Below are 223,930 nucleotides of genomic sequence, written 5' to 3' on the forward strand. Positions count from 1 at the left end.
TAAGCTTTCTGAAATAATCTTTACGGAAAACCGGCCCTCGTGGCCGGTTTTTTGTTTTCAGGTCGTTTAGCTGCTTTTTTCGGTTACTTGGAAAATCCGATCACTCCTCCTACACTCTGTTCGGGAGAGCAGGTCTGATGCCTGCAACGGGGAGGGGCGCTTCGGTGAAATATCGCTGGATTTTATTGACGCTGCTCAGCCTCGGCCTCGGTTACGGCGCCGTGACCAAGGGCAGCGGCATCATTGCGGAAAGCTATTTCGGCGAAGTCTCCGATCAGGGCCGCACCACCCTCAGGCTGGCCGTCTCGGCTCTTGGCGGGCTTTTGAGCCGTTTCGAGCCGCTGCCCGCCCTGATCGCCGATCACGACGACATTGAGGAGCTTGTCGCGCATCCACAGGATGAGGCGATGCGCCAGCGCGCCAATATCTATCTCAAATCCATCAATACATTGCTGGAATCCTCTGACATCTACATCATCACGCTGGACGGAGTGACCATCGCCGCCAGTAACTATGATGGACCCACGAGCTTCGTCGGTGAGAATTTCAGCTACCGTCCCTATTTTCAGGATGCCGCCAAGGGCTTCCCGTCGCGTTTCTTTGCGCTAGGCACCACCTCCCACAAGCGCGGTTATTATTTTTCCGCGCCTATTCTCTTCAACGAGGAGATCAAGGGCGTCATCGTCTTCAAGGTCGATATTGAAGGCATAGAGGCGTCGTTCGGCGATGGTGAAAACCGCATTCTCGTATCGGACCCGGAAGGCATCATCTTTATGACCGGAACGCCGCAGTGGCTTTATTCCGGCCTGATGCCGCTGACACCGGAAAGGCTTGCGCGCACGGCGGCATCCCGGCGTTACGCCAATGCCGACCTGAAGGAACTGCCGCTGAAAAACGGCAATTTCGGCTCTCATCAGTTGATGACGATCAGCCAGAACGACGGTGACAGGGAATATCTCGTCTTGTCGCAGCCGATGCCCGACGCGGGCTGGACGGTCAGCGTGCTGATGGATACCGGCTCACTCAGGACGCAGGTCAAGACGGCGATGATCGCGATCATCCTCTGCCTGTGTCTTGCGGCTGCCGTGGTCGCCGCCATGCTGCAAAGACGGCGGCGCCTGCGCGAACGCCTGACCCACCAGGCCGAAGCTCAGGCGGAGCTGGAGCGGCGGGTGGAGGAGCGCACAGCCGATCTCGCGCGGGTGAACCGTGAGATCGAACACGAAATCGCCGAGCGCCGCCAGACGGAGAAACAATTGCGCAAGATGCAGAATGACCTGGTTCAGGCGGGCAAGCTTGCAGCGCTCGGGCAAATGTCGGCAGCACTTTCGCACGAGTTCAACCAGCCGCTCGCAGCCGCCAAGAATTATGCGGAAAACGCCTCTCTTCTCGTGGAACGTGGACGTCTGGAAGAGGTGACGGAAAACCTCAGGCGTATTTCGGGCCTTATCGATCGCATGGCTTCTATCAGCAGGCATCTGAGAAATTTTGCCCGCAAACCCAATGAGAAAATGGCTGCGGTCGCGCTGGATGCCGTCCTTCGCGATACGCTGGAAATTGTTGGAGCACGGCTGAAGGCCGCCGATGCGGTGCTGGATGTTGATCTTGGTCCGGTGCCGCTTGCGGTGAAGGCCGGGCCGGTGCGGCTGCAGCAGGTGCTGGTCAACATCATCTCCAATGCCGCCGATGCGGTGGAAGGGCGCGAGGATCGTCGCATCGCTTTGAAAGCCGTGCTGCACGGTCAGACGGTTTCGATTTTCATTCGTGACCGAGGTCCGGGCGTTCCTCCGGCGATTTCGGAGCGCATCTTCGATCCCTTCTTCACCACCAAGGGCGTGGGCCGTGGCCTTGGTCTCGGCCTTTCCATCACCTACAACATCATCAAGGATTTTGGCGGCCAGCTGCGTGTCAGAAACCATGAAGACGGCGGCGCGGAATTCGAGATCGAATTACCGGCAGCAGCCTATCGTGTGGAGGTGGCGGCGGAATGACCATGTCGCGGGTTCTGTTGATTGATGACGAGGAGGAACTGCGCTTTTCCACCGCGCAGGCGCTGGAACTTTCCGGTTTTGCGGTCACCATGCTGGCGAGCGCCGAACATGCGCTTGAACTCATCGGCTACAGCTTCGATGGCGTCGTGGTCAGCGATATCAGGATGCCCGGCATGGATGGCATGACGCTGCTGCAGAAGGTGCGGGAGCTTGACCCGGAAATACCTGTCATCCTGATGACGGGCCATGGCGATGTGCAGCTTGCCGTCAATGCCATGCGCAACGGTGCTTATGACTTCATCGAAAAGCCCTTCACCCCCCAATATCTCGCCGGCATCATAAAAAGAGCCAACGACCGGCGGGCACTGGTACTGGAAAACCGCCGCCTGAAGGCGGTGGCGGGCAAGCATGACGATCTCGAAACGCGTCTGCCCGGCAGAACCCAGGTCATGGTCGATCTGCGTTACCGCATTCGCGCCATCGGTGCGACGGATGCCGATACGCTCATTGTCGGCGATACCGGTGCGGGCAAGGAAGTGGTGGCGCGCGCACTTCACGATATCAGCGCCAGAGCCAACCGGCCCTTTGTCGCCATCAATTGTGCCGCCCTTCCGCAAACGCTGATCGAAAGCGAGCTGTTCGGCCACGAGGCTGGCGCTTTTCCCGGCGCACTGCGCCCGCGCTACGGCAAGTTCGAGCACGCCCGCGGCGGCACCATATTGCTGGACGAGATCGGTTCCATGCCCTTTGAATTGCAGGGCCGGTTCCTGCGCGTGTTGCAGGAACGGGTGATCACCCGTCTCGGCTCCAATGAAACAGTCGAGCTCGACGTCCGCTTCATCGCCACCAGCAAGGTCGATCTGGAGCAGGAAGTCGCGGCAGGGCGGTTCCGTGCCGATCTTCTCTACCGCCTGAACGTGGCGACGATTCTCGTGCCGTCCCTCTCGCAGCGCAGTGCCGACATACCGCTGCTTTTCCTGCATCTGGTGCGGGAGGCTGCTGCCCGTTACGGTCGGGAAGATATGGACGTTCCGCAGCATCTGCTCTCAGTCATTTCCCTGCGTGAGTGGCCGGGCAATGTCCGGGAATTGCGCAATGCGGCGGACCGTTTCGTTCTCGGTCTGGAAAGCGATGTCTCCGAAACCTCGCTGCCATTTGAGGGCGATGGCAAGGCGGCGCTTGCCGCAAGGGTCGCCGCTTATGAAAAAAGCCTTATTGCGCGCGCGATCGCCGCCCACGGCGGAAATCTGAAATCCGTCTATGAGAGCCTCGGCATTTCACGCAAAACGCTTTACGAGAAAATGCAGAAATATGAGCTGCACCGGCACATGACCGAGGTGTGATGGGTGGATTTCCACCCATGGATGAGCCCGTATGGGTAGAAATCCACCCATTGCTGCCCATGATGGCGATAAAAGCGCGCCTTGCCGCAAGACCGCCGTTGCTGAACGGCAATCCCGGATCGCAAATGGCTCACCCCGGTCGCCATGGAGGAGCATGCGCGGCTGAAGTGGCGAACATTTTCATCCGGGAGGAATCGATGAAAATACTGAAGACAGTTACCGGCCTTGCTGCCGCCGCTGCCGTTTCCCTTTTTGCGCTTTCTGCATCCGCTCAGAACTACCCCGAGCGCAACATCACCATGGTCGTGCCCTTTGCCGCCGGTGGCCCGACAGATACGGTCGCGCGTCTTGTCGCTGAATCCATGTCGAAGGATCTCGGCCAGCAGATCATCGTCGAAAATGTCGGCGGCGCTGGTGGCACGCTGGGCGCTGGCCGCGTGGCGGCGTCGGATCCGGACGGTTACACCGTTCTGCTGCATCACATCGGCATGGCGACGAGCGCCACGCTTTATCGCAAGCTCGCCTATGATACCCTGAACGCTTTCGAATATGTCGGACTGGTCACGGAAGTGCCGATGACCATTCTGTCGCGTAAGACGCTCGAGACCAAGGATCTCAAGGGTTTGATCGACTACGCCAAGGCGAACAAGGACAAGGTCACCGTTGCCAATGCCGGCATCGGTGCTGCTTCGCATCTGTGCGGCATGTTGTTCATGAGCGCGATCGAGACACCGCTGGTCACTGTTCCCTACAAGGGCACAGGCCCGGCCATGACCGACCTGCTCGGCGGACAGGTCGATATCATGTGCGACCAGACCACCAACACCACCAAGCAAATCCAGGGCGGGACCGTTAAAGCCTATGCCGTAACCTCGGCCAAACGGCTCGACGTGCTGCCGGACGTACCGACAGTTGCCGAATCGGGCCTGCCGAAGCTTGAGGTGGGTATCTGGCACGGTATCTACACGCCGAAGGGTACACCGGCCGAGATCAACGAAAAGCTCTCCAAGTCGCTGCAGGTCGCGCTGAAGGACAAGAACGTGGCGGCCCGTTTTGCTGAACTCGGCACCACGCCTTCCCCGGAAGCCGATGCGACGCCCGCAGCGCTCAAGACCAAGCTTGAAAGCGAAATCGCCCGCTGGAAGCCTGTGATCGAGGGCGCCGGCCAATATGCCGACTGATGGTTGGAGCAATTGCCGGCGGCACCCTGCCGCCGGCTTCTTGCCGTCAATTTAACGCGCGGAACGGTGTGTGACCGGCCGCAGTGGAGGGGCATCTTTCATGAAGTCGTTTTTCATTGACCCTGCCGAGGCAGCCTGTGGGGCAATTTTCATCGGTTTTGGCGCTTTTTTCGCGTTGCAGTCTTTCGGGCTGGATATCGGAACCGCCTTCCGCATGGGGCCGGGTTATTTTCCGCTTGTTCTGGCAATCGTGCTGATCCTGCTTGGCGGGGTAATATTCATTCGCGCCACCCGTGTGCAGGGCGATGCCCTCGGTGCAATCGCCTGGCGGGGGATTTTTTTCATCCTGCCCGCGCCGATCTTTTTCGGTTTCACGGTCCGGGGTCTTGGTTTCGTACCGGCGCTTTTTTTCAGCGCCCTTATCGCAGCCTTCGCCTCGCACAAGATGAGCCCGCTCATGGCCGTCATTATTTCCGCCGCCATCACGGTCTTTTCCGTTGCTGTGTTCAATTATGGTCTCGGCCTGCCATTCCAGCGCTTCGGCCCCTGGCTTAAATTTTGAGGTGCCGTAATGGAATTGCTTGATAATCTTGCTCTCGGTTTCGTCACGGCCACGTCGCTGGCAAACCTGTTTTTCTGCCTGATTGGCGTGCTGCTCGGCACGCTCATTGGCGTGCTGCCGGGCATCGGCGCAACCGCAACCATCGCCATGCTGTTGCCGATCACCTTTCAGCTTGAGCCCGTCTCATCGCTCATCATGCTCGCAGGCATCTATTACGGCGCGCAATATGGCGGCTCCACCACGGCGATCCTCATCAACATGCCGGGAGAATCCTCATCCGCCGTTACCGCCATTGACGGCTACCAGATGGCGCGCAAGGGCAAGGCGGGTGCCGCACTTGCAATTGCCGCCATCGGCTCGTTTTTCGCCGGCACGGTTTCCACCTTTCTCGTGGCAGTCTTTGCACCGCCTTTGACGGCGATTGCGCTGGAATTCGGCGCGGCGGAATATTTCTCGCTGATGGTCGTCGGCCTCGTCTCATCCATCGCGCTTGCCCATGGTTCCATCGTCAAGGCGCTGGCCATGGTCGTGCTTGGCCTGCTGCTCGGTCTGGTCGGCACGGATATCTACAGCGGCGCGCCACGCTTCACTCTCGGCATCCGTGAATATGCCGATGGGCTGAATTTCGTTGCGGTGGCGGTGGGTGTATTCGGTATCGCCGAAATCCTGCGCAATCTCGAAAACGAGCGCACGCGCTCGGTGCTGATCGCCAAGGTCAGCAGCCTGATGCCGTCGAAGGAAGACTTCAAGGCCATGGTTGGCCCGGTGCTGCGCGGTACGGTCATCGGTTCGGCACTGGGCATCCTGCCCGGCGGCGGTGCAATTCTCGCTGCCTTCGCATCCTACACCGTCGAGAAACGCGTCTCCAAGCATCCTGAGGAGTTTGGACACGGTGCGGTCGCCGGTGTTGCCGGTCCGGAATCCGCCAATAATGCCGGTGCCCAGACATCGTTCATCCCGCTTCTGACGCTCGGTATTCCCGCAAACCCGGTGATGGCGCTGATGATCGGTGCGATGATCATTCAGGGCATCGTGCCCGGCCCGAACGTTGCGACCGAGCAGCCGGCGCTGTTCTGGGGCATCATCGCCTCGATGTGGATTGGCAATCTGATGCTCGTCATCCTCAACCTGCCCCTGATCGGGCTTTGGGTGAAGCTGCTGACGGTGCCTTATTACGTGCTTTTCCCCATCATCATGGCCTTCTGCGCCATCGGAGTTTACAGCGTTAATTCCAACGTCTTCGATCTCTACGCCGTCGCCTTCTTCGGCTTCATTGGTTATGTGCTCGTGAAGCTGCGCTGCGAGCCGGCGCCGCTGCTGCTGGGCTTCGTGCTTGGGCCACTGCTGGAGGAAAACCTGCGACGCGCCATGATCCTGTCACGTGGCGATCCGACGACCTTCGTCACCCGACCGATCAGCGCTACCCTGCTGTTTATTGCTCTGGCGGTGCTGATCATCGTCTTCCTGCCCAGCGTGAAGAAAAAGCGCGAAGAGGTTTTCGTAGAAGAAGACTGAGCAGGTCTCGAAATATTCGGAACGCCGGTGATGGAAATGTCGCCGGCGTTTCTGCGTTGATGGGATCGCTGTGAGGAATCCGGTTCACCGAAGCGGCATATGGTTGACTTGAAGCTTTTTAGGGCCAAGGAAGGGCGGGAAAGAGAGGTCGATATGACGTCGGAAACCGAAAAACGGATCATTGCGCTTGAGGAAACGATCGCGCATCAGGCCAAGACTATAGAGGAACTGTCCGACCAGCTGACGGAACAGTGGAAGGTGGTGGAACAGACCCGCGCCAAGCTCGACCGGTTGACGGAAAGGTTCCTGAGCCTTGAGGAGCAGTCGCTGGACGCACCCGCAATCACCCGGCCGCCGCATTATTGATGAGGGAGACCCCATGACGAGCGATACAGCCGCACTTGCCGCCGAAATTGTGGATTTCTGGAAGCAGGCAGGACCGGACAAGTGGTTCGACAAGGACGCCACCTTCGACGATCACTTTCATGACCGTTTCCGCGATGCCCATTTTGCCGCTGCAAGGCGCGAATTGGATGGCTGGCTGGACGGTGCGGAAAGCAGCCTCGCGCTGATGCTTCTGCTGGATCAGTTCCCGCGTAACTGCTTTCGCGAGACAGCGCATATGTATGCGACCGATCCGCTGGCACGCATGTTCGCCAGCGAGGCCATCCGTCGCGGCCACGATCAGGCGGTGACCGAGGATTTGCGGGTCTTTTTCTATCTGCCCTTTTCCCATTCGGAAAGCATCGAGGATCAGGAGCGTGCCTGCACGCTCAACCGGCCGCTTGGCGGGCTTTATCTCCACCATGCCGAAGAGCATCGCGATATCGTCGCGCGTTTTGGCCGCTTTCCGCATCGCAACGACATATTGCTGCGGGAAACGACGCCGGAGGAACGGCAATATCTTGATGCGGGCGGTTTTACTGGCTGATATCAACGAAAAACGCCGCCAGTCCCGAAAGACGGCGGCGCTTTTTTTTAGTGGGTAACGGCCGCAGATCAGCCGTCGAAGAATTCCTTCATCCGGGCAAAGAAGCCGGTCGATTCCGGATTATTCTCCTGGGACGAGAGTTGCTCGAACTCCTGCAACAGCTCGCGCTGGCGCTTGCTGAGCTTCTGCGGTGTCTCGATCTGGATCTGGATGTAGAGATCGCCAGTCTGCGCCGAACGCAGCACCGGCATGCCCTTGCCCTTCAGGCGGAACTGCTTGCCTGGCTGGGTGCCTTCCGGAACCGTGACGCGAGACTTCGTGCCGTCGAGCGTCGTCACATCGAAGGTGCCGCCAAGAGCGGCCGTCGTCATGGAGATCGGCACGGTGCAATAGAGATCGGCGCCGTCGCGCTGGAAGAACTCATGCGGACGCACGGACAGGAAGATGTAGAGATCGCCCGCCGGGCCGCCACGCATGCCGGCTTCGCCTTCGCCCTGCAGGCGAATGCGGGTGCCATCCTCGATACCCGAGGGAATGTTGACCGAAAGCGAACGCTCTTCCGTCACGCGGCCCTGGCCGTGGCACTTGCTGCACGGATCGGAAATCGTCTGTCCACGCCCGTGGCAGGTGGGGCAGGTGCGTTCTACCGAGAAGAAGCCCTGGGCTGCGCGCACGCGACCGGAACCCTGACAGGTGCCGCAGGTTTTGGGTTGCGTGCCGGGTTTTGCGCCGGAACCGGAACAGACATCGCAGGTTATCGAGGTTGGAACCCTGATCTGCGCCGTCTTGCCGGCAAAGGCTTCTTCCAGCGTGATTTCCATGTTGTAGCGAAGGTCGGCGCCGCGCTCGCGACCGCCGGAAGAGCGGCGTGCGCGTCCGCCGCCCATCATCTCGCCGAAGATGTCTTCGAAGATATCCGAGAAGCCGCCATTGGCGAAACCGCCGCCGCCCATACCACCGCCGCCCATGCCGCCATTTTCAAAGGCGGCGTGGCCAAAGCGGTCATAGGCCGCGCGTTTTTGCGGGTCCTTCAGCGTTTCATAGGCTTCGTTGATTTCCTTGAACTTCCGTTCGGAATCAGCATCATCCGGGTTCTTGTCCGGATGGTATTTCATCGCGAGTTTGCGGAAGGCGCTTTTCAGCTCTTTTTCGTCCGCGGTCTTGCTGACGCCGAGTGTTTCGTAAAAGTCTGCTTTCGCCATTAAGATAACAAGCCTCGCAAATGGATTTCCGGCTGCACTTCGGCAGCCGGATGTCTTGCATGTATCGACAGGAGACGGGAAGCCACGCTATTACGCGGACTTCTTGTCGTCCTTGATTTCCTCATAGTCGGCGTCGACGACGTCGTCCTTGCCGCCTTCTCCGTTAGCGCCGGCTTCAGCCTGCTGCGCTTCGTAGATGGCCTGACCGAGCTTCATGGAAACTTCCATGAGGGTCTGGGTCTTTGCCTGAATGTCGTCGGCATCCGGTTCGGAAGCCTCAACGGCCGTCTTCAGGCTGGCAATGGCGTCTTCGATAGCCTTGCGGTCGGTTTCGGAAACCTTGTCGCCATATTCCTTCACCGATTTCTCGGTGGAGTGAACGAGGCTTTCGGCCTGGTTCTTGGCTTCGACACCCGCACGACGCTTCTTGTCGGCTTCGGCATTGGCTTCAGCGTCCTTGACCATCTTCTCGATGTCGGCGTCGGAAAGACCACCGGAAGCCTGGATACGGATCTGCTGTTCCTTGCCGGTGCCCTTGTCTTTCGCCGAAACCTGCACGATGCCGTTGGCGTCGATATCGAAGGTCACTTCGATCTGCGGAACGCCGCGGGGTGCCGGCGGCAGGCCTACGAGGTCGAACTGGCCGAGCAGCTTGTTATCCTGTGCCATTTCGCGCTCGCCCTGCGAGACACGGATCGTCACGGCCGACTGGCTGTCTTCGGCGGTCGAGAAGGTCTGGCTCTTCTTCGTCGGGATCGTCGTGTTGCGATCGATCAGACGGGTGAAGACGCCACCCAGCGTTTCGATGCCGAGCGACAGCGGCGTCACGTCGAGAAGCAGAACGTCCTTGACGTCGCCCTGCAGAACGCCGGCCTGAATGGCGGCGCCCATGGCAACCACTTCATCAGGGTTCACGCCCTTGTGCGGCTCCTTGCCGAACAGCTGCTTGACGACTTCCTGTACCTTCGGCATGCGGCTCATGCCACCAACGAGAACGACTTCATCGATCTCGGCAGCGGTAACGCCGGCATCCTTAAGGGCAGCCTTGCAAGGGGCGACGGTGCGCTGCACCAGATCGTCCACCAGGCTTTCGAACTTGGCGCGGGTCAGCTTCAGCGTCAGGTGCTTCGGACCGGAAGCATCAGCCGTGATGAACGGCAGGTTGATTTCGGTCTGCTGCGAGGACGAAAGTTCGATCTTGGCCTTTTCGGCAGCTTCCTTGAGGCGCTGCAGAGCGAGCTTGTCGTTCTTCAGGTCGATGCCCTGATCCTTCTTGAACTCGCCGGCCAGATATTCGACCAGACGCATGTCGAAGTCTTCACCGCCGAGGAAGGTGTCGCCGTTGGTGGACTTCACTTCGAAAACGCCGTCGCCGATTTCCAGAACGGAAATATCGAAGGTGCCGCCGCCAAGGTCGTAAACGGCGATGGTCTTGCCGTCCTTCTTGTCGAGGCCGTAAGCGAGGGCTGCTGCGGTCGGCTCGTTGATGATGCGCAGGACGTCCAGACCGGCGATGCGGCCGGCATCCTTGGTGGCCTGGCGCTGGGCGTCGTTAAAGTATGCCGGAACGGTGATGACGGCCTTCTCGACCTTTTCGCCGAGGTAGGATTCAGCCGTTTCCTTCATCTTCTGAAGGATCATCGCGGAAATCTGCGAAGGGGAATAGTTCTTGTCCTGAGCCTTCACCCATGCGTCGCCATTATCGCCCTTGACGATTTCAAAGGGAACGAGAGCCTTGTCCTTTTCGACGGTCGGGTCTTCATAACGGCGACCGATGAGGCGCTTGACCGCAAACAGAGTGTTGGTCGGGTTGGTGACCGCCTGGCGCTTAGCCGGCTGGCCGACAAGGCGTTCGCCATCGTCGGAAAATGCCACCATGGATGGCGTAGTGCGCGCGCCTTCCGCGTTTTCAATAACTTTCGTGTCCTTGCCGTCCATCACTGCAACGCAGGAATTGGTTGTGCCAAGGTCGATACCGATTACTTTTGCCATGCTCTTCTCTCCTTGAAGCGAGCTGTCGGAACCCCGTGAGGCATTCCATGGACAACTCCTTGACTTGGATTTGCAGTATTCGCTGCTGTTATGCGGCGTATATAAGGAGCGATTTTTCCTGCTGCAAGGCGCAAGAGAGGGTGAAGCGCTGCAAAAAAGCGGATGAAACCCCTGTCAGTGCAGAAGCATAGCCATCAAGGCTTGCAGAAGGGCAAAAACGTGACTTTGACTGCCACGGTCATGGCGATGCGGAGGCGCGTTTATAAAGTCATTGAGGTGAGGTGAAATGGCGGACAGGGTGGGATTCGAACCCACGGTACGCTTTCACGCACACACGCGTTCCAGGCGTGCGCCTTAAACCACTCGGCCACCTGTCCTTTTTTCAAATCTGCATGTTTTGAGGAATGCAAATCACTGGAACGGCGCGATATATACCGATGAATTCGCTGGGATCAACACGAATCTGACAGTTTTTTGAATTGTCGGCAATTTCCTGCCTTCCGATGCGATTGCAAACCGGTTTTCCCGCCTTTATCGATGCAATATATCTTTCAAAACATGGCTGTCGAAACGACGGGCCGCAACCGAGGTATCCTGATGAAAGCTTTTTTGCGGTTTTTGAGCTTTCTTCTTCTCATTGCAGCTGTTTTTCTTGGCGTACTCGATTCGATCCGCTCGGTTTCCACATCCTCGGTCAATATCACCGGCATCCTGTCCGTCTGGGACTATCTTCTTCCTGCCTCGCGCACCATGGTGGAAACGGCCTTGGCTCACTATATTCACCCTGAAGCGTGGCGCTTCATTGAAAATGCCCTGTCGGGACTGCCGGCATTTGCTTTTTTCCTCGCGCTATCCCTGCTTTGCTGGATGGCCGGTTACAGGAAGCGCAAAGTGATGAGGCGTTCGTCAGTCTGAATTTATCAACTGACAGCGCGCGCGCCCCGCAGATGTGAACCCTGAGAAGCGGCATAATCGGCCGCACGGAGGACCGAATGTTCCTGTTCGATACGCTTTCAAAAAAGACGACGATGCCGACCGAAGAGACGGCTTTGCCCGGCCGTGAAGAGGCGCTTGCCGTGCCCGAGACCCATTTCGTCAATGGCCGGCCCTTGAAGGGGCCTTATCCCGATGGTTTGGAAATCATCTATCTGGGTATGGGTTGCTTCTGGGGTGCGGAGCGCCTGTTCTGGCAGACGCCGGGTGTGTGGGTGACGGCGGTGGGTTATGCCGGCGGTTTTACCCGCAATCCCACCTATCAGGAGACAACGACGGGCCAGACGGGCCACGCCGAAGTGGTCAAGGTCGTCTACGATCCGGCCGTCATCTCGCTGTCAGGCCTGCTTAAGATATTCTTCGAGGAGCATGATCCGACGCAAGGGATGCGGCAGGGCAACGACGTCGGCACGACCTATCGTTCCGCCATCTATGCCAATACCGAAGGCCAGTTGCAGCAGGCGCAGAAGGCGCACGACGCTTTTCAGCAGGCTTTGGACGAGGCGGGGCATGGCCGCGCCATCACCACCGAAATTGGACCGCTTGAAACATTTTATTACGCGGAAGACTATCACCAGCAATATCTTGCCAAGAATCCGGGCGGCTACTGCGGGCTCAGGGGAACCGGCGTAAGCTGCAATATCGACTAGATTTTTTGCACGTTGCCCAGGTGGAAAGACCAAAAAAACGCCAGAATAAAGTTTTTCCACCGGGTCAAAAAAACCGGATGAATTTTTCATTGAGCCATGCAAGGATATGAGCCAAGCACAGCCGGGATAACGGCTGGCGGTTCCGCAGACATTCCCGGTCAACGGGTTTGCGGGAGGACCCTTAAAATATCAATTGCAACAACAGGGCTGCACAATGAAAAAATCCCTTCTGACGCTTTTTGCGCTCGCCGCCATGTCGGCTTCCGCGCTTGCTGCCGATATCAAGCCGGCATTGGTTTATGGTACGGGCGGCAAGTTCGACAAGTCGTTCAACGAAGCCGCCGCGGCTGGCGCTGAAAAGTTCAAGGCAGAAACGGGCATCGAGTTCCGCGATTTTGAACCGACCAGCGATACGCAGGGTGAGCAGGCTATCCGCAACTTCGCCAGCAAGGGCTTTAACCCGGTTGTTGCCGTGTCCTTCGCCTGGACGTCGGCCATGGAAAAGGTTGCAGCCGAATTCCCTGACACCAAGTTCGTCATCGTCGACTCCGTCGTCGAGCTGCCGAATGTCCGCTCGGTCGTCTACAAGGAGCACGAAGGCTCTTATCTCGTCGGTCTTCTGGCAGGCATGGCCTCCAAGACCGGTAAGGTCGGCTTCATCGGCGGCATGGATATTCCGCTGATCCGTAAATTCGCCTGTGGTTATGCGCAGGGCGCCAAGGCTGCCAACGACAAGATCGAAGTCTTCCAGAACATGACCGGCACCACGGGTGCGGCCTGGAATGATCCGGTGCGCGGTGGCGAACTGACCAAGAACCAGATCGACCAGGGCGCTGACGTGATCTACGCGGCAGCCGGTGCGACCGGTATCGGCGTGTTGCAGACCGCTGCCGACAACAAGAAATTCTCGATCGGCGTCGATTCCAACCAGAACCACCTGCACCCCGGCTCGGTTCTGACCTCGATGGTCAAGCGCGTCGATCTGGCCGTCTACAACGCCTACAAGGATGCCAAGGACGACAAGTTCACCCCCGGCATCGTTGCTCTCGGCGTCAAGGAAGACGGCGTTGCCTATGCTCTCGACGACAACAACAAGGCCCTGATCACGCCGGAAATGACCGCCGCCGTGGACAAGGCGAAGGCCGACATCATTGCCGGCACCATCAAGGTTCATGACTATATGGCGGACAATTCCTGCCCGAAATGATATGATATGTGTCTGGGGCGCATGGTGATTTTTCACCTTGCGCCCTTTTCATATCCAGCCTTCGGAGAGGTTTCGGTTTGAGTATGGACCCAGCAATCGAACTCGTGGGCATCGATAAAAAATTCGGTGCCGTTCACGCCAATAAGAATATCAACCTGACCGTTGCCAAGGGTACGATCCACGGCATCATCGGGGAAAACGGTGCCGGAAAATCGACCCTGATGTCGATCCTCTACGGTTTTTACCAGGCTGATGCCGGTGAAATCCGGGTAAACGGCGCGCCGGTATCGATCCGCGACAGCCAGGCTGCGATCAGTGCGGGCATCGGCATGGTGCATCAGCATTTCATGCTGGTGGAAAATTTCACCGTGCTGGAAAACGTCATGCTGGGCGCGGAAGGCGGCGCATCGCTTGCCAAGGGCAGGGCGGCTGCGCGCAAGGAGTTGAAGCGCCTTGAAGACGACTACGGGCTGGAAGTAGATCCGGATGCTGTGATCGAAGAACTGCCGGTCGGCCTGCAACAGCGCGTCGAAATCCTGAAAGCCATGTATCGTGGCGCCGAAATCCTGATCCTCGACGAGCCGACCGGCGTTCTCACGCCTGCGGAAGCCGATCATCTTTTCAAGATCCTCGGTGTCCTGCGTGAGCAGGGCAAAACCGTCATCCTCATCACCCACAAGCTGCGCGAGATCATGGCGATCACGGATTCCGTCTCCGTCATGCGCCGCGGCGAAATGGTGGCGACCCGCAAAACCTCCGAAACCAGCGTTGAGGAACTGGCCGAACTGATGGTCGGCCGTCGCGTGCTGCTGCGGGTGGAAAAAGGCGAGACGACGCCGGGCGAGGTTCTCCTTTCCATCCGTAATCTGACCGTCAAGGACAGCCGGGGCGTCACCATGGTGGACGATGTCTCGCTGGATGTCCGCGCCGGCGAAATCGTCGGCATCGCCGGTGTGGCCGGCAATGGCCAGTCCGAACTTCTCGAAGCGATCGCAGGCATCCGCAAGCCTTACTCGGGAGAGATATGGGTGGCCGGGCAGAAGGTTGACCGACCCGATCCGTCCATTCTGCGCGAACTCGGTCTCGCACATATTCCGGAAGACCGGCACCATATGGGGCTGGTGCTGAAATTCGAGGAATATGAAAATTCCATCCTCGGCTATCACCATGACGAGCGATACGGCAAAGGCCCTTTCCTCAACCCCGAGGCCATCCGCAAGGATGCAGTCGAAAAGATCGAGAAATACGATATCCGCCCGTCGAACCCGCAGCTGAAGACCGCCAATTTTTCCGGCGGCAACCAGCAGAAGATCGTCGTTGCCCGCGAAATCGAGCGTGACCCCAAGATGCTGATCATCGGCCAGCCGACCCGCGGTGTGGATATCGGCGCCATCGAATTCATCCATCGCCGCATCATCGAAATGCGCGATGCCGGCAAGGCGATCTTGCTGGTTTCGGTTGAACTCGATGAAATCCGTTCCCTTTCGGACCGGATCATGGTCATGTTCGCCGGGCGTGTCGTTGGAGAAAAAACGGCGGAAGCCGAAGAACAGACGCTGGGCCTGATGATGGCCGGCATCGCCGCATGAGGCATGAATGAGCACCGCTTCCGTACCCCTGCCAAACTGGATCACCTACGGCCTCCTGCCGTTTTTAAATGTAGTTACCGCATTTCTGATTTCCGGCCTCGTCGTCTGGTCGATCGGTGAAAATCCGCTCGCGGCGCTTCGCCTGCTCATCGAAGGTGCGCTAGGTCGTGGCGATGCCATCGGCTTCACGCTGTTTTATACGACGAGTTTCATCTTCACCGGCCTATCTGTGGCGGTCGCCTTCCATGCCGGTCTGTTCAACATCGGTTCTGAAGGCCAGGCCTATATTGGCGGACTGGGCGCGGCGCTGGTGGCGCTGGCGCTCGACCGTTATGTGCCCTGGTATGTGACGATGCCCTTCGCCATCATCGGCGCTGCGGTTTTCGGCGCGGCCTGGGCGTTTATTCCAGCATGGCTGCAGGCAAAACGCGGTAGCCACGTCGTCATAACCACCATCATGTTCAACTTCATCGCTGCGGCGTTGATGGTCTATCTGCTGGTGAACGTGCTGATCGTGCCGGGCAAGATGGCGCCGGAAACGCGCACCTTTCTGCCAGGTGGGCAATTGCCGAAGCTCGACTGGCTGATGGCGCTGTTCGGCCTGAAGCTCGGGCCGGCGCCGTTCAACGTCTCCTTCATCATCGCACTGGTCATGTGTTTTCTCGTCTGGGTGCTGATCTGGCGCACCAAGCTCGGTTATGAGATGCGCACGCTCGGCGTCAGCCCCTCGGCCGCCGTCTATGCCGGCATTCCCTATGCGCGCACCGTCATCATCGCCATGCTCATTTCCGGCGGTCTGGCAGGTATGATGGCGCTGAACCCGGTCATGGGCGCGTCCGCCCGCTTGCAGGTGGAATTTGTCGGCGGTGCGGGTTTCGTCGGCATCGCCGTCTCGCTGATGGGGCGAAGCCACCCGCTCGGCATTCTGTTTTCGGCGCTGCTGTTCGGCATTCTCTATCAGGGCGGTGCAGACCTCTCTTTCGAGATGCCGAATATTACCCGTGAGATGATCGTCGTCATCCAGGGTCTGGTTATCCTGTTTGCCGGCGCGCTCGAATACATGTACCGGCCGGCGATCGTCCGCATCTACCAGCGCTTGGCAAAGGGGTGAGCTGATATGGATTTCTTCGATATGCTGGTCAGCATTCTCGGCTCGACCGTCCGTCTCACCATCCCGCTTCTGTTTACGGCGCTTGCCGGGCTGTTTTCCGAACGCGCGGGCGTGTTCGATATCGGCCTTGAAGGCAAGATGCTGGCGGCAGCCTTTGCTTCGGCTTGTGTCGCCTATCTCACCGCAAATCCCTGGGCAGGCCTGCTTGCGGGCATCGCCGTCTCCATCCTGTTTTCGCTGATCCACGGCTTTGCCGTCATCACAAATCGCGGCAACCAGATCGTTTCGGGCGTGGCGCTTAACTTCATTGCCGCCGGTCTGACGGTGGTTCTGGGGCAGGCGTGGTTCGGGCAGGGCGGGCGCACGCCGCAATTGCCGGGCGAAGGCCGTTTCGCACCGATCATCCTGCCTGGTGCGGATGCGATGCGCGAAGTGCCTTTCATCGGCCCGCTCTACGCCAATGTCATTTCCGGCAACAATATCCTGACCTATCTCGCCTTTCTGGCAGTGCCGCTGTCCTGGTGGGTGCTTTACCGCACCCGTTTCGGCCTTCGCCTGCGCGCGGTGGGTGAAAATCCGGGCGCGGTCGATACGGCGGGCATTTCGGTGACATGGATGCGTTACCGCGCCGTCATCGTTGCCGGCTTCCTCTGCGGTTTCTCGGGCGCCTATCTCGCCGTTGCGCAATCGGCGGCCTTCATCGCCAACATGTCGGCCGGCAAGGGCTATATCGCACTAGCCGCGCTGATCTTCGCGAAATGGAAGCCGGTGCCGGTCATGTTCGCATGCCTGCTCTTCGGTTTCCTGGATGCTTTCGCCAACTTCATGCAGGGCAAATCCGTGCCGGGTATCGGTGAAGTGCCGGTGCAGATTTTCCAGGCCATGCCCTATATTCTGACCTGCATCCTGCTTGCCGGTTTCATCGGCGTCGCCAAGCCCCCCAAGGCCGGTGGCGTTGCCTATGCGAAGGAGCGTTAAATCCATGTCCCGTGAACCAATGTCCCATCAGTTGTTCGAGGCAGCGGTGGAGGCCATGGCCTTTGCCCATGCGCCCTATTCGAAATTCCCTGTCGGTGCGGCAATCCGCGCTGAAGACGGTAAGATCTACAAGGGCGCCAATATCGAGAACCTCTCCTTCCCTCAAGGCTGGTGCGCCGAGCCTTCGGCCATCAGCGCCATGATCATGGGTGGAGCAAAGAAGATAAGCGAGATCGCCGTCATCGCGGAAAAGCTTGCTCTTTGCCCGCCCTGCGGCGGCTGCCGGCAGAAGATCGCCGAATTCGCCTCGCCAGACACCAAGGTCTATCTCTGTGACGAAACCGGTGTTCAGAAGGTCATGACCATGGATGAACTTTTGCCCTTCAGCTTCAAGACCGAGCTGCCCTGATGCCGGATACGCTGATCGATATTCTGGTGGAGCGTCTGAATGGCCTGATGCCGCGCATCGCCATCGTGCTGGGCTCAGGCCTGGGGTCGCTTGTGGACGAGGTCAGCGATGCGATCCGCGTGCCCTATGCCGAACTTCCCGGTTTCCCTGCAAGCGGCGTTTCTGGCCATGCGGGCGAGTTGGTGGCCGGATATCTCGGTGGCGAGCCGGTGATGATGCTGTCCGGCCGGGTGCACTATTACGAAAAAGGCGATCCGGCCGCCATGCGCGCGGTCATTGAGGCGCTCGCCGGTCTTGGCGTGCAGTCGCTCATCCTCACCAATTCTGCAGGCTCGGTCAGGCAGGACATACCGCCCGGCTCGGTCATGCAGATCACCGATCATATCAATTATTCCGGCATGAACCCGCTGATTGGCGAAGAGAGCGACAACCGCTTCGTCGGCATGACCACGGCTTATGATCCGGACCTGATGCTCGCGATGCGTAATGCCGCGATCCGCGCGACGGTGCCCTTGTTCGGCGGCGTCTATATGTGGTTTTCCGGCCCGAGTTTCGAAACGCCGGCGGAAATCCGCATGGCGCGGCTGCTGGGTGCGGATGCCGTCGGCATGTCCACCGTGCCGGAAGTCATCCTCGCCCGCTTTTTCGGGATGCGCGTTGCCGCCGCATCGGTTATTACCAATTACGGTGCCGGCATGACTGGCGCTGAACTGAGCCATGAGGAAACCAAGGACATGGCTCCGGTAGGCGGCAAGAGGCTTGCCGCCATCTTGAAAGAAATGATCGCAGGAGGAGCGTGACCATGGAACTCCAGCGTCCGCGCGAAGCGGCTGCCCTGACACTATCCTTGCTGGACCTGACCAACCTCAAGGAAGACTGCACGCCCGAGCAGATTGCTGCTTTGTGCCAGAGGGCTCATACCGAATACGGCAATACCGCCGCGATCTGCATCTGGCCGCGTTTCGTCGCCCAGGCGCGTGCCGCTTTCGGAAAAGACCATGCGATCCGTATCGCCACGGTCGTCAATTTTCCTTCGGGCGATCTGGATGTTGCGACCGTGGTGGCGGAGACCGAGGCGGCTATCCGCGACGGTGCCGACGAAATCGATCTGGTCATCCCCTATCGTAAGTTCATAGCAGGCGATGAAACGGCTGTTTCCGAGATGGTGGCTGCCGTACGCAAGGTCTGCGTCGCACCCGTTCTTCTCAAGGTCATTCTCGAAACCGGCGAGCTGAAGGACAAGGCTCTTATTCGTCGTGCTTCCGAACTCGCCATTGCCGAAGGGGCCGATTTCATCAAGACCTCAACAGGTAAGGTCGCCATCAACGCCACGCTGGAAGCCGCCGATATCATGTTGCAGGCGATCCGCGACAGTAGGCAGAAGGTGGGCTTCAAGCCTGCCGGCGGTGTCGGCACGGTGGAAGACGCCACGCTTTATCTGCGGCTGGCGGAAACCATCATGGCGCCCGACTGGGCCATGCCGTCCACGTTCCGCTTCGGCGCTTCCGGCGTTCTCGATGATGTCCTGAACGTGCTGGCCGGTGGCGAACCGGCCAAGGCCGCCAGCGGGTATTGAGCTTGATCCCGCAGGAAATCATCCGCCGCAAACGTGATGGCCTGTCTCTTGCGCCGCAGGAGATTGCCGCTTTCATCGAGGCGCTGTCCAAGGACGGCATATCGGAAGGCCAAGCCGCTGCCTTTGCCATGGCGGTGTTTTTCCGGGGTATGAACCGCGACGAGATGGTGGCGTTGACACTCGCCATGCGCGACAGCGGTGATGTCCTGTCCTGGAACGATATTGGCAGGCCGGTGGCGGACAAGCACTCGACCGGTGGCGTCGGCGACAACGTCTCCCTGATGCTCGCCCCGATCGTTGCCGCCTGCGGTCTTGCGGTGCCGATGATTTCCGGCAGGGGTCTTGGCCATACCGGCGGCACGCTCGACAAGCTGGAAGCGATCCCCGGTTACGATGTGATGCCGGACGAAGCCCTGTTCCGCCGGACGGTCAAGACGGTCGGCTGTGCCATCATCGGCCAGACGGGCGATCTCGCCCCCGCAGACAAGCGCCTCTATGCTATCAGGGACGTGACTGCGACGGTGGATTCCATCCCGTTGATCACCGCCTCCATTCTGTCTAAGAAGCTTGCGGCCGGACTTCAGACGCTGGTTCTGGATGTGAAGGTCGGCAACGGCGCTTTCATGCAGAGTGTGGAGGATGCCCGTAATCTCGCCGTCGCGCTGGTCGATGTGGCAAATGGCGCAGGCCTGCCGACGACGGCTCTTATAACCGACATGAACCAGCCGCTTGGCGATGCCGCAGGCAATGCGGTCGAAATCGTCAATTGCCTGGACTTTCTGGCTGGCCGCAAGGCGGGAACGCGTCTCGAAAAGGTGGTTCTTGCCTTTGCTGCGGAAATGCTGGTGCAAGCGGGCAGCGCGGCCACTCTGGATGAAGGCGAGGCGCTGGCTGAGGCCGCCCTTTCCTCCGGGCGTGCCATGGAAGTCTTTGCGAAAATGGTCGCAGCACTTGGCGGGCCTGCGGACTTTGTCGATCATCCATCGCGTTACCTGCCATCGGCGCCGGTCATTCTCCCGGTTTCGGCTGAGCGCAGCGGCTGGCTGGCATCCTGTGCGACGCGCGATCTCGGCATGGTCGTTGTCGAGCTTGGCGGCGGCAGAAGAATGCCGTCAGACAAGATCGACCCCTCGGTCGGGATCTCCGATATCCTGCCGCTCGGCACAAAAGTGGAAAAAGGCGAACCAATCGCCTGCGTCCATGCGGCCTCTAAGCAAGAAGCGGAACTTGCCGTCAAAAGGATTACGGCCTGCTATGGGGTTGCTGACACTGCGATGGAAACCAGCACTGTGGTCCTCGAGCGAATTACCTGACCAGCCTCATTTCGCCACCCGATACCTTGAATGACGATAGTTGTTTCAGGAAGCTCATGCCAACAAGCATGTTGCTCAACGCATTATCTTTCAGCACCATGGCGTCGACATTCTGAACGCGGATCGTGCCGATTTCCACCCGGTCGAGCTTCAGATAGGCCGCCATGGTCTGGCCGTTGGCGGTTGAGATCGGATATTTGAAATCGAGGCTGTTGACGCCGAAACCGAGCCGCCGGGCGATCGTCTCATTGATGGCAACCATGGAGGCGCCGGTATCGACAAGCCCGTCGAAAGATTTGCCGTTGATACGGAAAGCGGCGTTGAAGTGGCCGCGTGCGTCCGCTTTCAGATTGACGCCACCAAGCGAAACGGGTTCCGGTTTGACGGCTTCCGATTTGACTTCGGCTTTTTCCACCTTGGCTTCCGGGCGCGGCTGAAATTTTTCCACCAGCGCCGGAATCTGCGTGGCGCTGACCGAAAGACCGATAAGCAGAAAAATCGTACGCGCCAGCAAGTCGTCGCTCCTGAGAAAGCAGGGTTATCCCTATGCAGAATAGACGCAAAACATGCTGAAATCTTAAAAGAAAAAGCCATTCGCCGCTTGTTGGTCGGCGAATGGCTCAAACGGTTAAGCGATGATGAACGGTGTTATTTCGTGCCGTACATGCGGTCGCCCGCATCGCCGAGGCCGGGAACGATATAACCCTTTTCATTCAGTTGCTTGTCGATTGCGGCAGTATAGATCGGCACATCGGGATGCGCTTCACGGAAATTCTTGATGCCTTCGGGTGCAGCCAGCAGACACAGGAAGCGGATGTTCTTCGCGCCCCGCTCTTTCAGCTTTTCAACCGCAGCGATGGAGGAGTTGCCGGTCGCCAGCATTGGATCGACGACGATGATAAGGCGGGCATCGAGGCTTTCAGGAGCCTTGAAGTAATATTCGACCGCCTCCAGCGTATCGTGATCGCGATACACACCGATATGCGCAACACGCGCCGAAGGCACGAGCTCGAGCATGCCTTCCAGAAGGCCGTTACCGGCACGCAGGATGGAGGCGAAAACCAGCTTCTTGCCCTCCAGCACCGGAGCCTCGATGGTTTCGAGCGGCGTATCGATGGTTTCCATCGTCATTTCAAGGTCGCGCGTCACTTCATAGCAGAGCAGCGTCGAGATTTCCCTGAGCAGGCGGCGGAAGCCGGCTGTCGAGGTTTCCTTCTTGCGCATGATGGTAAGTTTGTGCCGCACCAGCGGATGTTCGATGACTGTGACGCCGTCCATGAAACTGGCCTTCCTTTTTTATCCTGTGCCCCTGTAATTCACCGAAAGCAGGCTTTTCGCAAGCCTTCTTCGCGGTTTTACCCCGCCAACCGATGCCTAGTGGCTATCGAGTTTCGCAAGCAGCCGGGCGCGTGTGACTTCATCCACAAAGGCGCTTTCCAGTGCGGTTCGGGTCATGCGGTTGATCTCGGCATCGCTGAAACCGAAAGCATCCGCAGCCAGCGCATATTCCCGGGCAAGCGAGGTAAAGAAGAATGGCGGATCGTCGGAACTGATGCAGACGCGCACCCCGGCATCGCGCAACGCCCTCAGCGGATGGCTGCCGAAATCGGGATAAACGTTGAGCGCGATATTTGATCCGGGGCAGACCTCAAGCACTGTTCCCGCCTCAACCAGCCGGGCGACGAGAGCGGCGTCTTCGATGGCGCGCACGCCATGCCCGATGCGCGACGGCTTTACGAGGTCGAGCGCATCGACGACGCTTTCCGGTCCGCAGACCTCACCCGCATGGATGGTCAGCCCAAGGCCGGCATCGCGGGCAATGTCGAAGGCGCGTGCATAATCGGCGACGCGGCCCATGCGCTCCTCGCCCGCCATGTTGAAACCGGTCACCAGCGGGTGTTTCGTCCGTGCTGCATATTCAGCCGCCGCGATGACCCGTTCAGGACCGAAATGCCGCTCGCCGGTCACGATGATGCGGGTTTCGATACCGGTCTTTTCTTTCGCGATCCGGATGCCCTCGGCGATACCGGAGAGATAGGCGTCAGCGCCGAGCCCGATGCGGTCGCCATGATCGGGCGAGATGATGAGCTCGCTATAGATCGTATTGGCCTCGGCAAGTTCGGTCAGATAGGTTTGCGTCAGAACCGCATAATCCTCATCGGTCTTGAACACCTGCGCCACCGCATCGTAGCACTGGATGAATTGCGCAAAATCCGACCAGACGTACTGGCCGTCGCGCAGAAAGCTACTGGTGTCTATGCCGTATTTCTCGGCCTGTTTTGCGACGAGGGCAGGGGGTGCCGCACCTTCCAGGTGGCAGTGAATTTCCGCTTTCAGCAAATGCGATGTCAAATGAAGCTCCTGCCGTGCGAACCGGCCTCGATTCCTAGATGGTGGGCGATGCTTTCGCCGATGTCGGCGTAGCTTGAACGAATGCCGACATCGCGGGAGCGGATGCCCGGCCCGAATGCCATGATCGGCACTCTTTCCCGTGTATGGTCCGTGCCCCGCCATGTGGGATCGCAACCATGGTCAGCGGTAAGAATGGCGATGTCGCCCGGCGCCATTTTGCGATGGATTTCCGGAATGCGCGCATCGAAGGCTTCAAGCGCCGCTGCATAACCGGCAACATCGCGGCGATGGCCGTAGAGCATGTCGAAATCGACGAAATTGGTGAAGACAAGATCGCCGTTTTCGGCTTCGTCAATAGCGTGCAGCGTTGCATCCATCAGGGCGCTGTTGCCATTTGCCTTGATGATGCGCGACACACCCTTGTGAGCATAGATATCGCCGATCTTGCCGATCGCGTGCACTTTCCTGCCAGCCTCCACAAGGCGGTCGAGCAACGTCGGTTCGGGCGGCGGAACGGAGAAGTCGCGGCGGTTGCCGGTGCGTTCGAAGGTTGCGACCGTCTCGCCGATGAAGGGACGGGCAATGACACGGCCGATATTCAGCGGATCGAGCAGCTTGCGCACCGTCTCGCAGAGCGTGACGAGCCGCTGCAATCCGAAATGGGTCTCGTGCGCTGCGATCTGGAACACGGAATCGGATGAGGTGTAGCAGATCGGCTTGCCGCTCCTGATATGCTCTTCGCCAAACTTCGCGATGATCTCGGTGCCGGAAGCGTGGCAATTGCCGAGAATGCCTGGAATATCCGCTTGCGTGCAGATGGCTTCCACCAGTTCGGGAGAAAAGGCGTCGCCCTCTGTCGGGAAGTAGCCCCAGTCGAAGGTGACGGGCGTGCCCGCGATCTCCCAATGGCCTGAGGGCGTATCCTTGCCCTTCGATATTTCGCTGGCAGAGCCATGCAGGCCGAAAATACGCTCCGGCGGCTCCATGCCGGCGGGAGTGTCGCCGCTTGATTGTCGTGCAATCTCCAGAAGACCAAGCGAAGACATGTTGGGCAGCTTCAGCGGACCCGCCCGAAGGCCCGGCCTGTCGGCAGCACCTGCCGCGCAGAATTCGGCGATATGACCGAGCGTATTGGCGCCGAGGTCGCCATAATGCTCCGCGTCAGGCGCACCGCCGACACCGAAGGAATCCAGAACGAGAAGAAATGCTCTTGCCATAACTCACCGAAACGAAAATGCGCCGACGGGCAATGTCAGGCCGAACTGTCGTTATAGATCAGCAAAACGTGAAGAAGGAAGTGATTTTATGAACCATCCGGTAAAACCGGCTGTTCAATCCTCTTCCCGTTTCGATTTCGGCGCGTTGAGATTGCGCAGCACGTACCATCCAGCGGCAATTACCATGGCCGCCAGAATGTACCATGTGATGGCGTAGGACAGGTGGTTGTTGGGGAAGGTGAGCATGGTCTTGCCGCCGACCGGTAGGCCACCCGGATTGGGCGTCGCATCGGCATCGACATAAAAGGGCGCCACGCCGGAAAGGCCGGATGCCTGCGATATCTGCGGGATATTGCGGGAGTACCAGCGCCGATTTGCCGGATCGTTGGTTCGAAGGAAAAGCCCGCCGGTTTCTGACGCGCGCATCAGCCCGACGATCTCGACATGCCCGGTTGGCTCCCCTTCCCGGCGCGAGGATGGATCGCGTTTGTCGGAAGGCACGAAGCCGCGATTGACGATGATATTCGATCCGTCATCGCGTCTCAGCGGCGTCATCACCCAGTAGCCGGGCCCGAGATCACTGACCGTATAGACCTGGGCCTCCTTGTCGTTGAGGAAGGTGCCGGACAGTTTCACGCGGCGATATTCATACTCTGCGGGATCGGCAAGGGCCGGCCATTCGCTGGCTGCCGGTGCATCCACAGGTGCGGCATGGGCGCGAGCTTCGACGCGTTCGATGAGATCGAGCTTCCAGAAGAGACGTTGAACCTGCCATGTTCCAAGCGCCAGCAGGAAGCCTGTCAGTAAAATAGTCAGAAGCAGGACGACGATTGCTGCGGGGCGGATGCGTCGCGTGTGCGGGGCGGTTGTCGACGGATCGGTCATGGTTTCACAGTCCTTGCAAGGCCATGCGGTTTGCTGCGGCAACACTGTCGGCTGTCGGCATCCGGGTCTTCCAGCAAATAACCCCATAAATCGCGCCGACGATTCATGGGGTTATGCGCTGCGGGGTCGTGTGCTGGCGCAGAAAGCGGCCCGCCGGAAATCCGGCAGGCCGTTGATCTATGGCTGCTCAGGGCAGGTTTTTCACATCCTCGATGTGCAGTGGCATCATGTTCTTGTTCATGTTGTACATGACCCAGAGTGAGCCGGAGAGCGTGATCAGCAGCACCACGACGGTGAAGATCAGCGCCATGAAGGTCCAGCCGCCTTCGGACTTGGTGTCCATGTGCAGGAAATAGATCATGTGCACGAAGATCTGGATGACGCCGAGACCCATGATCGCGATGACCAGCAGCGTCTTGTTTTCAAGAACGTCGCCCATGACCAGCCAGAACGGGATCGCCGTCAGGATGACCGACAGGACGAAGCCGATCATGTAGCTTTTGAACGTGCCGTGGCTGGCGCCATCATGGTGATGATGGTCGTCGCCATGCGCGTCGTGGTGTGCGTGTGCTTCGGAACTCATCAAAGAACTCCCATGAGATAAACGAAGGAGAAGACGCCGATCCAGATGACGTCAAGGAAGTGCCAGAACATCGACAGGCACATCAGGCGACGCTTGTTTGCGGCGATCAGACCATGTTTTGCGACCTGGAACATCAGTGTGACGAGCCAGATCACGCCGAAGGTGACGTGCAGACCGTGCGTACCAACCAGCGCGAAGAAGGCGGAAAGGAACGCTGAACGCTGTGGACCTGCACCTTCTTCGATCAGGTGATGGAACTCGTAAAGTTCCACGGCGAGGAAGGCGAGACCGAAGAGACCGGTGATGCCGAGCCAGATCAGCGTCGTCTTCACCTTCTGCTTTTCCATTTCCAGCATGGCGAAGCCATAGGTGATGGAAGAGAAAAGCAGGAAGGCCGTGTTGATCGCCACAAGCTTCAGATCGAACAGATCTGCGCCCGAAGGGCCGGCCGCGTAGTTGCGGCCGACAACGGCATAGGTGGCAAACAGCGTTGCGAAGATGAGGCAGTCGCTCATCAGATAGAGCCAGAAGCCCAGCGAGGTGCCGTTCTCCGGATGGTGGTCTTCCTTGAGGTAGAAGACCGGTGTTTCCGCGCCCGCGGCGCTTTGTGCAGGTGTATGAGCCATATTCGTTACGCCTGTTCCGCAAGCAGCTTCGTACGTTCCGCCTCGACTGTCGAAACATCGGAGGCAGGAATGTAGTATTCGCGGTTGTAGTTGAAGGTATGGGCGATCGAGACCGCGATGATTGCGAGCATGGACAGAGCCGCCAGCCACCAGATGTGCCACACCAAGGCAAAGCCAAGCACGACGCTGATGGCGCTGATGATTACGCCCGCACCGGTGTTCTTCGGCATATGGATCGGTATGAAGCCTTCCTTGGGACGGTCGTAACCGCGCTTCTTCATATCCGCCCAGGCGTCGACGTCATGCACAACCGGCGTGAAAGCGAAGTTGTAGGCAGGCGGAGGCGACGAGGTCGACCACTCCAGCGTACGCCCATGATAGGGATCGCCGGTCACGTCACGGAGCTGATCGCGCTTCAAGAAGCTGACGATGAGCTGGATGACGAAGGAAGCGATGCCAAGCGCGATCAGGAAGGCGCCGAAGGCTGCGATCAGGAACCAGATCTGGAGCGAATTGTCTTCGAACTGGCTGATACGGCGGGTCACACCCATCAGGCCGAGAATGTAGAGCGGCATGAAGGCGAAGTAGAAGCCGATGAACCAGAACCAGAAGGACAGCTTGCCCCAGAACGGATCGAGGCGGTAGCCGAAGGCCTTCGGGAACCAGTAAACGATACCCGCAAGCACACCGAACACCACGCCACCGATGATGGTGTTGTGGAAGTGGGCGATGAGGAACAGCGAGTTGTGGAGCACGAAGTCCGCCGGCGGAACAGCGAGAAGAACGCCGGTCATGCCGCCGATGACGAAGGTGATCATGAAACCGATCGTCCACAGCATCGGAACGTCGAACTTGATGCGGCCCTTGTACATGGTGAAGAGCCAGTTGAAGATCTTCGCACCGGTCGGGATCGATATGATCATCGTGGTGATGCCGAAGAAAGCGTTGACGCTTGCGCCGGAACCCATGGTGAAGAAGTGGTGCAGCCACACGATATAGGCGAGGATGGTGATGACACCCGTCGCATAGACCATCGAGGCGTAACCGAAAAGACGCTTGTTGGAGAAGGTCGAGACGATTTCCGAGAAGACGCCGAAGGCCGGCAGCACCAGGATGTAAACTTCGGGATGGCCCCAGATCCAGATGAGGTTGACATACATCATCGGGTTGCCGCCGAGATCGTTGGTGAAGAAATTCGTGCCAACGTAACGGTCAAGGGTCAGAAGGGCGAGCGTGCCGGTCAGGATCGGGAAGGATGCCACGATCAGGATGTTCGAACACAGCGACGTCCAGACGAAGATCGGCAGCCGCATCATGGTCATGCCGGGTGCGCGCATCTTGATGATCGTGACGATCAGGTTGATACCCGAGAGCGTCGTGCCCACACCGGCGATCTGCAGACCCCAGATGTAATAATCCACACCCACGCCCGGACTTCCATCAATGCCGGAAAGCGGCGGATAGGCAAGCCAGCCAGTCTGCGCATATTCACCGATGAATAGCGAGATCATGGTGATGACGGCGCCGGCCGTGGTCATCCAGAACGAGAAGTTGTTGAGGAAGGGGAACGAAACGTCGCGGGCGCCGATTTGCAGCGGCACGACGAAGTTCATGAGACCGGTGATCATCGGCATGGCCATGAAGAAGATCATGATGACGCCATGGGCCGTGAAAATCTGGTCGTAATGGTGCGGCGGAAGATAGCCTTCCGATCCACCAGAGGCGATCGCCTGCTGGACGCGCATCATGATGGCATCTGCGAAACCGCGCAGCAGCATGACGAGTGCCAGAATGATGTACATGATACCGATCTTCTTGTGATCGATGCTCGTGAACCATTCATTCCAGAGATAACCCCACAGCCGGAAATAGGTGAGGGCGCCGACGACGGCGATGCCGCCCAGAGCCACTGCCGCGAAGGTCGCGACGAGAATGGGCTCGTGAAGCGGGATGGACTCCCATGTCAGCTTCCCGAACAGGAATGACGTTTGATCGGAATTGACGATCATTTTTAGCCTCTTGCGATTCTAAGACATAAGATCGGCGCAGCCATTGGCCGCGCCGCATAATGCCGGGACTTATCCGTCAGCCAGCGACTTGTTTCGTTTCCGGCAGCGCCGCGGGTTCGAAAGTCTGTCCTTCGATCGCAGCCGGAGTGGATTGGGGTCCGCTGGCGACACCGTAAGGAGAAAGCGGTGTACAGACGACGGAGTTCAGCGCCTTGGCGATATCGATGCCTTCCTTGCCGCCGCCGCCCTTGGCGTCGATATGCATCATGTCACGCATGCAGAGCTTGTTGGGCTCGACACAGCGGTTGAGGATGGCATCGTAAAGCTGCGGATCGACGGAGGCGAAATATTGCACCGGCTCACGTTCCGAAGGCTTGGCAAAGTCGAGATATTCCTGGCGGCCGAAGCCTTTGCCGCCATCCTTGATCTTCGCAACCCACTGATCGAAGCCTTGCTGGCTGAGACCATGGAACTTGAAGCGCATATGCGAGAAGCCGGGGCCGGAGAAGTTGGCCGAGAAGCCGTCATAAACGCCTTCCTTGTTGATGACCGCGTGCAGCTTGGTCTGCATGCCACCCATGGCGTAGATCTGGCCGGCGAGTGCCGGAACGAAGAACGAATTCATCGCGGTCGTGCCGGTGATCTTGAAGTTGATCGGAACATCGACCGGAGCTGCAAATTCATTGACGCTGCCAATGCCGAGCTCGGGGTAGAAGAACAGCCACTTCCAGTCCATGGCCACCACTTCCACCGTAAGCGGCTTGGTCTCGGCGGTAACCTGACGGTTTTCGTCGATACGCTCCAGCGGGCGGTAGGGGTCGAGACGGTGGGTGGAAATCCAGGTCACCGTGCCTAGCATCAGGATGATGGCGACCGGGGCGGACCAGATCACCATTTCAAGGCGCGTCGAGTGATGCCATTCGGGATCGTAATCCTCGGCCTTCGCCGATTCGCGATACTTCCATGCGAAGAATAGCGTCAGGGCGATAACCGGGACGATGATGAGCAGCATCAGAACCGTGGACGTGATGATGAGGTCGCGCTGCTGGATGGCGACGTCGCCCGAAGGGTTCATCACCACGAGGTTACAGCCGCTAAGCAGCAGCAGTGCGGGGATTGCCAGAAGGGCAGATGTGATTTTCTTGATCATGCGCACGTTCTTTGAACTCGTACAGTTTGGATTATGCCGCGATTAATTGCCGAACATCATTTTTGAAATGAGGTATATTGTCGCGGTGCAGCGAAACCTTCGCGATGCACCATAGGCTTAGCGGAGCCGCGTTTGAAGGCGGAGCGGCTGCATTATCGCATAGGGAGCTTGCGGAGCAAGCCTTTCTTATCAAACTTCAATTGACGTTACGTAGGGTGCGTGTGACAATCCGTCGCATCGTAACGCTAAGGAAGAGGAGCCGGCGCGTTACAGGAAATGGTTCGTCCATGACGCAGGAGGGATATTATGAGTTATACTGATGCTGCTCCATCTTTTGGGCAGGCGCCGGAAGCGAAGGGACATGGGACCGATCCGGTCAAGGTCGATCCGGATCGCATTACAATTGCTGTCATTCTTGCGAGAATGACGGAGTTTTTCGACTTTTTCATCTACGCCATCGCCTCCGCGCTCGTTTTTCCGCATGTCTTCTTTTCCTTCGTCGATCCGCTGACGGCGACGCTTTATTCCTTCGCGGTCTTCTCGCTGGCCTTCATCGCAAGGCCGATCGGTTCATTGATCTTCCTCCAGATCGACCGAAAGTTCGGGCGTGCCGTCAAGCTGATGGCGGCCCTGTTCACGCTTTGCGGTTCCACCATGGCGATCAGCTTTCTTCCGTCCTATGCGGAAGCCGGCATGCTTGCCCCCTGTCTTCTGGCGGTATTCCGTATCGGTCAGGGACTTGGCCTCGGCGGTGCCTGGGATGGTCTTGTCTCGCTCCTCGCCATGAATGCACCGCCGAAGCAGCGCGGCTGGTACGCCATGATGCCGCAAATTGGTGCGGCGATGGGCTTTGGTCTTGCCAGCGCATTCTTCATCGTGTTCGTGACGCAGCTCTCCAGCGCGGAATTCCTGGCCTGGGGCTGGCGCTTCCCGTTCTTCGTTGCACTCGCGCTCAATGTTCTCGCGCTCTTTGCCCGCCTGCGCATGATTGTCACGCCGGAATTCCAGTCCATGCTTGCACAGCATGAGCTGGAGCCGCGCCCCGTGTTCAAGATGCTGCGCTCGCAGTTTCCGGTCGTGCTGACTGGCGCTTTCGTGCCGCTGGCAAGCTTCGCGCTCTTCCATCTCGTCACGGTCTTCCCGCTGAGCTGGGTTTCCCTCAATACCACCCAGCGGGTTTCGGACTTTCTGTTCGTGCAATTCGTCAGCGCCATCATCGCCGGCGGCATGATCGTCGTGTCTGGTATTCTCGCCGACAAAATCGGCCGACGGAAGCTGCTGGCTTTCGCCGCAGTGCTGATCGGTCTTTTCAGCCTCGTGGCGCCGCTCCTGCTGAGTTCGGGCGATATAGGGCGTTATCTTTTCGTCTTGGTCGGCTTTGCATTGCTTGGCCTGTCCTTCGGCCAGGCGGGCGGTGCGCTTGCCTCCCGCTTCAGCCGCGAATACCGTTATACCGGCGCTTCGCTCACCTCGGATATTTCCTGGCTGATCGGCGCTGGTTTTGCACCGCTCGTGGCGCTCGGATTTTCGTCCAAATTCGGACTGTTTGCCGTCGGCATTTACCTGATGTCGGGTGCAGTCTGTACACTGGTCGCACTGTGGTTCAGCCGAACACTGGACATGCCCTCGGAGTGAACAGGGCAATATAAACATCTCTGCAGCCATCGCGCCGCGGAATCCTGTCGGATTTCGCGGCGTTTTTGTTTTTTTATTGCGTGAGGCCGATTTTAATCTTGACTCGGTCCGTCATGAAATATTATGTAAGCAATACTGACGTAATTCAATGTGTCTCACTGCCGGAAATGCCGGCCATCAGGGAACGCAATGCGAACGATGACGATCATTATTTGCGAGAAAGCGGCCAATGCCGCCACGCCGTTTGGCGGCCGCAAAACGACCGTTCGCGCCATTAAACGCCGATAAGCAGAAAAGAAGAGGAGCAGCCAGGTCGCCTGCGGCTCCGCCCGCAGAGTGCCGGCTGACGCGCCGGGTTTCGGGAAAAGGGCGATGCCGCGCGGAATGCGCAACGAGAGGAGAGAGCCTTGAGCGTGACGGAGCAAAAATTCGGCCTTTACGATGCGGCTTTTGAGAAAAGCAGCTGTGGCGTCGGTTTCATCACCCGCAAGGACGGCGTGCAGACGCATGATGTGCTGAAGCGCGGTCACGAGGCGCTCTGTGCCGTGCCGCATCGCGGCGGCATGTCGGCGGAGGGCGTGGGCGATGGTGCTGGCGTGTCGCTCGATCTTTCACTCTCATTTTTCCGGAAGCTGACGGGCAACGATTCCTTGCAAGCCGGCCGGTTCGGCGTCGGCAATTTTTTCCTGCCGCAGAACCCTGCTTTTCATGACCAGGCGATCGGCATCATCGGCAGTGCTCTGGAGGAACAGGGCTTCTCGATCCTGCTCGTCCGCAATATACCGGTGAATGACGCGGCCATCCGCGCGGCCGCCATTTCCTATCAATTGCCGATCCGGCAATGGGTCTTTTCGGCGCCAGCGGAATGCGCAACCCTTGCCGAGTTCGACTGGCGTATTCACAAGGCGCTGCTCGCTATCGAGGCGCTTGCCTATACCGCGCCGGAACTTGCCGGTTTTTATCCGCTGTCGCTCAGCGCGCGCACGCAGGTTCTGAAAGGGCGTTTGAACTCGCATGAGGTCATGCCCTATTTCTGCGACCTGACCGATCCGCGCCATGAAGTGCATACGATGTATTTCCACACGCGGTTTTCCACCAATACGGATCCGCACCCCTCCATGGCGCAGCCCTTTCGGCTAATGGCGCATAATGGCGAACTCAACACCGACAAGAAGAACCGGCTATCGGAAGCGGCCGTGGCGCTGGCGAAAAATGCCAGCATCATCCGGCCGAAGGGCCAGTCTGATAGCTGCCGTCTGGACCAGACATTGCAGGCGCGGGTGATGGAAGACGGTCTCGACCTCGTCACCGCCGTCGTCTCGATGATGCCGCCCGCCTGGGAAAACGACGACACGCTCTCGCCCGGCGTCAAGGCGATGCTGGAATATTTCTCGCTCTACGAGGAGAAGAATGACGGCCCGGCTGCGCTGATTTTCGGCGACGGCACCATCATCGGCGCACGGCTTGATCGCCTCGGCTTGCGCCCGCTGCGGACCGTCGAGACAGACGATTATCTCTGCGTCATGTCGGAGGCGGGGCAGATCGCCTTTCCGGCCGAAAGCGTCATTCGTCGCGGTCGCATCGAGGCCGGCGGCATGCTTTATTACGACCACGCCGAACGGCGCGCCTTTTCCACCGTCGAGGCGCTGGAGCTTCTGGCGGCGCGGAGGGACTACCCGTCGCTATTGTCTGAAGCGCGCGTCATGCTTGCGGATTTGCCGGAGGTGCCCGCCGAAAAGCAGGGATCGCCGCTTCGATACAATGGCGATTTGGAACGCCATCAGCGTTATGTCGCCTATTCGCACAATCAGGAAAGCTTCAAGTTCCTGATGGATCCGATGCTGGCGTCGGGTGCTGAAAAAATCTCGGCCATGGGTTATGGCAATGCCATCAACGCGCTCTCCGATCAGGAAGGCGGGGTTGCCAAATATTTCTCGCAACGCTTTGCGCAGGTCACCAACCCCCCGCTCGACAGCATTCGTGAGGCCGATGGCATGACGCTGCGCGTGGCGCTCGGCGCAAAGCCGAATAGCGGTGCGAAAGCGGCCCGCCAGATTGTCGTGCGCTCCCCGATCCTGACCCATCTCGACATGCTGCGCATTCGCGAGCAGTCGGAGACGCCAGTTCGTCGTTTCGAGATGCTTTATACGCCGATCTTTGATGCTGCGAGTGCCAACGAAGCGGCCTTGCGTCAGGCGATAGATGGCCTCTGCGGTGAGGTTGTGGCTTTCGCGGCTGGGGAGGGCGGTATTGCCGTCGTCACTGACCGGCACGTTTCGGCAGGTCGTGCAGCCTTGCCTATGATCATGGTCGTCTCCGCCATCAACCAGCGGCTGATCGAGGAGGGTCTGCGGTTACGCGTGTCCCTGATCGTTGAAAGTGGGCAGTTTTCCTCCTCGCATCACATCGCAGCGGGCCTTGGTTTCGGGGCTTCGGCTGTCTACCCACTCGGCGTGCAGTTCCGTGCCGAGGAGAAATTCGGTGCCGATGCTGACAAGGCCTTCAAGCGTTTTGCCAAGGCGGCTGAAAAGTCGCTGATGAAGACCATGGGCAAGGTCGGGCTGTGCACGGCGGAAAGCTATATTGGCGGCGAGTTCTTCGAACCGAACTTCCTCGACACCAACGATCCTGTGCTGAAGCGTTATTTCCCCAATGTTAAGACCCCGGTCGGTGGCGTTACCTTCGCTGTCATCGCGCAGGCGGTGTCGGACTGGCATCGAAAGGCGCTGTCGGTAAAGAGTGAAAACGACATTCCGCTGCTCGGTCTCTTCAAGGAGCGCGCCGAAGGTGCTGGCCATTCCTATGGCACGACGGCGGTTCGCGGTTTCGTCGATATGACGGAGGAAAAGATCGGTTTCGACAAGGGAACCGACAACGAAGAGGCGCTACGTCTCCTGCCGCTCAACCGGCTGGAGGATGCTTTCGGCCTCAACGATGCGGCCTATTATCACAACAGCTTCGACCGGCTGACGCCCGAAGCAATCGACGCTTTCGAGGTAACGCCGGGTTACCGCGCCTTCGCACGCATGATGGCCGAAGAAAGGGCCCGCCGTCCCGCAGCCCTGCGTGATGTTCTGGAATTGCCGGCTGATGTGACCTTTGCCGGTTCGGCCGAAGAATTCCGCCGCGAGATGGGGCGCTTTTCCAGACGTGGCAACAACAGCTTCATGGTGCGCGGATTGCTCTGCGAAGGTGCGGGCGAAGGCGCGTTCCGGCTGCAATTGACCGGCCCGCACGGTCATGAGCTTTCCCGGCTTGCCGCACTCGGACAGTCGCTGCTCGATCGTTTCGGTGAGGATATTGCCGGCCATTGGCTAGAGGGCGGCGCGCTTCTGGTTCAGGCAAAGGGTGAAGCATTCACCTATCTGTCGCTGATCCGCACCGCACCTGACAGCATTGCGCTCGACGCTGTGCAAAAGGCGAGTGCGATCACCAAGACCCTCGCTTCGGGTGCGATGAGCCATGGCGCGCTGGTCGCAGCCGCCCATGAGGCGGTGGCGCATGGCACCAATATGGTTGGCGGCATGTCGAATTCGGGGGAAGGCGGCGAGCATATTTCCCGTTACGGCACCATCCGCGCCTCGCGCATCAAGCAGTTCGCGTCTGGCCGTTTTGGTGTCTGGGCGGGTTATCTTGCCGACCCGATGCTGGAGGAAATAGAGATCAAGATCGGCCAGGGTGCAAAGCCCGGCGAGGGCGGGCAATTGCCGTCCCCCAAGGTAACGGTGGAAATAGCCGCGGCCCGTGGCGGCACCCCAGGCGTCGAGCTGGTTTCGCCGCCGCCGCACCATGATACCTATTCGATCGAGGATCTGGCCCAGCTAATCCACGACGCCAAGGCGGCGCGCGTGCGCGTCATCGTCAAGCTCGTTTCGTCGGAAGGCATCGGCACGATTGCAGTCGGTGTTGCGAAAGCGGGTGCGGACGTCATCAATGTTGCCGGCAATACCGGTGGCACGGGTGCGGCCGCTGTCACCAGCCTCAAATATACCGGCCGCGCGGCGGAAATCGGCATCGCCGAGGTGCATCAGGCGCTTTGTGCCACAGGCCTTCGTGCCAAGGTGCTGCTACGCTGCTCCGGCGCGCACCAGACGGCGAGCGACGTGGTGAAATCGGCCCTTCTCGGCGGCGACAGCTTCGAGTTCGGCACCACGGCGCTGATGATGCTGAAATGCGTCATGGCGAAGAACTGCAACATCAAGTGCCCCGCCGGCCTCACCACCAATCAGGAAGCCTTCAACGGCGATCCACGCGCGCTGGCGCAGTACCTCATGAACATCGCCCATGAAACCCGCGAGATCTTGGCCGCACTCGGGCTGCGCTCGCTGCGCGAAGCTCGGGGCCGTTCCGATCTTCTTCACCTCCTCGATCATCCGGCGAGTGTCGGCCAGCTTGACCTGCGGGCGATGCTTTCGGTGGTGGAGGAAGTGAAGATCGACAGCCCGGTCTATATGGAAAAGGACTTCGCGCTGGACGATGCCTTCATTGAACTCGTGCGCTCGGCTCTGATCGACAGCAGACGGGAAAACATCGAGCTTGGCGGCAACCGCTTCCTCAACAATTGCAACAAGAGTGTTGGCGGCCAGCTCGCCGTCGATATCGAGCGCATGCTGAACCACGAACTTTCCGACGAAGAGGCGGATGCGCTTCCGGCTGTGAAGCGGGATAGCCGTGGCCGCCGTTTTCTGGAGGCGGGTTCGGTGCGCATCGACACATCAGGTTCAGCCGGGCAGTCCTTCGGCGCTTTCTGCAATGACGGCATGGTCATGGTCCATACCGGTACCTGCAATGATGGCGTCGGCAAAAGCGCCTGCGGCGGCACCATTGTAGTGCGCTCCCCCGGTGGCGGTTCGCAAGATGCTGATGGCAATGTGCTGGTCGGCAATTTTGCATTGTTCGGCGCCACCGGCGGTCGCACTTTCGTGGAAGGGCAGGCGGGCGACCGTTTCGCGGTGCGCAATTCGGGTGCGACAGCCGTTGTCGAAGGTGTGGGCGACTTCGCCTGCGAATATATGACCAATGGCGCTGTGCTTAACCTCGGCAGTTTCGGCAAGGGTTTCGGCAACGGCATGAGCGGCGGCTTCGTCTATCAATATGACCCTTACGGCGATCTGCCGAAGAAGGTGAGCCATGATTCCATCCTGCTCGGCTCCATCACCGGCGAGGACGAACAGGCATCTATCCACAATCAGGCCGTTCACCAGCTTTTGACCTGGCATGTCGACGAAACAGGGTCCGCCAAGGCCGCATGGATTCTGGAAAACTGGGAAAGCGAACAGCACAATTTCGTCTACGGCATGCCGCGCGCCCTGCTGCTTTATCAGGACAGCGACGAAATTCTGAAAGCCAAGCCCCGCAAGGAGCTGCTGGAGGAACTGGCGTCCGCGCTTGCCGCCCATCAGGTGCGGAAGTTCAAGCTGGCTTATCGCGACCGCAAGGCCGTGTTGAACGGAACCGTCCCTGGTTATGGGGAGACGGATACGGAAGACATGTATGCGCTCATCAACAACTACACGGTTTTGAGTATGGCGCAGGCCATTGCTCTCCAACGGTTGCCGATGGCATCCGGTCCTTCCGATCCCGCCATCGAAAAAGCCGTGCGCAATCTCGTCCTCACGGAGGACTATGCGCTGATGCAGCGGCTGCTGAAATATGCGCGCGAGGCGCTTTCCGATCATGATGACGAGCAGCTTGCGGTGATGATCGCCGCCAAGCGGCTCGACGATTACAAGCAGGCGCTCGCGCGCCGCAACATCTGGTCGGTGGATAGTCCCGGCACCTATGGCTGGATCATTCAGCAGGACCGCAAAAACATCGAGAAGATTGGTCGTCTGCCGGGCTTTGAGGAGCTTTTCGCGGCGCGTGCCATTCCCGACCTTGCCACCGCATCCAGCCAGAACAGGGCAGCATGATGAAGATACCTTACATTCCTCAAGATGCCCCTTTCAATGGCGACCAGCGCGCCTGGCTATCCGGCTTCCTGGCCGGGCTTCATTCCCGCGCAGCAATGGGTATGGACACATCGGTTGCCGCTGCCGCTCCCAAGGCGGCGGCCAGCGTGCTGAACATTCTCTTTGGCACCCAGACCGGCAATGCCGAGGCGCTGGCGATGGATATAGCCGACGCCGCCCGTGCCCAGGGCATGCAGCCTGTGGTAACTGCCTTGGATGATGTGTCCATGGATAGTCTGGGCGCCATGAAGCGCGTCATTGTCGTCACCTCCACCTACGGCGAAGGTGAAATGCCTGACAATGCCCAGCTTTTCTGGGAGGCCCTTTCCAAGGAGGCCGCACCCCGGCTGGATGAGATGAACTTTGCCGTGCTTGCGCTTGGCGACACCGGTTACGATGGCTTCTGCCAGGCGGGCAAGCTCATCGATACCCGCTTCGAGCAGCTTGGCGGCAAACGGATGAAGACGCGTATCGATTGCGATATCGATTTCGAAGATGTCGCCGCCAACTGGATCGGCGAGACCCTGCCACTCGCGCTCGCCATCGATGGTGGCAATAAGGTGGCGGTTGTGCCGGCGATCGCCGAGGCGCCCGCGCGGGCAAAACAGGGCTGGAGCCGCAAGAATCCCTATGCCGCGCAGGTGAGCGTCAATCGCCTTCTTTCCGGGCCTGCTTCGTCCAAGGAAATTCGCCACTACGAATTTGATCTTGGCGAAAGTGGTCTCGACTATGAGGCGGGGGATGCTCTGGGCGTCGTTCCCCTAAACGACCCGAAACTGGTAGGCGCGCTGCTCGAACGCTTCGGAGTGAGCGCGGATGGCGAAGTCGTCGGACTCGACCGTCCGGTCGGCGATGCGCTTCTCAATATGTTCGAGATATCGACACCGTCGCGTGAACTGGTCGCCGAGATCGGCAAGCGCGCAGGGCACGATGAACTCAGCCACATCCTTGCGAATGGAGACAGGGAACAGCTTGCCGCCTTTCTCTGGAGCAAGGATATTCTCGACCTGCTTAGTCTCGGTGAAAAACCCGTATTCGAGCTTGCTGAATTCGTGACTTTCCTGAAGCCGTTACAGCATCGCGCCTATTCTATCTCTTCCAGCCCTCTGGCCGCGCACAACAGCGTGCATCTGACAGTCGCCAGCGTGCGTTATCGCGCCGAAGGTCGCGAGCGTGGCGGCGTGTGCTCCACTTATCTCGCGGACCGGGTAGAAGCGGGGCAGAGTGCCGGGATTTTCGTCTCTCCGAACAAGGCGTTTCGCGTGCCTCAGGATAATGACGCACCTGTTATCATGGTGGGACCCGGCACGGGCATTGCGCCATTCCGGGCATTTTTGCAGGAACGGCAGGCGCGGGGCGCAAAGGGCTGGAACTGGCTGTTTTTCGGCGATCAGCACCGGCAGTCGGATTTCATCTACGAAGACGAACTTGGAAAGATGAGTCGCGATGGCGTGCTGACCCGTCTCGATCTCGCTTTCTCGAGGGATCAGGCCGAAAAGATCTATGTTCAGACCCGTATGCGCCAAAACGGCAAGGCACTCTATCAATGGCTTGAAGAGGGCGGCCATTTCTATGTTTGCGGCGACGCGACCCGCATGGCGAAGGATGTTGACGATGCCCTGCACCGGATCGTTATTGACGAGGCGGGCATCTCTGCGGAAGCGGCAAGCGACTATGTAAACCGGCTGAAGCGCGAAAAACGGTATCTGCGCGATGTTTATTAGAGCAAAGCGCTGAGGCGCATCAGCAATTGGAGCAGGTTATCTCAGCGTCGCGCTGCTTGAAGAAATAATCGCGTGCGATCGTGATCGATCTTACGCCGGACGAAGAAATATCTGGCATGAACATCAACAATTCATGCGGCACGGAAAGCTCGACGTGGATGAGGAAACTGTCCGCTACAAGCAAACGTGTGGGAACGGAGACTGGCGATCCCACCACATAGGGCCGCGCGTTTTTCTCGTTCCAGGACCAGGCGATAGTCGCCTGTTTCTGCTTGTCGATCTTGATGCCGCTGATCTTCAGCTGCAGACCCTTGGTGCTGTAAGGCGCAAAGACGGCAGCCGTTACGTCCTGCATGCTTGTCAGATAAGCCTTGTCGACGGAATTTGTTTTGGAGATCAGGTCGTTGATCGTTGCGGAGGCGCTGCTTGCCCGCTTGTAGGTATTATAGCCGATGGTGAGTTCGAAGGACGTCAGATAAAGCGCAAGCAATATCGGGAAGACGATTGCAAATTCTACCGCACCCACGCCACGGCGATCCCTTGCGAAGCGTGCAACGAGCGCGATAAAACGAAGTCGGCCGTTCGTGATGGTGGAAACAAGCCCTGCCATCATGAGCCCCCGCTCGTGGTGTATTTCTCATTCATGAAAGCATCGGTCGCGACAATGAGGAAATGCGACGGCATCGACCCGTCGGCTGGGCGTATTTTGGTAAGATATGGTCGGATGATATCTGCGACTACACGCCAGCGATAATAGACGCGCAGCATGTTGATCGTGTCCGGCCCACCCGGCTTGAAGCCGAATTGCGCCGTGTCGAGATCGTAATATTCGCCGTTAGCTTTCAAGGGTATCGTAGTTGGAATATCCTTGAAGGCGGTGAAGGAGCGAAGGTCTATATAAAGCTTCTGTTCTTTTTTGATCTCATCATCGCAGGTGATAATCACCGAAACTTCGTTGCAGAAACTCTTCCGAAAATCCTCTTTGGAAATCGAACTGCTGATCTGCCCGGTGCGCAGACGCCTCGCCATTGTGTCGGTAGCATTGACGACCACTTGCTCCGCCATCAAGGCGATGAAAGTTTCGATGATCGCAAAGACGACGAGGAAATAGGGAAGCGCCAGGATCGCGAATTCGATGGCTGCTGTCCCGTCACGCGAGAGCCCGAATTTTTCCAGCAATGGCTTCAATTTGGCCAGTCGCATATGTCGGTGTCGATCTTTAGAATATGCGGCAAGCGCAACCGTTGAATTTGTTGCGGACCATAACCAGCCGGTGTTTAAATTCAGTTACCCCGACGAGTTATACTTTATCAGTTCGCAAAAATGGTACAGGCTATAAACGCAAAAAGCCCGGCATATCGCCGGGCTTTTACTTACTGGAAAAACGATAGCTTATTCCGCATCCGCTTTTGAGAGAACCTCAAGGGTGGGTGTGGAGGTGATGTTGTAGCCGCAATCCACATAGTGGCACTCGCCGGTAACGCCGCGCGACATGTTGGAGAGCAGATAAAGTGCCGATCCGCCGATATCGTCGATATCCGCTGTCCGCCGCAGCGGTGCGTTTTTCTGGTTCCACGCATAAATTGCGCGCGCATCGGAAATGCCGGCGCCCGCCAGTGTGCGGACCGGTCCGGCCGAGATGGCGTTGACGCGAATATCGCGCGGGCCATAGTCGGCAGCGAGATAACGCACGGACGCTTCGAGAGCTGCCTTGGCAACGCCCATGACGTTGTAGTTGGGGATGACCCGCTGCGAACCGTTATAGGTCAGCGTCAGCATGGATCCGCCATTCGTCATCAGTTCGGCGGCACGCTTGGCGATTTCCGTGAACGAGAAACAGGAGATGACCATAGTGCGGCTGAAATTCTCGCGGGTCGTATCCGCGTAAAGACCCTTCAGCTCGTTCTTGTCGGAAAAGCCGATCGCGTGCACGACGAAATCCAGCGTACCCCATTTTTCTCGGATTGCCGCAAAAAGCGCGTCAACCGAGGCGATATCCTCGACATCGCAAGGCACGATAAAGTCGGATCCGAGCTCGGCGGCGAGCGGCTTTACCCGCTTGCCGAGCGCCTCACCCTGATAGGTGAAGGCGAGCTCTGCGCCCTGCGCCGCAAGAGCCTTGGAGATACCCCAGGCGATAGAGTGATTGTTTGCGACGCCCATGATGAGGCCGCGTTTACCCTGCATGATGCCGTTCATGGCAATTATCCGTTATGACGCTGGAAGACCAGCGTGGCGTTGGTGCCGCCGAAGCCGAAGGAATTGGAAAGAATCGTGTCGATCTTGGCATTGTCGATGCGGCTGCGAACAATCGGGACGCCCGCAAATTCCGGATCGAGTTCGGAAATATGCGCGCTCTCGCCGATGAAGCGTTCCTGCATCATCAACAGGCCGTAGATCGATTCCTGAACGCCTGCAGCGCCCAGCGAGTGGCCGGTGAGGGACTTGGTCGACTGGATATGCGGGATCTTGTCGCCGAAGACTTCCCGGATCGCGCCGATTTCCTTGCTGTCGCCAACCGGCGTCGAGGTGCCGTGGGTGTTGATGTAGTCGATATCGCCCTTGACGGTGGAAAGGGCCTGACGCATGCAGCGGATCGCGCCCTCGCCGGAAGGAGCCACCATGTCGTAACCATCCGAGGTTGCGCCATAACCGACGATCTCGGCGTAAATCTTGGCGCCGCGCGCCTTCGCATGTTCCAGCTCTTCAAGAACCAGTACGCCAGCACCGCCGGCGATCACGAAACCGTCGCGGTTGACGTCATAGGCGCGGGAAGCGAGGTTTGGCGTCTCGTTATATTTGGACGACATCGCGCCCATGGCGTCGAAGAGGTTGGACATGGACCAATCGAGGTCTTCATGGCCGCCAGCAAACATCACGTCCTGCTTGCCCCACTGGATCATCTCGGCGGCGTTGCCGATGCAATGCGCCGATGTGGAGCAGGCCGAAGAGATCGAATAGTTGACGCCGTGGATCTTGAACCAGGTCGCAAGTGTGGCCGATGCGGTCGAGGACATGGCCTTCGGCACGGCAAACGGGCCAATACGCTTCGGGCTGTTGTTCTTCAGCGTGATATCGGCGGCTTCGACGATGGTGCGGGTGGAAGGACCGCCCGAACCCATGATGATGCCGGTGCGCTCGTTGCCGCTGATGTCGCTTTCCTCGAGACCGGAATCGGCAATCGCCTGCTTCATGGCAACGTGGTTCCATGCGCCGCCCTGCGAAAGGAAGCGCATGGCGCGACGGTCGACCAGCTCGGTCGGATCGAGAGACGGCTTGCCCCATACCTGGCACTTGAAACCGTGTTCAGCAAAATCCGGTGAAAATGAAATGCCGGATTTGGCGTCGCGCAGTGATGCGGTGACTTCGGCGGCATCACCACCGATGGAAGAAACAATGCCGAGGCCGGTGACAACAACTCGTCTCATGAAATGGACCTTTTCTTAAGATTTCGGCTGGACGACCGAAGCCGCCCGGCGTTTGCCAGGACTATTCCGTCCGCTTCAGGCGGTCTTTTCCTTCGACAGCCCCACACGAAGGTCCGTCGCTTGATAAATGGTTTCGCCGTCTGCCTTCAGCCATCCGTCTGCGGTACCCAGGACGAGACGTCCGCGCATCACACGCTTGAAGTCTATGCCGTACTGGAGGAGCTTCGTCTCCGGGCGAACCATGCCCTTAAACTTGACTTCGCCGGTGGAGAGCGCCATGCCGCGGCCTTCTTCGCCCAGCCAGCCGAGGAAGAAGCCGGTCAGCTGCCACATGCCGTCAAGGCCGAGGCAACCCGGCATGATCGGGTTGCCCTGGAAATGGCAGGGGAAATACCAGTCGTCTGGGCTGACATCGTATTCAGCGCGGATGAAACCCTTGTCGAACGCGCCGCCGGTTTCGGAAATTTCGGTGATGCGGTGAACCATGAGCATGGGAGGCAACGGAAGCTGGGCATTTCCCGGGCCGAACAATTCGCCGCGTCCGCAGGAAAGGATCTCCTCGTAATTGTAACTTGATTGCCTCGTTGCCATACCGCTTTCACTTCCTCAATCACTGGTGTTTATCGACTTCACTAGAGCAAGTTAGGTTCAAAATGAAGCGCTGCAAGGGCAGAGGCCATTATGCCCCCATTCTTTGTCTTCGAACCTTCTTTAGAGAAGTCATTACCTCAATATGCCGTCCGCATACAGGAACCATCCGGCAGGAACCAGAGGAAATTTGCAAGAATGGCCGGTTTGCAGCCATTTGCGACACTCGGCGACGCTGAAACTATTGAAAGCATTCACCGCAAAAGATATATGCTATTGCAATTGACGGGTTTCACCCCTGTGTTTGGAATGGGATTGCATGGCATTTGACGCCACATTGGATATCGGGACGAGGCTGCGGCGCTCGGGGCTGCGGCCCACGCGCCAGCGCGTTGCTTTGGGCGATCTTCTTTTCGCAAAGGGTGATCGCCACCTGACGGTCGAGGAACTTCATGACGAGGCGGTGACCGCCGGCGTGCCCGTTTCTCTCGCGACGGTATACAACACGCTGCATCAGTTTACCGAAGCCGGCCTGATCCGCGTTCTGGCTGTCGAGGGTGCGCGCACGTATTTCGACACCAACGTGTCCGATCACCATCACTTCTTCGTGGAAGGAGAGAACGAGGTTCTCGACATTCCCGTCAACAATCTCCAGATCGACAATCTGCCAGAGGCGCCCGAAGGCATGGAAATCGCCCATGTGGATGTGGTCATTCGCCTGCGTCGCAAGCGCGGTTGAAGCTTTTACCCTATCACGGAATGTAAATGGCGCCCATGGGTGCCATTTCTGTTTTCAGCGCTCATTTCTGTGGAATGTTTCGATGGCTTATGCTTTCGGCTGAGGCAGAACTTCGCGCCGAAAGTATTAATTCTTCTTCGATTCACAACGTTCCCGTGCGATCAATTTTTTCCGTAAATTATCTTATGTAGTTGTGTTGAGTTTCAAAGTATTTTATAAGAAATTTTCTCTATTAATGGCTTATTTTTTGGATTTGTATTTTATGAAAAATAACAAAAAAAATTCTACTTTAGAAAAAAGAGAAAAAGACACAACAAATTACTATAAATTATTCAATGGTGGAGAGAAAATAAAAGGAGTTTTTAATAGAATTAATTTAATATTGTCGCTTTTCATTAAAAAAAACAAAAATAATACTGATGAATAAATATAATAAAATGCAAATCTAGGGATGTAAACTACGAACTGGGTAGCGTACGCCGTAGTCATGTGCTGTCTTGTAGAGACGATGAAAATGATGCTTAATTTATGGGTTTGGTATTCTCAGCGCTGGAGTTGTTTCCTATCTAGAATTTAAAGGGTCACCGCAAGAGTTGGCGCGACCGCCATAGGCGTAAGTTATATTACTTCAATATATCTTCAGGCCGTCTGCCGGGCTTGCCCTTGTAGGGCGGAAAGGTCCATCCGAAGATCAACGCTCCGGACCGGACACCGAAAGCCGTCAATACGCCGATGCCCGACGCGACATAAAGCGGCGCTCCGAGGAAATAAGCGCCGGTGAAGATGGAGGCGCCCAAAAGCGCGCAGGTGATGTAGATTTCCGGGCGCAGCAGCACGGAGGGTTCTCCCGCGAGAACATCGCGCAATACGCCGCCGAACGTCGCTGTCAAAACGCCTGTCACGATCGCCACGGTTGCGGAGCCGCTTGCAGCCAGACCCTTGGCGGCTCCCATGACGCAATAGGCTGAGAGGCCGACGGCATCGAGCCAGATGAGCACCCGATACCGGGATTCGAACAGGTAGGCGGTGAAGAAAAGCAGAACCGCAACCGATACGCAGACCAGGATATAGGTCGGGTTCAACACCCAGAACACGGGCGCCCTGCCCAGCACGAGATCGCGCACCGTGCCGCCGCCGATCCCGGTCGCGGCGGCGAAAAACAGGAAGCCGATCAGGTCGAGCTGCTTGCGTGAGGCGGCCAATGCGCCGGTTGCGGCAAACACGGCAACGCCGGCATAATCGAGAAAACCCAGCAGTGTCATGGAAAAAGGTCCCCCCGGAAATTTGGATGCGTTTGCGTCAGTGTCGCGCAAGCACGGAACTCTAGGCTGGCCGCCCGGATGATCGCAACATCCATAAACGAAACGGATGCAAAGGAAAATGCCGTGCGAATCGCTATCGTTGCCGCTCTTCAGGCGCTGGTCCTCTTGATGTTTCCGGTCGCGCTGGCGGCACAGCAGCAGCTGGTGAACGATCCCGAGATCTATGAAAAGGATCATTTTCGGAAGGAGTGCAAGACGGCTGGCTTCGGCGATGATTTCATCACCAGACTGGATATCAACAATGATGGCCTGATGGATGCCGTCGTCAATCACGGCGTGCTGGATTGCGATGGCGAAAAAGGCCTCAGCTGCGATGACGAAGGTTGCCCTTACAATTTTTACGTCCAGGTCAAAGAGGGCGGATATCTGATGATCGCGACGGCCCGGATTTACGGCTACGATTTCATCAAACGTTTCGGCAACATGGTCTTCGTACTGAAGATGCACCCGCGTTATTGCGATCGAACCGACAAGGAAGCCTGCCTGATGACGGTGCGGGTGCGCGGCACGAAATTCGTCACCATCTCACGCAAGTGACGACGCAGTCCGTCAGGGCGCGATGCGCCTGATCCGGACCCTTTGGTTATAGCGGTGGCGAAGCGAACGCGGAATGACGAGTGTGGCGATGGCGACCGCAAAAACGGTTGCCGCAACCACCCACAGGGCATCGTACTGCAGCGTGGCGCCCAACACCGCCCCGCAGATTGCGCCGCTTATCATACCGAGCCAGGGCACGATCTGGATGCCCCAATCGAGGCTTCGCTCCCCCAGAAGATAGCGACCGATGCCACGGCCAAAACGGGAAAGGGCGCCGGTCACGTAGGTGAGGCCAATAGGCAGCCCCTCAATATGTTCGACGGCAGCGTTGACCATCCCCATGGCGAAAACGACAAGATAAAACTGCGCCAGGGCGGAACCATCGCCACGCAGCAATGCGGCAATCGCCACCAGCGACCCGACGGCCACGAGAACGGCAAAGATGCTCCGGTCGAATTTATGCGCGACCACGATACCGCCAGCATTGCCCGCCACGAAAGCGATGATCGCGAAGAGTAGTTTCGCCGCATGGGAATAAACGCCAGCTTCCACCGAAATGGCCGCGCGGGTGGTGTTGCCGGTCATGAAGGAAACGAAATCGCCGGAAAGATGAAGACCCACCGCATCTGTCATTCCGGCGATGAATGAAATGGCGGCGACGAGCGCAATGCCGGTGCCGGTGCGCCTTGCCCTGATGATGTTACGGCGTCTCTGTCTGGTCATGGAAAAGCTCGATATGGAAAACAGCGGGCCGATGCGCCGGGCTGTGCTATCCTATGTCTAGAATGCCGGGCGGCTTGTTTGCAATCTTTCTGGAAGCGTTTGAGCGCCTCTATTTTGTCTAGACAAATGTAAAATCCCTGCCTAGCATGCCTCAAATAAAGCGAAAAAATATCGCACAAAAATAAATCAAAAGGGGTTCCGATCATGAAAAAGACATGGGTTATCGCCGCAATCGCGACGCTTGTTTCATCTGCTTCCGCCTATGCCGAAACATCGGTTACAATAGGCATGTCCGGCTGGACCGGCTTTGCGCCACTGACGCTTGCCAAGCAGGCCGGCATTTTCGAAAAGAATGGCCTCAAGGTCGATATCAAGAAGATTCCGCAGGCAAGCCGGCATCTGGCGCTTGCTTCCGGTGACATCCAGTGCGCCGCCACCACGGTCGAAACATGGATCGCGTGGAATGCCAACGGCGTGAAGTCCACCCAGATTTTCCAGATGGACAAGTCGCACGGCGCCGACGGCATTGCGGTGCGCAATGATGTTGCAAAGGTGTCGGACCTCAAAGGCAAGACGGTTGCCGCTTCTGCACCGGGCACATCCCCCTATTTCTTCCTTGCCTGGATACTGAAGGAAAACGGCCTGACCCTGAAGGACGTGAAGGTCGTCAACCTTGAGCCGGGACCGGCCGCGCAGGCATTCGTCGCCGGCCAGAATGAAGCCGCCATGACCTATGAGCCTTATCTGTCCACAGTGCGCGCCGCACCGGACAAGGGGAAAATCCTTGCGACGACGCTGGATTATCCCGCCGTCATGGACACGTTCGGCTGCACGCCGGATTTCTTGAAGGCCAATCCGCAGGCGGCAAAAGCCCTTGCGGACAGCTATTTCCAGGCGCTCGAGCTCATCAAGACGGACCCTGCAAAATCCTATGAGACCATGGGAGCGGACGTAAAACAGACGGGCGAGGCATTCGCAGCTTCGGCGAAATTCCTAGAATGGCAGGACAAGACCGCCAACCAGAAGTTCTTCGACGGTGAATTCAAGACATTCTCCGAAAAATCGGCTGATCTGCTTCTGGAAATCGGCGTGATAAAATCGAAACCCGATCTTTCGACACTCGCGGACACGTCCTTCATCAAGTAACAGAATCAAACTGCTGCTTTTCCTTCGGGGATTATTGCAGCCAGTGAGAAGCCTTACAGCGCCTGTGCGTCACGGACGACGTACGGCGCTTAGATGGTGCGGCGATAGAGTGCCGCGCCCGTTTTCCGGACAGGCGACAGAATGCAACCTCTTCAACCCATAAAGAACAGCACGCGGATTTTTCTCGGCATTCTGTTCTTCGTGCTTTTTTTCTCCGCCTGGGGCTTTGCCACGCTCGGCGGTTTCGTATCGCCGACCTTTCTGGCTGACCCGATCACCATGCTGAAGGACGGCATCTATCTGCTGACCGATCAGGGATTTGCCAGCGATATCGGCATGACGATCTGGCGTGTTGTCGGCGGCTTCGTGCTGGCCTCGCTCGTTGCCGTACCGGTCGGCATCGCCATGGGCGCTTACAAGCCGGTCGAGGCGCTGCTTGAACCCTTCGTCTCCTTCGCGCGCTATCTTCCGGCTTCTGCCTTCGTGCCGCTACTTATTCTTTGGGCCGGCATCGGCGAGATGCAGAAGCTGCTGGTGATCTTCATCGGCGCAGTTTTCCAGATCATTCTCATGGTTGCCGTGGCGGTTGCCGGCACAAGACGCGATCTGGTGGAGGCTGCCTATACACTTGGCGCAAAAGACCGGGGCGTGGTCCGCCGCGTTCTCATTCCCGCCAATGCGCCCGATATTGCGGAAATTCTCCGTCTCGTCCTCGGCTGGGCCTGGACCTATGTGATTGTTGCCGAGTTGATCGGCGCGTCGTCGGGCATCGGCTATATGATCATCAACAGCCAGGCGCTGATGGCGACCGGGCAGATCATCTTCGGCATCATCGTCATCGGTGTCATCGGACTTATTTCTGACTTCGCGTTCAAATCGCTGAACCGGAAGCTTTTCGCCTGGAGGCTTGCCTGATGAGCGAACTCGTTATCAAGGGCGTCAGCCGCACTTTCCCCGGCGTTCAGGGCGGCCAGCCAACGCTGGCCTTGCAGCCCACGGATCTGGAAATCTCCCGCAACGATTTCGTCACCATTCTCGGCCCGTCCGGATGCGGAAAGTCGACCTTGCTGCGCATCATCGCCGGTCTTGACCGTCCAACGACGGGTGAAGTCCTTTTGTCCGGCCGGGCAGTGACAGGGCCGGGGGCGGATCGCGGCATGGTGTTCCAGTCCTACACGCTGTTTCCGTGGCTAACGATCCGGGAAAATGTCGCCTTCGGTCTGCGCGAGCGTGGTGTGGCCGAGAAGGAAAAATGGCAGATCGTCGACAGCTATATCGACAAGGTTGGCCTGCGCGGCTTCGAGAACCATTGGCCGAAACAGCTGTCCGGCGGCATGCAGCAGAGAACAGCCATCGCGCGCGCTCTGGCAAACGGCCCGAAGATCCTGCTGCTCGACGAGCCTTTCGGCGCACTCGACAACCAGACGCGCGGGCTGATGCAGGAATTGCTGCTCGGCATATGGGAGCGCGAGCAGAAGACCGTCATTTTTGTGACGCATGACATCGAGGAGGCGGTGTTCATGGCGTCGCGGGTTGTGACGATGTCAGCGCGGCCGGGGCGCATCAAGTCGATCATGCCGGTCGACCTGCCGCATCCGCGTCACTACACCGTCAAGGCCAGCCCGGAGTTTTCGCAGCTACGCGCCAAGTTGACGGAGGAAATTCGCAGCGAGGCGATTGCCGCCGCTGCCCATGGATAGTTGATCCATAGAATCGGGAGGAAGGAAGCATCGGTATGAGGAGTACAGGCGCCGATCTTCAGGAAAAATCACTGCACGAGCGCATCCGCAACGATGTCGAGCGCCACATCATGTCGGGCGAGTGGCCGCCGGGGTACCGTATTCCCTACGAACACGAGATGACCCGGCAATATGCCTGCTCGCGCATGACGGTGAACAAGGCGCTCGGCGAACTGGTGCAGCGCGGCCTTATCGAGCGCCGCCGGCGTCTCGGCACCTTCGTTCGCCAGCCCCATGCGCAATCGGCCGTTCTGGAAATCCACGATATCGAGCGGGAGGTGCAGGCCCTCGGCCTCGTTTACGGTTACCGTCTCGACAGACGGCGACTGCGCCCTGCGGGGGAAGAAGACGGCGCGGCCATGGCGCTTGCCGCGGATGCCCCGGTTCTGGAACTCACCTGCACGCATTTTGCCGGCGGCGTTCCCTTTTGCCTTGAAGAACGCATCATCAATGTCACCGCCGTTCCGGAGGCGGAGGCAGCGGATTTTTCACAGATCGGGCCGGGCACTTGGCTGCTGAAAATGGTTCCCTGGAGTGCCGCGGAACATCGCATCAGCGCAGTTTCCGCTGATCGCAAAAATGCGACCGCGCTCGGCATTGCTTCCGGTGCGGCGTGTCTGGTCATCCACCGCCGCACCTGGCACGGAGCGGATTATGTCACCAGTGTCCGGGTCACCTATCCCGGCGACCGACACGCGCTGGTGGCGCAGTTTTCGCCTTCGCAAAACACCTGAAGACCGCAGGTCGGTCAATTTTTTGTAAAGAAGAGTTTACGGGTCGTCTTTTGGCAATATAATAGTTGTCAAAAGAACTCAGGTTTATTATCGGAACGTCAAGCTTTCACGACGGCATCCGTTCATGGCCCCGGTTTTAATGAACCGGTCAATCTGCGGATGAGTTCATCGACGGAAATCCGGGATAAAAATTATGTCAGCTGAGACCTCAACTTCTTCCGCGTGCTTCACCAAGGCAAACAAAACACGGCATATCTCACTTGCCATGACGGTCACTTTGCTGGCCGGCTTGAGTGCCGGAGCGGTTTTTGCTCAGTCGGCATCCGAGACCCCGATCCAACCAGCACCTGCACCGGCAACGGAAACGATGCAGCCCGCGCAGTCGCCGGCTGAGACGCCGAGCGCTCCGGCAGTCCAGCCTGTGCCGCCTTCCGCTGCCGCGCCCACACAGCCCGCGCCGGCCCAGCCTGCGCCCGCCGCAAGTAATCCCACGCCGGCAGCCGAAGGTGTTTCACCGCAGCCGACACAGACGGAGCAACCCGCTCCGACGAACGGTACGGCAGCGCCGAACGAGGTCTCCACCCCGGTTGAACCGGTAGTCGCCGAACCCGCAAGTGCCGGACATCGTGCGGACATTCCGCACAACCTGTCTCCCTGGGGCATGTTCATGGCGGCAGACTGGGTCGTGAAGGGCGTGATGATCGGTCTCGCTTTCGCATCGCTCGTCACCTGGACGGTCTGGGTGGCGAAGTCTATCGAGCTTGCCGGTGCACGGGTGCGCGCCGGTGCGACACTCAAGGTTATTCGCAGGGCGAAAACCCTGAACGAGGCGACTGAGGCCGTCGAAAAGAAGGGCGGGCCGGCAGCGCTCATGTTGCGCATGGCAACTCACGAAATGCAGCTTTCCGACGCGGTGGTCGAACACACCGACGGCGGCGGGATCAAGGAGCGTGTATCCTCGGCCCTGTCACGCATTGAAACCCACGCCGGTCGCCGCATGTCGCGCGGAACGGGCGCCTTGGCGACCATCGGCTCCACCGCTCCCTTTGTCGGTCTGTTCGGTACCGTCTGGGGCATCATGAATTCCTTCATCAGCATCTCGGAATCGCAGACCACCAATCTCGCCGTCGTGGCACCCGGCATTGCCGAGGCGCTGCTTGCCACGGCAATCGGCCTTGTTGCTGCTATTCCAGCGGTGGTGATCTACAACGTCTTCGCCCGCTCGATCACGGGATACCGGCATTTGCTGGCGGATGCCGCAGCCGGCGTGGAACGCCTCGTCAGCCGCGACCTCGATTTCCGCCGCATTCCGCCGGGCAGCAGCAAGCCCGCAGTGTCGTTGGTTGGGCGGTGATCGGTCATGGCTGGCGGTATTCGCGAAAATAGCGGAGACGATCTCTCCGAAAACCACGAAATCAACGTCACGCCTTTCATCGACGTGATGCTGGTTCTGCTCATCATCTTCATGGTGGCCGCACCGCTGGCGACCGTGGATGTGAATGTCGATCTGCCCGCATCCACTGCCAAGCCGGCGGAGCGCCCGGAAGAGCCGCTTTATCTGACCGTCAAGGACGATCTGTCGCTAAATCTCGGCAATGATGCGGTTGCCCGCGAATCCCTGGCAGCGGCGATCGACCGGCAGACGGGCGGCAAGAAAGATACGCGAATTTTCCTGCGCGCCGACAAAGCCGTCGACTATGGCCACTTCATGGAAATCATGAACCTGCTTCGCGATGCCGGATATCTGAAAATCGCTCTGGTAGGGCTGGAAAATGCCGCTGCGGCAACGCAGCCAGCCGGTGCCGTTCCGCCCGCCGCGCCCGCAGTGCCAGGAACCGCGCCATGACTGAAAACGGCTACCCGCAGTCCCGACATTCCCGCCTCGGGGAAGCGGCGTTGTGGTCCGCCGCAGCACTGCTCATGCTGGGCGTTCATGCGGGTTTTGCCTATTACCTGATGCAGGAACCAGAAGAACTGGATGCCGGCGGGCCGCCGCCTGCCGCGATCATGATCGAAATGGCAGCCATACCGGAAGCCGTGAACACCGAGGAAACGACGCCTGCGCAGGACGTTGAAGATGCCGAAGAGGTAAAGAGCGACAACAGCCAGCCGGTAGAGGAAGTCACCCCGGAGGAGCCGCCGCCGCCAGAGCCGGTTGTGGAAACGCCGCCGCCGGAACCCGTGCAGCCGCCGGAACCGCCGGTCGAGGAGATCGTCGAACCGCAGGAAATCCCTGAACCGGTGGAGCCGATCGATCCCGTGCAGGAACAGATGATGGCGGAACTCGAAAATGTCGAGGTTCCCTTGCCCGTCATCCGGCCACCGCCGCCGCCGGTCGAAAAGAAGGTGGAGAAGAAAGAACCGGACGACAAGAAGAAGGTCGAGCGCCAGCGTCCCAAACCGCAACTGGCATCGGAACTGCGCGAAACGGCCAAGGCCGAGACACAGCAATCCGACCGGACGGCGGCATCGCGCAACAATGCCGGTTTCTTCTCTTCATCCTCCGCCTCGCCGGCAAAATGGGGATCGAAGGTTCGCTCGCATATCCAGCGGCGTAAGCCCCGCTCGCTTCGCAGCGATGCGATGACAGCGACCGTGCGGTTCCGGGTTAACGATACAGGCGCCATCAGCGGTGTCAGTGTGGTGCAGTCCACTGGTGATTCCTCCATCGACCAGCAGATTGCGGCCTGGATCCAGAGCGCGTCACCCGTGCCCGCGCCGCCACCGGACGCAAACAAGACAATCACCTTGCCGATCAGCATCCGCTAGATCAATTCCAAGGCCACGTCGCGGTTATGCTGGAATAAGTTCTTGCCTGGCATGACGCCCTGCCGAAGGGCGAATGCGTGCCCGACCGGTATTCTCGATAAGATATCCATTTCGGCCTGAATTGCATTTCGCGAATGTTTTCGATGGTGTAGGTCTTGTCGACTTAACACGCAGAGGCATTCCGGAATGAAATTCTCAATCGCAGAGGCGGAGGATCTCGTATCCTCTATCTTTGAGCGTAACGGCGTTCTGCCGCAAAACGCCCGCTCCGTGGCGAAGGCGCTCGTGGCATCCGAGGCTGCAGGCCAGGGCGGCCACGGTTTTCGGCGTATCCCCGTTTATGTCCGTCAGGCGCGGGTTGGCAAGGTCAATGGCAATGCGCGGCCGGTGGCAAGTCGTGTCAAACCGGGTGTGCTTTCAATCGACGCTAACAACGGTTACGCCTATCCCGCGATCGACTGCGCCGTAGACGAGTTGCCGGACATGGCCCGGCAGCAGGGCATCGCGCTTGCCGCGATCCATCGCTCCCATCATGCAGGCGTCATGGCACTTACAGTCGAGCGTTTCGCGGAAATGGGCCTCGTGGCGCTGATGTTCGCCAATGCGCCTGCATCCATGGCGCCTTGGGGTGGCACCAAACCGCTCTATGGCACCAATCCGATTGCTTTCGCCAGCCCTGTTGGCGAGGCAGATCCGCTGGTGATCGATCTGGCGCTTTCCAAGGTTGCGCGCGGAAAGATTATGGCGGCCCGCCAGAAGGGCGAAACCATTCCGGGCGACTGGGCGCTTGATACGAATGGCCGGCCCACGACCGATCCCGAAGAAGCCCTAGCCGGAACGATGGTGCCTGCGGGCGAGGCCAAGGGTGCTGCCCTGGCGCTGATGGTGGAGATCATGGCCGCTGCGCTCACCGGTGGAAGCTTCGCCTTCGAGGCCTCTTCCCTTCTGGACGACAAGGGTGCGCCACCCTCTCTCGGCCATACGATCATCGCCATAGACCCCGTATCGTCGGGCGGTGCGGCCTTTACCGAGCGACTGGCGCTTATCGCCGGAGAGATAGAGAAGCAGGAAAACGTGCGTTTGCCAGGTCGGCGAAGCCAGGGCATTCGAAGGCAGGCGCTGGAAAGCGGTATCATCGTCGAAAGCGATATTCTTGCCGAGATTCAGTCACTGTGAGGAACTGAAAATGAAAACCCGGCGGACCGGAAAGTCCGCCGGGTAAACCGTGTTTGGCTGCCTTACAGTTGCGCCGATAGGCCGGAAGTCATTTCCGACCCGCCTTTTGGTCCGCCGTCCCGCCATCGAAATGGTGGGTTTTTGGCGCAGAAAGCAACACATCCGGTTTTGGCTTACGGGAAGGGGACGATTTCGCGTAAGCTTTTGGAGCGAGAGGGAAGCTCTAAATATCCTGTTCGATCAGTCCACGCAGCAGGGCGATGCTGACGGCATTCAGCAGATTGGCCGCACCCAGCCTTAGGCGGACCCGTTCCAGAGTATCTTTAACATCCGCTTCGTCCGCTCCCGTTATCAAGGCAATGTGAGAAGGATGTCGGCCCCGCGCAACGAGCCCCAGATATTGCCGCTCACGATCCGAAAGGACGATTTCACGCGCCTGATGACGTTCATGCTGCGTTTTTGACGACATAGTCTTTCAGCCTCAAAAGAGATTGACCTTCCCAAAGCGGGATGTGGCCTCAGGACCCAGGCAATAAGCAGCTGATCTCGCAGCCAGCCGGTCCCGGCATGGGCATATCCTCGGCGATGAAAGAATGACTGCATCGTCTTTCCCAAAAACCTGAAATCGGTTCTTGTCCAGAACAATGTAAAATTCAAAGCTTTGGAATATTTTCCGTCATGCCCGAAGGCATATTGCGGCGTTCTATTAGGCGGTCTGCCATCTCAAGAGAATAACATCTCACGCCAAGTTTTGCGTTTTTATTGTTATGTTTCGATACATAACCCAATGAACGCCGACATATTTCCCAATTTTATTTTGGATATATGGAATATTGATGCTGGGAATGCGCCCTATACGGCGGAATGATGCGCGTGTTTCTTGCGAATATCCGTGGGCGTTGCCCCGAACCAGCGGGAAACGGAACGCGAAAACGCACCCGGCGTGGAATAGCCGAGCCTGTAGCTGATATCGGAAACCGGAAGATCGCTTTCCACGAGGAGCTTGAAGCCGGCATTCTTGCGAATGGCGTCCTTTATCTCGTTGAGATTAGTCCCAAGCTCGGCAAGCCGTCTTTGAAAACTGCGTTCCGACAGGTTGAAATAGGGGGCGATCTCGCTCAGCGAAAGCTCGGCATCCGACAGCCGCACCTGCATGTAACGCTTCACCTGATCGATGAAATGCGTGGCGTCTGCCGATGTCTCCGGCCGCAGCATCCGGCATTGCAAGTTCATCAGCTCGAACAGCCGCTCATCTGCATTTGGGTTGACCACGTCCAGAAGCGATGTGGGAAGACGCATGGTATGGATGGGTTGCGAAAAGCTGACGCGCTTGGTCATTCTTTCTTTAAATAGCTGAATATTAACCGGTTTCGGCCGTTCCAGACCGATCTCGATCAGGTTCACGCGCTCCCCCAGAATATCGCGAAGGCGCTGGATCAGAGCTGTCAGCGACAAATCCACATATTGATCGCGTTTGGCGATGACAGGCGCAAAGGACCACGACAGGGTTACGTGCGCGGCATCCGTGACCATTGTGAAATTGCTGTTATTGGTCGCGTAATAAACGTGATCCTGAAGAAAACGCAGAAAAGCCCGCACTGTCGGCGCGCTGATCAGGCCATATCCGAACGCGCCGGATGCGCCGGCGGGAAAGGTGGACGCGCATTGCAGACCAAAGGCGTCGTCGCCGGAAATCAACGCACAAGTCTCGAGCAGGCGGCAAAATCGGTCGAGGCTGATGCGCTCCGTCACGCTGCCGAAAGTGGCGGGATCGATATCGAGAGCCTTGCAGATGGGGGCGATATCGATGCCCCGCGACCGTGCATAATTGGCGACGCCGGCGGCCAGACCGGCCACCACTGTTATCTCGTCGCTGACCCTCTTTTCAGGCATCCCTCTCCTTGGCGTACCATGTTTGGAAATTGTCGCCTGATGGTAAGCGTTGGGAAGCCATTTGTCGAGCAGTTCGGCCTGTGGAGTTTAAATGTGGCGACGGCAGGCGCTCTGCTCCAGCACCTCCATGATGGTTTTGCCCGCATCTTCCATGGCACCGCTATTGTCCACGGTCGTCACATCAAAATCCCCGACGACCGTGAGCGAACTGCGTTCCAGCCGCCGGAGAATATCCTCCCGGCTTTCCCGCCCTCGCTGCTCCAGCCGCTTCGCCAGCACGTCCGGCCGTGCAACGATGTTCACGACCTTGAGGCGCGCAAAGGCGGTGCCGAACTGGGGCAGAGCCGAGCGGGAGCCGTTGGCGATGACCACGTCTCCCGCATTAAGATGACGATAGACGGCGGCCGGAATGCCATATTTCAACCCGTGCGCCTGCCAGGAAACGGCAAAAGCACCTTCGTCTTCCAGCCGGTTGAACTCGTGCATGGAAACCGCATCGTGATTTTCGCCGCCGGCATCGCCGCTGCGGGTAATGACCCGGCGTGTGAAATGAAAGCCCGGCCGCCCGGACAGCTGCGCTGCCGCATAATCCATCAGCGTGTCCTTGCCGGCCCCACTCGGGCCGACAATTACGATCATGGTTCCGGGCACCGTACCCAGCGTCTGGCCGTCAAGCCGACTATCCTGTCCGTTGCCGGTCATGCCACACGTTTGCCCTGACGCCAGACCGAGCGGGCGACGGGAACGCCGTCCTCACGGTGAACTCGGACCAGATCGGCCCGCAATCCCGTTGCGATGCTGCCGCGATCGCGAAGGCCCACCGTTCGTGCTGGTGTGGAGGTAACCATGCGCAACGCTTCCGGCAGAGTGATGGCTTCCACCTGGTCGGCGAGCAGGAACGGCGCGTAAAGCAGGCTGAACGGCACATAGTCGGAAGAGAGAACATCCAGCACGCCAAGTTCGGCAAGATCACGCGCGGCGATGTTGCCGGAATGGGACTTGCCGCGAACGATGTTCGGTGCGCCCATCAGCACGCTCATGCCGGCGCTGTGCGAAGCCTTTGCCGCCTCGATGCTGGTGGGGAACTCCGCGAGTTTCACGCCGTGTCCGATCGCTTCGCCCACATGCGCTTCTGTAGCGTCGTCATGGCTTGCAACGGTTATGCCGCGCTCGGCGCAGCGGGCCGCCAGGTAATCCCGGTGCTTGGCGGAAAACTCCGCCGATGCCGTCTGCCGGCGTCTGACGAACTCGGCGAAAGCCTCGTCGCTCAGTCCGCGCTTCTTCTGGTAATAGAAGATATATTGGTCCATCGACTGGAACTGGCGCTGTCCCGGGGAGTGATCCATCATCGAAATCAGCCGTACACGCGGATCGGTCTCAAAATCTTCGAAATGCTCGAGCACATCGGCGGAGGCGACTTCACAGCGCAGGTGCAGCAGGTGATCTGCCCGCAGGCGGTTCTGATCGGCAGCGGTTTCAATGGCATCCGCCATTTCCCGCATCTCGCCCTTCTTGAACCCGCCATCTTCGTCGGAGCCCAGCCGCAGGCAGTCGAAAACAGTGGTAATGCCTGATGACGCGACCTGCGCATCGTGAGCCTGAATGGCGGCGATCTTATCCCAGATAACCCCGGGACGCGGCGAATAGTGCTGTTCTAGATGGTCGGTGTGCAGTTCCACCAGACCCGGGATGAGGAAATCGCCTTCGAGATCCTCGTCGGTCTTGGAGGCGCCTTCGCTGATATCGGCGATCTTGCCGTCACGGATCAGAACGGATCCCAGAATAATATCGTCTTCCAGAACGATACGGGCGTTGGAAAGGGCATGCTCGGTCATGGGTCAGCATCTTTCTTTGGCGGCTGGCCAAGCGGGTGCCAGCGATGAACGGTAAATGGTGCGCCGCGCGTTTCCTCAACGAACAAAGCGAGGCCGGAAATGGTGAGAGGCCGGTCGACGAACTCGGAAAACTTGGTCGAAAGCACATCCTGGATAGCGGGCGCGTCGCTTTCGTCGATGCGGCCCGTCAGCGTCATATGAAAGCGGAAGTCGTCCATGACATGCGGATAACCCCAGAGCGACAGATTTTGCCGCTGGCTTTCGGTCAGGTTTTGCGGGCGGCGGCGGGCAATGTCGGTCTCGGACAGGGGCGCGCGAAACCGGTCGAAATGGTCGACGATCTCAGCGGCAAAATCCTGCAGCGGCTGGTAGGTGCGATCCGGAACGAGCGCGAAAAACGGCCCGAGTGCTCCGATGACAACACGCGGAATATCGAAGACGGACTGGCTGGCCGCAAACTGTTCGAGGGCGGCGACGAGATCCGCTTCGCTGTATTTTTCGGAAAGCTCGAAGGGGGCTTTCAGCGTCGCGTGGAAACCGTAACGGCGCGGCTCCTCAGTCATCTCCGCATAAGCGGCATGGTCATCATGTTGCGCGCCGGAAAAGGCATTGCGTCCCAGCCAGCGCGACGCCGCTTCAGTCAGTGGATGATCTTTAGCCGGAGAAAAATAGATGGCGTAGCGCACGGCAAGCACTCTTCGGTGTCATGGAAAACCTGGATGAAAAGCTATTTGGCGTGACTCGCCCGCTTCCCGCAAGGTCAGGAGTGCGAGGTAATCGCTTTCCGTGACAGAATGATGATGCCCCAGGAAAAAAAGCGCTTGAAACGCCGCGTGTCTCTCGAATGTCCGCAAGACGGATGCTGGCGCATTGAGGGGATGTATCTGACTTTGCAAAGAGGTTCCGGTTTTGCGCACGTCTCGGGAAGCGGGATAGCCAAACCCCGCTCCTGCTTTATGAATTAATGCTGGGTTTTCCCGATCAGGCGCGACCGCAGGGAATTCGAGATGTGGTCGAACAGGAAAACCACGAAGAGAATGAGCAGCACCATATAAGCGACCTTGTCCCAGTCGGCATTAGTACCCATCGCTTCCAGCAGTTTCAAACCGATGCCGCCAGCGCCAACCGCACCGATGATCGTGGCTGAACGGGTGTTGCTTTCCCAGAAATAAAGCGACTGGGAAATGAAGACCGGCAGGACCTGCGGAAGCACGCCGAAACGATTGACGGCAATGGGGGAAGCGCCAACCGATTTGACGCCCTCGCGCTGCTTGTCGTCAACATTCTCCAGCGCCTCGGCATAGACCTTGCCGAGCGCACCGGTATCGGTGAAGAAGATCGCGGCAATGCCGGGGATCGGCCCCGGACCGAAGCTGCGGGTGAAAAACAGCGCCCAGATCAGCATGTCGATCGAGCGCAGGAAGTCGAACAGACGCTTCATGCCCCAGTTGGCGGCCCTGTTGGCGGTGATATTGCGTGCAGCGAGAAAAGCGAGCGGCAGGGCAACGAGCGTGCCGAACAGCGTGCCCACAAAGGCCATCACCAGCGTCTGCATCAGCTTGGAAAGAATATCGGCGTGCTGCCAGACACCATTGTCGAGGAAATCATCGACCATGTGGCTGATGTTGGAGCGCGTGGGATCGAGCCTTTCCCCCCACAGCGCCAGTGCGGCAAGGTCGCCGCAGCCCTTGCCCCAGAATTCCGATTTGGTATCGAACAGGAAGTTCGCCCATCCGAGGAACCGCCGCTGCACGTAAACCTGGCTGGTGCGGATTTCCGCCTGTCCGGCAAAACCGTAATGCACGAGAACCTTGTTGCCGTCCTGCGTGATCTCTTGCGGCAGGACCTCAGGGGCCAGAGCCTTGTCGCCATTGATGATGACGGGATAGTTCTTGCCGTCCACATAGACGTCCACCCGGGTCGGCGTTACGTCGAGACGGTTTTGCGTGCCCGCGTAAACGACGCTGTAGCCGCCATCCGGCAAGGGTTGCAGCCAGTCGATCGGCGCATCGGCGGGATATTGCATCCGGCTTGACCACTGCGGGTTCACCTTGCCGTCTTCAAAACGAAGGCGTGGCTGGGCCCGCCAGGAATACCAGTCCTGAATGTAGCTCGAAGCGCGATCCCATCGGCCCTGCATGAAAGCGGGGCCGACATTGAAGAAGAAAAAGCAGGCGGTGAGATAGACGAGGACGGCGACAATACCGGTCAGCAAGCCGTATCGCTGCATGAAGCCGCGATTGAAAATTGCGGGATGTGCGGCCGTCAGCCTCTCGCGGTCTGCGGTATTGAGAATGAAGCTGGACGACATCAGGCCGCTCCCCGTCCGAATTCGAAGGATTGATGGCCGATCAGCCTGCGGCGCAACCAGCTGGAAAACTGGTCTACGGCGATGATGGTGATCAGCAGCAGGATGATGATGGCATAGGTCTTGGAGGCGTGATCGTTACCGATCGACAGCCGGAAGACCTCGCCAATGCCGCCACCACCAACGGCGCCGATGATGGTTGAGGCGCGTACGTTGATTTCGGCACGCAGCAATGCATAGGACACGAAATTGGGCAGGACCTGCGGCACGATGGCAAAGCGAACCCGCTCCAGCCAGTTGGCACCCGCGGCACGCAGGCCTTCATCCGCCTTCATGTCGGCATTTTCCACGACTTCGAAGAATAGCTTCCCCAGAGCCCCGATGGTGTGCACGGAAATCGCGATGATCGCCGCGATCGGCCCGATCGATAAGATGGCAGTCAGCAATCCCGCGACGACGATCTCCGGAAAAGCGCGCAGGATCTCCATTACCCGGCGTACAACCCAGCGCACGAGGCCGGCACCGATAAGGTTGGTGGAGGCAAAGAAGCACAGCACAAATGCGAAGGTCGTGCCTATTATCGTCGAGACCAGCGCGATGTTGAGCGTGATGATCAGCTGATAGATGAAATGCGGTATGTAGAAACCGTTGGTGATGTAAACGCGATCCGCGACATAGTTGTATTTCAGCGAACCGTTGTCATAGGGCGACGGCAGGTCGAACATCGCCCGGAAGACCTCGAGCGGACTATCCGGCACGAATGTTTTCATGAAGTCGAAAAAATATGGCAGGCGCTCGAAGAACTTGCCCGAATTGGCCTCATTGGCGAAATTCAGTGAGGCGGCAAGGACGATGAGGAAGATAACGAGCGACATAACGGTATAAATCCGCCGTGTCCTAAGCTGCTGTTGATAATGACGCATCACCGTTCGGGACGATGTGCTCAATCCCTCGGGCGTGAGGGTACCATGTTGCAGTGTGGTCGCCATGCCGCTTTCCTTTATTGGCAAAAGCGGCGATGCCGCAAGGCACCGCCGCTTCCGGATATGATCTGAGGATCAGCCGCCGATAACGGACTTACGGGCGTCGATGATCGTCTGGTAGAAAGCCGGGTCGACCTTGATGTAGGCAGTGTTCTTGCCCTGGGTGTAACCCTGGAAGCAGGCGAGATCCTTCTTCGGCAGTTCCATGAAGAAGTCTTCGACCTTCTGCTTCATGCTGTCACCGATCTTGTTGGCAACGAGAAGCGGACCGTTCGGGATCAGCGGGGATTTCCAGACCTGAACGATATCGTCCATGTCGAGGTTGCCCTTCTTGACCATCTGGTGAAGGTTGCCGCCGGAGTAGCCTTCTTCCCACTTGCCGACGCCCGAACCGAATGTCGTGCCGACGTCGAACTTTTTGTCGAGAACGGCGAGAACGAGGTTCTCATGGCCGCCGCCGAAGCCGGTTTCGGAGAAATATTCCTTGACCGGAACGCCGGTTTCCTTCGGGATCGATACGTTCGGGACGAGGAAGCCCGAGGTGGAGTCAGGGTCGGCGAAGCCGATCTTCTTGCCCTTGGCGTCAGCCAGAGACTTGATGCCGCTGTCCTTGCGGGCAACCATGATCGTGTAGTAGCCGCTGGAACCGTCAGAGCCGGTATAGGTCAGGATCGGATCGACGGCCTTGGGATCGGCAATGGCGATCTTGGCGTAGGAAGAAGCGCCCATGGATGCAATGTCGATGGTGCCGCCGAGCAGGCCCTGGATAACGCCGTTATAGTCCGGCGACGGGAAAACCTGAACTTCGGAAACGCCGGTTGCAGCCTTGAGGCCATCCGCAACGCACTTCGTGTTGCGGATCTGGTCGGCTTCATTTTCCGAACCGTCGAGACCGATACGCAGGACCTTGACGTCCTGAGCCATGGCCGAACCGGCCAGAACGCCAAGGGCGACTGCCGAAAGAAGGATTTTCTTCAACATGGACTTTCTCCTGTTTCCCGGCGAGCCGGAGTTTGTTGTGAAGTATCGGCCCTTGACGCGGGCGCAAACGATGCTGAGCGGTTCCTCAGAGCCCGGCGAGAGCCAGCGGTTCGGGACCGGCAGATTGCTGAACCGGACGCGCGGCAAGCTGCGCGCCGGGAATATTGATGCTGGTCGAGGTCATGGTCTCGTCGATGCCGGCGCCGTGTGAATCCGTGCCGTAAATCTCCGTGACCGCCGCAGCCGTTAGTTCGGCGGGTGTTCCGTCGAAAACGACTCGACCCTGCGACATGCCGATAATGCGTTCGCAATAATTGCGCGCCGTATCCAGCGTATGCAGATTGGTGATGACGGTGATGCCTTCACGCTCGTTGATGTCGCGCAGGGCGTCCATGACGATCTTGGCGTTCAGGGGATCGAGAGAGGCGATCGGCTCGTCGGCGAGAACCATCTTCGGAGACTGCATTAGTGCCCGGGCGATAGCGACGCGCTGCTGCTGGCCGCCGGAAAGCGTGCCCGCCGCCTGCATGGCTACGTGCTCGATGCCGAGCCGCTCGAGGGCGGCAATCGCCATCAGGCGCTCTTCATCCGTGAAAATGTTGAACAGGCTGAGCACGGTCGAACGGTGGTTCAGGCGGCCGAGCATGACATTGGTGAGCACGTCGAGACGCGGCACCAGATTGAACTGCTGGAAGATCATCGCGCAGTCGCGCTGCCAGTTGCGCAGGGCGGCACCCTTCAGCGAAGAGACTTCCGTGTCGTTGAAATGAATGGAACCCGAGGAGGGATCGACGAGGCGGTTGATCATGCGCAGCAGCGTTGACTTTCCTGCGCCAGAACGTCCAATCACGCCAACCATCTGGCCTTGCGGAATTTCCACATTCACGGAATCGACCGCAGTGTGGTTGCCGAAACGGCGCGTGACTTGCTTCAGGTGAAAGCTCATTTCCCCGTCCAATCTTCTTCTGATGGGGTTCGACCTAACAGCGGTGCGTGAAGCGTGAATGTCAGTTTGATGAAGAAAATATTACAGAATGCGCAGATAAGGCGTGCGCGTGGTCGCCTGCGAACCTTTTAGTAGTCGTGCCACCGGATTGAGGCCGGCGGGTGTCTCGCAGACATGGTTAGGGAGACCCCGGAGCACGACCCCCGGAATCTGCAGTTTCTTCGGTGTGGGGCGATTTTACCCGGCGTATTTCGCCACGAAATCCTCGGCGGCGAGGGTGCGGAAATCGTCCAGTGCGCCGCGCAGCGTTGCGTGGTCCCAGTCCCACCATTTGAGATCGTCCATGCGCTGGCCAAGGTCCGCCGGGAAGCGGTTCCTGATCAGCCGGGCGGGTACGCCGCCGACGATGGTATAGGGCGCAACGTCTTTCGACACGACCGCACCGGCCCCGATTACCGCACCGTTTCCGATTGTGACGCCAGGCAGGATGGTCGCGCCATGGCCGATCCAGACATCGTGGCCGATCACCACGCGCTTGGCGCGGCGGGCGGCGAAGAAGTCATTTTCATCATCGGCGTCGTCCCAATAATTGCGGGCACGGTAGGTGAAATGGTGAAGTGTGGCGCGCGACATCGGATGATTGGTCGCGTTGATGCGGACGGATGCGGCGATGTTGACGAATTTGCCGATGGTGGCGCACCAGATCGCACCGTCCTGCATGACATAGGAATAGTCGCCCATCTCCACTTCCTCGATGCGGCAGCGTTCCGAGATTTCGGTATAGCGGCCGATCGACGAATTGGTGACGCGGGCACTTTCGTGGACAACAGGTTCGAGACCGACCTTCACACTCATGCCGCTGCCTTCCGGGGGGAGAATTGCGAGACATCCAGAACGCGATCGGCCACGGCTTCCCGCACTTCCTCGTCATGGAAAATACCGAGCAAGGCGGTCCCTTTGCGCTTCTTTTCCGCGATCATCTCCACGACCACCCGTCGGTTGGCGGCATCCAGGGATGCGGTCGGTTCATCGAGAAGCAGGATCGCGTGATCGGTGATGAAACCGCGTGCGATGTTGACGCGCTGCTGCTCGCCGCCGGAAAAGGTTGCTGGCGGCAGCGACCACAGTTCCCGTGGCAGGTTGAGTTTCGAAAGCAGAACGGCTGCCTGCTCGCGGGCCTCTTCCGCGGCAATCTTGCGCGCAAAAAGCGGCTCGGCGACGACGTCGATCGCCGGAACGCGCGGCACGGTGCGCAGAAACTGGCTGACATACCCGATGGTGCAATGGCGAATCTCGAGGATGGTGCGAGGCGAGGCGCTGCCCATGTCGATGACCTGATCCTCGTGGCGGATGAGGATCTGGCCGCTGTCGATGGCATAATTGCCATAGAGCATTTTCAGGATCGAGCTTTTGCCGATGCCGGACGGGCCGCCGAGCACGACACATTCTCCGCCGGACACGGAGAAACTGACATCGCGGACAACAGGCAGTTCGATGCCATCGCGAAGATGCATGGTGAAGCTTTTGAAGACTTCCGAAACGATGAGGGGTGTCGGCATGGCATCAAACCTGCAAAATGGAGGAAACAAGCAATTGCGTGTAGGGTTCGCGCGGATCATCCAGCACCCGGTCTGTCAGACCGTGTTCGATGACGTCACCACCCTTCATCACCATCATGCGATGGGAAAGCAGCCGCGCGACCGCCAGATCATGGGTGACGACGATAACGGCGAGGCCGAGATCGTTGACGAGACCCCGCACGAGATCGAGCAGGCGTGCCTGCACCGAGACATCGAGGCCGCCGGTCGGTTCGTCCATGAAGACGAGGCGCGGTGAGGTCACCAGGTTGCGGGCGATCTGCAGACGCTGACGCATGCCGCCGGAAAAGGCGCGCGGCTGGTCGTCAATGCGGTCTGTGCCGATTTCCACCCGCTCCAGCCACTCGCTGGCCGATTGCCGGATGTTGCCGTAATGCCGGTTACCGACAGCCATAAGCCGCTCGCCGACATTGGCGCCCGCCGAAACCGCCATGCGCAGTCCATCCGCTGGGTTCTGGTGCACGAAACCCCAGTCTGTCCGCATCAGAAAACGCCGTTCGGCCTCGCCCATATGATAGAGGTCTCGCACCGAGCCATCGCGCATGCGATATTCCACGCTGCCAGCCGTCGGCACGAGCCGTGTGGAAATGCAGTTGAGAAGCGTGGTCTTGCCGGACCCGGATTCACCGACGATTGCCAGAACCTCGCCCGGATAAAGCTCGAAGGAGACGTTGCGGCAACCGGCGCGGTCGCCGTAATATTTCGAAACGTCCCTGACTTTCAGAAGCGGTGCGTCGCTCATTCTGCGGCCTCCTTCACATCCGCCAGCAAATGGCCCTTGTGGCCATGGGCGCGGCGGTCTTCGCAATGGTCGGTATCGGAGCAGACGAACATCCGCCCGCCCTTGTCGTCCAGCACCACCTCGTCCAGATAGACATTCTCCCCGCCGCACAGCGCGCAGGGCTTGTCGAAGCTTTGGATTTCAAACGGATGGTCCTCGAAATCCAGGCTGACGACATCCGTGTAGGGTGGCACGGCATAGATGCGCTTTTCGCGCCCGGCCCCGAACAATTGCAGGGCGTCCGACAGGTGCATTTTCGGATTGTCGAACTTCGGGGTTGGCGAGGGGTCCATCACATAGCGCCCCGCAACCTTCACCGGATAGGCATAGGTGGTGGAGATACGGCCGTTGCGAGCGATGTCCTCATAAAGCTTGACGTGCATCAGACCGTATTCCTCCAGCGCATGCATGACGCGGGTTTCGGTCTCGCGCGGCTCGAGGAACCGCAAGGGTTCAGGAATGGGAACCTGATAGACAAGCACCTGCCCCGAATGCAGTTCTTCTTCGGGAATGCGGTGCCGCGTCTGGATGATGGTTGCATCCTTGGTGCGGGTGGTGACGGCGACATCAGCGACTTTCTGGAAGAAGGCGCGGATGGAAACGGCGTTGGTGGTGTCGTCGGCGCCCTGGTCGATAACCTTCAGGACATCGTCTGGACCGAGGATGGCGGCGGTCACCTGCACGCCGCCGGTGCCCCAGCCGTAAGGCATGGGCATTTCACGGGAAGCGAAGGGAACCTGATAACCGGGAATGGCAATTGCCTTCAGGATCGCCCGGCGGATCATCCGCTTGGTCTGTTCGTCCAGATAGGCGAAGTTGTAGGCAGCCAGCCCGTCGTCGAATGAAACTTCTTTAAGCATTGCGCGTTAACCTTGCGAAAAAAGGAGTACAAGCTCATGGAGATTGGAATTCTTGCAGCCGTGTTCTTTGCCGCTTTTGCAGCATTGACCGTCTTTTGCGCCTATTGGTTCGGCGAGCAGCACAGTCGCTGATTTATTCGGCTGCATCGCTCATCCATTCCCCGGCATCGGTGTCGGTCGCGTCGAAATCTGCGCGCATTTTGCGCACCAAGCCCAGTTCGGCCTGAAAATCCACGTAATGCGGTAATTTCAGATGTTCGACAAAGCCCGTCGCCTGCACATTGTCGGCGTGCGAGATGACGAATTCCTCGTCCTGCGCCGGGGCAACCACATCCTCACCGAATTCAGCGGCGCGTAGCGCCCGGTCGACCAGTGACATGGCCATCGCCTTGCGCTCGCTCTGGCCGAACACCAGACCGTAACCGCGGGTGAATTGCGGAGGTGCCTTGGCAGAACCCTTGAATTGGTTGACCATTTGGCATTCGGTGACCTTGATGTCGCCGAGCGAGACAGCAAAACCGAGCTCCGGCACATCCAGTTCGACCTCCACCTCGCCGATGCGGATTTCACCGACGAACGGGTGTGTGCGTCCGTAACCGCGCTGCGTCGAATAGGCGAGCGCCAGAAGAAAGCCCTCGTCGCCGCGTGCAAGCGATTGCAGGCGCAGGTCGCGCGCCATCGGAAACTCTATTGGTTCGCGTGTCAGATCGCCGGCAACGTGGTCATCCGGCATGTCGCCGTCACTTTCGATCAAGCCTTCTTCGGCGAGAATGTCGGATACGCGCATGACGTATTCTGTCTCGCCCTCACGGATGGCAGGGATCTCGACAGCTCCGTCCTCCAGCAGCGAGGGATCGAGCAGGCGGTGGGTGTAATCGAAGGTCGGTCCCAGCAATTGCCCGCCCGGCAAATCCTTGTAGGTCGCCGAAACGCGCCGTTGGACCGTCATCTTCGCAGTATCCACGGGAACAGAGTAGCCGAAACGGGGCAGGGTCGTGCGGTAGGCGCGCAGCAGGAAAATCGCTTCTATCATGTCGCCGCGAGACTGCTTGACGGCAAGGGCGGCCAGCGACTGGTCGTAAAGCGAAGCCTCCGCCATGACCCGGTCAACGGCGAGCGAAAGCTGCGAAACGATCTGCGCCACCGTCATGGCGGGCAGGTCGCGGTCTCCGCGCCGCTTGTCGGCCAGAAGCCGGTGGGCGTTGGCGATGGCGGTTTCCCCGCCTTTGACAGCAACATACATCTTATGCCTCCACGGGTTGAATGCGCGTCGTGCGCGGCAGGCAGACGAATTTGTCGCCAGCCGTCAGGATGATGTCGATGCCGCGCGGGAAGATGGCGTTGTTTTCCGCCCATAGCCTCGGGAATATGTCCGGCAGGCCGGATGGGCTAATGATGTTGATATGGCGGATGCCGGGGCCGGACAGCAGCAGTTCCCGTCCGCCGTCAAGATCGGGCAATTCGATGATGACCGTCGTGGAACGGTCGGGGTATTCCTGACTGCCCTGGGAAAAGAGACCGAAGGAGGCAATTGCGCTTCCCGCCTCAATGACGGCGAAATGCGCCGCGCTTTTTTCCTCTGTTGTAACCGCCCCGGTGTGAAACCCGATCCATCCCGGCACCGTGGTTTTGCGTAGCGCGCCGCTCAGCCAGACCGGCGTGTCATGGTCGCAAAGTGCAAGAAGAACGGCGCCGCTGGCCGCACCAAGCGGCAGCGGCGGGGCAACTGTTGTTTCAATGGTTTGCGCTGTGCCTGGCCGGGCCATGCCGTCCATGAGCTTCTTGAAGATTCGCTGTGAATCGAAAACGGCGTCGGAAAAACCGCCCGTCAATGCTTCGGCTTTCACGCCCATCAATCCTCTCCTCGAACCATGGTGAAGAAATCCACACGAGTTGCGGCTGTTTCTTTCGTTTTCCGATCTTTCTCCTCGGCCAGTCTTTTTTCGACCGGTGAAAGAAGCTCGGTCTCGATGAAGCCGCGTGTCGGGTTTTCCTGCCAGAGCGCATCGAAAACCGCAGCGTACCAGGCCTTCTTGCGACCGGTGCCGAGCACATGCGCATGGCCGACGGTGCCGGATGCGAGCTTCACGGTTGCCCGGGTCACGGTGGTTTCGCCGAGATTAAAGGGCGCACCGCCGCCGCCGATGCGGCCCTTGACCATCACGAGGCCGGTTTCAGGCCCCCGCACGTTTTCCGTCTGCGGGCTGGCATCCTGCCGGCTCCAGACGGCCTCAAGTTCCTGAACGGTGGCGCGGGCAAGAAGTGCTGCCACCCGTTTCCTTTCCGCATGTGAATTCGCAGCTTCGTTATTCATCGCTTGACCTCTAATGTCTATTGATATAGATAACTATACAATATAAGTTACAATTAACGTCGATGAATGACAAGCGTGTGACATGAGCCCTTCGGCAGCGATGAAAAGAAAGAACGGCGTGGCGCTCTGGCGACAGATCGCCGACAGGATCAGGGGCGAGATCGCAGCGGGCGATCACGACGAAACCGGCATGTTGCCGCCAGAAATGACGCTGGCCGAAAAATTCGGTGTCAACCGCCATACCGTCAGGAGCGCCATTGCCGCGCTGGCAAGCGAAGGCATTCTCGAGGCGAGGCAAGGGCGCGGCACGATGATTGCGCGCAAGGAACGACTGAGCTTTCCGATTTCACTGCGCACACGGTTCACGGCCGGTATCAGCGATCAGGTGAAGGATATGCAGGCGCTGCTTCTTTCCCACACCACCGAGCCGGCAAATGCCGACCTGGCGGCACGGCTGCAATTACAGCCGGGTGCACCGCTTGTGCGTCTGGAAACCCTGCGAAAGGCCGACAGCCGGCCGGTTTCGCGCTCGACCACGTGGTTTCCGGCGGACCGTTTTTCAGGGATAGGGGAAGCCTATCAAAAAAGTGGGTCGATCACCGCCGCCTTCGAAATGCTGGGCGTCGCGGATTATGTGCGCATCTCTACCGTCATTTCCGCGAGCCACGCTGATATGCAGGATCTGGCCGATCTCGAATTGTCGCCGGGCGCAATACTGCTCGTCACTCAGGCGCTGAACGCGGATATGGACGGCATTCCCGTGCAATATGCCATCAGCCGGTTCTCGGCAGATACGGTTGAGTTTACCGTGGAAAATTGAGGCGCAGACATAGACTGAAGCGTTATTCTGCCTGCGAAAGGCCGAGAACATCCAGCATCGAGTAGAAGCCCGGCTTCTTGTCGAAGGCCCAGACCGCCGCCGCAATCGCGCCGCGTGCGAAGATAGAGCGGTCGCCTGCGTAGTGGGAAAGCTCGACGCGCTCTCCCTCGCCAGCGAAGATCACCGAATGTTCGCCGATCACCGAGCCGCCGCGCAGGGTCGCAAAACCGATTGTGCCTGCTTCGCGCGCACCCGTATGCCCGTCACGCACGCGAACGGAGGAGGTGGCGAGATCTACCTTGCGGCCCGCTGCCGCCGCTTCGCCGAGCAGCAGCGCTGTTCCGGAGGGCGCGTCCACCTTGTGTTTGTGGTGCATTTCAAGGATTTCGATATCCCAGTTCTGCGCATCCAGTGCCTTGGCGGCCTGCTGCGTCAAAACGCTGAGCAGATTGACGCCAAGGCTCATATTGCCTGATTTGACGATGCGGGCATGGCGTGACGCTGCCTTGAATCTTTCCTCGTCGCCCAGTGAGCAACCGGTGGTGCCGATGACGTGTACGATGCGTGCCTGCGCGGCGAGACCGGCGAAAGTGACGCTGGTTGCAGGCGAGGTGAAGTCGATCACCCCTTCCGCATGCAGGAATGCCTGCAAGGGATCGCTGGTGATCTCGATGCCGATTGGTCCGAGACCGGCAATCTCGCCGGCATCGCGGCCAACAAAAGCAGACCCTTCGCGCGCCACGGCGGCATGCAGCGTTACACCCGGTGTCTGGTGAATAAGGCGGATCAGCGCCTGTCCCATGCGGCCCGCCGCACCAACCACCACCAGTTTCATATCGCTGCCGCTCATGCCTTCACTCACTTTTCACGTCCTGCCGTTCAAGGTCGCCATTCAATTGACTGACCCATACCTCACCGACGTTAAAGACCGCCCGCCCGCTTCGCAAGCCTGTCCCAAGCGCAGATCAGGCTCTCCAGCGCCGCCCGTCGAGTGAAAGGCCGAAATCCGAAGGGGTGCGCGCGTAGGTGGCGAGACCGGAAAGGGCCGCCTGTGGATGGGTAACGACGAAGGTGGGAATGCTGCGCATCAGGGCACTGTGCGGCGCCTTGTCTTCGAACGCCGCCCGGAATTCAGGGCTTTTCAGCGCGGGAACGATTTTCTGCGAAATGCCACCTGCGAGATAGACACCGCCCTTGGCCATGAAGATCAGGGCAAGGTCACCCGCCACACGACCGAGATAGGTGCTGAAAAGCGAAAGCGTCTCTTTCGCCTGCGGGTTCTGGCCCGAAAGCCCCTGCGAGGTTATGTCGGCCGGATCGGAAAAGATCGGCTCGATGCCATCGGCGGTGCAGATGGCCCGGTAAAGATTGACCAGCCCGCGCCCGCAAAGGATCTGTTCGCCGGCGACACGGCCCTCGATGGTCTCGATATGCGGAAAGACCGCATAGTCACGCGCGCTTCTGGGGCCGATATCGATGTGGCCGCCTTCGCCGGGTACGGGAAACCACATATGTCGGGCGTAAACCAGACCGGCAACGCCAAGGCCCGTGCCTGGTCCGAGAACGACGCGCGATGCCAGCATGTCTTTTTTGCCGGAGCCGATAGACTCGCGGTTGTCGTCGTCGAGCGCGGCAATAGCCAGTGCCTGCGCCTCGAAATCGTTGATGACGATGACGTCCTTCAGGCCGAGTTTGGCCAGCATATCCTTCGGCTTAACGACCCAATGGCAGTTGGTCAGCGGAATCTCGTCGCCTTCGATGGGGCCGGCGATCGCAAGGATGGTCGACACGGGCTGAAGCGAGGTCTTGTCCAGAACCGCCTGCTGGATGGCGTCGTCAATTGTCGGATATTCTGCTGTTTTCACGGTGGTGAGGTGCACCGGTTCCGCAAAGGAATCGATCAGAATGGAAAAGCGGGCATTGGTGCCGCCGATGTCGCCAAGAAGGATCGGAAAGGAAAGATATTCGGTATCGGACGTCTTCGGCATTACCTGTTCCATGTTGGCGCGTCATTCGGCGAGGTTGAAGTCGATCAGGTTTTCTGCGGTGGCGCGATTGAGCGCCATGGGAATATCGTAAACCGTGGCAAGCCGCGTCAGCGCCTTCACATCCACATCATGCGGCATCGCCGTCAGCGGGTCGGTGAAGAAGATAAGCATATCGACCTCACCGGTGGCGATCATCGCACCGATCTGCTGGTCACCGCCAAGCGGGCCGCTTTTGAGGCGAATGACGCTGAGGCCGGGGCATGCTTCCTGAACGCGACCGCCGGTGGTGCCGGTGGCGACGATCTTGAAGCCGGAAAGCGCCTTTTGGTGATGACGCGCAAAATCCGCCATATCGTCTTTTTTCTCGTCGTGAGCGATGAGTGCGATACAGCGTTGTCCTGCCATGTCCCCAGCCTGTTCCCATAAAGAATTAAATCGATTTGAAGCCTTCTATAACAGCTTGTCCCCATTTGAAAAGGGAAGCTGTTTAATGCCGCATTTCTGTTTCAGTTCAATGTCGGGCGCTGGGTCGGAAGCGGAATATCCGCAGGTGGCTGAATGGCTGGAGCGTTCTGGATGATCTGTTCCACGCCTTGCTGGCGCACGGCCTGCGCCGGGGAATATGCCTGGGCAGCAAAACCTTCCGTATTGGCGGATGGGGCGGCGGCCACGGCGGCACAGGCTGCGGGCAGATCGGAGACCATGACCTGACGGGGTTTCACCGGCTTGGCATTGGGGTCTTTCTTCGGCGGCGCCCATGGTTCTTTGGTGAACCACCAGGCCAGCGACTTGTCGCAACCATCACCTTTGCCAACTTCTGCCTGAGGTTTGCAGTTGGGCGCGCCGGGCGGGCATTCCAGCCGGATGTGGAAATGTTCGTCGTGACCGTAGATTGGCCTGATCTTGCCCATGAAGGTGCGGTCGCCGGTCCATGTCTGGCAGAGTTTCTGCTTGATTGCCGGGTTCACGAAGACCCGCTCCACCTGCGGATAGCTCGCTGCCATCATTACCAGCCGTGCATTGAGCGGCGACCATTTGCGGTCATCGACCGTGAGGAACTTGGACTTATCAAGCATGGAAATGAAAGGCAGCGTCTCGCGCTGCTGCACCGTCAGCCTCGGATTCGGCATGGGCCGCCACCACACATCGACATCGAGGCCGATCTGGTGCGAGGCATGGCCTGTCAGCATCGGTCCACCGCGCGGCTGTGAGATATCGCCAAGCAACAGGCCCGGCCAGCCGATTTTCTGTGCATCCTGCGAAAACCGTTCGAGGAAGGAAATGAGCTGCGGTTGGCCCCAGTTGCGATTGCGGGAAAGGCGCATGGCTTGCCACGTCGGGCCATCTGCGGGCATGGCGATGGCGCCGGACTGACATCCCTTTGCATAGGAGCCGATCGGCTGGGAGCTATTCGCAGATGGCAGGTCGATGTGGCCGAATACCTCTTTCGCGGGCCTGTCCTCGGCCGATGCGATTTGCGTCTGCAACTGGAGCGCCGAAACGACCGAAATCGCCAGCATGGCCGCTTTGAAAACTCTGGATGATCCCGCCGTCATATATTCGTGCCCGTTCCGACTAAATGATTCTCTCGCCCCTCAGGATAAACTGGATCGGGATTTTGTTGAAACCATGTTTCAAGCCGCCCGCACCAAGGCATGCGAATAAAGGCCTCAATAAAGAGCTTGTGAGCCGGAGCATCTGTTTTTTGCCAATGTTTGTTTTATGCTCTCTTCAACAAACACGAAAACAGGGAACGTCCCGAATGAAATTGGCACCGCTGAAATCCCGGCTCCTCGTCGCTCTTGCGGCCTCCGCCATGCTGATGCCGGCGGCCGCCTCCGCACAGTCTGCGGATGTGTGGCGAAAGGGAATCTCGACGGTCGGTGAATTGAAGCATCCCGATGGTTTTGATCATTTTGACTATGTGAACACCAAGGCGCCGAAAGGCGGCACGCTACGCCTGTCGACGTCGGGAACCTTCGACACGCTCAATCCGCTGCTCGCCAAGGGTGAGGCGGCCACAGGTCTTTCACTGGTTTTCGACACTCTGATGAAATCGACGGAAGAGGAACTCTCGGCCTCCTACGGTCTCCTGGCAGAGGGCGTGAGCTATCCCGACGATATCTCCAAAGCCACCTTCCGGCTGCGCGCGGAAGCGAAATGGGCCGACGGCAAGCCGGTGACGCCGGAAGATGTCGTCTTCAGCTTTGAAAAGGCCAAAGATTTCAGCCCGCAGCTTGCGACCTATTACACCCATGTCACCAAGGCAGAGGTGAGCGGCGAAAAGGACATTACCTTCACTTTCGATGAAAAGAACAATCGCGAATTGCCGCAGATCGTCGGCCAATTGCTGATCGTTCCCAAGCACTGGTGGGAAGCCGCCGGTCCAGACGCCAAGCCGCGCGACATCTCGCGCGGCACGCTGGAGCCGGTCATGGGCTCGGGCCCCTACAAAATTGCGTCAGTCTCTCCCGGCTCCACAATCACCTATGAACGCCGCGACGACTACTGGGGCAAGGACGTCAATGTGAATGTCGGCCAGCACAATTTCAAAACAATCACCTATACCTTCTTTGCCGATCAGGACGTCGAGTTCCAGGCTTTCAAATCAGGCACAGTCGATTTCCGGCAGGAAGCTTCTTCCAGCCGCTGGGTCACTGGTTATGATTTTCCGGCCGCCAAGGAAGGCCGCGTCACAAAGGAAGAATTGCCGAACATCTATCGCGCCGTCGGCATCATGCAGGCCTTCGTGCCGAACATGCGGCGGGAGAAGTTCCAGAACCCGAAACTGCGCAAGGCGCTTAACTATGCTTTCGACTTCGAAGAGCTGAACAGGACGCTGGCTTACGGTCAGTTTCAGCGCATCAACAGCTTTTTCATGGGCAGCGAGCTCGCCTCTTCCGGCCTGCCGACCGGTCGTGAACTCGAAATTCTTCAGGAGTTGAAGGATCAGGTGCCGCCGGAGGTCTTCACCACCGAATATAGCAATCCCGTCGCGGGTGAACCCGCCAAACAGCGTGACAATCTGCGCGAGGCGGTCAAGCTGATGAAGGAGGCCGGTTATGAGCTTCGCGGCAACCGCATGGTCAATGCGGCGAGCGGGCAGCCGCTGGATATGGAGTTTCTGATCGATTCCTCCGGCATGGAAAGAACCATCCTGCCCTATGTCCAGAACCTGAAGAAGATCGGCGTCAATGCGACCATCCGCACCGTCGATGCCTCGCAATATACCAACCGTACCCGCAGCTTCGATTTCGACGTTGCGGTCAAGCTCTGGGCGACGTCGGCAAATCCCGGAAACGAACAGGCGGATTTCTGGGGTTCGGCGGCGGCCGACCGGCAGGGCTCCAACAATCTCGCCGGCATCAAGAACCCTGCCGTCGACGCTTTGGTCAGGAAGGTCATATTTGCGCCCAACCGGGATGAGCAGGTGGCCGCCGCGCGGGCGCTTGACCGGGTGCTTCTGGCAAACAGCTACGTCATACCGCAATTTTATCGCGGTGAGATGTTCGTCGCTTACTGGAACACGCTCATCCGTCCGGAAAACCTGCCGCAATATGGCATCGGTTTTCCGGAAGCATGGTGGTCCAGCCAGGCCGCGAACTGACGACGCGCTTGCTTTCGCGCCGAAGGCTTGATTCACATAGGGCGAGACGAATCGCTTGGATCGCGCAAGGCAGCGCTTTCAGGAAAGGACCGGGTTTGACAGAAACGAAAACCGCTGACGTATCAGCCGGGAGCAAAGGCTGATGGGCGCCTATATTCTCAGACGTCTGGCGCTGATGATCCCGACCATTATCGGCATTATGGGCATTTCGTTTCTTGTCATCCAGTTCGCGCCGGGCGGGCCGGTGGAACAGGTCGTCGCGCAACTGACTGGGCAGGGCGACAGCGCCTCCGACCGCCTCTCCGGCGGCGGCGATCTTATGGGCCAGTCCGGCGGTTTCGATGAAAGCGGCTCGAAATATCGCGGTGCGCAGGGCCTTGATCCGGAGCTGATCGCCAAGCTTGAGAAACAGTTCGGTTTCGACAAGCCGCCGCTCACCCGTTTTCTCGAAATGATGTGGAATTACATACGCTTCGATTTCGGCGACAGCTTCTTCCGCAATTCCTCGGTCATCGATCTCATCATCGACAAGCTGCCGGTCTCGATGTCGCTCGGCTTCTGGATTCTGATCATCTCCTACATGATCTCCATTCCACTCGGCATCAAGAAAGCCGTTTCCGACGGCTCGACCTTTGATATTTGGACATCAGGCATCATCATCATCGGTTATGCCGTTCCGAGCTTCCTGTTCGGCATTCTTCTCATCGTGCTTTTCGCCGGCGGATCGTTCTTCGACTGGTTCCCGCTGCGCGGTCTGGTATCGGACAATTTTGACCAGCTGAACTGGTGGCAGAAGATCATCGACTATTTCTGGCACCTGACCCTGCCGCTGATCGCGCTATCGCTTTCGGCTTTCGCGACGACGACGCTTCTGACGAAAAATTCCTTCATCGACGAGATCAAGAAGCAATATGTCGTGACCGCCCGCGCCAAGGGCCTTAGCGAACGCAAAGTTCTTTATGGCCACGTCTTCCGCAATGCGATGCTGATCGTGATCGCCGGTTTTCCGGGCGCCTTCATCTCGGCATTCTTCACCGGTTCGCTGCTGATCGAGAACATCTTCTCGCTGGATGGCCTAGGCCGCCTCGGTTATCTCTCGGTCGTCAATCGCGACTACCCGATCGTGTTCGGCACGCTCTTCATCTTTTCGCTGATGGGCCTCGTGGTCAGCCTCCTATCCGACCTAATCTACACATGGATCGATCCGCGAATCGATTTCGAGCGGAGGGACGTGTGATGACGCTTGCCCATACCGCCGCAACGGAAACGTTGGTAAAGCCGAAGCGCCCGTGGTTTTCACCAACCACCAAGCGCCGCTGGCAGAATTTCAAGGCAAACCGGCGCGGTTACTGGTCCTTCTGGCTGTTCCTGATCCTGTTTTTCCTGAGCCTGATTGCGGAATTCATCGCCAATGACAAACCCATTTTCGCTTCCTACAAGGGCGAATTTCTGGTGCCGGTCATGGTCGATTATCCGGAGGAAAAGTTTGGCGGGTTCCTTGCCCAGACTGACTACAAATCCTCCTTCATTCAGGACGAGATCAACGCCAATGGCTGGATGATCTGGCCGCCGATCCGCTATTCCTATCAGACGGTCAATTCCAACATTCCGCATTCCGCCCCCACGGCACCATTCTGGCTGATGGATGAAAAGGACCGCTGCTCGGCCTATCCGCAGGGTAATGCCGATCCCGGCTGTACGCTCGGCAATCTCAATTGGCTCGGAACCGACAATCAAGCGCGCGACGTCACGGCGCGGATGATCTATGGCTTCCGTATTTCCGTGCTTTTCGGCCTGACGCTGACGATCGCTTCCGCCCTAGTTGGGGTGACTGCTGGCGCCATCCAGGGTTACTTCGGCGGCTGGACGGACCTGCTGTTGCAGCGTTTCATTGAAATCTGGTCATCCATGCCAGTGCTTTACATCCTGCTGATCATCGCGGCCATTCTGCCGCCGGGTTTCTTCGTGCTGCTTGGCATCATGCTGCTGTTTTCATGGGTCGGCTTCGTCGGCATCGTGCGGGCGGAATTCCTGCGTGCCAGAAACTTCGAATATGTCCGCGCCGCCCGCGCCCTTGGCGTCGGCAACTGGACAATCATGTTCCGGCATCTTCTGCCAAACGCCATGGTGGCAACACTGACCTTCCTGCCGTTCATCCTCTCCGGCTCGATCACCACTTTGACCTCGCTCGATTTCCTCGGCTTCGGCATGCCGCCGGGATCGCCGTCGCTGGGCGAGATGATCGCGCAGGGCAAGAACAATCTTCAGGCGCCCTGGCTTGGCCTCACGGCCTTCTTCACCATGTCCATCATGCTGTCGCTGCTGATCTTCGTCGGCGAGGCGGTGCGAGACGCCTTCGATCCACGCAAGACGTTCCGGTGATTGCCATGATGGAAACAAAGACCCAGCCGCTTCTCTCCGTCCGTGATCTCTCCGTTGCCTTTCATCAGGGTGGCGCGACCAGCGTCGCCGTAGATCATGTCTCCTTCGACCTGATGCCGGGCGAAGTTGTCGCCCTGGTCGGGGAATCCGGCTCCGGAAAATCGGTCACGGCAAACTCCATTCTCAAATTGCTGCCCTATCCGGCGGCGAGCCATCCTTCGGGCAAAATCCTGTTCGACGGCAAGGATATGCTGACCCTGCCGGAACGCGCGTTGCGCGCTGTTCGCGGCAACGACATCACCATGATTTTCCAGGAGCCGATGACCTCGCTCAACCCGCTCCACACCATCGAGCGGCAGATCGGCGAGATTCTGGAGCTGCATCAGGCAATCACCGGCGCTGAAGCGCGGGCGCGCACGCTGGAACTGTTATTGCAGGTAGGTATCCGCGAGCCGGAAAAGCGCCTGAAGGCCTATCCGCATGAATTGTCCGGCGGCCAGCGGCAGCGCGTGATGATCGCCATGGCGCTTGCCAACCGGCCGAAACTGCTGATCGCAGATGAACCCACGACCGCACTCGATGTAACCGTTCAGGCGCAGATCCTTGAACTGCTGAGCGACCTCAAAAACCGGCACGGCATGTCCATGCTGTTCATCACCCACGATCTCGGCATTGTCCGTAAGTTTGCCGATCGTGTCTGCGTGATGACCAAGGGAAAGATCGTCGAGACCGGCACGGTGGAGCAGGTGTTTACCGATCCGCAGCATGCCTATACCCGCCATCTTCTGGCTGCCGAACCCAAGGGCGAACCGCCGCTTTCCGATGCCAGCAAACCTGTCGTCATGCAGGGCGACGACATAAAAGTCTGGTTCCCGATCAAGGCGGGGCTGATGCGCAAGGTGGTCGACCACGTGAAGGCGGTTGACGGTATCGATATTACCCTGCGCGCAGGACAGACCGTTGGCGTCGTGGGCGAATCCGGCTCCGGCAAAACGACACTCGGTCTCGCCCTATCGCGTCTTATAGCGTCTGAGGGGCGTATCAGTTTCATCGGTCAGTCGATCGACAGCTATTCCTATGAAATGATGAAGCCGCTCAGAAATCGGCTTCAGGTGGTGTTTCAGGATCCTTACGGTTCGCTCAGCCCACGCATGTCGGTGGGCGAAATCGTTGCCGAGGGTCTGAAGGTGCACGAGCGGCAACTTTCCGCCGATGAGCGGGATACCCGTGTCGCCCAGGCGCTGGAAGAAGTCGGGCTCGACCCGGCGACGCGCTGGCGCTATCCGCATGAATTTTCCGGTGGCCAGCGTCAGCGTATCGCCATTGCCCGCGCCATGGTGTTGAAACCCCGCTTCGTCATGTTGGACGAGCCCACATCGGCGCTCGACATGAGCGTGCAGGCACAGGTGGTCGATCTCTTGCGCGATCTTCAGGCCCGCCACGAACTCGCCTATCTCTTCATCAGCCACGACCTGAAGGTAGTTAAAGCGCTTGCCAACGACGTAATCGTCATGCGCAACGGCAAGGTGGTGGAGAGCGGCCCGGCAGCGGAGATATTCGCTGATCCGCAACAGGAATATACCAAGGCCCTGCTGGCTGCTGCTTTCAATATCGAGGCAGTCGAAACTAAAGCGGTGAGCCAGTAGCAGGCGCATTGCTGTTTCTATTAAGACGATGATTTTTCTGTTGCTTTGCGCAAAATGCCGACCCATGTTGCGGGGACGAGATACGCAATCGGATTGAATGCCATGGCAGCGGATGTGATCGTTTTGGGGGCGGGGATCATCGGGGTCTCCGTCGCTTTGCAACTGGCCCGCAGGGGCAAATCGGTGGTGCTGGTGGACCGGCGGGGACCGGGTGAGGAAACGTCCTTCGGCAATGCCGGACTGATCCAGAGAGAGGGTGTCGTTCCCTACGCCTTCCCGCAGGAAGTTAGCCGGCTTCTCCGCTATTCCCTGAACAACAGCATCGATGCCCGTTATCATCTCTCGGCCCTGCCGAAGATCGCGCCTTTTCTTGGCCGCTACTGGTATTATTCCGCAGCCACGCGCCACGCAGCAATTGCCCGCGCCTACGCGCCGCTGATCGAGCACTCGGTCTCCGAACACAGCATCCTGATCGATGAAGCCAGGGCCGGCGATCTAATCGTGAAAAACGGTTGGATGGAGGCCTACAGGACCGCCGAAAGGCGGGATGCAGACTTTGCTTTCGCCGAACGTCTGGCGCGCGACCACGGCATCTCCCACACGAAACTCGATGGGGCGGAACTCGCCGCGGCGGAGCCGCATCTCAGCCGGGATTTCGTCGGCGGTTTGAAATGGAACGATCCATGGTCGGTGCGCGATCCACATGCGCTGACGCTCGCCTATGTCAAACTGTTCGAGAGCCTTGGCGGAACCTTTGTCCGGGGTGATGCATCCACGCTCAGCCAGACGACAAGTGGTTGGACGTTACGCACCGAAACCGGGGCAGTGGAAGCTGAACATGCCGTTGTCGCACTAGGCCCCTGGGCGGATACGGTGACGGAACGGCTCGGTTACCGCTTTCCGCTCGGTGTGAAACGCGGCTATCACATGCACTATGCGCCGCAGGAGGGCACCAAGCTCAACAACTGGTTGATCGACGCCGAGCGCGGTTATTTCCTCGCGCCAATGCGCAAAGGCATCCGCCTGACGACCGGCGCGGAATTTGCCGAACGCGATGCGCCGAGATCCCCCGTGCAGATCGAGCGGGCGGAACGGGTGGCCCGCACCGTCTTTCCTCTGGGCGGCAGGCTGGATGCGGAACCCTGGATGGGCGCGCGTCCCTGCACACCGGATATGATGCCGATCATCGGCAAGGCGCCGCGCCACAGGACATTGTGGTTCTCGTTCGGTCACGCCCATCACGGCCTGACACTCGGGCCTATCACTGGCCGTGTGCTGGCGGAAACCATGCTGGGAGAAACGCCGGTCATCGCCATCGATGCCTATCGACCCGAAAGGTTCAATCCCTAGATCCTGATGAACTGAAGTCATCTCTGGCGAAAACCGTGTACACTTTTCGCCATCCCGCTCTGATGGCCGAATCCGCTGGCCTTCCCGCGGCGGGCCACGTAACATGGGCTTATAAAAAGGGAAAAGGGGCAAGCGTCATCATGACGGCGAGGTTTCTCATCTATCAACAGCAGGACGATTTTCGTTAGCGAAGCGCTTCTGCGCGCGAAACAGAAGAGAAACAGCCTGCTGGTGCATGATGGATGATATTGAAAAAGCAAAGAAATTTTTCGACGATAACCCCGATATCGAAATTCTCGAAGCCTTCGTCATAGATGCAAATGGCGTGCCGCGCGGCAAATGGATTCCGCGCGAAAGGGCGATCGATGTCCTTGAAAAGGGAATGGCGATCCCACGCTCGGTCTATGCGCTGGATATCTGGGGCCGCGATGTGCATGCCGCAGGCCTCGCCGAAGGGACGGGCGATCCGGACGGGTTCTGCTTTCCTGTTCCCGGCACGCTGTCTCGGGTGACATGGCTTGGCCGGCCGACCGCGCAAGTCCTGCTCGCGATGAAAAATCCTGATGGAACCGGGTTTTATGGCGATCCGCGCAATGTTCTGGCAAGGGTGCTGGAAGCCTACAAAAAGGCCGGCCTCACGCCGGTCGTGGCGACCGAACTTGAATTTTACCTGATCGACCCGGTTCGCTCTGCGCTCGATCCGGTGCGTCCGCCGCACAGCCGCGAAGGCCGGTGGCACACGGGCCAGACACAGGTTCTGTCGATTTCCGAATTGCAGGATTTCGAGGATGTCTTCCATGATATCGCAACCGCATGCAGGGCGCAGGGTGTTCTTGCCGACACGACGCTGCGGGAAAACGGCCCCGGCCAATATGAAATCAACCTCAATCATGTGCCGGACGCGTTGCGGGCCGCCGATTTCGCTGTTTTCCTGAAACGTATCGTCAAGGGTGTGGCGCGGCGGCACGATCTCGACGCCACCTTCATGGCGAAGCCGTACGGGTTACAGGCCGGCAATGGCATGCATGTGCATTTTTCCGTTCTCGATAGTTACGGCAGGAATATCTACGCCGGGGAAAACGGCCCATCGGACGCGCTGATGCATTCGGTCGGCGGCCTTCTGGAAAACATGGGGGAGAGCATGGCGATCTTCGCTCCCCATGCTAATTCCTATCGCCGCCTGACGCCCAGCGAACATGCGCCCACCTATGCCTCCTGGGGCATAGACAACCGCTCGGCGGCGGTGCGTGTTATCACTGCCAGCAAGGCCGCAACCCGCATCGAACATCGTGTCGCCGGCGCCGATACCAATCCCTATCTTGTTGTGGCGATGATCCTGAGTGCTGCCCTTGCCGGCATGAAGGAAAAACGCCAGCCGGGCGGCGCGATTTCCGGGGACAGCCACGCCATCAATCACGAACCTTTGCCCACCAACTGGGATTATGCATTGCAGCGTTTCACGCGTTCGAGTTTCGCCTATGCGACGCTTGGCCAGCGTTATCGCACGCTGTTTTCTGCCTGCAAACAGCAGGAACTTTCCGAATTTTCCCTGCGTGTAACCGACGTCGAATATGACGCCTATATCAGGACGGTGTGAGATGGCTGAGGTGACGACTATTCCCAATCCCGGCCACACATCCTCCTGGTATGCGGCCTCCGCCAATGTCAAATCCGTGCGGCCAACGCTTGAAGGCGCAATGGAAGCGGATGTCTGCGTCATCGGTGGCGGGTTTACCGGCATTTCCGCAGCACTCGAACTTTCCGAACGCGGCTATTCCGTTATCGTGCTGGAAGGCGTACGGGTTGGCTTCGGCGCCTCGGGGCGCAATGGCGGCCAGATCGTCAATGGCTATAGCCGCGACCTCGAAACAATCGCCAGTCGTTACGGCCACGACAAGGCGGTGAAACTCGGCGAAATGTCGCTGGAAGGCGGGGAGATCATCCGCAGCCGCATTTCGAAATACGCTATCGATTGCGATCTCGTCGATGGCGGTTTCTTTGCGGCCTTCACGACGAAACAGATTCGCGAGATGGAGGCCCACAAGGCCCATTGGGAAAAACACGGCCATGGCGGGCTTGAGATGGTCTCCAAAGCCGATGTCGGAAAATACGTGCGGACCGATCGTTATGCCGGCGGCATGATCGACCGTTTCGGCGGCCACATCCATCCGCTCAATCTGGTGCAGGGGGAAGCCGCGGCGGCCGAAAGTCTCGGTGCGCGCATATTCGAAAATTCGAGGGTCATTTCGCTGGAGCAGGGCGTAAACCCTGTCGTGCGCACGGCGACGGGCAGCGTGAAGGCGAAATATGTTCTCGTCTGCGGCAATGCCTATCTCGGCAAGCTGCTGCCGGAAATCGGCGACCGGATGATGCCGGTCTCAAGCCAGGTCATGGCGACAGAGCCGCTTGATGCCGATCTGATCGAGCAACTCCTGCCAGCCAATTATTGCGTCGAGGATGCCAATTATATTCTCGATTATTATCGCCGCACCTCCGACAACCGCCTGCTTTATGGCGGCGGTATCGGTTATGGCGGCAGCGATCCGGCGGATCTGACCGGGGTGATCCGTCCGAATATGCTGAAGACTTTCCCGCAACTGGAAAAAACGAAGATCGATTTTGCCTGGAGCGGCAATTTCGCGCTGACGCTGACGCGCATCCCGCATATGGGCAAACTGTCGGACAATGTCTATTTTTCGCATGGCGACAGCGGCCACGGTGTCACCACCACGCATCTGCTCGGCAAGATATTGGGCGAGGCCGTTGCAGGCCACGCCGAGCGTTTCGATGTCTGGAGTTCCCTGCCGAATTATCCGTTCCCGGGCGGTAAGACGTTCCGCGTGCCGCTGACCGTGCTTGGTGCATGGTGGTACGGCCTGCGCGACAGGCTCGGATTTTAAAAAATCACCGCTTTCAGGCCCGAAAGTGCGTTTGCGGTAATTTCCTCCGGCGTGGCGTCGATGCTGACGGTTACGACGCCGGGTTCGCCGGTCGGCACTTCCAGCGTGGCAAGCTGGGTCTGGAGCAGCGAGAGCGGCATGAAGTGCCCCTTGCGTTCGCCCATACGCCTGCTGAGAAGTTCCAGGCTGCCGTCCAAATAGACGAAAGCGAGCGGGCCACCGGTAGCCTCGCGAAGGCGGTCGCGATAGATTTTCTTCAGCGCCGAGCAGGAAACGACGACACCGCTATTTTCGTTTCCCTTGCGCAGTTCTGCGCCAATCAGATCGAGCCAGGGCCAGCGATCTTCGTCGGTCAGCGGAATGCCCTCTGACATTTTGTCGACATTGGATTTCGGGTGAAGCTTGTCGCCCTCAATAAAGGCAATGCCCAGTTTTTCCGCCAGTTCCTCTGCGACCGTGGACTTGCCAGAGCCGCTCACTCCCATCACGACGATTGCCTTTGTCACCCGAACCTCGAATGTTTCTGTTTCGACGGTCAGCCCCTAACATGCGCGGCGGATGTCGGGAACATAAAAATGAGGAGCTTGCATTTGTCAGTGCCCGGTTTTGCGGGCCGCTGCCTTTTCCAGTGCAGAAAAGCTGGCGTGGATCAGGATTGCCAGCACAGCGACGATCAATCCGCCCTGAAGGATGAAGGCGAGATTGTTGGATTGCAGGCCGGCGATGATCACCTCTCCGAGCGTGCGGGCCGCGACCGTGGAACCGATGGTTGCTGTTGAAAGGCTGATCACCGCCGAAAGCCTGATGCCTGCGAGGATCGCCGGAAGGGCAAGTGGCAGCTCCACTTTGACAAGTCTTTGCCAGCCGGTCATGCCGGCGCCCTTTGCGGCATCCATGACGGTTGGCGGCAGCGTGGTCAGCCCTGTCAGCGTATTTTCGAAAACCGGTAGAAGCGCATAGAGAAACAGCGCAATGAGCGTCGGTTTCTCGCCAAAACCGATCATCGGCACGGCAAGCGCCAGCACCGCCACCGGCGGAAAGGTCTGGCCGATATTGACGATGCTGCGCGATAGCGGCAGAAAATCCGCGCCGAAAGGGCGGGTGACGAGAACCGCAAGGGCTCCCGCCACCAGCGTGGCCAGCCCCGTTGCGATTGCGACAATGGTCAGATGCGACAGTGTCAGGGAAAGCAGATTGGCCTGCGTGTAGATCGCCGGCGCATTGGTCTGCACAAGAGGGCGGAATATCGGTGCGAAAACCTGCGGCGCCGCGAGAAAGGCCATCAGCGCCAGCACCAGAAGCCCGGGGGCGAAAAACGAAGCGGCATTTTTCATGGGGTTCCGGCAGCCCGCTGGAGCAGAACATCGCGCCGCACGATACCTGCGGGTTTGCCATCGTCTTTCAGCACCGGCAAGGTATCGCAGCCCGCCCACAACATTGCAGACAGGGCGTCGCGCTGGCTGGTATGTTCATTCAAAGGTTCGCCTTCAGCGCTTCCCGGCTCCACGACGTCTGCAACCGACAGGACGGATAGCAGTTTCAGGGCGCGCTCGTTTTCGCCGATCATGGTGCGGACGAAATTCGTTGCCGGTTTCAGCACCAGCTCGGCCGGCGGGCAGTCCTGAACGATACGGCCCTTGTCCATGACGGCAATACGATCTGCCAGGTGAAAGGCCTCGTCCATATCATGCGTGACAAGAACGATGGTGACACCGAGCTTCTTCTGGATATCGAGAAGATCGTTCTGGGCCTTGGCGCGGATAACCGGGTCCAGTGCACCGAAAGGTTCGTCCATCAGAAGAATGTTCGGTTCTGCTGCAAGCGCGCGCGCCACGCCGACACGCTGTTGCTGGCCGCCTGAAAGCTCATGCGGAAAGCGGTTGGCATAAAGCGCCGGATCCAGCTGGAAGAGCTGCATCAGCGCGTCTATTTTCGCATCGATTCGCTTGCGGTCCCAGCCGATGAGCTGCGGAACCGTCGCGATATTGTCCGCCACGGTGCGATGCGGAAACAACCCATGGCCCTGAATGGCATAGCCGATCTGACGGCGCAGCTTGTAGCCCGGCATGGTGCTCACATCGTCTCCGTCGATGCGGATAGTGCCGGAGGTCGGCTCCACCAGCCGGTTTATCATGCGCAGCAGCGTGGTTTTTCCCGACCCGGAAGTGCCGACGATGACGGTGACGGTGCGCGGCGCCACAGTCAGGGAGACCTGGTCGACCACGACCGTATCGCCATATCGTTTCGTGATGGTGTCGATCTCGATCATGCCTTTTGCCTTCCGCCTGCGCTGAAGAGATTGCTGTCGATAAGGGCGTCGAGCGTAATCGCGGCGGCGAAGCCGAGCAGAACGGTCGGCACGGTGCCGAGCAGTACGAGGTCCATCGCGGTCTGCCCTATGCCCTGAAACACGAAAACGCCAAATCCACCGCCGCCGATCAGCGCTGCGATGGTCGCAAGACCGATATTCTGCACCAGCACGATACGGATGCCGGTGAGGATGACGGGCATGGCGAGTGGAAACTCCACCCGCAGCAGCCTTTGCAGTGGCGTCATGCCAAGCCCGCGCGCGGCTTCCCGCACTGCCTGCGAAACGCCGGACAGGCCGACCACCGTATTGGAGACAACGGGCAGCAGCGAATAGAGAAATAGCGCCACGAAGGCCGGCGCCATGCCGATGCCGGCGATGCCGATCTTCGCCGCACCCGGCACATTGGCTGCCATCCATCCGAGCGGCGCGATCAAAAGGCCGAAAAGCGCGATGGAGGGAATGGTCTGGACGATATTGAGAGCGTTCAGTAGACCGGAGCGCAAACGCTCGACCTTGTAACAGAGAATGCCGAGCGGGATACCGGCGAGGGTGGCTGCAACCAGCGACCCGATGGCAAGTTCCACATGCCGCAGTGCTTCGGTCCAGAAGATATCTGCCCGGCCGGTATATTCCTTGATGATGGAGAGATCGTCCCAGAGGCCGCTTGTCAGGACCGCCGCAAGCGTCCCGGTTGCCACCAGCAACAGCAAAATCCGCAAAGTGGGTTTCGGCTGGAGACGTGCAATGCAATCGGCGGCAAGCAATGCAAGCCCTGCAAACATCAACCAGAAACCGCTGGCGGGCGAAACGCGGGCAAAACTGTTGCCCTCAGGTGTCAGCGCAGACGCCGCCTGCCCGACGAAGATCGCCAGTGCCGCGAGACCGACCAGCGCAGCGGCGAGTTTCAGGCGCGCCGGAAACCGGAAAAAGGCGATGAAGGCGGCGACAACAATGATGGCGACGAGGAGGGTAGCAGCAGCAACCGGAAGCGCTTCGAAGATCGTTCGCGTTTCACCCTGAATGATCCGGTTAGCTCGGAATGTCATGAAGGGGGACGCTGCAAGCGCGTAGAGAAGCAGGCACGAAATCAGCACGCCTACCTTGTCAGGCCATTTCGTCAAATTCCGCTCCCCCGGATCATAGGTTCGGACGGGATGGTGAAAACCTCACATGGTTTCCGATATCCCGCCCCAACGGTTCTCTGGCAATTACTTGAGGAAACCGTTCTTCGTCAGGAAGTCGGTCGCAACTGCCTTGGCCTGTTCGCCCCCCACCTGCACGCGGGCGTTCAGCTCCTGCAAGGTTGCCAGATCCAGCTTTTCGAAAACGGGTTTCAGCAATGTCTCGATATTGGGGTTCTTTTTCAGAACTTCCTCGCGAATGATCGGCGCGGGCTGGTAGACGGGCTGCACATGCTTGTCGTCCTCAAGCACGACAAGACCGGACGGCGCTATGCCACCGTCGGTGCCATAGACCATGGCAGCATTGGCATTGTTCGTCTGGTTTGCGGCGGCAGCGATAGTGGCAGCCGTGTCGCCACCGGAAAGCGTGATCAACTGATCCGGCTTCATGGTAAAGCCGTAGGTTGTCTGAAATGCCGGCAGGGCGGCTGCGGAATTGACGAATTCCGAGGAGGCGGCAAGAACCACCTCACCGCCACCGGCAATGTATTTGCCGAAATCCGAAAGCGTCTTCAGATTGTTCTTGTCGGCAACATCCTTGCGCAGCGCAATCGCCCAGGTGTTGTTTGCGGGCGATGGTGTCAGCCAGACGATCTTGTTGGCGTCATAGTCGAGTGTCTTGGCTTCTTGATAGGCCTTGGCGGCATCTTTCCAGAGCGGGTCGTCCGCCTTGGAGAAGAAGAAGGCGGCGTTGCCTGTGTATTCCGGATAAATGTCGATCTCGCCAGCCGTGATCGCTTTTCTGACGACCGGGGTAGCGCCAAGCTGGATGCGATCCGTCGTCTCGATATTGTTCTTGTTCAGCACGGCAAGGATGATGTTGCCGAGAACGCCGCCCTCCGTGTCGATCTTAGACGACACCACCACCTGCGCCTGAGCGAAGGAAACAGAAAGGGCGAGCGCAAATCCGGCGCCTGTCAACATCATCAAGCGGTTCATGAATAGTCCTCCGGTGGGTCAGCCTGTCGAACACGCGAAAAATCGCCGCCGCAATTGCGGAGAAACATGAACGGCCAGAGGAACAAATGGTTGCAACGCTATTGGCGTTTTTTACCTGAATGGCGAGGGCACTGGCCCGGCTTAGATTTCGCCGTCCCGCTTGCGTGCATCCTTGCCCATGACGAGCGGCATGAGAACCGACAGGAACAGAAGTCTGAGAACGTGATGTGACCCGACATAGGCGGTATCGGCATGCATCATCACTGCCATCGCCGCCATCGTTTCAAGCCCGCCCGGCGAATAGGCGATCATCACCGCATTGAGCGGAACGCCTGTAATGTTGGAAATCATCCAGGCGATACTTCCGGCGATCACCATCACGGCGATGGTGACGACGAAACCTGCCAGAAAGCCTTTTCGCACATCCATCAGCGACACATTCGAAAAGCGCGTGCCAATGAGACAGCCGATCAGCACATAGACCGGCAGGCTGAGCCAGCTCGGAACGCCGCCCTCGGTAAGGCCGGTAATATGGGTGCCGATGGAAACCGCGACGCCGCCCAGCAGCAGGGCTGCGGGAAATCTCCAGCGAAGGAACAGCCATCCCATCGCAAGCGACGCGCCAATGGTCAGGGCCAGTGTGAACAGGCCCATCGGTGGATTGGCGATGAGCGGTTCCGTGCTGACGAGATCGAAATATTCAACAATCAGCGGCACGGAAAGCGTCAGCGCCAGCACCCGCACGCTTTGCACGATGCTGACGGTCGCAAGGTCGCTTTTCGTCTCGGCGCCGAGGCTGATGATATAGCTGAGGTGCCCGGGCGAAGCGCCCAGCATCGCCGTCGTCCTGTCGTATCCGAAGCCGTAATGCAGGATCCAATAGGCGACATACAGCATGATGACGACTGCAACGAGCACGATAACGAAGCTCAGTGGCCATGTCTTCGCGGCATCGATCACCGACGGCGTTACGCTCGTTCCCATCGAAATGCCGACCACAACGAAACAGGCATTGCGGATGAAGGCGGGAATCCCAAGCTTCACGCCCGCCAGTCCCGTAATCGTCACGGCGAGCGCCGGACCGGACAGAAACGGCGCTGGAACGTTAAGTAGACTGGCAAGCAGCGCACCCATGCTGCCGACGAGCGCGGTAAGTGCAAATGTATGGAATTCAGGCTTGATGATCATTGCGACGCTGGCTGATTGCTTCAAAAAAGCTCGCGACCAAATGCGCCGCTTCGTCTCCTGGCGTCAACACGCTCGACCAAAAATATTGCATTTCCGAAGTGTTCTATAAAAGAAAAGCCCGTGACCTGCGGACACGGGCTAGCGCAATTGTTGCTTGGGCAATGGGATGATCAGGCGGCCGGCAAGGCGGCGATCTTCGGCATTTCCGTGTCGATGCCGAGCAGGAAGTTGATCTGCGGCCGCGCCTTGACGAGATCGTCGATGGAATATTCCGCCAGCACATCGAAGAAGGCATTGAGCGCCTTGCGAAGCGCCGAGTTGAGGCCGCAGCTATCCACAAGCGGACATTCGACAGCACCGTCCTCGAAGCATTCCGCCATGGCAAAACTGTCTTCGGTCACCTTCACCACGTCAAACAGGCTGATTTTCTCAGCGGGTTTACCAAGACGCACGCCGCCGTTACGGCCGCGCACGGTTTCCACCAGACCGGCCTTGTTGAGCGGCTGCAGAATTTTGAAAAGGAACAGCTCAGATACGCCATAAGCCCTGGCGATCTCCGGAATGCGGCTCAACTTGCCTTCATTTGCGGCGCAATACATCAACATGCGAACGGCATAGTTGGTCTGTTTGGTCAAACGCATGCTGGTCTCCTAACTCTCAATGTGGAGTTATATAGTCTCTTTTTCAGTTTAGAACAATTCCAGAAACTGAAAAAACTGGCAGCGATCCGATATTTCTCGGACAGCCTTGTTGACCGCTTTGATGATTCATGAACAAACAAGTCAAGAATCTGAATGTAATGGAGGCATTCTTAATGGCAAGCTTGAAATCGTGTTTTTCCGCTGCCGTTTTTTCGGGTCTGACGATCCTCTGGGCCGCGCCCGCTGCTTTTGCGGACGGCGAGGTTAACGTCTATTCCTACCGGCAGCCCGAGTTGATCCAGCCACTGCTCGATGCCTTCACGAAAGAAACGGGCATAGAGGCCAATGTTCTCTTCCTCGACAAGGGTCTGGTGGAGCGCATTCAGGCAGAAGGCGTCAATTCGCCGGCCGACGTGCTGTTGACGGTCGATATCGCCCGGCTTGTCGAGGCGAAAGAAGGCGGCGTTACACAGCCAGTGCTGAACGATCCCGTCATTGAAAAGGATATCCCGGCCAATCTGCGCGATCCGCAAGGCGAATGGTTCGGCCTGACGACGCGTGGCCGCGTGGTATATGCCTCAAAGGAGCGGGTCACCCAGAAAGACATCACCTATGAGGAGCTTGCCGATCCGAAATGGAAGGGCAAGATCTGCATTCGCGACGGCCAGCATTCCTACAATATCGCGCTGATCGCCTCGATGATCGCCCATCATGGCGTCGATTATACCCGGACATGGCTGACCGGCCTTAAGAACAATCTTGCCCGCAAGCCTGATGGAACAGACCGCAGCCAGGCCAAATCGATCTTTTCCGGCGAATGCGATATCGCGCTCGGCAATACCTATTATGTCGGCCTGATGCTGACCAACGACCGCGAGCCGGAGGAAAAGGTTTGGGCGGGATCGGTGCGGGTGATCTTTCCCAATGCGGGAGATCGCGGAACGCATGTGAATATTTCCGGCATGGCGCTGACCAAATACGCACCCAACAAGGACAATGCGCTGAAGCTGATGGAATTCCTGGCATCGCGCGAGGCGCAGGAAATCTATGCCAAGCAGGTCTTCGAATACCCGGTGCTACCCGGCGCGGAGCCTTCCGATGTCGTGAAGGGCTTCGGCCCCATCAATCCGGACAAGCTGCCACTGACGGATATTGCCGCCCACCGCAAACAGGCATCCGAGCTTGTGGACGAAGTGGGTTTCAACGACGGCCCGACCAATTGATGCCGTTTACACACCTGTGACCGGTTAGGATACCGGCGGGTCAATCGCCCGCCGGTTCATTGTTTAGAGACGCATTGCTTACTTCATCGTCGGCATGACGAATTCGGCACCCGATTTGATGCCGGACGGCCAACGCGAGGTGATCGTCTTGGTCTTCGTCCAGAACTTGATCGAATCCGTTCCATGCTGGTTGAGATCGCCGAAGCTCGAGGCCTTCCAGCCGCCGAAGGAGTGGTAGGCGAGCGGAACAGGGATCGGAACGTTGATGCCGATCATGCCGATATTGATGCGGCTGGCGAAGTCACGCGCAGCATCGCCGTCACGGGTGTAGATCGCAACACCGTTGCCATATTCATGCTTCATCGGCAGTTCCAGCGCGTCTTCGTAGTTCTTGGCGCGAACGACGGAGAGAACAGGTCCGAAGATTTCCGTCTTGTAGATGTCCATGTCAGGGGTGACGTGGTCGAACAGGCAGCCACCGACGAAATAGCCGTCTTCATAACCCTGGAGCTTGAAGTCGCGGCCATCGACCAGCAGTTTCGCGCCCTGCTCGACACCGCTGTCGATCAGACCCTTGACGCGCGTTTGCGCTTCCTTGGTAACGAGCGGGCCCATATCGGCCTTGTCGTCGGTGTAGGGGCCGATCTTCAGTGCTTCGATCTGCGGGATGAGCTTTTCAACGAGACGGTTGGCCGTTTCTTCGCCAACCGGAACCGCAACCGACACAGCCATGCAGCGTTCGCCGGCCGAACCGTAACCGGCGCCCATCAAGGCGTTCACGGCCTGATCGAGATCGGCATCAGGCATGATGATCATGTGGTTCTTCGCGCCGCCGAAGCACTGTGCGCGCTTGCCGTTCATGGCGGCAGTACCGTAGACGTAGCGGGCAATCGGCGTCGAGCCGACGAAGGAAACCGCGCCGATATCCGGATCGGTCAGGATGGCGTCGACAGCGCCCTTGTCACCATTGACGACGTTGAGGATGCCAGCCGGAAGACCTGCCTCGATCATCAGTTCGGCAAGGCGGATCGGCAGGGACGGATCGCGCTCGGAAGGCTTGAGGATAAAGGCGTTGCCGCAGGCGATTGCCGGCGCAAACATCCACATTGGGATCATCCCCGGAAAGTTGAACGGCGTGATGCCCGCACCGATGCCGACCGGCTGGCGGATCGAATACATGTCGATGGCGGGACCTGCGCCCTCGGTGAACTCACCCTTCTGCAGATGCGGAATGCCGCAGACGAATTCGCAGACTTCGAGGCCGCGCACGATATCGCCCTTGGAATCTTCGACGGTCTTTCCGTGCTCGCTGGAGAGCAGCACCGCCAGTTCATTCATGTCGCGGTTCAGAAGTTCGACGAACTTGAAGAAAACGCGGGCGCGGCGCTGCGGGTTGGTGGCGGCCCACTTCGGCTGTGCCGCTTTTGCGCTTTCCACGGCAGCGCGCAGCTCGGCGTCGCTGGCAAGCGCGACAGTCGCCTGCACTTCGCCGGTTGCCGGGTTGTAGACGTTAGATGTGCGGCCACTGGTGCCGGACACATGCTTGCCGTTGATGAAATGACCGATTTCCCTCATGGGGCTTTCCTCCGCGATTTTTTGATGGGTGCAGCATTGCACTTGAATTTGTACAAATCAATGAACTCAGATAAGAAACCGTTGTGCGTAAATTAAAGCAAGGCGAGTATTTTGAGGGTGGCGGCGGATTTCCGACACCCACACGTTCGCCGGTCAACAGAAGGTCAGAAGCTTGATGAGCGATGAACCAGTCGTGCGGATGGCTGAAATCCAAATCGATCCAACCCAGCTGGATGCCTATCGCAGACTGCTTGCAGAAGAGATCGAAGCTTCGGTCAGCCTGGAAATTGGTGTGCTTGCATTAAATGCGGTGGCAATTAAAGGCAGCCCGGAAAAGATTCGCATCCTCGAAGTCTACGCGGACCGGGCGGCATATGAAGCGCATCTGCAAACGCCGCATTTTCTGAAATACAAAGAGAGTGTGGCAGGAATGGTGACGTCGCTGACCTTGCTTGATGTCGAACCCATAATGCTGCGCAGCAAACCATGAATTGGGATGACGTCCGCATCTTCCTCGCCGTTGCCCGCTCCGGGCAGATCCTTGCCGCATCGAAACGGCTCGGCCTCAACCACGCAACGCTTTCGCGACGATTGACGTCGCTGGAGCAGGCACTGAAGACCCAATTATTCATCCGCCGGACGAACGGTTGCGAACTGACCGAAGAAGGTCAGCTGTTTTTGGGCGCCGCCGAGCGCATGGAAACCGAAATGCTGAATGCGCAGGCAAATCTCGGTCGTGTCGATACGGCAGTGGCGGGAACGGTGCGCATCGGCGCGCCCGATGGTCTCGGGGTTTCTTTTCTTGCGCCACGGCTTGGCCGGCTGACCGCGCGTTATCCCGACCTAAAAATCCAGCTCGTGCCGGTTCCGCGCTCCTTTTCCCTGTCGCAGCGAGAGGCCGATATCGCCATCACCATCGAGCGGCCGGAACAGGGTAGGCTGATGTTTTCCAAGCTCACCGACTATTCGCTGGGGCTTTACGCATCGAAGTCCTATCTCTCCGAATATGGAACGCCGGCGGATGTGGAAACACTCAAGCGCCATCGGCGCATCGGCTACGTCGAGGATCTGATCTTCTCGCCTTCTCTGAACTATACCGGCGAGATCATGCGCGACTGGGACGCCGCCTTTGAAATATCCAGCGCCACCGGTCAGACCGAGGCGGTGCGCTCGGGCGCCGGTATCGGCATCCTGCACAATTACATTGCCGGACAATATCCCGAACTTCTGCGGATCATGCCGCATATGAGCATAAGTCGGTCCTATTGGACGGCCTATCACGAATCCGCCCGTCAGTTGGTCCGCGTGCGCACGGTGGTCGATTTTCTCCAGGAACTCGTTGCCGAAGAGAAGCGCATGTTCGCGTGACATCGAAATTGCCGATTTATTAGTACTATTAATACGCGACTCCTCCCGCTTCGGGCTTGACAAACGAGGGCTGGCTGAACGACCAATGCAGCCATTGGGAGAGAACGGAACCTGACATGCCGAATATATTACGAAAGCTTTCGCCGACTGGCCTCGGCGTGGCCGTCATGCTGCTTGGAATGCTGCTTTTCGCGTTGAACGACGCTATGGGAAAATGGCTGGTTTCGACCTACAGCCAGGGGCAGGTGATCCTCATCCGCAGCGTCGCTGCCCTTGTCATTCTGGTTCCGATCGTGTGGAAAGGCGGTCTTTCCGGCCTCATGAAAATCGAGCGACCGTCTCTTCAGGTGGCGCGAGTATTCTTCTCCACCGCCGAGCTTTTCTGTTTCTATTTCGCAGTCGCTGCCCTGCCGCTGGCAGACGTGATGACCTACTGGCTCGCCGCCCCCATTTATGTGGCGGCTCTATCGCCGTTTCTCCTGGGAGAAAAGGTCGGCTGGCGTCGCTGGACGGCCATCGCCATTGGTTTCGTCGGTGTTCTCATTGCCTTGCAGCCAAGCTCGGCAAGCCTCACCTCGGCCGCACTGTTTTCCATTCTCGGCAGCGCCGCCTTCGCCTTCATGATGTTGTCCGGACGCCAGCTACGCAACACGCCTGATACGGTGCTCGCTTTCTGGCAGATCATCGGTGCGGGGCTTGCGGGCCTCGTTGCGGTGTTCGTCACGCCGTCGGGCTGGTTGCCGGTCCAGTCCGGTTTCGATCTCGCTTTCCTCGGCCTGCTCGGCGTGGTCGCCATGGCGGCGCATGTGCTGGTCAACCGCGCTCTGAAGCTCGCGGACGCCGCGACCGTCGCGCCGCTGCAATACACATTGCTGCTCTGGGCGGTGGTCTTTGGCTGGCTGTTCTTTGGTGATGTGCCGCAGACCAGTATCGTCGTCGGTGCGGGCCTGATCGTTCTTTCCGGCCTTTATATTTTCTTCCGTGAAAATACGCTCAAACGCGGTCGCGAAAAGGTGGATATACTGGCTGCGGACTAGGCATTTCCTCTGTTTACCCGTGATGTTGCCGCCGAAATCATCACGGGACTTGACGAAGAGGTGATCTTCGAGGAGTAAGAGAGGGTCCTGCGATCATATGTCTCGCAAGGGCAGAGGAAACAAAGGTGCCGGGCCCCTCTGGCGAGAGTTTTACGGCGCTCTCGTGATGTCGGTACCGCCTGCAAAAATTGGCCGGCGGATTAAAAACTATGAAAAACCTGAATGTGCTTCGCGCGCGTGCTTTCTGCGTGCGGCCCGACGTCCTGCGTCGTTCCGCAATCGCTCTCGTTACCGGAGGTAACCGGACATGAGCGCCGCCCAGAAAACCACACTTTCCTACTTCAAGTGGGCTTTTATCGTCACCATCGTCGGTCTGATCCTTGGCGGCTATCTCGGCTGGGAAATGACCGGAACTGTCAGTGGAACAGCGACGATCTTCTTCATTTGTGCGGTGCTTGCCGTGCTGGAAATTTCGCTTTCCTTCGACAACGCCATCGTCAACGCCAACAAGCTGAAAGAGATGACGCCAGTCTGGCAGCATCGCTTCCTGACCTGGGGTATTCTGATTGCCGTTTTCGGCATGCGTATCGTCTTCCCGCTGCTGATCGTGGTCGTTGCCGCCAATGTCGGCCCCTGGACGGCGCTCGTCATGGCGGCCACGCAGCCGGAACGTTATGCAGAAATCATGCGTGACGCCCATCTGCCGATCGCTGCTTTTGGCGGTACCTTCCTGATGATGGTCGGTCTCAACTTCTTCTTCGACCATGAAAAGGACGTGCACTGGGTGCGCTGGATCGAGGAAAAGGCTGCGGTCTATTCCTCCGTCAAGGGTATCGAGATCGCCTTCGTGCTGGTCGTCATGCTGGCCTTCTCTCGTATCATCGGCGCCAGCGACAATCCGGAGCTTGGTCCGGTTGCGGCCAACACCTTTTTCCATGCGGCAATCTGGGGTCTTTTGACCTTCCTGCTGGTGGAAGTCGTCGGCGGTATTCTCGATCGTAGCCAGGAAGTGCTCGAAGGCGCTGCAAAAGGCGGCTTCGGTGCGTTTCTCTATCTCGAAGTGCTCGATGCAAGCTTCTCCTTCGATGGCGTCATCGGTGCTTTTGCGCTGACGCAGAACCTGTTCATCATCGCCATCGGCCTCGGTATCGGCGCCATGTACGTGCGCTCGATGACGATCATGCTGGTGGAAAAGGGAACGCTCGCCGAATACCGCTATCTGGAACACGGCGCTTTCTACGCGATCCTCATCCTGTCCGTCATCATGTACGTGCAGACGATGTTCCACATTCCAGAGGTCATCACCGGCCTTGGTGGCGCGACCCTGATCGGCATTTCGCTCTGGTCGTCCATCCGACATAACCGGCGGCACAATGCAGATGCGACCGATGCCGCTCGCGGTGCGGAAATCTGACCCATCCCGATCCCAGCCTTCCGCTGTTACGGCGGAAGGCAGTTTTTAAGCACTGAATTGCTGATTGCCTGTTTTTGTTGCTATTTTCGCCTTGCGGAAAATTTGAACATAACATCGGAATTATACCCCAAGCATCTGTTTTTGCTCGTATTTGTGCACTGCGGTAAAACTGGCACGCTTCCTGCATCTCATCTTGCAAGTCCAGAGGGGACATTAAAGGCCCGACAAACGGGTTTAAACAACACCGCCGCGCCGCGCGATCTTTTATGATCTGCGAAGGCGCGGCGGTTCTGTTTGTGCGGTATGCTTCTTGAGTTTTCCGCTCCGTTGAATGAAAACGGTGGGATAACGACTGGAAGGTTACCGGTTTGCCTGCAGAACTTTCGCCTACGGAGGCCTTGGGGCTTTGGCATCGCGTATCTGCTGCGCAGGTCACGGCCGATGCGCCGGATTTGACCTTGCGCCAGACTACAATCCTGCTGCAGATATACCTCGTGCCGCCGCCACATACAGTCCGGGGCCTCGCCGCCTTGCTGGGCGTGACCAAACCGGTCATCACCCGCGCACTCGACAGTCTGGGAGCGCTCGGGCTGGTTGACAGGGTGCGGGACGAACGGGACAAGCGCAATGTCGTGATAAAACGCACCGTGGCAGGTGCGCTCTATCTGGAAAAATTCGGCGATCTGATTATTGATCAGGCACGCAAGATCTAACCTCTGGATGTGAAACCATGATGCTCGACCGCCGCCTGAATGTCTTCCGCTCCGATCTGGCCGATGAGAAACTGCAAGGCGTGGTTCAGGCCGAGCGTTTCGTCAGCGGTTCGCCAGCCCAGATCGCGGTGCCGGTTATTGGCCTGCGGCCAACGCCTGACCTTGCCGCCGGCATCGATACGGAGCTGCTGTTTGGTGAAACCGTGCGCATTTTCGACCGGGCGAATGGCTGGGCCTGGGTGCAGGCGGATGCTGATGGTTATGCCGGTTACGTGCCGGAGACGGCAATCGGCGATGTCGTTGCCGTTACCCACCAGGTGGTTGCGCCACGCACCTTCCTCTATCCTTCCGCCGAATTGCGCAAACCGCCGGTCGCAGCCATTTCCATGGGCAGCATGGTCCGGATCGTTGGTGAGGCCGAGACACGCGGCACCCGCTATCTGCTGACCGAAAGAGGCGAGGGCATAATCGCCGCCCATTGCCGACCAGTCGATGCCGCTCTCGAAGAGGACTATGTTGCGGTGGCCTTGCGCTTTATCGAGACACCTTATCTCTGGGGCGGCCGCTCCGGCTTTGGCATCGATTGCTCGGGCCTCGTGCAATTGTCCATGGCGATGACGGGCCGACGGGTTCTGCGCGATACCGACATGCAGGTTAAATCGCTCGGCGTGGAAATAGAACGCGATGAATTGCGCCGCGGCGATCTGGTTTTCTGGAAGGGCCATGTCGGGCTAATGGAAAACGAAGAGACGCTGCTGCATGCCAATGGCCACACGATGAATGTTGCACGCGAAAATCTCAATGAGGCCATCGAGCGCATCGGCTGGCTTTACGAAAAGCCGACGGCTTTCCGGCGTCTGGAAGGCTGAGGCGGCGGCTTCACGAAATTGTGCCTGCCTCGCCCTTTGTGCGACCACAGCCGAAAGCCTACATCGGTTGAATGATGGTACGGGACCGGCATCGATGAACACAAAAATGGCAACACGATTGGCAGCGATCCTGGCAGCGGTGTTAATGAGCGCTTCCGCGCAGGCGCAGACCGTTTTTCAGAATGGTTTTGCTCCGGCTCCAGATGCCTATGCGAACCTGCCGGGTGTCAAAGACCCGCGAACGCTACAGCCCAAGGTGCGTTACAATTGCCATAGCGAACTTGGTGTAACTGGATATGCCCGCGGCCCATACCGGGATGTTTTCGGTAGTCGCGGTCTGCCGGTTCAAGGCTATCGCTGCACCGATGAGAACGGCATCTCCAGCTTCGGTGGCAGAAATCCCATCTCCAAGGACTGGTATCCCGGCATCAATCCTGTCGACCCGACCTTCTGAAGTAATATGACTTAAAGCGGCGTTTGCGCCGCCCGCACTCTGGACTTGTTGTTGCTTTTTCAGATAAATCTTTGACATGACAGGTTGATAATACCTGCCGAGGTGCGGGGTGACGTCGGCCCTGCCGATGTTCTGGGCCGATGCTGGGGAATGCAAGCATGACGAAGACCGATATAGCAACCCGTGTCCACAATCACACCTGGAAACTCGATCCGATCGTCCGCAGCCTGATCGATACGGATTTCTACAAGCTGCTGATGTTGCAGATGATCTGGAAACTCTATCCGGAAGTCGACGCGACGTTTTCGCTCATCAACCGCACGAAGACGGTGCGGCTGGCGGAAGAGATCGACGAGATGGAACTGCGCGAGCAGCTCGATCACGCGCGTACCCTGCGCCTCTCCAAGAAGGAAAACATCTGGCTTGCGGGTAACACCTTCTACGGCCGCTCGCAAATCTTCGAGCCTGAATTCCTCTCCTGGCTTTCGAGCTACCAACTGCCCGAATACGAGCTTTTCAAGCGCGACGGGCAATATGAGCTGAATTTCCACGGCCGCTGGATGGATACGACACTCTGGGAAATCCCGGCACTGGCGATCATCAATGAGCTACGCTCGCGCAGCGCAATGCGCTCGCTTGGTTATTTCACGCTGGATGTTCTCTACGCCCGCGCAAAGGCCAAGATGTGGGAAAAGGTCGAACGGTTGCGGGAACTGCCGGGCCTGCGAATTTCCGATTTCGGCACCCGTCGCCGCCACAGTTTTCTGTGGCAGCGCTGGTGCGTCGAGGCGCTGAAGGAAGGCATCGGCCCTGCCTTCACCGGCACGAGCAATGTCCTTCTCGCCATGGATTCCGACCTCGAGGCCGTCGGCACCAATGCGCATGAATTGCCGATGGTGGTTGCGGCGCTGGCGCAGACCAACGAGGAATTGGCCGCAGCGCCCTATCAGGTTCTGAAGGACTGGAACCGGCTTTACGGCGGCAATCTGCTGATCGTGCTGCCCGATGCTTTTGGCACGGCGGCCTTTCTGCGCAACGCGCCGGAATGGGTGGCGGACTGGACGGGCTTCCGTCCCGACAGCGCGCCGCCGATCGAAGGCGGGGAAAAGATCATCGAGTGGTGGCAGAAGATGGGCCGTGACCCCCGCAAGAAGATGTTGATTTTCTCAGATGGTCTCGATGTCGATGCCATCGTCGATACATACAGGCATTTCGAAGGCCGGGTGCGCATGAGCTTCGGCTGGGGAACCAATCTGACCAATGATTTCGCCGGTTGCGCGCCGAAGACCATCGCCAGCTTGAAGCCGATTTCCATTGTCTGCAAGGTCAGCGACGCCAATGGTCGGCCAGCCGTGAAACTCTCCGATAATCCGCAAAAAGCGACAGGCGAACGATCCGAGGTGGAGCGTTATCTGAAGTTCTTTGGTGAGGAAGATCTCAAGGAACAGAAGGTTCTGGTTTGATTAAGGCCGGGCGCTCCTCTTAACGAAGCGCCCGTGGGCCGGTCAGATCAACCGTGGTACCGACTTACTTCGCAAACTGGTGTGTGATGTAATGGAAGAGTGCTCTGATACCTTGAGCCTCGCCACCGATCGATGAATGGTGCCTTTCGCTCAAGGACCAGCCGTAAATATCGAAATGTGCCCATTTTTTCGTATTGGTGACGAAACGCTTCAGGAACAAAGCGGCGGTGATCGATCCTGCCATGCCGCCTGATGGCGCGTTGGTGATATCGGCCGCGCGTGAGCGGATATCCTTGTCGTACCCCATGTAGAGCGGCATGCGCCACAGGGGATCGTCGGTATCGATGCTGGCTTCCGCGATATCGTGGGCCAGATCGTCGTCATCGGTATAGAAGGGCGGCAGATCCGGGCCGAGAGCAACGCGGGCGGCACCCGTGAGCGTTGCCATGTCAATCATCAGGTCCGGCGCATCCTCGTCTGCATAGGCCAGCGCATCGGCCAGAACGAGACGGCCTTCTGCATCCGTATTGTCGATCTGTACCGTCAGGCCCTTGCGGCTCCTGTAGATGTCACCGGGACGGAAGGCGTTGGCGGAAATGGAGTTTTCGACGGCGGGCACGAGGACGCGAAGATTGACCGGCAGTTTCGCGTCCATGATCATCAGCGCGAGACCGAGAACATTGGCCGCACCACCCATGTCCTTCTTCATCAGCGCCATGGAGGCGGCTGGCTTGATATCGAGACCACCAGTATCGAAGCAGACACCCTTGCCAACGAGGGTCAGGCGGGGATTTCCCTTCTTGCCCCAGTTCATTTCCAGAAGGCGCGGTGCGCTTTCGCTGGCGCGGCCGACGGCATGGATGAGCGGGAAGTTTTCCTTCAGCAGATCGTCGCCGGTTATGACGCCCACCTTTGCCTTGTAGTGTGCGGCAAGGCTGCGGAAGGCGATCTCAAGCTCGTCCGGTCCCATATCGTTGGCCGGAACATTGATGAGATCGCGGGCGAGGAAGACGCCGGCCAGAACGCGCTTGATCTCGCCATCTTCGGCATCCTGCGGAATGAGAAGCTTGGCCCCGCTGGTTTTGGTTGTCTTGTATTTGTCGAAGCGGTAGCTGCCGAGGCCGAAACCGAGAGCCAGCCGATTGGCCGTCAATGGCGCGGTTTCAATATGCCACTCGCCTTCGGGCAGCTCGCGGGCCAGTTTTCCGGTTATGAACGGGATTTCTGAGGGATTGCCTCCAAGGCCGAGAAGAACGCCACCCAGCGAACCATCGGAAGAGGGAACAAGCAATACGGCGCCTGCTTCGGCCTTGAAACCCGCTTTTTTCGCCCAGTCCAGAGCAACAGGATCTATGGCACCCTGTTCGATATGGGCTGGCGTCACGGCGAAAACCGGCAGGGTGCTGCCAGCCTTGGAGCTGAAAGGTGTCGGGCGTTCGATGAACTGATAGGGCGCCATGGTCTGCTTTCGTAACTGTCGAGAATCGGTGCGATTAACGCTCTGTTAGGGTTAACAGATTATTGCTTAAGCGAAAGTTGCGTCATGTGAGTCTGTCGTATGTCGGGCGCAAGATCGATAATTCTTGGGCGGGAGCACTGCCATGACTGCTTTTTCTTTGAGCGAGACAGGTCGGACAGGCTTACTGCGGGGAGCATGTCTCGCAGCGCTGGTTTTCGCCGTTTCCGGATGTGCGAGCACCAACAAGCCGGATCGCATGTCCACCGGCTCCATTCCTGCGGCAACACGCTCCTATGACCACATGAACATGGACCAGCTCCGGCAGGCGGAAGAGACGGCCGGCAAGGCCTATGAACGCAGCCCCAAGGACAGGTCCGTCGGCATGAATTATGCCAACGTGCTGATGATGACCGGCAAGAACACGCAGGCGCTCGCGGTCATGCAGCAGATCGCCATCGCCAATCCGGCCGACCGCGAGGTGCTTGCCGCCTATGGCAAGGCGCAGGCAGCATCAGGCCAGCTCGAACAGGCCCTTTCAACCATCCAGAGAGCACAGACGCCTGATCGTCCAGACTGGCGGCTGTATTCTGCCGAAGGTGCCGTGCTCGACCAGCTTGGCAGGTCGAACGAGGCCCGCACAAAATACCGACAGGCACTCGATCTCAAACCGAACGATCCAAGTGTGCTCTCGAACCTTGGCATGTCCTATGTCCTGTCGAGCGATCCCCGTACCGCCGAGACGTATCTGCAATCGGCCATCGCCCAGCCGGGCGCCGACAGCCGCGTTCGCCAGAACCTCGCGCTCGTGGTGGGTCTTCAGGGACGGTTTGCCGAGGCTGAGCGCATCGCGGTTCAGGAACTTTCGCCACAGCAGGCACAGGCAAATCTCGGTTATCTGCGTGCAATGCTGTCGCAGCAGAATTCCTGGCAGCAACTGGCGAAGAAGGACAACAAGCCAGCAGGCTGATGCGGGTTCAGGCACGTCCATCAATACCAGATCGCAGATAATATTCACAGCTCCGTCTCATCACTCGCTACCGCCTACAGTGCGGTCGCGTTTAGCGTGTCAGAACGTATCGGCGACGCGAATGCCGGCTGGTCCGAGAATGACTGCGATGAGCACCGGCAGGAAAAATATGATCATCGGCACGGTCAGCTTTGGCGGCAGGGCGGCGGCCTTCTTTTCGGCTTCGTTCATCCGCTCGTCGCGGCCTTCCTGGGCCAGAACGCGCAACGCCTGAGCCAATGGCGTGCCGTATCGTTCCGCCTGGATAAGCGCTTGCACCACGCTTTTGACGCCGTCCAGCTGCGTGCGCATGCCAAAATTCTCAAGTGCGATGCGCCGGTCCTGAAGGAAGGAAAGCTCCGCTGTCGTCAGCATCATTTCCTCCGCCAGTTCGGGCGACTGCTCACCCATTTCTTCCGCAACACGACGCATGGCGGCCTCCATGGACACACCGGATTCGATGCAGATCAGCATCAGATCCAGCGCATCCGGCCAAGCGCGCCTGATCGAGGCCTGCCGCTTGTTCATGGCGTTGGAAACATAGATATTGGGTGCGTAAAAACCCAGATAACCGAAAATGAGCACTGCCATCAGCCGGACGACGAAAGCCTTATCGGCGAGGTTTCCGAGAACGAAAACCCAGGTAAAGGCCAGGGCCAGAAAAACGAATGGCAGCACGAACCGGGCGGCAAGAAATGTGTTGAGCGCATTCTGTGAACGAAAACCCGCAGCGCGCAGCTTGTTCATCGTGTTCTTGTCGGCAAGCGCTTCCTGAAGGTTGAATTTTTCGACGATGCGGCGCGCCGATTTATTATTATTGCCACGCAGGGAGGCCTTCCCGTCCCTGGTGGCGGCGGCCAGGCGCTCACGCTCGCGGCTGCGAATGAGATCGCGCTCCGATGACACGGCTTTCATGCGCTTGGCGAAGTCTTTTCGCTCGAAGAGCGGCATGATGAGCGTATAGAGGGTTGCGAAAACCGCGAGGGTGACGAGAATGGCAATGATCGTTTGCGGGTCCGTCAGGCTGGAAAAGAGGCTTCCTGTCATGGTCGTGCCCTCATATGTCGAAATTGATCATTTGGCGCATAATGAAAATCCCGATCAGCATCCATAATCCCGACACCCCCAGAATGATGTGCCCACGCATGTCGGTGAAGAGCACCGACAGATAGTCGGGCGAGGTGAAATGCACCAGCAGCATGACGATGAAAGGCAGCGCGCCAATAATAACTGCCGAGGCCTTCGCTTCCATCGATAACGCGTTGACTTTGGCACGCATTTTCCTGCGTTCACGCAGAACTTTCGAAAGATTGGAAAGAGCCTCCGAAAGATTGCCGCCCGCCTGCGCCTGAATGTTGATGACGGTGCTGAAGAAGCTCACTTCGAAAAGCGGCACGGTCAGCATCATGCGCTCGATCCCCTGCGGAATGCCGATGCCGACCTGCTGCGCATCGACGACGCGCTGGAACTCCGTCTTCACCGGTTCCTGTCCGTCCGACGCGATCAGTCGCACGGCGTCGTTGAGCGGCAATCCGGATTTGATCGACCGGCACATGACATCCAGCGCATTTGGGAATTCCTCGAGGAATTTTTTCTGCCGGCGCTTGAGTATAAATCCCAATACCCATCGCGGCAGTCCCAAGGCCACGACGGCTCCTATGAGCAGAGCGATAAGCATCGACAGGCCATAAAGAAGCGCAATGACGACGGAGAATGCAGCCGCGCCTGCGCTCAGAAGGTGGAACTGCCGGACAGAAAGTTGCAGTCCCGCCTGAACCAGCTTTTCGCGCAAACCGACATTCTTTGCTTTCTTCGCCTTTTCGCTTTGTTTCTTTTCCATTTCCCGCAGGCTGTCCTGCATGGACTTGCGGCGTTTGCCAAGTTCCTGGACCCGGTCCCGCGCGGCCTTGATGTTTGCGTGATCCGTTTCGGCGGCCTTGACCCGCTTGACGCGACTAGTGGTCTTTTTCTCGACCTCGATCTGCTGGAAGAGGAAGGCATAAGCAAGCGCCCCTGCCGAAATAGCGACAAGTGCGGCCAGTAACAGGATTGTGGGGTCCATGGCAGTCGCCTTCCTTAGAGCATTTCCAGTAAAATTGCGTCGTGGTTTTCCGTCCGGAAAATGCGTAGAAACAAAGAGTTAGAGCACGTTAGACGATTCCGTTTAAACAAGACTTGCTCTAGGATGTCTTTTCCATCTCGTCGAGCGCGGTGGCCAGGCGTTTTTCCTCGCCATAATAGCGCGCGCGATCCCAGAAATGGGGTTTGCTGATGCCCGTGGAGACGTGCTTGCCGATCAGCTTGCCATGCGCGTCTTCGCCGTCAATTTCGTATCGCATCAGATCCTGGGTCACGATGACGTCGCCTTCCATGCCGATCACTTCGGTGATCTGCGTTATCCGGCGCGAGCCGTCGCGAAGGCGCTGGGCCTGAATGACGATATCGATAGAGCCCGAGATGATTTCGCGTACCGTCTTTGCCGGCAGGGTAAACCCGCCCATGGCGATCATCGATTCGATACGGCTGAGGCATTCCCGCGGCGTATTGGCGTGGAGCGTTCCCATCGATCCGTCATGGCCGGTGTTCATCGCCTGAAGAAGGTCGAAAACCTCCGGTCCACGCACTTCGCCGACGATGATACGTTCAGGCCGCATACGAAGGCAGTTCTTGATCAGATCACGCATGGTGATCTCGCCTTCACCTTCGATATTCGGCGGGCGCGTTTCCAGCCTCACCACATGCGGTTGCTGCAGTTGCAGTTCGGCGGTGTCCTCACAGGTAATGACGCGTTCATCCTTGTCGATGAAGCTCGTCAGGCAATTGAGAAGCGTGGTCTTGCCCGAGCCGGTACCACCAGAGATGACGACATTGCAGCGGACGCGGCCGATGATCTTGAGCAGGGTCGCGCCTTCAGGCGTGATCGCGCCGAAACGCACCAGCTGGTCTAGCGTGAGCTTGTCCTTCTTGAATTTTCGGATCGTAAGCGCCGGACCATCGATGGCGAGCGGTGGTGCGATGACGTTGACACGCGATCCATCGGGTAAGCGGGCGTCGCATATCGGGCTCGATTCGTCCACGCGTCGGCCGACCTGGCTGACGATGCGCTGGCAGATGGAAAGTAATTGACCATTGTCACGGAACCGTATGTCGGATTCGATGGTCTTGCCGCCGACTTCGATGAAGGTCTGGCCGGAACCGTTGACCATGATATCGGCAATATCATCGCGTGCGAGAAGCGGCTCCAGCGGCCCATAACCAAGAACGTCGTTGCAAATGTCTTCGAGCAGCTCTTCCTGCTCGGCGATGGACATGGCGAAATTCTTGATCGTTATGATATCGTTGACGATATCACGGATTTCCTCGCGTGCGCTCTCCGCGTCGAGCTTGGCGAGCTGCGAAAGGTCGATCGTATCGATGAGCGCGGAAAAGACTTGGCCCTTGGTATTGTAATAATCTTCCGTGCGGGCACGCTTTTTCTGCGGCGATTGCATGGGAGATTGTGCCTGCCGCGTTGCAGGCGATTGGCCGGGCTCCAAAGTGTCGATCGCCAGAGATCGCGGCTCAGGTGTTGCCTTCACCTGCTGTATGGCAGGCGCGACAAAATCCGGCTTTATGGTTCTGGCTGGGCCTTCTGGCCCGCGTTTTCCGAACATCGGCGTTTCCGTCTAAAGGCCCAGAAAGGGAGCCTATTTGCGCTTGAGAATATTCTTGAGCTTGTCCAGACCGCCGCGCTTGTTTTTGCGCAGAATGGTACGGCCTGTAATGGTATGGGCAATTTGCGAGAACGTTTCCGCGATCTGGGATTTTTCGTCCATCTCGCTGATCATGCGACCGCTGTTGGCGGCATTTCCGAACAGCTGGGTGTCGAACGGAATGATGGCAACCGGCTCGATTTCCAGTGGGTCGAGAAAATCCGCAGGGGCGATCTCCGGGCGTTTCGGCATGCCGACCTGATTGAGAACGAGATGCGGTAACTTGTCGTTGGGTCTCAGTTTTATCAGCGCGTCGAACAGGTTCTTCGTATTGCGCAGGTTTGCGAGATCCGGAACCGCCGTAATGACCACCTCGTCGGCTTCCGCAAGCACCGCTCGCGTCCAGTCACACCATTGATGGGGAAGGTCGAGAACCGCGACGGGCGCACTGCGCTGCAGGACCTCAAGAATCGGCAGAAACGCCTGACGATCGAAATCATAGGTCCTGTCGAGGAGAGAGGGTGCGGCCAAAAGTGAGAGGTGGTCGGAACATTTCGTCAGCAGACGGTCGAGGAACACCTCGTCCAGCCGTTCCGGCGAAAACACCGCTTCCGCCATGCCCTGAGCGGGATCCTGATCGAAATCGATGTTGGCCGTGCCATAGGCAAGATCCATATCCGCCAGAATGGTTTCGGTGGAGAAGAGGGTAGAGATGCCGAAGGCGCAATTATGCGCGATCGTCGACGAGCCCACCCCGCCTTTGGCACCGATAAAGGCGATGTTGCGACCGAGCGGCTCCGCTTCCGGGTCAACGAAGATCGTCGCGATCGAGGCCAATAGATCGGCCATGTTGATCGGTGCGACGAGATATTCGGAAATGCCGTTGCGGATGAGATCGCGATAAAGCGTTATGTCGTTGTGCCGGCCAACGATGATGACACGGGTGGTGGGGTCGCAGACCTCCGCCAGAGGAGCGAGATCATCCAGCAGAGAAGACGGTGAGCTTGCTGTTTCCAGAACGATGAGGTTGGGCGTTGGTGAGGCGGAAAACATCGTCGCCGCCGCGTTGATGTCGCCCTTGGTTACCCGCAGGGTGACCTTGCTCATCCGCCTATCACTGGATAAGGCATCCATCACGCGCTGCATGTTTTCGCTGACGCAAAAGGCATGGACGGATATGCGGGGCAGGGGCCGCAGGCGATCCATATCCGAGGCACGCGGCGCCGGCTGTTCTGCTTCCGCGTCGCCGCTTGACTTGATATCGTATTCTACAGCGCTCATCGTCTTTCCTGCCCTGACAATTGTTGGAACCGCGTCAATTTGGCGTCGCCGTGTTTTTGCCGCTGCGATAGGCGTCAATCACCACTGCTCGGCGCTCCGCGTCGATCGGACTCATGCCACGCGGGCCAACCAGATCCATGGGGTTGGCAACCTGTGCCGCGAGATTGCTCTGGGAGGCACATCCGAAATTGTACCAGTTCTTGTTGGCAAAGGTATTGTCGGAAAGGTCTTCGGGCCATTGGCCGCATTGCCCGGTCATGGCGGTAACGGCCACATAACTCAGTCGAATGGGGGCGGCGTCGCCATTCGGGGATGCAGCGTAACGTGTTTCCATGATCTTGCCAGAAGGCACACCAGCGCCGGAAAGCGCGGAGCGGATTTGTCTCGCCATTTTTGAAGCCGCTGCCGAGTTGGCTGATCCCGATGGCATCTGGATATTGACGATACCGGTCGACATCGAGGCGTAATTCTGGGCGAAACCACGGACATTATCCGCCATTGCCGTGGTCAGCCGGCTATCGCCTGCTGATACCGGAATATCCAGCGAATGCTCGGCTTCCGATAGGGTGATCGGATGGCGCGTGCGGTAGTCGTCAGGAATGGCGTTGGTCGTCATGGGGTCGCGTGCGCAACCCTGCAACAGGCCGGCGGCAAGCGCTACCATGGCGACGAGACCTGCCCGTCTGCCCGGCAGGCTTGAGGAAAAGGAGGAAGGGTTTTCCTGCATGGCGTTTCCTGCCCGGACCGGGCTTGCTGTGAAAAGGGGATTTCGTGCGCGTGTCGTCATTTGTAGATGAACCCCACTGATCCCTGATAGGGAGCCGCCTGAACCTGGTCCTTGCGGCCATAGACCTTGTTGACACGGTTCATGAAATACATGGCCGCATCGTTTTCCGGGTTGAAGTTGTCATCCGGCCGGGCGATCTGGTTGCGCGCAACAGGACGTACCAGATAGGGCGTTGCTATGATGACAAGCTCCGTTTCGTTGCGGATGAAATCCTTGCTGCGGAAAAGCGTGCCGAAGATCGGGACTTTGGAAATGCCGGGAAGTCCTGACATGGCCTGGCGAATATTGTCCTGGACCAGACCTGCGATCACAATCGAGCCGCCGGACGGAAGTTCGACTGTTGTCGATGTCTCGCGTTTGCGGATCGACATGTAGGTAGAACCTGGGATGGTGCGGCCCGCATTTCCGGTTACAACGTTGCCTTCATATGTCGGCTCGGAAACATTGGTCTCGATTTTAAGGCTGATCCGTCCCGGTGAAAGCACGACGGGCCTGAAGTTCAACGTGATGCCGTAGTCGACCGTGTTGGTGGTACGCGTTATGGTTGGCTGGCCCGTTTCCTTGTCGATGGTAACTTCCTGCTCTGCAGGCAGACGGAAATCGCCCCCCACGTAGAACTTGGCCTGTTCGCCGGAGATGGCGGTAAGACTTGGTTCGGCCAGAGTGCGCACGACACCCGCCTGTTCCATGGCGTTGAGATAGGAAGCAAAGTTGAGCGAGCCGGAGCCAATTGCGCCACTGGCTATTCGCGACGCACCGCTAATTGCATTTCCGAGATTGGACGGATTTGAAAATTCGAAACCGTTATTGCTTGTCGAGCTGCTGATGGAGCCATTGAAGCCAAGCTGTTTCAGCACCTGCCGGCTGACTTCAGCAACGGTGACTTTCAGCGTCACCTGATCTTCGCCCTCAATCGTCAGCATATTGACGATCTGCGATGTCTGGCGGTTTTCGGCAAATATAGCCGCGTCACCGCCATTGTCACCGCCCGTCAGCGATATGTTGCGGGTGGTGGCTTCGCCGCCTTTCAGAAATGCTTCGGCAAGCTGGACAGCGCGTGCCGAATCCTGAGGTGTGCGCACTGATCCCGTGAGAACGATGTTGTCCGAAACGATCTCTACCTTGATGTCCGATTCGGGAATGAAACGACGGATATTGGCCTCAAGCCCGGAGATATCGCGCTCGACCTCAAGATCAAGACTGACGATTTCGCGCCCGCCATCTCCGAAAATGAAGATATTGGTCTGGCCCACCGTTTTTCCGAACAGATAGATGCGCTTGGACGTACGGGTTACGGCATCGGCAAGGCTCGGATCGGCGACGAGAATATCATGGGCATCCTCCGGCAGATCGATGACCAGTGCCTTGTTGAGACCGAGCTTCAGGCGCTTGCGAATGCCACTACCGCTTTCGGTGATCCGCACGATGCTCGCGCTTTGAGCCTCGGCTTCGCTGATACGCAAAAACGCGGGTGAGTGCTGACCCGGAATACCTGAAAAAGCCAGGCAAAATGCAAGGCTGCCCGCCATTGAGGAATGCAGGTGTTGTTTAATGCGCTTTGCCATGGAACCCCCGGTCATTGCGATGCTCCCTGTCCGGCTTTGACGATCGAACCGGATTTGATCACCTGAATCTCCGGCTGCCCGGAGCCGCCGTTGAGAAGGTAACCTGCTGAAAGCGTGTCGTTTTCCTGCGCATCGGCGACCGAGCGCAAAGCAAGCGTAAGGCGATCCGCCATCTGTTGCGCCACGGTGATGATTTTGGCCTGTTCGGGTGTGAGTTCGAGCGTTGCGGTTGCACCCACGACGGCTGAGGTGCCGTCCTCGCCTTCCTTGATCTGCTGGTCGATCGCCAGAACACGGACATTGTTCAAAACATTTTCAGTTAAAAAATGACCTGAATCGCCCTTGCGGACCATGATGACATCGACTCGGTCATTCGGCAGCACGAAACCGCCAGCACCTGTTGAGACGGAAATTTCCGTGGCGACGGCGCGTTTGCCGGCCGGCAAAAGCGAGGACATGATGCGGGTGCTGGAATCGACCACTTTTTCAGGCCGTACCGGCTCGCCCTGAAACAAAGGCAGCCGCACGACAGCGCCGGATAGTTCGGTTATGGCGTTCGGGTTTTTCGCTTCCGTTATGAAGCTGTCGATGACGTTACCAGTGGGCCAGGGCGTCCAATGTACCGAACTATCGTTCAGGCGGCTGCCAACGGGTAGGTTGACCGAGGAAACGAGAACGTTAACCGTCGGTTCCTTCTCTATGATCGTTTCCGCTTTTTCGATGACCTGCTTCGCGCCGGAAATCTGCATGGCAACGATGCCGGCAAGACCGGCGGCGACCAGGGCAACGGACAGAATGACGATACGCGACGGTTTCATGCTCGATCCTTGAGGGAATCAGATTCTTCTCCCGTCAGGATGGCCCGTCATTGGTATAATTATGGTTAATATTATGCTTGGATTTCTGGTTAACAGGCCTTTAACCTGCAGCGAACGCAGATTTCTCAGGAAAGACTTGCGATGGCGGCTTTTACAAGCGGTGTTTCGCCATAGGTCAAAAGCCCGGCAATAGCGATGCCTATGCCATAGGGGATTTTCTTCGCAACCAGCAGGGAATCCGGAATGGGAATGCCGGCCGCCATGATTTCCTGCGATCGCGATCGCAAAAGCAGGATTCCAAGCGTCAAAACGCCGCCGATGAAGGTGACCGCAAGTAGAAACTCTATTAGGGAGGCATTGAAACCGTACCAGAGGGCGGCAGCTGTGAGAAGTTTGGCATCCCCACCGCCCATGACATTGGCAGCGAAGAGCGCAAAACAGGCAAAAAAAACGGCTGCGGCGGCTGCAATGCTCATTGCGAAGGTTTGCCACTCCATACCCGTAAAGGGCGCAACCACAATGAAGGAAAGCAGCAATATAAGCGGTATTCTGTTGGGTATGGTCATGCTGAAGAGATCGTTCAGCGCAGCAAAAGCGAGACATAGAGGCAAAGTCAGAAAAATTGCTGCTACGACCATTGGATCAGTTCCACATATGAATGGCAACCAATACGGGTGGATGCCAAAAAATACCAAGATGGCCGCCCGTTTTCGGGGCGGCCATCCAAAAGGTCTGTAGTTATCACTGACCCGATGCGGTGGAAGCTGCCGTCATCTTCGTGCCAATGTTTGTGAACAGTGTACCGATTTTGCTGCCAACGGTTGTAGCGCCGCCAACGATAGCGACCGAAATAAGCGCAGCAATCAGGCCGTATTCAATTGCCGTGGCGCCGGACTCATCCTTCAGGAAGCGAGCGAAAATCTTGGTCATGGGTCTCTCCTAACTCTTGTGTTGTGTTCAGCACGCCGACAACTGTTTTCCGTTGTTCGGTTGCGTTCAAATTACAGGTGAGCGATTTCCAAGCGCTTAAAGAAGAGGATTAATCCAAAGTAAACGACAGGATGAGTTTCTCTTGGTAAACAAAACAAAAAAGTATTGTCTCTATTTTTATAGTTGCTGATAAACAAATATATTCCAGAGACTGTCAGCTTCTTATTTCCGGCAAAGTGTCCTCCCGGTGAGACATAGATGTTCATTTTTGGTGCGGGACAGCGAGAGCCTCGAAAATGTTGCCATGTCAGGCATGGTTACCGTTCACATTAGGGGCCTCTATCATTTAACGCTTCATTCACTAAAAACACGCATTCTGCTGCACAGTAAGTGCGGGTAGTGAGCAGGGGCGAAACGCGTGTCATCCGGAAAACTGGCGAAAATCGTGGTCGGCTTGTCCGTCATCCTATCGGGTTCGGTACAGCCTGTTTTTGCTCAGGAAGACATATTGCGCGTTTCGATGAACCACGCCCGTGTCCTTCGCCTCGACCGCCCCGTAAGCAAGGTTATTGTCGGCAACTCGAAAGTCGCCGATGCGACGGTTGCCGATGCCACCACGATTGTGCTGACCGGGCGCAGTTTCGGCACGACGAATCTTGTTCTTCTCGATGCCGAGGGCAATCCAATCGTCGATGAGCGCATTCTCGTCTCCATCGATGAGGGCAATACGGTTCGCGTTTTTCGACAAACGGAAAGGACAGTGCTTTCCTGTACGCCGAATTGCGAACAGCATTCGCAAAACAGTGGCGACAAAGACGCCCAGCCTTAAGCGAACTGCAACCCAATATCAGGTCTGAATATATCGGAATTCCGCGCGCGGGAATGGCTGGCATTTTGTCAAAGTGACAAAGGCTTAGCGCTCGTCCTGGGCAGCATTTTTATGGGAAAAATCGGGGTTGATCGCCAGCAAAACGAAAAACCGCAACATGTTCCCCTGCGTTTTGCAGGAGGACTGAATGTTGCTGTTTTTTCGTCTAAGTGTTTGATCTGGCTAAGATCAAAAATGGAATGGTGCCCAGAAGAGGCTCCACATTCTATTTCTAAGAGATTGAAATTAATATATAAAATAAGTGGCGAACGCTCATGGTACCAGCAAATGTACCAGCATACTTGCGTCACCTTGCAATCTGGCGATAGGCGCCTCTTTTCGTCGTGCGGTCCGGTATGGCGCTGCATTATCCACAGTTTATTCTCGTTAAAGTTTTTACAGGCAGTGCTCGCAACTTCATATTACAAAACGCGGAAGATTGAGATCGAGAATTCGGGCGGGTGAAAATGCGGATTGTTGAACTACAGCTGGAGAGCTACGGCAGTTTCAAGGACAGTGGCGCTATTAAGTTCGGACCGAGCTTAAACTTTGTTGTCGGCCAGAACAACTCAGGAAAATCCGCCCTGATCTCCTGTTTACACTCATTCCTCAACAATCCGCACCGCAATGCAGAATTGTATCAGGCAGAGAGGCTTCGCCCGTCCAGGCAAAATCTCAAACTTGCGATCGTGCCGAATGAACTGGCGCTTGAAGCATTGCGTGGTGGCGGTGTTATAAATTGGCCGATTGGAGATGTAACTGTCCCGGGCGCTTTAGCCCAAGGGCAGATGGACACATTTTTTAAAGCACCTGAGACAGAACTTGGCCTCGAACGGGAGGGTGGAGGAGGCTTTAAGATCATTAAGGGCGCGCCCTACAAAACTGGCGGTTCCGTCCTGCAATTCAAACTGGATTTTGATTTGAATATTTCCGGCGGACACCACGTTTCCGGCCCTCCAATATCAATTCCTCCGTTGCTCACGGCTGTATGGGACGCCAAGCTTTTTTACTTCAACGCACAGCGTTATAACATCGGTGTGTGCGATATCACCCAAGTCGAACGTCTAAATGCGGACGCACGCAACCTCCCAGCCGTCCTAATGCGGCTTGCAGGCGATCGCGGCGACGTTTTCCGCGAGCTCGCGCAACATATGCGCGACATATTTCCGAGTGTGAAAAACATTAGTGTCACCAACACATCACAAACTCAAAACCTAGAAATCCTCGTCTGGCCTACTGTAGAGCAGCGGCATCGAGAACTTAGTGTAAGCTTGAACGAAAGCGGGACGGGACTGTCGCAGGTTCTGGCTATCCTTACTGTCGCTATGACTATGGAAAAAAGCATTATTGTGATCGACGAGATTAGCAGCTTCCTGCATCCTGCGGCCGCAAAGGCACTCGTTAGGATCCTGGAAAGTCACTATTCCCAGCACCAATATATCATTTCCACCCATTCTCCTGAGGTGATAGCGGCTAGTTCGCCCTCAACTGTCCATCTAGTTAGGAAGGATGGCTTCGAGTCTTCTGTCATAAAAATCGACCTGAAAGATATTTATCAGTTGCGCGAGGTTACGAATGAGCTCGGTGTCTCAATGACCGACGTGTTTGCTGCCGACAGGGTTGTGTGGGTGGAGGGGCCTACGGAAGAAAAATGCTTTGCTTATCTTTTCGAGCAAACGCGCGAGGAAAGTAAAGCCAGCCATTTGCTATCTGCCCCACAATTTACTGCCGTTGTGGCGACCGGCGATTTTACGAAGCGAGCTCGGCGCGATCTGGTTTTTCACATCTATTCTCGGCTTTCGGCCGCTGCGTTGTCGGTTGAAAGTCACGCGACATTTGCTTTTGATCGAGAAGAGCTGACAGAGCAACAGATGGACGACTTACGTAGAACAGGTAACGGTCAGGTTGAGTTTCTGCCCCGGCGGCTTTTCGAGTGCTACCTACTCTCCCCCGCGGCGATTACAAAGGTGATTAATGCTGAGCTGGACGAAACCGATGCTGTCACCGTGGATGTGGTTGAGAAATTAATGACGGAACTCGCCGCAGATCCTCGCTTCGACAAGCAGAAGTTATGGTCGGGATCTATCATCGACCAGGCTTGGCTGAAGCAGGTGGATGCCGCAAAATTATTGGATGAAGTGTTTAGCGGCGCCTCCAATGCGAAGCTCACCTTTCAGAAGCGAAAACACTCGTTCGAATTGATGAAAGATATTCTTGAGCACGATGCTGACAGCCTCGCGGAACTGATAGATTTTGTACGTAAGTTGGCTGTGCCAAGCGAAAAGCGTGAAAACCCAAGGCCCGAGCGTGATTAGTAGTGCTCGTCGCCGTGACGTTTGGTTGTTTTGCGCCGGTCAAGCTCTGAGCCGATTTTGTTTCCAACGATGGCGCATGAAACTCCCGCAACAGCGAAGCCAGCGAGAGGAATAGCGGTACCGAGCGCGGCAAGTCCCATTCCGCCAATAAGTGTCGCGCCACCGATAGTTCCAGATATACCGCCTATCGTCGTCAGTCGAATTTCGTGTTTGCGTCCGCGGGGAGAGCACCGTTGACTTTCGACGATAGCGACACCGCTGCCCTGGCGGCACCTTTGGATAAACCGGCCGCTCTTACGACGCCGAGACGCAGCTTTCGTGACCCACTCATCGTCACTTTGCGCCCTTTCCGAAAAGGTATGCCAGAGCTCCACCGGAGAAAGCTAATGCACGCTCAGCCTGCGTCGACCAAAAGGTAGTTATCTCCGCGACTGAGGCATTTCCGGCCATAATCCAGCAGAAGGCGGTGCCGGCCACTCCAGAGACCATTGCGATAAATGCAACTGACGTAGTGGCTGCAGAGTCACTGCCGAACAGGCGTCCGAACACACCCATTTCTGAGCGCCGCATTGCTTCTCGATGGCGGTTGTTTTCCTGAGTGAGCTTGAGCTGATAGCTGTGACCGCCTGAAATTGCCTCGTCGAGCTCGGGGTCATCCTTGCTGGTTTCTTCAATCGCCTGTTTTGCGGCCTTGCGGTCAGACGCCATACTCGTAAGCAAGCCTGTTTTTGATCATCGGGACGGAAACAGCAAACAATTTGGAGAGACTTTCGACTGTCGAGCCTTTCCAGTATTGATCCAACATGAAGCGAGGAACGAGAAGATGCGCAGCGAAAGCGTTTGCTTCTTTCTCATGCGGCTCATTACCAGAATAGTCGCCATCGCGCATGAGCATCTTATAATCTTCTGATTTTGCCCATTCCGAATGTAATATCTGGTGGCCTAACTCATGCGCGACTGTGAACGTTTGCCGAAGCGGAAACTCGTCGCGATTGACATAGATGGCGTTGTCCTCGCAGTCGTAGAATCCTGAAATGTTTTGGAAGTCGCCACCAAACTTCGCAAACATCACGTCTACGCCGAGGTTGCGTGCAATCTCGACGGGGTTAACCGGAGGCGCGGTGATATCGAACTCGTCATGGAGACGACGAACCGCCCGCTTGACGGCGGCGTAGTCGGGCTTTGCTAGACCATTCACACCAATCCCTCCGTTATCCGCAAATCACTTCGTACGTTATATATATGGAAATACAAAAACCGGATACCAAAATTTGGTTGACTTTTTTCTCGATAAGAGTCCTCCCGAAGAATCGAGCTGGCGGCCCGCGGAGGCGCTCCAAACATCAAGCCGCCAACGTCATCGGCAATCATACATTTGATAGTTCGATACAGCGGTTTCGAAATCGGATTGTGCGTTCCGGAGACGGCGAAATTCGGATGAGCAATCGTCCGTACCTTGGCTATTTTCAATGCACCCCACGTAACGGCGCAAATACCCGGAAATCTCCGACGTTGCGCTGTTGTAAGCTTCGACCGCATCCGAACATTCGTTAGCCGCGGCCGACCCGGCAAAGCACGTCAGCACCGCAATTGTCATCCTGAATAATCTCATCTTCGATGCGCTCCGTCTGCCACGATCACTGTCCGTGACGAAATCACAAATGCAGCCGGAAGTCGAGGTGATGGTGCAGTTCTACTTAAAGCCTAGTCTGCTGCGGAGCCGCCGATATCACTTCTTGACTACCACCGACCCGGCGTTATCGAATAGTCCCGTTGAATACCGCCCAATCTGCGAACTCCCGGCGCCAGATCCAGCGTACGCATTTGCCCGCTCCAGCGCGGCCTGTGTCCCGAGACCGGCGGAGAATTCCGCAAATAGCTGTGAAAGCGGGCTGTAGGCCGCTGGCTGCGAGAGCGCCGACGCGCGCGTGATGGCCGAGCTGGCGGCCCCTTCTGCGTCGCCTGTGGCGTTCAGCGTGGAAACCAGATTGCCGCGCGCGTCTTCAACGGCCGTTCGTGCCTGCGTGGCCTGCGACAACGCGTCGTCCGCGAGCTTCTGCTTGTTGGTATCGTAGAGCTGTTGCAGTTCGCCCGCCTTCTCGGCGCGCACCGAACTGTTCAGCAGACCGCCACGAGAAAGGGCAAAAGTCAGTTCCTTCTGCGCCTTGCCGTATTGGTCTTCAAGCTGTGGTGAAGCGTAGTCCAAGTAAGACTGCCGACGCTGATCGAAATAGCCGTCGTTGAACTGCCCGTCAAAAATGGAGTTTACGCGCTCGGTACCCTGACGAATGCGGTCCTGCCGCTGCTGTTCGTCTGCCCGTGCCTGTGCGGCCTCATTGCCGCCGCCCTTCTTGCCCATAGTTGTGTCCAATCAGTTCGCGTTGGTGGTTTGAAGCGTCGCGAGTTCCCGCAGCAGAACGAGCCGGGTAAGATCTCCTTTTAAAAGCCCGACCTGCAATAAGCACTTCCGAGCGTGACGATCGTCCATCAACCCTACGAGTTCCCGCGCCGCGTCCAAAAATTCGTAGACGTCGGACGAGGCTATTTCCCCGATTACGCTCTGCGCCAGGAGGGGCTTAACGTCTTCCAGCAGTGCGCATATCGCCGACTTTGACGGCCCAGCGATTGACCGCGTGAAGCCCGAAAAAGCCAAATCTCCGATACCGCCAAGCGCCTCGTTGACAAATACGACGGGATCTTGCCCGGCGGCGGCACGCTCCAACGCGTCCTCAATTCGTGTCACGCGCTCTTCGATATTTCTCGTTGTGCCTATCACGCTGCTGATCTCCTGAGTATCTCTGCAACGGCTTCTGTGCGGCGCTGGTTGGCTCTTCGGCCAATATCTTCAAGCAGACAAAGGTTGTGGCATGTGTTCCGCAACCAACGGGCATATGCCTGGAAATCCGCGAAGAGGTGTTTGTGCCGGGTATCGCGCGCTTCGTCGGTTTCGGCCCACCAGCAAATCAAGCCGGCAACGGCGTTCACAGCTTGCACCGCAGTGGGCCGTTCCCGTGACGCATCAAACAGGCGCAATATGGGCGTATGCGCAAGCGCCAGCGATCGCAACAGCTGGTCCCGTTGGTGTGGAGAAATTCGTGCGTGCCGGCGTGACGTTTCGGTTTGCAACGAGCAGAGGGCTTCGGACAAATTGAATGCTTGTTCCGTGCCGGCCGCAACGCGAGCGAGACAGTCGGAAAGCCAATCAATCGTATGCTCAAGCTCCGTCGGCTCGGGCGAAGCTTCGCAGCCGAGGGGCGGCAGTCCGTTATAGTCGTGTTTCGGATCGTTCGTCATGATTAGAAAGATAGTTGGCGAGTAACCGCGAATATAGCGGGCGATATGATCGCGGGTTTCGCGGTCGCCAGATCGGCGAGTTCGAAAAGTTCCAGCCCGTCGCGATTTTGTGGCGGATCCCGGCGTGCCGCGCCGGCTGCAATTCGGAGTATACCCAGGGGGCGGGGGTGCGTGTTCGTACGTACGGCGCAACAACGGGGTGTGTAATTCAGTAATGCAAGTTACGATCTGTATTTATTGTATGAAAATGTTGCGCGCATCAAAATACATTGACCATCAATATTTATTGATACTATCAACTCAGCAGAATTAATGCCGAAGGAATGGAAAGTCACTATTGACATATAGAACCATGTAAAAGAATCTAGCAGCACGAACCGCAATAGGAGGTGCTGCCATGAACAACGTCGTAAATTTTGCCAATTACGCCAACCTTATGAACGAACGAGGCGCCCAAAATCTCGCCGCCATTGCTGACGTGGTCGCCTTCGAACCCCCGAGGCGAACGGACCGAGAGGCGGAGTTGGCTATGCTTTTGAGACTGAGCGCAGCGCTATTGCGAGCAGAGGCATTGGACGACGCCGATGAGATTTACGAAGCACGGGACGACTTGGAAGTGATGGTTCTCCATACGGAGTTTCCGGACATCCGGCACCGTGCCCTCGAAGCTCTTAAAGCGGCGGGGAGATGAAACTCTTGTGAGCGTTTCGGATGTATTTTTTGAGTGTACCTCAACCGAACCGTTTCCACGGCGCCAAGAACCGCTCGGGATCGAGTATTCGAACCACTCAAAACAGACTGCCGCTTTGGGAACTACTCAAATCGAACCGTGGAGGTTTCAAACATGTTTGTCCGAGCTTATATGCGAGCCAGCACTCTGGAACAGGATGCAGGCCGCGCAAAATCACAGCTGGAAAGCTTTGCCAAAGATAAAGGTTTTTCGATTGCTGCATTCTATGTCGAAAATGAAAGTGGCGCGTCGCTGAAGCGTCCGGAGCTTTTTCGGCTACTCTCGGACTGCAGCCCGAACGACGTGTTGCTGACCGAGCAGGTTGACCGGCTGTCGCGACTTAATGAGGCGGATTGGGAGGCGCTCAAGAGCGAGATAGACGCGCGACAGGTGCGCGTCGTGGCTCTTGATCTTCCCACGTCACATATGATGTTGGCCGCTGCCGAAGACCCGTTTACCGGCCGCATGTTCAAGGCCGTCAACGCGATGATGCTCGATATGTTGGCCGCGATCGCGCGCAAGGACTATGAAGACCGTCGCCGGCGGCAGGCGCAGGGTGTCGAGAAGGCGAAGAGCTCGGGGCGATATAAGGGGCGCCCAGAGGACACGGACCGCAACGCGGCACTTATACGCATGCTGAAATCTAAAATGAGCTGGAATGACATCGTCGCCGCGACCGGATGCTCCAGATCTACGCTCTTCCGCCTTGCGCGGCGTATCAAAGAAGAGGCGCAGGCCACAGCGTGACCCACCGTTTTCTCACGGAGCCGGAAGTGGCCGAAATACTGCGATGCTCTCGGCAGAAGGTGCAACGTTTGCGCCTTTCCGGGCAGCTGGCGTATCTCCCTGGCCGTCCTGTTCTCATCGCGCAGACGGACCTTGATGCGTTCATTGCGGAGAAGTCGCGCCTCGCCAGCTCGACGGGAAAGCGCGAAAAGAAGTCAGACACAAATTCGAGCGCTGAAGACGCTCGCAAGTGGGCGATGCAGGCTGTCCTGCTGAAGCGAAGAGGAAAGCGCGCTCCTGTAAAGCCCTAGCCTCTGGCCGATCAGCAGCGTAGTCTGCGGTCCCGACCCAACCGACAAGGAAATACCGATGCCGCTACCTGCTGACTGCCAGGCGCATTATCTCGCCGTCGCTACGGAAACCTTGCTGGACCAGATGCGCTCGTCTGATCTGACGCCCGGCGCGGCAGCTCGGAATATAGAGCTTGCGGAACTGATATGTGAAAGCGCCAGAATTCTACGCGCTGAGCTGCGACCAGGAGTCACCCCAAGGCCAGCTGAAGACAGGTGTGGAGGTCAGCCGTCTGCCAACGTCGTCTTCCTTCGGCGGGGACCTCGCTAACCGAACACGTCAGGGTCGTCGGTAGTCGTTGTTGCTGACCGGCGGGCGAGATGCGCGATCCGGGCGGCGATCTCTTCAGCTGTCATTTCATGTGGCGCTTTTTCGTTGTATCGCTCCTGCTTGTCGAAGTAGCCGGCGACACGGAACAACGTCGCGGAAGCTGTCGCGCGCGCCGGCGCAGGAGCTTTTGCATCGCTGCATACTGCGAGGCTCGCTTCATATGCGGCCCGTACGCCCTCTGTGCGGATCCGGGTAAGCAGATCTCTTTGTACGTCGTCTACGTTCGGCTGCTTAGCCATGGTGCTCTCCTTAATCAAACACATCGAAACGCGGCTTAGCGCGTCGCTCCAACTCGTCTATGAGCGTTTGAATTCTCTCCACCTCTCCACGGGCCGGCTGCGGCGGCAGCTCGATCAAGGTGCGGGCTTCCTTCGCTTGTCTGCGTCGCTCACGTGCCTCTGCACGACCCGTCGCGGAAACGGCCCTGTGCGCAGCTAGCCAACGATCGTAACGTGCTCGCTGTGCTGGCGTCATGTTCGCGAGCCTCTTGTCTCGCGCGCGCTGCGCCTTCTCCAGATCCCGGAGCTTCCCCACCAGTTTCTTTTCGGCGTCTGCCGCGTCGCGGTTAGGCCACCGCGGCTTGTGCCAGGCGTCGCCCTTCGGCGTCCGGCCGCCGTGGTAACAGCATCGCCCGTTCGCCATGGCGATCTGCTGGCAGGGTTTCCCATCATGTTTCCGCTTTGCGCCGCACTGCTTGCGGGTCGTCCGCAAGTTTCGGTGCCAGCGGAGGATAGCGGCGCGCGCCTGCTCGATATGTCCAGGGTATTTCATAGACTAAACCCCAACTTCAATTTCAACGCCCTTAAGGTATCGCTTAGACTGCGCAGCCTTCCGCGGCGAAAATAACCTCTTCGGGCCGCCGGTGGTTCGAGGACCGGTGGGGTGGTGGGTATATATATACCCCCACCGCTCCACCGTTTTGGGCCGGAACGAAAACACCGCTCTGCACCGAACACCACCGATTTAGCTATCCTATTGAAAATATTGGGTTTCGTATTCCACCACATTTGCACCGCTACCCACCGCATCAGTCATCTTCATTGTTCGGCTCAAACCAGGCCTCAACCTTCTCTTTTTCGGACAGGTTGTCCCGCCGCACGCACCAAAGACCGGCTTTCGGCTTCGTAATGAGACGCTTTTTAAGCATGGTGCGAAGTCGTGACCGCAATGCTTCCTTGCTCAACGGAGCGTAGGTCGCTGCGTACGCATCGACGATCGCGCTTTCTTTGAAACCATTGGCCGAAGCCTCTTTGTCTTGAAGGCTGTTCAGGATCGCCAGAATTTCCAATTCGGCATCCGTCGGCTCGCCTGCCGGTTTCTCCGTATGTGACACAAGACGGACGACGCAGGATGTTATCGGGTCGCCGTCGTTGTCTCGGCCAAGCTCGACACGATCGAGAACGAAAGCGCGTCGGAAGTTGCCATCGAGGTCACGCTGTTTGGTGACGTTAATCTCGTTGTCCGCGATCTCGATCTCCGTGTCAGTAGCGGCACGCAGGAGGGAGTGACCTCGCGCACCGCGCGCTCTTTCTTTCCCCGAGTGATGGACGAGCATCACATGGGCCTTCGTCTGCAGGCGCAAATGATCGATATGCTTTACCAGCGCCCCCATGTCCGTCGACGCATTCTCGTCGCCGCCAGCGAGCGCGCGAGACAACGTGTCGATCACGATAAGGCCGACGCCCTCGCACGCGCGAACAGTTTCGATCAACGGGACGAGATCCGCTTCGGCGTTGCGGAGGTTGACCCCTGACAGATGGAATTGAAAACGTGGGTCGCCGGCGTATTGCCCTTGAAACCGCTGCTGCAAAGCCCTCGCACGGCGCCGGGCGCCTTGCCCGCCCTCGGCGGCAACATAAACGACGCCTAGTTGCGCCGTCCTTCGGTCAGCCCATGACATACCCGTTGCGACATGGAACGCCAGATCCATGGCAACAAAGGTTTTACCGACATTGCTCTCGCCATAAAGAACCGAAAGTGCTCCCTCGTCCAACAGACCCTTAATGAGCGGTTTCGTCGAATGGTCGAGAGCGGAGCCCGCCGCGTCGTTGAACGAAACGAGATCCAGTAGCTTCGTCGGCTTGGACTGTTTCGGCGGGCTCTCCATGATGTCGTCGGGGATTTCTTCAAAAAAATCGAGTGGATCAGGCTCAGTCCGGGCGTTTGCCCAGCAGCGTGCAAGCTCTCTTCGGAGCTCTTGATCGTCCCATTCCTCTATACGCGGCTTGTGCGGGCTCGTGGCGTGCTCCCAGACGAACAGCAGCGCGCCCAACTCATCAATCGAGAAAGATGCTGTCTTCAATCGAAGCGCGAGATTGAAGCGTGCAGCGGATGCCGACTTGTCTGCGCCGTTGGCCTGGCCGGATGCCCATAACCTCGCCAGCGCTGGCCGCTCGGCACACGCTAGCTCGAATTTCTCTCGAAGGTCGAGTGGCAATTCGTCAAAGCTAGCGGCGGCCGAAACCTTGTGGATGTCGATCGCCTGCTTCAGCTGCTCAATTTCCGGATTTCGATCGACAGCGTCGGCTTTCGACGCAGTAGGGTAATGGTTGCCTACCTCTTGAAAAGCGTACCGCGCGCCGCACCACATTACGGATGCCCGGCGTGTTTTCTGACCTCGGGCCACCTTCTCAGCGGTGGGGATATTCGTTGTTCCTGGTAGGCGCATGATGCGATCGACGTTTTCGACGCTGTCTCCACCGAAGCGCTGAATGAGACCGCGGCCTTGCGCCTCTGCTGCCGCCTGGTGCGTTTTGGCATCGAGTTTTTCAGATAGGATCCAGAACGCTTGGATACCGCCACCGCTATCCAGGACGGCTGTGGGTGGGCACGCCTCGGCCCGCAGATGACGCACGATCCCGCGAAGGCGAGAGCGCTCGTTTTCGAAGTGCGTCGCGAGATCCGCGCCTGTCGGAGGTTTCTCAATATCGATGTCGATGCACAACGCGCGAACAGCCGATATATCGGATTTGGAGAGCTTCTTGTTGGGCGCTATAGCTGCCGGTTCATTCACACTGAAATACAGGTTTAGTCGACCCTCGCGCTTGTCGATCCAATCCGCCATCACGGTCCAGTCATTGGGCGCAAAGGTCCGTGCTTCCGGCGGCGCCTCTCGCTTGGGGTCCAATGCGGTGAGATTGTGCCGGCCACCAAGATCGAGAGATTTCAGAAACTCGATTGCATTATTAGAAGGCTTTTCGGCAGGGGCGACATTAGTGCGTTCAGAAGCCACGCCTGCTCGCCGCTCGATGTCTGCTGCACGCAGCTCGGCGAAACTTCTGGCGGGTTGCCTGAAAGGACCGCGATTGATATCATGATCAAGCATTGAGAAAATCTCCAGCCGGCTGCACTGTGACGAGTGCGCCGGCTTGTTTATTTGGTGTTGTCGATAACCAGACGGAGAAAGGGCCGCCGCCTTCGCGGAAATTCTGCCGGGGCTTCTTCGTTACCCGCCGTCCGATTGATAAGTGAGACTATGCTGTCGGTGGTTACGCGCATTGGGCCGTCCTCATGCGCTCTGACGCCCCGAAGTGCGCGCGAGACAATTCTGTTGCGCACCCATGTTTGCGAACGACCAAGGATCGCCGCTGCTTCAGCGACGCTGACGTGCGCGCGGTCTCCCCATGGCGGTGCATTTGGGGTCGAAGTCATTCGTTTTCCCTCAGGTTGTTACAAATCAATTGTCAGGATGCGGTATAGCCTCCAGCGAAAACAGTCGCTGTCAGCCCTAGCAAATTAGCGGTGAGCTAGGCGGCCAACGATGACAGCCTAAGCACGCGTTCGGCTCGGTCGATTTGCTCGAAAATGTCGTAGTGGTGGTGGATAGCTGAGGCCAGCGCCGCACCTCTATACCGTTTCAGGCATCCCACACTGGTCGATTTCGCGGCGATGTAATCAAGTGCTCGGAACCGACGCTCTATGCGGTCTAGGCGATCCACGCCCAGGAGCATTCCGACTATGTCGGCGGGGGTGTGCCATTTATCATAGGCCTTGAGCGCGCGGCTTATGTGATCCGGATCCAGCCCGTGCCCCCGGGAGCTGTTGGTCATTTCTTCGTTGAAAAACGTGGCGAGGGCCTGCGGGCCGGGCCGACCGAGTGCTTCGTTTGCGGCCTTTACTACGTCCCAACAAGTCGTCTTTCGGAAGCCGTTTGCTGGTTGTTGCGCGATACGGGACTTTTCGTCATAGGCCCGTGCCAGAGCATCAACCGCGAGCCTCATGCCGATAGACGACACCTTGAGCATGTCGCGAACACGGGTATCCTGGAGTTCGGACGCGCCAATCGCGGTGAACTGCTTCGAAACGTGTTCATCAACAGAGAGACCGTTGCGCGCGGCTCTCAGATTGAAACGCGACCATTTTCGCGCCTCTCGGTCCTCCAGGCCGTCCGGCGGGCTCACGCAACCCAACCACGGCGATGGTGCGTCTGTGGGGAACTCTTCGTCATCGACTATCGTGAAGGAAGCGACGAAAAACTCGAAGCGGCTTCCTTTCGGTGGATGGGTGAGAAAGACATCGTATCGTCTCTCGTTCGACATCGAAAATCTCCACTATTGGACAGAGTTAAGCTGCAGCCTCTATCTGCGCTGCCATCCACTTGCGGACCGCGGAGAGCGGCCAGCGGGAGGCTTTGCCAAGCTTCACGGGTTTGGGGAAATCGCCGCCTTTGACCATCGCGTAGACACGACTTTGGGAGAGGCCGATCATGTTTTCGACCTCGTCAATTTTGATAAACCGATCAGTATTTTCCATACTTACCTCCGGGAAAGCTGGTGAAGCGCTAGGGAGCGCTGTGGAGTTCCATGGAGTATTGTATTTGTATCAGGGTGTATGGCGCCACATGATACATGCGGGACCATAAGCCGTTGATAAGAGGGTGGTATCGTCGTTAAATCCACCGCTTCAAATTGAAGAGCCGGACCGAGCGCGACGGCGAAGCCGTCAAGTCTGTTTCCGCGGCTTCGGCCGCAAAGGTCGCTTCGACATCGCCGATTTATAAGATGACGCTGCCGGATCTCTCAGCCAGCGTTCCACCGCTGGCAAATTGTCGATTGTGGGCATGAAAGCGCCGGGGGCAGCATTCTTGCGCTCATTTTCGATCAGCCATAAGGCGCGCTGCTGGAAAGAGTTGCCCCACCGTTTCGATGTTTGGATGCGGACAATATCAAGCGTTGTCAGTTCCTGGCGCTTTCGAAGCCGCCTTATTAAATCCTTTGCCATCACCTCAAAGTCGCCGCTCTCCGCGATATGTTCGGGCAATCGAGGGATTCTACCGGACCGCTTTCCTTTTTTTCGAATGGTCGGTTTATCCGTCATGCGAAAACGTCAAATTTTTCGCGGAGCATCGCGTCGATCTCGTCTGCCCACGCCTGCGCCATCAGAACACGTTCATCCCAGTGAAGGCCGCGATGATATGCTCGCCGCACCTGGTCTGCGCTGACATGTGCCAACTCGGCTTCGATCGCGTCTGCTGCCCATTTGCCGCTCTCGTTCAAAAGCGTGGATGCGCTGGCGCGAAAGCCATGGCTCGTCATTTCGTCGGACGAGAACCCGAGTCGACGCAGCGCGCCGTTCAACGTGTTTTCCGACATCGGCCGCTTTCTGGTGTGCACAGCGGGGAAAACGAGCGTGCCGTCACCAGTCAGTTTTTTTACCCTTTCAAGGATGGCTATGGCCTGCTTGGGAAGTGGCTTTCTGTGTTCCCGCCTCATTTTCGCGCGCTCTTTGGGGATAGCCCACTCTGCGTTCTTCAGGTCGAATTCGACCCACTCGGCTTGCCGCAGTTCGCCCGGACGCGGATAGAGTAGGGCCATCAGTTGCAGCGCTGCGCGTGTCTCTGGCATTCCATCGTAGGTCCAGATCGCCCGGATCAGTCCGGCAAACGATTTGCGGTCGGTTGCGGCCGCGCGGTGGGTGACGACCGGCGCAATTAGCGCGCCGCGCAAAGCGCCTGTCGGGTCATTGACGGCTCTGGCGGTCGCAATGGCATATCTGAACACCTGCCCGATGGTCGATCGAAGCCGGCGGGCAGTTTCGTGGTTGCCTTCGTTCTCCACTTTCCGGAGACAAGCGAGAATTTCCGCAGCGCTGATCTCGGTAATGGGCCTGTTGGCGAGATCTTTCTTTGCCATGCCAACCAGCCAGCGCTTTTTCGACATGGTCGCGCCCGCCCGGCCCTCTGCCTCTATCTTGGCGATGAAGTCTTCGGCGATGATGCCAAAGGTGTTGCCCGCTACAGTTTGCCGCTCCACTCGTTGGAGCTTCGTATGGACTGCTGGGTCGACGCCAGCCACGACGAGGGCCTTTAGTTCCTCCCGCCTCTTGCGCGCATCTGAAAGCCCGACTCCTGGATACGCGCCGAAGGCCGCGGTCTGCTGCTTTCCATTAAAGCGATAGTTCAAGCGCCAGAGCTTTGAACCTGCCGGTGTTACAAAGAGATAGAGCCCACCGCCGTCGCTCAGCTTCTTGGGCGAAGCCTGCGGCTTGAAGTTCCTGATCTGCACGTCGGATAAGGGCATGGTGTTGGTACCGAGCTGCGGAAAAGCGACCAAAAAGGCGCCGATACCAACAAAAGTACCAACAAAAACGGTGGATGCAAGTGGACGTGTGTGGAGCGCCACGGAAACACGGGCAACAAAAAAGCCCGGCGAACCGGGCTTTTTGAACTCGACCGATCCTGTGCGGACCGTCGAACATTTGAAATTGGTGCCCAGAAGAGGACTCGAACCTCCACACCCTTGCGAGTACCAGCACCTGAAGCTGGCGCGTCTACCAATTCCGCCATCTGGGCGACGGAGAGCGATGTACGAGGGCAGCCGCCCGGTGTCAACAGACTTTTTGAACTTTTATGACGATCATTGATTTTAAAGGGAAAAAACTTGGTTAGACGCTGTTGAAACATGTTGCCGCGTCAATTGTCGAGCCCTTCATGCTTCGTCCTGTCGACATGACCGAGGTCACGTTCCGGGTCGATGATATCGCGGATTCTCTGTTTGAGCTCTTTTGGACCGGGGAAACCGCCATCGCGCTTACGCTCCCATATGGTTTCACCATCTACGGTGATCTCGAACAGGCCACCCGTTGAGGGAATGAGGCTGACTTCGCCTATATCAGAAGCGAAGGTTTGCAAAATCTCCTGCGCCATCCATCCCGCACGAAGCAGCCAGTTGCATTGCGTACAGTAGCGGATGGTTATGCGGGGCTTGGTCTCGGCCATGATCACGTCTCCTTCTGCGCCCGGTGGCAATAATGCTCACGATAATGTCAACTATAATACTCATGTTTTTACCTGCGGCATGCTTGTTCTTATCATGCTGCTTTGCGAACAGATAAGCCATCGAAGGCTAAAACGCGGAGATCCCATGGCCCAGTTCGACAATAATCGTCAGCGTCTTTTCGTTCCGGCGGTCGCACCTCTTTATAATTCGACACATGATCTGGTGGAGACCGTTCTGCGCGTCGTGGCCGGGCTTCTTCTTGTCACCCACGGCTTCGGCAAGATCGCCAATCCGTTCGGGGCTGTCGGCATGGTGGAGAGCCTCGGCTTTTATCCGGGTGTATTCTGGTCACCTCTCCTGGCCGCCACCGAATTTTTCGGTGGAATTCTCGTGGCCATTGGGCTGTTCACGCGGCCGGCATCCTTTGCCGCAATGATCGTGCTTTTAGTAACGGTCTATTTTCACGGTATCGTAAAGGCGGAAGGTCTGGGTGGCGCGGAAAAATCAGTTCTCTGGGCAGCCATTTTCCTGTTCTTCGCTGTCCGCGGCGGCAACCGGCATTCCGTCGACGCGAAGCTGTCGCGGGAATTTTAAGATGCCACAGGCCGGCTTGTCCGCTTATTGCCTTGCTGACGATATTGCGCCTCTTGAAAATCCGTTTTTCTCGTGGTGAAGCTGAATTCGATCGGCGATACCGGCCGATCGAATTCCCCGTTGTCGGCAAGAGGCCCCATGCGCGTTGCAATTATCGAAAACATGGCGGGCACGCCGCATGGACAGATCGGCATCGCTCTGGAAGAGGCAGGGGCTGACGTGCATGTCATCCGCGCCTATGCGGGTGAGCCTCTTCCTCCCGATGCAGCTGCACACGATGCGCTCGTCGTTTTGGGCGGGGAGCAGAACGCTCTTGACGACGTGCTTTATCCCTATCTTCCAGACCTCGCACTTTTGATGAAAGCGTTTGGCGATGCGGACAAGGCCGTGATGGGCGTCTGTCTCGGCAGCCAGTTGCTGGCGCGCGCCTATGGCGGAGAAAATATTCTGGCTGGCCCACCCGAATTCGGCTGGGAAGACGTATCCCTCACGGAGGAGGGCATGTCCGATCCGCTATTGGCGGGGCTCGACAAGACATTTCCCATTTTTCAGTGGCATTGCGACACATTCACGCTTCCTCCCGAGGCGACGAGACTTGCGACCAATGGTGCAACGCGAAATCAGGCTTTTCGCGTTGGCCGGGCCGCCTATGGCACGCAATTTCATTTTGAGGCATCCACGGCCGTGGTCGACGGATGGTGTGAGGCATTCCCGGCTTCCGTAGAAAAAATGGCGCCCGGCTGGATGAACAATTACCACGATCACGGTGGCGGGCGTGCAGATGTGGCCGATGCGACCGGTCTGGAAATTGCCCGTGCCTGGGTACGGCTTGTCTGATTTGGCAATTATCGGTTGCGAATATGGCCAAGGCCGCTCAGAATTGAGTGTGTTTCACCGACGTTTGCCAAGGAGGCACCAAGATCATGTATAAATTCGAAATCTATCAGGACAGGGCCGGGGAATATCGTTTCCGCTTCAAAGCATCCAACGGGGAAACGATGTTTTCGTCAGAAGGATACAAGGCCAAGGCATCGGCCATCCATGCCATCGAATCGATCAAGAAAAATTCCCCCGGCGCCGATACGGTCGATCTGAGCACGATGACCGCCTGAAGCTCTCCGTTTCGCGAAACCTCGAGGCATTCTCCTGCCAGAAATGACGGGCGCGTTGGAAGGTGTCGGCGTAAAGATAAGATTCAGTCTTTTTTGATAATCTTCCGTTAGCAATTGTATTTCGAGGTTCCCGGGCGGCGTCAGAGTGCCCCTGGATTGTTTTGCGTACGGGTTCTCATGCGTTCATCGGCTGTGCCAGCACTTCTCTTCGGTTGCCTTCTGCTTGGTGGCTGTACGTCCAGTTCCGGGCCGGAAAGCCTGATGGCCGGCCTGCCGTCGAAGGAAACCACGAGTTCGGTTACGCCATCCGCGCCGGTGCCGCAGGCAAGCGTGGGCAGCCAACCCATCACGGCCCAGCCGCGACAGGAAGTTCTGGCATGGGGCGGGCCGGTGCCCGAAGAGCCAAAGGCCTTTTCAGCCGTTACCCCACGAGCGCCCGTGCCGCAGAACGCGCTTGAAACCCGTTTGCCGTCACCGTCACAGGCTGGAATGGTACGACCGGCAGAGCGTCCGATGGAGCGTCCGGTACAATTGGCCATGGCTGCAGCCCCGGCGGCCAGTGCCGGTGCGCAGATCCGTTCGCGCATTTTCCGCTCCAGCTTCAGCGATGCCAAACCCATCAATTTCGGCAGGGTCCAGCCGCGCCATTTTCAGGTCCACGGGGTGGATGTCTCGCGCTGGCAGGCCAATATAGACTGGCCGCAGCTGCGCACACGCGGCGCCAACTTCGCCTTCATCAAGGCGACGGATGGCGGCGATCATCTTGACCCGATGTTCCGCACCAACTGGCAGCGTGCAAAGGAAGCGGGCATCCGTCGTGGCGCCTACCACTTCTTCTACTGGTGCCGCTCGGCCGGCGAGCAGGCGGATTGGTTCATTCGCAACGTACCGCGCGATCCGGATGCGCTGCCGCCGGTGATCGACGTGGAATATAACGGCGAATCGAGCTGCAAGATGCGCCATTCCCGTGAGCGTATTCTGGAAAAGATGCGCGTGTTCATGGACAAGCTGGAGCGCCATTACGGCCAGCGTCCGATTATCTATACGGCGCCCGATTTTTATAAAGACAATCTGACCGGCGAGTTCCAGGACTATCCCTTCTGGCTGCGCGCCGTTGCCCAGCATCCGTCCGTGGTCTATCCCGGCCGCAAGTGGTTGTTCTGGCAATATTCCGGCTCCGGCCTGTCGCATGGTGTCGATGGCCGCATCGATCTCAATGTCTTCAACGGCAATGAGGATGCCTGGCATCGCTGGGTAGACCGCCGCTCGAGTTGACGGGGCGGGCGTCAGCGCGAAAATTTTCGCGCGCCGGCAACGCAGAGCACCACCACGAGCGTGATGGCGATCATCGCCGGGCTGACCTCCTCGTGAAGCAGGGTTGCTGCAAGCACCAGCCCGAAGAACGGCTGCAGCAATTGCAGCTGGCCCACCGCGGCAATGCCGCCAAGCGCCAGCCCGCGATACCAGAAGATGAAGCCGATCAGCATGCTGAACAGCGAGACATAGGCGAGGCCGCCCCAGGCCTGCGGGTCGATGCCTGCGAGGGTTTGCGGCCCTGTGAAAAAGGCAAGCGGCAGCATCAGAGGCAGGGAGAGGACCAGTGCCCATGAGATGACCTGCCAGCCCCCCAGTTTGCGGGAAAGGGCAGCACCCTCGGCATATCCCAGCCCACAGACGATAATCGCGCCCAGCATCAAGAGATCGCCGGCAAGTGAGACTCCGAGCCCGGAGGCCAGCGAATTCGACAATGAAAAGCCGGCAACGAGGACGCTGCCCAGGCAGGAAAAGAACCAGAAGGCGGGCCGCGGGCGTTCTCCCCCACGCAGCACGGCAAAAACCGCGGTTGCGAGCGGCAAAAGCCCGACAAAGACGATGGAGTGGGCCGAGGTGATGTGCCGCAAGGCGAGGGCAGTCAACAGCGGGAAGCCGACCACCACGCCGAAGGACACGATGAAAAGGGATGCCATATCATCGCGCGCCGGGCGTTTTTGCCGGAACACAAAAAGCAAAGCGAGCGCCAGAAGGCCGGCTATGCTGGCGCGGGCGAGGGTCAGGAACACCGGATCGAAACCCGTTACCGCAACCCGCGTGGCGGGCAGCGAGCCGCTGAATATCACCACGCCGATAAGGCCGCTCAGCCAACCGCTTGTCGTCTTGTCCATGACCGTCTCCTGCAATTTCCCTTACTTGATCCGGAACGGCTGGTGAAAACAGCGACAATCATATACAATTTCAAGAAACTGTTATGGTTGTTTGGACGGTACGGTTGGAGAGAAATGTGGACGGACACCTCGCGACGGGAACGCGCATAGAACAGGTGATGGCCAGCATGCGGCAACGCATCGCTTCGCGAAGCCTCGTTCCCGGCGCCAGATTGCCATCCGTTCGAGCGCTTGCGAAGGCCATGCAGGTCTCCACTTCAACCGTCGTCGAGGCCTATGACCGGCTGGTTGCCGATGGCACCATAAGTTCGCGACCGGGTTCGGGATTTTATGTGGCGGGTCCGCTAGCGCCCCTGTCTCTGGCCGATATCGAGCCTCGGCTGGACAGGGCTGTGGATCCGCTCTGGGTGTCGCGCCAGGCGCTGGACGAGGGGGCGGCGCTTGCCAAGCCCGGCTGCGGCTGGCTTCCAGCGTCATGGATGCCGGAGCAAGCGCTAAGGCGGGCGATGAGGGCGCTTGCCCGTGCGGATGCTTCCTTGCTGACGGATTATGCGAGCCCAATGGGGCTGTTGCCGCTACGCCAGCTTTTGTCCCGCAGACTTGCCGAACATGGCGTCCAGGCGGGCGCCAGCCAGATCATGCTCACCGATTCCGGCACGCAGGCGATCGATCTCCTGTGTCGTTTCCTGCTGCAGCCAGGGGATACGGTTATTGTCGATGATCCCTGCTATTTTAACTTCCGCGCTCTCTTGCGGGCGCATCGGGTGAAAATCGTTGGTGTGCCCTATACGCCGGCTGGACCGGACCTGCCGCTTTTCGAGCAGGCACTGAAAGAGCATCAGCCGCGCCTTTATATCACCAATTCCGCGATCCATAATCCGACAGGCGCAAGGCTTTCCGCCGTTTCCGCCCATCGCCTGCTGATGCTGGCCGAACAGGCGGGCCTCACCATCATCGAGGATGATATTTTTGCCGATTTTGAAACGCAGGCGGCACCACGGCTGGCTGCTTTCGATGGTCTGAACCGGGTCGTCCAGATCGGCAGTTTTTCTAAAACCCTGTCTGCTTCCGTTCGGTGCGGTTTCATCGCAGCGCCTCCGGCATGGGTGGAAGCCCTGACCGATCTCAAGATTGCCACTGCTTTTGGTGGAGCAAATTTTTCGGCTGCATTGATCCTGTCGCTTTTGACTGACGGTAGTTATCGCAAGCATGTCGAGGCTCTTCGACAGCGTCTCGCGGCGGCGGTGCCTGAGGCGGCGGCGCGTTTGAAAGCGCTTGGATGTGTGCCGTGGATCGAACCGCAGGCGGGCATGTTCTTATGGTGCCGCCTGCCGGAGGGGGTCGACGCCGCCGATGTTGCACGCCGGGCACTGGTGCAAAAGGTGGTGCTGGCACCCGGTAATGTTTTCAGCTCCGCGCAGAACGCATCCGCTTTCATGCGTTTCAATGTGTCGCAAATGGCCGCTCCTCAGGTCATGGCGGTGCTGGCAGATGCCCTCAGGCAGAGCGCGTAATTGTCGCCCATAGTGTGCTGGCTGAGGAGAATCGGAACAAAATCCCGTGAACGCCGTTTTCTTCTCAGAATGAAGAGGAGGAAATACCATGACATTCGATCCAAACAATCCGCGCCCGGACCGCGATCTTCGTCCGGAACTGAATATCAGCAATGAACCGCTTGCCCGCAAGTCTCCGTCCTGGATGCCATGGCTGGCGATTCTCGTTGTCGCATTGGTGGGCGTTTTCGCCTGGTCGCAGATGAGCGGCCCGAACACCGATCCGGCCACGACATCCTCGACCATGCCGCCTGCGGCAACGCAACAGGCACCGGCGCCCGCGACTCCGACCGTCCCGGCAACACCGCCTGCCAACAATGCAGCACCGGCAAGCCCGAATACCGGCGGCACGCAGACGCAGCCGTAATGGGTTAGATAATATGACAAAACCGCCTGCCTTACGGCAGGCGGTTTTTTATTGCGCCAACTCTGCGGCGTTAGAGCTGATCCATCGCGGAGGGGTGGTTGGACAATCTGGACCAGCGGCTCATCGATTCCTCCGCCAGCGCGGAAAGCGTAATGTTTCCGAAGCGGGACAGGAGAATGGTCTCCGCCTCGTTCATGGCGTCGAAAAGGGCAGCATTGACGGCCTGCTCTATGACGCAGTTAGGATTATCTCCTGCCAGCCCAATCGAGAACAATTCCGGCGCGCCAAGCGCCCGGTAAATGTCGAGCAGCGTGATTTCGCTGAGCGGTCGCGCCAGAACCCAGCCACCGCCATGGCCTTTTCCCGACGACACGTAACCGTGCTCCCGCAAGCCCGCCATGGTTCTGCGCACCACCACCGGGTTCGTCTGCAACATCGCCGCGATGCTTTCCGAGGTCGCCGCACCCTCGTGTTTCTCCATATGGATCAAAATATGCAGCAGCCGTGAAAGGCGCGTGTCGTGTCTCATCGGTGAAATCCGCCTGTTTTTCGCGACATTACCAGTTAGCCTGTGATGTAACAATATAAGTTGCGTGACTATTGACTCTAAAATTCATGTAACAATATAAGTATCGTGAAACGAACGGGCGCTTCCGGCTCGGTGAACGATAGGTGCATCATGAAATACGACGTCATCATCATCGGCGGCAGCTATGCGGGCCTGTCCGCCGCCCTGCAGCTCGGGCGCGCGAGAAAAAACATCCTGGTGGTGGATGCGGGTGAGCGGAGAAATCGCTTCGCCAGCCATTCCCACGGTTTTCTCGGACAGGACGGCAAGGCGCCGGGCGACATCATCGCCGAGGCACGCCGCCAGATCGAGCGCTACCCGACGATACACTGGGCAAAGGGCAGGGTAACGAATGCCGAAGGATCATTCGATGACTTCGTCATCGAGATCGATGGCAATCGCCGCGAAAGGGCGGCCAGACTAATCCTTGCCACAGGCGTTACGGATGAACTGCCTGATATAGCCGGGCTGAAGGAACGCTGGGGCAGCGCCGTCTTCCATTGCCCCTATTGCCACGGATACGAACTGGATCAGCGCAGGATCGGCGTCATCGCGGCCTCACCGCTGGCCATCCACCATGCACTGATGCTTCCGGACTGGGGTGAAACGACCTTTTTTACCAACGGTATATTCGTGCCGGATGCCGAACAGAGTGCGCTTTTGTCAGCCCGGGGCGTTTGGGTGGAAAAAGAGCGTATCAGAGAGATCGCAGGGCATGCGGATGTTGTTCTTGCGGATGGGTGCAGCATTGCTTTGGCCGGTCTTTTCACGCAACCGAAATTGCGGATTGCCTCGGATTGGATCGAAAAGCTCGGTTGCACCGTGGAAGAAGGGCCGATGGGTTCAAGCATCGTGACAGATGCCGTGAAACAGACAACAGTGCGCGGAATCTTCGCATGCGGTGATGTGGCAAGGCCCGCTGGCTCGGTCGCTCTTTCCGTGGGCGATGGCGCCATGGCAGGGACTGCGGCTCACAGGTCGATCATGTTTCCGGAATGATCAGTGCGAAACAAGGCTTAGCCAGCGCCCCGGAGGCATTCCGAAGGCGTTCTTGAAGTGGCGGGTAAAATGCGCCTGATCTGCAAAGCCGCAGGCAAACGCCGTTTCCGCAAGACCCGCACCCGCCCGCATCATGTCCTTGCATTTTTGCAGACGCCGCATGATGAGATACCGGTGCGGGCTCGTGCCAAACAGGGAGCGGAAGTGCCGAAAGAGCGTGAAGCGATCAAGCCCGCTTACTTGCTCCAGCTTCTCTGAGGTGACGGCAAGCGCGCTGTTCTCCAGCAGGTAATCCCGGCAACGGAAAACGGCGATCCGGTCAAGCCGCCTGAGGGTTCTCTCGCTTCCGTTCGAATGCTTCCAGAGCAGATCCGACAGTCTCGATTGCCAGTCGGTCAGGAGCAGATTGTCCGGCTCGCCCTCGAGATTGCCGAGAGCCTCTATCAGGCATTGCCGGAACTCATCGTCTTCGATGACGGGGTTTTTTGCAAATGGCAGCGCGTGAAATCCGGTCGCCACCTCCATGGTCTTTTCCGGCGGAAGATAGAGCATACGGTAGCGCAGACCTTCGTCGGTGCCGGCACCACCATCGTGAACTTCGTCCGGATGCAGCACGATAACCTTTCCGGGCGTGCTGAAATGCGATGTGCCACGATAGGAAAAGGTCTGGACGCCGGAAAGCGTCACACCGAGCGCATAGGTGTCATGGCGATGGGGTGCATAGGCGTTGCCGTGAAAGCGCGCTTCGATGCGCTCGATCCCTTCGCTGGAAGGGGCCTGCACGATCCCCTCGAATTTGCACGAACGTTCAAGATCGCTCGTACCCTGAGGGACTAGGGTTGCTTCTCTTTCGTAACCACAGCCAGATTGAGTTCGCATGTTTGATACCAAGATCGCCGTCATCCTTCGTGATGACCTTGCCGTGTGGCAAAAACTGAATGTCACCGCATTTCTAATGTCCGGTATCGTCGCCCAGACCAGAGAGATCATCGGGGAACCATACCGCGACGGGGCGGGTAACGTCTACAATCCCCTGTCCGTCCAGCCGATAGTCGTCATGGCCACGGATCAGGAGGCGCTGCGCAAAATCCATCAGCGATCCCTGGAACGCGAGGTCACGACATCGCTCTATATCGAGGAAATGTTCGCAACCGGTCATGATGTTGCCAACCGCCAGGTGTTTTCGGAATTTTCTCCCGACAATGCAAAGGTCGTCGGCATGGCGCTTAGGGCGGACAAGAAAATCGTCGACAAGATTACCAAGGGCGCGAAGCTGCATGCCTGAGCAGCTGCCGTGAATGTAAAAAGGGAGGCCGTAAGCCTCCCTTGTCAAATCAGCGACGATTTAGCGGCCGCTTATTCGTCGTTCATCTTCAGCGCAGCGATGAAAGCTTCCTGCGGAATCTCCACCTTGCCGAACTGGCGCATGCGCTTTTTGCCTTCCTTCTGCTTGTCCAGAAGTTTGCGTTTACGCGTCGCATCGCCACCGTAGCACTTCGCCGTCACGTCCTTGCGCAACGCGCGCACGGTTTCGCGGGCGATGACCTTGCCGCCAATGGCCGCCTGGATCGGGATCTGGAACATGTGCGGCGGAATGAGTTCCTTCAGCTTTTCGCACATGCCGCGTCCGCGCCGGTCAGCCGCCGAGCGGTGGACCAGCATGGAGAGTGCGTCCACCGGGTCGCCGTTCACGAGGATCGACATCTTAACGAGATCGCCTTCGCGATAGTCGATGATATTGTAGTCGAACGAGGCGTAACCCTTCGAGATGGATTTCAGGCGGTCGTAGAAATCGAACACCACTTCGTTGAGCGGCAATTCATAGGTGATCATCGCGCGGTTGCCGACATAGGTCAGCTCCGTCTGCAGGCCGCGCCGGTCCTGACAGAGTTTCAGAATACCACCGAGATATTCGTCGGGCGTCAGGATCGTCGCCTTGATCCACGGTTCGCGGATTTCCTTGATCTTCACGACATCAGGCATATCCGCCGGGTTGTGCAGCTCTTTCTCGGTGCCATCTGTCAGCGTCATTTCATAGACGACCGAAGGTGCTGTGGCGACGAGATCGAGATTGAACTCGCGCTCGAGGCGTTCCTGAATGATTTCAAGATGCAGCAGACCGAGGAAGCCGCAACGGAAACCAAAGCCGAGAGCGGCAGACGATTCCATTTCGAAGGAGAAGGAGGCGTCGTTGAGGCGAAGCTTGCCCACCGCCGCGCGCAGATCTTCGAAGTCGGCTGCATCGACAGGGAAGAGGCCGCAGAAAACCACGGGCTGCGCTGGCTTGAAGCCGGGCAGGGCCTGCGCCGTCGGGCGCTTGTCGTCGGTAATGGTATCGCCAACACGCGTATCGGCGACTTCCTTGATCGAGGCGGTGATGAAACCGATCTCGCCGGGGCCGAGGCTGTCGACATTGACCATCTTCGGGGTAAGTACGCCAACGCGCTCGACGCCGTATTTCGCGCCGGAACCCATCATGCGGATCTGCTGGCCCTTGGTCAGCACGCCGTCGATGACGCGCACGAGAACCATGACGCCCAAATAGGTGTCGTACCAGCTGTCGACGAGCAGCGCCTTGAGCGGCCCGTTCTCGCCGACTTCGCTCTTGGGCGGTGGCAGGCGGTTGACGATGGCTTCGAGAACATCGGGGATGCCAAGCCCGGTCTTGGCCGAAATCAACACAGCTTCGGAAGCATCGATGCCGATTACTTCCTCGATCTGTTCCTTGATGCGGTCGGGCTCCGCAGCCGGCAGGTCGATCTTGTTCAAGACCGTCACCAGCTCGTGATTATTGTCGATTGCCTGATAAACGTTGGCCAGCGTCTGGGCTTCCACACCCTGAGATGCGTCCACCACCAGCAGCGAACCTTCGCAGGCCGAAAGCGATCGGGACACTTCGTAGGCAAAGTCGACGTGGCCGGGCGTGTCGATGAGGTTCAGCACATAGGTTTCGCCGTTATTCCCCTTGTAGTGCAGGCGCACGGTCTGGGCCTTGATGGTGATGCCGCGCTCGCGTTCGATATCCATCGAATCGAGAACCTGTTCCGACATATCGCGCTCGGCAAGGCCGCCTGTCGACTGGATCAACCGGTCGGCCAGCGTCGATTTGCCGTGATCGATGTGGGCAACGATCGAGAAGTTGCGGATATGGTCCAGGGGCGTGCGGGTCGAATTTGTGCTCATGCCCCGCGCTATAGCAGGGGCTTCTCATGCCGCAAAGCGGGAATTTGGTTAAAAGCCCTTTAAAATGGGCTTTTCAGATCGCAAACTGCTCCGGCCAGTCGCGGCGGGTGGCCACTTGTCCTTCGGTTCTAAGCTTGGCCACGGCAGCAAGGTCGATATCGGCGATCAGCAACGTGCTGTGTGTCACCGCATCGCTTTCGCTTTCCGCGACGATACCCGATGCCGGCATGCCATAGTCGGATGGCACGTAAAGTGCTGCGCGGCCACGATTTTCATCGACGGCGGGAGACCATGGAGCCTCACCCGCCGTGGGGGAGGAGAGAACGGCATACTGGTTTTCCAGCGCCCGCGCCTGCGCGCCGATGCGCACCCGGTAGGCGCCGGCCAGCGTATCGGTGCAACTGGGAGCGAGAACCAGTTCGACGCCAAGCTCGGCCAGCTTCCGGCCAAGCATCGGGAACTCGTTGTCGTAACAGATGAGGATGCCAAGCCTGCCGATCGTCGTCTCGAAGGCTTTCAGGCCCTCGATGCCGGCATGGATGTTCCATTGCTCCCGCTCGAAGCGCGTCATGATCTGCTTGTCCTGATACCCGATCAGTCCGTTGGGGCCGAACAGCCATGCGCGGTTGCGGAACTTGCCGTCCTTGTCTTTCACTGGCGCGCTGCCCGGCTGAAACAGGATTTGATGTTGCCGCGCCAGCTCTTCGCAAAGCTCGACCCATGAGGGGATGAGCGGCTGTATCTCTTCGATGGAGCGGTGCAGGTCCGAGCGCGCATCCGGCGGCAACTGCCCGGTCAGCGTCATGGCCGAATATTCCGGCAACAGCAGCAGCTCGGCGCCTTTTTCTTTCGCCTCGCGCACGATGGCGGAAAGATGGGCGGCATAGCCTTCCCATGTCTCGATGAGTTCGATGGCATATTGGCTGGCGGCGAGTTTCGTCATCTGTTTTCCTCTCCGGCAGCAATGGTCTTCATCCAGAACGACAGGGGCTTTGGGCTTTCGGTGCTCTCGTCTAGATCCCGCCAGGTGAAGCTGGTGTGCAATTCCGGGTGATGGCGATAGCCGCGTTTTTCCCAGAAGTTATTCAGCGGCACGTAATCCAATGGCCGGCGCGGGTGGTCGGCGGGGCGCTCGACCGCGCAGAAGGTGCAGCAGTTGAAGCCGAGCTTGCTCGCATGCGCCTCCCGCTCCACAAAGAACCGCACCCCGATGCCATGCCCGCGATAGCTGGGCAGAAGCACGCTTTCGCCGAAGTAAAATATTCGGTCCGGATCGTAACCCGCCTTCAGGAAGGGCGCCTTCACCTCGTCGGTCTCGGCCGCCATCGGCATGCCGGTGGACATGCCCACCACGTGTGCGCCATCCAGCGCCAGCACGAAAACCGCGCCTTTCGTGTCGGCATAGGTGGCGAGATATTTGCGCTCGTAATCCAGCGATCCGTCATAGAGATAGGGAAAGGCGCGAAACACTTCGATCCGCAGGCGCGCAAGGTCATCGAAATAGGGCGCGGCCTCGATGCCGGAAAGAGACTTGATTTCGACGGTCATGGGCATTTTCACTTTCGGTTGCACTGGTTATACCGTCATGGAAAACCCGCGCAAGCATTGAACGGAGAAGACAATGACCGCCACTGAGACCATCCGCGCCTATTACGATGCCTTCAACCGTCAGGACATGGATGCCTTTCTGGCGCTTCTTCACGACGAGGTGGTACATGACATCAATCAGGGCGAGCGTCAGACCGGAAAGCCGGCTTTTGCGTCCTTCATGCAGCACATGAACCGTTGCTATAAGGAGAACCTCACCGACATTGTCATCATGGCGAGCGAGGACGGTAAGCGCGCCTCTGCGGAATTCATCGTGAACGGCGAATATCTCGCAACCGATGAAGGGCTGCCGGAAGCCGATGGCCAGACATACGTCCTGCCGGCTGGTGCATTCTTTGACCTGAAGGATGGAAAAGTTAGTCGAGTAACGAACTACTATAATCTGAACGATTGGATCGCCCAGGTCGGTGCCTGATGCATCTTTGCCGCGCGCAGAACCCGCGGTAAAAAAGCGACCGTAATTTCCATTATGGTAGATATTGACTCCATCATGTGAGAATGTATTCTCGCATGATGGAAAACGAAGATCATATTCTCGAACGCTCTATCGGCGACCGCATCAAGACGTTGCGCGCTGAAAATGGTTTGACCCTGGACCGGCTCGCCGCCGAATCCGGCGTCAGCCGAGCGATGATTTCCCGCATCGAACGTGGCGAGGCGAGCCCCACGGCCTCGCTTCTTGCCCGCATCTGCGCAGCGCTAGGCCTGTCGCTCTCCGGCTTTTTCGCCGAAGACGAAGAGGCTGTTTCACCGCTGGTGAAAAAGCGTGACCAGCAGCTCTGGAAAGACCCGGAGACCGGTTATGTGCGCCGTGCCATCTCCCCGCCACGCGTCGGTTCCGATGTCGATATTGTCGAGGTCGAGTTCCCGGCGGGCGCACGTGTCGGTTTCCCGCCGCATGCGGCAAGCCGCGGAATGACGCAATATGTCTGGCTTTTTGACGGTGTGCTGGAGATGACCAGCGGTGGAGACGTGCACCGGCTGGAACCCGGCGATTGCCTTTTCATGCCGGTGGGTGAGGGACATGTCTTCCACAATCCCTCAGAAAAACCTGCCCGTTATGCCGTCGTGCTGGATCAAAGACAGCGCTGATTTTCCCCGACAGGAGTTATTAATGGCCACCATCCGCGTATTGAACCGGGCAGAGACGATCAATGCCTTGCCCGAACTTTGTGACGTTATCGCCGACTGCGTTAATGGCGGCGCGTCTGTCGGTTTCATGCTGCCTTTCTCCCCAAAAGATGCCGAGCCGTTCTGGCAGGATGTAGCCGATGCCGTGGAAGCAGGCGGCACCATTCATGTGGTGGCGGAAGTAAACGATAAAGTGGTGGGCACGGTGCAGGTCGGTCTGGCCTCCAAGCCCAACCAGCCACATCGCGGTGATCTGATGAAGCTTCTTGTGCATCGGTCGGCACGCGGGCTGGGACTTGCACGAAAGCTCATGGAAAAGGTGGAGCAGGAAGCGGCAAAACGTGGCCGTACCCTTTTGGTGCTGGATACGGCCACGGGTAGCGATGCGGAGGCAATTTATCCCCGTCTTGGCTGGGAACGCGTCGGCGTCATCCCCGACTATGCGCTTTTTCCCGACGGGCGTTATTGCGGCACGACCCTGTTTTACAAAAGGATCGGCTAGGTTCTTCTGGTTATTGACCCGGCTTCAGCGTGCGGTTGAAGGCGGTGACGATCATCATTTCCAGCTGTGCATGAATATCGTTACGGTCGCGGGGCCCGGCCGGTTCGCAGATCGGATCGCGCTCGCCAACGGATTTGAGAAACGCGTCGGCATCCGGCTTGCAAAGGGGCAGGAAGCTGAAATGGTTGGCCTCGTCGACCTGTTGGTAAGTAGAGGCAGGCACTTGTGCTGCAAGCTCGTCGGCAAGGACAGCGGGCGGTATTTTACCTTCGCTGCCAAGATTGATGAAGGTCAGCGGAATATCGATTTGTCTCAGGCTGTCCGGCTGGAACGCCAGCGCCAGACCCGGATCGACCAACACGGCGGAACGGATGCGTGGATCGCGGTTCTGCTGCTCGAAACGGGTCTTGTCGATGGTTCTGAGATCGAGCTTCGGTACGCTGACCGGCTCGTTATTGACATAGGCCCGGCCGCCGGCAAACCACTGGCAATCCATCATTGCTGCATTCTCTTCACAATAGCGCATATAGGCGTCAAGATCGGCGCGTGCACCTGCAATCTCCATCGCCGCGCTACCGCCCAGCGAAAAGCCGAGAACACCGATGCGTTGCGCATCGATTGCACCCGACCACGTGCCGTCCGTCGTCAAGGCCGTGACGATTGTGGATAGATCGTTCGTCCGTTCCCAGATTTTCGGCGTATCGGCAGGCGTCGAGTCACCACTGGTCGTGCCGGGATGATTGGTTCCGGCGACGATGAAACCTTCGCTGGCGAGTTTCGCGGCGATCCAGGCCATGCCTTCAGCGCGCGAGCCGGACCCGTGCGAAATCAACACGAGGGGGAAATGGCCGTCTTTGATGGTCGCGTCCTTCCGAACCGCTGATCCCTGAAAGATACGGTTCTCGGAGGAAAGCGCCGGTGTGCCGTCTCCGCCTTTGGCCGGATACCAGATCGTAACGTCAAGGTTTGTGTTGCGGGCCTTGGAAGGAACTGGGATGCTTGTAAGCCCGACATCCTCTGCGGCAAATGCCTGCGGGGAAAAAGCCGCGCACATAAGAAGTGCGACAAGGGTGTTTTTCAGTGTCATGAGAGCCTCTCCGTTTGACAAGGTGGATGCTCCCGTTTTCCTTCTAGGGTGAATAAATGCGTCCTTGATCGCGTTAAAGGTCGTGCCGAAACGCGATCTGGTCCATGAATGGGTGGTAATTCATCGCTTCGGGATCGTTATCCGTGCTTTTCATTCCATTGCCTTTTGTCGTCGCACTTCTGCTGGTCGTCATGTTCATCGTCTTCTTTCGAGGCGCAGAGGATATGCGAACCAACCGGGCGTTTCTGGCGCTCATCGCGCTTTGCGCCGTGCAGTCCGCTCTTGTCGGCTTGCGCTGGGGATATGGTGTGAGCGAAGCGCGTTATGTTTTGCCTGTTCTGGCTGCCTGCCTGCCGCCTCTCGTCTACATCGCCTTTCGCGGACTGATGGGCGTTGGAGTTGAAAGCAGGAGGGCGATGTTTGCCAGTCTTGTGCTTTCACCTTTCTTCGTCGTCTTTCTGGAGTTCGTCCTTCCTGTTGCGATCGATTTTGCGCTGATCGTGATTTTTGTCGGGCACGCCATTGCCTTGCTTCTTTTGGCAAGAAAAGGGCCGGATGGGCTGGACGAGGCGCAATTTGCCAGCGTCGCATCTGCGCATAAGGCGCTCATTGTCGCCGCGGTCGCTCTCTGCGTTTCCGCGTTCTTCGATCTTCTGGTGTTTTTCGATTTCGAGTGGGCGCATGGAGAAAATGTCGCCGCACTTGTCAGCAATGCCAATCTTCTCGGGCTTCTGCTGATCGGTCTCATGGCTGCACTTGCCGGCAAAAGCAAAGCGCCGCAAACGGCTGCCCAGCCTGCTGCGGAGTTGTCTTTGCCGGCGCCTTCACAACAGGACCGGGACGTTGTCGAAAGGCTTGATCGCTTGATGGAGACCCACACGCTCTACCGCGATGAGAACCTAAACCTGTCACGGCTCGCAAAACGTCTCGGTCTGCCGAGTCGGCAAATCTCGGGCGCCATCAATCGCTCGCTCGGCGTTAACGTCTCGCAATATGTCAACCAGCTGCGCATCCGCGAAGCCTGCCGGCTGCTGGAGGAGACGGATCAGTCGGTCACTGCGATCATGCTGTCTTCCGGCTTTCAGACCAAATCCAACTTCAACCGGGAATTTCGCCGCGTCACCGGCATGAGCCCGATGGACTGGCGTGAACGCGAGGTGTGGAAGCTGGTGTCGAATACAAAAACGGCCACCCGGCAGATGCCGGATGGCCGTTTGAAGATACTGAAATGAGGATCAGAGCGTGCCGTTGCGCTGCTGGATCATCATATAGGTGTCATAGGTATATTCGGCGATCTGTGCCCAGAGATAGGCGTCTTTCTTGAACGCCTGCTGGCTTTCGTAGATCTTCTTGAAGCTTTCGTTCTTGGCCGAAATCTCGGCATAGGTGTCCTGCGCCGCCTTGTGGCAGACGTCGAGGATTTCCTGGCTGAACGGCCGCAGGATGGCGCCCTGCGCCACGAGTTCCTTCAAAGCCTTCGGATTGCGCGCGTCATAACGCTCCAGCATGCTGGCGCTGCCGGCGGCGCAGGCGTCTTTCAGAATACGCTTGTAGTTCTCCGGCAACTCGTTGAACTTCTGCAGGTTCACGAAAGCATGAACGGCTGGGCCACCTTCCCACCATGCGGGGTAGTAGTAATATTTCGCAACCTTGTAGAAGCCGAGCTTCTGGTCGTCATAGGGACCGACGAATTCGGTTGCATCGATGGTGCCCTTTTCGAGAGCGGCGTAAACATCGCCGCCGGCGATCTGCTGCGGTGTCACGCCAACCTTCTGCATCACCTGGCCGGTCAGGCCGGCAATGCGCATTTTCAAGCCCTTCAGGTCATCGATGGTGTTGATTTCCTTGCGGAACCAGCCGCCCATCTGGGCGCCGGTATTGCCGAGCAGGATCGAGTAGATATTGTGCTGGGCAAGAAACTCATTGAGCAACTCGTTGCCGCCCGCCTGATTGAACCATGCATTCGTCTGGCGTGCATTGAGACCGAAGGGAACCGAGGTCCCGAGCGCGAAGGTCGGGTCCTTGCCGACATAGTAGTACGAGCAGGTATGCGCCATTTCGACGGTTCCGGCCGTCACCGCATCCGCTGCCTGCAGCGCCGGCACGATTTCGCCACCGGCGAAATGCTGGATGACGAAGTTGCCGCCGGATGCTTCCTTGACATGATCGGCGACGATCTGGCCGGCACCGAATAGAATGTCGAGGCCCTTGGTGAATGACGACGTCATGCGCCAGGTGATTTTGGGGTTTTCCTGCGCAATGGCCGGAGCGGCCAGCACGGTTGCGGTAACACCGGCACCAACAGCGCCCGCCTTGCGAATAAATGATCTGCGATCCATGTCGATAAGCCCTGATATGTCTGCATATTACAGGCGAACCGTACGGTACGCCTCCCAGTGGCTACTAAACATTTATCCTCGCGGCCATCAAGGGGAATATTTGAACTTGCCGGGCCTGCTATCATCGCCCGGATGGGGCTAAGGATGCATGCGTTTTAACGCCGGATCATCCATTGCAGGATTATAAAACAGCGAAAGCGTCAGGCTTTTTGCGATGCGTTCCGCAGTTTCCATGAACCAGTTATGGGCTTGTGGGCTCGGCGCGATATCGTCAAGGGTGGCCGAAAAAAGCGCCAGCCATTGCGGGAACAGTTCCGCCGACATGCCTTTTACGCCAAGATGCGCCTGCACCGGCTTGCCGCCGTAGCCGCCATTCTTGAAGGCGACGGCGGCCCAGAACTGTTTCATCCTGGCCATATGCTCCGGCCAGCGCCCTGAAAGCCGCGCATCGAAGACAGGGCCCAGCGTGGGATGTTCCAGAACGCGGCCGTAAAATGTCTCGACCAGCAGGTCGACGAAACCGGCGTCGATGCCGATAGCCGCCATGGCCTTTTCCGCCCTGTTCTGAATTTCCGCGTTGTGGGCGGCCTTTGCCGCGATCTGGTCCTGCATTGTGCTTCCTTTTGCGGCAGAACCTACGTGGCTCTTCGACACTCCGCAATGCGACCCTTTGGCATATTAGAATAATTCTAAAAGGCTTGATTGTGACGTGATCAGGATGTATTTAGAATTATTCTAAAGAGGTTCCAGCCATGTTCCGCAGTCTTTTTTCCCTGTCCAAACGCCCGTTCTCCTCGCTTGGCGAACAGGAAATCCTCGCACTTGCCATCTCGTCCGAAGAAGACGATTCCCGCATCTACCGCTCCTATGCCGATCATCTGCGCGCGCAATATCCGCAATCCGCAAAAATCTTCGATGATATGGCCGAGGTTGAGCAGCAGCATCGAAACGTGCTGATCGACATGCACCGCAGGCGATTTGGGGAAACGATCCCCCTGATCCGCCGAGAGCATGTGCGTGGCTTTTACGAGCGCACGCCGGACTGGCTGGTGAAGAACCTGTCGCTCGACAAAATTCGTGCGCAGGCGGAATTGATGGAGGCCCAGGCGATCCGTTTTTACGATGAGGCTGTCAAGCGCACCAGCGATGCCTCGACCCGCAAGCTGCTCGGCGATCTGGCCGAGGCGGAGCGTGGTCACGAAGACATCGCGCAGATGCTGGAAGAGAAACATCTCGACGAAAACGGCAAGACAGAAGAGGCGGAAACCGCAAAGCGGCAATTTCTTCTGACCTTCGTGCAGCCGGGTCTTGCGGGACTGATGGATGGTTCCGTATCGACGCTGGCGCCGATCTTCGCAGCCGCCTTCGCCACGCAGGATACGTGGCAAACCTTCCTGATCGGCCTTTCGGCCTCCGTTGGCGCGGGTATTTCCATGGGCTTCACCGAGGCGGCCCATGATGATGGCAAGCTTTCCGGTCGTGGCTCTCCGGTAAAGCGCGGTCTCGCCTCAGGCATCATGACAGCCGTTGGTGGCCTTGGCCATGCGCTGCCCTATCTCATTCCGCATTTCTGGACAGCAACGGCCATCGCCGCGGTCGTCGTCTTCGTGGAACTCTGGGCCATCGCCTTTATTCAGAACCGCTTCATGGAAACGCCGTTCCTGCGGGCAGTGTTTCAGGTAGTGCTCGGCGGTTCGCTGGTGCTGGCCGCGGGTATCATCATCGGCAACGCCTAGTGAATAAAAAAGCCCGCAGCGTTTGCTGCGGGCTTTCTGCATTGAGCCTATAATATCTGTCGATCAGCGCAATGCGCCGACCAGAACGTCGCGGCCATCCTCGATGGAAACCCAACGGCCCGAATTGAAGGACGCCTGCCGCTTCAGATAAGTGTAGTTGGTGTCGGTCCAGAGCTTCACGTCGTCGGTGAGATTGTCGAGAATATAATCGCCATCGGTGGTGCGGAGCGTCAGCACGGCATGGCCCTCGCCATCAGGCTTGCGCACGACAGTGATCAGCAGGTCAGCAACGGAAAACCCACGCTCGATCAGCTTCTTGCGCTTCAGCAGCACGAAGTCCTCACAATCGCCAGCGGTCGTGGGATATTCCCAGACTTCTTCCTTGCCGTAGATTTCCATGTCGGTCATGGCGACGATCGAGGTGTTGACGGATGTGTTGATCTCGCGAACCACACCCCAGCCATACTCGGTGACGCGTGGTGGCGGCGTCAGCTTACTTCGAATGTTGCACTCGCTCGCGTATTTCTGACAGAACTCATAATGGCCGATCGGCTGGGATGTGATCCCGCCCGTCACCATGGAAGGGCTTCCCTTGGTTTCCGCCACGGCGGAGGCAGCAGTCAATAGCCCGGCGGCAACTGCAAACAGCAGCGCACGCGCCAGCGGTGCGTTCATCATGAAACCCGTCCCTTAATTCTTAACGAAAAGTTAAGAGGGTTGGGGGGCAGGAGTCAATCACTAGCCATCGGCGGCGCGCAAGACTCGTTAAATATGGTTAAGATCGTTGCGCAAATGCCTATGTTGCAAGGGCTTTGACGGCAGCCAGCATCCTGTCGATATCCTGCGGCCGGGACAGCCGGTGGTCGCCATCCCGGATCAGCGTCAAGACGACGTCGTCGGCAGGAAGATGTTCGAGGAGCTTCAGCGCATGCTGATAGGGAACATCGGGATCGCGCATTCCCTGCAGGATGTGAACCGGGCAGCCCGTGGTAATGATGCCGGTGAGGACGCGGTTCTGCTGCCCGTCTTCCATCAGCGCGCGCGTAAAGATGTTCGGCTCGGGGCTGTATTCCGAATGTTCCTCGAAATAACCCTTGTCTTCAAGCGACCGTTTTTCCGCATCCGTGAGGCTCGGCTCTATCAGGTCCGCCGTGAAATCGGGGGCTGGCGCAATGAGGACCAGACCAGCGACGGACGGCGTGCCGCCAGCCTTGCGCAGTTCCTCGACCATGCGCAGCGCGATCCATCCACCCATCGACGAACCGATAAGGACGACGCGCGATGGCGCCTTTTCGCGCACGACGGCAAGTGCCTCTTCCAGCCATCTTGAAATCGTGCCCTTTTTGAAGTCACCGCCGGAAGCGCCGTGCCCGGAATAATCGAGCCGCAGGCACGCAATGCCGTTTTCCGCCGCAAAGCGGTCGAGTTCCACCGCCTTGGTTCCCGTCATGTCGGAACGGTAACCGCCGAGCCAGACGAGCGTGGATGCATCTTCTCGTGAAGTTGCCGGGCGATGAAGGACGGCGATGTCGCGGGCGTCGTCGCCCATGCCTACACGCAGGAATTCAGCGGCTTGTTCAGTCATGTATATGCAATTCTCCTGAATTTCGCGCAACAAAGGCGGCGTATTTGCAAAAACCGTGACAACAGGTGATCTTTTCGGGCAGATATGCTATTGACTTCGCCACGGCAATAACGACATTTCCGCCGCTTGTACCAAACAAGCTGTTTTTTGCCGATGTGATCCAGAAACAGATCAGGAGAATACGACCATTCGCAGACCTTTCAAAGCCGATGCCCCCGTCAAGGAGGGCCCGCGCTCCAACCGGGAAATCCGGGTTCCCAGAGTTCAGCTTATTGATGAAGAGGGCCAGAACCTCGGTAGCATGCCGACGGACCAGGCTTTGAAAATGGCGGAGGATGCCGGTCTCGATCTCGTTGAGATTTCGCCGAACGCTGAACCGCCGGTATGCAAGATCCTCGATCTCGGCAAGCTTAAGTACTCGACCCAGAAAAAAGCCGCTGAAGCGCGCAAGAAACAGAAGATCGTCGAGGTCAAGGAAATCAAGATGCGCCCCAACATCGACACGCATGACTATGACGTGAAGATGAAGGCGATGAACCGTTTCTTTGACGAAGGTGACAAGGTGAAGGTGACGCTGAAGTTCCGCGGCCGCGAAATGGCCCACCAGGAACTCGGCATGAAGCTTCTCCTCCAGGTGAAGGAAGATACCCAGGCGATTGCCAAGGTTGAAGCCGAGCCGAAGCTGGAAGGCCGTCAGATGATGATGGTTCTCGCGCCGAAATAACTCTTTCGCGCACGCCGCCCGGGCGGCATGAAGCACCACCGCAAGGGGAAGTTCGTATTCCCCGTTGCGCTTTTAACCGACTGCGGTTATAAGCGCGCGTCCGAACGGTCCGGCAGGGCATGCCGAGGCCGTTCCTGAATAGCTTGAAATAGGCCTCGTCTGCCTGTTTCGATACAAAAACACGGAGTAGCAAAATGCCCAAGATGAAGACGAAGTCCGCTGCAAAAAAGCGGTTCAAGATCACCGCCACCGGCAAGGTTGTTGCAGCCGCCGCCGGTAAGCGCCACGGCATGATCAAGCGTACCAACAAGTTCATTCGCGACGCGCGTGGAACCATGGTTCTCGCCGAAGCTGACGGCAAAAAAGTCGTCAAGAACTACCTGCCGAACGGTCTCTGAGACTTTTCCGCACTTTTGGACACTTTAAGGAGATCATGACATGGCACGCGTAAAACGTGGCGTAACTTCCCGCGCCAAGCACACCAAGACACTCAAGGCAGCCAAGGGCTTCTACGGCCGCCGCAAGAACACCATCCGCGCAGCAAAGGCTGCTGTGGATCGTTCCAAGCAGTACGCTTACCGCGACCGCAAGGTCAACAAGCGCAACTTCCGCGCTCTGTGGATCCAGCGTATCAACGCTGCTGTTCGCGAATTCGGCCTGACCTACGGCCGCTTCATCGACGGCCTGAACAAGGCTGGTATCGAAGTTGACCGCAAGGTTCTGTCCGACATGGCTATCCATGAGCCGGCAGCATTCGGCGTGCTCGTCGAGACCGCGAAGAAGGCTCTTGAGTACCTCAAGGAAGCTGGTACGACCAACGAGTTTGAAACCGCTGTAAAGTAATTACGGCGCGGACAATCTGTTGTTCATTTGAAACCCGCGCCGGTCCTCCGGCGCGGGTTTTTCGTTTTCAGTTTCTGATACAGCTCTATCGGCGTTTTTTAATTTAGAAATTTAGAAGAGTTGGAGTATTCACGCCGTTTGAAGCGAAATCCTTGGTGGACGGAAATGCTGGTCAATAAAATTCAGGTTGTGGAAGCAGAAGGCTTTCGCGTTCATCTCGACGATGACGACATCGCAACCCTGATGCGCGTCCTCCTGAAAAGTGACCGGCGCATTCAAAAGGTCGAGCTCTCGCAATTGACGGTGTGGATCAAACGGCAGGGCACGGAACGTGTGACCTGGTGGATGAAAATGCAGAAGCTGCTGTCAAAACTTCTGCCTTATGCTTTTCTTCGCCCTTCTGAACCGCTGGACGGCGCGGGCCTCATGCAGCGAGAGCTGGAAACGTTGCAGCAGTTCCAGCAAGGCGGTTTCCCGGTTCCGCCGCTGATCTACTCGTCGCGCACAGCAATGGTGTTGGGAGATGTCGGCCCGACGCTCATGGAGCGGATGGATGCGCTAAAGGTGTCCGATCCGGTGCAACATGACGCCTTGCTTGTGAAATCCGCAGAAGCGCTTGGCGAGCTGCATGCGGCGCGTCTCTGCCACGGCCGCCCGCATGTGCGTGACTTCTTTTTAAAAGACGACCGTATCGGTTTCATGGATTTCGAGGAGCGCCCGCAGGAGGTCATGCCGCTGGAGACGGCGCAGGCTCGCGATATCTGGCTGCTGTTTTTGCAGGTTGCAACCCGCGCCTGCGATGCGCCGAAAACCTGCGACGCCGCCTTTGCCCGCTGGCGTGAAAACGCCCCGCCGCGGGCGCTTGAAGAATTGTGCCGTCTGATCGGCATTCTGGGGCGATTTTTACCGCTTGCCCGGTTGATCGGGCGCGTGCGGATGGGTAGTGATCTGCGACGCTTTATCATGGCGACCGACTATCTGATGAATGCTGTGAACCCCGAAGCCGCTGTTAAAAATACCGGCAAGGCAGGAAAAGATGACTGAACTTGATACCTTGAAATCGCAACTGATGTCGGAGATCGCCGCCGCCGCCGATGAGCCGGCCATCGAAGCCGTGCGCGTCTCCGCGCTTGGCAAGAAGGGCTCGGTTTCGGAGCTTCTGAAGACGCTGGGGTCGATGACGCCGGAAGAGCGCCAGACCCGAGGCGCTGCCATCAACCAGCTCAAAACCGAAATCACCGACCTGATCGGTGAACGCAAGAGTGGCCTGAAAGATGCTGCGATTGCCGCCCGCCTGAAGGCGGAAACGCTTGATGTCAGCCTGCCGGTCCGCCAATCTCCGACCGAGCGCGGCCGCATTCATCCGATCAGCCAGATCGTCGATGAAATCACCGCGATCTTTGCGGATATGGGCTTCTCGATCGCCGAAGGTCCGGATATCGAAACGGACTATTACAACTTCACGGCGCTGAATTTCCCTGAAGGCCATCCGGCCCGCGAAATGCATGACACCTTCTTCTTCCAGCCGGATGAAAACGGCGAGCGCAAGGTGCTGCGCACGCACACCTCGCCGGTGCAGATCCGCACCATGGAAAGCCAGAAGCCACCGATCCGCATCGTCATTCCGGGCAAGACCTACCGTCAGGATTCCGATGCCACCCATTCGCCGATGTTCCATCAGGTCGAAGGTCTGGTGATCGACAAGAAGGCGCATGTTGGCAATCTGCGCTGGGTACTTGAAGAGTTCTGCAAGACCTTCTTTGAGGTGGATAGCGTTGTCATGCGCTTCCGCCCGTCGTTCTTCCCCTTCACGGAGCCGAGCTTCGAGGTGGATATTCAGTGCGACCGCTCCGGCCCGATCGTCAAGTTCGGCGAAGGCAACGACTGGATGGAAATCCTTGGCTGCGGCATGGTGCACCCGAATGTGCTGCGCGCCGGCGGTCTGGACCCGGATGAATATCAGGGCTTTGCCTGGGGCATGGGCCTCGACCGCATCGCCATGCTGAAATACGGCATGCCGGACCTGCGTGACTTCTTCAACGCCGATGTCCGCTGGATGAACCACTACGGCTTCCGCCCGCTCGACATGCCGACGCTGTTCGGCGGTTTGAGCGTTTAATCCGGTTAGCCAAGGAGCAAAGACATGAAATTCACTCTTTCCTGGCTGAAAGAGCATCTCGAAACGGATGCGACGCTGGACGAGATTTGCGAACGGTTGACGGCGATCGGGCTTGAGGTCGAGGACGTCGACGACAAGGCGGCCTATAAGCCTTTCGTCATTGCCAAGGTCGTCTCCGCCGAAAAACATCCCGAGGCCGACCGCCTCAAGGTGTTGATGGTGGATGCCGGTGACGGCAAGCCGGTGCAGATCGTCTGCGGCGCACCGAATGCGCGCGCCGGCCTCGTCGGTGCGCTGGCGCGTCCTGGCGTTTACGTTCCGGGCATCGATGTCACGCTTGCCGTCGGCAAGATACGCGGTGTCGAAAGCCACGGCATGATGTGCTCCGAAAAAGAGCTGAACATTTCCGACGATCACGACGGCATCATCGATCTGCCGGAAGACGCGCCGGTCGGCACTTCTTTCGCGACCTATGCCGGACTTGACGATCCGGTCATCGAGATCAATCTGACGCCAAACCGCCCGGATTGCACCTCGATCTATGGCATCGCGCGCGATCTCGCCGCTTCCGGTCTCGGCAAGCTCAAGACCAAGCCAGCGCCGTCCTTCAAGGTCGAAGGCTCAACCCCGGTCGACGTGAAGCTGGAGCTGGATGACGCGGCGCTCTGCCCCGGCTTTTCGCTGCGCATCGTGCGCGGTGTGAAGAACGGCCCGAGCCCGAAGTGGATGCAGCAGCGTCTGATGGCGATCGGCCTGCGTCCCATCAATGCGCTCGTGGACATCACCAACTACATGACCTTCGATCAGGGCCGGCCGATGCACGTCTTCGATGCCGCCAAGGTCAAGGGCGACCTGACGGTCCGCCGTGCGAAAGAGGGTGAGACGATCCTCGCGCTTGATCAGCGCGAATACAAGCTCGGCCCGAACAATGTCGTCATCGCCGACGAAAAGGGCCTCGAGTCCATCGGCGGCGTCATGGGCGGTGAACACTCCGGCTGTGATGAAAACACCGTTGACGTGTTGATCGAGTCCGCTCTCTGGGATCCGATCAACATCGCCAAGACCGGCCGTTCGCTCGGCATCATCACCGATGCCCGTTATCGCTTCGAGCGCGGCGTCGATCCGGAATATATGGTTCCGGGTCTGGAACGCACCACCGAACTGGTTCTGGAACTCTGCGGCGGCGTTGCCGGCGAAGCCAAGGTCGTCGGTTACAAGGGGCATCAGCCCAAGGTCGTGGATTTTCCGCTCTCGGAAGTGAAGCGTCTGACCGGCCTAGAAGTTTCGGCGGAAGAAAGCCTGGCCATTCTAAAGGGTCTCGGTTTCGGCATCGAGGGAACGGGCGAGCGTGTTTCCGTCACCGTGCCGTCCTGGCGCCCGGATGTCGACGGCAAGGCCGATCTGGTGGAAGAGGTCATGCGCATTCATGGCGTCGACAACATCAAGCCGGAACCGCTGGAGAGCTTCGGTGCCGTCAACGGCCGCATCTTGACGACGCTGCAGGTGCGCACCCGCACCGCGCGCCGTGCGCTTGCCAGCCGTGGCATGCTGGAGGCCGTCACGTGGTCCTTCATCCCGGAAGCTCACGCGAAGCTTTTCGGTGGCGGTTCGCCCGCTCTGAAACTGGCCAACCCCATCGCGGCCGATATGTCGGATATGCGTCCTTCGCTTCTGCCGGGCCTTCTGACCGCAGCACAGCGCAATGCCGACAAGGGCCATGGCGATGTGGCAATCTTCGAGGTCTCCGGCACCTATGAGGGTGACACGCCAGACACCCAGCGCCGTGTTGCCGGCGGTGTACGCCGTGGCACGGCCTCGCTCGCAGGAAGCGGCCGCATGTGGTCCAATGCCACAAAGGGCGGCGGCAAGCCGGTGGATGTCTATGACGCCAAGGCCGATGCGCTTTCGGTGCTCGAAGCCTGCGGCCTGCCGATGGCCAATGTGCAGATCGAGGCCGGCGCTCCCGGCTGGTATCACCCTGGCCGCTCCGGCACCATCAAGATGGGTCCGAAGGTCGTGCTCGGCTATTTCGGTGAATTCCACCCGAAGACTCTGTCAGAGCTGGATGTTTCCGGTGTCTATAGCGGTTTCGAGATCTATCTCGACGCCATGCCGGAGCCGAAGAAGAAGGCGACCCGCACAAAGCCGGCCCTTGAGCTTTCGCCCTTCCAGGCGGTCAAGCGCGACTTCGCCTTCGTGGTCGACAAGTCGGTCGAGGCAGGCGCCATCATCAAGGCTGCAACAAGCGCTGATCGGAAGCTGATCACCGGCGTCAATGTCTTTGACGTCTTCGAAGGGGCATCGCTTGGCGAAAGCCGAAAGTCCATCGCCATTGAAGTTCAGATCCAGCCGGTCGACAAGACGCTGACGGACGAGGATTTCGAGGCGCTGACCGCAAAGATCGTCGGTAATGTCGAGAAATCGACGGGCGGCGTGCTGAGAGCGTAAAGCTCTGTTTCCATGAATTGAAAAAGCCGAGGCAGTCGCCTCGGCTTTTTTGTTTTTAGCGGTTCGCCATCTGGGACATACGCTCGGGATATCGTTGGCCGGCAACCTTTGCTGGAGAAAGCAACGCGCCAAGGCTGGCGACTTCTTCTGCCGTCAGCGATACATCCGCTGCCGCCACGTTTGTCTCAAGATTGGCGATTTTCGTCGTACCGGGGATCGGAACGATAAAGTCACCCTGCGCCAGCACCCAGGCCAGCGCCAGTTGCCCGGCGGTAACACCCTTTTCGGCAGCCATATCTTCCAGAAGCTTGATGAGCGCCAGATTGGCATCGAAGTTTTCACTTTGGAAGCGCGGCAGGCCGCGGCGGAAATCGTCGGATGCAAGTCCGTCGAGCGACTTCAGCGCGCCCGTCAGGGCACCACGCCCGAGCGGGCTGAAGGGGACGAAACCGATACCGAGTTCCCGGCAGGTTTCCAGCACGCCGTTTTCCTCCACATCGCGGGTCCACAACGAATATTCGCTCTGTATGGCAGCGATCGGGTGAGTGGAATGCGCCTTGCGAAGTGTTTCGGCACTCGCTTCCGAAAGGCCTAGATGTTTCACCTTGCCCTGCCGCACCAGTTCCGCCATGGCGCCGACCGTATCTTCGATTGGAACATCCGGATCGACGCGATGCTGATAGAACAAGTCGATGGTGTCGACGCCTAGGCGTTTGAGAGAGGCTTCGGCGACGGCGCGCACATTTTCCGGGCGGCTGTCGGTGCCCACCATCATCTGGCCTGCGGGTTTGCTAGCGTCGATTTTGAAACCGAACTTGGTAGCAATGACCACCTTGTCGCGATAGGGCTTCAAACCCTTGCCGACGAGGATTTCGTTGTTGTAAGGCCCATAGACCTCTGCCGTGTCAAAAAAAGTGACACCGAGTTCGACGGCGCGGTGCAGCGTCGCTATTGCACTATTTTCGTCGCCGGTCGGGCTATAGGCATGGGTCATGCCCATGCAGCCGAGGCCAAGCGCCGAAACGGAAAGGTTGTTTCCGAGAGTTCTTTTTTTCATCTGTTCGTCCTTCCATGAGGAACCGCCCGTTGTCAGGGGCGTGATGAGAAGATAGCGCCCTAAGACGGCAAAAATAATCGCTGCAAATCGTTGCGGGTTGTTCTATTATTTAGAACAATGAACCGTGTGCAACTCTCCCAACTCGCTGTCCTCGCTGCCGTTGCCGAAGGCCGCAGCTTTCGTAAAGCTGCCGCCGAACTTGCCATTGCGCCTTCCGCCGTCAGCCATGCAGTATCGTCGCTCGAAGCAAGCCTTGGCCTGCGCCTGCTGCATCGTACCACCCGCAGCGTTTCGCCGACAGAGGAGGGCAGGCGGCTTCTCGAGACGCTTGGGCCGGCCCTTGCTGAAATCGATGCCGTCATCGATACGCTTGCCGAGCATGGCGGAAGGCCGGCCGGACCGTTGCGGATAACCCTGCCGAGACTTGCGGCGGAGGACCTGATCATGCCCCGGCTTGGCGAGTTCCTGCGGCTATATCCAGATATCTCGCTGGAGATTTCGACCGATGACCGCTTCGAGGATATTGTCGCAAAAGGTTTCGATGCCGGTCTGCGGCTCGGCGAGAATCTTGAAGCGGATATGATTGCCGTGAAGGCGAGCGGCCCATGGCGTGGCGCGATCGTCGGCGCCCCCACCTATTTCGAAGAAAATCCCCCGCCCCGTGAGCCGAGGGATTTGATGGGGCATCGCTGTATTCTCCGTCGCTTCTCCAGTGGTCTGCTCTACCGCTGGGAGCTGGAAAAGGACGGCAGACCTTTGGTGGTCGATGTGCAGGGGCCGCTCATCCTGTCGGACCAGAGCCTTATTCGCCGGGCGGCGATTGACGGCGCGGGTCTGGCTTTCGTTTTCGAACAGCGCGTAGAAGACGACATCAAGGAAGGCAGGCTGGTCCGGGTGCTGGAAGACTGGTGCGCGCCCTTTGATGGTTTTTATATCTATTACCCCTCGCGCCGGCAGATGCGCCCGGCGCTAAGGGCTTTCGTGGATTTCTTCCGCTTCAGAGGGTGATCAGAACTTGATGCGATAGCGGATATGGCCGTCGCTTTTGACGTAGCTGTCGTAAAGCTTCTGGGCACGGTGATTGTGCTCGTCAGTGTTCCAGTAAAGCCGGGACCAGCCCTTTTCCTTGCATATGGCAATGAGGTCATCCATCAGCGCCCGGCCTGTTCCCTTGCCACGGATCGCGCCGTCAACGAACAGGTCTTCCAGATAGCAGTCGGGCGTTTTCACCCAGGTGGAATCATGGAAGTGATGGATGGCGAAACCGGCCATCCTGTCGCCCAGAAGAGCCACGCGCATGGAAACGCGTGATGCCGGATCGAGGATACGCGCCCATGTATGGTCCGTAACTTCCTCGGCAAGGTGTACGTTATAGAAGGCGAGATAGTCGTTCCACAGGCGCAGCCATTCTGCCCGGTCTTCCGGCTCCGCGTCGCGAATTACAAGATCCATGTCACGCGCCCGCCTTGTCGAGCAGCGTCATCATCTCATCCGTCAGCTTGAGATTGACGGCGCGTTTGAAGCTTTCGAGTTGCGACAGGCTGGTGGCGCTGGCAATCGGTGCCGTCACGGCCTTCTTCCGCAATAGCCACGCCAGCGCGATATCGGCAAGCCTGGCTCCGGTTTCCACGGCAACCGCATCCATGGCGCCCAGAACGGCAAGGCCACGGGCGTTGACATATTCACCCACCCGGTAGCTGCGGGCGACGCCTTCGGTATCCGCCTTGGCGCGATATTTCCCGGTGAGGAACCCGGCCGCGAGGCTATAATAATTGATGACACCAATTTCCTGGGCGACGCAAAGATCGGCAAGCGGGCCTTCGAAATCCGCACGGTTGTAGAGATTATATTCGGGCTGCAGCACATCGTAACGGGGCAGATCGTTCTTCGCGGCCGTGTCCAGCGCTTCCTGAAGCTGGCTCACCGAATAGTTGGAGCACCCGATGGCGCGTATCTTTCCCTGTTCCTTCAGCTTTGCAAAGGCTGCAAGCGTTTCCTCCAGCGGCACATCCGCGTCCGGCTTATGGGCGAGGTAGAGATCGATATAGTCGGTTTGCAGCCGCTTCAGCGAGGCGTCGACAGCCTCTGCGATCCATTTGGCGCTGAGGCCTGTCTTCTGACCGCGATTGTCGAAACCAACCTTGGTAACGATCACCGCGTCCTCACGCTTGACGCTCGACTGTTTCAGCCATTTTCCGATGATGGCTTCCGACTCTCCGCCCTCATGCCCGTCCACCCAGGCGGAATAGACGTCTGCCGTGTCGATGGCGTTGAACCCGGCGTCGAAAAATGCATCGAGCAGGGCAAAGGAAGTCTTCTCGTCCGCTGTCCAGCCGAACACGTTGCCGCCGAAGACGATCGGGGCGATGGAGAGGCCGGTGCGGCCAAGGCTTCGTTTTTCCACGGGGAATGCTCCTGTTGCTGTCTTTGGCGGCAAGGTTATCAACTGCTTGCCGGCATAACCATTCAATTCCTTTGATGGCATTCATCAGGCAACGGGCAAAAGCGGGTGAGATCAGGCCTGAAAGCCGCGATAGTGGCTGGGCGGGAGGTGATTGTGCTGTTGCCACACGCGCCGCAAATGCCGGGCGGAGGCAAAGCCCGCCCGCTCCGCAATTGTCTCCATATCCAGACGGCTGTTTGCAAGGATGTCGCGGGCGAGATTGACCCGCATCAGGTTGACGTAGTCGATGACGCTGATGCCGGTATGCTCGCGAAACAGGCGGGACAGGTGCCTCTCGCTGAGTGCGGCAATATCGGCCAGCCGTTCCAGCGACCAGTCCTGAGCCGGCTCAGTCATCACCCGGTCCTGCACCCGGTGAATGGCGGGGTGAATGTGGTTGCGGCCGGTAAGCCAGGGGGAGATTTGCGGATCATTGCCGCTGCGCCTGAGATAAACGACCATGTTTTTGGCAATGCGCGCCGCGACCGCAGGCGATGTCAGTCGGGAAACGACATGCAGCATGAGGTCGGTGCCGGTGGAAATACCAGCGCTGGAGAAGCGGTTGCCATCCTCTACGAAAAGACGGTTTTCGGCCACCTGCGACAGCGGTGCGGTGCGGCGCAGCGCTTCGACGCAATCCGCATGTGTCGTACAGCTCCGCCCGTCGAAAAGTCCGGCTTCGCCCGCCAGCAGTGCGCCGGAGCAAATGGAAATGACTGTGGTGTCCGCGCGCACTGCGCGGCGCAACCATGCCACCAGCGCCTGCCGCTCCCGTCGCATCTCCGGCGCGTTGTCGAATCGGGAGATGCTGCCGGAAATCAGCAGGAAAGCATTGTCCGGCAGGCTCTCGGGCAAGGCCTCCAGCCCGCAAAGCCCAAGGCCGATGGAGGATTGCTGCTGGTCATGTTCCGCGATGTAACGGCAGTCGAAATGGACGTCCCGCTGTTCCGCGTTGGCATAACGGATCACCTCCAGCGGGCCGGCAATATCGAGCAACAGCGCGTGTGGCGGCACAAGCGTATAAAAGGGAATGGTCCGCGTGCCGCCATTGTCCATCAGGCGGCCTTTCGTACCGTTTCGAGAACGTCGCCGACGGTTGCGATGCGCGCAAAGCGACCGGCCAGCACCAGCTCGGTTCGGGTGCGAATATCATCAGGGCTGAACACGGTGCCCGAGGCGTGCGTCATTGGAAAGGTCAGCGTCGCCTCGGTGACGTAATCGACTGTGTAACCGAGGTCCGATGCATGCCGTGTGGTCGTTTCGCAGCACTGTTCGGTGCGGATGCCGGATACGATCAGCCGGTTGATACCCTTTTGCGTCAGCCAGATATCGAGGCCGGTGCCGGCGAAAGCAGAGTGGCGGTTCTTGCGAAAGGTGACGTCAGGGGTAATGCGCACACCTTCCAGCGCGCGAATATAGCCGCTCTCCTCTGCAAAGGCCCGGTCGCCATCGACATGAAAGATTTGCACGACTGGAATGCCCGACGCCTTGGCGCCGTCGATCAGTGCCTGCTGTTTTTCCAGATAGGCGGGAAGTTCGCTTTCCTCGAAATAGGGGGTGTGCCGAAAGGATTCCTGAACGTCGATGACAAGGAGTGCTGTGTGAGAAGAGGACATTTCATGATTCTCCATTGGGTTCATGCATACCATAATTCACCTTTGAAAGGCTGGATAAAAGCATGGAAACCGACAAAGGAAGGACGAATCCAGCCATAGCGTTTGCAGTTACGTTTCGTGCGACTTGCCAGGCGTCGCGACAATGGTAAGTTTCCCGGAATTACAGAGTGGGAGAATGAGATGCTGCGCTTCGGAATAATTTCAACGGCGAAAATCGCTCAGGATCACGTCATTCCGGCGATTCAGGATGCGCGGAACTGTGTGGTCAGCGCCATCGCCAGCCGCGATCATGCCAAGGCGCGTGCGGTTGCAGATCGTTTTTCCGTCCCGCATGCCTTCGGCTCCTATGAGGAAATGCTTGCATCCGATGTGATCGATGCCGTCTATATTCCGCTTCCAACCTCGCAACATGTGGAATGGACCATAAAAGCTGCCAATGCCGGCAAACACGTGCTGTGTGAAAAGCCGATCGCACTCAAGGCTGAAGAGATCGACGCCATCATCGCGGCGCGGGATGACAATGGCGTCGTCGTGTCGGAGGCTTTCATGGTCACCTATTCTCCTGTTTGGGCCAAGGTGAAGGAATTGCTGGCATCAGGTGCAATCGGAACGCTGAAGCATGTGCAGGGCGCTTTCAGCTACTTCAACCGCGATCCCGGCAATATGCGCAATATTCCCGAACTGGGCGGCGGGGCCTTGCCGGATATCGGCGTCTACCCGACCATCGTCACCCGTTTTGCCACGGGTGCCGAGCCGAAGCGCGTACAGGCGAGCGTCGAGCGTGATAAGGAATTCGGCACCGATATCTATTCCAGCGTCAGGGCCGATTTCGGCGGCTTCGAACTGAGCTTTTATCTGGCGACGCAGCTTGCCGCCCGCCAGCTGATGGTTTTCCATGGCACGGACGGGTACATCGAGATCAAATCTCCCTTCAATGCAAATCGCTGGGGTGCGGAGGAAATCGAGTTGACCAACCAGGGTCATAACCAGTCGCAAGTCTTCCGGTTTCAGGATAGTCGCCAGTACAAGCTGGAGGCGGAGGCCTTTGCCCGCGCGGTGAAAGGTGAGGGCGAGGTCGTGACCCTGGAAAGCTCGAGGAAGAACCAGCTTTTCATCGATGCCATCTATCGTGCGGCGGAAAAGGACGGTTGGGAGACGGTTTAATCCCGATCCGCACGCTGCTTTTGAAGCCGCCTATAGCCGTAAAGCGCCAGCACCAGTGCCGCGAGTGCCGAAAAGGCAAGCGGGACCAGCGGCTGCACCAGTGGATTGCGCCATTGCAGCAGGGCGAACAGCCCGACACCAACCATGCGGGAGATAAGCGTGACGGCGTTCATCAGAAAGCCGTTCAGCTCATTGGGGCCATCGCCATTCGAATGGTTTAGCCTCCAACTCGTCGCAAGCCCTGCCAAAGCGCCCGGAAGACGGGCGGCAAGCGGGTCGATGCCGATATAAAAAATCAGCAGAAAAGAGATGGAAAGGTCTACAGCCAGTCCGTAAACCTCGGTCAGGGCGAAGTGGCGAAGCCGCAAGGCCGTGTGCTTTAAAGCGTCGGCTGGGTGGAGCGCGGGCGTTGCAGCACGAGAAGGCCGATGACCACACTCACAACGCCGAAATTATAACCGGCAAGCGCCAGGAGCAGCGACATCAGCGGCACGGCGGTTGCAGAAATCGCCAGTGCGACACCATAGGCGCCGATAACCATCAGGCAAATGAAAATGATGCTGAATACCGAACGCAACGCAACTGCGGTTACGCCGAGCAATGTGGCGGTAAGAAAAATCATGAATGCCGCCTCCTCTTTGGTTGCCGGGTCTGGGATAAGACGTAGCGTCCTCTTCCCTAACGAACCCTTGTTTTCTCCTCCCTCACCCATTTTCCTAACTCGTTAGTTGAGGATATGGTTTCACCGCCGTTAAAATAGACCCGGCCAGTACCGGCATTTCCGAATCGACGGGTTTTGGTTACAAACGGGCATGAGCGATATTTTCTCCAATGCCGCATTGAGCAATCTTGCCGAGTTCTCGGTTTCCGAACTGTCGGGTTCCATCAAGCGAACGGTGGAGACGGCTTTCGATCAGGTGAGGGTGCGCGGCGAGATTTCCGGCTACCGGGGTCCACATTCTTCGGGTCACGCCTATTTCTCCCTGAAGGACGATCGCGCCCGCATCGATGCGGTTATCTGGAAGGGTACTTTCTCGCGGCTGAAGTTCCGCCCGGAAGAGGGCATGGAGGTCATCGCCACCGGCAAGGTCACCACCTTTCCCGGCTCCTCGAAATATCAGATCGTCATAGAAAGCCTGGAGCCGGCCGGCGCGGGCGCGCTGATGGCTTTGCTGGAGGACCGCCGCCGGCGTCTGGCGGCGGAAGGGCTGTTCGATGCGGAACGCAAACGCCGCCTGCCGTTCATGCCGCGTGTCATCGGCGTTGTCACATCGCCCACGGGCGCAGTCATTCGCGATATTCTCCACCGCATTTCGGATCGCTTTCCGGTCCATGTCGTCGTCTGGCCGGTCAAGGTGCAGGGGGAAGGCTCGGGTGAGGAAGTGGCGAACGCCATTCGCGGTTTCAATGCGCTTCAGCCCGGCGGTGAGATTGCACGCCCCGACGTGCTGATCGTCGCCCGTGGTGGCGGCAGTCTGGAAGATCTCTGGAGCTTCAACGACGAAATCGTCGTGCGCGCCGCTGCCGAGAGCGAAATCCCGCTGATTTCCGCTGTGGGGCATGAGACGGATACGACCCTGATCGACTACGCCGCCGACGTGCGCGCACCGACACCGACGGGTGCCGCCGAAATGGCCGTGCCGGTGCGTGCGGAACTGGAGGCGCAGCTCTCCGGCCTTGCGGCGCGCCTTTCCGGCTCCGTATCACGCCAAATGGACAATCGCCGACAGGGCGTGCGTGCTCTGGTGCGTGCGCTGCCATCGCTTGACCAGCTTCTGGCTCTGCCGCGCCGTCGTTTCGACGAGGCCGCAAGCGGTTTGGGTCGCGGGCTTGAAATGACGACGCTGAACAAGCGCCGCGCGTTCGAACGCTCTGCTTCGGGTCTGAGGCCGGAAATCCTGCTGAATGGCCTGCGGCAGCATCGCCAGCGTGTTACGGAACGCATGCAGAGGGCCGAGGCGCTTGTGGAGCGCCGCCTGTTGCAGGCGCAGTCGAGAATTTCCTCGACCGATTCCGCGCTGCGTTCGCTGCCCGCCCGCTTGCTCGGCCAGTTGGAGCGGCAGAAGGAACGGGTCGTCACCGCAACGCGACGAGCCGATACCGCCGTGCTTCACCGCATGGCGCAGAACCGCTCGGGCCTTGCTGCCCATGACCGCATCCTGCAGTCGCTGTCCTACAAGAATGTGTTGAACCGCGGTTATACTGTCATCCGCGACGAGGAGAACCGGCCCCTGACCCGGGCTGCTGCCATCGCGTCCGGCGCTGTGGTGTCGATGGAGTTTGCCGACGGTCGCGTCGCCGCCCTGACGACAGGCGAGGCTACTCCATCATCTGACGTTCCCACGCCTGCCGCTCCCAAAAAGAAGCCGGTGAAACCGGCCTCTTCGGACCCGGGAAATCAGGGCAGTCTGTTCTGATCAGATCGACGCCGCATCTGAAAAACGACGGCTGACGGTGAAGGTCTTTTCAATATCGGGATGCAGCTCCATGCCAAGGCCGGCACCCGGCGGCACGGTGATCATGCCGTTTTTAACTTCCGGCAATGCGGTGACGAGATCGCGGTACCAGGTCTTGTAGAAGGCGCGCACGCTTTCCTGAACCAGCGCGTTCGGTGCGTTGAGCGACAGATGCGTGGAGGCGCAGAGTACCACCGGGCCGGTGCAATCATGCGGCGCAACCGGCAGATGCCAGGCTTCGGCCATGGAAGCGATCTTGCGCGCTTCGGAAAGTCCACCACACCAGCTGATGTCAAGCATCACCACACCGGCAGCGCCAGTTTCCAGAAGATCTCGGAAAGCCCAGCGCGAGCCGAGCGTCTCCGATGCGGAAATCGGCGCGGGTGAAACGGCGGCATAACGCGTCAGGCTGGAAAGGCTGTCCATCTTGATCGGATCTTCGTGCCAGAAGGTCTGGTAAGGGGTGAGCGCCTTGGCGATCTGCATGGCGGGCAGAAGTTGCCACATGGAGTGAAACTCCACCATGATATCCATCTTGTCGCCGACTGCCTTGCGAATTTTCTCGAACGGCTCGAGCGCGCTTTTCAGGTCAGGCATCGAGATATATTGGCCGCGCGTCTTTTCCGCCGCCGCATCGAAAGGCCAGATCTTCATGGCCGTGATGCCGTCTTCCAGCAGCGAATGGGCAAGCTCGTCCGCCCGGTGCAGGAAGCCGTTCAGATCGTCATAATCCTTGCCGCCGGACAGGCCGTAATTGGCCGTCTGCTGGCCGGTCGCCTTCTTGATATATTCCGTGCCCGCGCAGGTATTGTAGGTGCGGATTTCCCTGCGGCTGAAGCCGCCAAGCAATTGCGCAATTGGCTGGTTGGTGGCCTTGCCGAAAATATCCCAAAGCGCGATATCGAAGGCCGAATTGCCGCGTACTTCCGCACCCGATGAACGGAAGCCGAGATAACCGACGAGGTCCTGTGCCAGAAGGTCGATCTGCAGCGGATCGCGGCCGATCACGCGGGGTGCGATATATTCGTGCACATAGGTTTCAACCGTCTCGGCGCCGTAGAAGGTTTCACCAAGTCCGGTAATGCCCTCATCCGTGTGGACCAGAACCCAGAGCAGGTTTGCCCGTTCCGCCACGCGGACGGTTTCGAGTTTCGTAATTTTCATGAAGTGTCTCCTCCAGAGGCAGGCAGTTTTCGGTCTGGAACTGCGTTTGAAAAATCAGGCGATGCCGGCGGCCAGAAGCGCATGCACGCTTTCATCGAAATGCCGCGCCATAAGCGTTGAGGCCGTTTGCGGGTCGCCCGCGGCAATGGCCTGTCCGATGGCGATATGAAGTTCAGTCGCGGCATGACGCTGCGCGTCGGATTTGCGGCTCTTCCAGCCGATCGGCCATGTCTGGCGCGTCACATTCTGAAAGGCGCCGAGAATGAGTTCGAAAACCGGGTTCTTGGAGGCTCTGGCAACGGCAAGGTGAAAGGCAAGGTCGTGTTCCATGACCCTGTCACTATTACCGAAGTCCCGCTCCATATTGTTGGCGTGGTCGAGAATGGTGAGCGCCTCCGCATCCGTTCGCCGCAGCGCCGCCAATGTCACGGTTCTGACTTCGATGGTGCGGCGCACGTCGTAAATCTGCTGGATGTTGATCTGCTCGGTGTGAATGCCATGTTCGAACATCAGCGACATCGCGCCATGATCCAGCGTCGCCACCGTGGCGCGCTTGCCGACGCTGACATCGATCAGCCGCATGGCCGACAAGGACCGGAAAGCCTCGCGAACCACGGTGCGCGAGACACCGAGCTGCTGCGAGAGCGAAAGCTCGCTGGGCAGCTTCGCTCCGGGGGCAAGTTCGTTTTCGCGAATGTGGCGCGTGATTGCGCCAATCGCGCTGCTGACGAGATCGGTTTCCTGCGAAATGGGCTTATACAATCGTTCCTCCAACCTGTAGGACAGGTTAACGGAAAATTGCTTATAGGATTCTTAGCGCCAAAACAAGCGCCATCACCTGCCCGATTGCTGGTTCCTGTCCGCTTTTTAGGGAACTAAGCTTCAAACCCCTGTAGAAACCGCTTCACAAGCTTGTTCAGCGCCGTGCGTTCTTCTTCGCTGAGCTGTGCGACCAGCCGTTGCTGGTTCTCGACATGGGCGCTGACCGCGTCCTCGACAATGGCAAATCCCCGCTCCGTCAATGATATCAACACGCTGCGACGATCCTGCGGGTTGTGGATGCGCTCCACCAGACCCGCTTTTTCCAGCTGGTCGATCCGGTTGGTCATTGTGCCGGAGCTTACCATTGTCATGGCCAGCAGATCACCGGGCGAAAGCCGGTAGGGCGCGCCCGCGCGCCGTAATGTCGCCAGCACATCAAAAGCGGAAGAGGAGAGGCCGTGTTTCAGCAGCACCGCCTCCACCTCGCGACCGAGATGCGTGGTTAGCCGTTTCAAGCGCCCAAGCAGCCCCATTGGCTCGACATCGAGATCGGGCCTCTCCTTGTGCCATTGCGCCAGAATGTGATCGACGTGATCAATCGGTTCTTTGTTCATCACCAAGGCATAACAACTGATATCTTGACGTCAAGATAAAATTGGCTAAGTTGTATTTATCTTGATGTAGAGATTCTTGAAATGAAGAAAAATACCACCTACGCCGCCGATGTGCTGGTGACGGCACTTGCCCCCGCCATCTGGGGGACGACCTACTTCGTCACCACCGAATTCCTGCCGCATGGATATCCATTCCATGTTGCGATGCTGCGCGCCTTGCCGGCCGGAGTATTGTTGTTGCTTCTGGTCAGAAAACTACCGAAGGGCATCTGGTGGTCTCGCAGCCTTATTCTAGGTGCGCTGAATTTCTCGTTTTTCTGGGCGATGCTTTTCGTTTCGGCTTACCGGCTGCCGGGTGGTGTAGCCGCGACTGTGGGTGCGATCCAACCCCTGATCGTCATCGGCCTTTCGCGGCTGTTTCTCGCCGCGCCGGTCCGGCCGCTGGCCATTGTCGCTGGTCTTCTGGGTATTCTAGGCGTCGCACTTCTGGTTTTGGCGCCGGGTGCTGCCGCGCTGGATGCGGTCGGCGTGGCTGCGGGTCTTGCAGGCGCCGTATCAATGGCCTTTGGAACCGTGCTCACCCGCAAATGGCGACCGCCGGTGTCAAACCTCACCTTCACGGCCTGGCAATTGACGGCTGGAGGCATTCTGCTTCTGCCGGTCGCATATTTCCTGGAACCGGCCCTGCCTGCACCTACCGCGGCCAATATTCTCGGCATGGCCTATCTCGGCATTATTGGTGCTGCCTTGACCTATTTTCTGTGGTTCCGGGGTCTCGCCCGCATCGAACCCTCGGCTGCAGCCTCGCTCGGTTTCCTAAGCCCCGTCGTTGCGACCCTGCTCGGCTGGCTGGCGCTCGGCCAAAGCCTCACGCCAGCGCAAATCGTCGGCTTCGTTGCAGTGCTTTTCAGCATCTGGCTCAGTCAGCGGAGCCAGCTGCCGAAATAGCTCAGGCCCATTCGCCCTTGCGCATCACCGGAACTGTGGAGCCATCCGGCTTCACGCCATCGATATCCACCTTATCGGAACCGATCATCCAGTCGATGTGGATCAGGCTGGAATTGCCGCCTTGCGCCTTGATCTGGTCCTGCGACAACGAAGCACCATCGACGAAGCATTTCGAATAGCATTGGCCGAGCGCAATGTGGCAGGAGGCGTTTTCGTCGAACAGCGTGTTGTAGAACAGGATGCCACTTGCCGAAATCGGCGAGGAATGCGGCACCAGCGCCACTTCACCCAGACGCCGCGCACCCTCGTCGGTATCGAGCACCTTGTTCAGCACGGCTTCGCCCTTCGAAGCCTTGGCTTCCACGATGCGGCCGTCTTCGAACTTCACCTGGATATCGTCGATCAGCGTTCCCTGATGTGAAAGCGGCTTGGTGCTGGACACGTAACCATCCACGCGCAGCGCATGCGGTGTGGTGAACACTTCTTCCGTCGGAATGTTCGGGTTGCAGGTCACACCGTTCTTGGCGGTTGAGGCGCCCCCATGCCATTCGTGGCCGTCCGCCAGGCCGATTTTCACGTCCGTGCCGGGACCGGTGAAATGCAGCGACGAGAAACGTTCACCGTTCAGCCATGCCGAACGCTTGGCGAGATTGGCGTTATGCTCCGCCCATGCCGCGACCGGATCGGCGAGATCTACCCGCGAAGCGGCGAAGATGGCGTCCGCGAGCTTGCGAACCGCTTCGTCTTCCGTCACACCGGGAAAGACCTGTTTTGCCCAGGACGGGTTTGGATAGGAGATGATGTTCCAGTTGATATCGAAGTTGGAAATCTTCTCAAGCGCCGGCTTATAGGCAGTGGAATTGGCCTTGTTGGCGCGCGCCACCTTGGCGGGATCCTGTTCGGCCAGCAGCATGGGGTTGTCGCCGGCAATCGCAAGCCGCGCCGCGCCATTGGCATAGGCCTTGGCCATGCCGTCATAGAGCCAGCCGGAAGCCCGGTCGAAATTGGCGTCGCTGGCGTGGCGGTAGCGGGAAAGCGTGGTTTCTTCGTCGGAATAGAAGGTGGTGACCAGCCCGCCGCCGGCAAGATAGGCGTGTTTGGTCAAAAACCGCACCAGCGGCAGCGCCGCCAGCGGAGCGGTGATCACCAGATCCTGATCCTTCTGCAATTGCAGGCCGACCTTGACGGCGACTTCAGCCAGTTTCTCGAGTTTGACGGGATCGATGGGGGAAACAGTCATGATCTGCCTTCGTATATTTCAATCGGAGGCGCCGACCATAGCCCATTCGCTTCGAAAGCCAAATGCTTTCAAAGCTGTGTCGAGACGTCAATCGGCCACCAAAGGTGCGACAACGGCTTTCAGCGCCGCCTGCGCGTCGCCGGGGGAAAGCCTTACCTGCAAACCGCGCTGGCCACCATTCATGTAGACATAGGAATGGGTCATGGCCCCAGTCTCTATGGCGGTCGGAACCTGTTTTTTCTGTCCAAAAGGGCTGATGCCGCCCACATGATAACCGGTTGCCCGCTCCGCATCGGCGGGCTTCATCATGCTGGCAGATTTCCCCCCGAAGGCGGCGGCGAGCTTCTTCATGCTCACTTCCCGGTCGGACGGGACGACGACGCAGACAGGCTTGCCATCCAGCTCAGCCATCAGTGTTTTCAGAACCAGATGTGGCGGTTCGCCGATAGCTTCGGCCGCCTGCAGGCCGATCCGGTCGGCATTCGGGTCGTAGTCATAGGTAACTGTGGTGAAGTTCACACCGGCCTTGGTCAGCATCTGGGTAGCGCGGGTTGTCTTGGACATGGTGGCCTGCGCTCACGCAAAGAGGGACTGATAGGTTTCCGGCTTGAAACCGACGGTTATCGTCTCCTTGGCCTCCAGCACCGGTCGCTTGATCATGGAGGGCTGCTCCAGCATCAGGCCAATGGCCTTTTCGCGGGTAAGATCGGCTTTCTGGCTATCGTCCAGTTTTTTGAAGGTGGTGCCAGCCCGGTTCAGAACCGTTTCCCAGCCCGCGGCATCGCACCATGTTTCGAGATGGGCCTGGTCGATGCCGGCCGTCTTGTAGTCATGGAAAGAATAGTCGACACCGTTGGCCTCCAGCCAGCTTCTGGCCTTTTTCATCGTGTCGCAGTTCTTGATGCCGTAAATGGTGACCGTCATGTTGCCTGCCTCTTTGTCTTGAACTTCCGGCATAACAAATAATGCGCCGTATTCAACCCGCAGCCTGAAGCACGGAATTCTAGCCATGCAAAAATGCAGTGTCTGACATTCAAACGAGCGCGAGCAAAGCTGCATGGCTTCCCTGCTACATCATGAGTTGTAGCAGCGGCCAAAAATGCCCATTATCTGGGCATCAAAGATGGAGAGAAAAATGCGTCAGGTTGCAAAGACATCGCGTAACTTCTTTGGCGAAACTTTCGCCGTTCTCGGTGCCGCACTTTCGGTTTCGGCCGCTGTTCGCGCGCATCGCAAGCCGGCCCGCGCCGACCTCGAAGCGCTTGGCATCGACGGCAAGGCTTTCGACAAGGTTCAGCTCTAAGCTGATTATCGTTTGCAGCGAGGCGACATCGCCTCGCTCGTGCGTATATGTTGGCGGGCCTTAGCGTTCCGCCTGCTTTCGGTTCGGCCGTTTTCTCGGACCGATCAGTTTATCCGGTAAATGCAGCTGGCTTTCGAGCGGCTCATAACGATCTGCTTTTGCGGAGAGTGCGAAGCGTCCAAGGGACTCATGTCGCGTTTCGCCATTATGGCTGAAAACAAGCTCGAAATTACCCGCAAGCCAGCTATAGGGTTTTCCGGCCGGCATCGGCTCTATCTTCCCACAGCCATAAATCATCGTGATATGCGGCGTGAAGGATGGTGCCGCGATATAGGGAAGGTTTGCTTGTCGAAGCGCGCGTTGCAGCAGCTTCACCAGAGCGTTGATCTCCGGCAGATCACCACCGTTTCGCAGCACCAGACTATTGCGACTGCCGAAAAGCGCGCTTCCGTCCAGGGTGACCGGAACAGGCCGCGCGTTTACAGCACCCATTGCTGCCTTCAGCCTGCTTGTCAGTCCGTGAGGGATTGTCTCGAAACATCCCAAACACAGCAGGGTTATGTGCAGAAGCTCGGCGGGATATGCCTCGCGGGTTGTCCGACCCATGGCATGATGCGACGCATCGACAAAAATTCTTTCCGCCAATTGCCGTGGTGGCTTCAGCAGTAGCAGGAGCTTGTTTCGAAAGCGCGGATTGATGCGCCGTATTTTCTGCGGCTCCAGCCCATCAAAACAAAGCTGCCTTAAGGCTCTTTCGTCCGCCAACTCGCACTCCATGACGATGCTCCACAGCCTTATACCAAGGCCGGAAACCTATCATTGCGCGGTGATAAAATAAAGAACAAAAGAGGAACAAAAGGCGGAATTGCTCCGCCTTCGTTTTATTCCCACTCGATCGTGCCGGGCGGCTTGCTCGTCACGTCATAGACGACACGGTTGATGCCGCGGACTTCGTTGATGATGCGGGTCGCGGCGCGGCCGAGGAAATTCATGTCGTAGGGGTAGAAATCCGCCGTCATGCCATCCACGGAGGTCACAGCGCGGAGCGCACAGACGAAGTCATAGGTGCGGTAGTCACCCATGACGCCCACGGTCTGCACCGGCAGGAGCACTGCGAAGGCCTGCCAGATGGTGTCGTAAAGACCCGCCTTGCGGATTTCGTCGAGATAGATCGCATCTGCCTTGCGCAGAATATCGAGCTTCTCGCGGGTGACCGCACCGGGGCAACGGATCGCCAGACCCGGGCCGGGGAAGGGATGGCGCCCGATGAAGCTATCCGGCAGGCCAAGTTCACGGCCAAGCGCACGCACCTCGTCCTTGAAGAGCTCGCGCAGCGGCTCCACCAGTTGCATGTTCATGCGCTCGGGAAGGCCACCGACATTGTGGTGGCTCTTGATGGTGACGGAAGGACCGCCGGAGAAAGAAACGCTCTCGATGACGTCAGGGTAAAGCGTGCCCTGCGCGAGGAAATTCGGAGCACCCTTGCCGTCTGCTGCGATCTTGGCAGCTTCCGCCTCGAAGACCTCGATGAACAAACGGCCGATAGTCTTGCGCTTCACTTCCGGGTCGGAGACGCCAGAAAGCTGGCCCAGGAACATGTCTGCGGCATCCACATGTACCAGCGGAATATTGTAATGATCGCGGAACATGCCGACGACCTGCTCGCTTTCGCCAAGCCGCATCAGGCCATGATCAACGTAAACGCAGGTCAGCTGGTCACCGATCGCCTCATGGATGAGGATCGCCGCAACCGAGGAATCGACGCCGCCGGAGAGTGCGCAGAGCACGCGCCCGGTGCCGACCTGATCGCGGATCTTGCGGATCATCTCGGCGCGATAGGCTGCCATCGTCCAATCGGATTTAAGACCGACGATCTTGTGCACGAAGTTGGAGAGCAGCTTGCCACCATCTGGCGTATGCACCACTTCCGGGTGGAACATGGTGGTGTAATAATGGCGTGTCTCGTCGGCAGCTATGGCGAAGGGTGCGTTCTCAGAGGTTGCGATAACCTCGAAACCCTCCGGCAGTTTCGTCACGCGGTCGCCGTGGCTCATCCAGACGGGATAGCTCTTGCCCTGTTCCCAGAAACCGTCGAACAGAGGGCTTGCCTTTTTGATGTCGATATCGGCGCGCCCGAATTCCGCCGCGTGACCGCCCTCGACAACGCCGCCAAGCTGGGTGCAGAGCGTCTGCTGGCCGTAGCAGATGCCGAGGATCGGAACCTTGCTGTCGAACACCGCCTGCGGCGCACGCGGGCTGCCTTCCGCCGTTACAGATGCGGGGCCGCCGGAGAAGATCACGCCCTTGGGCTGGAGCTTCTCAAACGCCTCTGCGGCATTCTGAAACGGGTGGATTTCGCAATAGACCCCGGCTTCGCGGATGCGGCGCGCAATCAGCTGCGTCACCTGGCTGCCGAAATCGATGATGAGAATGCTGTCGGGATGGGCTATCTGGGTCATGGCGAGCCTTTAAAGAAAATGGCGGCTTTAGGCAACCCGGAAGCGGGCATCTAACAGCGGAAATTTACTAAAATCGCGAGGTTCAAAGGGTGATCGCACCGTCTTCGATAGCGCGGCAAAGCCTGTCGACGGCGTCTGCGAGCTTTTCATCGATGATATGCAGGTATTCCGTCCAGTCGTCCACATGGTTCACATCTTCCCTGCCATCGGAAATACCGCGCAGGCCGATGAGCGGCACGCCGAAGCGCTGGCAGGCCCGTAGCACGGCATAGGTTTCCATTTCCACCATATCGGCATCGATCGACCCATAGGCGGCACCAGAGACGACGTTGGCGCCCGTGGAAAGCCGCGCCTCGGCAATATCGGGTATGCGCAGGGGCAAGGCCACCTCGGCCGGCAGATCGAGAAACGGCGTGCGACCCTTTTCAAAACCGAAGGCTGAGGCATCCATGTCGCGATAGGCAACAGAAATCGCCTGATAGATGCCAGTCTGGTCGAGCGTCCGCGAGCCGGCGGAGCCGAGCGAAACGACAAGGTCAGGCAGATGGTCCGCCGCATCGAGACCGGCAAGAATTGCCGTGACCGAAATCGCTGCCTCGACCGGGCCGACGCCGGTCATCAAGGGCGCGATGCGCGCCTGCAGGTGGGGGCCGTATTCGGCGGAAGCCGCCATGACGAAAAGTATGGATTTGTCTGCAACATGCAAAAGCCGGTAGCTCATCCGGTAATATCCTCGCGGCCCTTCACCACCATCATCGTGCCTGTCATGGAGGCGATCAGCTTCGCCGGCCCGTCGGAAAGGGCGTAAGCGCGGCCATCGGCAACGATCAGGTTGTTGCCCGGCTTGATGATTTCGCCACGAAACAGGAACCGCTCGCCGCGCCCGGGCGACATGAGGTTGACCTTGAACTCGATTGTCAGCAGCGAGGCTTCCGGCTCTATGATCGTATAGGCGGCATAGGTGCAGGCGGTATCCAGGCCGGCGGCAATGACACCGGCATGCAATATGCCGTGCTGCTGTGTCAGCTTTTCATGAAACGGCAGCTCGATTTCCACCAGACGGTGTTCGATGCGGCTTATCTGCGCACCGATTGCCTGCACCACACCCTGCCGCGCAAAGCTTCTTTCTATCCGCTGACGAAAATCGCCGGGATCCGTGATCTCCATTGGCTTACCTGCCTGCTTTTGTCCTCACCGCAAACTGACATGGCGTGTGGCGGCGGGCAAGGCAAGTGCCGCAGGAGCAATTAGTTCAGCACGGCGATGCTGGCATTCAGCAGCGTGGCAAAGGCGACCCAAAGGGCGTAGGGCACGAAAAGCCACATGGAGATGCGGTCACGACTATAGGTGAGCGCAATGAAAGCCAGAATGCAGATCAGCATAGGCACGATGATGACGAGCGCGCCTGTCGGGCTTTGCATGCCGAAAAAGATGGGCGACCACAGGAAATTCAGCACCAGCTGCGTGAACCAGAGACGCATGCGCGTGCCCGCTGGTCTCACGATCCATGTTCGCGCTCCTGTAATGCCGATCATCACGTAGAGCGTCGTCCAAACCGGGCCGAATATCCAGTTGGGCGGGTTGAAGGGCGGCTTCTGAAGCGACTGGTACCATTCGCCCGGCACGTTGTTGATGCCGATGAGCGCACCCAGCGCAACAACCACAACCACGAAAATGATATACACGGACAGGTTTTTCATGACGCCTCAAATGCTTTTTGGTCTTTTTTGTTCCGGTGCATTTTCAGTATTTTAGCCTGAAATACGCACGATATGCTGGTCCCACGCCACGTCGCTGCGAATAGCCTCGAAAAATCCGTCATAGGAAGAAACCGCAATGCCCTTTATGGCGGGGGCAACGCCCGCAGCCTCCCGCACGGTCGTCTCGGATACAACACGCCCGGTTTTCGCATCCAGCGTCACGGCCGCGTTGCCATTGGGTGAGGTCAGGCCCACCAGGCCATCGCGCCGGTTGACGGCGATGGCACCGACATAATTGGCAAGGCGCACCGTCGTTTGCTCTGGTAGATCGACGAAGGCAAGGTCCTCGCCCTTCGAGAAATGGCCAACAAGCGGCGGAAGATCGTTGCGCGGTCCCTCATATTGGCAGGCGAACCAGACACGCCCGTCGTCGCCGAGATCGACATGGCGGGTGGAAAGCTGTCGCAACTGGTCTGGCATCGTATGTTTCTGGATCAACTGGCCGCTGGCGGCGTCCAGAAGCACGAGCGACGGCTGCATGCTGTCGACATTGAGTTTGGTTCGGCCGAAATCCGGGTGGGTCTCGATGCCGCCATTGGCGATCACGATCAGCCTGCCATCGTCGCTCACGGTCATGTCATGAGTGCCAATGCCGTGGGCGTCGTATTCACCGATGCGGGCAAATCCGTTGCGGGCATCGTAAAGCCCGATAACACCGCGATTGCCATCGAAGTCGTTTTCGCTGGCGTAGAGGATTGCACCGTCGGGAGAAAATTGCCCGTGGCCGTAGAAGTGGCGGTTTTCCGGCGTGTGCATCACGACAGGTTCGCGGCGTCGCGCGGGGTCAAAGGCCATGAAGAAGGTGCCGGGCCGGCGCGCAAAGGCCACTGTCATGCCGGTCGCATGGCTCGTTGCCATTCCATGGGCGCGGGCTGGGAGCGCAACACGGTCGATGATCTCGCCGCGTTCGCTCACAGTCGCGATGCCGTAGGAACCGTCATGGGCGCGAAAAGCGGAAGCGAAGACAGCGTCCGCGCGTTCAAGCGCATGCAGCGAGCCGGGAGCGAGCGTCGCAAGGAACGGAATGCCCGCTGCCTTGATGAAGCTGCGCCGGTCTATGAGCGTCGGCTTTTTGCCCGATATCACCGCCTCAGTCTCCGTCGGCGAAGGAAAAGCCGGAGCTGAGACCGATTGCGCCGCCATACTGGTCGTTGAGGCGGTAGATCAGGTCTTTGCCGTTCAGCAGCAGGTAATCCACCTTGGCGCGTTGCTGGTCGTCATCAAGGGCCTTTTCCACGTTGGTATCAATCGTTCCGGCAATGCGGATCATCGATTTGGCGATGAAATCGATGGAGTTGACGATGGAGCGCTGGTCGGATGGCACGAGTTCGACCATATCGGCCGTGTGCAGGAGGGTTTGAACGGCCTTGATGTTTGCGGCAATGCTTTTCCACGTCAGGCCGGACCGCCAGTAGATCGCCGTGCGGGGAAACTTCGCCTTGTCCGGCCCTTTGTAGAACGTCTCTATGCGCTGGTCGCGGATTGCTTCGGCGCCGTGCACGAGAATGCCAAGCAGGGCAACCAGCGCCTCACGCTCATCGCGAAAGACGGGATTATCCGCGCCGGGCTGCGTCCAGTTTTTCTGCGCGCCGTCAGGTGCGTTCCAGCTGTCAGAAAGCTCCGCCGCCACATTGGCAACGTTGCCGGCAATCGCCGCGCCATAACGGCAACGGAAATCGCCCTTCTTGTCGAACAGATCACCCGCATCGGTGCCGTAGAGCACGAATTCCAGCGCGCCGAGGCCCTGCGCTGCGACACTCTTGCCCTTCAGGCTCTCGGCGCTGGTGACGCTTTCGTCCTTTTCCGCAAGGTAACGCTGTACCTGTTTCAGGCCAAGACCCTTCTTGTCTGGGTAATAGAGCACACGTTCGAAGCGGTTGTGCTCGATCACCGGACCGACCCGGACGATCTCGATGGTTGACCAGCTGGAGACCGTATCGGCAAAGGCCGCTTTGGCCGCCTCATCCGTCGTTTTGGAAGGGGCGGCGCAGAAAGCCTTCATGCTGCCTTCCAGCTTCTCTGCCGATTGCCGGAAGTGGTCATAGCCGGGACGGATGAAACCGTTCACCGCTTTTTCCATCACGCCCCGGACCTGTACGGCGTCGAGCGGTGGCGGCGGCATCAGCTCCACATCCTGCGCCATTGCGGGCCGCATACCCAAAAGCAGCAGCACGGAGATGAGACCGGGTATTTTTCGCATGGCATTTTTCATCAAAGGGACTCCAGAAAAGCCAGCAAAGCCTGCCGGTCGGATTTTTGCAAGGCGGCAAAGGCATCGCGCGCTTTTTGCGCTTCGCCGCCGTGCCATAGTATCGCTTCTGTCAGGCTGCGCGCCCGCCCGTCATGCAGGTAAAAGCCGTTGCCATTCACGCTTCGCGTCAGACCGATACCCCAGAGCGGCTGGGTTCGCCATTCCTGCCCGCTTGCTTCGCCCACCTGCTGGCCGTCGGCAAGCTCCTCTCCCATGTCGTGCAGCAGAAAATCCGAATAGGGCCAGATCAGCTGGAAAGACTGCATGGGGTCGGCAGCGTCACGGCGGGTGACGAATTTCGGTGTATGGCAGGATGTGCAGCCAGATGCGTAAAAAAGCTGCTTTCCCCGCAACACGGTGGGATCACCCACATCGCGGCGCTGCGGCACTGCAAGGTTTTCGGTGTAAAAGGTCACGAGATCGAGAATGGGGTCCGGCGCTTCCACTGGCCCAAGCCGTGGCTGCACGCCGGTCGGCATGGCAAGACAGTCTTTTTGAACGTCGGTGCAATCACCATAGGCGTTTTGTGCATCCGGCGTGGAAATGCCGATATCGTGGGAGAAGGCGCTGGCGCTCTGGTCGCGGACGCTGGCGTTCTGGGCTTTCCAGCCAAATCTGCCGAGCTTCAGTTCGCCGGTCCGGTGATCCCGTACAAAAGCAGGGCGCCCGGAAATGCCGTCGCCATTTTTGTCATCCGGATCGGCGCCGGCCAGAATATCGGCATCGGCAATGGCCTCGATCAGCCCAAGCCCAAGGGTTGGCATTGCAATCCGCGCCGACAAAGTCGTATCGACGCCCAGGGGGCCATAGTGCAGGCCTGCCACGGCATAGTCTGGCTTGCGAAGCATCACCACCTCGCCGTCGGCCAGCCGCACGGGTTTCTCGATATAGGTGACGACAGGTTTGCCCTCTGCGGCGAGGCCGGGAATGGCAAGGTTCTGAAGCTGCCGGCCATAGGTCTCGTCGGGAAAATTCAACACCTCGTGGCGCGCAATCGCTGCCCGTTCCGCCTCGTTGCGGGCAGGCCGGGCCAGCCGCAGAAACAGGGAGACGGCACTTTCGCCGGCAAGTGGCGGTCGGCCTCTGCCGTCCTTCACATGGCAGGCCTGGCAGGATCGGGCGTTATAGTGCGGCCCCAACCCGTCCGAGGCTTGCGTGGAGGAGGGGGAAGACACCCAGAGCTTCTGGAACAGCGCATTGCCGAGCTTGAAATCCTGTTTTCGCTCAAACGGCATTGTTGCGGATGGATGCGAAAACGCGCCGCTATCGGCTTTATGGGTGCTGGTCGTTGCCCCGCCGGACATGGCCTCGAAGGGCTCCGGCATGGTAAAATCCATCGTCGGCGCGGTGACAGCCTGAACGCGGCTTTGGTCTTTTTCCGTCAGATCGTCACGAAGGGGCGCGGCAAGCACCATCGATGCCACAAGGCAGGCTGCCCCGGCGAAGAAGAACGGCTTGCGGATCCGCGGCAGCGATGAGTTCATGGAAAGCATGGGAATGGCGGGCCGCAGCGATCTGCGGCCCGCATTGGCTCTTATTTGAAGACGGCGTTCGGATTATCGAGGCTGGCGGAACCCTCAAGTTCGATCTTGCCGAGATCGAGTGCCGCAATCACGCGTTCGACGGTTTTCGTCTGGTCGAGAAGGCCGTCGATGGCCGTCTGAACCACGGCGTTGCCTTCCTTGTTGCCTTCGCCGATCATCTGGTCGTAGGCCTCGACCGTCTGGGCACGCTTTTCCATGGCATGCATGGCGTCGAGCGTCTTGTTCAGCTTCGCCGTCATCTCGTCGTTCAGCGCCTTGTCCTTGGCGCCGACCAGCTCCGACAGCGACGCGCCGGTCATCTTCGTTCCATCCACACGGGTATATTCGCCGGTATAGGCAGATGCGATGCCGATGGCGTCGTTAAGATGCGAATTATAGGTATTGTCTGAGAAGCAATCATGCTCCTCTTCCGGATCGTGCAGCAGAAGGCCGAGCTTCATGCGCTCCCCTGCCAGCTCGCCATAGGAAAGAGAGCCCATGCCGGTGAGAATGGCGGTCAGGCCGGCTTTCGGGTCGGCTTCCACTGTCTTGGTGGCTTCGCCTTCCGGCGCCCAGGCGTCCACCATTTCCTGAAGATCCTTGATCAGCAGGGTGGAGGCGGACTTCAGGTAATCGGCGCGGCGGTCGCAATTGCCGTTCGTGCAATTCTTCTTGTCGTAGTCGGTATAGGGGCGGTTGCCCGCACCCGGTCCGGTGCCGTTCAGGTCCTGGCCCCAGAGCAGGAATTCGATGGCGTGGTAACCGGTCGTCACATTGGCTTCGACATCGCCCGCCTCGTGCAGGCTTTCGATCAGTTCGGGGGTGATCTTCGAGGTATCGACATCTTCGCCGCTGATCTTGATTTTCGGATTGGCGATGATGTTTGCGACGTAAAGCTCGTTCTCGTCGCTCTCGGTGCCGTAGGAACCGTCGACATAGTCGATCAGGCCTTCATCCAGCGGCCAGGCGTTTACCTTGCCTTCCCAGGCGTCGACCACAGGGTTGCCGAAACGATAGACTTCCGATTGCTGGTATGGAACGCGCGCCTTGATCCACGCTTCACGTGCAGCTTTCAGCGTTCCTTCGCTCGGTGTTGCGATCAGCGCGTCGATTGCCTTGTCCAGCGCCTTCGCCGTGGTCAGCGAATCCTCGTATTTCGCATGCGCGACGTCGGCGTAATGCTTGACGACAGCGGCGGCGTCGGTCGCAGCGCTGGCGGGAAGCGCGGTGAAGGTCGCGGATGCGGCCAGAAGCGCGAAAGACGCGCTGAGAATGGTTTTGCGGATCATGATCCCTCTCCTTGGGCAGGCGTGAAATAACCTCACGCTGCGGCAAGCGAGTTCTGACCCAATCGCAAACTTGTGTCAAATATTCTAGTTTAGAATGCTTTGAAACAAGCTACTCGATATTTTTCGAAGTAAAATCAGCGCGTGCAAAACCTGTTTCACGCTTTGCGTTTCATTACGCAGAAGAAGAAACCATCCGTATCTGTAGTTGCAGGCGTCAGCGTCACTGTCTTGCCGTCAGAGGAATGCGGTTTGTTTGCATTGCCGCCAAAAGTCGTCTGCCAGCGATCCAGTGCCGAACCGATATAGAATTGCGGATTTTCTTCGCAGAAGCGCGTGACCTGCTGCTCGTTTTCCTCGGGCAGGACCGAGCAGGTGACATAAAGCAGCTCGCCGCCGGGGCGCACAAAACCCTTGGCCTGCGAAAGGGCCTCGCCCTGCTGCTGTACCCGTTCTTCCAGATTGCGTGTCGTCAGCCGCCATTTGGTGTCAGGCCGCCGGCGCCATGTTCCCGTGCCAGTGCAGGGGGCGTCCACCAGAACGCGATCGAATTTTTCATGAAACGGGACAAGTCCGGCTGCGCGGTCGTGAACCTGCACATTGCGCGTGCCGGCTCGTTTCAGCCGCTCGATAATCGGCGCGAGCCGCTTGCGATCCGCGTCGAAGGCGTGAACCTGACCCTTGTTGTTCATGCTGGCGGCCATGGCCAGCGTCTTGCCGCCGCCACCGGCGCAATAATCGAGGATCTGTTCGCCTTCATGCGCGCCGGCAAGATCGGCAACGATCTGCGATCCCTCGTCCTGAACTTCGAACCAGCCTTTCTGGAAGGACAGTTCTGCGGTCACATTCGGCAGGCGGGAAGGGCCTTCGCCGGCGGGGATGCGGACACCCTGACGGGCTATATGCGTTGCTTCCGCACCGCTCTCTTCCAGTGCCTTCAGCACCTTGTCGCGAGTGGCCTTCAGCGTGTTGGCCCGCAGATCGAGTGTCGGGCGCTGGTTCAGCGCCTGTGCCTCGGCAAGCCAGCCCTCTCCGAACGCCGTCTCGAAGGATGCTTGAACCCATTCGGGAATGTCGCCCTGAATATGGGCTGGTGCATCGGCGAGAGAACGGGAGAGAAAGGCTTTCTGCTTTTCTTCATCAGGCGCGGCAGGGGCAAATTTGTCGCCGTCGAATTCCGCCGCAAGTTCCGAAAAGCTCTTGCCCCATTGGCGCAGCAGAACTGCATAACCAAGCGAGGCGGCGCTGTCGTCATCCATCAGCCAGGCGTGTGACAGTTTCATGCGCAGCGCGTCATAGACGATGTTGCCGATCGCGGCCCTGTCACCCGAACCTGCGAAACGATGGGCAAGTCCCCAGTCCTTCAGAGCATCGGCAACGGGACGCCTGCGTCCCTCAATATCCGCCAATACTTCGATTGCTCCGGCCAAACGCCCGCCCAAACGCATTGTCTACCTCATTTTGCTGATTAGCCCGGTTGGTAGACGCGAATGGCGGCAAGGGCAAGGCTCAATCGGCGCTGACGACCTCGTAGCAGACTTTGGCGGTGCCGGAACTGATCATGCCGATGTTTTTGGCAGCGGCCTTGGAAAGATCGAGAACGCGACCCTTGATGAACGGACCGCGGTCATTGATGCGCACCACAACGGCCTTGCCGTTACGGGCATTGGTAACCTTGACCTTGGTGCCGAACCGCAGCGAGCGGTGAGCGGCGGTCATGTTGGCGGCGTTCATACGCTCGCCCGAAGCAGTCTTGGAGCTCAACGCATACCACGATGCCCCTCCACAACCATTTGCCGCATTCGCCTGAAGAGGCGCAATGATGGAACAGGCGGCTATAGTTGCGACGGTGAAAGTTATACGACGGATATTCAACAAACTGTGCTTCCCTGAAAATCGGCCCCGCGCCGATTGATTGTGCCCTTGCTAAACGGCCATTGTCTGGCCTGAACGCGTTTGAATGCGAGATTGTAGGGCGAGGGAAAAATGGCGAAAAAAAGCTGACCTCAAATCACGAAGTGTTACAGACTGTAACATTCGTGATCGTTAGCCGGAAAGGTGTCGTCGGTGCCTTATTGTTGAAAAGTGGAAAAAATGACGCAGAATCAATGCTCAATGGAAATGCTGTTACAAGTCACGCCTTCGTGAATCGAGTTCACGAAATGTGAGTGAAATATTTTTCTAATGGCTACGATTTTAGCGATTTTTGCATGGTTAATAAAAGCCTAATTGACTGAAAAACCACCAAAACCATCCTCAAAAACGGGTTTGGAAGGATTTTTCATCGCTTTTAAATGGGGGATTTTTAGCCCCGCCAGAGGCCGCTTTCCCACAATTGTGTCAGGGAGATTTTGTACTCCGGGAAGCTGAAATCGAAACCAAGGCCACGTATCCTGGCGTTGGAAACACGCTTGTTCTCGCCGTAAAAGGAGCGTGCCATCGGCGTCAGATCGGCGGTCTCGAATGCCTGTTCGGGAGGCGGCTCAACGCCCATCAACGTGGCGGCGAAGCTCACCACATCCTGCGGCGGAGCGGGTTCATCATCCGTCACATTGAAGACGCCGCGTTCATTTCTCCGCGCCAGAAAGGCGTGGGCCGTACCAATATCCTCAACCCGGATGCGGTTGAACACCTGGTCTTTCTTCACCAGCCTGCGCGCCGTTCCCTTTTCGAAATTCATGAAACTATTGCGTCCGGGGCCGTAAATTCCCGAAAGGCGCAAGATGGCAAGCGGCACCCCCGCTTTTTCAGCAGCCGCAGCCCAGGCGGTTTCGGCAGCAACGCGTTCCACTGACCGGGCGGAAACCGGGCGGCACGGGGTTTCCTCATCCACCCATGCGCCGTCATGGTCGCCATAGACGCCAACGGTGGAAAGATAAGCGATCCATTCAAGCTTGGGCAGAAGCCGTTTCAGGTCGTCGCCCAAAAGCGCAAGCAGTGGATCTCCATCCTTCCCCGGCGCGATGGACTGCACGAGATGGGTGACATTGGCCATTGTGGCGATGAGATCGTCATTAAGATGGGCACCGTCAAACAGGAAGGGTGTCATGCCAGTTGCAGCAAGGCTTGCGAACTTGTCAGTGCTGCGCGTGGTGCCCGATATCGTTGCAGCTTCGGTTTTCAGCGCGTTTGCGATGGCCTTGCCCGAATATCCTGCGCCGAAAATCATCACATGCATGGGTCATGCCTCTGCCAGTTGCCATTCCATTTCCGCCTCTGGATCAGGCTCCGGGGCGCGGCCGGCAGAGTATGCACGGAATTCCTCGCTGTCCATAAGCTGCGACAAAGCCCATGCGGCCATGCCGCGCACCTCCGGTGCCTGGTCTTTTTCGGCGAGAGACTTGCATTGCTGCACGAATTGCCGGTCGCGCGAGTTTCCAGCCGCTATCAGCACATTGCGGATGAAGCGGTTACGCCCGATGCGCTTGACCGGTGAGCCGCTGAAGAAGCTGCGGAAGGCAGCGTCGTCCAGCGTCAGCAGGAAGGCGATGGAAGGTTCCTTCAAATCCTCGCGCGCCTGCAGCTTCATCTCGGAGGCGCTGGCCGCGAATTTGTTCCAGGGACAGGCGGCAAGGCAATCGTCGCAGCCATAGATGCGGTTGCCTATCATCGGCCGGAACTCGTGCGGGATGACGCCTCTGTGCTCAATGGTGAGGTAGGAGATGCAGCGGCGGGCGTCCAGCTGGTAGGGGGCGGGGAAGGCTGCCGTCGGACAGGCATCGAGACATGCGCGACAGGAGCCGCAATGGTCCTTCTCGGCCTCATCAAGACAAAGCTCGGCGGTGGTGAACATGCTGCCGAGAAACAGCCAGGAACCATGGGTGCGGCTGACCAGATTGGTATGTTTGCCCTGCCAGCCGAGACCCGCGGCTGCGGCAAGTGGTTTTTCCATCACCGGCGCAGTGTCAACGAAGACCTTCACGTCCTCGCCGGCGCGCGCGGCAAAACGGGTGGCGATTTCTTTCAGTCGCCCTTTTATGACGTCGTGATAGTCGCGGTTGCGGGCATAGACCGAAATGGCTGCCTTGTCGGCTTTGGACAGAACGCCGCGAGGATCTTCTTCAGGCCCGTAATTCAGCCCGAACATGACAATGGAGCGCACGTCGCCCCACAGCGTTTTCGGCTCGGCGCGACGGGCCTCGGTCTCCTCCATCCACGCCATCGTGCCATGATAGCCCTTATCCAGAAACTGCCTCAGCCGTCCTGGTGCCAGCGGAATGCTGTCCGGCGCGGTGATACGACAGAGATCGAAGCCGAGCGAAAGCGCCTCCTGACGAACGAAGTCCGTCAGTTTGCGAGCGCGTATCCGCTGCTTGTCGCTGGCAACGTCGATGGTCGTTTCTCCTGCGGGTTACTCTGCGACATATATATGCGTAGCTACACGCCGCAGCAAATAACCGGGAGGCCGAAACTTAGAAATCCAGATCGGCGTAGTGGGAGGAGGGGGCAAGGCGCGGAATGCGCTCGCTGAGGAACGGCCGGAAGGACGGGCGCGATTTCAGCCGCTGATACCACTCCTTGGCAATGGGCGCTTCAAGCCAGTTGATTTCGCCGAGATAATCCAGCACTGAGACAGAGGCGGCGGCGGCAAGGTCGGCATAACTCAACCGGTCGCCCGCCAGCCAAGTGCGCGAACCCGCCAGCCATTCCAGATATTTGATGTGCTGACGAACATTGTTACGCGCGGTGCGCAGAAGCTTGGAATCCGGGGGGCCACCACCCTGCGCCGCCGTCATCTGCAATTTATAAACCCGCTCCCGCACCAGCGGTCGGGTCACATCGTTTTCCATCTTCTGCAGGAACCACTCGGTCAAGCGGCGGATTTCCGCCCGCTGAAACGGGTCTTCCGCCAGCAATCGCCGGTCACGCTTCAAAACCCCGTGCGTTTCGTCGAGAAACTCGGCGAGCACGTAGGGACCGCTGAGAGAGCGCATATTGTCATCGAGATAGACCGGCAGGGTGCCCGCCGGATTCAGCGCCAGAAACTCCCGTCTTCTTTCCCACGGCTGCTCCTCCACGAGATCGGTCTGGAACCCGTATTCCGAAAGGATCAGACGAACGAACCGGGATGCGGTCGACATGGGAGAGTGATAGAGAGTTGGCATCGGTACTCAATTTTTACGATTGGTTGTCATGATCGACAATTGCCGGAAAACTTTTTCAGTTTCGCTTCATCAAGACGCTATAAGAGCTTGGCTACTTTAAAACAAGTTTAACGCAATTGCTTTCCATTCCCGCTTCCCCCTGAAAAAAGGATACCTCATGGGTGACCAATCGATCATCAGCGCGCTTTTGCTGGGCATTATCGAGGGTCTTACGGAGTTCATTCCCGTTTCCTCAACGGCGCATGTGCTGCTGGCCGGGCATTTTCTCGGCTTCAAATCGCCGGGCAACACCTTTGCCGTTCTCATTCAGCTCGGCGCGATCATTGCTATCCTTCTTGTTTATTTTCAGAAGCTTGTGTCGATCGCCATGGCGATGCCAACAAGTGCCAAAGCGCGCCGCTTCGTGCTTGCTGTCGCTGTCGCCTTCCTGCCGGCGGCGGTGATCGGCGCTCTGGCGCATGACTTCATCAAGACGGTGCTGTTCGAAACACCCATCCTCATCTGTATCGTGCTGGTTATCGGCGGCGTCATATTGCTGGCCGTCGACCGGATGCCGCTGAAGCCCAGATATACCGACATCATGGATTATCCGCCGTCGCTTGCCTTCAAGATCGGTCTGTTCCAGTGCCTTGCGATGGTTCCGGGCACCTCCCGGTCCGGCGCTACCATTGTCGGCGCGGTGTTGATGGGCACGGACAAGCGCTCCGCCGCCGAATTCTCGTTTTTCCTGGCGATGCCGACCATGCTCGGCGCGTTTGTGCTCGATCTCTACAAGAACCGCGATGCGCTGAGCTTCGATGACAGTGCACTGATTGCCGTAGGCTTCATCGCCGCTTTCGTCTCCGGCCTGTTCGTCGTGCGCTCGCTGCTGGACTTCGTCTCGCGACGCGGTTTTGCACCCTTTGCCTGGTGGCGCATCGTCATCGGCTCGCTGGGTCTGGCGGCACTTCTGCTCTACCGTTGAGCCGAGCTTTAAAGTAGCCGTTCGTTTCCAATGCACGGACAAAATAAAAAGCGCCCCGGAGAATCCGGAGGCGCTTTTTATTTGAGACTTGTGAAAGCTGATCAGTTCGTGCTGATCGAAGCCGTTGCGCAAGGGTCGACACCGTAGGCGGGAGCGCAACCGCTCTTACCCGCTGCAACCGTGCCCGGCGCCATGAAAGAACCCGCCAGAACCACCAAAGCCGCACACGCAAAAAAGAGTGCGATAGATCTGCCCATTTTATTATTGCCTTTCAGACGTTCGTTCGCGCGGATTACGCCGCCGTGTGTGAAGTGAGGGTTCTGGATATGTTAGGAATGTGGCCATTATCAATAAAGCGGCTTGCTGAATACCGGGTTAATGCGAAGTCTTTTCCACAGTTGCGCTTGTGCCACGCTTGGCTGTGGAGGCCACTTTGCCGTTAACTTTTACCCGACTGTTCAAAACAGCTTCAGTCGATGGTGCACCTCCCCTGCAGTTGAGGGGGAAATGCGCCAATAGCGGTTTGGTTGCGATTGAATTGCGCAAAAACAAAAAGCGGGAATGGTTCCCGCTTTCGTTCAGATCGTTAATGCGCGACGGTAGGCTTATGCTGCTTTTCCGGCGTTCGAGAACTGTCCGTGCGGGCGATAGTGCACCATGTAGGACGGCAGGACGGAAGCAACGCGAACGGGCGTAATGCCGATGCCTTCCAGGGTCAGGCCGTTCTTTTCCGCGTCAGCGGAAACGACATTATCCTTTTTCAGCATGGTCACCTGATCGACAGTCAGCGGCGGCGTAATCAGCGGCACCAGCGAAGCGATTTTTCCGATCATTGAGGCGACGCCGAAAGGCAGGTTGACGAAAGGACGCTGACGGTAGGTTGCGGCAAGAACCGCCTCAAGACAGTCGCGGAACGTCATGACGTCCTGGCCACCCAGTTCATAGATGGCGCCGGGCTTCAGCTTGCCATCCACGTTGCGGGCAACGGCTTCTGCTACATCTTCGACATAGACCGGCTGAAACTTGGTTTTTCCGCCGCCGATCAGCGGCAGGAACGGCAGGCTGCGGGCCATCTTGGCGAATTTATTGAAGAAGTCGTCTTCCGGTCCAAAGATGATCGAAGGACGCAGGATTACGGCGCCGGGCAGAACGGAATGGATTGCTGCCTCGGCGCGGCCCTTTGTGCGGCCGTAGCCGGTCGACGAATTGGCATCGGCACCGATGGCGGAGATGTGCGTCAGCGTTGCACCGGCGTTGCGGGCTGCCTCGGCAATGGCTTTCGCGCCGAATTCCTGCACGGCGTCAAAGGTGTTGCGGCCGCTTTCGGCCAGAATGCCAACGCAATTGACCACGTGGTCGGCGTCTTCGATGGCTTTGACGATGGAGTCGCGATACCGCAGGTTCGCCTGGGCAAACGAGATCTGGCCGACATTGCCGAGCGGCTGCAGGAAACCAGCAAGATCGGGACGGCGCACGGCAACGCGGATGCGATAACCGCGCTTGGCGAGCATCCGCACGACATGCCGCCCGACGAAACCCGAACCGCCGAAAACGGTGACGAGGGGTGGAAGGTTGGCCAAGGTCATGGGAGGCTCCTCAGAAGCTGTCGATAAAGCGTTTTTCAGTCTATTAGCCCAAAGCCGTGCGCGCGTGAAGAGACGTTGTCACCAGGCACGGGACTAGTTTTGGAAATGCGGTTGACGACCGTCAAATTCCTTCGACGATCATCATCTCCGCGTCGGCGACTTCCTGACGGATTTTGGCCGCCGCCTGGTATTCGGGCGAGTTGTAGCAATCGATCGCGTGCTGCACAGAGGGGAATTCGATGATGACGTTGCGTGCGCGTGCCTTGCCTTCAAGTTCGGTCAACGCACCGCCGCGGGCGAGAAAGTTGGCGCCGAACCTCTCGAAAGCGGGCTTCGCAGTCGACACGTAGTCCTTGTAGCGTTCGTTGTCGCGTACATCCACGCGCGCTATCCAGTAACCCTTTGCCATTTCGTCTCCTCCCATGGTCCTTATTGATTTGCCGGAAAGCTGGCGCGCAGCATGTCGTCAAGAATGGCGCGGGCTGCTGCTTTCGGATCTTCTGCTCTGACGATGGGGCGGCCGACAACCAGATGGCTCGAACCGGCCTTGATGGCGTCAAAAGGCGTCATCACGCGCTTCTGGTCTCCCGCCTCGGCACCGGCCGGGCGAATACCTGGGGTGACGACGGCAAGGTCGGGGCCCAAGATTTCACGCACCGCCGTCGATTCCTCTGCCGAACAGACGATGCCGCCCATGCCCGCCTCGCGCGCCTGTTCCGCACGGCGCAGCACCAGCGAACGGGCATCCGATGCATAGCCGGCTTCCGCAAGATCGGCATCATCCATCGAGGTTAGCACGGTGACACCAAGCAGGCAGAGGCCAGAGCCTTCGGCTGCCTTGACTGCGGCGCGCATGGCTTTCGGGTAGGCATGCAGGGTCAGCATCGACATGCCCATGCGGGCGATGTTTTCGACGCCGGAGGCGACGGTGTTGTCGATGTCGAGCAGTTTCATGTCGAGAAAGACTTTCTTGCCGCTCTGGGCAAGGTCGCGGGCGAATTCGAGACCACCGGCAAATACCAGCTGATAGCCGATCTTGTAGAACAGAACCTCATCGCCAATCTTCGACACGATGTCTTCAGCTTGTTGCACAGTCGGAACATCGAGCCCGACGATCAGTTTTTCGCGCGCGGTCATTGTCTTATCCCTGCCATGTTTCCATTGCCGTCCAGTCGCATGTGGGGCGCTGAGCTGCAAGTGAAAATTCGGCGATTGGGAACCGGAAAAGATTGCCGCCGCCGGGTGGCTGGTCCTTGCTGCGACTGATGCCGACGCCTTCGATATGGCATTTCAAAAGCGTGCCGACGCCGCCATGGCCGACAAAGGCAATCGGCTGTTGCGGGTCGTGCCGGCCTAGAACGGCCGTGACGGCGTTAACAATTCGCGCCTGCGCATCGATTGCCCGTTCCCAGCCGTGGAAGCTTTCTCGCGGATGGGCAAAAAACCAGTCGGCGGCCTTTTCGAATTCCGGCGGCGTCAGGAAGCCTGTGGCCGACCGGTCGTTCTCATGCATCGCCTCGATGATCTCAATATCCGCGCCGGATGTTTCAGCAAGGATTCGGGCGGTTTCGATGGCTTTGGTTTCCGCGCTCGACACGATCCGGCGCAATGCGCGTGCCCATGGCAGGCGGCTTGCCTCACACGCCCGCCGTGCACCCAAGTCCGAAAGTCCCCATTCCGGAACCGGAACCGCCGGATCGATCCGGACCTGGGGATGGGTAATGTAAAGGGCGTGCATGGGAACGGTCCTCAATGGCGATGGAAGGGCAAATCAGTACCCTAACCATCTGTCACGACCGGGAAATGACGGCCTTTGCCCACTCTGCCGTGTGATCAGGCCCGGGTATAGGTCCACAATTGCGCCGGAGGAATGTTGCGCACGATGAAATCGAAATGGCGGATGTGGTAGAGATGCGGCTGCGCAACGATCGGGGAAATCGGACCGTAGGATATCTGTATGACGGGGCGACCGTGCGGCACGCGTTTCAGCAATTCGTCGAGAAGCTTGATGCGGGCGGCCATCGGAAAATTCAGCATCGGTACGGCGGAAATGACGCTGTCGAACATCTGGCCCTGGTGCTCGCCAAGTGTCGCATTCAGATCGAAGGCATCGCCATTGATGAAGTTGACGCCCGGATAACTTCTGAGAAGCTGGTTGTAGAAATCGGTCGAATATTCGATGGCCGTCAGGCGCTCCGGCTTGATGCCGCGTGCCAGAATGGCCTTGGTGATGACACCGGTACCGGGGCCGAGTTCGAGAACTGGCAAGTCTGAATGCGGGTCGATGACACTCGCCATTTTTCTTGCCGTGATGGAGGATGTCGGGACGATGGCTCCGACCTTTTTCGGCTGGCTGACCATGCCTTTGAAAAAGCGGATTTCTTCCTCAAATTTTCTTTCAAAGCGTTGCTTCAGGTTGAGTGCCATAATTCCCCTCGGATGTATTTTGGTCATTGTCAAAAAAATGTTACGCACTGTTGATCTCATTTGGCGCTAAAACAAGGCAAAATGTCGTAATTGGAAAAATTCGTTTAGCGTTAGAAATCTGTCTGCGCCGAATCAAAAAACGCCGGTGGAGCGATCCACCGGCGTTTTTTGATTGATTTGAAGAAAAAAAGTCCACTTTAAACGCGCATCGGCATCAGAACATAAAGCGCATCGTCGCCGGCGGTGTCGCGAACGAGCGTTGGCGAGCCCGCATCCGCCAGAAGGAAAATCGCGTCTTCACCGGAAAGCTGCGAGGTGATGTCGAGGAGATATTTGGCATTGAAGCCGATTTCCATCGAATCATTGTCGTAACCGACAGCCACTTCTTCCGTCGCACTGCCGGAATCCGGATTGTTGACGGTCAGCGTCAGCTGGCCGTTGGTCAACGCCAGCTTCACGGCGCGGCCACGCTCGGACGAGATGGTCGACACGCGATCGACCGCACGGGCGAAGGTCTGGCAATCGACGCGCATTTCCTTGTCGTTGCCGGTGGGGATGACGCGCTGGTAATCCGGGAAGGTGCCGTCGATCAGCTTCGAGGTCAAAACGACCGAGCCGATTGTCAGGCGGATTTTCGCGTCCGATACCTCAACAGTGACATCAAGTTCGGGATTGTCCATCAGCTTCTGCAATTCGCCGACGGTCTTGCGCGGAATGATGATGCCCGGCATGCCTTCGGAGCCGGAAGGCGCATCCACATCGGCGCGCGCAAGGCGGTGACCGTCCGTCGCGACTGCGCGCAGCTTGAGGTCGCCGTTGCTTTCGATGGTGTGGAAGAAGATGCCGTTCAGATAATAGCGTGTCTCTTCGGTCGAAATCGCAAATTGCGTCCGGTCGATCAGCATCTTCAGGTCGGTCGCCTTCAGTTTGAAGGTATGGCTGAAGGTACCGGCGGTCAGATCCGGGAAATCGGTTTCTGGAAGGCATTGCAGCGAGAATTTCGAACGGCCGGAAGCAACCGTCATTGTGGAGCCATCCGGATTGGTGGCCAGAAGCACTTCGGAACCATCCGGCAGCTTGCGCACGATTTCATAAAGCAGATGCGCCGGCACGGTGGTCGCGCCCGCCTGCTCCACCATGGCCGGCGTCGCTTCGGTGATTTCGAGGTCGAGGTCGGTCGCCTTCATATCCAGATTGGCGCCGGATGCGCGCAGCAGAACGTTGGACAGGATCGGGATCGTGTTACGACGCTCGACGACCCTGTGGACGTGGTTCAGCGATTTAAGAAGGTTCGACCGCTCAAGAGTAATACGCATGGACGCTACCGCTTTCAACCGTTGCGACCCGGCCACCGCCGGATCGGTAAGAAGAGTCTTGACCGGCCGGAACGCCGGATAATGTGGACGGGCAAAATGGCAGAGTTATTGCAGAAAATGCAAGAGCCGAGTGCATCTGCCGCCGGTCATTTTGCTGCTATACAGCATGATCCACAGCCTGTGACCGCCCGTGGACCTTGTTCGCCGGTTTTCTATTGCCCATAAAGGGGTAAAACTGGAGCGACCGGCCGGGAATGATCGGCCAGAATGATTGGAAGCCGTGTGACGGAAGAAATATCGAACAGCGACGCCGGACAGGCGACCAAGAGCTTCAGGATCGGCACGGCCACTATTCCGGCGCGGCCGTTGGAGCCGGCGCTCTATCTCGTGGCCACCCCCATCGGCAATCTCGGCGACATCACCATCCGGGCGCTGGAAACGCTGGCTTCGGCCGACGTCCTTGCCTGCGAGGATACCCGCGTCACCCGCATTTTGCTCGAACGTTACGGTATCCGCACACGTCCGCTCTCCTATCACGAGCATAATGCGCAGGAAGCGGGACCAAAACTCATCGCCGCTTTGGAGGCCGGAAAATCCGTGGCGCTGGTGTCGGATGCCGGAACGCCACTCGTCTCCGATCCCGGTTATCGCCTTGGTCAGCTCGCGCTGGAGGCCGGTCATCGCGTCGTGCCGGTGCCGGGAGCATCTGCGCCGCTTGCTGCCCTTGTCGGTTCTGGCATGCCGAGTGACGCCTTTCTGTTCGCGGGCTTTCTGCCGGTAAAGGATCGCGGAAAGCGCGACCGTTTTGCCGAACTTGCGAAAATTCCGGCCACCCTCATGTTTTTTGAATCGCCACGCCGCATTGGCACCTCCGTAAAGGTGGCATCGGAAGTCCTTGGCCGCGATCGCCGCGCCGTGGTGTGCCGTGAGCTGACCAAGACTTTCGAGGAGTTCCGGCGTGGCACGCTGGGCGAGCTTGCGGAATATTACGACGAGGACCGTGTGGTGAAGGGCGAGATCGTGCTCCTGATAGAGCCGCCCTCTTATGACGAAATTCCCGATATCGAGGATGTCGAGAGACTTCTGAAGGATCTTGTCACAACCATGCCTGCCGCAAGGGCCGCAGCCGAGGCGGCAAAGCTGACGGGCCTGCCGCGCAAGGAGCTTTATCAACGGCTGCTGGATATGAAGGATGCGGATGGCCGCTGACGGGCAAACGAACAAGAGACGAAAGGCCGAGCGACGCGGCCACGCTGCGGAATACTGGGCAGCACTCTATCTGCTGTTTCGGGGATACCGCATTCTCGCCATTCGTTATCGAACCCGGCTGGGGGAAATCGATCTCATTGCCCGCAAAAAGGATGTCGTCGCCATCGTCGAGGTCAAGGCGCGGCCTTCCGGTGCAGGGGCTGTCGATGCGGTCGGCTTCCGTTCGCAACAGCGCATTCGGGCGGCTGCCGATATTTGGCTCTCCCGCCGGAAGGATGCCGAGCGGTTTTCGTTGCGTTTCGATATCGTCGCAGTCCTGCCACGACGCCTGCCGCAGCATTTCATCGACGCTTTTTGAGGGGGGAGGCAATGTCCACTGAGCGGGAAAAAATGGCTGCGGGCGAATGGTACTGTTGCATGGATGCCGAACTGGACGTGCTGCGCGCCCGCGCCCGCCGTGCCGTTCACCAGCACAACACCGCGCCGCCGGATGAGCGCGGGGCCATGTCGCCTTTGCTGCGGGCGCTCTTTGCCTCCGTTGCGGAAGGAGCCTTTATCGAAGCACCGTTTCATTGCGCTTACGGCTTCAACATTACGTTGGGTGCGAACGTCTATCTCAATACCGGCTGCGTCATTCTAGATTCTGCGCCCGTGCGGATTGGCGATGGCGCGATGTTGGGGCCGGCCGTGCAGATCTATTGCGCCGAACATCACCTGGACCCGGCTCCGCGTTCGCAAGGCATTGAAATCGCAAAGCCGGTCACGATCGGTCGCGATGTCTGGATCGGCGGCGGCGCGATCCTTCTGGCCGGCATCACCATTGGCGATGGCGCGATCGTCGGGGCCGGTTCGGTGGTGACGCGGGATGTCTTTGCCGGGACGACGGTGGTCGGAAATCCGGCTCGCCCGATAAAGCGCAAGGACGCTTGAGACATCCGTTTCTGGAAGAATGGAGTTCCTATCGCAGGGACTGTAATAAATCTGACATAAAACCGTTAAAGAGGCGTCACGGAACGTCTCTATTCGCATCCTCATCCCAATAAATGGTGGAGAGGATTTAGTAATGTTGAAGAAGATTTCCATGGCCGCAGTGGCGGTCAGCATTTCGGCAACGTCTTCCATGGCTGCGACCAACATCACCTGGTGGCACGGCATGGGCGGCCGTAACGGCGAAGTCATCAACGAAGTTTCGCAGAAGTTCAACGAAGCCCAGAAAGAATGCGCTCTGACGCCGGTTTCCAAGGGCTCATACGAAGAAGCGCTTGCAAGCGGCATCGCTGCTTTCCGTTCGGGCGAACAGCCGAACATTCTTCAGGTTTTCGATGCTGGCGCTGCCACCATCATCAACGCCAAGGGCGCTGTCATTCCAGCGGAAGACCTCATCAACAAGGCCGGTTACAAGTTCGACCGCGAAGCTTTCATCAACGGCGTCCGCTATTTCTACGCTGCCGCTGACGGCAAGTTCGTCGGCATGCCTTTCAACACTTCCGCGCCGATCATGTATGTCAACGACGAAGCCCTGAAGAAGGCCGGCGTCGAAGCTCCGAAGACCTGGGAAGATTTTGAAAAGGTCGCACCGAAGCTGAAGGAAGCCGGTTACATCCCGCTCGTCCAGTCGCAGCTCACCTGGCAGTTCACGGAAAACTTCTTCTCCCGCAACAACATCCAGTTCGCAACCAACAACAATGGTTACGACAGCGTCACCGACACCAAGCTGAAGGTCACCGATCCGAACCTCGTCATGATGTTCGACAAGCTGAAGGACTGGAAAGACAAGGGTCTGTTCGCCTACTACGGCGCCGGCTGGAACGACAACCAGAAGCCCTTCGAAGAAGGCAAGGTTGCCCTCTGGATCGGTTCCTCGGGTTCGTTCGGTGGCCTGCAGAAGACGGCGTCCATGCCGTTCTCGGCAACCTTCCTTCCCTACTGGGGCTCCATCAAGGGCGCTGGCACCAACTCCTTCATCGGCGGCGCTGCCCTCTTTGCAATGTCGGGCAAGTCTGAAGCCGAAAACAAGTGCGTGGCTGACTTCTTCCAGTTCCTGACTTCGCCGGAAATCCAGGTCTTCTACCACAAGGCAACCGGTTACGTCGCTATCACCACGGCTGCTTACGAAAAGGCCAAGGCTGAAGGCTTCTACAAGGAAAAGCCTGCCGCCGAAGTCGGTATCCAGCAGCTGTCGCTGCCTTCAGGCGAATGGTCCAAGGGCTACCGCCTCGGTTTCTACCCGCAAATCCGCTCCATCATGGAACGCGAATATAACCGCATCTTCTCCGGCGAAGTAACGCCGAAGGACGCCTTTGACATCATCGAAAAGGAAGGCAACGATCTTCTCGCCCGTTTCGCTAAAACGGCTGGCTGATCGCCCTTTTTGAAACAACGATAGTTGTCGAGCCTCCTTTCCGCCGGAAAGGAGGCTCGCTCTTGGATTAAGGAGGCGCAAGCGTGGCCTATACATCGTCTCAACCGCGTCTGGCCCGGTTTCTATCCGGCCGGTCTGCAAAAACCGGAAAAACGGCGAAGGCCGCAGAAGCCAGCATGAAGCGCGTGCAGTTCTCCTCGTCCTACGTGCCCTATCTGTTTCTGGCGCCGCAACTGGCGGTGATTTTCATCTTCTTCTACTGGCCCTCCGTCCAGGCCGTGCAATCGTCGTTCTTTATCGAAGACCCTTTCGGGTTCGGTGCAACGTTCGTGGGCTTCGCCAATTATTCCGATGCCATCTTCAATCCGGAATATCTAAACATCGCCAAATTCACGGTTGTCTTCACCGTGCTGGTCACTTTCTTTTCGCTGGCGCTCGGTCTTTTGCTTGCGGTCAAGGCCGATGCGGTCGTTCGCGGCAGTTCCGCCTACAAGACGTTGCTGATCTCCGTTTACGCCATCGCGCCGCCGGTTGCGGGTCTCATCGGCATGATGTTTTTCGACCAGCATATCGGGCCTTTCGTCAAGATGGCCGCGTTTTTGGGCTGGGATATGAAGGTTGGCCTCAACTACTTCGATACAGCCTTCGCCATGATTGCCGTCGCGGTCTGGAAGCAGATCCCTTATAATTTCATTTTCTTCCTGTCCGGATTGCAGGGCGTATCCGTCGCCGTGCGCGAGGCTGCCGCCATCGATTGCCGATCGGGCGTGCGCCGGTTCTGGACGGTCATCATGCCGCTTCTGGCACCGACTGCATTCTTCCTGCTGATCATCAACATCACCTATTCGCTGTTCGATACGTTCGGCATTATCGACGTGATGGTGAAGGACAAGGCCGCCAACAATCCGATTACGCTGGTCTACAAGGTCTTTCTCGACGGTTTCCGCGGCAATGACATCGGCGGTTCCTCTGCCCAGTCCGTCATCCTGATGCTGGTCGTCTTCGTACTGACCATCATCCAGTTCCGCTTCATCGAAAAACGCATCCATTACAATTGAGGGAAAAGACAATGTACAAGACAAAACCCCTCGACCATCTGGTGCTGATCATTGGCGCACTGTTCCTGATATTGCCTGTCGTCGTGGCATTCATGACGTCCACTCATACGGCGGCGGAAATCCACCGCAGCGGCCTGACACTCATTCCGGGCGACAATTTCGTCGGGACCTATGAAAAGGTCCTGACGCAGAAGGGCGGCTTTACCGGGCAGATCACCGGTCTCAACATGGTGCTGAACTCGCTGATCCTCGGCATCGGTTTTGCCGTCGGCAAGATCGTCCTCTCGATGATGGCAGCCTATGCGATCGTCTATTTCCGGTTCCGGTTTGCAACGCTTGCCTTCTGGATCATCTTCACCACCCTGCTTCTGCCGCTCGAAGTACGCATCATGCCGTCCTATGAGGTGATGAGCAAACTCGGCCTCTTGAACTCCTACACCGGTCTGATCGTGCCGCTTCTGGCGTCTGCGACGGGCACCTTCTATTTCCGGCAGTTCTTCAAATCCATTCCTGAAGAATTGCTGGAAGCTGCTCGCATAGACGGTGCGGGCCCGGTCAAGTTCTTCATTGATGTGATCATCCCGCTTTCCCGTACCATGATGGCGGCGATCTTCATCATCATGTTCGTTTACGGCTGGAACCAGTACCTCTGGCCCATGCTGATGACCACGGACGAGAGTTTCTTCACCCTGATGCGCGGCATCAAGTCGATCCTGCAAGTCTGGGTCGGTTCGCAAATCCCCGATTACAACGAAGCTTTCGCGCTTGCCGTTCTGGCCATGCTGCCGCCTGTGATGATCGTCGTGATCTTCCAGCGCTGGTTCATCAAGGGCCTGACGGAAAGCGACAAATAAGGAAACCGAAAATGGCCGCGATAGAAATCAGTCAGGTCTGCAAGGATTATCATGGCGGCGTGCGTGCCGTGCATCACGTCGATATCGACATCAGGGACGGCGAGTTCATTGTTCTCGTCGGTCCTTCCGGCTGCGGCAAGTCCACGCTCCTGCGTATGGTGGCCGGACTTGAGGATATTTCCGAAGGCACGGTGAAGATCGGAGACCGGGTGGTCAACCAGGTAGATCCGGCTGACCGGGATATCGCTATGGTGTTCCAGAACTATGCGCTCTATCCGCATATGTCGGTGCGCCAGAACCTGGAATACGGGTTGAAGAACCGCAAGACGCCGAAGGCGGAGATCGATGCGCGCGTGGCCGAGGCCGCCCGCATGCTCCAGCTCGAACCCTATCTGGAGCGCAAGCCGCGCGCCCTTTCCGGCGGCCAGCGTCAGCGAGTCGCCATGGGCCGCGCCATCGTGCGCAAACCGGCGGCCTTCCTGTTTGATGAGCCCCTGTCCAACCTTGATGCCAAACTGCGCGTTTCCATGCGCGGGGAGATCAAGCGCCTGCAAAAGCGCCTCGGCACCACTTCGATCTACGTCACGCACGATCAGCTGGAAGCCATGACGCTGGCAGATCGTCTGGTGGTGCTGAACGGCGGCCGCATCGAACAGATCGGCGCACCGCTTGAGGTCTATCACACCCCCGCTTCCACCTTTGTCGCAAGCTTCATCGGTTCTCCCGCCATGAACCTGCTGAGCGGCGAGTTGCATGGGGATAGCCTTGCGGTCGGGCCGTCGCTGATCGCGCTCAACGGTTTCGCCCCCACCTCCGGCCCGGTTACTGTGGGCATGCGGGCGGAAGATTTCCGCCTGGCGGCGGCAGGTGAGCCCGGTTTTTCGCTACGCGTCGAGTATATCGAGGAACTCGGCTCGCAGCGTCTTATCCACGGCATGATCGGCGACCAGAACCTGACTGTGGCGTTTTCGCCGGAGGTCGAGATTCCGGCTACCTTGTCGGTCGCCATATCTCCGGACAAGCTGCACTTCTTCTCCAGCGAGACCGGCAAGCGCATAGCCGGCAAGGCGGAACAGGCTGTGGCGCAGCCCGTGCAGCTGGCAACGGCCTGAGTGGACGATAAGAAATCGGCGCGATGACTAAAATTGCGCCGATTGTCAAAACCGCTTCGTTACGATCCCGATGATAGAAGATCTCCAATATTTCACGGGGGTTTTCTAATATGCCTTTAAAGATGATGTTCGCGGCGGCTGCGACCATGGCGATCCGCACGGTGCCGATATTGCCGGCCTCTTTGCGCCGGGCAAAAGACGAGAGCGTGGTTAGCGCGTCCTGCACCGATTTGCGGCTGCAGCCGGCCCCCATCAACCCCGACTGGATCATTTCCGGCGATCCTCAGGCGCGTGCGGCGGATCATTCCAGAAGCGGAGACCGCGCCTCCAGCACAGCCATGTGGGATTGTACGGCGGGCGAGTTCCGCTGGTTCTTCGGTTGGGACGAGACCGTCTATATCCTTGAGGGTGAGGTGCATGTGACGGCGGAAGACGGCACAGTCAGTATCCTGCGGGTGGGTGACGTCGCTTATTTCCGCGCGGGAACATGGGCCACCTGGCGCGTGGATGAGTATGTCCGCAAGGTTGCCTTCATGCGCCGTCCATTCCCCACGGCGCTGGCTCTGGCCTACCGGGTCAAGAACAAGCTGTTTGCCGGTCGTTCCTACAAGCTGGCGGCCTGAACTGGTAAAACACTCCGTCAGGTGGGGCTCTGCGCAGCGCCACCTGCGGAATTGTGAAGGTTCAATAAAACTCACAAAAAGCACCCCTCGCAGCAGTTGCGTTTGAATGGTCGCTGCCCTACATCTTCAGGGTTTTCTGAAGCATTTCCGGGTCTCTTCCGGTCCTGCGGGGAATCGCGAACAGACGAGGCAATGGGCACGGCGGAACCGCGAAGCGTCCGCATGCTGCAAGAGGAAGATGCGCATGGCGAAGATCAAGAACGTCGCGATCCAGATGGATCATGTCTCCGGCATCAATATCGCCGGCGACTCCACCTTCGCCATGAGCCTTGAGGCGCAGGCACGTGGATACCGGCTGTTTCACTATACCCCCGAACGCCTCTCCATGCGCGATGGCAAGATCTACGCGACCGTCGAACAGATGGAACTGCGCGATATCAAGGGCGACCATTTTTCGCTCTCGGAGCCGGAGCGGGTCGATCTCTCGACCATGGATGTCATTCATCTGCGCCAGGATCCGCCATTCGACATGGCCTACATCACCTCGACCCATTTGCTCGAGCGCATTCATCCCAAAACGCTTGTTGTCAACGATCCCGCCTGGGTCCGCAACTCGCCGGAAAAGATTTTCGTCACCGAATTCGCCGATCTGATGCCGAAGACGCTGATCACCAAGGATGTCTCTGAAATCGCCCGCTTCCGCAATGAAATGGGCGATATCATCCTCAAGCCGCTTTATGGCAATGGTGGTGCAGGCGTCTTCCATTCCGCGCGGGACGACCGCAATTTCTCATCGTTGCTGGAAATGTTCGGCCAGATGTTCCGCGAACCCTATATCGCCCAGGAATACTTGCCGGATGTTCGCAAGGGCGACAAGCGTATCCTTCTGGTGGATGGCGAGCCCGTGGGCGCGATCAATCGCGTGCCGGCGGAAAATGATGCCCGCTCCAACATGCATGCCGGCGGCCGCCCGGAGCCAACGGAACTCACCGCGCGTGAGAAGGAAATCTGCCGCCGCATCGGCCCCGCCCTGCGCGAGCGCGGTTTCCTGTTCGTTGGCATCGATGTGATCGGCGATTACCTCACGGAAATCAACGTCACCTCACCGACAGGCATTCGTGAAGTGCAGAAATTCGGCGGTGCCGATGTGGCAAGCCTGTTGTGGGATGCGATCGAGAAAAAGCGCGAAGCACAGGATTTCTGAGGCAATTTCCTCGCCACCTGCGTTTGTTCCGCGTGCACAACTCTATACAACTGAAATACACCGTTCGCGCGAAATTGTTCGCTTAATGTTCTTGTTTTATTCTTTGCTCTGTGGCAGGTTACTTGAGAGTGGCCGCCATCGGGGCATAATGCTTTGATGTTGTGGCCGGTTTGCGGGGGCAGGCCATGGTGGCACGGGTCAATACGGTTGCATTTCAGGGAATAGAGGGTGTGCCGGTCGAGGTGCAGGTGATGGTCGCACCCGGAAAAGTCGGCATCCAGATCGTCGGCCTGCCGGACAAGGCGGTGGCGGAAAGCCGGGAGCGGGTGCAGGCCGCGCTCCATGCCTCCGGTCTGGCGCTGCCGGCAAAAAAAGTCACGGTCAATCTGGCGCCTGCGGATTTGCCCAAGGAAGGATCGCATTTCGATCTTCCGATCGCTTTGGGTCTCATGGCCGCTTTGGGAGCGATACCGGCGGAAGCGCTCGGGCAATATGTGGTTCTCGGCGAACTCAATCTCGATGGCACCATCGGCACGGTTTCGGGCGCTCTGCCCGCGGCCATCGGTGCCAATGCGCTCGGGAAGGGTTTGATTTGCCCGGCTGATAGCGGGCCGGAAGCAGCCTGGGCCGGGGCTGGCATCGATATTCTCGCCCCACGCAGCCTTATTGCGCTTGCCAACCATTTTCGCGGCACCCAGCTTCTCTCCCGCCCGATGCCCGCCATCCGTGCTAATCCGGTCAATTTGCCGGATCTGGCCGATATCAAGGGGCAGGAGACGGCCCGGCGCGCGTTGGAGGTGGCAGCTGCCGGTGGCCATAATCTGCTGATGGTTGGCCCGCCCGGCTCCGGTAAATCCATGCTCGCTGCGCGCTTGCCCTCAATTCTGCCGCCTCTCGAGGCTGCGGAATTGCTGGAAGTGTCCATGGTCCATTCCATCGCCGGCCAATTGTCCGGCGGCAAGCTGTCGGACCGCAGACCGTTTCGCACGCCACACCATTCCGCCACCATGGCCGCGCTGATCGGCGGAGGGCTGCGTGCCAAGCCGGGTGAGGCTTCACTTGCCCACCACGGCGTTCTTTTCCTCGATGAGTTCCCGGAATTTGCGCCTCAGGTGCTGGATGCGCTGCGCCAGCCGCTGGAAACGGGCGAATGCATCATCGCCCGTGCCAATCACCGCGTCACCTATCCGGCGGAAATCCAGCTTGTCGCTGCGATGAACCCCTGCAGATGCGGCAGAGCGGGGGAGCCGGGTTTCACCTGCGCCAGAGGCCCACGTTGCGTGACAGATTATCAGGCCCGCATTTCCGGCCCGCTGATGGATCGCATCGATATCCGCATCGACGTTCCCGCCGTCTCCGCCACTGACCTCATCCGTCCCATGACTGCCGAACCGAGTTCGGTGGTGGCCGCCCGTGTCGCTCGCGCCCGCCTTGCGCAGCAGGAGCGTTATGCGGCGGCGGGCTTTTCAGGCATTCGCACCAACGCTCGCTGCACGACAACGCTGATCGAAAAATATGCGGAGCCCGATGCGTCCGGGCTGCAATTGCTGCGCGATGCTGCCGAACGGTTGAAGTTCTCCGCACGCGGTTATCATCGCATTCTCAAGGTCGCCCGCACATTGGCTGATTTGGACGGCAAACAAACTGTCGGACGTATCCATGTGGCGGAAGCCATTTCATACCGCATTGCCGGTGAAAGACTGACGGCGGCGGCATAAGCGGCCTTCCTTCGCCCTTTACCGGCTAAAACAATTGTGCCGCTGGCGGATGGCCGGCGGCACAATCGGTCATTGCGGTCAGGCGCGCGTTTGCGGCCTGACCGAAGAGGAACGGCTTAAAGCCCAAGCCCTTCGAAAAGGGCGGTCGAAAGGTAACGTTCCGCGAAGGAGGGAATGATGACGACGATATTCTTGCCGGCATTTTCCTCACGTGCGCCGACCTTGATTGCCGCTGCGAGTGCCGCGCCTGAGGAGATGCCGACGGGTACGCCTTCCAGCTTCGCCACCAGACGGGCGATTTCAAAAGCGTCGTCATTAGTCACGGTGACGATTTCGTCATAGATTCCAGTGTCGAGGATCGCGGGTGCAAAACCGGCGCCGATGCCCTGGATCTTGTGCGGACCGGGGTTGCCACCGGAAAGAACCGGGCTGTCGGCTGGCTCGACGGCAATGACCTTCACCTCCGGCTTGCGGGATTTCAGCACCTGGCCCGTACCGGTGATCGTGCCACCCGTGCCGATGCCCGAAACAAAAATATCGACAGCACCCTCGGTGTCGTTCCAGATTTCTTCGGCCGTCGTCTTGCGATGAATATCCGGGTTTGCCGGGTTTTCGAACTGCTGCGGAATAATCGCGTCTGGCAGGGTTTCGGCCAGTTCCTGTGCCTTGGCGATGGCGCCCTTCATGCCCTTCGGGCCTTCGGTCAACACCAGTTCCGCGCCCAGCAAGGCGAGCATTTTCCGGCGTTCGACCGACATCGTTTCCGGCATGGTCAAGATCAGCTTGTAACCCTTGGCGGCGGCGGCAAAGGCTAGCGCAATGCCCGTGTTGCCGGAGGTCGGTTCAACCAGCGTCGTTTTGCCGGGGGTGATCTTGCCCTGGGCTTCCAGCGCTTCGATCATGGCAACGCCAATGCGGTCTTTCACGGAGGCGATGGGGTTGAAGAACTCCAGCTTGGCGAGAAGATTGGCCTTCACGCCCTTTTCCCTCGCCAGCTTGTCCAGCCGCACGATCGGCGTATCGCCGATTGTTTCGGTGATGGAGGAATAGACGCGTCCGCGTCCGGGCTTTCTGGCTTCGGGCATGATGCTCTCCTGTATGAAGGCCACACGATGTGTGGCCGCAAGATTTCAGCGGCAGAATAGGAGCAATAGTCTTGTCAGGCCAGCGAACGTTCGTCCTAATATCGTCTGATTACCGGAAAAAATTCACGATAAATCAGGCAAATGCACGAAATCGTTTCAGGTGCTGCGGATCGCGATCATGGTCGCCGTTCCCGCCAGAATTCCCGCCGCGGTGCGGTTGAGGATCGTCAACGCACTTGGCCGTTTCAGGAGGTTGCGCGCCTTGGCAGCAAGCAGGATGTAAGGCAGGAGAACGGCCATCAATACGACGAAGGTCAGCGCCAGAAGTGTCGCATATTCCGATGGGCCGATCATGCGGATGTCGATCAGCGTCGGCACCAGCGCCACATAAAACAGCATGGTTTTTGGATTACCCAGCGTGATCAGCAGGCCGGACAGAAACGACATGGGAATGCTGGTGCTTTTTTTCGCCTTCAGGTCCTGTGGCAAGAGGCCGGCGGTCCAGAGCTTCCATGCGATATAGAGAAGATAGGCTGCGCCGGCAAACTTCAGGACCATGAAGGCCTCCTGAAAAGTCTGCGCCACGAAGGCGAGGCCGAGGATCACGCCGGTCAGGTAGATCATGTCGCCCAGCACCAGCCCGAGGCCCATGAAGAAGGTTTCCCGAAACCCCGATCCAAGCGCCCGCGCCACGATCGCCGTCATGCCGGGGCCGGGAATGGCAGCGGCGATGAAGAGTGCGGTGGCATAGGCAAGAAGGGTCGTCAGCGTCATGGTCATTTTCCCCGAAAATCCGCCAGATCAATAGCGAAAATCAGGGGTGAAAACAATCGCCCATAAAGGGGGCTGGTCAAAGCCCCGTGGAGCCGAAACCACCGGCACCGCGTGCCGTCTCGGATGTTTCGGTCACTTCGCTGACTGTCACCTGCGTAACTGGTGCAATCACCATCTGTGCGATGCGCATGCCGCGCTCGATGACAAAATCGGCCTGCCCCAGATTGGCGAGAATGATCTTCACTTCGCCGCGATAGTCGCTGTCCACCGTGCCGGGGGAATTGAGGCAGGTGATGCCGTTCTTGATGGCGAGGCCGGAGCGCGGACGGATTTGCGCCTCATAGCCTTGCGGTACCTCGAAGACGAAACCGGTCGGCACCAGCGCCCGTTCGCCCGGCTGCAAAGTCAGCGGTTCATCGGCCGGCACTGCGGCGCGCAGGTCCATTCCGGCGGCGCCACGGGTTTCATAGGAAGGCAATTCGAGGTCTGCGCCATTGGCGAGACGCACAAGCCGGAGGAGGGGTCGATTATCATTTTGAACGGTCATGCGGCATTAGTTTGCCGAGATCGCGGCAAGGTCAATTGCAAATGCGGGCCTGAAACGCTAGATACCCCGCAATTCCACAGGATTTGTCAGATGGCCGAAACACTTGCCGAGGCGGTCTCCCGCCGCCGCACCTTTGCTATTATTGCGCACCCGGACGCGGGTAAGACCACGCTTACGGAAAAACTGCTGCTGTTCGGCGGAGCGATCCAGCTTGCCGGCGAGGTGAAGGCGAAGAAGGATCGCATCCAGACCCGTTCGGACTGGATGAAGATCGAGCGCGAGCGCGGCATTTCGGTCGTCACTTCGGTCATGACCTTCGAATATAACGACCGCGTCTTCAACATCCTCGATACGCCCGGCCACGAAGACTTTGCCGATGACACCTACCGCACGCTGACGGCGGTGGATGCGGCGATCATGGTCATCGATGCCGCCAAGGGTATCGAGCCGCGCACGCTGAAGCTTTTCGAAGTTTGCCGCATGCGCGATATTCCGATCATCACCTTCATCAACAAGATGGACCGCGAAAGCCGCGATCCCTTCGAGATTCTGGATGAGGTCGAGGAAAAGCTGGCGCTCGATACCGCGCCGATCACCTGGCCGGTCGGCCGGGCGAAGAGCTTCTGTGGCGCTTACAATCTTGCTGAAAACACCTTTCGTGGCAACGACACGCAGGTGGATGGCCTTTCGGTCAACGGCCCTCAGGCTGTCGCCGATCGTCTGCCGGAAAATGAGCGCAAGGTCTTTATCGAGGAAACGGAACTGGCTCTGGAAGCCTGCCGCCCCTTTGACCGTCAGGCGTTCCTGGAAGGTCACATGACGCCGGTATTCTTCGGTTCGGCGCTGCGCAATTTCGGTGTGCGCGACCTCATCAATGCGCTGGGTGATTTCGCCCCGCCGCCGCGCGATCAGGTGGCGGATACCCGCACCGTGCATGCGGCGGAAGACAAGATGACGGCCTTCGTGTTCAAGATTCAGGCCAATATGGATCCCAACCATCGCGACCGCATCGCCTTTGCCCGCATCTGCTCCGGCAAGCTGGAGCGCGGCATGAAGGCGCGGCTGTCGCGCACCGGCAAGCTCATGGGGCTGACCGCACCGCAATTCTTCTTCGCGTCACAGCGCCAGCTGGCCGATACCGCCTTTGCGGGCGATGTGGTCGGCATTCCCAACCACGGCACGCTGCGCATCGGTGATACGCTGACCGAGGGTGAAAACCTCGTATTCCAAGGCGTGCCGAACTTCTCGCCGGAAATCCTGCGCCGCGTGCGCTTGGAAGACGCGATGAAGGCGAAGAAGCTGAAGGAAGCTCTGCAGCAGATGGCGGAAGAAGGTGTCGTGCAGCTCTTTTCGCCAGAAGATGGCTCGCCCGCCATCGTCGGCGTTGTCGGCGCGCTGCAGCTCGATGTGTTGAAGGAACGGCTGATGGGCGAATATGGCCTGCCGGTCTCGTTTGAAATGTCGCGCTTTTCCGTCTGCCGCTGGATTTCGTCCGATCAGCCGGCGGAAATGGACAAGTTTCTCAACGTCAAACGCGGCGATATCGCTCGCGATCTGGATGGCGATCCGGTGTTTCTGGCGCAGGATGCCTTCTCGCTGCGGTATGAATCCGAGCGGTTTCCGGCGATCAAGATGGTCGCGATCAAGGAATATCACGTTGCCAAGGCGGCGTGATATCAGCCGGATTGCACTTTGAATGCCAAGGGCTTAGTTTCCCGGTTAAACGGGAAACTGGTCCGGCATCATGACGCTTTCAGGCAAACATATTCTCCTCATCATCTCCGGCGGCATCGCGGCCTATAAGAGCCTCGACCTCATCCGCCGTCTGAAAGAGCGCGGCGCGAAGGTGACGCCAGTCATGACGAAGGGCGCACAGGAATTCGTCACTCCGCTTGCTGTTGGCGCACTGTCCGCCACCCACGTCTTCACCGAGCTTTTTTCGAGGCAGGACGAGCAGGATGTCGGGCATATCCGGCTCGCACGCGAATGCGACCTCGTGCTGGTCGCGCCCGCCACCGCTGATCTGATGGCGAAGATGGCGAATGGTCTGGCTGATGATCTTGCCTCCACGATCCTTCTGGCGACCGATCGGAAGGTGCTGGTCGCACCTGCCATGAACCCGAAAATGTGGTCGGCAAAGCCAACGGCGCGCAATGTCGAAACGCTGAAAAAAGACGGCGTGTTTTTCATTGGCCCTATGGCAGGCGAAATGGCGGAAAAGGGCGAGGCTGGTCTTGGTCGTATGGCGGAGCCTTTGCAGATCGTCCAAGGCGTCGAGGCTTTGCTGGATGGCGGGCCGAAGCCTTTAAAAGGCAGAACGGCGATCGTTACCTCCGGCCCCACCCATGAGCCGATCGATCCGGTGCGTTACATCGCCAACCGCTCCTCCGGCAAGCAGGGCCATGCCATCGCAGCTGCGCTTGCGGAGTTGGGTGCGGAGGTAACGCTGGTCTCGGGTCCCGTCACGATTGCCGATCCGGCGGGCGTTGCAACGGTCCATGTCGAGCGTGCCGAGGAGATGCGCGATGCGGTGATTTCAAGGCTGCCGGTGGATATCGCCGTCATGGTTGCCGCTGTCGCCGACTGGCGGGTGGCGGGTTCTTCGGAGCAGAAGATCAAAAAGCAGCCGGGCGATGCCCCGCCTGCGCTGCAACTTATGGAAAACCCCGATATACTCAAAACCGTCGGCCACCACGAAAAGCGCCCGAAGCTGGTGGTGGGTTTCGCCGCCGAGACTCAGGATGTCGAGAAAAACGGCCGAGCCAAACTGGAGCGCAAGGGCGCCGATTATATCGTTGCCAATGATGTTTCGACGGAAACCGGCATCATGGGCGGAGACTGCAACAGCGTGAAGATCATTTCGAATGAGGGTATCGAGGCCTGGCCTGATATGGACAAGGCCGAAGTCGCCAAACGTCTGGCGGCCCTTATTGCGGAGAAACTCGCATGAGCCTTTTCGATCGCAAGACATTCGACAGGGTGCTCGGAGAATGGCCGGGCGTCCGTTTCGTCGATCAGTGGGATTCCCACGTTGCCAAGGTCGGAGACAAGGTCTTTTCAGTTTTGGGTGAGCGTGACGACTGGCGGCTTGTGGTGAAATGTTCGGAGGAAAGCTTCGAAATCCTCACCTCGCTGGAAGGCATCCACCAGGCACCTTATTTCGCCAAGCGCAAATGGATATCGATCTCCGATCATTCACCGCTGGAGCAAGAGGAGCTGGAACACTATGTCCGCCGCTCCTATGAACTCGTTGCCGCAGGGCTGACGAAGAAGCTGCGGGTCGAACTGGGAGTTCTCCCGGCCTGACGGCGGCATTGTCGCCAATCCCTTCAATTTTCTTTCGTGTTTCGCCCGATGATCTGGCGAACCCCTTCTTTAGTGAAAGGCTGAAAAAGCTGTGGCAGAAAGCCCTTTGCGATTTCTCCCTTGATGCCGATGTTGGTCGAGGAAGGGCGATCGGGATTGAAATAGCTGCCGAACAACTGGTCGAAAATGACAAGGTTTTCGCCATAATTGGTATTTCCCTCAGGCAGCTCTTTGGAGTGGTGCCAACGGTGCAGCCGGGGCGTGCTGAACACGTAGTCCAGAGGCCCGGTTTTCATATCCACATTGCAATGGGTCAGAATGCCGATGAAGGCGGTCACAGCCGCGAGCCACCAAAACACCTGCAACGGCGCGCCCATGAGATAAAGCGGAATCTGGCTGAGCGCGATCTTGAACAGCGAGTCGGCCACATGAAAACGGCCCGTATTGACGACCCAAAGGCGGACAACGCTGTGATGAAGCGCGTGAAAACGCCAGAAGAACACCGTTTCATGGGCGATACGGTGCGCCCAGTAGAGACCGAATTCAGCTATCATCAGGGCGAGCGTGACCTGAACAACCATCGGCAACTGAGAAGGCCACAGGTCGAATTTCATGGCCGCCAAAGGTTGCAGAAAAATGGCTGTCAGCATTGGAAAGAGCACCGCTGCCGTGGCAGCAAGCTGAACAAGCCCCTTGGTCAAGAGCGTGTGGGCGATATTGTTGACGGTTTCACCATCAGACTGAAGCCATTCCGTCTCATAGGGAATGTAACGCTCAAGAAGAAACAGGCTGGCCACCGCGCCCGCGTAGACGGCGAGGAATGTGGTGATCGGATGCTCACTCGAAAAAGCGAAATAAGCCCCGGTAAGACCGAGAAAAAACACCATGGGCCACGAGCAATAGGTAAGGACCCGTTTTACGGCTTCATTTTTTGCCATCAATCTCAATTCCCGTCCGGCAATCATCTAACTTTCAATCAAGATCAGGTCATTATCCTCGATATGTTGCAGCAGCATGGTACGCATCTATCAAACTGGAAGACCGGCGATTTTTCGGTTCGAAAGTGTGCCGCACCGGCGTGAGCGCCGAGTTTGAATATCGTTTAGCTGATCCTGATCGCGATATAGAGAAGCGTGAGCGCAATCACCCAGAGCGCCGCCCGGCCCCATTTGGTGTGGCGCGCTTCCGCCTTGCCGATCGCTTCCGCGGTCTGGGCGTCGAAACGCAGGCCGTTCTCGCTCATATACACCAGGTCGGAATGCAGCTTCTCCGTCTTGGCAGCGATCTCGGGGGCCGCTTCCGCAAGCTTGAGAGCCGCCTTCACGCCGTCCTTCAGATCGGTGACAATGCGTTTCGGGCCAAGATTGTCCCTTATCCAGCCGCTGACGACCGGATCGGCCGCTTTCCACATGTTGAAACGCGGATTGAGCATGCGGGATACGCCTTCCACCACCACCATGGTCTTTTGCAGCATCACCAGTTCCGGGCGCGTTTCCATGTCGAAGAGCTCGGTAACTTCGAACAGCAGCGTCAGCAATTTGCCCATGGAGATCGTCTCGGCCGGCTGGCCGTGGATCGGTTCGCCGATGGCGCGGATCGCCTGCGCAAAGCTGGCTTTATCGTGATGGCCCGGCACATAACCGGCCTCGAAATGCACCTCCGCGACGCGCATGTAATCGCGGGTGATGAAGCCGTAGAGGATTTCGGCAAGGAACCTGCGTTCTTTTTTGCCCAGCCGCCCGGCAATGCCCATATCCACGGCTACGATCATGCCCTGCGGATCGACAAAGAGATTGCCGGGGTGCATGTCGGCATGGAAAAAGCCGTCGCGCAACGTGTGCCGCAGGAAGGACTGGATGAGGGTATCAGCCAGCTTGTTCAGATCGTGGCCGGCAGCCTTCAGTCCCTCAATATCCGACATCTTGACGCCGTCGATCCATTCCATGGTGACGACATCGCGGCCGGTGCGTTCCCAATCTACCTCCGGAACGCGGAATCCGGGGTCTTCTTTGGTATTTTCGGCAAGTTCGGAAAGGGCGGCGGCCTCAAGCCGCAGATCCATCTCGATCTTGGTTGTCTGTTCCAGCGTGCGAGTGACTTCCACCGGCCGCAGGCGGCGGGCAGAGCGGACGAAACGCTGTTGCAGGTCGGCGATCAGATACATCGCCTCCAGATCGTTCTGGAAGCGCTGGCGAACGCCGGGGCGAATGACCTTGACGGCGACCTTGCGCGGCCCTTTCGGCGTATCCACTATCGCCGGGTGAACCTGGGCGATGGAAGCGGCGGCGATCGGATCGCCAAATTCCCTGTAGAGTTCCGAAACAGACCGCCCGAGCGAACCTTCGATGTTAGCCTTGGCCGCGGCTGCGGGGAAAAATGCCATGCGGTCCTGCAGGCTCGCAAGATCGTCGGCGAAGTCGGCGCCGACGACATCCGGCCTTGTGGCCAGAAACTGTCCCATCTTCACATAGGACGGGCCAAGCCGCTCGACAGCTACCGCCAGCCGGTCGCTACGCTGCGCCCGCTTGGCCTTGCTGCGGGCGAATGGCTTCAGCAATGCCTTCATCACTTGCGCGGAGGCAGGAAGGTCATCGGATGGCAAGGCCAGCACGACGCCTTCGCGCACGAGAACCCAGCCAACCCTTGCGAGGCGGAAATATGCGCCCAAAGTGCTCATGCTTATGCTTGTCTCCTGCTTTTGCCGGGCATGGTCTTAAAGCTTCCAGCCGGAATGCAGGGCGGCGATACCGCCGGTGTAATTGGTATAGGTCACGCGCGAAAAGCCGGCGGTACGGATCATCGTCGCGAAATCCTCCTGATTGGGGAATTTGCGGATAGACTCGACCAGATATTGATAGGGCTCGGCATCCCCGGTGATCATCTTGCCGAATTGCGGAATGGCGTTGAACGACCATGCATCATAGACGCGGTCGAGTAGCGGCATTTCCACTTCGGAAAATTCCAGCACCAGCAGTCGCCCGCCACGTTTCAGCACGCGGTAGGCTTCTTTCAGCGCGACGTCGATGCGCGGTACGTTGCGAATGCCGAAGGCGACCGTATAGGCGTCGAAGGTATTCGCCTCGAAGGGCAGCTCCTCGGCATTGGCTTCAACGAAGGTCAGATTGTCGGAGAGCTTTCGTTTTGCAGCGCGCTCCTCGCCAACGGCAAGCATCGAGCCGTTGATATCGAGAACGGTGGCATGCGCCAGACGGTTGGAGGCTTCCACGATGCGGAAAGCGATATCGCCGGTGCCACCAGCTACGTCAAGCACCTTATAAGAGGCGTCCTTGCGCGGTGAAAGCGAGGACACCATGGCGTCCTTCCACAGCCGGTGCAGGCCGGCCGACATCACGTCGTTCATAATGTCGTAGCGCTTGGCCACCTTGTGGAAGACATCGTTGACCAGCCCCTGCTTTTTGCCTTCGTCCACTTTGTGGAAGCCATAGGACGTTTCCATGCCGCCTTGGGCAGTGGTACGGGCGTCGGTCATCGTCTGTCTCCATATTAATTGCGTGGCGGACCATAGCGGAAACGCCATGGCGACGCTATCTGTTGCCGCATCGCCTGGGCGCGACATTTCGCGTGCATTGTATAGACCACATGGTCCTAACGATAAACTGCCGGATAAGCCAGATGCCAGAATTGCCAGAAGTCGAAACCGTTAGACGCGGCCTCGCGCCCACCATGGAAGGGGCAAGAATCCGCAAGCTCCACCTTGGCCGTCCCGATCTGCGCTTTCCGTTCCCGGAGGACTTCGCGGGCCTGATCGAGGGCAGGACGATCATATCGCTCGGGCGCAGGGCGAAGTATCTCTTGATAGAGCTGGAAGACGGGCTGACGATCGTTGCCCATCTTGGAATGTCCGGCTCGTTCCGTATCGAGGCGGCGGCGGATGAGGCGGGAAATAGGAACGCGCCCGGCGCGTTTCATTATGCCCGCTCGAAGGACGGCAAGCACGATCATGTCGTCTTTCATCTGGATAAGGGCGAAAAGCGCATCTGCGTCATCTATAATGACCCGCGCCGCTTCGGCTTCATGCATCTGGTGGAGCGCAACAAGCTCGACCTCTACCCCGCTTTTGCGGGGCTGGGACCGGAACCGACCGGCAACGCGCTGAGCGCGGATTATCTCGCGAGCCGGTTCCAGGGTAAAAGCCAGCCGTTAAAAAGCACGCTGCTGGACCAGAAGGTCATTGCGGGCCTTGGCAATATCTATGTCTGTGAGGCGCTGTGGCGTGCCCATCTCTCGCCTTTGCGGGCGGCGGGAACGCTGGTGACCAAAACCGGAGAGCCGCAGCCGCAGCTCATCAATCTCACGGAGAAGATCCGGGACGTGATCGCGGACGCAATCGCCGCTGGCGGCTCTTCCCTGCGCGACCATATACAGACGGACGGAACGCTCGGTTATTTCCAGCATTCCTTTTCAGTCTACGATCAGGAAGGCCAGCCTTGCCGTACACCCGGCTGCGGGGGTACGGTTGAAAGGATAGTGCAGGCCGGTCGTTCGACCTTTTATTGCGCGGCCTGCCAGAAGTAGCTGAGGCGGAATAATGGCGAGGGAGACTGCCGTGGATTATGAAACGATACTGGTCGAGAAACGCGACGAGGTGGGCGTCATCACGCTCAACCGGCCCAAGGCGCTCAACGCCCTCAATTCGGTGCTTCTGAAGGAGCTGCGGCACATTCTCTCCTCATTCTCTGCTGACGATTCCATCGGCGCGATCATTATAACGGGGTCGGAAAAGGCATTTGCCGCTGGCGCGGACATCAAGGAAATGCAGGGGCTGGATTTTGTCGATGCCTATGTCGGCGACTTTCTCGGCGGCTGGGACGAGGTCGCATCGACCCGCAAGCCGGTCATTGCCGCAGTCTCCGGCTTTGCGCTGGGCGGCGGGTGTGAACTGGCAATGATGTGCGATTTCATCATCGCTTCGGACACGGCGAAATTCGGCCAGCCGGAAATCACGCTTGGCGTCATTCCCGGCATGGGCGGCTCGCAGCGGCTGACGCGGGCGGTGGGCAAGGCGAAGGCGATGGATCTGGTTCTGACCGGCCGCATGATGGATGCAGCCGAGGCAGAGCGCGCCGGCCTCGTTTCGCGGATCGTCCCCGCGGCAAATCTCATGGATGAGGCGGTGGATGCCGCCACGCGCATCGCCTCGCTGTCGCGCGCTTCCGTTCTCATGGCCAAGGAAAGTGTCAATCGATCCTTCGAGGTTCCTCTTTCGGAAGGGCTGAGATATGAAAGGCGATCCTTTCAGTCGCTCTTTGCAACAGCGGATCAGAAGGAGGGCATGGCGGCCTTCGTTGAAAAGCGCAAACCCGCTTTCCGGAATCGCTAAGGATTCGGAATATCGGCGTTTTCCGCCATTTGCGCGTTGACGGGCGTACGCTTTAGCGGTATATGCCCGCCCACGGTTAAGGAAAGCCATCCGGCTTGTCCGAAATTACTCCCGCATTCTTGGGTTAAGTGAGGTCTTCGAACGACCCGATCCTCTGGTTGCGGAATTTGGTTTGAATTCGAAGAGAGGCATACATGGCCAATACAACTTCGGCGAAAAAGGCGACCCGCAAGATCGCTCGCCGTACCGCAGTCAACAAGGCTCGCCGTTCGCGCGTTCGCGGCTTCATCCGCAAGGTCGAGGAAGCTATCGCTTCGGGCGATCTGGCAGTAGCCACCGAAGCTCTGAAGGCAGCTCAGCCTGAGATCCAGCGCGCAGCGACGCGTGGCGTTCTGCATGGCAACACGGCATCCCGTAAGGTGTCGCGTCTTGCCCAGCGCGTTAAGGCTCTTTCCGCCTAATCCGGCTAATCACAATTAACTATTCAAAAAGCCTGGTCTTTTGACCGGGCTTTTTGTGATTCTAACCCTACGTTAATCATTCCTGCCGTAACGTGACAAACGCGTGTCAGATGAGCGACAAGAAAAACTGAATAAAAACAATGGATTGCCGGAGGTCTCCCGAAAAATGGGAAGCTTTCTCTACGGAAGTCGCAGCCAGTTTTGAGTCAAGAAGATTTTTATTTTTTTGCCAAAACGGGCTATCGAAAAATGCCAAAATTGAATCTCATTGATTCATAAGCGATTCTGCTTCGGACCTTGCCGGTGATGCAAAACGACCATTGCGAGTCAATGGTCGATCTGAGTTTTTGCAGAAAAAACGCCATTGATCTCTCCCCACGATCCTGCCTAAATGCATTTCAACAAGGGGTGCGGATCTCAGTCCACAGATTATCTCGATGATCGTATCGACGATATTCACCTTCTTGCTGGCGGGCCTTTCGAGGTCCGTTTTCTCAGGTCATTGAGCTTTTTGTGCCGTTTCGGTCTCGGAACGGGCTGGAGCTTTTTGTCCTTAAGAATGCGCCTTACAGTTGTAGCGAAAGGAGCGTTTTTAGCGTGTCGCAGGCCTCTCCATGAAGGGGAGGGAAATGGGATAACCGGCTCGCAAACAAGTAGTAGTCTTTGACGCTCTTTCGAGGGGAGTGCTGGAGGCGGGAAATAATACGAGGGGGATCTCTGGCGATCGTTTTTTGATCGTCAGGCTATGATTGGCAATTTGAAAGGCGGCAATATGCAATTGAATTTGGCGATGGGTGCGGTGGCCGATGGGGACCGCGCACCACAGGCTCGTGATGCAGCTTGCTCAGAAGCGGCAGGGGATAAATCGGCAATGAAGCACGATGCGCTGTTTGAACGTTTTAGCGCGCGGCTGAAGGCACAGGTTGGTCCCGAGGTCTATGCAAGCTGGTTTGCACGGCTCAAACTCCACACCGTTTCGAAAAGCGTCGTCCGTTTTACCGTTCCGACGACCTTTCTGAAGTCCTGGATCAACAACCGTTATATGGATCTGATCACCAGTCTCGTCCAAAGCGAGGATCCGGACGTGCTGAAGGTGGAAATTCTTGTCCGCTCCGCCAGCCGCCCGGCCCGCCCCGCGCAGGTCGAGGAACGGGTGCAGCCCGTTCAGGACATGGGCGCTGTTGCGCGCAACAAGTCCTTCATTCCGTCGCAGCCGGCGACAGCACCTTCTGCACAGCCTGCGGCGGCGCAGGCGACGCTGCGGCAGGGTAGCTCCGGGCCGCTGTTCGGTTCGCCGCTCGATACACGTTTCACCTTTGACACTTTTGTCGAGGGCTCGTCCAACCGCGTCGCGCTTGCGGCGGCGAAGACGATCGCTGAAGCGGGTGCCGGTGCTGTGCGCTTCAATCCGCTGTTCATTCATGCGGGTGTCGGGCTTGGCAAGACACACCTTCTGCAGGCGATTGCCAATGCCGCCATCGACAGCCCGCGCAACCCGCGTGTGGTCTATCTGACCGCCGAATATTTCATGTGGCGTTTTGCGACCGCGATCCGCGACAATGATGCGCTGACGCTGAAGGACACCCTGCGCAATATCGACCTTCTTGTCATCGACGACATGCAGTTCCTGCAGGGCAAGATGATCCAGCACGAATTCTGCCACCTGTTGAACATGCTGCTCGACAGCGCCAAGCAGGTAGTCGTGGCCGCTGACCGCGCGCCGTGGGAGCTGGAATCGCTTGATCCGCGTGTCCGTTCGCGCCTTCAGGGTGGCATGGCCATCGAGATCGAAGGTCCCGATTACGACATGCGCTACGAAATGCTCAACCGTCGCATGGGTTCTGCGCGTCAGGACGATCCGTCTTTCGAGATTTCGGACGAAATACTGACCCATGTGGCCAAAAGCGTGACAGCGAGCGGACGCGAGCTTGAAGGCGCCTTCAATCAGCTGATGTTCCGGCGCTCTTTCGAGCCAAACCTCTCGGTTGACCGTGTCGATGAGCTGCTGTCGCACCTCGTCGGCAGTGGGGAGGCCAAGCGCGTCCGTATCGAGGATATTCAGCGCATCGTCGCCAGGCATTATAATGTGTCGCGGCAGGAGCTGGTTTCCAACCGTCGCACCCGCGTCATCGTCAAGCCGCGCCAGATCGCCATGTATCTGGCCAAGATGCTGACACCGCGCTCATTTCCCGAGATCGGTCGCCGTTTCGGCGGTCGCGACCACACCACGGTTCTTCACGCGGTGCGCAAGATCGAGGATCTGATTTCCGGCGACACCAAGCTCGGCCACGAGGTTGAGCTGCTGAAGCGCCTGATCAACGAAAACAACGCATGAAAAAAGCGGCCTTCGGGCCGCTTTTTTATTGGTTTCTCGGTTGTTGATTGGCTCAGGACCAGGCAGGCTACCGGTCAGCAGGCGAGATCGGCGACCACGGCATCCAGAATAAGCATGCCGGAAGGGGTGCAGCGCAGGCGGGAATTGCCGATCCGTTCAACGAAGCCGTGTTGCAGGAGGAATTCCTCTTTCTCCGGGTCGAGCTCGCGGCCGGAGAGATCGCTCCAGCGAGCAAGATCAATGCCTTCGCGCAGGCGAAGGCCCATCAGCAGCAATTCGTCTGCCTGTTCGTCGACGCCGAGAAGCTCCTGATCGACCATGCCGTGGCCTTCACGCTCGACGGTATCGAGCCAGGTTTCGGGATGGCGCTCGGTGACGGTGGCGAGCTTGGAGGCGCCATTGGTCAGGCGTCCATGCGCACCGGGTCCAATACCGGCATAATCGCCATAACGCCAATAGGTCAGGTTATGGCGGCTTTCCGCACCGGGGCGGGCGTGATTGGAAACCTCGTACGCCGGCATGCCGTAACGCTCGGTGATTTCCTGCGTCGCTTCATAAAGCACCGCCGAATGCTCTCCATCCGGTACGATCAGCTTGCCAGCCTTGTGCAGCCCGTAGAACGGCGTGCCTTCCTCGATAGTGAGCTGATAGAGCGACAGATGGTCGACGGCGTAGGAGACGGCTTCCTTCAGCTCAGCGTCCCATTCGGCCACCGTCTGGTTCGGGCGGGCGTAAATCAGATCGAAGGACATGCGCGGAAAAATTTCCCGCGCCAGACGGATGGCTTTAAGCGCATCGGCAACATCATGCAGACGGCCAAGGAACTTCAGGTCCCGGTCGTTCAGCGCCTGGACGCCGAGCGAGACGCGATTGACGCCGGCTGCCCGGTAACCGCGAAACCGCTCCGCCTCGACGCTTGAAGGATTGGCCTCCATGGTGATCTCGATACCATCAGGCACATGCCAGAAGCGCGAAACGCCATCAAGAAGCGCGCCTACGGTCTGCGGGTCCATCAGCGAAGGTGTGCCGCCGCCCATGAAAATGCTGGTAACGACACGCGGACCGCTGAGCGCCCGCATCTTTGCCATTTCGCTGAGGAACGCCGCAGTGAACCGTTCCTGATCCACCGGGCGGTGGCGGACATGGCTGTTGAAATCGCAATAGGGGCATTTGGCCGCACAGAAGGGCCAGTGCAGATAGATCCCGAAACCGGGATCGCCCGTATCCGGCAGAAGCGACGCGCCGGGGGCAGAAAGTTGGTGCTCCCCGGTCATCGGGTTCATGCCTCCAGACAGGTTTCGACGAATTTTTTGAACGCGCGGGCACGGTGGGAGAGCGCAAACGCATCGCCGTGCTTCCAGCCGTGTTTTTCGTCTGCGGTCATTTCACCGAATGTGGTGTCGTAACCTTCCGGTTTGAAGATCGGGTCATAGCCGAAACCGCTCGTTCCGCGCGGGGGCCACGCCACCGTGCCTTCCACCTCGCCGCGAAAATATTCGACATGCCCATCCGGCCAGGCAAGGCAAAGCACGCTGACGAAGCGGCCCGTGCGGTCTTCCGGCTTCGTTGCACCGCGTTCGGCAAGCGCATCCTCGACCTTCTGCATGGCCATGGCGAAGTCGCGCGTACCGTCAGCCGTTTCCGCCCAATTGGCAGTGTAAACGCCCGGCGCGCCATCCAGCGCATCGATCACCAGACCGGAATCGTCAGACAGAGCCGGCAGGCCGGACGCCTTCGCAGACGCAAGCGCCTTGATGGCAGCATTTTCCTCAAAGGTGGTGCCTGTCTCGTCCGGCTCCACGAAGTTCAGCTCCGCAGCCGATTTGGCTGAAAAGCCGAAAGGCCCGATCAGGTCGGCGATTTCGGCGATCTTGCCCTTGTTGTGGCTGGCGACGACGATCGTTCTGGTATCGAGCTTGCGCATGACGTTTTCCTGTCGGCTCAGGCTATTGCCTGTTTCTGAAGGGCCACCAGTTCGCTGCATCCGGCCTTTGCAAGACCGAGCAGCGTCAGGAATTCCTCTTCGGAGAAGGGGGCACCTTCCGCGGTTCCCTGCACCTCGACGATGCCGCCGGAGCCGGTGATGACGAAATTCGCATCGGTCTCGGCGGAGGAATCCTCGAGATAATCGAGATCGATGACCGGCTGTTTTGCAAAGATGCCGCAGGAGATCGCGGCGATATGGTCTTTCAGGACCTTCTCGACCTTGATCATGTTGCGAGTTTCCATCCACTTCAGGCAATCATGCAGGGCGATCCATGCGCCGGTGATGGAAGCCGTGCGCGTGCCGCCATCGGCCTGAATGACGTCGCAGTCAATGCTGATCTGGCGCTCGCCGAGCGCCTGCAGGTCGACCACTGCGCGCAGCGAGCGGCCGATAAGGCGCTGGATTTCCTGCGTGCGTCCGCCCTGCTTGCCGGCTGAGGCCTCGCGTTTCATCCGCTCATGGGTGGAACGCGGCAGCATGCCGTATTCGGCGGTGACCCAGCCCTTGCCGCTGTTGCGCAGCCACGGCGGCGTCTTTTCCTCAAGGCTTGCGGTGACGAGCACATGCGTATCACCGAATTTGACCAGACAGGAACCTTCGGCATGTTTCGAGAAATTGCGCTCGAAGGAAACCTTGCGCATCTGATCGGTTTTTCTGCCTGAAGGCCGCATATGATCCACTCTCCATGTTGGTTCCTGCCTTCTAAGGCGCGCCCCGGGGTTTTGCAAAGCCAATTTCCATTTTGCCGCAGCGGTGCAACGCATTATATTGGTACGGACAGAGTTTTGACGATAAAGAACGGATGATATGGGCTTTTCCGCACCGCTTTCAAAAGATCAGGCATCGTTGCTGGATGAACGGTCGCGGGAGATTTTCCGGCGCATCGTCGAAGGCTATCTCGACACCGGCGAACCCTTGGGGTCGCGCAGCCTGTCGCGGCTGTTGCCGATGTCGCTTTCACCGGCCTCCGTTCGCAACGTCATGAGCGACCTCGAGGAACTGGGTCTCATCTATTCGCCGCATATCAGCGCCGGGCGACTGCCCACCCAGACGGGGCTGCGCTTCTTCGTGGACGCATTCATGCAGGTGGGCGATCTGCCCGCCGATGAGAGAGCCAGTATCGACCGTCAGATCGGTCCGGTCGCCGGCCACGAGCAATCGCTGGAAGGGTTGCTGACGGAGGCAAGCCGCATGCTTTCAGGCATGTCGCGCGGTGCTGGCCTGGTGCTGACGGCCAAGAGCGACGTCATTCTCAAGCATGTTGAATTCATCCGGCTGGAGCCCACCAAGGCGCTTGCCGTGCTGGTGGGGGACCACAATCAGGTCGAAAACCGTATCATCGAATTGCCGGTCGGCATTTCGTCATCGCAATTGACAGAGGCGGCAAATTTCATCAATGCCCATCTTTCCGGGCAGACGCTGCAGGAACTGCGGGGCCAGTTTCAGACGCAGCGTGCCGAATTGCAGTCGGAACTCGGCACGCTCGCGCAGGACCTCATCGAACGTGGTCTCGCCATATGGGCGGGCGACAATGAAGAGGGCAAGCTCGGCCGCCTCATCGTACGCGGACGCTCCAACCTGCTGGAAGGTCTGGCCGGTGAGGAAGATATCGATCGTGTGCGCCTGCTGTTCGACGATCTGGAACGCAAGGAAAACCTCATCGAGATCCTCAACCTTGCAGAAAGTGGCTCAGGCGTCAGGATTTTCATCGGCTCGGAAAACAAGCTCTTCTCGCTGTCCGGCTCGTCACTGATCGTGGCACCTTATCGGGATGAGGAAAATCGCGTTGTGGGTGCCGTCGGCGTCATCGGTCCCACGAGGCTCAATTACGCCCGTATCGTGCCTATGGTGGACTACACCGCACAAATTATGGCCCGCCTTTCCCGAAAGCAGAGATAGGACAAGCCCGCAAGGTTAGAGAATGCGGCAAGCTTTTCGCCGCAAGCCTTGATTTTTGCCCTTCAAACCTCGATATCGGGCGCAACCAACAATATTCAAATCTGGAGAACGTCATGACCGACGATACGAAAAAGCCCGGACCTGACGCGGACGTCGCCGAAGAGTTTGTCGAACCCGCATTTACAGGGGAAGAGACGGCGGAAGCTGCCGAGCCCGATCCGATCGAACTGCTCAGGGCCGAAAATGCCGATCTGCGCGACAAGTTCCTGCGTCTTGCAGCAGAAATGGACAATCTTCGTCGCCGCACCGAACGCGAAGTCAAGGATGCGAAGGCCTATTCTCTCGCCGCTTTCGCGCGCGACATGCTTGCCGTTTCCGACAATCTTCGCCGCGCTCTTGAAGCCATTCCGGACGAACTCAAGACCAATGGCGAAGCCGGTCTCAACGGCCTGATCGAAGGTGTCGAGATGACGGAGCGCTCGATGCTCTCGACGCTGGAGCGACATGGCGTCAAAAAGATCGATGCGGAAGGCCAGAAATTCGATCCGAATTTCCACCAGGCGATGTTCGAAATTCCGAACACGGCAGTTCCGAACAACACGGTACTGCAGGTGGTTCAGGCCGGTTTCACCATCGGTGACCGGGTGCTGCGCCCCGCCATGGTTGGCGTCTCAAAGGGTGGCCCGAAGGTGGAGACCGCCGCAGCGCCCGAGCCGGGCACCGCCTCCGTCAACGAGAAGGATGCGTGAGGCATTCCCTCATCTAAAGCGCGTCCGGATATAAAACCGGGACGCGCTTTTGTTTGAAATGCTCCAATAAAAAACGCGCCTCAAGGGCGCGTTTTTTTGTCCATGGAAAGGACCGTCGACAGCCTTTGATCAGGCAGCGGTCGCCTGCTCCTGATTGAGGAAGGCGTAGATTGCCGTGTCGGAATCGGTGGCACGCAGCTTGGCCACCAGCTCGGGGTCGCGTAAAGCACGGGCAATTCTCGACAGCGCCTTCAGATGATCCGCGCCGGCGCCTTCGGGTGCAAGCAGCAGGAAAACCAGATCGACCGGCTGGTCATCCAGCGCCTCGAAATCAACAGGTGTTTCAAGACGTGCGAAGACGCCGGTGATCTGATGGATGCTGCTCAGCTTGCCATGCGGAATGGCAATGCCGTGCCCCACACCGGTGGAGCCGAGTTTCTCACGCTGGAGGATGACGTCGAAAACTTCCCGTTCCGAGACTCCGGTAATTCTGGCTGCCTTTGCGGCCAGCTCCTGAAGCAATTGCTTTTTGGAATTCACCTTGAGGGCGGGAATAATCGCATCTTGTTGCAGCAAATCTGCCAACGCCATTCTCTTTTTCCTTCATGCCATCGAGACGATGCAGGAGGCAGATACGCTTTCGCGCTCTGCCTCCCATGTCTTGTCAGACTGTTCAGCTCTTGATCGTTTCCGCGTCGATCCAGCCAATATTGCCGTCATGTCGTCGGTAGACGATGTTGAGATATTCCTTGCCGGGGCTGCGGAACAGCAGAACCGGTTCGTCCGTCATGTCGAGCGCCATCACGGCGCTGGCGACGGACATCGTCTTTATCTGTTTCGAACTTTCCGCAACGATCGTGGGTGCGTAGTCTTCCGGAACCTCGTGGTCCTCATCGGGGACAGCATCCATTACCGTATAGGCGATTTCCGACATCGCGCCGTTCGCCGCGGAACCATTGTGGTGATGGTCCTTCAGCTTCCGTTTGTAGCGACGCAGGCGCTTCTCGATACGCTCGGCGGCGGCATCGAAACTCGCTTGCGGATCATTTGCCTGACCCGCCGCATGCAATACAACGCCCGTATCGAGATGCAGTTTGCAATCGGCTGCAAAACGCGATCCGGACTTCTCTACGGTCACTTGGCCTGAATACCCCCCATCGAAGTATTTGGTAACTGCCAGACCTATATTGTCCTCAATCCGCTGCCGGAAAGATTCGCCGATCTCCATATGTTTACCAGATACACGCACACTCATGGAAAATTTCCTTTTTGTAGTGATTTGCGAGTACCAGCTTACGTCAAGCCGCGCGCGCATCCAAGCGTTTCGAAGGCCTTTAAAAGCCCCCATTCGAATTTTACGCCCATGGACGGTGGAGATGAATCCGTTACAAATGACCTTGCTTACGTGTGCGGCGGGCTTCTAGCCCTTGCCGTAGCAAGAGTCAATGGTGCGGCTGGAAAGCCCTGAAAACGTGACCAGCGCCACCGCTCAGAACGCCGACAGTCTGGCCAGGGCCTTCTTCTCGCGCCGTCTCTGAACGGAGGATGGGATGTTCATCGCCTCGCGATATTTGGCCACGGTGCGGCGGGCAAGATCGATACCACTCTTTTTCAGATTATCGACGATATCGTCATCGGAAAGCACTGCGTCGGCGGCCTCCTGCGCGATCATCGCCTTGATGCGGTGACGCACCGCTTCTGCAGAATGGCTGTCACCGCCTTCCACCGAACTGATGGAAACACTGAAGAAATATTTCAGCTCGAACAGGCCGCGCGGCGTCAGCATATATTTTTTCGACGTCACCCGGCTGACCGTGGATTCGTGCATCTTGATGGCGTCGGCCACCGTCTTGAGGTTCAGCGGGCGCAGGTGGTCCACGCCATTGACGAGAAAGGCGTCCTGCTGGCGCACGATTTCGGTCGCCACCTTCATGATCGTTCTGGCGCGCTGGTCGAGGCTGCGGGTCAGCCAATGGGCCGTCTGCATGCATTCGGAAAGGAAATCCTGATCCTCTCCCTCACGCGACTTGTGCCTTGAAACCTCTGCGAAATAGGTCTGGTTGATGAGCACGCGCGGCAGGGTCTCGGGGTTGATTTCCACAAGCCAGCCGCCGGCAGAGGAGGGGCGAATGATGATATCAGGAACGATTGTCTCGGAAACGGTCGAATCGTAACCAGCGCCCGGACGCGGATTGAGCGTGCGGATTTCCGCCAGCATGTCGAGAAGGTCTTCCTCATCCACGCCGCAGAGTTTTTTTAGAGAAGCGAAATCCCGTTTCGCCAGAAGCTCCAGATTGTCGATAAAAGCCCGCATTGCCGGATCAAGCCTGTCCTTCTGGGCAAGCTGGATCGCCAGACATTCGCTCAGCGAGCGGGAAAACACGCCGGGAGGATCAAAGCCCTGAAGCGTCTCCAGAATGCGCTCCACTGCCGAAGGCGCCGCCCCCAGCCGTTCAGCGACGTCTTCGACGGCATCTACGGCGATATATCCGGTCTCGTCGAGCTGGCCGATCAGCGCATCGGCAATCATCCTGTCTTCCACAGAGGATATGGCGAGAGGCAATTGCTGATTGAGATGGTCGCTGAGGGTCTGTTTCGCGGCAACGAAGTCGTCGAGATCGTAACTCTCGCCTGACTCCTGCCCGGGCATGGATTTCCACTGCCCCGCCAGTTCGGGTGCGTCGGGCTTTCTGGGTTCGGTATCGTCAGGAAAGACATTTTCGAAGCTGGTGTCGAGCTGTTCGCCGAGATTTGCCGCGCGATCGCCGTACCAGTCGTCGCTGTCGGCCGTTACCGGCGCGGACTTGTCGGACCCTTCGCTGTCGGCATCGCCGAAATTCTCCGCATCAGCAGGGGTATCGTTGCTCAAATCGCCGTCGTTTGCCGCAATTTCAAGCAAAGGATTGCGCTCCACCTCCTGCGCGATGAACTGCGTCAGTTCGAAATGCGTCATCTGAAGCAGCTGGATGGACTGCATCAGTTGCGGTGTCATCACGAGAGACTGGTTTTGACGCAGCAAAAGGCTGGCAGATAATGCCATGGCGGACGCGAAACTCCCCTTACAGCTTCTTCGTCGCCACAAATTTCATAAATTTTGCGCAGGCAACGAAACTTGGCCCAAAAATTGCTTTTTTATTATGTTTGGTCAAGCGTCACTGCGGGGCGCGATGAAGAATCTTTCGCGCCCGGGAGCTTAAAGGCTAAAATTATTGCCGAGATAGAGCCGGCGCACATCCGGATTGTTGACGATATCGTCCGCACGGCCATGGGTCAGAACCTCACCGGCATGGATGATATAGGCGCGGTCAATGAGGCCGAGCGTTTCGCGGACATTGTGGTCGGTGATGAGAACGCCGATCCCGCGCGCGGTCAAATGTCTGACAAGGTTCTGAATGTCGCTGACGGAGATCGGATCGACGCCGGCAAAAGGTTCGTCCAGAAGCATGAAGGTCGGATCGGTCGCCAGAGCACGGGCGATTTCCAGACGGCGACGTTCGCCGCCCGACAGGGCGACAGCGGGCGATTTGCGCAGCTGCGCAATGTGGAACTCTTCCAGCAACTCATCGAGCTTGCGGCTGCGCTTGGCGCTGTCAGGTTCGTGCACTTCCAGCACGGCGCGGATGTTTTCCTCGACTGTCAGTCCACGGAAAATGGAGGCTTCCTGCGGCAGGTAGCCGACACCGAGGCGGGCACGCCTGTACATCGGCATGGTGGTGACGTCGTTGCCGTTGATGGCGATCTTGCCGCTATCGACGGGTACGAGGCCCGTGATCATGTAGAAACAGGTGGTTTTGCCCGCGCCGTTCGGGCCAAGCAGCCCCACGGCTTCACCACGGCGCACGACCAGCGAGACGCCGTTGACGACGCGCCGTGTATTATAGGTCTTCGTCAGACCATGCGCGATCAGGGTGCCGTCATAGCGAGCCTTGTCGGCCTGCGACGCAGCGTCCACAGGTCGGTCGCGCCCACCGCCAAATATTTTTGAGATCGAGGCTATCTTCACGAGGTGAGACTACTGTTTCTTCTGCTGCGATTTCGGATCGAGCATGATCCGGACAGGGCCGCCGCAGCTTTCAAGCTTTGCCTGCCCCGAGTTCATCAGAACAGTGAGCTTGCAGCCGGTGAACACATTCGCGCCCTCGGACAGCACAACCTGCTTGCCGGTCAGAATGAAGGTCTGCGCCGCCATGTCGAATTCGCCGTGATCGGCCGTGGCCTTCTGCGTCTCGGACGTCAGGTAGACGTTATTGTCGACGAAGATTTTTTCGATGTTGGCGTCACCGCTGGTGAGCGAGGAACCTTCACCCTTGTAATTGACCGTCATCTTGCCGGCCTGAAGGGTGGTGGTGCCCTGCACAACTTTCACGTTACCGGTGAAATAGGCCTTGCGCTCTTGGTCCCGAATTTCGAGCTGATCGCTTTCGATAGCGATCGGCTGGTCGCCGGAGAGCTTGACGCCTGTCATGTTGCTGGTGGTGTTCTGAGCGAAAGCCACGGTTGCAAGACAGGAAAAAGCAAAAGCTGCGGCTGTAACGCCTGCGGATTTGCCAAGGGAAACGGGACGGGAAATTTGCATCATCTGGACCGGGCTCTCACTTGCCTTCATTCTTGATATTGGATGCAGCGATACGTGCGCGTACCTGCCCCGAAAATGTAATAGTCTTGCCATTATCCGCGATATCAATCGATTGCGCAACAATGGCGCCGTCGTTTGTTTTGATCGAAACTGGCTCTTTGCTGCTCATTTTTCCAGCCTTCAGATCGACATCCGCAGATTGGAACTTCGCTTGTATGCCATTGCTGAGATTGATGTCAAAAGGGGCGGTCATCTTCAGCGTGTTGGTGGCCCGGTCGAAAATGCCTTCCTTGGCGATCACCTGGGCGACGCTGTCGTTCACAGGCACCGCGGCCAGAACCCTTTCGAGCGTCATGAGGTTGGGGTTGGCGATATCCTGCAACGCACGGTCTGCGTTCATCGAGTAGTCGATCCCCTTCTCGTTGCGGCCCGCAACGGCCGGCTTTTCCATCACGATCTTGCCGTCTTCGATCCTTGCGCTTTCAAGCGAAACCTCTTCGGGCGCCCAGGTGCGAATGAGCGAAACGGCGACGAAGGCAAACGAGATGATCGCCGCACCGAGCGGCAGAATGATTTTCAGCCGCTTCACGCGCGCGGAATGCCTCAGCGCGCGCTCGTAAGCGCCGTTCTGGTCATTGGGCAGCGGAAACGCTGGCGCGGGTTGGCGGAGTCTTTCGAGCATAAGAGTGGGTCCGGAAAACTTCCTGGGCGCCACTTTGGCGCGCAACTGAAGCTTATATGTTTATCTTGATGTCTTTGGCATGAGTGCTGTGTCCTGCCAATATGGTTTTTGTCTGGAAAGGTGCAAGGGAAATGCGAATTTAATCGTAATTCTGGTTTCCTTATTGTTTCCTTGCGGCTTCGCGCTAGAAGAACCATATGGCCATGACGCTTACATTACGCTTCAAATGCCGGAAGGCAGGGGTTTTCGATGGATAATATGGCGATAGCGGATCGCAGACGATTGCGCCGCAAGCTGACTTTCTGGCGGATTGCCGCTGTTTTTCTGTTTGTCGCCGGCATTTTCGGCCTCTACCGGTTTCTATGGGCCACCCCGCAGCAAAGCGAGAGACCCCATATTGCCCGTGTCCAGATCTCCGGGCTGATCCAGGACAATACCGAACTTCTGGAGCGGCTGGACAAGATTGCCAAGAGCGACAATGTCAAAGGGCTGATCGTGTCGATTTCATCGCCCGGTGGCACCACCTATGGCGGCGAGCGCATCTTCAAGGCCATTCGCGGCGTTGCGGAAAAGAAGCCGGTGGTGTCCGATGTCCGCACGCTTGCCGCCTCCGCTGGATATATGATCGCATCTGCAGGTGACGTCATCGTCGCTGGCGAAACCTCGATCACCGGCTCGATCGGCGTGATCTTTCAATATCCCCAGATCGGCCAGCTGATGGATAAGCTCGGCGTCTCGCTGCAGGAAATAAAGTCCTCTCCGATGAAGGCGGAGCCTTCGCCGTTCCATGAGGCGCCCGAAGAGGCGAAGACGATGATCCGTTCCATGGTGATGGACAGCTACGGCTGGTTCGTCGATCTTGTGGCCGATCGCCGCAAATTGCCGCGCGAGGATGTGTTGAAACTGGCGGACGGATCGATTTTCACGGGCAGACAGGCGCTCGCCAACAAGCTGGTCGACACGCTTGGCGGCGAAAAGGAAATTCGCGGCTATTTCGAAACGCGCGGTGTTGCCAAGGATCTGCCGATCGTGGAATGGCGCGCACCGTCTTCCAGTTCGCCTTTTTCGCTTTTCAGTGTTGCTCAAATAGCGAAGCTTCTGGGATATGACGATTTAATCCCGTTTGCGGGCTCCGGTCAGCTCGGTGCGGACAAGTTGTTTCTTGACGGTCTTGTTTCCGTTTGGCAGGTTGAGCCGCATTAAAAATCCAATTCTTTCAGGGGGCAACCGTGATCAAGTCTGAACTGGTGCAGATCGTTGCTGCGCGTAACCCGCACCTTTATCACCGTGACGTGGAAAATATCGTCAATGCGGTGCTGGATGAAATCACCGATGCCTTGGCAGCGGGAAATCGTGTCGAGCTTCGTGGTTTCGGCGCATTTTCGGTGAAGAACCGTCCTTCGCGTTCCGGTCGGAACCCGCGCACGGGTG

Annotated in this window: 228 protein-coding genes, 2 tRNA genes and 1 pseudogene (2 of these 231 cut by a window edge); 102 read left to right on the plus strand and 129 right to left on the minus strand. The window is 58.3% G+C overall.

Going from position 1 to position 223,930, the window contains the following annotated elements; translation table 11 throughout:
• The 8 genes from rpmF to AB4Z23_RS00305 all read left to right on the plus strand — a co-directional run.
• Positions 1-3, plus strand: partial view of a 50S ribosomal protein L32 gene (gene rpmF, locus AB4Z23_RS00270; RefSeq protein ID WP_003514347.1) — the 3' portion only. The gene continues 183 nt to the left of window position 1, outside the view; only the last 3 of its 186 coding nucleotides appear in the window; its start codon lies beyond the left edge, outside the window; its stop codon occupies positions 1-3.
• Positions 4-137: 134 nt separating this feature from the next.
• Positions 138-1,991, plus strand: a complete 1,854-nt coding sequence (locus AB4Z23_RS00275; RefSeq protein WP_083211587.1) for a sensor histidine kinase — start codon at positions 138-140, stop codon at positions 1,989-1,991.
• Positions 1,988-3,334: a sigma-54-dependent transcriptional regulator gene (locus AB4Z23_RS00280; protein WP_003514350.1), complete on the plus strand. Its 1,347-nt coding sequence runs from the start codon at positions 1,988-1,990 to the stop codon at positions 3,332-3,334. Before AB4Z23_RS00275 ends, AB4Z23_RS00280 begins: the two co-directional genes overlap by 4 nt.
• 197 nt (positions 3,335-3,531) lie before the next feature.
• A complete protein-coding gene (locus AB4Z23_RS00285) occupies positions 3,532-4,515 on the plus strand; it encodes a tripartite tricarboxylate transporter substrate-binding protein (protein ID WP_026330668.1) in 984 nt (327 codons plus the stop codon).
• A 100-nt stretch (positions 4,516-4,615) separates the two neighbouring features.
• Positions 4,616-5,077 carry a tripartite tricarboxylate transporter TctB family protein gene (locus tag AB4Z23_RS00290; protein WP_003514354.1) on the plus strand — a complete coding sequence of 154 codons (462 nt, stop codon included), beginning with the start codon at positions 4,616-4,618 and terminating at the stop codon, positions 5,075-5,077.
• A 9-nt stretch (positions 5,078-5,086) separates the two neighbouring features.
• The gene (locus AB4Z23_RS00295) at positions 5,087-6,592 is read left to right on the plus strand and encodes a tripartite tricarboxylate transporter permease (protein WP_013635241.1); all 1,506 of its coding nucleotides are present in this window, start codon (positions 5,087-5,089) and stop codon (positions 6,590-6,592) included.
• 153 nt (positions 6,593-6,745) lie between these two features.
• Positions 6,746-6,958, plus strand: coding sequence for a SlyX family protein (locus AB4Z23_RS00300; RefSeq protein WP_013635242.1), 213 nt, complete (start codon positions 6,746-6,748; stop codon positions 6,956-6,958).
• Between the two features lie 13 nt (positions 6,959-6,971).
• Entirely contained in the window at positions 6,972-7,523 is a 552-nt protein-coding gene (locus AB4Z23_RS00305; RefSeq protein WP_421614106.1) for a DUF924 family protein, read from the plus strand.
• Positions 7,524-7,591: 68 nt separating this feature from the next.
• Here AB4Z23_RS00305 and dnaJ read toward each other — a convergent pair whose 3' ends face one another.
• The 3 genes from dnaJ to AB4Z23_RS00320 form a co-directional block, all read right to left on the minus strand.
• Positions 7,592-8,725 carry a molecular chaperone DnaJ gene (gene dnaJ / locus AB4Z23_RS00310; protein WP_003514371.1) on the minus strand — a complete coding sequence of 378 codons (1,134 nt, stop codon included), beginning with the start codon at positions 8,723-8,725 and terminating at the stop codon, positions 7,592-7,594.
• Positions 8,726-8,815: 90 nt separating this feature from the next.
• On the minus strand, positions 8,816-10,717 hold the full coding sequence (dnaK, locus tag AB4Z23_RS00315) for a molecular chaperone DnaK (RefSeq protein ID WP_003514373.1): 1,902 nt from the start codon (positions 10,715-10,717) through the stop codon (positions 8,816-8,818).
• A 287-nt stretch (positions 10,718-11,004) separates the two neighbouring features.
• Positions 11,005-11,094: transfer RNA gene (locus AB4Z23_RS00320), tRNA-Ser, on the minus strand.
• A 220-nt stretch (positions 11,095-11,314) separates the two neighbouring features.
• Between AB4Z23_RS00320 and AB4Z23_RS00325 the strand changes: the two genes are divergently transcribed.
• The 10 genes from AB4Z23_RS00325 (at position 11,315) to deoA (ending at position 20,543) form a co-directional block, all read left to right on the plus strand.
• Positions 11,315-11,632 carry a hypothetical protein gene (locus AB4Z23_RS00325; RefSeq protein ID WP_065688473.1) on the plus strand — a complete coding sequence of 106 codons (318 nt, stop codon included), beginning with the start codon at positions 11,315-11,317 and terminating at the stop codon, positions 11,630-11,632.
• Between the two features lie 77 nt (positions 11,633-11,709).
• Complete coding sequence (gene msrA / locus AB4Z23_RS00330; RefSeq protein ID WP_019564547.1) at positions 11,710-12,360, plus strand: peptide-methionine (S)-S-oxide reductase MsrA; 651 nt, start codon at positions 11,710-11,712, stop codon at positions 12,358-12,360.
• A 214-nt stretch (positions 12,361-12,574) separates the two neighbouring features.
• Positions 12,575-13,567, plus strand: coding sequence for a BMP family lipoprotein (locus AB4Z23_RS00335; protein ID WP_003514392.1), 993 nt, complete (start codon positions 12,575-12,577; stop codon positions 13,565-13,567).
• A gap of 83 nt (positions 13,568-13,650) precedes the next feature.
• Entirely contained in the window at positions 13,651-15,156 is a 1,506-nt protein-coding gene (locus tag AB4Z23_RS00340; RefSeq protein WP_441360012.1) for an ABC transporter ATP-binding protein, read from the plus strand.
• Positions 15,157-15,163: 7 nt separating this feature from the next.
• Entirely contained in the window at positions 15,164-16,267 is a 1,104-nt protein-coding gene (locus AB4Z23_RS00345) for an ABC transporter permease (RefSeq protein ID WP_003514397.1), read from the plus strand.
• A gap of 6 nt (positions 16,268-16,273) precedes the next feature.
• Complete coding sequence (locus tag AB4Z23_RS00350) at positions 16,274-17,245, plus strand: ABC transporter permease (RefSeq protein ID WP_003514401.1); 972 nt, start codon at positions 16,274-16,276, stop codon at positions 17,243-17,245.
• Positions 17,246-17,264: 19 nt separating this feature from the next.
• A complete protein-coding gene (locus AB4Z23_RS00355; RefSeq protein WP_019564546.1) occupies positions 17,265-17,654 on the plus strand; it encodes a cytidine deaminase in 390 nt (129 codons plus the stop codon).
• The gene (locus tag AB4Z23_RS00360) at positions 17,654-18,454 is read left to right on the plus strand and encodes a purine-nucleoside phosphorylase (protein WP_003514406.1); all 801 of its coding nucleotides are present in this window, start codon (positions 17,654-17,656) and stop codon (positions 18,452-18,454) included. The genes AB4Z23_RS00355 and AB4Z23_RS00360 overlap by 1 nt, the downstream gene beginning before the upstream one ends.
• A gap of 2 nt (positions 18,455-18,456) precedes the next feature.
• Positions 18,457-19,230, plus strand: coding sequence for a deoxyribose-phosphate aldolase (gene deoC / locus AB4Z23_RS00365; RefSeq protein WP_003514408.1), 774 nt, complete (start codon positions 18,457-18,459; stop codon positions 19,228-19,230).
• Positions 19,227-20,543: a thymidine phosphorylase gene (deoA, locus tag AB4Z23_RS00370; RefSeq protein WP_081308565.1), complete on the plus strand. Its 1,317-nt coding sequence runs from the start codon at positions 19,227-19,229 to the stop codon at positions 20,541-20,543. Before deoC ends, deoA begins: the two co-directional genes overlap by 4 nt.
• Here deoA and AB4Z23_RS00375 read toward each other — a convergent pair.
• From AB4Z23_RS00375 to AB4Z23_RS00395, 5 genes are all read right to left on the minus strand, one after another.
• On the minus strand, positions 20,536-21,057 hold the full coding sequence (locus tag AB4Z23_RS00375; protein WP_013635250.1) for a TIGR02281 family clan AA aspartic protease: 522 nt from the start codon (positions 21,055-21,057) through the stop codon (positions 20,536-20,538). The genes deoA and AB4Z23_RS00375 overlap by 8 nt on opposite strands.
• A 134-nt stretch (positions 21,058-21,191) precedes the next feature.
• The gene (upp, locus tag AB4Z23_RS00380) at positions 21,192-21,821 is read right to left on the minus strand and encodes a uracil phosphoribosyltransferase (RefSeq protein ID WP_003493096.1); all 630 of its coding nucleotides are present in this window, start codon (positions 21,819-21,821) and stop codon (positions 21,192-21,194) included.
• Positions 21,822-21,917: 96 nt separating this feature from the next.
• The gene (locus AB4Z23_RS00385; RefSeq protein ID WP_013635251.1) at positions 21,918-22,895 is read right to left on the minus strand and encodes an adenosine deaminase; all 978 of its coding nucleotides are present in this window, start codon (positions 22,893-22,895) and stop codon (positions 21,918-21,920) included.
• Complete coding sequence (locus AB4Z23_RS00390) at positions 22,892-24,112, minus strand: phosphopentomutase (protein WP_421476028.1); 1,221 nt, start codon at positions 24,110-24,112, stop codon at positions 22,892-22,894. Before AB4Z23_RS00390 ends, AB4Z23_RS00385 begins: the two co-directional genes overlap by 4 nt.
• Positions 24,113-24,226: 114 nt before the next feature.
• Positions 24,227-24,997 carry an SURF1 family protein gene (locus AB4Z23_RS00395; RefSeq protein ID WP_421476026.1) on the minus strand — a complete coding sequence of 257 codons (771 nt, stop codon included), beginning with the start codon at positions 24,995-24,997 and terminating at the stop codon, positions 24,227-24,229.
• 90 nt (positions 24,998-25,087) lie between these two features.
• Here AB4Z23_RS00395 and AB4Z23_RS00400 point away from each other — a divergent pair.
• Positions 25,088-25,249, plus strand: a pseudogene (locus tag AB4Z23_RS00400) (twin-arginine translocation signal domain-containing protein); the annotation flags it as partial.
• Here AB4Z23_RS00400 and cyoD read toward each other — a convergent pair.
• The 4 genes from cyoD to cyoA all read right to left on the minus strand — a co-directional run bounded on the left by cyoD (position 25,185) and on the right by cyoA (position 29,365).
• Complete coding sequence (gene cyoD / locus AB4Z23_RS00405; protein ID WP_003514416.1) at positions 25,185-25,580, minus strand: cytochrome o ubiquinol oxidase subunit IV; 396 nt, start codon at positions 25,578-25,580, stop codon at positions 25,185-25,187. The pseudogene AB4Z23_RS00400 and the gene cyoD overlap by 65 nt on opposite strands.
• Positions 25,580-26,206 (minus strand): cytochrome o ubiquinol oxidase subunit III, encoded by a 627-nt coding sequence (gene cyoC, locus AB4Z23_RS00410; RefSeq protein WP_003514417.1) that lies wholly within the window; start codon positions 26,204-26,206, stop codon positions 25,580-25,582. Before cyoC ends, cyoD begins: the two co-directional genes overlap by 1 nt.
• A gap of 5 nt (positions 26,207-26,211) precedes the next feature.
• The gene (gene cyoB / locus AB4Z23_RS00415; protein ID WP_003514419.1) at positions 26,212-28,215 is read right to left on the minus strand and encodes a cytochrome o ubiquinol oxidase subunit I; all 2,004 of its coding nucleotides are present in this window, start codon (positions 28,213-28,215) and stop codon (positions 26,212-26,214) included.
• Positions 28,216-28,291: 76 nt separating this feature from the next.
• Complete coding sequence (gene cyoA, locus AB4Z23_RS00420; protein ID WP_003514421.1) at positions 28,292-29,365, minus strand: ubiquinol oxidase subunit II; 1,074 nt, start codon at positions 29,363-29,365, stop codon at positions 28,292-28,294.
• A gap of 306 nt (positions 29,366-29,671) precedes the next feature.
• Here cyoA and AB4Z23_RS00425 point away from each other — a divergent pair, with 306 nt between their 5' ends.
• The 3 genes from AB4Z23_RS00425 (at position 29,672) to AB4Z23_RS00435 (ending at position 38,675) form a co-directional block, all read left to right on the plus strand.
• Positions 29,672-31,000 (plus strand): MFS transporter, encoded by a 1,329-nt coding sequence (locus tag AB4Z23_RS00425; protein WP_003514422.1) that lies wholly within the window; start codon positions 29,672-29,674, stop codon positions 30,998-31,000.
• Between the two features lie 407 nt (positions 31,001-31,407).
• On the plus strand, positions 31,408-36,912 hold the full coding sequence (locus AB4Z23_RS00430; RefSeq protein WP_421476024.1) for a glutamate synthase-related protein: 5,505 nt from the start codon (positions 31,408-31,410) through the stop codon (positions 36,910-36,912).
• Positions 36,909-38,675, plus strand: a complete 1,767-nt coding sequence (locus AB4Z23_RS00435) for a sulfite reductase subunit alpha (RefSeq protein WP_421476022.1) — start codon at positions 36,909-36,911, stop codon at positions 38,673-38,675. Before AB4Z23_RS00430 ends, AB4Z23_RS00435 begins: the two co-directional genes overlap by 4 nt.
• 19 nt (positions 38,676-38,694) lie before the next feature.
• Here AB4Z23_RS00435 and AB4Z23_RS00440 read toward each other — a convergent pair whose 3' ends face one another.
• The 5 genes from AB4Z23_RS00440 to fabA form a co-directional block, all read right to left on the minus strand.
• Entirely contained in the window at positions 38,695-39,288 is a 594-nt protein-coding gene (locus AB4Z23_RS00440) for a TadE/TadG family type IV pilus assembly protein (protein WP_003514432.1), read from the minus strand.
• The gene (locus AB4Z23_RS00445; RefSeq protein ID WP_025592078.1) at positions 39,285-39,878 is read right to left on the minus strand and encodes a TadE/TadG family type IV pilus assembly protein; all 594 of its coding nucleotides are present in this window, start codon (positions 39,876-39,878) and stop codon (positions 39,285-39,287) included. Before AB4Z23_RS00445 ends, AB4Z23_RS00440 begins: the two co-directional genes overlap by 4 nt.
• Before the next feature lie 189 nt (positions 39,879-40,067).
• A complete protein-coding gene (gene fabI, locus AB4Z23_RS00450; protein WP_003514436.1) occupies positions 40,068-40,874 on the minus strand; it encodes an enoyl-ACP reductase FabI in 807 nt (268 codons plus the stop codon).
• Positions 40,875-40,879: 5 nt separating this feature from the next.
• A complete protein-coding gene (fabB, locus tag AB4Z23_RS00455; protein ID WP_003514438.1) occupies positions 40,880-42,103 on the minus strand; it encodes a beta-ketoacyl-ACP synthase I in 1,224 nt (407 codons plus the stop codon).
• Between the two features lie 75 nt (positions 42,104-42,178).
• Complete coding sequence (gene fabA / locus AB4Z23_RS00460; RefSeq protein WP_003514441.1) at positions 42,179-42,694, minus strand: 3-hydroxyacyl-[acyl-carrier-protein] dehydratase FabA; 516 nt, start codon at positions 42,692-42,694, stop codon at positions 42,179-42,181.
• A gap of 316 nt (positions 42,695-43,010) precedes the next feature.
• On the opposite strand from fabA, the gene irrA reads away from it, so the two are divergent.
• Together irrA and AB4Z23_RS00470 are read left to right on the plus strand one after the other, a co-directional pair.
• A complete protein-coding gene (gene irrA, locus AB4Z23_RS00465; RefSeq protein ID WP_003507276.1) occupies positions 43,011-43,430 on the plus strand; it encodes an iron response transcriptional regulator IrrA in 420 nt (139 codons plus the stop codon).
• Positions 43,431-43,692: 262 nt separating this feature from the next.
• Positions 43,693-43,857: a hypothetical protein gene (locus AB4Z23_RS00470; RefSeq protein WP_441359949.1), complete on the plus strand. Its 165-nt coding sequence runs from the start codon at positions 43,693-43,695 to the stop codon at positions 43,855-43,857.
• 196 nt (positions 43,858-44,053) lie between these two features.
• Here AB4Z23_RS00470 and AB4Z23_RS00475 read toward each other — a convergent pair whose 3' ends face one another.
• Positions 44,054-44,692 carry a trimeric intracellular cation channel family protein gene (locus AB4Z23_RS00475; protein ID WP_003514444.1) on the minus strand — a complete coding sequence of 213 codons (639 nt, stop codon included), beginning with the start codon at positions 44,690-44,692 and terminating at the stop codon, positions 44,054-44,056.
• A gap of 78 nt (positions 44,693-44,770) precedes the next feature.
• Here AB4Z23_RS00475 and AB4Z23_RS00480 point away from each other — a divergent pair, with 78 nt between their 5' ends.
• Positions 44,771-45,289: a hypothetical protein gene (locus AB4Z23_RS00480; RefSeq protein WP_441359950.1), complete on the plus strand. Its 519-nt coding sequence runs from the start codon at positions 44,771-44,773 to the stop codon at positions 45,287-45,289.
• A gap of 12 nt (positions 45,290-45,301) precedes the next feature.
• Here the strand turns inward: AB4Z23_RS00480 and AB4Z23_RS00485 are convergent, their stop codons facing one another.
• Complete coding sequence (locus tag AB4Z23_RS00485) at positions 45,302-46,012, minus strand: YoaK family protein (protein WP_145166465.1); 711 nt, start codon at positions 46,010-46,012, stop codon at positions 45,302-45,304.
• 204 nt (positions 46,013-46,216) lie between these two features.
• Between AB4Z23_RS00485 and AB4Z23_RS00490 the strand changes: the two genes are divergently transcribed.
• The 8 genes from AB4Z23_RS00490 (at position 46,217) to AB4Z23_RS00525 (ending at position 53,576) form a co-directional block, all read left to right on the plus strand.
• Complete coding sequence (locus AB4Z23_RS00490) at positions 46,217-47,158, plus strand: ABC transporter substrate-binding protein (RefSeq protein ID WP_111799217.1); 942 nt, start codon at positions 46,217-46,219, stop codon at positions 47,156-47,158.
• 141 nt (positions 47,159-47,299) lie between these two features.
• Entirely contained in the window at positions 47,300-48,073 is a 774-nt protein-coding gene (locus AB4Z23_RS00495) for an ABC transporter permease (RefSeq protein ID WP_003514452.1), read from the plus strand.
• Positions 48,073-48,858 (plus strand): ABC transporter ATP-binding protein, encoded by a 786-nt coding sequence (locus AB4Z23_RS00500; RefSeq protein ID WP_003514454.1) that lies wholly within the window; start codon positions 48,073-48,075, stop codon positions 48,856-48,858. The genes AB4Z23_RS00495 and AB4Z23_RS00500 overlap by 1 nt, the downstream gene beginning before the upstream one ends.
• A gap of 35 nt (positions 48,859-48,893) precedes the next feature.
• On the plus strand, positions 48,894-49,631 hold the full coding sequence (gene hutC, locus AB4Z23_RS00505; RefSeq protein WP_003514455.1) for a histidine utilization repressor: 738 nt from the start codon (positions 48,894-48,896) through the stop codon (positions 49,629-49,631).
• Positions 49,632-49,824: 193 nt separating this feature from the next.
• The gene (exbB, locus tag AB4Z23_RS00510) at positions 49,825-50,985 is read left to right on the plus strand and encodes a tonB-system energizer ExbB (RefSeq protein ID WP_019564533.1); all 1,161 of its coding nucleotides are present in this window, start codon (positions 49,825-49,827) and stop codon (positions 50,983-50,985) included.
• A gap of 6 nt (positions 50,986-50,991) precedes the next feature.
• On the plus strand, positions 50,992-51,477 hold the full coding sequence (gene exbD, locus AB4Z23_RS00515; protein ID WP_065688434.1) for a TonB system transport protein ExbD: 486 nt from the start codon (positions 50,992-50,994) through the stop codon (positions 51,475-51,477).
• The gene (locus AB4Z23_RS00520) at positions 51,474-52,400 is read left to right on the plus strand and encodes a TonB family protein (RefSeq protein ID WP_441359951.1); all 927 of its coding nucleotides are present in this window, start codon (positions 51,474-51,476) and stop codon (positions 52,398-52,400) included. Before exbD ends, AB4Z23_RS00520 begins: the two co-directional genes overlap by 4 nt.
• 186 nt (positions 52,401-52,586) lie before the next feature.
• A complete protein-coding gene (locus tag AB4Z23_RS00525) occupies positions 52,587-53,576 on the plus strand; it encodes an Ldh family oxidoreductase (protein ID WP_019564530.1) in 990 nt (329 codons plus the stop codon).
• A gap of 223 nt (positions 53,577-53,799) precedes the next feature.
• Here AB4Z23_RS00525 and AB4Z23_RS00530 read toward each other — a convergent pair whose 3' ends face one another.
• The 16 genes from AB4Z23_RS00530 to phnG all read right to left on the minus strand — a co-directional run bounded on the left by AB4Z23_RS00530 (position 53,800) and on the right by phnG (position 68,075).
• Complete coding sequence (locus AB4Z23_RS00530; RefSeq protein ID WP_003514469.1) at positions 53,800-54,045, minus strand: LuxR C-terminal-related transcriptional regulator; 246 nt, start codon at positions 54,043-54,045, stop codon at positions 53,800-53,802.
• Between the two features lie 383 nt (positions 54,046-54,428).
• Positions 54,429-55,469, minus strand: a complete 1,041-nt coding sequence (locus AB4Z23_RS00535) for an AraC family transcriptional regulator (RefSeq protein ID WP_065659758.1) — start codon at positions 55,467-55,469, stop codon at positions 54,429-54,431.
• An 87-nt stretch (positions 55,470-55,556) separates the two neighbouring features.
• Positions 55,557-56,171 (minus strand): phosphonate metabolism protein/1,5-bisphosphokinase (PRPP-forming) PhnN, encoded by a 615-nt coding sequence (gene phnN / locus AB4Z23_RS00540; protein WP_019564527.1) that lies wholly within the window; start codon positions 56,169-56,171, stop codon positions 55,557-55,559.
• Positions 56,168-57,304: an alpha-D-ribose 1-methylphosphonate 5-triphosphate diphosphatase gene (locus tag AB4Z23_RS00545; protein WP_441359952.1), complete on the minus strand. Its 1,137-nt coding sequence runs from the start codon at positions 57,302-57,304 to the stop codon at positions 56,168-56,170. Before AB4Z23_RS00545 ends, phnN begins: the two co-directional genes overlap by 4 nt.
• Positions 57,301-57,999 carry a DUF1045 domain-containing protein gene (locus AB4Z23_RS00550; RefSeq protein WP_019564525.1) on the minus strand — a complete coding sequence of 233 codons (699 nt, stop codon included), beginning with the start codon at positions 57,997-57,999 and terminating at the stop codon, positions 57,301-57,303. The genes AB4Z23_RS00545 and AB4Z23_RS00550 overlap by 4 nt, the downstream gene beginning before the upstream one ends.
• Before the next feature lie 266 nt (positions 58,000-58,265).
• Complete coding sequence (phnE, locus tag AB4Z23_RS00555) at positions 58,266-59,615, minus strand: phosphonate ABC transporter, permease protein PhnE (protein WP_421476015.1); 1,350 nt, start codon at positions 59,613-59,615, stop codon at positions 58,266-58,268.
• Positions 59,615-60,601: a phosphonate ABC transporter, permease protein PhnE gene (phnE, locus tag AB4Z23_RS00560; protein ID WP_046205506.1), complete on the minus strand. Its 987-nt coding sequence runs from the start codon at positions 60,599-60,601 to the stop codon at positions 59,615-59,617. Before phnE (AB4Z23_RS00560) ends, phnE (AB4Z23_RS00555) begins: the two co-directional genes overlap by 1 nt.
• A 69-nt stretch (positions 60,602-60,670) precedes the next feature.
• Positions 60,671-61,576 carry a phosphonate ABC transporter substrate-binding protein gene (gene phnD / locus AB4Z23_RS00565; RefSeq protein WP_003514479.1) on the minus strand — a complete coding sequence of 302 codons (906 nt, stop codon included), beginning with the start codon at positions 61,574-61,576 and terminating at the stop codon, positions 60,671-60,673.
• 85 nt (positions 61,577-61,661) lie between these two features.
• Positions 61,662-62,522, minus strand: a complete 861-nt coding sequence (gene phnC / locus AB4Z23_RS00570; protein WP_003514481.1) for a phosphonate ABC transporter ATP-binding protein — start codon at positions 62,520-62,522, stop codon at positions 61,662-61,664.
• 237 nt (positions 62,523-62,759) lie between these two features.
• Positions 62,760-63,377: a transferase hexapeptide repeat family protein gene (locus AB4Z23_RS00575; RefSeq protein ID WP_003514484.1), complete on the minus strand. Its 618-nt coding sequence runs from the start codon at positions 63,375-63,377 to the stop codon at positions 62,760-62,762.
• Positions 63,374-64,081 carry a phosphonate C-P lyase system protein PhnL gene (gene phnL / locus AB4Z23_RS00580; RefSeq protein WP_421476013.1) on the minus strand — a complete coding sequence of 236 codons (708 nt, stop codon included), beginning with the start codon at positions 64,079-64,081 and terminating at the stop codon, positions 63,374-63,376. Before phnL ends, AB4Z23_RS00575 begins: the two co-directional genes overlap by 4 nt.
• A gap of 4 nt (positions 64,082-64,085) precedes the next feature.
• A complete protein-coding gene (gene phnK / locus AB4Z23_RS00585; protein ID WP_003514488.1) occupies positions 64,086-64,862 on the minus strand; it encodes a phosphonate C-P lyase system protein PhnK in 777 nt (258 codons plus the stop codon).
• On the minus strand, positions 64,859-65,761 hold the full coding sequence (locus AB4Z23_RS00590; RefSeq protein WP_003514490.1) for an alpha-D-ribose 1-methylphosphonate 5-phosphate C-P-lyase PhnJ: 903 nt from the start codon (positions 65,759-65,761) through the stop codon (positions 64,859-64,861). The genes phnK and AB4Z23_RS00590 overlap by 4 nt, the downstream gene beginning before the upstream one ends.
• Positions 65,762-65,894: 133 nt before the next feature.
• Positions 65,895-67,004, minus strand: coding sequence for a carbon-phosphorus lyase complex subunit PhnI (locus AB4Z23_RS00595; RefSeq protein ID WP_038489435.1), 1,110 nt, complete (start codon positions 67,002-67,004; stop codon positions 65,895-65,897).
• 1 nt (position 67,005) lies between these two features.
• On the minus strand, positions 67,006-67,614 hold the full coding sequence (phnH, locus tag AB4Z23_RS00600; protein ID WP_162724279.1) for a phosphonate C-P lyase system protein PhnH: 609 nt from the start codon (positions 67,612-67,614) through the stop codon (positions 67,006-67,008).
• Positions 67,614-68,075 carry a phosphonate C-P lyase system protein PhnG gene (phnG, locus tag AB4Z23_RS00605; RefSeq protein WP_003514497.1) on the minus strand — a complete coding sequence of 154 codons (462 nt, stop codon included), beginning with the start codon at positions 68,073-68,075 and terminating at the stop codon, positions 67,614-67,616. The genes phnH and phnG overlap by 1 nt, the downstream gene beginning before the upstream one ends.
• Positions 68,076-68,157: 82 nt before the next feature.
• Here phnG and phnF point away from each other — a divergent pair, with 82 nt between their 5' ends.
• Positions 68,158-68,895 (plus strand): phosphonate metabolism transcriptional regulator PhnF, encoded by a 738-nt coding sequence (phnF, locus tag AB4Z23_RS00610; RefSeq protein WP_112958908.1) that lies wholly within the window; start codon positions 68,158-68,160, stop codon positions 68,893-68,895.
• 22 nt (positions 68,896-68,917) lie between these two features.
• Here the strand turns inward: phnF and dapB are convergent, their stop codons facing one another.
• The 4 genes from dapB to mepA all read right to left on the minus strand — a co-directional run bounded on the left by dapB (position 68,918) and on the right by mepA (position 72,439).
• The gene (gene dapB, locus AB4Z23_RS00615; RefSeq protein WP_112958907.1) at positions 68,918-69,745 is read right to left on the minus strand and encodes a 4-hydroxy-tetrahydrodipicolinate reductase; all 828 of its coding nucleotides are present in this window, start codon (positions 69,743-69,745) and stop codon (positions 68,918-68,920) included.
• Between the two features lie 115 nt (positions 69,746-69,860).
• Entirely contained in the window at positions 69,861-70,883 is a 1,023-nt protein-coding gene (locus AB4Z23_RS00620) for a glucokinase (RefSeq protein WP_003514502.1), read from the minus strand.
• Positions 70,884-70,904: 21 nt separating this feature from the next.
• The gene (locus tag AB4Z23_RS00625; protein WP_013635278.1) at positions 70,905-71,288 is read right to left on the minus strand and encodes a methylglyoxal synthase; all 384 of its coding nucleotides are present in this window, start codon (positions 71,286-71,288) and stop codon (positions 70,905-70,907) included.
• A gap of 101 nt (positions 71,289-71,389) precedes the next feature.
• Positions 71,390-72,439, minus strand: a complete 1,050-nt coding sequence (gene mepA / locus AB4Z23_RS00630) for a penicillin-insensitive murein endopeptidase (RefSeq protein ID WP_013635279.1) — start codon at positions 72,437-72,439, stop codon at positions 71,390-71,392.
• A gap of 206 nt (positions 72,440-72,645) precedes the next feature.
• On the opposite strand from mepA, the gene AB4Z23_RS00635 reads away from it, so the two are divergent.
• The 7 genes from AB4Z23_RS00635 (at position 72,646) to AB4Z23_RS00665 (ending at position 82,768) form a co-directional block, all read left to right on the plus strand.
• Complete coding sequence (locus AB4Z23_RS00635) at positions 72,646-74,490, plus strand: extracellular solute-binding protein (RefSeq protein WP_441359953.1); 1,845 nt, start codon at positions 72,646-72,648, stop codon at positions 74,488-74,490.
• Positions 74,491-74,632: 142 nt separating this feature from the next.
• Positions 74,633-75,727 (plus strand): microcin C ABC transporter permease YejB, encoded by a 1,095-nt coding sequence (locus AB4Z23_RS00640; protein WP_003514512.1) that lies wholly within the window; start codon positions 74,633-74,635, stop codon positions 75,725-75,727.
• Positions 75,727-76,872 (plus strand): ABC transporter permease, encoded by a 1,146-nt coding sequence (locus tag AB4Z23_RS00645; protein WP_003514514.1) that lies wholly within the window; start codon positions 75,727-75,729, stop codon positions 76,870-76,872. Before AB4Z23_RS00640 ends, AB4Z23_RS00645 begins: the two co-directional genes overlap by 1 nt.
• 5 nt (positions 76,873-76,877) lie before the next feature.
• On the plus strand, positions 76,878-78,518 hold the full coding sequence (locus AB4Z23_RS00650; protein WP_029658722.1) for an ABC transporter ATP-binding protein: 1,641 nt from the start codon (positions 76,878-76,880) through the stop codon (positions 78,516-78,518).
• A 102-nt stretch (positions 78,519-78,620) separates the two neighbouring features.
• Complete coding sequence (locus tag AB4Z23_RS00655) at positions 78,621-79,868, plus strand: NAD(P)/FAD-dependent oxidoreductase (RefSeq protein ID WP_421476008.1); 1,248 nt, start codon at positions 78,621-78,623, stop codon at positions 79,866-79,868.
• A 235-nt stretch (positions 79,869-80,103) separates the two neighbouring features.
• Complete coding sequence (locus tag AB4Z23_RS00660; RefSeq protein ID WP_421476006.1) at positions 80,104-81,465, plus strand: glutamine synthetase family protein; 1,362 nt, start codon at positions 80,104-80,106, stop codon at positions 81,463-81,465.
• A gap of 1 nt (position 81,466) precedes the next feature.
• Positions 81,467-82,768 carry an NAD(P)/FAD-dependent oxidoreductase gene (locus AB4Z23_RS00665; RefSeq protein ID WP_003514518.1) on the plus strand — a complete coding sequence of 434 codons (1,302 nt, stop codon included), beginning with the start codon at positions 81,467-81,469 and terminating at the stop codon, positions 82,766-82,768.
• Here AB4Z23_RS00665 and AB4Z23_RS00670 read toward each other — a convergent pair.
• The 7 genes from AB4Z23_RS00670 to rirA form a co-directional block, all read right to left on the minus strand.
• A complete protein-coding gene (locus AB4Z23_RS00670; RefSeq protein ID WP_162632898.1) occupies positions 82,765-83,253 on the minus strand; it encodes a gluconokinase in 489 nt (162 codons plus the stop codon). The genes AB4Z23_RS00665 and AB4Z23_RS00670 overlap by 4 nt on opposite strands.
• 108 nt (positions 83,254-83,361) lie before the next feature.
• Entirely contained in the window at positions 83,362-84,102 is a 741-nt protein-coding gene (locus tag AB4Z23_RS00675) for an ABC transporter permease (RefSeq protein ID WP_003514520.1), read from the minus strand.
• The gene (locus AB4Z23_RS00680; RefSeq protein WP_421476005.1) at positions 84,099-85,037 is read right to left on the minus strand and encodes an ABC transporter ATP-binding protein; all 939 of its coding nucleotides are present in this window, start codon (positions 85,035-85,037) and stop codon (positions 84,099-84,101) included. Before AB4Z23_RS00680 ends, AB4Z23_RS00675 begins: the two co-directional genes overlap by 4 nt.
• Positions 85,034-86,200, minus strand: coding sequence for an ABC transporter permease (locus tag AB4Z23_RS00685; protein ID WP_421476003.1), 1,167 nt, complete (start codon positions 86,198-86,200; stop codon positions 85,034-85,036). The genes AB4Z23_RS00680 and AB4Z23_RS00685 overlap by 4 nt, the downstream gene beginning before the upstream one ends.
• Before the next feature lie 87 nt (positions 86,201-86,287).
• On the minus strand, positions 86,288-87,199 hold the full coding sequence (gene osmF / locus AB4Z23_RS00690; protein ID WP_013635286.1) for a glycine betaine ABC transporter substrate-binding protein OsmF: 912 nt from the start codon (positions 87,197-87,199) through the stop codon (positions 86,288-86,290).
• A gap of 141 nt (positions 87,200-87,340) precedes the next feature.
• Positions 87,341-88,387 (minus strand): AbrB family transcriptional regulator, encoded by a 1,047-nt coding sequence (locus tag AB4Z23_RS00695; protein ID WP_003514529.1) that lies wholly within the window; start codon positions 88,385-88,387, stop codon positions 87,341-87,343.
• A gap of 170 nt (positions 88,388-88,557) precedes the next feature.
• Positions 88,558-89,028, minus strand: coding sequence for an iron-responsive transcriptional regulator RirA (gene rirA, locus AB4Z23_RS00700; protein WP_003514531.1), 471 nt, complete (start codon positions 89,026-89,028; stop codon positions 88,558-88,560).
• A gap of 173 nt (positions 89,029-89,201) precedes the next feature.
• Between rirA and AB4Z23_RS00705 the strand changes: the two genes are divergently transcribed.
• A complete protein-coding gene (locus AB4Z23_RS00705) occupies positions 89,202-90,251 on the plus strand; it encodes a Fe(3+) ABC transporter substrate-binding protein (protein ID WP_019564505.1) in 1,050 nt (349 codons plus the stop codon).
• Positions 90,252-90,329: 78 nt separating this feature from the next.
• Here AB4Z23_RS00705 and AB4Z23_RS00710 read toward each other — a convergent pair whose 3' ends face one another.
• Positions 90,330-91,826: a CoA-acylating methylmalonate-semialdehyde dehydrogenase gene (locus AB4Z23_RS00710; protein WP_003514535.1), complete on the minus strand. Its 1,497-nt coding sequence runs from the start codon at positions 91,824-91,826 to the stop codon at positions 90,330-90,332.
• Positions 91,827-92,001: 175 nt separating this feature from the next.
• Here AB4Z23_RS00710 and AB4Z23_RS00715 point away from each other — a divergent pair, with 175 nt between their 5' ends.
• The 8 genes from AB4Z23_RS00715 to pncB all read left to right on the plus strand — a co-directional run bounded on the left by AB4Z23_RS00715 (position 92,002) and on the right by pncB (position 99,144).
• The gene (locus AB4Z23_RS00715) at positions 92,002-92,316 is read left to right on the plus strand and encodes a putative quinol monooxygenase (RefSeq protein ID WP_003514538.1); all 315 of its coding nucleotides are present in this window, start codon (positions 92,002-92,004) and stop codon (positions 92,314-92,316) included.
• On the plus strand, positions 92,313-93,194 hold the full coding sequence (locus AB4Z23_RS00720; protein WP_003514539.1) for a LysR family transcriptional regulator: 882 nt from the start codon (positions 92,313-92,315) through the stop codon (positions 93,192-93,194). Before AB4Z23_RS00715 ends, AB4Z23_RS00720 begins: the two co-directional genes overlap by 4 nt.
• 116 nt (positions 93,195-93,310) lie before the next feature.
• Positions 93,311-94,231 carry a DMT family transporter gene (locus AB4Z23_RS00725; RefSeq protein WP_003514540.1) on the plus strand — a complete coding sequence of 307 codons (921 nt, stop codon included), beginning with the start codon at positions 93,311-93,313 and terminating at the stop codon, positions 94,229-94,231.
• Positions 94,232-94,538: 307 nt separating this feature from the next.
• Positions 94,539-95,645 carry a DUF475 domain-containing protein gene (locus tag AB4Z23_RS00730; RefSeq protein ID WP_003514542.1) on the plus strand — a complete coding sequence of 369 codons (1,107 nt, stop codon included), beginning with the start codon at positions 94,539-94,541 and terminating at the stop codon, positions 95,643-95,645.
• A gap of 368 nt (positions 95,646-96,013) precedes the next feature.
• The gene (locus tag AB4Z23_RS00735) at positions 96,014-96,358 is read left to right on the plus strand and encodes a MarR family winged helix-turn-helix transcriptional regulator (protein WP_003514544.1); all 345 of its coding nucleotides are present in this window, start codon (positions 96,014-96,016) and stop codon (positions 96,356-96,358) included.
• A gap of 17 nt (positions 96,359-96,375) precedes the next feature.
• Positions 96,376-97,227 (plus strand): C40 family peptidase, encoded by an 852-nt coding sequence (locus AB4Z23_RS00740; protein ID WP_003514546.1) that lies wholly within the window; start codon positions 96,376-96,378, stop codon positions 97,225-97,227.
• Positions 97,228-97,321: 94 nt separating this feature from the next.
• Positions 97,322-97,681 carry a hypothetical protein gene (locus AB4Z23_RS00745; protein ID WP_035251992.1) on the plus strand — a complete coding sequence of 120 codons (360 nt, stop codon included), beginning with the start codon at positions 97,322-97,324 and terminating at the stop codon, positions 97,679-97,681.
• A gap of 158 nt (positions 97,682-97,839) precedes the next feature.
• Positions 97,840-99,144, plus strand: coding sequence for a nicotinate phosphoribosyltransferase (pncB, locus tag AB4Z23_RS00750; protein WP_003514549.1), 1,305 nt, complete (start codon positions 97,840-97,842; stop codon positions 99,142-99,144).
• A 64-nt stretch (positions 99,145-99,208) separates the two neighbouring features.
• Here pncB and AB4Z23_RS00755 read toward each other — a convergent pair whose 3' ends face one another.
• Positions 99,209-100,603, minus strand: a complete 1,395-nt coding sequence (locus AB4Z23_RS00755; RefSeq protein ID WP_013635292.1) for a leucyl aminopeptidase — start codon at positions 100,601-100,603, stop codon at positions 99,209-99,211.
• A 142-nt stretch (positions 100,604-100,745) separates the two neighbouring features.
• On the opposite strand from AB4Z23_RS00755, the gene AB4Z23_RS00760 reads away from it, so the two are divergent.
• The gene (locus tag AB4Z23_RS00760; protein ID WP_065659772.1) at positions 100,746-101,570 is read left to right on the plus strand and encodes a tetratricopeptide repeat protein; all 825 of its coding nucleotides are present in this window, start codon (positions 100,746-100,748) and stop codon (positions 101,568-101,570) included.
• A 99-nt stretch (positions 101,571-101,669) separates the two neighbouring features.
• Here the strand turns inward: AB4Z23_RS00760 and AB4Z23_RS00765 are convergent, their stop codons facing one another.
• The 9 genes from AB4Z23_RS00765 to AB4Z23_RS00805 all read right to left on the minus strand — a co-directional run bounded on the left by AB4Z23_RS00765 (position 101,670) and on the right by AB4Z23_RS00805 (position 110,682).
• Positions 101,670-102,656, minus strand: a complete 987-nt coding sequence (locus tag AB4Z23_RS00765; protein WP_013635294.1) for a type II secretion system F family protein — start codon at positions 102,654-102,656, stop codon at positions 101,670-101,672.
• 10 nt (positions 102,657-102,666) lie between these two features.
• Entirely contained in the window at positions 102,667-103,671 is a 1,005-nt protein-coding gene (locus AB4Z23_RS00770) for a type II secretion system F family protein (protein ID WP_019564500.1), read from the minus strand.
• A 118-nt stretch (positions 103,672-103,789) separates the two neighbouring features.
• The gene (locus AB4Z23_RS00775) at positions 103,790-105,262 is read right to left on the minus strand and encodes a CpaF family protein (RefSeq protein ID WP_003514561.1); all 1,473 of its coding nucleotides are present in this window, start codon (positions 105,260-105,262) and stop codon (positions 103,790-103,792) included.
• A 33-nt stretch (positions 105,263-105,295) separates the two neighbouring features.
• Complete coding sequence (locus tag AB4Z23_RS00780) at positions 105,296-106,582, minus strand: AAA family ATPase (RefSeq protein WP_003514563.1); 1,287 nt, start codon at positions 106,580-106,582, stop codon at positions 105,296-105,298.
• Between the two features lie 34 nt (positions 106,583-106,616).
• A complete protein-coding gene (locus tag AB4Z23_RS00785) occupies positions 106,617-107,309 on the minus strand; it encodes a CpaD family pilus assembly protein (RefSeq protein WP_003514564.1) in 693 nt (230 codons plus the stop codon).
• A 56-nt stretch (positions 107,310-107,365) separates the two neighbouring features.
• Positions 107,366-108,949, minus strand: a complete 1,584-nt coding sequence (locus tag AB4Z23_RS00790; RefSeq protein ID WP_038489489.1) for a type II and III secretion system protein family protein — start codon at positions 108,947-108,949, stop codon at positions 107,366-107,368.
• Positions 108,946-109,752, minus strand: coding sequence for a Flp pilus assembly protein CpaB (cpaB, locus tag AB4Z23_RS00795; protein ID WP_003514566.1), 807 nt, complete (start codon positions 109,750-109,752; stop codon positions 108,946-108,948). The genes AB4Z23_RS00790 and cpaB overlap by 4 nt, the downstream gene beginning before the upstream one ends.
• Positions 109,753-109,877: 125 nt before the next feature.
• Entirely contained in the window at positions 109,878-110,390 is a 513-nt protein-coding gene (locus AB4Z23_RS00800; protein WP_421476000.1) for an A24 family peptidase, read from the minus strand.
• Between the two features lie 103 nt (positions 110,391-110,493).
• Entirely contained in the window at positions 110,494-110,682 is a 189-nt protein-coding gene (locus AB4Z23_RS00805) for a Flp family type IVb pilin (RefSeq protein ID WP_111790096.1), read from the minus strand.
• Positions 110,683-111,127: 445 nt separating this feature from the next.
• Between AB4Z23_RS00805 and AB4Z23_RS00810 the strand changes: the two genes are divergently transcribed.
• Both AB4Z23_RS00810 and AB4Z23_RS00815 read left to right on the plus strand, forming a co-directional pair.
• Entirely contained in the window at positions 111,128-111,511 is a 384-nt protein-coding gene (locus tag AB4Z23_RS00810; protein ID WP_421476047.1) for a pilus assembly protein N-terminal domain-containing protein, read from the plus strand.
• Between the two features lie 506 nt (positions 111,512-112,017).
• Entirely contained in the window at positions 112,018-113,865 is a 1,848-nt protein-coding gene (locus AB4Z23_RS00815) for an AAA family ATPase (protein ID WP_441359954.1), read from the plus strand.
• Between the two features lie 333 nt (positions 113,866-114,198).
• Here AB4Z23_RS00815 and AB4Z23_RS00820 read toward each other — a convergent pair whose 3' ends face one another.
• The 5 genes from AB4Z23_RS00820 to AB4Z23_RS00840 form a co-directional block, all read right to left on the minus strand.
• Positions 114,199-114,573: a hypothetical protein gene (locus AB4Z23_RS00820; protein ID WP_441359955.1), complete on the minus strand. Its 375-nt coding sequence runs from the start codon at positions 114,571-114,573 to the stop codon at positions 114,199-114,201.
• Entirely contained in the window at positions 114,563-115,063 is a 501-nt protein-coding gene (locus tag AB4Z23_RS00825) for an ImmA/IrrE family metallo-endopeptidase (RefSeq protein ID WP_421445275.1), read from the minus strand. Before AB4Z23_RS00825 ends, AB4Z23_RS00820 begins: the two co-directional genes overlap by 11 nt.
• Positions 115,064-115,594: 531 nt before the next feature.
• Positions 115,595-116,224, minus strand: coding sequence for a hypothetical protein (locus tag AB4Z23_RS00830; RefSeq protein ID WP_441359956.1), 630 nt, complete (start codon positions 116,222-116,224; stop codon positions 115,595-115,597).
• Positions 116,225-116,236: 12 nt separating this feature from the next.
• Positions 116,237-116,641: a hypothetical protein gene (locus AB4Z23_RS00835; protein ID WP_441359957.1), complete on the minus strand. Its 405-nt coding sequence runs from the start codon at positions 116,639-116,641 to the stop codon at positions 116,237-116,239.
• A complete protein-coding gene (locus AB4Z23_RS00840) occupies positions 116,638-117,159 on the minus strand; it encodes a hypothetical protein (RefSeq protein ID WP_441359958.1) in 522 nt (173 codons plus the stop codon). The genes AB4Z23_RS00835 and AB4Z23_RS00840 overlap by 4 nt, the downstream gene beginning before the upstream one ends.
• Positions 117,160-117,556: 397 nt before the next feature.
• Between AB4Z23_RS00840 and AB4Z23_RS00845 the strand changes: the two genes are divergently transcribed.
• The 3 genes from AB4Z23_RS00845 to AB4Z23_RS00855 all read left to right on the plus strand — a co-directional run bounded on the left by AB4Z23_RS00845 (position 117,557) and on the right by AB4Z23_RS00855 (position 118,926).
• A complete protein-coding gene (locus tag AB4Z23_RS00845) occupies positions 117,557-117,850 on the plus strand; it encodes a hypothetical protein (RefSeq protein ID WP_441359959.1) in 294 nt (97 codons plus the stop codon).
• A gap of 153 nt (positions 117,851-118,003) precedes the next feature.
• Complete coding sequence (locus AB4Z23_RS00850; protein ID WP_441359960.1) at positions 118,004-118,636, plus strand: recombinase family protein; 633 nt, start codon at positions 118,004-118,006, stop codon at positions 118,634-118,636.
• Complete coding sequence (locus AB4Z23_RS00855; protein WP_421445247.1) at positions 118,570-118,926, plus strand: helix-turn-helix domain-containing protein; 357 nt, start codon at positions 118,570-118,572, stop codon at positions 118,924-118,926. Before AB4Z23_RS00850 ends, AB4Z23_RS00855 begins: the two co-directional genes overlap by 67 nt.
• Before the next feature lie 306 nt (positions 118,927-119,232).
• On the opposite strand, the gene AB4Z23_RS00860 is transcribed toward AB4Z23_RS00855, so the two are convergent.
• From AB4Z23_RS00860 to AB4Z23_RS00895, 8 genes are all read right to left on the minus strand, one after another.
• The gene (locus AB4Z23_RS00860; protein ID WP_441359961.1) at positions 119,233-119,535 is read right to left on the minus strand and encodes a hypothetical protein; all 303 of its coding nucleotides are present in this window, start codon (positions 119,533-119,535) and stop codon (positions 119,233-119,235) included.
• A gap of 788 nt (positions 119,536-120,323) precedes the next feature.
• The gene (locus AB4Z23_RS00865; RefSeq protein ID WP_441359962.1) at positions 120,324-122,621 is read right to left on the minus strand and encodes an AAA family ATPase; all 2,298 of its coding nucleotides are present in this window, start codon (positions 122,619-122,621) and stop codon (positions 120,324-120,326) included.
• A gap of 421 nt (positions 122,622-123,042) precedes the next feature.
• The gene (locus AB4Z23_RS00870; protein WP_441359963.1) at positions 123,043-123,834 is read right to left on the minus strand and encodes a hypothetical protein; all 792 of its coding nucleotides are present in this window, start codon (positions 123,832-123,834) and stop codon (positions 123,043-123,045) included.
• Positions 123,835-123,859: 25 nt separating this feature from the next.
• Positions 123,860-124,048: a helix-turn-helix transcriptional regulator gene (locus AB4Z23_RS00875; protein ID WP_113082762.1), complete on the minus strand. Its 189-nt coding sequence runs from the start codon at positions 124,046-124,048 to the stop codon at positions 123,860-123,862.
• A 189-nt stretch (positions 124,049-124,237) separates the two neighbouring features.
• On the minus strand, positions 124,238-124,612 hold the full coding sequence (locus AB4Z23_RS00880) for a hypothetical protein (protein ID WP_441359964.1): 375 nt from the start codon (positions 124,610-124,612) through the stop codon (positions 124,238-124,240).
• Complete coding sequence (locus AB4Z23_RS00885) at positions 124,609-125,814, minus strand: tyrosine-type recombinase/integrase (protein ID WP_441359965.1); 1,206 nt, start codon at positions 125,812-125,814, stop codon at positions 124,609-124,611. Before AB4Z23_RS00885 ends, AB4Z23_RS00880 begins: the two co-directional genes overlap by 4 nt.
• 185 nt (positions 125,815-125,999) lie before the next feature.
• Positions 126,000-126,086 (minus strand) — tRNA-Leu (locus tag AB4Z23_RS00890).
• A 120-nt stretch (positions 126,087-126,206) separates the two neighbouring features.
• Positions 126,207-126,512, minus strand: coding sequence for a SelT/SelW/SelH family protein (locus AB4Z23_RS00895; RefSeq protein WP_080799759.1), 306 nt, complete (start codon positions 126,510-126,512; stop codon positions 126,207-126,209).
• Between the two features lie 145 nt (positions 126,513-126,657).
• On the opposite strand from AB4Z23_RS00895, the gene AB4Z23_RS00900 reads away from it, so the two are divergent.
• The 4 genes from AB4Z23_RS00900 to AB4Z23_RS00915 all read left to right on the plus strand — a co-directional run bounded on the left by AB4Z23_RS00900 (position 126,658) and on the right by AB4Z23_RS00915 (position 129,494).
• Complete coding sequence (locus AB4Z23_RS00900) at positions 126,658-127,107, plus strand: DoxX family protein (RefSeq protein WP_003514571.1); 450 nt, start codon at positions 126,658-126,660, stop codon at positions 127,105-127,107.
• 138 nt (positions 127,108-127,245) lie between these two features.
• Entirely contained in the window at positions 127,246-127,944 is a 699-nt protein-coding gene (locus AB4Z23_RS00905) for a type 1 glutamine amidotransferase (RefSeq protein ID WP_162692032.1), read from the plus strand.
• A gap of 86 nt (positions 127,945-128,030) precedes the next feature.
• Complete coding sequence (locus tag AB4Z23_RS00910) at positions 128,031-128,219, plus strand: YegP family protein (protein WP_003514584.1); 189 nt, start codon at positions 128,031-128,033, stop codon at positions 128,217-128,219.
• A 177-nt stretch (positions 128,220-128,396) separates the two neighbouring features.
• Complete coding sequence (locus AB4Z23_RS00915; protein ID WP_080799754.1) at positions 128,397-129,494, plus strand: glycoside hydrolase family 25 protein; 1,098 nt, start codon at positions 128,397-128,399, stop codon at positions 129,492-129,494.
• Between the two features lie 11 nt (positions 129,495-129,505).
• On the opposite strand, the gene AB4Z23_RS00920 is transcribed toward AB4Z23_RS00915, so the two are convergent.
• Complete coding sequence (locus AB4Z23_RS00920; protein ID WP_065659781.1) at positions 129,506-130,381, minus strand: DMT family transporter; 876 nt, start codon at positions 130,379-130,381, stop codon at positions 129,506-129,508.
• 116 nt (positions 130,382-130,497) lie between these two features.
• On the opposite strand from AB4Z23_RS00920, the gene AB4Z23_RS00925 reads away from it, so the two are divergent.
• Positions 130,498-131,895, plus strand: a complete 1,398-nt coding sequence (locus tag AB4Z23_RS00925) for an aminotransferase-like domain-containing protein (RefSeq protein WP_065688416.1) — start codon at positions 130,498-130,500, stop codon at positions 131,893-131,895.
• Between the two features lie 88 nt (positions 131,896-131,983).
• Positions 131,984-132,301 (plus strand): hypothetical protein, encoded by a 318-nt coding sequence (locus AB4Z23_RS00930; RefSeq protein WP_038489500.1) that lies wholly within the window; start codon positions 131,984-131,986, stop codon positions 132,299-132,301.
• A gap of 70 nt (positions 132,302-132,371) precedes the next feature.
• On the opposite strand, the gene AB4Z23_RS00935 is transcribed toward AB4Z23_RS00930, so the two are convergent.
• A complete protein-coding gene (locus AB4Z23_RS00935; RefSeq protein WP_441359966.1) occupies positions 132,372-132,830 on the minus strand; it encodes an Rrf2 family transcriptional regulator in 459 nt (152 codons plus the stop codon).
• A 150-nt stretch (positions 132,831-132,980) separates the two neighbouring features.
• On the opposite strand from AB4Z23_RS00935, the gene AB4Z23_RS00940 reads away from it, so the two are divergent.
• A complete protein-coding gene (locus AB4Z23_RS00940) occupies positions 132,981-133,868 on the plus strand; it encodes an NAD(P)/FAD-dependent oxidoreductase (protein ID WP_441359967.1) in 888 nt (295 codons plus the stop codon).
• Here AB4Z23_RS00940 and AB4Z23_RS00945 read toward each other — a convergent pair whose 3' ends face one another.
• A complete protein-coding gene (locus AB4Z23_RS00945) occupies positions 133,869-134,651 on the minus strand; it encodes an AraC family transcriptional regulator (RefSeq protein ID WP_065661476.1) in 783 nt (260 codons plus the stop codon).
• Positions 134,652-134,745: 94 nt separating this feature from the next.
• On the opposite strand from AB4Z23_RS00945, the gene AB4Z23_RS00950 reads away from it, so the two are divergent.
• On the plus strand, positions 134,746-135,153 hold the full coding sequence (locus tag AB4Z23_RS00950; protein WP_003514594.1) for a DUF2000 family protein: 408 nt from the start codon (positions 134,746-134,748) through the stop codon (positions 135,151-135,153).
• Positions 135,154-135,224: 71 nt separating this feature from the next.
• Here the strand turns inward: AB4Z23_RS00950 and lepA are convergent, their stop codons facing one another.
• From lepA to AB4Z23_RS00965, 3 genes are all read right to left on the minus strand, one after another.
• A complete protein-coding gene (gene lepA, locus AB4Z23_RS00955) occupies positions 135,225-137,063 on the minus strand; it encodes a translation elongation factor 4 (RefSeq protein WP_041694295.1) in 1,839 nt (612 codons plus the stop codon).
• Between the two features lie 61 nt (positions 137,064-137,124).
• A complete protein-coding gene (locus tag AB4Z23_RS00960; RefSeq protein WP_065659786.1) occupies positions 137,125-137,994 on the minus strand; it encodes a carbon-nitrogen hydrolase family protein in 870 nt (289 codons plus the stop codon).
• Entirely contained in the window at positions 137,991-138,599 is a 609-nt protein-coding gene (locus AB4Z23_RS00965; RefSeq protein WP_065661474.1) for an acetyltransferase, read from the minus strand. Before AB4Z23_RS00965 ends, AB4Z23_RS00960 begins: the two co-directional genes overlap by 4 nt.
• 73 nt (positions 138,600-138,672) lie before the next feature.
• On the opposite strand from AB4Z23_RS00965, the gene AB4Z23_RS00970 reads away from it, so the two are divergent.
• The 3 genes from AB4Z23_RS00970 to AB4Z23_RS00980 all read left to right on the plus strand — a co-directional run bounded on the left by AB4Z23_RS00970 (position 138,673) and on the right by AB4Z23_RS00980 (position 140,292).
• A complete protein-coding gene (locus AB4Z23_RS00970) occupies positions 138,673-139,074 on the plus strand; it encodes a ketosteroid isomerase-related protein (protein WP_421475994.1) in 402 nt (133 codons plus the stop codon).
• A gap of 95 nt (positions 139,075-139,169) precedes the next feature.
• Positions 139,170-139,751, plus strand: coding sequence for a helix-turn-helix domain-containing protein (locus AB4Z23_RS00975; protein ID WP_065661473.1), 582 nt, complete (start codon positions 139,170-139,172; stop codon positions 139,749-139,751).
• Between the two features lie 22 nt (positions 139,752-139,773).
• Positions 139,774-140,292, plus strand: coding sequence for a GNAT family N-acetyltransferase (locus AB4Z23_RS00980; protein WP_019564485.1), 519 nt, complete (start codon positions 139,774-139,776; stop codon positions 140,290-140,292).
• 10 nt (positions 140,293-140,302) lie between these two features.
• Here the strand turns inward: AB4Z23_RS00980 and AB4Z23_RS00985 are convergent, their stop codons facing one another.
• The gene (locus AB4Z23_RS00985; RefSeq protein ID WP_441359968.1) at positions 140,303-141,379 is read right to left on the minus strand and encodes an alpha/beta hydrolase family protein; all 1,077 of its coding nucleotides are present in this window, start codon (positions 141,377-141,379) and stop codon (positions 140,303-140,305) included.
• A gap of 143 nt (positions 141,380-141,522) precedes the next feature.
• On the opposite strand from AB4Z23_RS00985, the gene AB4Z23_RS00990 reads away from it, so the two are divergent.
• Entirely contained in the window at positions 141,523-142,611 is a 1,089-nt protein-coding gene (locus AB4Z23_RS00990; protein WP_441359969.1) for a helix-turn-helix transcriptional regulator, read from the plus strand.
• 3 nt (positions 142,612-142,614) lie between these two features.
• Here AB4Z23_RS00990 and AB4Z23_RS00995 read toward each other — a convergent pair whose 3' ends face one another.
• Together AB4Z23_RS00995 and AB4Z23_RS01000 are read right to left on the minus strand one after the other, a co-directional pair.
• Positions 142,615-143,718 (minus strand): TRAP transporter substrate-binding protein, encoded by a 1,104-nt coding sequence (locus AB4Z23_RS00995; RefSeq protein WP_003514611.1) that lies wholly within the window; start codon positions 143,716-143,718, stop codon positions 142,615-142,617.
• Positions 143,719-143,856: 138 nt separating this feature from the next.
• Positions 143,857-144,330: a group III truncated hemoglobin gene (locus AB4Z23_RS01000; RefSeq protein WP_421475990.1), complete on the minus strand. Its 474-nt coding sequence runs from the start codon at positions 144,328-144,330 to the stop codon at positions 143,857-143,859.
• A 140-nt stretch (positions 144,331-144,470) separates the two neighbouring features.
• On the opposite strand from AB4Z23_RS01000, the gene mbfA reads away from it, so the two are divergent.
• Positions 144,471-145,454 (plus strand): iron exporter MbfA, encoded by a 984-nt coding sequence (mbfA, locus tag AB4Z23_RS01005; RefSeq protein WP_003514615.1) that lies wholly within the window; start codon positions 144,471-144,473, stop codon positions 145,452-145,454.
• Positions 145,455-145,517: 63 nt separating this feature from the next.
• On the opposite strand, the gene AB4Z23_RS01010 is transcribed toward mbfA, so the two are convergent.
• Both AB4Z23_RS01010 and AB4Z23_RS01015 read right to left on the minus strand, forming a co-directional pair.
• Positions 145,518-146,132: a transglutaminase-like cysteine peptidase gene (locus AB4Z23_RS01010; protein WP_003514617.1), complete on the minus strand. Its 615-nt coding sequence runs from the start codon at positions 146,130-146,132 to the stop codon at positions 145,518-145,520.
• Positions 146,133-146,250: 118 nt separating this feature from the next.
• Positions 146,251-147,039 (minus strand): alpha/beta hydrolase, encoded by a 789-nt coding sequence (locus AB4Z23_RS01015; protein ID WP_025592170.1) that lies wholly within the window; start codon positions 147,037-147,039, stop codon positions 146,251-146,253.
• 187 nt (positions 147,040-147,226) lie between these two features.
• Here AB4Z23_RS01015 and infC point away from each other — a divergent pair, with 187 nt between their 5' ends.
• The 6 genes from infC (at position 147,227) to pheT (ending at position 153,173) form a co-directional block, all read left to right on the plus strand.
• Positions 147,227-147,763 (plus strand): translation initiation factor IF-3, encoded by a 537-nt coding sequence (gene infC, locus AB4Z23_RS01020; protein WP_060641871.1) that lies wholly within the window; start codon positions 147,227-147,229, stop codon positions 147,761-147,763.
• 194 nt (positions 147,764-147,957) lie between these two features.
• On the plus strand, positions 147,958-148,161 hold the full coding sequence (gene rpmI, locus AB4Z23_RS01025; RefSeq protein ID WP_003493355.1) for a 50S ribosomal protein L35: 204 nt from the start codon (positions 147,958-147,960) through the stop codon (positions 148,159-148,161).
• Positions 148,162-148,201: 40 nt separating this feature from the next.
• Entirely contained in the window at positions 148,202-148,606 is a 405-nt protein-coding gene (rplT, locus tag AB4Z23_RS01030; protein WP_003514622.1) for a 50S ribosomal protein L20, read from the plus strand.
• A 165-nt stretch (positions 148,607-148,771) separates the two neighbouring features.
• The gene (locus AB4Z23_RS01035; RefSeq protein WP_421475988.1) at positions 148,772-149,650 is read left to right on the plus strand and encodes a serine/threonine protein phosphatase; all 879 of its coding nucleotides are present in this window, start codon (positions 148,772-148,774) and stop codon (positions 149,648-149,650) included.
• Positions 149,643-150,725, plus strand: a complete 1,083-nt coding sequence (gene pheS, locus AB4Z23_RS01040; protein ID WP_003514626.1) for a phenylalanine--tRNA ligase subunit alpha — start codon at positions 149,643-149,645, stop codon at positions 150,723-150,725. Before AB4Z23_RS01035 ends, pheS begins: the two co-directional genes overlap by 8 nt.
• A gap of 24 nt (positions 150,726-150,749) precedes the next feature.
• The gene (gene pheT, locus AB4Z23_RS01045; protein ID WP_003514627.1) at positions 150,750-153,173 is read left to right on the plus strand and encodes a phenylalanine--tRNA ligase subunit beta; all 2,424 of its coding nucleotides are present in this window, start codon (positions 150,750-150,752) and stop codon (positions 153,171-153,173) included.
• Positions 153,174-153,228: 55 nt separating this feature from the next.
• On the opposite strand, the gene AB4Z23_RS01050 is transcribed toward pheT, so the two are convergent.
• Positions 153,229-154,230, minus strand: a complete 1,002-nt coding sequence (locus tag AB4Z23_RS01050) for an aldo/keto reductase (RefSeq protein WP_013635323.1) — start codon at positions 154,228-154,230, stop codon at positions 153,229-153,231.
• 117 nt (positions 154,231-154,347) lie between these two features.
• Between AB4Z23_RS01050 and AB4Z23_RS01055 the strand changes: the two genes are divergently transcribed.
• Positions 154,348-155,238 (plus strand): LysR family transcriptional regulator, encoded by an 891-nt coding sequence (locus AB4Z23_RS01055; protein WP_174060663.1) that lies wholly within the window; start codon positions 154,348-154,350, stop codon positions 155,236-155,238.
• On the opposite strand, the gene AB4Z23_RS01060 is transcribed toward AB4Z23_RS01055, so the two are convergent.
• The 4 genes from AB4Z23_RS01060 to AB4Z23_RS01075 form a co-directional block, all read right to left on the minus strand.
• Positions 155,239-155,682, minus strand: coding sequence for a GNAT family N-acetyltransferase (locus AB4Z23_RS01060; protein ID WP_003514632.1), 444 nt, complete (start codon positions 155,680-155,682; stop codon positions 155,239-155,241).
• A 1-nt stretch (position 155,683) separates the two neighbouring features.
• The gene (locus AB4Z23_RS01065) at positions 155,684-156,634 is read right to left on the minus strand and encodes an aldo/keto reductase (protein WP_025592187.1); all 951 of its coding nucleotides are present in this window, start codon (positions 156,632-156,634) and stop codon (positions 155,684-155,686) included.
• Between the two features lie 111 nt (positions 156,635-156,745).
• Positions 156,746-157,729, minus strand: a complete 984-nt coding sequence (locus tag AB4Z23_RS01070; RefSeq protein ID WP_025592189.1) for a GlxA family transcriptional regulator — start codon at positions 157,727-157,729, stop codon at positions 156,746-156,748.
• Positions 157,729-158,289 (minus strand): isochorismatase family protein, encoded by a 561-nt coding sequence (locus AB4Z23_RS01075; RefSeq protein WP_025592191.1) that lies wholly within the window; start codon positions 158,287-158,289, stop codon positions 157,729-157,731. The genes AB4Z23_RS01070 and AB4Z23_RS01075 overlap by 1 nt, the downstream gene beginning before the upstream one ends.
• Before the next feature lie 180 nt (positions 158,290-158,469).
• Between AB4Z23_RS01075 and AB4Z23_RS01080 the strand changes: the two genes are divergently transcribed.
• The gene (locus AB4Z23_RS01080) at positions 158,470-159,453 is read left to right on the plus strand and encodes a Gfo/Idh/MocA family protein (RefSeq protein ID WP_003514640.1); all 984 of its coding nucleotides are present in this window, start codon (positions 158,470-158,472) and stop codon (positions 159,451-159,453) included.
• On the opposite strand, the gene AB4Z23_RS01085 is transcribed toward AB4Z23_RS01080, so the two are convergent.
• Together AB4Z23_RS01085 and AB4Z23_RS01090 are read right to left on the minus strand one after the other, a co-directional pair.
• Positions 159,450-159,821, minus strand: coding sequence for a hypothetical protein (locus tag AB4Z23_RS01085; protein WP_065688403.1), 372 nt, complete (start codon positions 159,819-159,821; stop codon positions 159,450-159,452). The two genes, AB4Z23_RS01080 and AB4Z23_RS01085, sit on opposite strands and share 4 nt — an antisense overlap.
• Before the next feature lie 11 nt (positions 159,822-159,832).
• Positions 159,833-160,075 carry a hypothetical protein gene (locus AB4Z23_RS01090; protein ID WP_038489554.1) on the minus strand — a complete coding sequence of 81 codons (243 nt, stop codon included), beginning with the start codon at positions 160,073-160,075 and terminating at the stop codon, positions 159,833-159,835.
• Between the two features lie 190 nt (positions 160,076-160,265).
• On the opposite strand from AB4Z23_RS01090, the gene xseA reads away from it, so the two are divergent.
• Positions 160,266-161,870 carry an exodeoxyribonuclease VII large subunit gene (gene xseA / locus AB4Z23_RS01095; protein ID WP_003514646.1) on the plus strand — a complete coding sequence of 535 codons (1,605 nt, stop codon included), beginning with the start codon at positions 160,266-160,268 and terminating at the stop codon, positions 161,868-161,870.
• Here the strand turns inward: xseA and AB4Z23_RS01100 are convergent, their stop codons facing one another.
• From AB4Z23_RS01100 to AB4Z23_RS01110, 3 genes are all read right to left on the minus strand, one after another.
• Positions 161,871-163,073 (minus strand): mandelate racemase/muconate lactonizing enzyme family protein, encoded by a 1,203-nt coding sequence (locus tag AB4Z23_RS01100; RefSeq protein WP_003514648.1) that lies wholly within the window; start codon positions 163,071-163,073, stop codon positions 161,871-161,873.
• 54 nt (positions 163,074-163,127) lie between these two features.
• Positions 163,128-163,835 (minus strand): FadR/GntR family transcriptional regulator, encoded by a 708-nt coding sequence (locus tag AB4Z23_RS01105; protein ID WP_019564469.1) that lies wholly within the window; start codon positions 163,833-163,835, stop codon positions 163,128-163,130.
• A 113-nt stretch (positions 163,836-163,948) separates the two neighbouring features.
• A complete protein-coding gene (locus tag AB4Z23_RS01110) occupies positions 163,949-164,449 on the minus strand; it encodes a MarR family winged helix-turn-helix transcriptional regulator (protein WP_065659800.1) in 501 nt (166 codons plus the stop codon).
• 81 nt (positions 164,450-164,530) lie between these two features.
• On the opposite strand from AB4Z23_RS01110, the gene pecM reads away from it, so the two are divergent.
• Positions 164,531-165,397, plus strand: a complete 867-nt coding sequence (gene pecM / locus AB4Z23_RS01115) for a 4-hydroxybenzaldehyde efflux transporter PecM (protein WP_003514655.1) — start codon at positions 164,531-164,533, stop codon at positions 165,395-165,397.
• 1 nt (position 165,398) lies between these two features.
• On the opposite strand, the gene AB4Z23_RS01120 is transcribed toward pecM, so the two are convergent.
• The 3 genes from AB4Z23_RS01120 to AB4Z23_RS01130 form a co-directional block, all read right to left on the minus strand.
• Positions 165,399-166,637 (minus strand): aminopeptidase, encoded by a 1,239-nt coding sequence (locus AB4Z23_RS01120; protein WP_019564466.1) that lies wholly within the window; start codon positions 166,635-166,637, stop codon positions 165,399-165,401.
• An 87-nt stretch (positions 166,638-166,724) separates the two neighbouring features.
• Positions 166,725-167,201: a Cys-tRNA(Pro) deacylase gene (gene ybaK / locus AB4Z23_RS01125; protein WP_065688399.1), complete on the minus strand. Its 477-nt coding sequence runs from the start codon at positions 167,199-167,201 to the stop codon at positions 166,725-166,727.
• A gap of 12 nt (positions 167,202-167,213) precedes the next feature.
• Entirely contained in the window at positions 167,214-167,561 is a 348-nt protein-coding gene (locus tag AB4Z23_RS01130; protein WP_025592205.1) for an ArsC family reductase, read from the minus strand.
• Positions 167,562-167,772: 211 nt separating this feature from the next.
• Between AB4Z23_RS01130 and AB4Z23_RS01135 the strand changes: the two genes are divergently transcribed.
• Complete coding sequence (locus AB4Z23_RS01135) at positions 167,773-167,940, plus strand: hypothetical protein (protein ID WP_003503889.1); 168 nt, start codon at positions 167,773-167,775, stop codon at positions 167,938-167,940.
• Between the two features lie 60 nt (positions 167,941-168,000).
• On the opposite strand, the gene AB4Z23_RS01140 is transcribed toward AB4Z23_RS01135, so the two are convergent.
• The 14 genes from AB4Z23_RS01140 to AB4Z23_RS01205 all read right to left on the minus strand — a co-directional run bounded on the left by AB4Z23_RS01140 (position 168,001) and on the right by AB4Z23_RS01205 (position 182,324).
• A complete protein-coding gene (locus AB4Z23_RS01140) occupies positions 168,001-168,717 on the minus strand; it encodes a 2'-5' RNA ligase family protein (RefSeq protein WP_065661459.1) in 717 nt (238 codons plus the stop codon).
• 104 nt (positions 168,718-168,821) lie between these two features.
• The gene (gene guaA, locus AB4Z23_RS01145) at positions 168,822-170,399 is read right to left on the minus strand and encodes a glutamine-hydrolyzing GMP synthase (RefSeq protein ID WP_065661458.1); all 1,578 of its coding nucleotides are present in this window, start codon (positions 170,397-170,399) and stop codon (positions 168,822-168,824) included.
• A gap of 82 nt (positions 170,400-170,481) precedes the next feature.
• Entirely contained in the window at positions 170,482-171,120 is a 639-nt protein-coding gene (locus tag AB4Z23_RS01150; RefSeq protein ID WP_013635336.1) for a 5'-methylthioadenosine/S-adenosylhomocysteine nucleosidase, read from the minus strand.
• Positions 171,117-171,566: a PaaI family thioesterase gene (locus AB4Z23_RS01155; RefSeq protein ID WP_003514669.1), complete on the minus strand. Its 450-nt coding sequence runs from the start codon at positions 171,564-171,566 to the stop codon at positions 171,117-171,119. The genes AB4Z23_RS01150 and AB4Z23_RS01155 overlap by 4 nt, the downstream gene beginning before the upstream one ends.
• 80 nt (positions 171,567-171,646) lie before the next feature.
• Positions 171,647-172,099: a TspO/MBR family protein gene (locus AB4Z23_RS01160; RefSeq protein ID WP_013635337.1), complete on the minus strand. Its 453-nt coding sequence runs from the start codon at positions 172,097-172,099 to the stop codon at positions 171,647-171,649.
• Between the two features lie 51 nt (positions 172,100-172,150).
• A complete protein-coding gene (locus AB4Z23_RS01165; protein WP_112675297.1) occupies positions 172,151-173,245 on the minus strand; it encodes a DUF1513 domain-containing protein in 1,095 nt (364 codons plus the stop codon).
• Between the two features lie 4 nt (positions 173,246-173,249).
• Positions 173,250-174,371 (minus strand): imelysin family protein, encoded by a 1,122-nt coding sequence (locus AB4Z23_RS01170; RefSeq protein ID WP_112752239.1) that lies wholly within the window; start codon positions 174,369-174,371, stop codon positions 173,250-173,252.
• Positions 174,371-175,903 carry a di-heme oxidoreductase family protein gene (locus AB4Z23_RS01175; RefSeq protein WP_421475982.1) on the minus strand — a complete coding sequence of 511 codons (1,533 nt, stop codon included), beginning with the start codon at positions 175,901-175,903 and terminating at the stop codon, positions 174,371-174,373. The genes AB4Z23_RS01170 and AB4Z23_RS01175 overlap by 1 nt, the downstream gene beginning before the upstream one ends.
• A gap of 41 nt (positions 175,904-175,944) precedes the next feature.
• Positions 175,945-177,222, minus strand: coding sequence for an imelysin family protein (locus tag AB4Z23_RS01180; RefSeq protein WP_421475980.1), 1,278 nt, complete (start codon positions 177,220-177,222; stop codon positions 175,945-175,947).
• A 155-nt stretch (positions 177,223-177,377) separates the two neighbouring features.
• On the minus strand, positions 177,378-178,667 hold the full coding sequence (locus tag AB4Z23_RS01185; protein ID WP_013635342.1) for an RsmB/NOP family class I SAM-dependent RNA methyltransferase: 1,290 nt from the start codon (positions 178,665-178,667) through the stop codon (positions 177,378-177,380).
• 61 nt (positions 178,668-178,728) lie between these two features.
• Positions 178,729-179,097 carry a septal ring lytic transglycosylase RlpA family protein gene (locus AB4Z23_RS01190; RefSeq protein WP_013635343.1) on the minus strand — a complete coding sequence of 123 codons (369 nt, stop codon included), beginning with the start codon at positions 179,095-179,097 and terminating at the stop codon, positions 178,729-178,731.
• Between the two features lie 427 nt (positions 179,098-179,524).
• A complete protein-coding gene (locus AB4Z23_RS01195) occupies positions 179,525-180,397 on the minus strand; it encodes an SDR family oxidoreductase (RefSeq protein ID WP_174042098.1) in 873 nt (290 codons plus the stop codon).
• Positions 180,398-180,400: 3 nt separating this feature from the next.
• Positions 180,401-181,552 (minus strand): tRNA epoxyqueuosine(34) reductase QueG, encoded by a 1,152-nt coding sequence (queG, locus tag AB4Z23_RS01200; RefSeq protein WP_421476045.1) that lies wholly within the window; start codon positions 181,550-181,552, stop codon positions 180,401-180,403.
• 79 nt (positions 181,553-181,631) lie between these two features.
• The gene (locus AB4Z23_RS01205; protein ID WP_003514689.1) at positions 181,632-182,324 is read right to left on the minus strand and encodes a glutathione S-transferase family protein; all 693 of its coding nucleotides are present in this window, start codon (positions 182,322-182,324) and stop codon (positions 181,632-181,634) included.
• 157 nt (positions 182,325-182,481) lie between these two features.
• Between AB4Z23_RS01205 and AB4Z23_RS01210 the strand changes: the two genes are divergently transcribed.
• Positions 182,482-183,288: an undecaprenyl-diphosphate phosphatase gene (locus AB4Z23_RS01210; protein WP_441359970.1), complete on the plus strand. Its 807-nt coding sequence runs from the start codon at positions 182,482-182,484 to the stop codon at positions 183,286-183,288.
• Positions 183,289-183,893: 605 nt separating this feature from the next.
• Here the strand turns inward: AB4Z23_RS01210 and AB4Z23_RS01215 are convergent.
• From AB4Z23_RS01215 to dnaN, 6 genes are all read right to left on the minus strand, one after another.
• Positions 183,894-184,874, minus strand: a complete 981-nt coding sequence (locus tag AB4Z23_RS01215) for a complex I NDUFA9 subunit family protein (RefSeq protein ID WP_174049138.1) — start codon at positions 184,872-184,874, stop codon at positions 183,894-183,896.
• A gap of 121 nt (positions 184,875-184,995) precedes the next feature.
• On the minus strand, positions 184,996-185,283 hold the full coding sequence (locus AB4Z23_RS01220) for a DUF1330 domain-containing protein (protein WP_003514697.1): 288 nt from the start codon (positions 185,281-185,283) through the stop codon (positions 184,996-184,998).
• 20 nt (positions 185,284-185,303) lie between these two features.
• Positions 185,304-186,011: an orotidine-5'-phosphate decarboxylase gene (gene pyrF, locus AB4Z23_RS01225; protein ID WP_038489600.1), complete on the minus strand. Its 708-nt coding sequence runs from the start codon at positions 186,009-186,011 to the stop codon at positions 185,304-185,306.
• A 4-nt stretch (positions 186,012-186,015) separates the two neighbouring features.
• Entirely contained in the window at positions 186,016-186,612 is a 597-nt protein-coding gene (locus tag AB4Z23_RS01230) for a histidine phosphatase family protein (RefSeq protein ID WP_019564451.1), read from the minus strand.
• A 95-nt stretch (positions 186,613-186,707) separates the two neighbouring features.
• A complete protein-coding gene (gene pmtA, locus AB4Z23_RS01235; RefSeq protein WP_003514702.1) occupies positions 186,708-187,301 on the minus strand; it encodes a phospholipid N-methyltransferase PmtA in 594 nt (197 codons plus the stop codon).
• Positions 187,302-187,498: 197 nt separating this feature from the next.
• Positions 187,499-188,617, minus strand: a complete 1,119-nt coding sequence (gene dnaN / locus AB4Z23_RS01240) for a DNA polymerase III subunit beta (protein ID WP_003514704.1) — start codon at positions 188,615-188,617, stop codon at positions 187,499-187,501.
• A gap of 267 nt (positions 188,618-188,884) precedes the next feature.
• On the opposite strand from dnaN, the gene rsmI reads away from it, so the two are divergent.
• From rsmI to AB4Z23_RS01290, 10 genes are all read left to right on the plus strand, one after another.
• Complete coding sequence (gene rsmI, locus AB4Z23_RS01245; RefSeq protein WP_003514706.1) at positions 188,885-189,826, plus strand: 16S rRNA (cytidine(1402)-2'-O)-methyltransferase; 942 nt, start codon at positions 188,885-188,887, stop codon at positions 189,824-189,826.
• Positions 189,816-190,184 carry a YraN family protein gene (locus AB4Z23_RS01250; protein WP_019564450.1) on the plus strand — a complete coding sequence of 123 codons (369 nt, stop codon included), beginning with the start codon at positions 189,816-189,818 and terminating at the stop codon, positions 190,182-190,184. The genes rsmI and AB4Z23_RS01250 overlap by 11 nt, the downstream gene beginning before the upstream one ends.
• 11 nt (positions 190,185-190,195) lie before the next feature.
• Positions 190,196-190,756, plus strand: coding sequence for a sugar O-acetyltransferase (locus tag AB4Z23_RS01255; protein ID WP_026330655.1), 561 nt, complete (start codon positions 190,196-190,198; stop codon positions 190,754-190,756).
• Between the two features lie 133 nt (positions 190,757-190,889).
• Positions 190,890-192,188, plus strand: coding sequence for an extracellular solute-binding protein (locus tag AB4Z23_RS01260; RefSeq protein WP_003514712.1), 1,299 nt, complete (start codon positions 190,890-190,892; stop codon positions 192,186-192,188).
• 83 nt (positions 192,189-192,271) lie between these two features.
• The gene (locus AB4Z23_RS01265) at positions 192,272-193,246 is read left to right on the plus strand and encodes an ABC transporter permease subunit (RefSeq protein WP_174002575.1); all 975 of its coding nucleotides are present in this window, start codon (positions 192,272-192,274) and stop codon (positions 193,244-193,246) included.
• An 11-nt stretch (positions 193,247-193,257) separates the two neighbouring features.
• Positions 193,258-194,100 (plus strand): sn-glycerol-3-phosphate ABC transporter permease UgpE, encoded by an 843-nt coding sequence (ugpE, locus tag AB4Z23_RS01270; protein WP_025592232.1) that lies wholly within the window; start codon positions 193,258-193,260, stop codon positions 194,098-194,100.
• A gap of 11 nt (positions 194,101-194,111) precedes the next feature.
• Entirely contained in the window at positions 194,112-195,212 is a 1,101-nt protein-coding gene (locus tag AB4Z23_RS01275) for a sn-glycerol-3-phosphate import ATP-binding protein UgpC (protein ID WP_003514717.1), read from the plus strand.
• Between the two features lie 110 nt (positions 195,213-195,322).
• Complete coding sequence (locus AB4Z23_RS01280) at positions 195,323-195,835, plus strand: cupin domain-containing protein (RefSeq protein ID WP_013635353.1); 513 nt, start codon at positions 195,323-195,325, stop codon at positions 195,833-195,835.
• A gap of 244 nt (positions 195,836-196,079) precedes the next feature.
• Entirely contained in the window at positions 196,080-197,039 is a 960-nt protein-coding gene (gshB, locus tag AB4Z23_RS01285; RefSeq protein WP_003514721.1) for a glutathione synthase, read from the plus strand.
• 185 nt (positions 197,040-197,224) lie between these two features.
• Complete coding sequence (locus AB4Z23_RS01290) at positions 197,225-198,757, plus strand: YifB family Mg chelatase-like AAA ATPase (protein WP_421475973.1); 1,533 nt, start codon at positions 197,225-197,227, stop codon at positions 198,755-198,757.
• Between the two features lie 116 nt (positions 198,758-198,873).
• Here the strand turns inward: AB4Z23_RS01290 and cysK are convergent, their stop codons facing one another.
• The 3 genes from cysK to dut form a co-directional block, all read right to left on the minus strand.
• On the minus strand, positions 198,874-199,842 hold the full coding sequence (cysK, locus tag AB4Z23_RS01295) for a cysteine synthase A (RefSeq protein ID WP_003514725.1): 969 nt from the start codon (positions 199,840-199,842) through the stop codon (positions 198,874-198,876).
• A gap of 156 nt (positions 199,843-199,998) precedes the next feature.
• Entirely contained in the window at positions 199,999-200,616 is a 618-nt protein-coding gene (locus AB4Z23_RS01300) for a LysE family translocator (protein WP_019564444.1), read from the minus strand.
• 76 nt (positions 200,617-200,692) lie between these two features.
• Positions 200,693-201,163: a dUTP diphosphatase gene (gene dut, locus AB4Z23_RS01305; protein WP_065659813.1), complete on the minus strand. Its 471-nt coding sequence runs from the start codon at positions 201,161-201,163 to the stop codon at positions 200,693-200,695.
• 90 nt (positions 201,164-201,253) lie between these two features.
• Here dut and AB4Z23_RS01310 point away from each other — a divergent pair, with 90 nt between their 5' ends.
• From AB4Z23_RS01310 to AB4Z23_RS01320, 3 genes are all read left to right on the plus strand, one after another.
• Entirely contained in the window at positions 201,254-202,837 is a 1,584-nt protein-coding gene (locus AB4Z23_RS01310; protein ID WP_003514729.1) for a peptide chain release factor 3, read from the plus strand.
• 70 nt (positions 202,838-202,907) lie between these two features.
• Positions 202,908-204,113 carry a bifunctional phosphopantothenoylcysteine decarboxylase/phosphopantothenate--cysteine ligase CoaBC gene (coaBC, locus tag AB4Z23_RS01315; protein WP_441359971.1) on the plus strand — a complete coding sequence of 402 codons (1,206 nt, stop codon included), beginning with the start codon at positions 202,908-202,910 and terminating at the stop codon, positions 204,111-204,113.
• Positions 204,110-204,469, plus strand: coding sequence for an MmcQ/YjbR family DNA-binding protein (locus tag AB4Z23_RS01320; protein ID WP_111795045.1), 360 nt, complete (start codon positions 204,110-204,112; stop codon positions 204,467-204,469). Before coaBC ends, AB4Z23_RS01320 begins: the two co-directional genes overlap by 4 nt.
• A 23-nt stretch (positions 204,470-204,492) precedes the next feature.
• Here the strand turns inward: AB4Z23_RS01320 and AB4Z23_RS01325 are convergent, their stop codons facing one another.
• The 3 genes from AB4Z23_RS01325 to ubiE form a co-directional block, all read right to left on the minus strand.
• Positions 204,493-205,407 (minus strand): sterol desaturase family protein, encoded by a 915-nt coding sequence (locus AB4Z23_RS01325; RefSeq protein ID WP_013635359.1) that lies wholly within the window; start codon positions 205,405-205,407, stop codon positions 204,493-204,495.
• 164 nt (positions 205,408-205,571) lie between these two features.
• Positions 205,572-207,146 carry a 2-polyprenylphenol 6-hydroxylase gene (ubiB, locus tag AB4Z23_RS01330; RefSeq protein WP_019564439.1) on the minus strand — a complete coding sequence of 525 codons (1,575 nt, stop codon included), beginning with the start codon at positions 207,144-207,146 and terminating at the stop codon, positions 205,572-205,574.
• A 36-nt stretch (positions 207,147-207,182) separates the two neighbouring features.
• Positions 207,183-207,959 carry a bifunctional demethylmenaquinone methyltransferase/2-methoxy-6-polyprenyl-1,4-benzoquinol methylase UbiE gene (gene ubiE / locus AB4Z23_RS01335; protein ID WP_080799684.1) on the minus strand — a complete coding sequence of 259 codons (777 nt, stop codon included), beginning with the start codon at positions 207,957-207,959 and terminating at the stop codon, positions 207,183-207,185.
• Positions 207,960-208,102: 143 nt separating this feature from the next.
• Between ubiE and mutM the strand changes: the two genes are divergently transcribed.
• From mutM to dnaA, 4 genes are all read left to right on the plus strand, one after another.
• Positions 208,103-209,005: a bifunctional DNA-formamidopyrimidine glycosylase/DNA-(apurinic or apyrimidinic site) lyase gene (gene mutM / locus AB4Z23_RS01340; protein WP_421475968.1), complete on the plus strand. Its 903-nt coding sequence runs from the start codon at positions 208,103-208,105 to the stop codon at positions 209,003-209,005.
• A 31-nt stretch (positions 209,006-209,036) separates the two neighbouring features.
• Positions 209,037-209,810: an enoyl-CoA hydratase gene (locus tag AB4Z23_RS01345; RefSeq protein WP_003514743.1), complete on the plus strand. Its 774-nt coding sequence runs from the start codon at positions 209,037-209,039 to the stop codon at positions 209,808-209,810.
• Positions 209,811-210,004: 194 nt separating this feature from the next.
• The gene (gene rpsT / locus AB4Z23_RS01350) at positions 210,005-210,271 is read left to right on the plus strand and encodes a 30S ribosomal protein S20 (RefSeq protein WP_003493474.1); all 267 of its coding nucleotides are present in this window, start codon (positions 210,005-210,007) and stop codon (positions 210,269-210,271) included.
• 871 nt (positions 210,272-211,142) lie between these two features.
• A complete protein-coding gene (dnaA, locus tag AB4Z23_RS01355; protein WP_003514748.1) occupies positions 211,143-212,606 on the plus strand; it encodes a chromosomal replication initiator protein DnaA in 1,464 nt (487 codons plus the stop codon).
• Between the two features lie 74 nt (positions 212,607-212,680).
• Here dnaA and hemW read toward each other — a convergent pair whose 3' ends face one another.
• The 3 genes from hemW to rph are packed head-to-tail and all read right to left on the minus strand — an operon-like array spanning position 212,681 to position 215,264.
• On the minus strand, positions 212,681-213,880 hold the full coding sequence (hemW, locus tag AB4Z23_RS01360) for a radical SAM family heme chaperone HemW (protein ID WP_111782946.1): 1,200 nt from the start codon (positions 213,878-213,880) through the stop codon (positions 212,681-212,683).
• Positions 213,881-213,885: 5 nt separating this feature from the next.
• Positions 213,886-214,530: an RdgB/HAM1 family non-canonical purine NTP pyrophosphatase gene (gene rdgB, locus AB4Z23_RS01365; protein ID WP_003514751.1), complete on the minus strand. Its 645-nt coding sequence runs from the start codon at positions 214,528-214,530 to the stop codon at positions 213,886-213,888.
• A gap of 17 nt (positions 214,531-214,547) precedes the next feature.
• Positions 214,548-215,264, minus strand: coding sequence for a ribonuclease PH (gene rph, locus AB4Z23_RS01370; RefSeq protein ID WP_003514752.1), 717 nt, complete (start codon positions 215,262-215,264; stop codon positions 214,548-214,550).
• 136 nt (positions 215,265-215,400) lie between these two features.
• On the opposite strand from rph, the gene hrcA reads away from it, so the two are divergent.
• Together hrcA and grpE are read left to right on the plus strand one after the other, a co-directional pair.
• Entirely contained in the window at positions 215,401-216,492 is a 1,092-nt protein-coding gene (gene hrcA, locus AB4Z23_RS01375; RefSeq protein ID WP_003514754.1) for a heat-inducible transcriptional repressor HrcA, read from the plus strand.
• A 113-nt stretch (positions 216,493-216,605) separates the two neighbouring features.
• Positions 216,606-217,241, plus strand: a complete 636-nt coding sequence (grpE, locus tag AB4Z23_RS01380) for a nucleotide exchange factor GrpE (protein ID WP_003514756.1) — start codon at positions 216,606-216,608, stop codon at positions 217,239-217,241.
• 129 nt (positions 217,242-217,370) lie between these two features.
• On the opposite strand, the gene ptsN is transcribed toward grpE, so the two are convergent.
• From ptsN to lptC, 6 genes are all read right to left on the minus strand, one after another.
• Entirely contained in the window at positions 217,371-217,832 is a 462-nt protein-coding gene (gene ptsN, locus AB4Z23_RS01385) for a PTS IIA-like nitrogen regulatory protein PtsN (RefSeq protein WP_003493488.1), read from the minus strand.
• Positions 217,833-217,914: 82 nt separating this feature from the next.
• Positions 217,915-218,496, minus strand: a complete 582-nt coding sequence (gene hpf / locus AB4Z23_RS01390) for a ribosome hibernation-promoting factor, HPF/YfiA family (RefSeq protein ID WP_003514759.1) — start codon at positions 218,494-218,496, stop codon at positions 217,915-217,917.
• A gap of 234 nt (positions 218,497-218,730) precedes the next feature.
• Entirely contained in the window at positions 218,731-220,281 is a 1,551-nt protein-coding gene (gene rpoN / locus AB4Z23_RS01395; protein WP_025592254.1) for an RNA polymerase factor sigma-54, read from the minus strand.
• A gap of 153 nt (positions 220,282-220,434) precedes the next feature.
• Positions 220,435-221,244, minus strand: coding sequence for an LPS export ABC transporter ATP-binding protein (gene lptB, locus AB4Z23_RS01400; RefSeq protein ID WP_003514762.1), 810 nt, complete (start codon positions 221,242-221,244; stop codon positions 220,435-220,437).
• A gap of 9 nt (positions 221,245-221,253) precedes the next feature.
• Complete coding sequence (locus tag AB4Z23_RS01405; protein ID WP_003514763.1) at positions 221,254-221,820, minus strand: LptA/OstA family protein; 567 nt, start codon at positions 221,818-221,820, stop codon at positions 221,254-221,256.
• Positions 221,821-221,833: 13 nt separating this feature from the next.
• A complete protein-coding gene (lptC, locus tag AB4Z23_RS01410) occupies positions 221,834-222,499 on the minus strand; it encodes an LPS export ABC transporter periplasmic protein LptC (protein WP_003514764.1) in 666 nt (221 codons plus the stop codon).
• A gap of 249 nt (positions 222,500-222,748) precedes the next feature.
• On the opposite strand from lptC, the gene sppA reads away from it, so the two are divergent.
• Positions 222,749-223,702, plus strand: coding sequence for a signal peptide peptidase SppA (gene sppA / locus AB4Z23_RS01415; RefSeq protein ID WP_013635364.1), 954 nt, complete (start codon positions 222,749-222,751; stop codon positions 223,700-223,702).
• Between the two features lie 2 nt (positions 223,703-223,704).
• Positions 223,705-223,930, plus strand: the 5' portion of a protein-coding gene (locus AB4Z23_RS01420; RefSeq protein WP_219256707.1) for an integration host factor subunit beta. It continues 101 nt past the right edge of the window; the window shows 226 of its 327 coding nt (coding positions 1-226); its start codon is at positions 223,705-223,707; its stop codon lies off the right edge, out of view.

The sequence above is a fragment of the Agrobacterium sp. MCAB5 genome (assembly GCF_052114365.1).
Classification (GTDB): domain Bacteria; phylum Pseudomonadota; class Alphaproteobacteria; order Rhizobiales; family Rhizobiaceae; genus Agrobacterium; species Agrobacterium tumefaciens.

Bases quoted from the DNA above. Each gene is read 5' to 3' on its own strand.
- AB4Z23_RS00575 (WP_003514484.1), bottom strand. From the start codon at position 63,377: ATGAGTGTGAAGGTCGGTCTCGAACCTGTTGTCCACGAAAGTGCCCGC.
- AB4Z23_RS00640 (WP_003514512.1), top strand. From the start codon at position 74,633: ATGGGCGCCTATATTCTCAGACGTCTGGCGCTGATGATCCCGACCATT.
- AB4Z23_RS00740 (WP_003514546.1), top strand. From the start codon at position 96,376: ATGATGCTCGACCGCCGCCTGAATGTCTTCCGCTCCGATCTGGCCGAT.
- ubiE (WP_080799684.1), bottom strand. From the start codon at position 207,959: ATGACCGACGCCCGTACCACTGCCCAAGGCGGCATGGAAACGTCCTAT.
- AB4Z23_RS01110 (WP_065659800.1), bottom strand. From the start codon at position 164,449: ATGAACAAAGAACCGATTGATCACGTCGATCACATTCTGGCGCAATGG.
- exbB (WP_019564533.1), top strand. From the start codon at position 49,825: ATGTCAGCTGAGACCTCAACTTCTTCCGCGTGCTTCACCAAGGCAAAC.
- AB4Z23_RS00595 (WP_038489435.1), bottom strand. From the start codon at position 67,004: ATGTATGTTGCTGTCAAAGGCGGGGAAACCGCCATCGCCAACGCCCAC.
- AB4Z23_RS00820 (WP_441359955.1), bottom strand. From the start codon at position 114,573: ATGGCGTCTGACCGCAAGGCCGCAAAACAGGCGATTGAAGAAACCAGC.
- pheS (WP_003514626.1), top strand. From the start codon at position 149,643: ATGACTGAACTTGATACCTTGAAATCGCAACTGATGTCGGAGATCGCC.
- AB4Z23_RS00305 (WP_421614106.1), top strand. From the start codon at position 6,972: ATGACGAGCGATACAGCCGCACTTGCCGCCGAAATTGTGGATTTCTGG.
- phnL (WP_421476013.1), bottom strand. From the start codon at position 64,081: ATGCCGACACCCCTCATCGTTTCGGAAGTCTTCAAAAGCTTCACCATG.
- phnC (WP_003514481.1), bottom strand. From the start codon at position 62,522: ATGAGCTTTCACCTGAAGCAAGTCACGCGCCGTTTCGGCAACCACACT.
- AB4Z23_RS00960 (WP_065659786.1), bottom strand. From the start codon at position 137,994: ATGACGAAACTCGCCGCCAGCCAATATGCCATCGAACTCATCGAGACA.
- coaBC (WP_441359971.1), top strand. From the start codon at position 202,908: ATGACGCTTTCAGGCAAACATATTCTCCTCATCATCTCCGGCGGCATC.
- AB4Z23_RS01220 (WP_003514697.1), bottom strand. From the start codon at position 185,283: ATGGCAAAGGGTTACTGGATAGCGCGCGTGGATGTACGCGACAACGAA.
- AB4Z23_RS00880 (WP_441359964.1), bottom strand. From the start codon at position 124,612: ATGACGGATAAACCGACCATTCGAAAAAAAGGAAAGCGGTCCGGTAGA.
- rplT (WP_003514622.1), top strand. From the start codon at position 148,202: ATGGCACGCGTAAAACGTGGCGTAACTTCCCGCGCCAAGCACACCAAG.
- ybaK (WP_065688399.1), bottom strand. From the start codon at position 167,201: ATGTCCAAGACAACCCGCGCTACCCAGATGCTGACCAAGGCCGGTGTG.
- AB4Z23_RS01405 (WP_003514763.1), bottom strand. From the start codon at position 221,820: ATGATGCAAATTTCCCGTCCCGTTTCCCTTGGCAAATCCGCAGGCGTT.
- AB4Z23_RS01180 (WP_421475980.1), bottom strand. From the start codon at position 177,222: ATGATCCGCAAAACCATTCTCAGCGCGTCTTTCGCGCTTCTGGCCGCA.
- AB4Z23_RS00545 (WP_441359952.1), bottom strand. From the start codon at position 57,304: ATGACCGAGCATGCCCTTTCCAACGCCCGTATCGTTCTGGAAGACGAT.
- AB4Z23_RS01255 (WP_026330655.1), top strand. From the start codon at position 190,196: ATGTCCACTGAGCGGGAAAAAATGGCTGCGGGCGAATGGTACTGTTGC.
- pheT (WP_003514627.1), top strand. From the start codon at position 150,750: ATGAAATTCACTCTTTCCTGGCTGAAAGAGCATCTCGAAACGGATGCG.
- AB4Z23_RS00650 (WP_029658722.1), top strand. From the start codon at position 76,878: ATGATGGAAACAAAGACCCAGCCGCTTCTCTCCGTCCGTGATCTCTCC.
- AB4Z23_RS00590 (WP_003514490.1), bottom strand. From the start codon at position 65,761: ATGCTTAAAGAAGTTTCATTCGACGACGGGCTGGCTGCCTACAACTTC.
- AB4Z23_RS01035 (WP_421475988.1), top strand. From the start codon at position 148,772: ATGCTGGTCAATAAAATTCAGGTTGTGGAAGCAGAAGGCTTTCGCGTT.
- phnG (WP_003514497.1), bottom strand. From the start codon at position 68,075: ATGAATAACGAAGCTGCGAATTCACATGCGGAAAGGAAACGGGTGGCA.
- deoC (WP_003514408.1), top strand. From the start codon at position 18,457: ATGGAACTCCAGCGTCCGCGCGAAGCGGCTGCCCTGACACTATCCTTG.
- AB4Z23_RS00865 (WP_441359962.1), bottom strand. From the start codon at position 122,621: ATGCTTGATCATGATATCAATCGCGGTCCTTTCAGGCAACCCGCCAGA.
- AB4Z23_RS00355 (WP_019564546.1), top strand. From the start codon at position 17,265: ATGTCCCATCAGTTGTTCGAGGCAGCGGTGGAGGCCATGGCCTTTGCC.
- AB4Z23_RS00885 (WP_441359965.1), bottom strand. From the start codon at position 125,814: ATGCCCTTATCCGACGTGCAGATCAGGAACTTCAAGCCGCAGGCTTCG.
- AB4Z23_RS01325 (WP_013635359.1), bottom strand. From the start codon at position 205,407: ATGGCAAAAAATGAAGCCGTAAAACGGGTCCTTACCTATTGCTCGTGG.
- AB4Z23_RS01060 (WP_003514632.1), bottom strand. From the start codon at position 155,682: ATGGATCTTGTAATTCGCGACGCGGAGCCGGAAGACCGGGCAGAATGG.
- AB4Z23_RS01055 (WP_174060663.1), top strand. From the start codon at position 154,348: ATGAACCGTGTGCAACTCTCCCAACTCGCTGTCCTCGCTGCCGTTGCC.
- AB4Z23_RS00475 (WP_003514444.1), bottom strand. From the start codon at position 44,692: ATGACACTGCTGGGTTTTCTCGATTATGCCGGCGTTGCCGTGTTTGCC.
- cyoC (WP_003514417.1), bottom strand. From the start codon at position 26,206: ATGGCTCATACACCTGCACAAAGCGCCGCGGGCGCGGAAACACCGGTC.
- rpoN (WP_025592254.1), bottom strand. From the start codon at position 220,281: ATGGCATTATCTGCCAGCCTTTTGCTGCGTCAAAACCAGTCTCTCGTG.
- AB4Z23_RS00675 (WP_003514520.1), bottom strand. From the start codon at position 84,102: ATGAAAAATGCCGCTTCGTTTTTCGCCCCCGGGCTTCTGGTGCTGGCG.
- AB4Z23_RS00760 (WP_065659772.1), top strand. From the start codon at position 100,746: ATGACTGCTTTTTCTTTGAGCGAGACAGGTCGGACAGGCTTACTGCGG.
- AB4Z23_RS00775 (WP_003514561.1), bottom strand. From the start codon at position 105,262: ATGTTCGGAAAACGCGGGCCAGAAGGCCCAGCCAGAACCATAAAGCCG.
- AB4Z23_RS00665 (WP_003514518.1), top strand. From the start codon at position 81,467: ATGGCTGAGGTGACGACTATTCCCAATCCCGGCCACACATCCTCCTGG.
- phnK (WP_003514488.1), bottom strand. From the start codon at position 64,862: ATGAGCGACGCACCGCTTCTGAAAGTCAGGGACGTTTCGAAATATTAC.
- AB4Z23_RS01135 (WP_003503889.1), top strand. From the start codon at position 167,773: ATGCGTCAGGTTGCAAAGACATCGCGTAACTTCTTTGGCGAAACTTTC.
- AB4Z23_RS00390 (WP_421476028.1), bottom strand. From the start codon at position 24,112: ATGGCAAGAGCATTTCTTCTCGTTCTGGATTCCTTCGGTGTCGGCGGT.
- AB4Z23_RS01120 (WP_019564466.1), bottom strand. From the start codon at position 166,637: ATGACTGTTTCCCCCATCGATCCCGTCAAACTCGAGAAACTGGCTGAA.
- AB4Z23_RS01100 (WP_003514648.1), bottom strand. From the start codon at position 163,073: ATGAAAATTACGAAACTCGAAACCGTCCGCGTGGCGGAACGGGCAAAC.
- AB4Z23_RS00395 (WP_421476026.1), bottom strand. From the start codon at position 24,997: ATGACCGATCCGTCGACAACCGCCCCGCACACGCGACGCATCCGCCCC.
- AB4Z23_RS00770 (WP_019564500.1), bottom strand. From the start codon at position 103,671: ATGGACCCCACAATCCTGTTACTGGCCGCACTTGTCGCTATTTCGGCA.
- cyoA (WP_003514421.1), bottom strand. From the start codon at position 29,365: ATGATCAAGAAAATCACATCTGCCCTTCTGGCAATCCCCGCACTGCTG.
- AB4Z23_RS01175 (WP_421475982.1), bottom strand. From the start codon at position 175,903: ATGCTTTCCATGAACTCATCGCTGCCGCGGATCCGCAAGCCGTTCTTC.
- xseA (WP_003514646.1), top strand. From the start codon at position 160,266: ATGAGCGATATTTTCTCCAATGCCGCATTGAGCAATCTTGCCGAGTTC.
- AB4Z23_RS00360 (WP_003514406.1), top strand. From the start codon at position 17,654: ATGCCGGATACGCTGATCGATATTCTGGTGGAGCGTCTGAATGGCCTG.
- msrA (WP_019564547.1), top strand. From the start codon at position 11,710: ATGTTCCTGTTCGATACGCTTTCAAAAAAGACGACGATGCCGACCGAA.
- AB4Z23_RS00980 (WP_019564485.1), top strand. From the start codon at position 139,774: ATGGCCACCATCCGCGTATTGAACCGGGCAGAGACGATCAATGCCTTG.
- AB4Z23_RS00780 (WP_003514563.1), bottom strand. From the start codon at position 106,582: ATGAGCGCTGTAGAATACGATATCAAGTCAAGCGGCGACGCGGAAGCA.
- AB4Z23_RS00525 (WP_019564530.1), top strand. From the start codon at position 52,587: ATGAAATTCTCAATCGCAGAGGCGGAGGATCTCGTATCCTCTATCTTT.
- phnD (WP_003514479.1), bottom strand. From the start codon at position 61,576: ATGTTGAAGAAAATCCTTCTTTCGGCAGTCGCCCTTGGCGTTCTGGCC.
- AB4Z23_RS00500 (WP_003514454.1), top strand. From the start codon at position 48,073: ATGAGCGAACTCGTTATCAAGGGCGTCAGCCGCACTTTCCCCGGCGTT.
- AB4Z23_RS00910 (WP_003514584.1), top strand. From the start codon at position 128,031: ATGTATAAATTCGAAATCTATCAGGACAGGGCCGGGGAATATCGTTTC.
- AB4Z23_RS01140 (WP_065661459.1), bottom strand. From the start codon at position 168,717: ATGGAGTGCGAGTTGGCGGACGAAAGAGCCTTAAGGCAGCTTTGTTTT.
- AB4Z23_RS00625 (WP_013635278.1), bottom strand. From the start codon at position 71,288: ATGGCAGGACAACGCTGTATCGCACTCATCGCTCACGACGAGAAAAAA.
- AB4Z23_RS00520 (WP_441359951.1), top strand. From the start codon at position 51,474: ATGACTGAAAACGGCTACCCGCAGTCCCGACATTCCCGCCTCGGGGAA.
- rpsT (WP_003493474.1), top strand. From the start codon at position 210,005: ATGGCCAATACAACTTCGGCGAAAAAGGCGACCCGCAAGATCGCTCGC.
- AB4Z23_RS00895 (WP_080799759.1), bottom strand. From the start codon at position 126,512: ATGGCCGAGACCAAGCCCCGCATAACCATCCGCTACTGTACGCAATGC.
- AB4Z23_RS01195 (WP_174042098.1), bottom strand. From the start codon at position 180,397: ATGCATGTGATGATTTTCGGCGCAGGATATTCGGGCAAGGCCATCGCA.
- AB4Z23_RS00440 (WP_003514432.1), bottom strand. From the start codon at position 39,288: ATGATGGCAGGGCTTGTTTCCACCATCACGAACGGCCGACTTCGTTTT.
- AB4Z23_RS00705 (WP_019564505.1), top strand. From the start codon at position 89,202: ATGGCAAGCTTGAAATCGTGTTTTTCCGCTGCCGTTTTTTCGGGTCTG.
- dnaJ (WP_003514371.1), bottom strand. From the start codon at position 8,725: ATGGCGAAAGCAGACTTTTACGAAACACTCGGCGTCAGCAAGACCGCG.
- phnE (WP_421476015.1), bottom strand. From the start codon at position 59,615: ATGTCGTCCAGCTTCATTCTCAATACCGCAGACCGCGAGAGGCTGACG.
- AB4Z23_RS00975 (WP_065661473.1), top strand. From the start codon at position 139,170: ATGATGGAAAACGAAGATCATATTCTCGAACGCTCTATCGGCGACCGC.
- AB4Z23_RS01260 (WP_003514712.1), top strand. From the start codon at position 190,890: ATGTTGAAGAAGATTTCCATGGCCGCAGTGGCGGTCAGCATTTCGGCA.
- AB4Z23_RS01090 (WP_038489554.1), bottom strand. From the start codon at position 160,075: ATGATTTTTCTTACCGCCACATTGCTCGGCGTAACCGCAGTTGCGTTG.
- ubiB (WP_019564439.1), bottom strand. From the start codon at position 207,146: ATGAGCACTTTGGGCGCATATTTCCGCCTCGCAAGGGTTGGCTGGGTT.
- AB4Z23_RS01150 (WP_013635336.1), bottom strand. From the start codon at position 171,120: ATGAGCTACCGGCTTTTGCATGTTGCAGACAAATCCATACTTTTCGTC.
- AB4Z23_RS00670 (WP_162632898.1), bottom strand. From the start codon at position 83,253: ATGGGAGTGAGCGGCTCTGGCAAGTCCACGGTCGCAGAGGAACTGGCG.
- AB4Z23_RS00340 (WP_441360012.1), top strand. From the start codon at position 13,651: ATGGACCCAGCAATCGAACTCGTGGGCATCGATAAAAAATTCGGTGCC.
- ugpE (WP_025592232.1), top strand. From the start codon at position 193,258: ATGTACAAGACAAAACCCCTCGACCATCTGGTGCTGATCATTGGCGCA.
- AB4Z23_RS01050 (WP_013635323.1), bottom strand. From the start codon at position 154,230: ATGAAAAAAAGAACTCTCGGAAACAACCTTTCCGTTTCGGCGCTTGGC.
- AB4Z23_RS00300 (WP_013635242.1), top strand. From the start codon at position 6,746: ATGACGTCGGAAACCGAAAAACGGATCATTGCGCTTGAGGAAACGATC.
- AB4Z23_RS01010 (WP_003514617.1), bottom strand. From the start codon at position 146,132: ATGATGAACGCACCGCTGGCGCGTGCGCTGCTGTTTGCAGTTGCCGCC.
- rdgB (WP_003514751.1), bottom strand. From the start codon at position 214,530: ATGCGCAAGCTCGATACCAGAACGATCGTCGTCGCCAGCCACAACAAG.
- dnaK (WP_003514373.1), bottom strand. From the start codon at position 10,717: ATGGCAAAAGTAATCGGTATCGACCTTGGCACAACCAATTCCTGCGTT.
- AB4Z23_RS00295 (WP_013635241.1), top strand. From the start codon at position 5,087: ATGGAATTGCTTGATAATCTTGCTCTCGGTTTCGTCACGGCCACGTCG.
- cysK (WP_003514725.1), bottom strand. From the start codon at position 199,842: ATGCCCGAAGCCAGAAAGCCCGGACGCGGACGCGTCTATTCCTCCATC.
- rsmI (WP_003514706.1), top strand. From the start codon at position 188,885: ATGATTGGAAGCCGTGTGACGGAAGAAATATCGAACAGCGACGCCGGA.
- AB4Z23_RS00335 (WP_003514392.1), top strand. From the start codon at position 12,575: ATGAAAAAATCCCTTCTGACGCTTTTTGCGCTCGCCGCCATGTCGGCT.
- AB4Z23_RS00645 (WP_003514514.1), top strand. From the start codon at position 75,727: ATGACGCTTGCCCATACCGCCGCAACGGAAACGTTGGTAAAGCCGAAG.
- AB4Z23_RS00345 (WP_003514397.1), top strand. From the start codon at position 15,164: ATGAGCACCGCTTCCGTACCCCTGCCAAACTGGATCACCTACGGCCTC.
- rpmI (WP_003493355.1), top strand. From the start codon at position 147,958: ATGCCCAAGATGAAGACGAAGTCCGCTGCAAAAAAGCGGTTCAAGATC.
- sppA (WP_013635364.1), top strand. From the start codon at position 222,749: ATGGATAATATGGCGATAGCGGATCGCAGACGATTGCGCCGCAAGCTG.
- upp (WP_003493096.1), bottom strand. From the start codon at position 21,821: ATGGACGGCGTCACAGTCATCGAACATCCGCTGGTGCGGCACAAACTT.
- AB4Z23_RS01210 (WP_441359970.1), top strand. From the start codon at position 182,482: ATGGGTGACCAATCGATCATCAGCGCGCTTTTGCTGGGCATTATCGAG.
- AB4Z23_RS00915 (WP_080799754.1), top strand. From the start codon at position 128,397: ATGCGTTCATCGGCTGTGCCAGCACTTCTCTTCGGTTGCCTTCTGCTT.
- AB4Z23_RS01250 (WP_019564450.1), top strand. From the start codon at position 189,816: ATGGCCGCTGACGGGCAAACGAACAAGAGACGAAAGGCCGAGCGACGC.
- dnaA (WP_003514748.1), top strand. From the start codon at position 211,143: ATGAAGCACGATGCGCTGTTTGAACGTTTTAGCGCGCGGCTGAAGGCA.
- AB4Z23_RS00855 (WP_421445247.1), top strand. From the start codon at position 118,570: ATGCTCCAGATCTACGCTCTTCCGCCTTGCGCGGCGTATCAAAGAAGA.
- AB4Z23_RS01290 (WP_421475973.1), top strand. From the start codon at position 197,225: ATGGTGGCACGGGTCAATACGGTTGCATTTCAGGGAATAGAGGGTGTG.
- AB4Z23_RS00435 (WP_421476022.1), top strand. From the start codon at position 36,909: ATGATGAAGATACCTTACATTCCTCAAGATGCCCCTTTCAATGGCGAC.
- AB4Z23_RS00765 (WP_013635294.1), bottom strand. From the start codon at position 102,656: ATGACAGGAAGCCTCTTTTCCAGCCTGACGGACCCGCAAACGATCATT.
- AB4Z23_RS00800 (WP_421476000.1), bottom strand. From the start codon at position 110,390: ATGGTCGTAGCAGCAATTTTTCTGACTTTGCCTCTATGTCTCGCTTTT.
- AB4Z23_RS01310 (WP_003514729.1), top strand. From the start codon at position 201,254: ATGGCCGAAACACTTGCCGAGGCGGTCTCCCGCCGCCGCACCTTTGCT.
- AB4Z23_RS00875 (WP_113082762.1), bottom strand. From the start codon at position 124,048: ATGGAAAATACTGATCGGTTTATCAAAATTGACGAGGTCGAAAACATG.
- AB4Z23_RS00720 (WP_003514539.1), top strand. From the start codon at position 92,313: ATGAATTGGGATGACGTCCGCATCTTCCTCGCCGTTGCCCGCTCCGGG.
- AB4Z23_RS00730 (WP_003514542.1), top strand. From the start codon at position 94,539: ATGAGCGCCGCCCAGAAAACCACACTTTCCTACTTCAAGTGGGCTTTT.
- hutC (WP_003514455.1), top strand. From the start codon at position 48,894: ATGAGGAGTACAGGCGCCGATCTTCAGGAAAAATCACTGCACGAGCGC.
- AB4Z23_RS00950 (WP_003514594.1), top strand. From the start codon at position 134,746: ATGTTTGATACCAAGATCGCCGTCATCCTTCGTGATGACCTTGCCGTG.
- AB4Z23_RS01230 (WP_019564451.1), bottom strand. From the start codon at position 186,612: ATGCACGCCCTTTACATTACCCATCCCCAGGTCCGGATCGATCCGGCG.
- AB4Z23_RS00290 (WP_003514354.1), top strand. From the start codon at position 4,616: ATGAAGTCGTTTTTCATTGACCCTGCCGAGGCAGCCTGTGGGGCAATT.
- pecM (WP_003514655.1), top strand. From the start codon at position 164,531: ATGAAGAAAAATACCACCTACGCCGCCGATGTGCTGGTGACGGCACTT.
- AB4Z23_RS00655 (WP_421476008.1), top strand. From the start codon at position 78,621: ATGGCAGCGGATGTGATCGTTTTGGGGGCGGGGATCATCGGGGTCTCC.
- AB4Z23_RS00490 (WP_111799217.1), top strand. From the start codon at position 46,217: ATGAAAAAGACATGGGTTATCGCCGCAATCGCGACGCTTGTTTCATCT.
- AB4Z23_RS00745 (WP_035251992.1), top strand. From the start codon at position 97,322: ATGAACACAAAAATGGCAACACGATTGGCAGCGATCCTGGCAGCGGTG.
- osmF (WP_013635286.1), bottom strand. From the start codon at position 87,199: ATGAACCGCTTGATGATGTTGACAGGCGCCGGATTTGCGCTCGCCCTT.
- ptsN (WP_003493488.1), bottom strand. From the start codon at position 217,832: ATGGCGTTGGCAGATTTGCTGCAACAAGATGCGATTATTCCCGCCCTC.
- AB4Z23_RS00850 (WP_441359960.1), top strand. From the start codon at position 118,004: ATGTTTGTCCGAGCTTATATGCGAGCCAGCACTCTGGAACAGGATGCA.
- AB4Z23_RS01080 (WP_003514640.1), top strand. From the start codon at position 158,470: ATGCTGCGCTTCGGAATAATTTCAACGGCGAAAATCGCTCAGGATCAC.
- AB4Z23_RS00280 (WP_003514350.1), top strand. From the start codon at position 1,988: ATGACCATGTCGCGGGTTCTGTTGATTGATGACGAGGAGGAACTGCGC.
- AB4Z23_RS01205 (WP_003514689.1), bottom strand. From the start codon at position 182,324: ATGCCAACTCTCTATCACTCTCCCATGTCGACCGCATCCCGGTTCGTT.
- AB4Z23_RS00660 (WP_421476006.1), top strand. From the start codon at position 80,104: ATGATGGATGATATTGAAAAAGCAAAGAAATTTTTCGACGATAACCCC.
- AB4Z23_RS00425 (WP_003514422.1), top strand. From the start codon at position 29,672: ATGAGTTATACTGATGCTGCTCCATCTTTTGGGCAGGCGCCGGAAGCG.
- AB4Z23_RS00530 (WP_003514469.1), bottom strand. From the start codon at position 54,045: ATGTCGTCAAAAACGCAGCATGAACGTCATCAGGCGCGTGAAATCGTC.
- AB4Z23_RS00620 (WP_003514502.1), bottom strand. From the start codon at position 70,883: ATGCCGAAGACGTCCGATACCGAATATCTTTCCTTTCCGATCCTTCTT.
- cyoD (WP_003514416.1), bottom strand. From the start codon at position 25,580: ATGAGTTCCGAAGCACACGCACACCACGACGCGCATGGCGACGACCAT.
- AB4Z23_RS01320 (WP_111795045.1), top strand. From the start codon at position 204,110: ATGAGCCTTTTCGATCGCAAGACATTCGACAGGGTGCTCGGAGAATGG.
- phnF (WP_112958908.1), top strand. From the start codon at position 68,158: ATGAGCCCTTCGGCAGCGATGAAAAGAAAGAACGGCGTGGCGCTCTGG.
- cyoB (WP_003514419.1), bottom strand. From the start codon at position 28,215: ATGATCGTCAATTCCGATCAAACGTCATTCCTGTTCGGGAAGCTGACA.
- fabB (WP_003514438.1), bottom strand. From the start codon at position 42,103: ATGAGACGAGTTGTTGTCACCGGCCTCGGCATTGTTTCTTCCATCGGT.
- AB4Z23_RS00445 (WP_025592078.1), bottom strand. From the start codon at position 39,878: ATGCGACTGGCCAAATTGAAGCCATTGCTGGAAAAATTCGGGCTCTCG.
- AB4Z23_RS00805 (WP_111790096.1), bottom strand. From the start codon at position 110,682: ATGACCAAGATTTTCGCTCGCTTCCTGAAGGATGAGTCCGGCGCCACG.
- pmtA (WP_003514702.1), bottom strand. From the start codon at position 187,301: ATGGCACTCAACCTGAAGCAACGCTTTGAAAGAAAATTTGAGGAAGAA.
- AB4Z23_RS00285 (WP_026330668.1), top strand. From the start codon at position 3,532: ATGAAAATACTGAAGACAGTTACCGGCCTTGCTGCCGCCGCTGCCGTT.
- AB4Z23_RS01000 (WP_421475990.1), bottom strand. From the start codon at position 144,330: ATGCAGGACCAGATCGCGGCAAAGGCCGCCCACAACGCGGAAATTCAG.
- phnN (WP_019564527.1), bottom strand. From the start codon at position 56,171: ATGACCGGCAACGGACAGGATAGTCGGCTTGACGGCCAGACGCTGGGT.
- AB4Z23_RS00815 (WP_441359954.1), top strand. From the start codon at position 112,018: ATGCGGATTGTTGAACTACAGCTGGAGAGCTACGGCAGTTTCAAGGAC.
- AB4Z23_RS00470 (WP_441359949.1), top strand. From the start codon at position 43,693: ATGAAAAATAACAAAAAAAATTCTACTTTAGAAAAAAGAGAAAAAGAC.
- AB4Z23_RS01130 (WP_025592205.1), bottom strand. From the start codon at position 167,561: ATGACGGTCACCATTTACGGCATCAAGAACTGCGACACGATGAAAAAG.
- dut (WP_065659813.1), bottom strand. From the start codon at position 201,163: ATGACCGTTCAAAATGATAATCGACCCCTCCTCCGGCTTGTGCGTCTC.
- fabA (WP_003514441.1), bottom strand. From the start codon at position 42,694: ATGGCAACGAGGCAATCAAGTTACAATTACGAGGAGATCCTTTCCTGC.
- AB4Z23_RS01015 (WP_025592170.1), bottom strand. From the start codon at position 147,039: ATGACTGAACAAGCCGCTGAATTCCTGCGTGTAGGCATGGGCGACGAC.
- rph (WP_003514752.1), bottom strand. From the start codon at position 215,264: ATGCGGCCTTCAGGCAGAAAAACCGATCAGATGCGCAAGGTTTCCTTC.
- mutM (WP_421475968.1), top strand. From the start codon at position 208,103: ATGCCAGAATTGCCAGAAGTCGAAACCGTTAGACGCGGCCTCGCGCCC.
- AB4Z23_RS00485 (WP_145166465.1), bottom strand. From the start codon at position 46,012: ATGACCAGACAGAGACGCCGTAACATCATCAGGGCAAGGCGCACCGGC.
- AB4Z23_RS00930 (WP_038489500.1), top strand. From the start codon at position 131,984: ATGACATTCGATCCAAACAATCCGCGCCCGGACCGCGATCTTCGTCCG.
- AB4Z23_RS00940 (WP_441359967.1), top strand. From the start codon at position 132,981: ATGAAATACGACGTCATCATCATCGGCGGCAGCTATGCGGGCCTGTCC.
- AB4Z23_RS00710 (WP_003514535.1), bottom strand. From the start codon at position 91,826: ATGAGGGAAATCGGTCATTTCATCAACGGCAAGCATGTGTCCGGCACC.
- AB4Z23_RS00275 (WP_083211587.1), top strand. From the start codon at position 138: ATGCCTGCAACGGGGAGGGGCGCTTCGGTGAAATATCGCTGGATTTTA.
- phnH (WP_162724279.1), bottom strand. From the start codon at position 67,614: ATGGGCGTGAAAGCCGAAGCATTGACGGGCGGTTTTTCCGACGCCGTT.
- irrA (WP_003507276.1), top strand. From the start codon at position 43,011: ATGGCATTTGACGCCACATTGGATATCGGGACGAGGCTGCGGCGCTCG.
- AB4Z23_RS00785 (WP_003514564.1), bottom strand. From the start codon at position 107,309: ATGCAGGAAAACCCTTCCTCCTTTTCCTCAAGCCTGCCGGGCAGACGG.
- AB4Z23_RS01075 (WP_025592191.1), bottom strand. From the start codon at position 158,289: ATGTCCTCTTCTCACACAGCACTCCTTGTCATCGACGTTCAGGAATCC.
- AB4Z23_RS01280 (WP_013635353.1), top strand. From the start codon at position 195,323: ATGCCTTTAAAGATGATGTTCGCGGCGGCTGCGACCATGGCGATCCGC.
- AB4Z23_RS00480 (WP_441359950.1), top strand. From the start codon at position 44,771: ATGATCGCAACATCCATAAACGAAACGGATGCAAAGGAAAATGCCGTG.
- AB4Z23_RS00535 (WP_065659758.1), bottom strand. From the start codon at position 55,469: ATGCCTGAAAAGAGGGTCAGCGACGAGATAACAGTGGTGGCCGGTCTG.
- AB4Z23_RS01185 (WP_013635342.1), bottom strand. From the start codon at position 178,667: ATGCGTTTGGGCGGGCGTTTGGCCGGAGCAATCGAAGTATTGGCGGAT.
- AB4Z23_RS00935 (WP_441359966.1), bottom strand. From the start codon at position 132,830: ATGAGACACGACACGCGCCTTTCACGGCTGCTGCATATTTTGATCCAT.
- AB4Z23_RS00725 (WP_003514540.1), top strand. From the start codon at position 93,311: ATGCCGAATATATTACGAAAGCTTTCGCCGACTGGCCTCGGCGTGGCC.
- dnaN (WP_003514704.1), bottom strand. From the start codon at position 188,617: ATGCGTATTACTCTTGAGCGGTCGAACCTTCTTAAATCGCTGAACCAC.
- AB4Z23_RS01160 (WP_013635337.1), bottom strand. From the start codon at position 172,099: ATGAAAAACCTGTCCGTGTATATCATTTTCGTGGTTGTGGTTGTTGCG.
- AB4Z23_RS01275 (WP_003514717.1), top strand. From the start codon at position 194,112: ATGGCCGCGATAGAAATCAGTCAGGTCTGCAAGGATTATCATGGCGGC.
- lptC (WP_003514764.1), bottom strand. From the start codon at position 222,499: ATGCTCGAAAGACTCCGCCAACCCGCGCCAGCGTTTCCGCTGCCCAAT.
- AB4Z23_RS00920 (WP_065659781.1), bottom strand. From the start codon at position 130,381: ATGGACAAGACGACAAGCGGTTGGCTGAGCGGCCTTATCGGCGTGGTG.
- AB4Z23_RS00495 (WP_003514452.1), top strand. From the start codon at position 47,300: ATGCAACCTCTTCAACCCATAAAGAACAGCACGCGGATTTTTCTCGGC.
- dapB (WP_112958907.1), bottom strand. From the start codon at position 69,745: ATGAGCGGCAGCGATATGAAACTGGTGGTGGTTGGTGCGGCGGGCCGC.
- AB4Z23_RS00985 (WP_441359968.1), bottom strand. From the start codon at position 141,379: ATGACACTGAAAAACACCCTTGTCGCACTTCTTATGTGCGCGGCTTTT.
- grpE (WP_003514756.1), top strand. From the start codon at position 216,606: ATGACCGACGATACGAAAAAGCCCGGACCTGACGCGGACGTCGCCGAA.
- AB4Z23_RS00755 (WP_013635292.1), bottom strand. From the start codon at position 100,603: ATGGCGCCCTATCAGTTCATCGAACGCCCGACACCTTTCAGCTCCAAG.
- AB4Z23_RS00860 (WP_441359961.1), bottom strand. From the start codon at position 119,535: ATGGCTAAGCAGCCGAACGTAGACGACGTACAAAGAGATCTGCTTACC.
- cpaB (WP_003514566.1), bottom strand. From the start codon at position 109,752: ATGAAACCGTCGCGTATCGTCATTCTGTCCGTTGCCCTGGTCGCCGCC.
- hpf (WP_003514759.1), bottom strand. From the start codon at position 218,496: ATGAGTGTGCGTGTATCTGGTAAACATATGGAGATCGGCGAATCTTTC.
- fabI (WP_003514436.1), bottom strand. From the start codon at position 40,874: ATGAACGGCATCATGCAGGGTAAACGCGGCCTCATCATGGGCGTCGCA.
- AB4Z23_RS00790 (WP_038489489.1), bottom strand. From the start codon at position 108,949: ATGACCGGGGGTTCCATGGCAAAGCGCATTAAACAACACCTGCATTCC.
- mbfA (WP_003514615.1), top strand. From the start codon at position 144,471: ATGTTCCGCAGTCTTTTTTCCCTGTCCAAACGCCCGTTCTCCTCGCTT.
- hrcA (WP_003514754.1), top strand. From the start codon at position 215,401: ATGGGCTTTTCCGCACCGCTTTCAAAAGATCAGGCATCGTTGCTGGAT.
- AB4Z23_RS00635 (WP_441359953.1), top strand. From the start codon at position 72,646: ATGAAATTGGCACCGCTGAAATCCCGGCTCCTCGTCGCTCTTGCGGCC.
- AB4Z23_RS00830 (WP_441359956.1), bottom strand. From the start codon at position 116,224: ATGGGCAAGAAGGGCGGCGGCAATGAGGCCGCACAGGCACGGGCAGAC.
- guaA (WP_065661458.1), bottom strand. From the start codon at position 170,399: ATGACCCAGATAGCCCATCCCGACAGCATTCTCATCATCGATTTCGGC.
- AB4Z23_RS00965 (WP_065661474.1), bottom strand. From the start codon at position 138,599: ATGACCGTCGAAATCAAGTCTCTTTCCGGCATCGAGGCCGCGCCCTAT.
- rirA (WP_003514531.1), bottom strand. From the start codon at position 89,028: ATGCGTTTGACCAAACAGACCAACTATGCCGTTCGCATGTTGATGTAT.
- AB4Z23_RS00900 (WP_003514571.1), top strand. From the start codon at position 126,658: ATGGCCCAGTTCGACAATAATCGTCAGCGTCTTTTCGTTCCGGCGGTC.
- AB4Z23_RS00845 (WP_441359959.1), top strand. From the start codon at position 117,557: ATGAACAACGTCGTAAATTTTGCCAATTACGCCAACCTTATGAACGAA.
- gshB (WP_003514721.1), top strand. From the start codon at position 196,080: ATGGCGAAGATCAAGAACGTCGCGATCCAGATGGATCATGTCTCCGGC.
- AB4Z23_RS00350 (WP_003514401.1), top strand. From the start codon at position 16,274: ATGGATTTCTTCGATATGCTGGTCAGCATTCTCGGCTCGACCGTCCGT.
- exbD (WP_065688434.1), top strand. From the start codon at position 50,992: ATGGCTGGCGGTATTCGCGAAAATAGCGGAGACGATCTCTCCGAAAAC.
- AB4Z23_RS00905 (WP_162692032.1), top strand. From the start codon at position 127,246: ATGCGCGTTGCAATTATCGAAAACATGGCGGGCACGCCGCATGGACAG.
- AB4Z23_RS00840 (WP_441359958.1), bottom strand. From the start codon at position 117,159: ATGACGAACGATCCGAAACACGACTATAACGGACTGCCGCCCCTCGGC.
- hemW (WP_111782946.1), bottom strand. From the start codon at position 213,880: ATGACCGGGGAGCACCAACTTTCTGCCCCCGGCGCGTCGCTTCTGCCG.
- mepA (WP_013635279.1), bottom strand. From the start codon at position 72,439: ATGACGGCGGGATCATCCAGAGTTTTCAAAGCGGCCATGCTGGCGATT.
- AB4Z23_RS01170 (WP_112752239.1), bottom strand. From the start codon at position 174,371: ATGAAAAATGCCATGCGAAAAATACCCGGTCTCATCTCCGTGCTGCTG.
- AB4Z23_RS01155 (WP_003514669.1), bottom strand. From the start codon at position 171,566: ATGGAGATCACGGATCCCGGCGATTTTCGTCAGCGGATAGAAAGAAGC.
- AB4Z23_RS00680 (WP_421476005.1), bottom strand. From the start codon at position 85,037: ATGATCGAGATCGACACCATCACGAAACGATATGGCGATACGGTCGTG.
- AB4Z23_RS01070 (WP_025592189.1), bottom strand. From the start codon at position 157,729: ATGGACAATGGCGGCACGCGGACCATTCCCTTTTATACGCTTGTGCCG.
- AB4Z23_RS00715 (WP_003514538.1), top strand. From the start codon at position 92,002: ATGAGCGATGAACCAGTCGTGCGGATGGCTGAAATCCAAATCGATCCA.
- AB4Z23_RS00695 (WP_003514529.1), bottom strand. From the start codon at position 88,387: ATGATCATCAAGCCTGAATTCCATACATTTGCACTTACCGCGCTCGTC.
- AB4Z23_RS00325 (WP_065688473.1), top strand. From the start codon at position 11,315: ATGAAAGCTTTTTTGCGGTTTTTGAGCTTTCTTCTTCTCATTGCAGCT.
- pyrF (WP_038489600.1), bottom strand. From the start codon at position 186,011: ATGACCGCGCGCGAAAAACTGATCGTCGGGCTCGATGTTCCGACTGTG.
- AB4Z23_RS00970 (WP_421475994.1), top strand. From the start codon at position 138,673: ATGACCGCCACTGAGACCATCCGCGCCTATTACGATGCCTTCAACCGT.
- AB4Z23_RS01215 (WP_174049138.1), bottom strand. From the start codon at position 184,874: ATGACCTTGGCCAACCTTCCACCCCTCGTCACCGTTTTCGGCGGTTCG.
- pncB (WP_003514549.1), top strand. From the start codon at position 97,840: ATGACGAAGACCGATATAGCAACCCGTGTCCACAATCACACCTGGAAA.
- phnE (WP_046205506.1), bottom strand. From the start codon at position 60,601: ATGGCGACCACACTGCAACATGGTACCCTCACGCCCGAGGGATTGAGC.
- AB4Z23_RS00995 (WP_003514611.1), bottom strand. From the start codon at position 143,718: ATGGATCGCAGATCATTTATTCGCAAGGCGGGCGCTGTTGGTGCCGGT.
- AB4Z23_RS01300 (WP_019564444.1), bottom strand. From the start codon at position 200,616: ATGACGCTGACGACCCTTCTTGCCTATGCCACCGCACTCTTCATCGCC.
- AB4Z23_RS00870 (WP_441359963.1), bottom strand. From the start codon at position 123,834: ATGTCGAACGAGAGACGATACGATGTCTTTCTCACCCATCCACCGAAA.